The sequence below is a fragment of the Burkholderia sp. D-99 genome (assembly GCF_011605345.1).
GTDB lineage: Bacteria > Pseudomonadota > Gammaproteobacteria > Burkholderiales > Burkholderiaceae > Burkholderia.
The window spans coordinates 341,344-570,220 of record NZ_JAAOXM010000001.1; the positions used below are offsets into that span (position 1 = coordinate 341,344).

General features: G+C 67.2%; 203 protein-coding genes and 2 pseudogenes (2 of these 205 running past the window's edge). 124 read left to right on the top strand and 81 right to left on the bottom strand.

Annotation, left to right across the window (positions count from 1 at the left end):
* On the top strand, nt 1-65 hold the end of the coding sequence (locus HAV18_RS01510; protein WP_166951756.1) for a PLP-dependent aminotransferase family protein. Its footprint begins 1,357 nt before the window's first position; only the last 65 of its 1,422 coding nucleotides appear in the window; its start codon lies beyond the left edge, outside the window; the stop codon is at nt 63-65.
* A gap of 57 nt (nt 66-122) precedes the next feature.
* Here the strand turns inward: HAV18_RS01510 and HAV18_RS01515 are convergent, their stop codons facing one another.
* Nucleotides 123-1,373, bottom strand: coding sequence for a mechanosensitive ion channel family protein (locus HAV18_RS01515; RefSeq protein WP_166951759.1), 1,251 nt, complete (start codon nt 1,371-1,373; stop codon nt 123-125).
* Between the two features lie 493 nt (nt 1,374-1,866).
* Here HAV18_RS01515 and HAV18_RS01520 point away from each other — a divergent pair, with 493 nt between their 5' ends.
* Nucleotides 1,867-3,585: a SulP family inorganic anion transporter gene (locus HAV18_RS01520; protein ID WP_166951762.1), complete on the top strand. Its 1,719-nt coding sequence runs from the start codon at nt 1,867-1,869 to the stop codon at nt 3,583-3,585.
* 12 nt (nt 3,586-3,597) lie between these two features.
* Here the strand turns inward: HAV18_RS01520 and HAV18_RS01525 are convergent, their stop codons facing one another.
* Entirely contained in the window at nt 3,598-4,473 is an 876-nt protein-coding gene (locus HAV18_RS01525) for a LysR substrate-binding domain-containing protein (RefSeq protein WP_166951765.1), read from the bottom strand.
* Between the two features lie 95 nt (nt 4,474-4,568).
* Here HAV18_RS01525 and HAV18_RS01530 point away from each other — a divergent pair, with 95 nt between their 5' ends.
* Nucleotides 4,569-5,168 carry a LysE family transporter gene (locus HAV18_RS01530; RefSeq protein WP_347814723.1) on the top strand — a complete coding sequence of 200 codons (600 nt, stop codon included), beginning with the start codon at nt 4,569-4,571 and terminating at the stop codon, nt 5,166-5,168.
* 36 nt (nt 5,169-5,204) lie between these two features.
* Here the strand turns inward: HAV18_RS01530 and HAV18_RS01535 are convergent, their stop codons facing one another.
* The 5 genes from HAV18_RS01535 to HAV18_RS01555 all read right to left on the bottom strand — a co-directional run bounded on the left by HAV18_RS01535 (nt 5,205) and on the right by HAV18_RS01555 (nt 9,302).
* On the bottom strand, nt 5,205-6,659 hold the full coding sequence (locus HAV18_RS01535) for a DHA2 family efflux MFS transporter permease subunit (RefSeq protein WP_166951768.1): 1,455 nt from the start codon (nt 6,657-6,659) through the stop codon (nt 5,205-5,207).
* Complete coding sequence (locus tag HAV18_RS01540; protein WP_166951771.1) at nt 6,656-7,219, bottom strand: isochorismatase family protein; 564 nt, start codon at nt 7,217-7,219, stop codon at nt 6,656-6,658. The genes HAV18_RS01535 and HAV18_RS01540 overlap by 4 nt, the downstream gene beginning before the upstream one ends.
* Nucleotides 7,220-7,286: 67 nt before the next feature.
* Nucleotides 7,287-7,730: a MarR family winged helix-turn-helix transcriptional regulator gene (locus HAV18_RS01545; protein WP_166951775.1), complete on the bottom strand. Its 444-nt coding sequence runs from the start codon at nt 7,728-7,730 to the stop codon at nt 7,287-7,289.
* 207 nt (nt 7,731-7,937) lie between these two features.
* Nucleotides 7,938-8,174 carry a hypothetical protein gene (locus HAV18_RS01550; RefSeq protein ID WP_166951779.1) on the bottom strand — a complete coding sequence of 79 codons (237 nt, stop codon included), beginning with the start codon at nt 8,172-8,174 and terminating at the stop codon, nt 7,938-7,940.
* A gap of 42 nt (nt 8,175-8,216) precedes the next feature.
* Nucleotides 8,217-9,302 carry a serine hydrolase gene (locus HAV18_RS01555; protein WP_166951782.1) on the bottom strand — a complete coding sequence of 362 codons (1,086 nt, stop codon included), beginning with the start codon at nt 9,300-9,302 and terminating at the stop codon, nt 8,217-8,219.
* A gap of 230 nt (nt 9,303-9,532) precedes the next feature.
* Here HAV18_RS01555 and HAV18_RS01560 point away from each other — a divergent pair, with 230 nt between their 5' ends.
* Entirely contained in the window at nt 9,533-10,522 is a 990-nt protein-coding gene (locus HAV18_RS01560; protein ID WP_166951785.1) for a hypothetical protein, read from the top strand.
* A 7-nt stretch (nt 10,523-10,529) separates the two neighbouring features.
* On the opposite strand, the gene HAV18_RS01565 is transcribed toward HAV18_RS01560, so the two are convergent.
* On the bottom strand, nt 10,530-10,805 hold the full coding sequence (locus HAV18_RS01565) for a hypothetical protein (RefSeq protein ID WP_166951788.1): 276 nt from the start codon (nt 10,803-10,805) through the stop codon (nt 10,530-10,532).
* Nucleotides 10,806-10,856: 51 nt separating this feature from the next.
* On the opposite strand from HAV18_RS01565, the gene HAV18_RS01570 reads away from it, so the two are divergent.
* On the top strand, nt 10,857-11,732 hold the full coding sequence (locus HAV18_RS01570) for a LysR family transcriptional regulator (protein WP_166951791.1): 876 nt from the start codon (nt 10,857-10,859) through the stop codon (nt 11,730-11,732).
* Between the two features lie 75 nt (nt 11,733-11,807).
* Nucleotides 11,808-12,092 carry a transcriptional regulator gene (locus HAV18_RS01575; protein ID WP_113046845.1) on the top strand — a complete coding sequence of 95 codons (285 nt, stop codon included), beginning with the start codon at nt 11,808-11,810 and terminating at the stop codon, nt 12,090-12,092.
* Nucleotides 12,093-12,167: 75 nt separating this feature from the next.
* Here the strand turns inward: HAV18_RS01575 and HAV18_RS01580 are convergent, their stop codons facing one another.
* The 4 genes from HAV18_RS01580 to HAV18_RS01595 all read right to left on the bottom strand — a co-directional run bounded on the left by HAV18_RS01580 (nt 12,168) and on the right by HAV18_RS01595 (nt 18,113).
* Nucleotides 12,168-12,911 carry a transporter gene (locus HAV18_RS01580; RefSeq protein ID WP_166951794.1) on the bottom strand — a complete coding sequence of 248 codons (744 nt, stop codon included), beginning with the start codon at nt 12,909-12,911 and terminating at the stop codon, nt 12,168-12,170.
* Nucleotides 12,912-12,990: 79 nt separating this feature from the next.
* On the bottom strand, nt 12,991-15,756 hold the full coding sequence (mgtA, locus tag HAV18_RS01585) for a magnesium-translocating P-type ATPase (RefSeq protein ID WP_166951797.1): 2,766 nt from the start codon (nt 15,754-15,756) through the stop codon (nt 12,991-12,993).
* A gap of 47 nt (nt 15,757-15,803) precedes the next feature.
* Nucleotides 15,804-16,115 carry a hypothetical protein gene (locus tag HAV18_RS01590; RefSeq protein WP_166951800.1) on the bottom strand — a complete coding sequence of 104 codons (312 nt, stop codon included), beginning with the start codon at nt 16,113-16,115 and terminating at the stop codon, nt 15,804-15,806.
* Between the two features lie 354 nt (nt 16,116-16,469).
* Nucleotides 16,470-18,113 carry a S8 family peptidase gene (locus HAV18_RS01595; RefSeq protein ID WP_166951803.1) on the bottom strand — a complete coding sequence of 548 codons (1,644 nt, stop codon included), beginning with the start codon at nt 18,111-18,113 and terminating at the stop codon, nt 16,470-16,472.
* A 421-nt stretch (nt 18,114-18,534) separates the two neighbouring features.
* Between HAV18_RS01595 and HAV18_RS01600 the strand changes: the two genes are divergently transcribed.
* On the top strand, nt 18,535-19,431 hold the full coding sequence (locus HAV18_RS01600) for a glutamate/aspartate ABC transporter substrate-binding protein (protein WP_166951806.1): 897 nt from the start codon (nt 18,535-18,537) through the stop codon (nt 19,429-19,431).
* Here the strand turns inward: HAV18_RS01600 and HAV18_RS40330 are convergent.
* Nucleotides 19,416-19,841, bottom strand: a complete 426-nt coding sequence (locus tag HAV18_RS40330) for a hypothetical protein (protein WP_407062399.1) — start codon at nt 19,839-19,841, stop codon at nt 19,416-19,418. The two genes, HAV18_RS01600 and HAV18_RS40330, sit on opposite strands and share 16 nt — an antisense overlap.
* Before the next feature lie 250 nt (nt 19,842-20,091).
* On the opposite strand from HAV18_RS40330, the gene HAV18_RS01610 reads away from it, so the two are divergent.
* Entirely contained in the window at nt 20,092-21,345 is a 1,254-nt protein-coding gene (locus HAV18_RS01610; RefSeq protein WP_166951809.1) for a multidrug effflux MFS transporter, read from the top strand.
* A gap of 21 nt (nt 21,346-21,366) precedes the next feature.
* Nucleotides 21,367-21,888, top strand: coding sequence for a GNAT family N-acetyltransferase (locus HAV18_RS01615; protein WP_166951812.1), 522 nt, complete (start codon nt 21,367-21,369; stop codon nt 21,886-21,888).
* Between the two features lie 39 nt (nt 21,889-21,927).
* Here HAV18_RS01615 and HAV18_RS01620 read toward each other — a convergent pair whose 3' ends face one another.
* Both HAV18_RS01620 and HAV18_RS01625 read right to left on the bottom strand, forming a co-directional pair.
* Entirely contained in the window at nt 21,928-22,617 is a 690-nt protein-coding gene (locus HAV18_RS01620; RefSeq protein ID WP_166951815.1) for a hypothetical protein, read from the bottom strand.
* Nucleotides 22,618-22,821: 204 nt separating this feature from the next.
* Complete coding sequence (locus HAV18_RS01625; protein WP_166951818.1) at nt 22,822-23,106, bottom strand: hypothetical protein; 285 nt, start codon at nt 23,104-23,106, stop codon at nt 22,822-22,824.
* Nucleotides 23,107-23,327: 221 nt separating this feature from the next.
* On the opposite strand from HAV18_RS01625, the gene HAV18_RS01630 reads away from it, so the two are divergent.
* The 3 genes from HAV18_RS01630 (at nt 23,328) to HAV18_RS01640 (ending at nt 25,991) form a co-directional block, all read left to right on the top strand.
* The gene (locus tag HAV18_RS01630; protein ID WP_166951820.1) at nt 23,328-23,711 is read left to right on the top strand and encodes a hypothetical protein; all 384 of its coding nucleotides are present in this window, start codon (nt 23,328-23,330) and stop codon (nt 23,709-23,711) included.
* Between the two features lie 120 nt (nt 23,712-23,831).
* Nucleotides 23,832-25,265: a YgcG family protein gene (locus HAV18_RS39555; protein ID WP_208101636.1), complete on the top strand. Its 1,434-nt coding sequence runs from the start codon at nt 23,832-23,834 to the stop codon at nt 25,263-25,265.
* Between the two features lie 81 nt (nt 25,266-25,346).
* Nucleotides 25,347-25,991, top strand: a complete 645-nt coding sequence (locus HAV18_RS01640) for a LemA family protein (protein ID WP_166951823.1) — start codon at nt 25,347-25,349, stop codon at nt 25,989-25,991.
* A 28-nt stretch (nt 25,992-26,019) separates the two neighbouring features.
* Here the strand turns inward: HAV18_RS01640 and pbpC are convergent, their stop codons facing one another.
* Complete coding sequence (gene pbpC, locus HAV18_RS01645; protein WP_166951825.1) at nt 26,020-28,263, bottom strand: penicillin-binding protein 1C; 2,244 nt, start codon at nt 28,261-28,263, stop codon at nt 26,020-26,022.
* 10 nt (nt 28,264-28,273) lie between these two features.
* Nucleotides 28,274-34,321, bottom strand: coding sequence for an alpha-2-macroglobulin (locus HAV18_RS01650; protein WP_166951827.1), 6,048 nt, complete (start codon nt 34,319-34,321; stop codon nt 28,274-28,276).
* 304 nt (nt 34,322-34,625) lie between these two features.
* Here HAV18_RS01650 and HAV18_RS01655 point away from each other — a divergent pair, with 304 nt between their 5' ends.
* The 5 genes from HAV18_RS01655 (at nt 34,626) to HAV18_RS01675 (ending at nt 39,789) form a co-directional block, all read left to right on the top strand.
* Nucleotides 34,626-35,132, top strand: coding sequence for a sugar dehydrogenase complex small subunit (locus HAV18_RS01655; RefSeq protein WP_166951829.1), 507 nt, complete (start codon nt 34,626-34,628; stop codon nt 35,130-35,132).
* Nucleotides 35,132-36,751, top strand: a complete 1,620-nt coding sequence (locus HAV18_RS01660) for a GMC family oxidoreductase (protein ID WP_166951831.1) — start codon at nt 35,132-35,134, stop codon at nt 36,749-36,751. Before HAV18_RS01655 ends, HAV18_RS01660 begins: the two co-directional genes overlap by 1 nt.
* 2 nt (nt 36,752-36,753) lie before the next feature.
* Complete coding sequence (locus tag HAV18_RS01665) at nt 36,754-38,031, top strand: cytochrome c (RefSeq protein WP_166951833.1); 1,278 nt, start codon at nt 36,754-36,756, stop codon at nt 38,029-38,031.
* 168 nt (nt 38,032-38,199) lie between these two features.
* Nucleotides 38,200-38,619, top strand: coding sequence for a DoxX family protein (locus HAV18_RS01670; RefSeq protein WP_166951836.1), 420 nt, complete (start codon nt 38,200-38,202; stop codon nt 38,617-38,619).
* 63 nt (nt 38,620-38,682) lie between these two features.
* A complete protein-coding gene (locus HAV18_RS01675; RefSeq protein ID WP_166951838.1) occupies nt 38,683-39,789 on the top strand; it encodes a porin in 1,107 nt (368 codons plus the stop codon).
* Nucleotides 39,790-39,877: 88 nt separating this feature from the next.
* Here the strand turns inward: HAV18_RS01675 and HAV18_RS01680 are convergent, their stop codons facing one another.
* The 3 genes from HAV18_RS01680 to HAV18_RS01690 form a co-directional block, all read right to left on the bottom strand.
* A complete protein-coding gene (locus tag HAV18_RS01680; protein WP_166951840.1) occupies nt 39,878-40,420 on the bottom strand; it encodes a cysteine hydrolase family protein in 543 nt (180 codons plus the stop codon).
* 229 nt (nt 40,421-40,649) lie between these two features.
* Entirely contained in the window at nt 40,650-41,969 is a 1,320-nt protein-coding gene (locus HAV18_RS01685) for an MFS transporter (protein ID WP_166951842.1), read from the bottom strand.
* A 44-nt stretch (nt 41,970-42,013) separates the two neighbouring features.
* On the bottom strand, nt 42,014-43,198 hold the full coding sequence (locus HAV18_RS01690) for a M20 aminoacylase family protein (protein WP_166951844.1): 1,185 nt from the start codon (nt 43,196-43,198) through the stop codon (nt 42,014-42,016).
* 184 nt (nt 43,199-43,382) lie between these two features.
* On the opposite strand from HAV18_RS01690, the gene HAV18_RS01695 reads away from it, so the two are divergent.
* Both HAV18_RS01695 and HAV18_RS01700 read left to right on the top strand, forming a co-directional pair.
* A complete protein-coding gene (locus HAV18_RS01695; protein WP_059666054.1) occupies nt 43,383-44,285 on the top strand; it encodes a LysR substrate-binding domain-containing protein in 903 nt (300 codons plus the stop codon).
* Between the two features lie 209 nt (nt 44,286-44,494).
* Nucleotides 44,495-44,815 carry a pyrimidine/purine nucleoside phosphorylase gene (locus HAV18_RS01700; protein ID WP_006478890.1) on the top strand — a complete coding sequence of 107 codons (321 nt, stop codon included), beginning with the start codon at nt 44,495-44,497 and terminating at the stop codon, nt 44,813-44,815.
* A gap of 88 nt (nt 44,816-44,903) precedes the next feature.
* Here HAV18_RS01700 and HAV18_RS01705 read toward each other — a convergent pair whose 3' ends face one another.
* The 4 genes from HAV18_RS01705 to HAV18_RS01720 all read right to left on the bottom strand — a co-directional run bounded on the left by HAV18_RS01705 (nt 44,904) and on the right by HAV18_RS01720 (nt 49,245).
* On the bottom strand, nt 44,904-45,239 hold the full coding sequence (locus HAV18_RS01705; RefSeq protein ID WP_081436670.1) for a hypothetical protein: 336 nt from the start codon (nt 45,237-45,239) through the stop codon (nt 44,904-44,906).
* 480 nt (nt 45,240-45,719) lie between these two features.
* Complete coding sequence (locus tag HAV18_RS01710; protein ID WP_166951846.1) at nt 45,720-47,507, bottom strand: chloride channel protein; 1,788 nt, start codon at nt 47,505-47,507, stop codon at nt 45,720-45,722.
* 20 nt (nt 47,508-47,527) lie between these two features.
* Nucleotides 47,528-47,941: a MarR family winged helix-turn-helix transcriptional regulator gene (locus HAV18_RS01715; protein ID WP_085037382.1), complete on the bottom strand. Its 414-nt coding sequence runs from the start codon at nt 47,939-47,941 to the stop codon at nt 47,528-47,530.
* 128 nt (nt 47,942-48,069) lie between these two features.
* Nucleotides 48,070-49,245 carry an HPP family protein gene (locus HAV18_RS01720; protein ID WP_166951847.1) on the bottom strand — a complete coding sequence of 392 codons (1,176 nt, stop codon included), beginning with the start codon at nt 49,243-49,245 and terminating at the stop codon, nt 48,070-48,072.
* A 364-nt stretch (nt 49,246-49,609) separates the two neighbouring features.
* On the opposite strand from HAV18_RS01720, the gene HAV18_RS01725 reads away from it, so the two are divergent.
* Nucleotides 49,610-50,584, top strand: a complete 975-nt coding sequence (locus HAV18_RS01725) for a LysR family transcriptional regulator (RefSeq protein ID WP_166951849.1) — start codon at nt 49,610-49,612, stop codon at nt 50,582-50,584.
* 25 nt (nt 50,585-50,609) lie between these two features.
* On the opposite strand, the gene HAV18_RS01730 is transcribed toward HAV18_RS01725, so the two are convergent.
* Together HAV18_RS01730 and HAV18_RS01735 are read right to left on the bottom strand one after the other, a co-directional pair.
* A complete protein-coding gene (locus HAV18_RS01730; protein WP_166951851.1) occupies nt 50,610-51,974 on the bottom strand; it encodes an MFS transporter in 1,365 nt (454 codons plus the stop codon).
* A 74-nt stretch (nt 51,975-52,048) separates the two neighbouring features.
* Nucleotides 52,049-52,987 carry a 2-hydroxyacid dehydrogenase gene (locus HAV18_RS01735; RefSeq protein ID WP_166951853.1) on the bottom strand — a complete coding sequence of 313 codons (939 nt, stop codon included), beginning with the start codon at nt 52,985-52,987 and terminating at the stop codon, nt 52,049-52,051.
* A gap of 113 nt (nt 52,988-53,100) precedes the next feature.
* Here HAV18_RS01735 and HAV18_RS01740 point away from each other — a divergent pair, with 113 nt between their 5' ends.
* The 3 genes from HAV18_RS01740 to HAV18_RS01750 all read left to right on the top strand — a co-directional run bounded on the left by HAV18_RS01740 (nt 53,101) and on the right by HAV18_RS01750 (nt 56,604).
* A complete protein-coding gene (locus HAV18_RS01740) occupies nt 53,101-54,009 on the top strand; it encodes a LysR substrate-binding domain-containing protein (protein WP_166951856.1) in 909 nt (302 codons plus the stop codon).
* Between the two features lie 667 nt (nt 54,010-54,676).
* Complete coding sequence (locus tag HAV18_RS01745) at nt 54,677-55,450, top strand: hypothetical protein (protein WP_166951859.1); 774 nt, start codon at nt 54,677-54,679, stop codon at nt 55,448-55,450.
* 20 nt (nt 55,451-55,470) lie between these two features.
* Nucleotides 55,471-56,604: a LysM peptidoglycan-binding domain-containing protein gene (locus HAV18_RS01750; protein ID WP_166951862.1), complete on the top strand. Its 1,134-nt coding sequence runs from the start codon at nt 55,471-55,473 to the stop codon at nt 56,602-56,604.
* Between the two features lie 90 nt (nt 56,605-56,694).
* Here the strand turns inward: HAV18_RS01750 and HAV18_RS01755 are convergent, their stop codons facing one another.
* The gene (locus tag HAV18_RS01755; RefSeq protein ID WP_166951865.1) at nt 56,695-57,783 is read right to left on the bottom strand and encodes a calcium:proton antiporter; all 1,089 of its coding nucleotides are present in this window, start codon (nt 57,781-57,783) and stop codon (nt 56,695-56,697) included.
* 550 nt (nt 57,784-58,333) lie between these two features.
* Between HAV18_RS01755 and HAV18_RS01760 the strand changes: the two genes are divergently transcribed.
* The 5 genes from HAV18_RS01760 to HAV18_RS01780 all read left to right on the top strand — a co-directional run bounded on the left by HAV18_RS01760 (nt 58,334) and on the right by HAV18_RS01780 (nt 64,080).
* Nucleotides 58,334-59,890 (top strand): 3-hydroxyacyl-CoA dehydrogenase, encoded by a 1,557-nt coding sequence (locus tag HAV18_RS01760; protein WP_166951868.1) that lies wholly within the window; start codon nt 58,334-58,336, stop codon nt 59,888-59,890.
* A 58-nt stretch (nt 59,891-59,948) separates the two neighbouring features.
* Nucleotides 59,949-61,271 carry a phenylacetate--CoA ligase PaaK gene (paaK, locus tag HAV18_RS01765; protein WP_166951871.1) on the top strand — a complete coding sequence of 441 codons (1,323 nt, stop codon included), beginning with the start codon at nt 59,949-59,951 and terminating at the stop codon, nt 61,269-61,271.
* Between the two features lie 38 nt (nt 61,272-61,309).
* The gene (locus tag HAV18_RS01770; RefSeq protein ID WP_166951874.1) at nt 61,310-62,110 is read left to right on the top strand and encodes an enoyl-CoA hydratase-related protein; all 801 of its coding nucleotides are present in this window, start codon (nt 61,310-61,312) and stop codon (nt 62,108-62,110) included.
* A 121-nt stretch (nt 62,111-62,231) separates the two neighbouring features.
* Complete coding sequence (locus HAV18_RS01775; RefSeq protein WP_166951878.1) at nt 62,232-62,903, top strand: MarC family protein; 672 nt, start codon at nt 62,232-62,234, stop codon at nt 62,901-62,903.
* Nucleotides 62,904-63,099: 196 nt separating this feature from the next.
* Complete coding sequence (locus HAV18_RS01780) at nt 63,100-64,080, top strand: aldo/keto reductase (protein WP_166951881.1); 981 nt, start codon at nt 63,100-63,102, stop codon at nt 64,078-64,080.
* A 22-nt stretch (nt 64,081-64,102) separates the two neighbouring features.
* On the opposite strand, the gene HAV18_RS01785 is transcribed toward HAV18_RS01780, so the two are convergent.
* Nucleotides 64,103-64,969 (bottom strand): CPBP family intramembrane glutamic endopeptidase, encoded by an 867-nt coding sequence (locus tag HAV18_RS01785; protein ID WP_166951884.1) that lies wholly within the window; start codon nt 64,967-64,969, stop codon nt 64,103-64,105.
* 74 nt (nt 64,970-65,043) lie between these two features.
* Nucleotides 65,044-65,700: a VC0807 family protein gene (locus HAV18_RS01790; protein WP_166951887.1), complete on the bottom strand. Its 657-nt coding sequence runs from the start codon at nt 65,698-65,700 to the stop codon at nt 65,044-65,046.
* 42 nt (nt 65,701-65,742) lie between these two features.
* Here HAV18_RS01790 and HAV18_RS01795 point away from each other — a divergent pair, with 42 nt between their 5' ends.
* Nucleotides 65,743-66,060 carry a hypothetical protein gene (locus HAV18_RS01795; RefSeq protein ID WP_166951890.1) on the top strand — a complete coding sequence of 106 codons (318 nt, stop codon included), beginning with the start codon at nt 65,743-65,745 and terminating at the stop codon, nt 66,058-66,060.
* Here the strand turns inward: HAV18_RS01795 and HAV18_RS01800 are convergent.
* The 3 genes from HAV18_RS01800 to HAV18_RS01810 all read right to left on the bottom strand — a co-directional run bounded on the left by HAV18_RS01800 (nt 66,032) and on the right by HAV18_RS01810 (nt 70,567).
* Complete coding sequence (locus tag HAV18_RS01800; RefSeq protein ID WP_166951893.1) at nt 66,032-67,969, bottom strand: HAMP domain-containing histidine kinase; 1,938 nt, start codon at nt 67,967-67,969, stop codon at nt 66,032-66,034. The two genes, HAV18_RS01795 and HAV18_RS01800, sit on opposite strands and share 29 nt — an antisense overlap.
* Nucleotides 67,970-68,414: 445 nt before the next feature.
* Nucleotides 68,415-69,479 (bottom strand): 2,3-butanediol dehydrogenase, encoded by a 1,065-nt coding sequence (locus tag HAV18_RS01805; protein ID WP_166954070.1) that lies wholly within the window; start codon nt 69,477-69,479, stop codon nt 68,415-68,417.
* 347 nt (nt 69,480-69,826) lie between these two features.
* A complete protein-coding gene (locus tag HAV18_RS01810; RefSeq protein ID WP_166951896.1) occupies nt 69,827-70,567 on the bottom strand; it encodes a GNAT family N-acetyltransferase in 741 nt (246 codons plus the stop codon).
* A 221-nt stretch (nt 70,568-70,788) separates the two neighbouring features.
* On the opposite strand from HAV18_RS01810, the gene HAV18_RS01815 reads away from it, so the two are divergent.
* Nucleotides 70,789-72,000: a CynX/NimT family MFS transporter gene (locus HAV18_RS01815; RefSeq protein WP_166951899.1), complete on the top strand. Its 1,212-nt coding sequence runs from the start codon at nt 70,789-70,791 to the stop codon at nt 71,998-72,000.
* A gap of 38 nt (nt 72,001-72,038) precedes the next feature.
* Nucleotides 72,039-72,518: a DUF3331 domain-containing protein gene (locus tag HAV18_RS01820; RefSeq protein ID WP_166951902.1), complete on the top strand. Its 480-nt coding sequence runs from the start codon at nt 72,039-72,041 to the stop codon at nt 72,516-72,518.
* A gap of 24 nt (nt 72,519-72,542) precedes the next feature.
* Here the strand turns inward: HAV18_RS01820 and HAV18_RS01825 are convergent, their stop codons facing one another.
* Nucleotides 72,543-73,745, bottom strand: coding sequence for a GNAT family N-acetyltransferase (locus HAV18_RS01825; protein ID WP_166951905.1), 1,203 nt, complete (start codon nt 73,743-73,745; stop codon nt 72,543-72,545).
* Nucleotides 73,746-73,975: 230 nt separating this feature from the next.
* Between HAV18_RS01825 and HAV18_RS01830 the strand changes: the two genes are divergently transcribed.
* The 3 genes from HAV18_RS01830 (at nt 73,976) to tssF (ending at nt 78,153) form a co-directional block, all read left to right on the top strand.
* Entirely contained in the window at nt 73,976-75,448 is a 1,473-nt protein-coding gene (locus HAV18_RS01830) for a PLP-dependent aminotransferase family protein (protein WP_166951908.1), read from the top strand.
* A 142-nt stretch (nt 75,449-75,590) separates the two neighbouring features.
* Complete coding sequence (locus HAV18_RS01835) at nt 75,591-75,887, top strand: hypothetical protein (RefSeq protein ID WP_243771520.1); 297 nt, start codon at nt 75,591-75,593, stop codon at nt 75,885-75,887.
* Nucleotides 75,888-76,302: 415 nt separating this feature from the next.
* A complete protein-coding gene (gene tssF / locus HAV18_RS01840; protein ID WP_166951911.1) occupies nt 76,303-78,153 on the top strand; it encodes a type VI secretion system baseplate subunit TssF in 1,851 nt (616 codons plus the stop codon).
* Nucleotides 78,154-78,185: 32 nt separating this feature from the next.
* Here the strand turns inward: tssF and HAV18_RS01845 are convergent, their stop codons facing one another.
* Entirely contained in the window at nt 78,186-79,607 is a 1,422-nt protein-coding gene (locus tag HAV18_RS01845; RefSeq protein ID WP_166951914.1) for a hypothetical protein, read from the bottom strand.
* A gap of 2 nt (nt 79,608-79,609) precedes the next feature.
* Nucleotides 79,610-79,870: a PAAR domain-containing protein gene (locus HAV18_RS01850; protein ID WP_166951917.1), complete on the bottom strand. Its 261-nt coding sequence runs from the start codon at nt 79,868-79,870 to the stop codon at nt 79,610-79,612.
* Nucleotides 79,871-80,256: 386 nt separating this feature from the next.
* Between HAV18_RS01850 and HAV18_RS01855 the strand changes: the two genes are divergently transcribed.
* From HAV18_RS01855 to HAV18_RS01930, 16 genes and pseudogenes are all read left to right on the top strand, one after another.
* Complete coding sequence (locus HAV18_RS01855; protein WP_166954074.1) at nt 80,257-83,061, top strand: type VI secretion system Vgr family protein; 2,805 nt, start codon at nt 80,257-80,259, stop codon at nt 83,059-83,061.
* Between the two features lie 8 nt (nt 83,062-83,069).
* Nucleotides 83,070-83,897, top strand: coding sequence for a DUF4123 domain-containing protein (locus HAV18_RS01860; RefSeq protein WP_243771521.1), 828 nt, complete (start codon nt 83,070-83,072; stop codon nt 83,895-83,897).
* Between the two features lie 81 nt (nt 83,898-83,978).
* Nucleotides 83,979-84,590 (top strand): DUF3304 domain-containing protein, encoded by a 612-nt coding sequence (locus tag HAV18_RS01865; protein WP_166951920.1) that lies wholly within the window; start codon nt 83,979-83,981, stop codon nt 84,588-84,590.
* On the top strand, nt 84,587-86,986 hold the full coding sequence (locus HAV18_RS01870) for a DUF2235 domain-containing protein (RefSeq protein ID WP_166951923.1): 2,400 nt from the start codon (nt 84,587-84,589) through the stop codon (nt 86,984-86,986). The genes HAV18_RS01865 and HAV18_RS01870 overlap by 4 nt, the downstream gene beginning before the upstream one ends.
* A 126-nt stretch (nt 86,987-87,112) precedes the next feature.
* Nucleotides 87,113-89,785, top strand: a pseudogene (locus HAV18_RS01875) (type VI secretion system Vgr family protein); the annotation flags it as partial.
* A gap of 20 nt (nt 89,786-89,805) precedes the next feature.
* Complete coding sequence (locus HAV18_RS01880; RefSeq protein WP_166951927.1) at nt 89,806-91,074, top strand: hypothetical protein; 1,269 nt, start codon at nt 89,806-89,808, stop codon at nt 91,072-91,074.
* Complete coding sequence (locus HAV18_RS01885) at nt 91,071-91,709, top strand: hypothetical protein (protein ID WP_166951930.1); 639 nt, start codon at nt 91,071-91,073, stop codon at nt 91,707-91,709. The genes HAV18_RS01880 and HAV18_RS01885 overlap by 4 nt, the downstream gene beginning before the upstream one ends.
* Nucleotides 91,710-91,746: 37 nt before the next feature.
* Complete coding sequence (locus HAV18_RS01890) at nt 91,747-94,587, top strand: type VI secretion system Vgr family protein (RefSeq protein ID WP_166951933.1); 2,841 nt, start codon at nt 91,747-91,749, stop codon at nt 94,585-94,587.
* 13 nt (nt 94,588-94,600) lie between these two features.
* Nucleotides 94,601-95,557: a DUF4123 domain-containing protein gene (locus HAV18_RS01895; protein ID WP_166951938.1), complete on the top strand. Its 957-nt coding sequence runs from the start codon at nt 94,601-94,603 to the stop codon at nt 95,555-95,557.
* 16 nt (nt 95,558-95,573) lie between these two features.
* Nucleotides 95,574-98,726 carry a T6SS effector BTH_I2691 family protein gene (locus HAV18_RS01900; RefSeq protein ID WP_166951941.1) on the top strand — a complete coding sequence of 1,051 codons (3,153 nt, stop codon included), beginning with the start codon at nt 95,574-95,576 and terminating at the stop codon, nt 98,724-98,726.
* 15 nt (nt 98,727-98,741) lie between these two features.
* Complete coding sequence (locus HAV18_RS39560; protein WP_208101637.1) at nt 98,742-99,611, top strand: DUF6708 domain-containing protein; 870 nt, start codon at nt 98,742-98,744, stop codon at nt 99,609-99,611.
* Nucleotides 99,612-99,733: 122 nt separating this feature from the next.
* Complete coding sequence (locus tag HAV18_RS39565) at nt 99,734-100,603, top strand: DUF6708 domain-containing protein (RefSeq protein WP_208101639.1); 870 nt, start codon at nt 99,734-99,736, stop codon at nt 100,601-100,603.
* 146 nt (nt 100,604-100,749) lie between these two features.
* Nucleotides 100,750-101,619, top strand: coding sequence for a DUF6708 domain-containing protein (locus tag HAV18_RS39570; RefSeq protein WP_208101641.1), 870 nt, complete (start codon nt 100,750-100,752; stop codon nt 101,617-101,619).
* Nucleotides 101,620-101,877: 258 nt separating this feature from the next.
* Complete coding sequence (locus tag HAV18_RS01920; protein ID WP_166951944.1) at nt 101,878-103,491, top strand: trypsin-like peptidase domain-containing protein; 1,614 nt, start codon at nt 101,878-101,880, stop codon at nt 103,489-103,491.
* Between the two features lie 227 nt (nt 103,492-103,718).
* Entirely contained in the window at nt 103,719-104,930 is a 1,212-nt protein-coding gene (locus HAV18_RS01925) for a Bcr/CflA family efflux MFS transporter (protein ID WP_166951947.1), read from the top strand.
* 150 nt (nt 104,931-105,080) lie between these two features.
* Nucleotides 105,081-105,515: pseudogene (locus HAV18_RS01930) on the top strand (DUF4303 domain-containing protein); the annotation flags it as partial.
* 182 nt (nt 105,516-105,697) lie between these two features.
* Here the strand turns inward: HAV18_RS01930 and HAV18_RS01935 are convergent.
* The 7 genes from HAV18_RS01935 to cobA all read right to left on the bottom strand — a co-directional run bounded on the left by HAV18_RS01935 (nt 105,698) and on the right by cobA (nt 111,746).
* Nucleotides 105,698-106,396, bottom strand: a complete 699-nt coding sequence (locus HAV18_RS01935) for a fumarylacetoacetate hydrolase family protein (RefSeq protein ID WP_166951951.1) — start codon at nt 106,394-106,396, stop codon at nt 105,698-105,700.
* Nucleotides 106,397-106,521: 125 nt separating this feature from the next.
* A complete protein-coding gene (locus tag HAV18_RS01940; RefSeq protein WP_166951955.1) occupies nt 106,522-107,463 on the bottom strand; it encodes a helix-turn-helix transcriptional regulator in 942 nt (313 codons plus the stop codon).
* A 119-nt stretch (nt 107,464-107,582) separates the two neighbouring features.
* A complete protein-coding gene (locus tag HAV18_RS01945; RefSeq protein ID WP_166951959.1) occupies nt 107,583-108,374 on the bottom strand; it encodes a YkgJ family cysteine cluster protein in 792 nt (263 codons plus the stop codon).
* A gap of 60 nt (nt 108,375-108,434) precedes the next feature.
* Nucleotides 108,435-109,034, bottom strand: coding sequence for a uracil-DNA glycosylase family protein (locus tag HAV18_RS01950; protein ID WP_166951964.1), 600 nt, complete (start codon nt 109,032-109,034; stop codon nt 108,435-108,437).
* Between the two features lie 121 nt (nt 109,035-109,155).
* The gene (locus tag HAV18_RS01955; protein ID WP_166951968.1) at nt 109,156-110,208 is read right to left on the bottom strand and encodes a CmpA/NrtA family ABC transporter substrate-binding protein; all 1,053 of its coding nucleotides are present in this window, start codon (nt 110,206-110,208) and stop codon (nt 109,156-109,158) included.
* Between the two features lie 5 nt (nt 110,209-110,213).
* Nucleotides 110,214-110,810 (bottom strand): ANTAR domain-containing response regulator, encoded by a 597-nt coding sequence (locus HAV18_RS01960; RefSeq protein ID WP_166951972.1) that lies wholly within the window; start codon nt 110,808-110,810, stop codon nt 110,214-110,216.
* Between the two features lie 165 nt (nt 110,811-110,975).
* Entirely contained in the window at nt 110,976-111,746 is a 771-nt protein-coding gene (gene cobA, locus HAV18_RS01965; RefSeq protein WP_166951975.1) for a uroporphyrinogen-III C-methyltransferase, read from the bottom strand.
* 674 nt (nt 111,747-112,420) lie between these two features.
* Between cobA and HAV18_RS01970 the strand changes: the two genes are divergently transcribed.
* Genes HAV18_RS01970 through HAV18_RS01985 form a run of 4 tightly spaced genes read left to right on the top strand, consistent with a single transcriptional unit; the run spans nt 112,421 to nt 120,955 of the window.
* Nucleotides 112,421-113,746, top strand: a complete 1,326-nt coding sequence (locus tag HAV18_RS01970; protein ID WP_166951978.1) for an MFS transporter — start codon at nt 112,421-112,423, stop codon at nt 113,744-113,746.
* 21 nt (nt 113,747-113,767) lie between these two features.
* Complete coding sequence (nirB, locus tag HAV18_RS01975; protein ID WP_166951981.1) at nt 113,768-116,365, top strand: nitrite reductase large subunit NirB; 2,598 nt, start codon at nt 113,768-113,770, stop codon at nt 116,363-116,365.
* Nucleotides 116,366-116,403: 38 nt separating this feature from the next.
* A complete protein-coding gene (gene nirD / locus HAV18_RS01980) occupies nt 116,404-116,751 on the top strand; it encodes a nitrite reductase small subunit NirD (protein ID WP_011354949.1) in 348 nt (115 codons plus the stop codon).
* 16 nt (nt 116,752-116,767) lie between these two features.
* Complete coding sequence (locus tag HAV18_RS01985) at nt 116,768-120,955, top strand: bifunctional nitrate reductase/sulfite reductase flavoprotein subunit alpha (protein WP_166951984.1); 4,188 nt, start codon at nt 116,768-116,770, stop codon at nt 120,953-120,955.
* 175 nt (nt 120,956-121,130) lie between these two features.
* On the opposite strand, the gene HAV18_RS01990 is transcribed toward HAV18_RS01985, so the two are convergent.
* Complete coding sequence (locus tag HAV18_RS01990) at nt 121,131-121,907, bottom strand: SDR family oxidoreductase (protein ID WP_166951988.1); 777 nt, start codon at nt 121,905-121,907, stop codon at nt 121,131-121,133.
* A gap of 4 nt (nt 121,908-121,911) precedes the next feature.
* A complete protein-coding gene (locus tag HAV18_RS01995) occupies nt 121,912-122,349 on the bottom strand; it encodes a heme-binding protein (protein WP_166951991.1) in 438 nt (145 codons plus the stop codon).
* 95 nt (nt 122,350-122,444) lie between these two features.
* On the opposite strand from HAV18_RS01995, the gene HAV18_RS02000 reads away from it, so the two are divergent.
* From HAV18_RS02000 to HAV18_RS02025, 6 genes are all read left to right on the top strand, one after another.
* A complete protein-coding gene (locus HAV18_RS02000) occupies nt 122,445-123,353 on the top strand; it encodes a LysR family transcriptional regulator (protein WP_208101753.1) in 909 nt (302 codons plus the stop codon).
* Between the two features lie 71 nt (nt 123,354-123,424).
* Nucleotides 123,425-123,859, top strand: coding sequence for a hypothetical protein (locus tag HAV18_RS02005; RefSeq protein ID WP_166951997.1), 435 nt, complete (start codon nt 123,425-123,427; stop codon nt 123,857-123,859).
* A gap of 357 nt (nt 123,860-124,216) precedes the next feature.
* On the top strand, nt 124,217-124,579 hold the full coding sequence (locus HAV18_RS02010; RefSeq protein WP_166952000.1) for an ESPR domain-containing protein: 363 nt from the start codon (nt 124,217-124,219) through the stop codon (nt 124,577-124,579).
* Between the two features lie 176 nt (nt 124,580-124,755).
* Nucleotides 124,756-125,385 carry a hypothetical protein gene (locus tag HAV18_RS02015; protein ID WP_166952004.1) on the top strand — a complete coding sequence of 210 codons (630 nt, stop codon included), beginning with the start codon at nt 124,756-124,758 and terminating at the stop codon, nt 125,383-125,385.
* A 541-nt stretch (nt 125,386-125,926) separates the two neighbouring features.
* Complete coding sequence (gene mprF / locus HAV18_RS02020) at nt 125,927-128,521, top strand: bifunctional lysylphosphatidylglycerol flippase/synthetase MprF (RefSeq protein ID WP_166952007.1); 2,595 nt, start codon at nt 125,927-125,929, stop codon at nt 128,519-128,521.
* Nucleotides 128,518-129,798: a virulence factor family protein gene (locus tag HAV18_RS02025; protein ID WP_166952010.1), complete on the top strand. Its 1,281-nt coding sequence runs from the start codon at nt 128,518-128,520 to the stop codon at nt 129,796-129,798. Before mprF ends, HAV18_RS02025 begins: the two co-directional genes overlap by 4 nt.
* A 78-nt stretch (nt 129,799-129,876) precedes the next feature.
* Here the strand turns inward: HAV18_RS02025 and HAV18_RS02030 are convergent, their stop codons facing one another.
* The 6 genes from HAV18_RS02030 to uxuA form a co-directional block, all read right to left on the bottom strand.
* The gene (locus HAV18_RS02030) at nt 129,877-130,308 is read right to left on the bottom strand and encodes a DUF934 domain-containing protein (RefSeq protein WP_166952013.1); all 432 of its coding nucleotides are present in this window, start codon (nt 130,306-130,308) and stop codon (nt 129,877-129,879) included.
* Nucleotides 130,305-132,089, bottom strand: coding sequence for a nitrite/sulfite reductase (locus HAV18_RS02035; protein ID WP_166952016.1), 1,785 nt, complete (start codon nt 132,087-132,089; stop codon nt 130,305-130,307). The genes HAV18_RS02030 and HAV18_RS02035 overlap by 4 nt, the downstream gene beginning before the upstream one ends.
* A 206-nt stretch (nt 132,090-132,295) precedes the next feature.
* A complete protein-coding gene (locus HAV18_RS02040; RefSeq protein WP_166952019.1) occupies nt 132,296-132,691 on the bottom strand; it encodes a hypothetical protein in 396 nt (131 codons plus the stop codon).
* A 103-nt stretch (nt 132,692-132,794) separates the two neighbouring features.
* Complete coding sequence (locus HAV18_RS02045; protein WP_166952022.1) at nt 132,795-134,228, bottom strand: PLP-dependent aminotransferase family protein; 1,434 nt, start codon at nt 134,226-134,228, stop codon at nt 132,795-132,797.
* 129 nt (nt 134,229-134,357) lie between these two features.
* Nucleotides 134,358-135,668, bottom strand: coding sequence for an MFS transporter (locus HAV18_RS02050; RefSeq protein ID WP_166952025.1), 1,311 nt, complete (start codon nt 135,666-135,668; stop codon nt 134,358-134,360).
* 71 nt (nt 135,669-135,739) lie between these two features.
* Nucleotides 135,740-136,804, bottom strand: a complete 1,065-nt coding sequence (gene uxuA / locus HAV18_RS02055; RefSeq protein ID WP_347814724.1) for a mannonate dehydratase — start codon at nt 136,802-136,804, stop codon at nt 135,740-135,742.
* 266 nt (nt 136,805-137,070) lie between these two features.
* On the opposite strand from uxuA, the gene HAV18_RS02060 reads away from it, so the two are divergent.
* The 3 genes from HAV18_RS02060 (at nt 137,071) to HAV18_RS02070 (ending at nt 140,873) form a co-directional block, all read left to right on the top strand.
* Nucleotides 137,071-137,793, top strand: coding sequence for a FadR/GntR family transcriptional regulator (locus HAV18_RS02060; protein ID WP_166952031.1), 723 nt, complete (start codon nt 137,071-137,073; stop codon nt 137,791-137,793).
* Nucleotides 137,794-137,955: 162 nt separating this feature from the next.
* Nucleotides 137,956-139,086, top strand: a complete 1,131-nt coding sequence (locus HAV18_RS02065) for an extracellular solute-binding protein (protein WP_166952036.1) — start codon at nt 137,956-137,958, stop codon at nt 139,084-139,086.
* Nucleotides 139,083-140,873 carry a GGDEF domain-containing protein gene (locus HAV18_RS02070; RefSeq protein WP_166952053.1) on the top strand — a complete coding sequence of 597 codons (1,791 nt, stop codon included), beginning with the start codon at nt 139,083-139,085 and terminating at the stop codon, nt 140,871-140,873. Before HAV18_RS02065 ends, HAV18_RS02070 begins: the two co-directional genes overlap by 4 nt.
* 99 nt (nt 140,874-140,972) lie before the next feature.
* On the opposite strand, the gene HAV18_RS02075 is transcribed toward HAV18_RS02070, so the two are convergent.
* From HAV18_RS02075 to HAV18_RS02085, 3 genes are all read right to left on the bottom strand, one after another.
* A complete protein-coding gene (locus tag HAV18_RS02075; protein ID WP_166952056.1) occupies nt 140,973-141,272 on the bottom strand; it encodes a DUF4148 domain-containing protein in 300 nt (99 codons plus the stop codon).
* 281 nt (nt 141,273-141,553) lie between these two features.
* Nucleotides 141,554-141,808, bottom strand: a complete 255-nt coding sequence (locus HAV18_RS02080; RefSeq protein ID WP_166952059.1) for a hypothetical protein — start codon at nt 141,806-141,808, stop codon at nt 141,554-141,556.
* A gap of 54 nt (nt 141,809-141,862) precedes the next feature.
* Entirely contained in the window at nt 141,863-143,203 is a 1,341-nt protein-coding gene (locus HAV18_RS02085) for a D-serine ammonia-lyase (RefSeq protein WP_208101755.1), read from the bottom strand.
* A 94-nt stretch (nt 143,204-143,297) separates the two neighbouring features.
* On the opposite strand from HAV18_RS02085, the gene HAV18_RS02090 reads away from it, so the two are divergent.
* On the top strand, nt 143,298-144,248 hold the full coding sequence (locus HAV18_RS02090) for a LysR substrate-binding domain-containing protein (protein WP_166952062.1): 951 nt from the start codon (nt 143,298-143,300) through the stop codon (nt 144,246-144,248).
* Between the two features lie 370 nt (nt 144,249-144,618).
* On the opposite strand, the gene HAV18_RS02095 is transcribed toward HAV18_RS02090, so the two are convergent.
* Nucleotides 144,619-145,467, bottom strand: a complete 849-nt coding sequence (locus HAV18_RS02095) for a sulfite exporter TauE/SafE family protein (RefSeq protein ID WP_166952065.1) — start codon at nt 145,465-145,467, stop codon at nt 144,619-144,621.
* Between the two features lie 316 nt (nt 145,468-145,783).
* On the opposite strand from HAV18_RS02095, the gene HAV18_RS02100 reads away from it, so the two are divergent.
* Together HAV18_RS02100 and HAV18_RS02105 are read left to right on the top strand one after the other, a co-directional pair.
* A complete protein-coding gene (locus HAV18_RS02100) occupies nt 145,784-146,680 on the top strand; it encodes a LysR family transcriptional regulator (RefSeq protein WP_166952068.1) in 897 nt (298 codons plus the stop codon).
* A 124-nt stretch (nt 146,681-146,804) separates the two neighbouring features.
* Nucleotides 146,805-147,437 (top strand): LysE family translocator, encoded by a 633-nt coding sequence (locus HAV18_RS02105; protein ID WP_166952071.1) that lies wholly within the window; start codon nt 146,805-146,807, stop codon nt 147,435-147,437.
* Between the two features lie 72 nt (nt 147,438-147,509).
* On the opposite strand, the gene yddG is transcribed toward HAV18_RS02105, so the two are convergent.
* From yddG to HAV18_RS02120, 3 genes are read right to left on the bottom strand one after another with little or no spacing between them, the layout of a single operon-like run.
* Nucleotides 147,510-148,454 carry an aromatic amino acid DMT transporter YddG gene (gene yddG / locus HAV18_RS02110; RefSeq protein ID WP_166952083.1) on the bottom strand — a complete coding sequence of 315 codons (945 nt, stop codon included), beginning with the start codon at nt 148,452-148,454 and terminating at the stop codon, nt 147,510-147,512.
* A 14-nt stretch (nt 148,455-148,468) separates the two neighbouring features.
* The gene (locus HAV18_RS02115) at nt 148,469-149,026 is read right to left on the bottom strand and encodes an aldehyde dehydrogenase family protein (RefSeq protein ID WP_347814725.1); all 558 of its coding nucleotides are present in this window, start codon (nt 149,024-149,026) and stop codon (nt 148,469-148,471) included.
* On the bottom strand, nt 149,023-149,310 hold the full coding sequence (locus HAV18_RS02120) for a hypothetical protein (protein WP_166952086.1): 288 nt from the start codon (nt 149,308-149,310) through the stop codon (nt 149,023-149,025). The genes HAV18_RS02115 and HAV18_RS02120 overlap by 4 nt, the downstream gene beginning before the upstream one ends.
* A gap of 171 nt (nt 149,311-149,481) precedes the next feature.
* On the opposite strand from HAV18_RS02120, the gene HAV18_RS02125 reads away from it, so the two are divergent.
* Both HAV18_RS02125 and HAV18_RS02130 read left to right on the top strand, forming a co-directional pair.
* Entirely contained in the window at nt 149,482-149,850 is a 369-nt protein-coding gene (locus HAV18_RS02125; RefSeq protein WP_166952088.1) for a TonB family protein, read from the top strand.
* A complete protein-coding gene (locus HAV18_RS02130; RefSeq protein ID WP_166952090.1) occupies nt 149,847-150,458 on the top strand; it encodes a C39 family peptidase in 612 nt (203 codons plus the stop codon). The genes HAV18_RS02125 and HAV18_RS02130 overlap by 4 nt, the downstream gene beginning before the upstream one ends.
* Nucleotides 150,459-150,524: 66 nt before the next feature.
* Here the strand turns inward: HAV18_RS02130 and HAV18_RS02135 are convergent, their stop codons facing one another.
* Nucleotides 150,525-152,210: a metallophosphoesterase family protein gene (locus HAV18_RS02135; RefSeq protein WP_166952093.1), complete on the bottom strand. Its 1,686-nt coding sequence runs from the start codon at nt 152,208-152,210 to the stop codon at nt 150,525-150,527.
* A gap of 323 nt (nt 152,211-152,533) precedes the next feature.
* Between HAV18_RS02135 and HAV18_RS02140 the strand changes: the two genes are divergently transcribed.
* From HAV18_RS02140 to HAV18_RS02155, 4 genes are all read left to right on the top strand, one after another.
* A complete protein-coding gene (locus tag HAV18_RS02140) occupies nt 152,534-152,833 on the top strand; it encodes a YXWGXW repeat-containing protein (protein ID WP_166952095.1) in 300 nt (99 codons plus the stop codon).
* A 241-nt stretch (nt 152,834-153,074) separates the two neighbouring features.
* Nucleotides 153,075-153,839 (top strand): RNA polymerase sigma factor, encoded by a 765-nt coding sequence (locus tag HAV18_RS02145; RefSeq protein ID WP_166952098.1) that lies wholly within the window; start codon nt 153,075-153,077, stop codon nt 153,837-153,839.
* Nucleotides 153,836-154,252, top strand: a complete 417-nt coding sequence (locus HAV18_RS02150) for a hypothetical protein (RefSeq protein WP_166952100.1) — start codon at nt 153,836-153,838, stop codon at nt 154,250-154,252. The genes HAV18_RS02145 and HAV18_RS02150 overlap by 4 nt, the downstream gene beginning before the upstream one ends.
* Complete coding sequence (locus tag HAV18_RS02155) at nt 154,249-154,752, top strand: periplasmic heavy metal sensor (protein WP_166952103.1); 504 nt, start codon at nt 154,249-154,251, stop codon at nt 154,750-154,752. Before HAV18_RS02150 ends, HAV18_RS02155 begins: the two co-directional genes overlap by 4 nt.
* 186 nt (nt 154,753-154,938) lie before the next feature.
* Here HAV18_RS02155 and HAV18_RS02160 read toward each other — a convergent pair whose 3' ends face one another.
* Both HAV18_RS02160 and HAV18_RS02165 read right to left on the bottom strand, forming a co-directional pair.
* A complete protein-coding gene (locus HAV18_RS02160) occupies nt 154,939-155,799 on the bottom strand; it encodes a S9 family peptidase (protein ID WP_243771523.1) in 861 nt (286 codons plus the stop codon).
* Nucleotides 155,800-155,938: 139 nt separating this feature from the next.
* Nucleotides 155,939-156,304, bottom strand: a complete 366-nt coding sequence (locus HAV18_RS02165) for a hypothetical protein (RefSeq protein ID WP_166952105.1) — start codon at nt 156,302-156,304, stop codon at nt 155,939-155,941.
* Nucleotides 156,305-156,747: 443 nt separating this feature from the next.
* On the opposite strand from HAV18_RS02165, the gene HAV18_RS02170 reads away from it, so the two are divergent.
* The 4 genes from HAV18_RS02170 (at nt 156,748) to HAV18_RS02185 (ending at nt 160,179) form a co-directional block, all read left to right on the top strand.
* Nucleotides 156,748-158,142: a DUF1800 family protein gene (locus tag HAV18_RS02170; RefSeq protein ID WP_166952108.1), complete on the top strand. Its 1,395-nt coding sequence runs from the start codon at nt 156,748-156,750 to the stop codon at nt 158,140-158,142.
* Nucleotides 158,143-158,144: 2 nt separating this feature from the next.
* A complete protein-coding gene (locus tag HAV18_RS02175) occupies nt 158,145-159,302 on the top strand; it encodes a DUF1501 domain-containing protein (RefSeq protein ID WP_166952110.1) in 1,158 nt (385 codons plus the stop codon).
* A gap of 61 nt (nt 159,303-159,363) precedes the next feature.
* The gene (locus tag HAV18_RS02180) at nt 159,364-159,582 is read left to right on the top strand and encodes a YXWGXW repeat-containing protein (RefSeq protein WP_060085532.1); all 219 of its coding nucleotides are present in this window, start codon (nt 159,364-159,366) and stop codon (nt 159,580-159,582) included.
* Nucleotides 159,583-159,780: 198 nt separating this feature from the next.
* Nucleotides 159,781-160,179, top strand: coding sequence for a lysozyme inhibitor LprI family protein (locus tag HAV18_RS02185; protein ID WP_166952112.1), 399 nt, complete (start codon nt 159,781-159,783; stop codon nt 160,177-160,179).
* A gap of 46 nt (nt 160,180-160,225) precedes the next feature.
* On the opposite strand, the gene HAV18_RS02190 is transcribed toward HAV18_RS02185, so the two are convergent.
* From HAV18_RS02190 to HAV18_RS02200, 3 genes are all read right to left on the bottom strand, one after another.
* Nucleotides 160,226-161,419, bottom strand: coding sequence for a tyrosine-type recombinase/integrase (locus HAV18_RS02190; protein ID WP_166952115.1), 1,194 nt, complete (start codon nt 161,417-161,419; stop codon nt 160,226-160,228).
* Nucleotides 161,420-161,513: 94 nt separating this feature from the next.
* The gene (locus HAV18_RS02195; protein ID WP_243771560.1) at nt 161,514-161,792 is read right to left on the bottom strand and encodes an SDR family oxidoreductase; all 279 of its coding nucleotides are present in this window, start codon (nt 161,790-161,792) and stop codon (nt 161,514-161,516) included.
* 1 nt (nt 161,793) lies between these two features.
* Complete coding sequence (locus HAV18_RS02200; protein WP_166952117.1) at nt 161,794-162,969, bottom strand: helix-turn-helix transcriptional regulator; 1,176 nt, start codon at nt 162,967-162,969, stop codon at nt 161,794-161,796.
* A gap of 239 nt (nt 162,970-163,208) precedes the next feature.
* On the opposite strand from HAV18_RS02200, the gene HAV18_RS02205 reads away from it, so the two are divergent.
* Nucleotides 163,209-163,589: a DUF4377 domain-containing protein gene (locus tag HAV18_RS02205; RefSeq protein WP_166952120.1), complete on the top strand. Its 381-nt coding sequence runs from the start codon at nt 163,209-163,211 to the stop codon at nt 163,587-163,589.
* 163 nt (nt 163,590-163,752) lie between these two features.
* Here the strand turns inward: HAV18_RS02205 and HAV18_RS02210 are convergent, their stop codons facing one another.
* Both HAV18_RS02210 and HAV18_RS02215 read right to left on the bottom strand, forming a co-directional pair.
* Nucleotides 163,753-165,705: a hypothetical protein gene (locus tag HAV18_RS02210; protein WP_166952122.1), complete on the bottom strand. Its 1,953-nt coding sequence runs from the start codon at nt 165,703-165,705 to the stop codon at nt 163,753-163,755.
* Between the two features lie 435 nt (nt 165,706-166,140).
* The gene (locus HAV18_RS02215) at nt 166,141-167,529 is read right to left on the bottom strand and encodes a DHA2 family efflux MFS transporter permease subunit (RefSeq protein WP_166952125.1); all 1,389 of its coding nucleotides are present in this window, start codon (nt 167,527-167,529) and stop codon (nt 166,141-166,143) included.
* A gap of 150 nt (nt 167,530-167,679) precedes the next feature.
* Between HAV18_RS02215 and HAV18_RS02220 the strand changes: the two genes are divergently transcribed.
* Nucleotides 167,680-168,540: a LysR family transcriptional regulator gene (locus HAV18_RS02220; protein WP_166952128.1), complete on the top strand. Its 861-nt coding sequence runs from the start codon at nt 167,680-167,682 to the stop codon at nt 168,538-168,540.
* Between the two features lie 99 nt (nt 168,541-168,639).
* On the opposite strand, the gene HAV18_RS02225 is transcribed toward HAV18_RS02220, so the two are convergent.
* On the bottom strand, nt 168,640-168,990 hold the full coding sequence (locus HAV18_RS02225) for a VOC family protein (protein ID WP_166952130.1): 351 nt from the start codon (nt 168,988-168,990) through the stop codon (nt 168,640-168,642).
* A 260-nt stretch (nt 168,991-169,250) separates the two neighbouring features.
* Here HAV18_RS02225 and HAV18_RS02230 point away from each other — a divergent pair, with 260 nt between their 5' ends.
* From HAV18_RS02230 to HAV18_RS02270, 9 genes are all read left to right on the top strand, one after another.
* A complete protein-coding gene (locus HAV18_RS02230) occupies nt 169,251-170,390 on the top strand; it encodes an LLM class flavin-dependent oxidoreductase (RefSeq protein WP_011355016.1) in 1,140 nt (379 codons plus the stop codon).
* A 268-nt stretch (nt 170,391-170,658) separates the two neighbouring features.
* The gene (locus HAV18_RS02235) at nt 170,659-171,852 is read left to right on the top strand and encodes an acyl-CoA dehydrogenase family protein (protein WP_166952133.1); all 1,194 of its coding nucleotides are present in this window, start codon (nt 170,659-170,661) and stop codon (nt 171,850-171,852) included.
* 10 nt (nt 171,853-171,862) lie between these two features.
* Complete coding sequence (locus HAV18_RS02240; RefSeq protein ID WP_166952135.1) at nt 171,863-173,620, top strand: FAD-dependent oxidoreductase; 1,758 nt, start codon at nt 171,863-171,865, stop codon at nt 173,618-173,620.
* Nucleotides 173,620-174,138, top strand: coding sequence for a flavin reductase family protein (locus HAV18_RS02245; protein ID WP_166952138.1), 519 nt, complete (start codon nt 173,620-173,622; stop codon nt 174,136-174,138). Before HAV18_RS02240 ends, HAV18_RS02245 begins: the two co-directional genes overlap by 1 nt.
* Before the next feature lie 15 nt (nt 174,139-174,153).
* The gene (locus tag HAV18_RS02250) at nt 174,154-175,197 is read left to right on the top strand and encodes a ferredoxin--NADP reductase (protein WP_166952141.1); all 1,044 of its coding nucleotides are present in this window, start codon (nt 174,154-174,156) and stop codon (nt 175,195-175,197) included.
* 39 nt (nt 175,198-175,236) lie between these two features.
* A complete protein-coding gene (locus HAV18_RS02255; protein ID WP_279573890.1) occupies nt 175,237-176,823 on the top strand; it encodes a FadD3 family acyl-CoA ligase in 1,587 nt (528 codons plus the stop codon).
* Nucleotides 176,824-176,855: 32 nt separating this feature from the next.
* Complete coding sequence (locus tag HAV18_RS02260) at nt 176,856-177,629, top strand: SDR family NAD(P)-dependent oxidoreductase (protein WP_166952147.1); 774 nt, start codon at nt 176,856-176,858, stop codon at nt 177,627-177,629.
* Between the two features lie 248 nt (nt 177,630-177,877).
* Complete coding sequence (locus tag HAV18_RS02265; RefSeq protein WP_166952149.1) at nt 177,878-178,597, top strand: hypothetical protein; 720 nt, start codon at nt 177,878-177,880, stop codon at nt 178,595-178,597.
* 372 nt (nt 178,598-178,969) lie between these two features.
* On the top strand, nt 178,970-179,371 hold the full coding sequence (locus tag HAV18_RS02270; protein WP_166952152.1) for a hypothetical protein: 402 nt from the start codon (nt 178,970-178,972) through the stop codon (nt 179,369-179,371).
* Here the strand turns inward: HAV18_RS02270 and HAV18_RS02275 are convergent.
* Nucleotides 179,349-181,418, bottom strand: coding sequence for an acyltransferase family protein (locus HAV18_RS02275; protein ID WP_166952155.1), 2,070 nt, complete (start codon nt 181,416-181,418; stop codon nt 179,349-179,351). The genes HAV18_RS02270 and HAV18_RS02275 overlap by 23 nt on opposite strands.
* Nucleotides 181,419-181,585: 167 nt before the next feature.
* On the opposite strand from HAV18_RS02275, the gene HAV18_RS02280 reads away from it, so the two are divergent.
* The 25 genes from HAV18_RS02280 (at nt 181,586) to infA (ending at nt 205,688) form a co-directional block, all read left to right on the top strand.
* Complete coding sequence (locus HAV18_RS02280) at nt 181,586-181,843, top strand: hypothetical protein (RefSeq protein ID WP_243771524.1); 258 nt, start codon at nt 181,586-181,588, stop codon at nt 181,841-181,843.
* Nucleotides 181,840-182,388 carry a glycoside hydrolase family 19 protein gene (locus HAV18_RS02285; protein ID WP_347814726.1) on the top strand — a complete coding sequence of 183 codons (549 nt, stop codon included), beginning with the start codon at nt 181,840-181,842 and terminating at the stop codon, nt 182,386-182,388. Before HAV18_RS02280 ends, HAV18_RS02285 begins: the two co-directional genes overlap by 4 nt.
* Nucleotides 182,389-182,849: 461 nt before the next feature.
* Entirely contained in the window at nt 182,850-183,527 is a 678-nt protein-coding gene (locus HAV18_RS02290; protein ID WP_166952164.1) for a hypothetical protein, read from the top strand.
* 390 nt (nt 183,528-183,917) lie between these two features.
* Nucleotides 183,918-184,154, top strand: coding sequence for a FitA-like ribbon-helix-helix domain-containing protein (locus tag HAV18_RS02295; RefSeq protein WP_166952167.1), 237 nt, complete (start codon nt 183,918-183,920; stop codon nt 184,152-184,154).
* Complete coding sequence (locus HAV18_RS02300) at nt 184,141-184,557, top strand: type II toxin-antitoxin system VapC family toxin (protein WP_347814733.1); 417 nt, start codon at nt 184,141-184,143, stop codon at nt 184,555-184,557. The genes HAV18_RS02295 and HAV18_RS02300 overlap by 14 nt, the downstream gene beginning before the upstream one ends.
* Nucleotides 184,558-184,756: 199 nt before the next feature.
* Nucleotides 184,757-185,653, top strand: a complete 897-nt coding sequence (locus HAV18_RS02305; protein ID WP_166952170.1) for a VOC family protein — start codon at nt 184,757-184,759, stop codon at nt 185,651-185,653.
* A 9-nt stretch (nt 185,654-185,662) separates the two neighbouring features.
* A complete protein-coding gene (locus tag HAV18_RS02310; RefSeq protein WP_166952173.1) occupies nt 185,663-186,556 on the top strand; it encodes a CoA transferase subunit A in 894 nt (297 codons plus the stop codon).
* Between the two features lie 10 nt (nt 186,557-186,566).
* Complete coding sequence (locus HAV18_RS02315; RefSeq protein ID WP_166952176.1) at nt 186,567-187,364, top strand: ketoacid CoA transferase; 798 nt, start codon at nt 186,567-186,569, stop codon at nt 187,362-187,364.
* A gap of 8 nt (nt 187,365-187,372) precedes the next feature.
* On the top strand, nt 187,373-188,293 hold the full coding sequence (locus HAV18_RS02320; RefSeq protein ID WP_166952179.1) for an enoyl-CoA hydratase: 921 nt from the start codon (nt 187,373-187,375) through the stop codon (nt 188,291-188,293).
* Entirely contained in the window at nt 188,290-189,390 is a 1,101-nt protein-coding gene (locus HAV18_RS02325; protein WP_166952182.1) for a nitronate monooxygenase family protein, read from the top strand. The genes HAV18_RS02320 and HAV18_RS02325 overlap by 4 nt, the downstream gene beginning before the upstream one ends.
* A 19-nt stretch (nt 189,391-189,409) precedes the next feature.
* Entirely contained in the window at nt 189,410-190,225 is an 816-nt protein-coding gene (locus HAV18_RS02330) for an enoyl-CoA hydratase family protein (protein ID WP_166952185.1), read from the top strand.
* Nucleotides 190,222-191,391 (top strand): acyl-CoA dehydrogenase family protein, encoded by a 1,170-nt coding sequence (locus HAV18_RS02335; protein WP_166952188.1) that lies wholly within the window; start codon nt 190,222-190,224, stop codon nt 191,389-191,391. Before HAV18_RS02330 ends, HAV18_RS02335 begins: the two co-directional genes overlap by 4 nt.
* Before the next feature lie 35 nt (nt 191,392-191,426).
* Nucleotides 191,427-192,494, top strand: coding sequence for an acyl-CoA dehydrogenase family protein (locus HAV18_RS02340; RefSeq protein ID WP_166952193.1), 1,068 nt, complete (start codon nt 191,427-191,429; stop codon nt 192,492-192,494).
* Complete coding sequence (locus HAV18_RS02345) at nt 192,494-193,645, top strand: acetyl-CoA C-acetyltransferase (RefSeq protein ID WP_166952196.1); 1,152 nt, start codon at nt 192,494-192,496, stop codon at nt 193,643-193,645. The genes HAV18_RS02340 and HAV18_RS02345 overlap by 1 nt, the downstream gene beginning before the upstream one ends.
* A gap of 41 nt (nt 193,646-193,686) precedes the next feature.
* Nucleotides 193,687-194,565: an SDR family oxidoreductase gene (locus HAV18_RS02350; protein ID WP_166952199.1), complete on the top strand. Its 879-nt coding sequence runs from the start codon at nt 193,687-193,689 to the stop codon at nt 194,563-194,565.
* Between the two features lie 2 nt (nt 194,566-194,567).
* Entirely contained in the window at nt 194,568-195,935 is a 1,368-nt protein-coding gene (locus tag HAV18_RS02355; RefSeq protein WP_166952202.1) for an acyl-CoA dehydrogenase family protein, read from the top strand.
* A complete protein-coding gene (locus tag HAV18_RS02360) occupies nt 195,932-197,134 on the top strand; it encodes an acyl-CoA dehydrogenase family protein (protein WP_166952205.1) in 1,203 nt (400 codons plus the stop codon). Before HAV18_RS02355 ends, HAV18_RS02360 begins: the two co-directional genes overlap by 4 nt.
* Complete coding sequence (locus tag HAV18_RS02365; RefSeq protein ID WP_089447760.1) at nt 197,131-197,931, top strand: SDR family oxidoreductase; 801 nt, start codon at nt 197,131-197,133, stop codon at nt 197,929-197,931. Before HAV18_RS02360 ends, HAV18_RS02365 begins: the two co-directional genes overlap by 4 nt.
* Nucleotides 197,931-198,416, top strand: coding sequence for a MaoC family dehydratase (locus HAV18_RS02370; RefSeq protein ID WP_166954095.1), 486 nt, complete (start codon nt 197,931-197,933; stop codon nt 198,414-198,416). Before HAV18_RS02365 ends, HAV18_RS02370 begins: the two co-directional genes overlap by 1 nt.
* A gap of 23 nt (nt 198,417-198,439) precedes the next feature.
* The gene (locus HAV18_RS02375; protein ID WP_166952207.1) at nt 198,440-199,645 is read left to right on the top strand and encodes an acetyl-CoA C-acyltransferase; all 1,206 of its coding nucleotides are present in this window, start codon (nt 198,440-198,442) and stop codon (nt 199,643-199,645) included.
* A 149-nt stretch (nt 199,646-199,794) separates the two neighbouring features.
* Nucleotides 199,795-200,754 (top strand): YCF48-related protein, encoded by a 960-nt coding sequence (locus HAV18_RS02380; RefSeq protein WP_166952210.1) that lies wholly within the window; start codon nt 199,795-199,797, stop codon nt 200,752-200,754.
* A 105-nt stretch (nt 200,755-200,859) separates the two neighbouring features.
* On the top strand, nt 200,860-203,325 hold the full coding sequence (locus HAV18_RS02385) for an RND family transporter (protein ID WP_166952213.1): 2,466 nt from the start codon (nt 200,860-200,862) through the stop codon (nt 203,323-203,325).
* Nucleotides 203,326-203,393: 68 nt separating this feature from the next.
* A complete protein-coding gene (locus tag HAV18_RS02390) occupies nt 203,394-204,473 on the top strand; it encodes a Rieske 2Fe-2S domain-containing protein (protein ID WP_166952216.1) in 1,080 nt (359 codons plus the stop codon).
* 281 nt (nt 204,474-204,754) lie between these two features.
* Nucleotides 204,755-204,958, top strand: a complete 204-nt coding sequence (locus tag HAV18_RS02395) for a cold-shock protein (RefSeq protein ID WP_006483056.1) — start codon at nt 204,755-204,757, stop codon at nt 204,956-204,958.
* Nucleotides 204,959-205,424: 466 nt separating this feature from the next.
* Nucleotides 205,425-205,688, top strand: a complete 264-nt coding sequence (gene infA, locus HAV18_RS02400) for a translation initiation factor IF-1 (RefSeq protein WP_166952219.1) — start codon at nt 205,425-205,427, stop codon at nt 205,686-205,688.
* A gap of 167 nt (nt 205,689-205,855) precedes the next feature.
* On the opposite strand, the gene HAV18_RS02405 is transcribed toward infA, so the two are convergent.
* Together HAV18_RS02405 and HAV18_RS02410 are read right to left on the bottom strand one after the other, a co-directional pair.
* Nucleotides 205,856-206,653, bottom strand: coding sequence for an alpha/beta fold hydrolase (locus HAV18_RS02405; protein WP_166952222.1), 798 nt, complete (start codon nt 206,651-206,653; stop codon nt 205,856-205,858).
* A 113-nt stretch (nt 206,654-206,766) separates the two neighbouring features.
* Nucleotides 206,767-207,546, bottom strand: coding sequence for an SDR family NAD(P)-dependent oxidoreductase (locus tag HAV18_RS02410; RefSeq protein ID WP_166952225.1), 780 nt, complete (start codon nt 207,544-207,546; stop codon nt 206,767-206,769).
* A 167-nt stretch (nt 207,547-207,713) separates the two neighbouring features.
* Between HAV18_RS02410 and HAV18_RS02415 the strand changes: the two genes are divergently transcribed.
* From HAV18_RS02415 to HAV18_RS02425, 3 genes are all read left to right on the top strand, one after another.
* Complete coding sequence (locus HAV18_RS02415) at nt 207,714-208,613, top strand: AraC family transcriptional regulator (RefSeq protein WP_166952228.1); 900 nt, start codon at nt 207,714-207,716, stop codon at nt 208,611-208,613.
* A gap of 170 nt (nt 208,614-208,783) precedes the next feature.
* A complete protein-coding gene (locus HAV18_RS02420) occupies nt 208,784-210,031 on the top strand; it encodes an alkaline phosphatase family protein (RefSeq protein WP_166952231.1) in 1,248 nt (415 codons plus the stop codon).
* Complete coding sequence (locus tag HAV18_RS02425; RefSeq protein ID WP_166952234.1) at nt 210,028-210,276, top strand: hypothetical protein; 249 nt, start codon at nt 210,028-210,030, stop codon at nt 210,274-210,276. The genes HAV18_RS02420 and HAV18_RS02425 overlap by 4 nt, the downstream gene beginning before the upstream one ends.
* Before the next feature lie 345 nt (nt 210,277-210,621).
* On the opposite strand, the gene dmpG is transcribed toward HAV18_RS02425, so the two are convergent.
* The 6 genes from dmpG to HAV18_RS02455 all read right to left on the bottom strand — a co-directional run bounded on the left by dmpG (nt 210,622) and on the right by HAV18_RS02455 (nt 217,403).
* Nucleotides 210,622-211,653, bottom strand: a complete 1,032-nt coding sequence (gene dmpG, locus HAV18_RS02430) for a 4-hydroxy-2-oxovalerate aldolase (RefSeq protein WP_166952237.1) — start codon at nt 211,651-211,653, stop codon at nt 210,622-210,624.
* 16 nt (nt 211,654-211,669) lie between these two features.
* Nucleotides 211,670-212,569, bottom strand: coding sequence for an acetaldehyde dehydrogenase (acetylating) (locus tag HAV18_RS02435; protein ID WP_166952240.1), 900 nt, complete (start codon nt 212,567-212,569; stop codon nt 211,670-211,672).
* A 13-nt stretch (nt 212,570-212,582) separates the two neighbouring features.
* Entirely contained in the window at nt 212,583-213,365 is a 783-nt protein-coding gene (gene dmpE / locus HAV18_RS02440) for a 2-oxopent-4-enoate hydratase (RefSeq protein WP_166952243.1), read from the bottom strand.
* 102 nt (nt 213,366-213,467) lie between these two features.
* Nucleotides 213,468-214,850: a DUF1329 domain-containing protein gene (locus HAV18_RS02445; RefSeq protein ID WP_166952246.1), complete on the bottom strand. Its 1,383-nt coding sequence runs from the start codon at nt 214,848-214,850 to the stop codon at nt 213,468-213,470.
* A 41-nt stretch (nt 214,851-214,891) separates the two neighbouring features.
* Nucleotides 214,892-216,457, bottom strand: coding sequence for a DUF1302 domain-containing protein (locus HAV18_RS02450; RefSeq protein ID WP_166952249.1), 1,566 nt, complete (start codon nt 216,455-216,457; stop codon nt 214,892-214,894).
* Between the two features lie 166 nt (nt 216,458-216,623).
* Nucleotides 216,624-217,403 (bottom strand): SDR family oxidoreductase, encoded by a 780-nt coding sequence (locus HAV18_RS02455; protein WP_166952252.1) that lies wholly within the window; start codon nt 217,401-217,403, stop codon nt 216,624-216,626.
* A 139-nt stretch (nt 217,404-217,542) separates the two neighbouring features.
* On the opposite strand from HAV18_RS02455, the gene HAV18_RS02460 reads away from it, so the two are divergent.
* From HAV18_RS02460 to HAV18_RS02490, 7 genes are all read left to right on the top strand, one after another.
* Nucleotides 217,543-218,379: an alpha/beta fold hydrolase gene (locus HAV18_RS02460; protein ID WP_166952255.1), complete on the top strand. Its 837-nt coding sequence runs from the start codon at nt 217,543-217,545 to the stop codon at nt 218,377-218,379.
* 66 nt (nt 218,380-218,445) lie between these two features.
* Complete coding sequence (locus HAV18_RS02465) at nt 218,446-219,234, top strand: SDR family NAD(P)-dependent oxidoreductase (protein WP_166952258.1); 789 nt, start codon at nt 218,446-218,448, stop codon at nt 219,232-219,234.
* Between the two features lie 32 nt (nt 219,235-219,266).
* Nucleotides 219,267-220,016: an electron transfer flavoprotein subunit beta/FixA family protein gene (locus HAV18_RS02470; RefSeq protein WP_166952261.1), complete on the top strand. Its 750-nt coding sequence runs from the start codon at nt 219,267-219,269 to the stop codon at nt 220,014-220,016.
* Between the two features lie 16 nt (nt 220,017-220,032).
* Nucleotides 220,033-221,004 carry an electron transfer flavoprotein subunit alpha/FixB family protein gene (locus HAV18_RS02475; protein WP_166952264.1) on the top strand — a complete coding sequence of 324 codons (972 nt, stop codon included), beginning with the start codon at nt 220,033-220,035 and terminating at the stop codon, nt 221,002-221,004.
* 2 nt (nt 221,005-221,006) lie between these two features.
* Nucleotides 221,007-221,534, top strand: coding sequence for a transferase hexapeptide repeat family protein (locus HAV18_RS02480; RefSeq protein WP_166952267.1), 528 nt, complete (start codon nt 221,007-221,009; stop codon nt 221,532-221,534).
* Between the two features lie 98 nt (nt 221,535-221,632).
* Nucleotides 221,633-221,881, top strand: coding sequence for a hypothetical protein (locus HAV18_RS02485; RefSeq protein ID WP_166952270.1), 249 nt, complete (start codon nt 221,633-221,635; stop codon nt 221,879-221,881).
* Between the two features lie 244 nt (nt 221,882-222,125).
* Nucleotides 222,126-222,425, top strand: a complete 300-nt coding sequence (locus HAV18_RS02490; protein WP_166952273.1) for a hypothetical protein — start codon at nt 222,126-222,128, stop codon at nt 222,423-222,425.
* A gap of 377 nt (nt 222,426-222,802) precedes the next feature.
* On the opposite strand, the gene HAV18_RS02495 is transcribed toward HAV18_RS02490, so the two are convergent.
* Nucleotides 222,803-223,267: a cupin domain-containing protein gene (locus tag HAV18_RS02495; RefSeq protein WP_166952276.1), complete on the bottom strand. Its 465-nt coding sequence runs from the start codon at nt 223,265-223,267 to the stop codon at nt 222,803-222,805.
* A 351-nt stretch (nt 223,268-223,618) separates the two neighbouring features.
* Here HAV18_RS02495 and HAV18_RS02500 point away from each other — a divergent pair, with 351 nt between their 5' ends.
* Entirely contained in the window at nt 223,619-224,905 is a 1,287-nt protein-coding gene (locus HAV18_RS02500) for a collagen-like triple helix repeat-containing protein (RefSeq protein WP_166952279.1), read from the top strand.
* Nucleotides 224,906-225,018: 113 nt separating this feature from the next.
* Here HAV18_RS02500 and HAV18_RS02505 read toward each other — a convergent pair whose 3' ends face one another.
* Together HAV18_RS02505 and HAV18_RS02510 are read right to left on the bottom strand one after the other, a co-directional pair.
* Nucleotides 225,019-225,744: a hypothetical protein gene (locus tag HAV18_RS02505; RefSeq protein ID WP_166952282.1), complete on the bottom strand. Its 726-nt coding sequence runs from the start codon at nt 225,742-225,744 to the stop codon at nt 225,019-225,021.
* A 191-nt stretch (nt 225,745-225,935) separates the two neighbouring features.
* Nucleotides 225,936-226,397 carry an Lrp/AsnC family transcriptional regulator gene (locus tag HAV18_RS02510; protein WP_166954097.1) on the bottom strand — a complete coding sequence of 154 codons (462 nt, stop codon included), beginning with the start codon at nt 226,395-226,397 and terminating at the stop codon, nt 225,936-225,938.
* Nucleotides 226,398-226,512: 115 nt separating this feature from the next.
* On the opposite strand from HAV18_RS02510, the gene HAV18_RS02515 reads away from it, so the two are divergent.
* Nucleotides 226,513-227,145 (top strand): LysE family translocator, encoded by a 633-nt coding sequence (locus HAV18_RS02515; RefSeq protein WP_166952285.1) that lies wholly within the window; start codon nt 226,513-226,515, stop codon nt 227,143-227,145.
* Here the strand turns inward: HAV18_RS02515 and HAV18_RS02520 are convergent.
* The 3 genes in view from HAV18_RS02520 to HAV18_RS02530 are tightly spaced (at most 29 nt apart) and all read right to left on the bottom strand, a layout consistent with a single transcriptional unit that may run on beyond the window.
* A complete protein-coding gene (locus tag HAV18_RS02520) occupies nt 227,142-227,567 on the bottom strand; it encodes a DUF6331 family protein (RefSeq protein WP_166952288.1) in 426 nt (141 codons plus the stop codon). The genes HAV18_RS02515 and HAV18_RS02520 overlap by 4 nt on opposite strands.
* Before the next feature lie 19 nt (nt 227,568-227,586).
* Complete coding sequence (locus HAV18_RS02525; RefSeq protein ID WP_166952291.1) at nt 227,587-228,582, bottom strand: alpha/beta hydrolase; 996 nt, start codon at nt 228,580-228,582, stop codon at nt 227,587-227,589.
* 29 nt (nt 228,583-228,611) lie between these two features.
* Nucleotides 228,612-228,877, bottom strand: the end of a protein-coding gene (locus HAV18_RS02530; RefSeq protein WP_166952294.1) for a TetR/AcrR family transcriptional regulator. The gene runs 307 nt beyond the window's last position; 266 of the gene's 573 nt are visible here — the last part of the coding sequence; its start codon lies beyond the right edge, outside the window — the gene reads right to left on this strand; its stop codon occupies nt 228,612-228,614.

A 228,877-nucleotide genomic window follows, 5' to 3' on the forward strand; every position in this document is an offset into this window, starting at 1 on the left:
CGCGGGAGATCGAGGATGCGTTGAAGGTGCTCGGGCGGCTCGCGTCGGAATGCGCGGCGCGGTAAATGCGGCCGCGCCCGACGGCGGGCGGCGGCCGGTGGGCAGCCGCCGTGTGGCTCGCATCAACCCGCGTGTGACGCCCGCAACCCGGCTTGCGCGGCGCCGGCCATCTGCCGCATGTCGAAACCCGACGGGTGCTGGTACACGCGCAGCCCGAACTCCGGCAGCACCGCGATCAGGTGATCGAACAGGTCGGACTGGATGGCTTCGTAGTCGACCCACGAAGTCGTGTCGGTGAAGCAGTACAGTTCGAGCGGAATGCCTTCGGCCGTGAGCGGCAGCTGCCGCGCCATGCAGGTCATGTCGCGGCGGATACGCGGATGGCCCTTCAGGTAGTTCGCGACATACGCGCGGAACGTGCCGAGATTCGTCAGCTGGCGGCGGTTCGCCGGGCAGTCGCCGGCCGCGCCGAGCGTTCCGTTCCATTGCTCGATCGCGTCGACCTTGTCCTCGAGATAGTCCTTCAGCAGCGTCAGGCGTTCGAGACGTTCGATTTCGTCGTTCGACAGAAAACGCACGCTCGTCGCGTCGACGAACAGCGCGCGCTTGATGCGGCGCCCACCCGCTTCGGTCATTCCGCGCCAGTTCTGGTAGCTCTCGGTGATCAGTTTCCACGTCGGCACCGTGATGATCGTGTGATCGAAGTTTGCGACCTTGACGGTGTTTAGCGTGATGTCGATGACGGTACCGTCCGCGCCGGCCGACGGCATCGTGATCCAGTCGCCGATCCGCAGCATGTCGTTCGACGACAGCTGTACGCCCGCGACGAGGCCGAGCAGCGTGTCCTTGAAGATCAGCATCAGTACCGCCGACATCGCGCCGATGCCGGACAGCAGCAGGCCGATCTGCTTGCCGGTCGCGTCGCCGATCACGACCAGCGCAGCCGTGATGAACATCACGAGCTTGACGAGCTGCATCGCGCCTTTCAGCGACAGGTGCGGCTGGTCGCGCTGATCGCGCTGGTACGTGCGATGCGTGTGCTCGAGCGCCGAAAGCGTTGCGCTGACGGTCATCGTCACGAGGAACACGATCAGCGCGAACAGCACCTTGTCGGCGGCCTGCGCGGCCGTATCGGGAATACCGGGCACCGCGCCGAGCCCGAGCTTGATCACGACGAACGGGACGATGCGGTTCAGCCACTTGAATGCGCCGAACTCGAACAGCGCGTCGTCGACGCGTGTGGCGGAAAGCCGCGCGAGCCGCGCGACTACGCGGAACAGCAGGAAATGGACGACGGCGGTGATTGCGCCGGCGGCGGCGAGCAGGATGAGGATGCCGACGAGCGGCGCAAACCAGGATTCGTTCAGGGTCATAGGGGCAAACAGGGGCCTTCTGGTGCGTTGAATCGGCGCCGCGATGCGGCGCGCGCCCGGTGAAGGGCACATGAAAGGGACCGTGATTGTGCCATCGGGTTCCAGTCGCGTTGCCGTGAATGCACGATGCGCGGCTCCCGAATCGCCTCACCATTGCACAGGTCTCCTCTGTAATCGGGTGAGGGCGGGTGACGAAAGCGCGTCACCGCGAGCCGGTGCGCGCGTGTATTGCCGGATGCGCTGCACGTTCGTCCGGGATCGGCGCGACGCCGCCACGGCGGGCCTTCGCGCTTCGATGCGCGTGACCGGCGATCCATGCAATCATGCGGGCGTCGCAGGGTCGTCGATGGGCCGTTCGCCTTTGCGTGCGGCCCATCCGCCGACGATGAGCGACACGCGCCTCGTTCGCACACTTGCCATGCGATGCCTGCCCGGGGCACGATGCGCGAACGACTTCGCGAACCACGTCACCTCGTATTCACGCATTTCACGCATGCAAGATTCCAACGAAAGCCGCCCGTCAGGCGTGCGACTGCTGAAAGGCATCCTCCCGATCCGCCGTGGCGGGGCCCTCCGCGACATCTTCGCGGGCATGTCGCTCGCGTCGATGGACATCCCGCAGGTGCTCGGCTATGCGCGCATCGCCGGCATGCCGGCCGTCACGGGCCTGTACACGGTGTTCCTGCCGCTCGTCGCGTTCGCGATCTTCGGCGCGTCGCGGCATCTGGTGGTGGCCGCCGATTCCGCGACCGCGACGATCTTCGCGAGCCGGCTGTCGTCGATGGCGCCGGCCGGCAGCGCCGAGTATGTGGCGCTGGCCGGCATGGTCGCGCTGCTGACCGCCGCGATGCTGCTGCTCGCGCGTATCTTCAAGCTCGGTTTTCTCGCCGATTTCCTGTCGCGCACGGTGCTGGTCGGCTTTCTCGCCGGCGTCGGCGTGCAGGTGTCGATCGCGATGCTCGGCGACATGCTCGGGCTGGCGGTGCCGTACCCGGCCTCGCGCAGCCTGGCGCAGCTCGACTACGTCGTCACGCATCTCGTCCACACGAACCGGCCGACGTTCGCGCTTGCGGCGCTCGTCGTCGTCGCGATTCTCGCGTGCAAGCGGTTCCTGCCGCGCGTGCCGATGCCGATGATCGCGGTCGCGGGCAGCATCGCGGCGAGCTACAGTTTCGGATTCGCCGCGCACGGCATCGCGGTGCTCGGGCCGGTCGCGGGCGGGCTGCCGCCGTTGCGCTGGCCGTCCGTCACGTGGCAGCAGTTCCTCGATCTCGTGCCGGTCGCCGCGTCGTGTTTCGTGATGATCATTGCGCAGAGCGCGGCCGCCGCGCGCGTGTTCGCGCAGCAATATGGCGAGGATGTCGATACCAACGCCGACATCCTCGGCCTCGCGGCCGCGAACGCGGCGGCGGCGGTGGGCGGCGCGTTCGTCGTCAACGGCAGCCCGACGCAGACGGCGATGGCTGACGGCGCGGGCGTGCGCAGCCAGATCGGGCATCTCGCGTTTGCGGCCGTGGTGGCGGTCGTGCTGCTGTTCTTCAGCACCTACCTGCAGTATCTGCCGCATGCGGTGCTGGCCGGCATCGTATTCACGATCGCGCTCGGGTTGATCAACGTGCGCAGCCTTGCCGCGATCCGCAAGGAAAGCCCTGGCGAGTTCACGCTGGCGCTGGGGACGGCCGTGGCCGTCGTGACGGTCGGCGTCGAGCACGGCATCCTGCTGGCCGTCGCGCTATCGCTGATGCGGCACGTGCGCCACAGCTATCAACCGCACACGATGGTGCTCGAACCCGTCGAAGGCAACGGGCGGTGGCAGCCGGTGCCCGCGCGGCGCGGCGCGATGACGGCGCCAGGGCTGATCGTCTACCGGTTCGGCTCCGACCTGTTCTTCGCGAACGATCACCTGTTCGCCGCCGAAGTGTCCGAACTCGTCGATGCGGCGCCGGTGCCGGCGCGCTGGTTCGTCGTCGATGCGGGTGCGGTCACCGACATCGACTATTCGGCCGCGCGGACGCTGACCGACCTCGTCAAGTCATTGCACGCGCGCGGGATCGGCGTGCTGTTCGGGCGCGTGAACCGCTACCTGCGCGCGGACATGGATCGTCACGGGATTACCGAGGTCGTCGGCGCGTCGTGCATTTTCGCGACGCTGCATCAGGCGCTGGAGGCGGCCGGCACGACGCCCGCACCGCAGGAGCCGGGCACCGTGTAGCAGGAACGGGCCCTAGGCGGCCGCGCGCAAGCGCGCGAAGCCGTTGCGCAGGTGGCGGGCGAGTTCGGTTGCGGCCGGCGTGCGCTGGCCGCGCGGCACATGCAGATGGATAGAGAAGTTCGGCAGCGCGGGCAGGCCGCTGCCGGCCGGCAGGATGTCGAGGTCGGCCGGCACGGTGGACGCGAGCCAGACGGTCACCGCGAGATCGGAACGCACGGTCGCGGCCGTCGCATCGAAGCTGCCGTTCTCGAACACGGTGCGCCACGCGCGATCGCAGCCACGCAGCGCGTCGAGCACCGTCGGGCGGAACGCGCAGGTCTGCGCGACCATCGATACCGGCAGCGGCGTGTTCCGGTACGCGGTGCCGCCTTTCGCGCCGACCCAGACCAGCCGGTCGACGGCGATGCACTCGCCGCGCGACGATCCGACCGGCGCCTCGATCAGCGCGACATCGAGGTCGCCCTGCGTGAGCCCGCGCCGTAGCTCCGGCGATGCTGCGCACACGAGCGTGAGCGCGACTTGCGGATGCGCCTGTGCATAGTTCTTCAGGATCGGCGCGAGACAGGTGCCGACCAGATCCTGCGGCGCACCGAGACGCACGGTGCCTTCAACCGCACCGGCCGTCATGTCGGTGAGCAGCGCATCGTGTACGGCGAGCAGCCGGCGCGCCTGTTCGAGCAGCCGCTCGCCGGCCGCCGTGAGCAGCAGGTTGCGGTGCTCGCGGACGAACAGCGGGCCGGACAGCGTTTCGAGGCGTGCGACCTGCTGGCTGATCGCGCCTTGCGTCAGGTGCAGCGCGCGGCCCGCCGCCGTCATGCTGCGATGATCGGCGACCGTGACGAAGGCGCGCAACAGCGCGATGTCGAGATGACGTGCCATGCGACGCATTATGAGCGCTAATGGCAGGCATAAAAAGCTTTCGCTGTCGTAATGGGAGGATCGCGGGTAAAACGGGGCTTCGACGACGACAACCGGGAGCCTCCGTGCCGTTCCGCGACTACCTGCCGCTGATGCTGTTCGTGATTGTGTCCACCGTGACGCCGGGCGGCGCGACGACGCTGGCGACTGCCTCGGGCGCGCATTTCGGCTATCGGCGTTCGTTGCCGATGATGGCGGGCATCGCGGTCGGCCTGGCGTCGATGGCCGCCGCTGCCGCGGCCGGGCTCGGCGGCGTGCTGCTTGCGGTGCCCGCGTTGCAGCTCGCGATGAAGGCGGCCGGTTCGGTGTACCTCGTGTGGCTGGCCGTGCGCATCGGGCGCGGCGGCAAGCCGCGGCTCGATGCGGCGGTGCACCGGCCGCAGGGCTTCATCAGCGGCGTCTGGATGCTCTGGCACAACCCGAAAGGCTGGGCGATGACGCTCGGCGCGGCCGCGTCGTTCGCCGCGCTCGCGTCCGGCCCGGCACGGCTCGGCGCATTGCTCGGGCTGGCGTTCGGCGTGGCCGCGATGGCGTCGCTGTCGCTCTGGTGTTTCGCCGGGCTGCTGTTCGCGCGCGTGTTGCGCACGGAGCGGCAGTGGCACTGGCTGAATGCCGGGCTCGGTGCACTGCTGGTGGCGTCGATCGTGCCGATGTGGATGCCGTAGCAGGGCGGCCGCACGCGTCGTGCAGCCGCCTGAAGGTCAGCGCGAACCGGCACGCGCGGTGCCGGCAGGTTGGCCGCCCGCACCGGCCGACCACAACGGTAGCCGCAGCGTCGTGACGAAGCTTGCCGCGTGCAGCACGCAAAGCAGGCCGAACGCCCACGCATACGCGTTCGCCTGCGTGCCGCCGCCCGCCGCCGATTCGGCCTGCAGCCGCCAGGCGAGGAACAGCGTGCACACGGTGGTGAACGTCGGGCCGCCGAGACGCTGCACGATATTGAGCGAGGTCGTCGCCATCGGCAGGTTACGGCGCTCGACCGACGCATACGCGGCGGAGATCGACGGCGCGCCGATCGCGCTCTGGCCCATGCCGCGCAGAAACAGCGCCGGCACGAGCAGGATCGGATCGTAGCCGGTCAGCGCGACGAACACGAACGGCAGCGTCGCGACGAGCGCGAGCAATGCGCCGGCGGCGGCCAGCCGGCGCACGCCGAACCGGCTCGTCAGCGCGCCCATTGACGGATACGTGACGAGCATGCCGAGGCCCATCGGCGCTAGCAGCCAGCCCATTTCGCCGGGCGTGCGGCCGCACGCCTGGATCAGGAACACCGGAATCAGCATCTGGCCCGCGAACAGCGCGCCGTTCGACAGGAACTGTGTCGACGCGGCCGCGCCGAATACCTTGCCGCGAAACAGCGCAAGGTCGATCAGCGCCTGGTCGCCCTTGCGTGTTTCGACCCGCAGGAACGCCGCCAGCAACAGCGCCGACACGATGATTGCCGCGATACCGAGCGCTTCGTTGATCCGCTCGATGCCGTACAGGAACAGCACGAGCCCCGGCGACAGCAGCGCGAGGCCGACGTAGTCGAGCGCGCGCGGCTGCGTGTCCTCGCGGTCGCCGGGCAGGAACCGCACGGCCAGCGCGAGCGCCAGCACGCCGACGGGCAGGTTCACGAGAAACAGCCAGCGCCACGATGCGTGTTGCAGGATCGCGCCGGCGACGACCGGGCCGAGGATCGGCGCGAGCAGCACGGGTACGGCCGCGTAGCCGATCACGCGCGCCATCTGCTGGCCGGCGACACGCGCGATCATCATCTGCGTCATCGGTGCGAGCAGCCCGCCGCTCACCCCTTGCAGCACGCGGAATGCGATCAGTGACGGCGCGGACCACGCGAGCCCGCACAGGGCCGACATGAGCGTGAACGCCGAGAAGCACCACAGGTACAGCGCCTTCGCGCCGATCCGGTCGACGAGCCAGCCGTTCAGCGGCAGCACTAGCGTCAGCGCGAGCAGGTAGCCGCTCGTCACCCACTGGATCGTCGCGAGACTCGCGTGCAGGTCGGTCGCGAGGCTCGACAGCGACACGTTGACGATCGTCGCATCGAGCTGCGACAGCAGCGAGCCCAGCACCGCGACCGCGCTGACCTTCCAGATCGACGGATCGAGCCGGCCGGCCGCGTGGTCCCGCGCCGGCCGAGCGCGCGGATCGCTCACGCGCCGCGCTGGTCGAGCAGCGCGACGATGTCCTGCGTCGTGCCCGTCTCGCCGAGACGAGGGAACAGACGCTCGACGCTGTTCACGTGCGCATCCGCGTTGAGGTCGGTCATCGCGTCGACGGCGAGCGTCACGTTGTAGCCGAGTTCGTGTGCCTGCCGTGCGGTCGATTCCACGCCGATGCTCGTCGCGATGCCGGTCAGCACGATCTGCGTGACGCCGGCCGCCTTCAGGTGCGCGTCGAGATCGGTGCCGGTAAACGCGCCCCAGGTCTTTTTCGTCACGACGTGGTCGCCCGGCTGCCGATCCAGTTCGGGTACGAGCTCGGTCCAGTCGGCGGGCAGCGCGTCGGTGCGTACCTGCTGCTGCGTGCGGCCCGGCGCGCCACCGGCGACGTTGACGAGCACGACCGGCAGGCCGCGGCTGCGGAATGCGTCGAGCAGCGTACGGGCGTGTGCGATCACCGGCGCGACCGGATGAGCGGTGGGGAGGGCGGTAATGCCTTTCTGCAGGTCGATGACGACGAGTGCCGTGTTCGTGTCGAGACAGGTTGCGCTCATGATGGGACTCCGTGGAATGGACGAAGGGAGGCGGGTGCGCGCATGCCGCGACGCGCGTCCGCCGGATTCACTGGTCGCCGATCCGCCTGATCAGCGGGATCGCGGCGGCGAGCATGCGGATTTCTTCGGGATCGAGCTTTTCGATCGCGGCGCCGAGCCACTGGTGCTTCGCGATGTGGCGCTTGCGGCGTGCGTCGAGGCCGACCGCGGTCAGCTGGAACAGGATCTGGCGGCCGTCGGTCGGATGCGGCTCGCGTTCGACGAGGCCTTCCTCTTCGAGGCTCGCGAGAATCGTCTTCATCGATTGCGGCTTCATCGCCTCGGCGCGGGCGAGATCGGCGGTCGTCATCGGCCCGTTCTGTTCGAGCCGCGCAAGCGCGCTCGTGTGCGACATCCCGAGCCCGTCGGACGGGACTTCGGAACGGAGCCGGCGGATCAGCTGGCCGACCGCCAGCGTCAGGTCGGCGGCGACGGTGTGGGCGGCAGGGCCGGATGGGCGTGAATCGGTCATGGGCAGGATCTTAGGTTAAGACAGTTTAACTTGCAAGTTAAACTGTTTAGTTTGGCGAGGGATGTGGACGTGACCGGTCACCTGCGATCGGCGTATTGCGCACGTCGTCGCGTGACGATACCGGTCGGCACAAGAGGGAAGACAAGGGGGAAGGCGGGGGACGGTGCGACGTCAGCCCGCCCGCGCGCCTGGTAAGCGCGTGTTCCGCTAGATGCGACCGGTCGGCGGAACCGGAACGACGTCGTTGTACCTGGGCGTCGCGTTCTCGTGCAGCAGGTCGCCGAGGTATTGCGCGAGTTCGTCGGCGGCGAGCGCGGACGGAATATGCAGGTTGGCCGGGCGTCGCTTGCCTTCGGTACCGAGATCGAACACGGCCCAGCGGTCGTCCTTGCGCACGACGGCGAGTAGCCGGCCGAATGCGTTAAAGCGGTATTCGTCCTGCATGGCATCGCTCCCTTACGGTGAACGCGCCGGCTGCCTGCGCGCTCACTGGATCGAACAGGACAGCCAGCGATGGATCTTGATGGCATCGCTCGAGACGCCCGCGCGGGTCGGTGCGCCGAGCAGCACGACCGTTTCGCGGCGGCCCTTCACACGCATGCGCATTACGACGCCGTGCCCCGACTCGTTGATGAAGCCGGTCTTCTGCAGGCGGATCGGCAGGCGGCGGTAGCGGACGAGCGGGTCGGAATTTACATACAGCAGCTCACCCTCGCCCGGGCGCACGGTGGTCGACGTATCCGTCGAGAAGTAGCGGATCAGCGGATCCTGCGCCGCCGCGCCGACGAGCTTCGCGAGATCCTCGGCCGTCGACACGTTGTGCGGCGACAGGCCGGTCGGCTCGCGGAAGTGTGTCTGGTGCATGCCGAGCCGACGCGCTTCGCGATTCATCGCGTTGACGAATGCGGCGCGCCCGCCCGGATAGTCGCGGCTCAGCGCGGCGGCCGCGCGATTCTCCGACGACATCAGCGCGATATGGAACATCTCGCGGCGCGACAGTTCCGAGCCCACCTGCAGGCGCGACCCGGTGAACTTGATCGTGTCGCGGTCGCGCGCGGTGACGCGCAGCACGCCGTTCAGCGGACGGTCGGCGTCACGCGCGACGACGGCCGTCATCAGTTTCGAGATCGACGCGATCGGCCGCACCGTGCGTGCGTTGCGGGCCAGCAGCGGCGTGCCGGAGTCGACATCGAGTACGTAGGCCGCACGTGAATGCAGGGCATTGACCGCGCGCGGGGTGTAGCCGCAGCTTGCCATCAGACGCGGTTTCGCGGCCGTCGGGCGCGGGCGCACGGCGGTCGTGCGCTTCGCGCGGCGCTGCTGCGGGGCCGGGGCGGCGTGACGCTTGATCGTCTGGTGCTTCGCGCTCGGGCGACGATGCTTGACGGCCTTGTGCTTGCCGTGGGGTTGCTTCTTGACGGCTTTCTTGTGCGGATGCGCGTGGGCCTGCGCGGTGCGATGCGGCTGCGCGCGCTGCGCGGACGCGTTCGCGGCGAACGCGAGCAGCAGGAACGAGAGGGCGAGGATCAGCGTGGTCCGGGCGCGAGGCACGCGCGCGATGAGGCCGGTCAAGCGAAAGTCTCCTTTCCACGCGCGAGGTGGCGGCGCGGAATGCATGGGCGGTCAGCGGGTGCGGGAAATTATAAGGTCGATCGCGGGAGGATGACGATAGCAGCCAGGCGGCGGCGCGCTGTTTTGCCGGCTGCCGTTGCGTTGTACTGCGTTTTGCGTCGATATGTCGCGCCCGCGTGACAAGCGATGGTACGGCCGGCAAGATATCGAGCTCATTGTCAGGAGAACCCATGTCCCGCCAACCGCACGCGCTACCCGTGCTGCCGCTTGCATCGATCGACAGCCTGTCCGCGACAGGTGAACTCGTTGCCTTCAACGTCGGCGCGGACGATGCGTTGTACACGGCATTTGCACTGGAACCGCTCGATGACCGGACTCGGTCCGACGGCGCTTCGTTTGCGATCACGACACCGTCGACTGCGCAGCGCTACCGCTTGATTGCGTGGCGGGACGGCGAAACGCTGCTCGATCTCGTCGTCGACGACGAACCGTTCGATATTCACGAGATCCAGCCGGTGGGAGACGATCTTCTGCTGGTGTGTTGTCGATCCTGTTATCGCGGGCCGGACGACTTCGACCTGAACGGCCGGCTCTATCGCCGCGACGGCACGCGTTGCGGAGAAATACTGCTGGGCGATGGCATCCAGTCCGTGCAGGTCACGGGCACGGGAGAAATCTGGACGTCCTATTTCGACGAAGGTGTCTTCGGCAATTTCGGCTGGGAGGTGCCGGTCGGGGCGTCCGGACTGGTTGCCTGGAGCCGGCGCGGCGAGCAGCTTCATGCGTTCTCGCCGCCCGAGGGGCTGGGCCCGATCGACGACTGTTATGCGCTCAACGTTCAAGGCGACCACGACGTCTGGTTGTATTACTACAGTGAATTCGCGCTCGTCCACTTGCGCGACCGGCAGCCTGTCGCGTCATGGCGCATGCCGGTCAAGGGCAGTCACGCGTTCGCGGTGATGGAAGACCGCACGCAACACGGCGAATTCGTGGCGCTGTTGTGCGGGGCATACGGCGATCGCGACGTGTTGCAGCTCGTGCGTCTGGGTACCGATGGCCAGGTACGGTTGGTACGCGCGTATCGCATGCTCAATGGTGGCTCGGAGCCTGTCGGTGTGGCATGGGCGGTCGGCCGTGGTCGTGTGCTGTACGTGATCAGTACCGAGGGCAACGTGTATCGGATCGACGTGGCGGGGCTTTTTGCGGCCGCTGCCGCTTGAGTGCCGCTTAACGCGGCCAGTTCCGCCGCGACACGACCGCAAAACTGATCGCGATCGACCCCGTTACCACGCGAGGCGGGTCGTCGAGCGCATCGCCGAAGCGAAAGCGGCGGCTGCGTCCGTCGCTGCGTTCGGCACGACGTTTCGGTGCGCGCGTATCGGCCGCGACGGGGTGTTCGTGCGCGACGGCCGTATCGCACGGCAGGTCGGCCACACAGTCGGCAGCATGATCGAGGGACATGACAGTGAGTTCCGGAAAGGGCATGCCCGTATTGAACGTCATCGCATTCGATCGGTAAAATGAATGTTTTGATCGTTACGATTCCTTTTAAGAATGGAATTGAAGCTGCTGAGAACGTTCCTGACCGTTACCGAGCTGTGCCATTTCAGCCGCGCGGCGGATGCGCTGCACATGAGCCAGCCGGCACTGAGCAAGCAGATCGGCGCGCTCGAGGCGAGCCTGGGCGGCAAGCTGTTCGAGCGCGGCCGGCATGGTGCGGAGCTGACGCCGTTCGGCGAGCGCTTCCTGCCCGATGCGCAGGCGCTCATACGCGATGCCGACGAGATCCTGGCGCGCGCACGGGAGGCGACGAGCGGGCAGCGCGGGCATCTGCGGCTCGGCATCTGCCTGTCCGTCCTGACGATCGTGCCGAAGCGGGTCGCGGAGTTTCGTCGCCGCAATCCGGGTATCGCGGTCACGCTGAGCGACCTGTCGTCGTCCGAGCAGACGCGCCGGCTGCGCGCGGGCAAGCTCGATGCCGGGTTCCTGCGCCTGCCGTCCGACGAAGGATTGTCCTCGTTCAAGGTGATCGATGAAGGGCTCGCGCTGGCGGTGCCGCCGCACCTCGGCTTCAAGCGCGTGCCGGCCGATCTCGACGTGCTCAACGAGATCGGCTTCATCGCGCTGCAGCGGGCGCGCGGCCCGGGGCTCGCCGCGCAGATCGACCGATGGTGCGTCGAGCGCCGCTTCGTGCCGCACGTGACGCAGCAGGCGGAGGACGTGCAGTCGGTGCTGACGTCGGTTGCGGCCGGCGTCGGCGTGGCGTTCATTCCGTCGCGTGCGCAGTACCTGCTGCGCGACGCGACGGTGCTGCCGCTCGATGGCCGGGACGCGAAGTGGCGCGTCGGGCTCGCCTGGCTGTCGGATCGCGACGATCCCGTGACCACGCGCTTTGTGTCGTTCATGCGTGCCGCGATCAAGGAAGCTTGACGGGCGAAGCGATATAGTGTTCGCAATCGGCGCTGAATGCCCGAATGAATTTCCTGTCCGCTACAGACCGAACCGATGACCTCAGAATCCGACGAATCCCCGCTCGATCCCGCACTCGTTGCGACACTCGCAACGCTGAACGATGCCGCGAGCGACCCGGCCGGCAAGACCTGGTCGTTGCCGAAGATCGCGAAACGCACGCAACTGCCGATGAGCACGCTGCGCCGCGTGCTGACGCAGCTCGACGCAGCGGGCCTGAGCGCGACGACGCTGAACGAAGACGGCACCGGCAGCGCCGCGCTGACCGACGAAGGGCGCGCCGTGTGCGCGCAATTGTTCGGCGCGAACGACACGCAATAAAAAACGGGCCGCTGGAAGCGAAGCGGCCCGTCGTCTTGCGGTTCGGCATGCGGCTCGATGCGCCGCACCGGCGCGTCACCACCGCACCGTCACGCCCCCCATCACCGAATGATCGTAGGTCTGGTCGTTCAGCCCGCGCCGGTAGCCGATGTCGAGATCGAGCCACGGCTTCGGCGAATAGATCGCGCCCGCGATCACGAATGCTGGATGCGCGCCGGCGCCGCTCTCCGTATTGCGCGACGTGCCGATGTCGGCCACGATCTGCAGCGTGTCGGTCGCCTTGTAGATCGCCGCGCCCGACACGGCCCAGATCGACGTCAGGTCGCCCTGGCGATTCGGCTGGTACGTCATGCCTGCATTCGCGAGGAACGAAAACCGCGCGACGTCGAGCTGCGCGAGCAGCGTTGCGCCGGCACCCATGCGGCCGGTGCCGAGCCCGCGCCGGTCGTTGCCGGTCGGCGTCGTCAGTTTCGGCTTCAGCGCGATCGACAGCGGGCCGCGTTCGACGAACCGCCATTTCATGCCGATCTCGACATCGCCGAGCCCGGCGCCATTTTCGTCGGTGCGTGTCTGCAGATGCGTGTACGGCGCGTTCACGTAGAGATCGACGTGTTCGCCGAACCCGCGTGTGAGTGTCGCGTTCCACAGCTGGTGGCGGCCGTTTTCTTCCTGTTTCGACGTTTCCTCGGCGTTGAACTCGAACTGCCAGTTCGCGTTGCCCTGCGTGCCCGTGTCGTCGCTGACGAGCGGATGGGTGGCGAGGGCATCGAACGGCGCGAGGAGGGCGCTCGCGGCTGCGAGCGGAAGCATTCTCTTCATTGCATCACCTGTATCGTTCATGGCGAGCCGGCCGGCCCGCGTCGGGGAGCGCGGGCCGGCCGGCTTCAGGCAAAGATCTTCAGAACCACTGCTTGTAGCGGCGTACGTAGACCGTCTTGACGATCTGCGCGAGCAGGATGTAGCCGACCATCGTTGCGGCGAGCCACAACCAGAAGGTGCCCGGCAGGTGCATGAAGCCGAGGGACTCCGCGAACGGCGAGAACGGCAGCCAGCAGCCGATCGCAATCGCGGTGAACGTCGACAGCAGCACCGGCAGCGCGGCCGTGCTCTGCAGGAACGGGATCTTCTGCGTGCGCAGCAGGTGCACGACGAGCGTCTGCGACACGAGGCTCTCGATGAACCAGCCCGAGTTCATCACGATCTGGCCGCCCGTGCCGCCGTTCAGGTGATACATCGCACCCGCGCCGAATACCGTCCACATCAGGATGTACGTCGTGATGTCGAACACCGACGACGTCGGCCCGACCCACAGCATGAAGCGGCTGATGTTGCCGGCTTCCCACTTGCGCGGCTTCTTCAGGAACTCGGGATCCATCTTGTCCCACGGCAGCAGCATCTGCGACGTGTCGTAGATCAGGTTCAGCACGAGCAGCTGCGTCGCGAGCATCGGCTCCCACGGCAGGAACGCGCTGGCGACGAGCACCGAGAACACGTTGCCGAAGTTCGAGCTCGCGGTCATGTTCAGGTACTTCAGGATGTTGCCGAACGTCTCGCGGCCCTTGATCACGCCTTCCTCGAGCACCATCAGGCTCTTTTCGAGCAGGATGATGTCGGCCGTTTCCTTCGCGATGTCGGCGCCGCTGTCGACCGAGATGCCGACGTCGGCGTCGCGCAGCGCGGGCGCATCGTTGATGCCGTCGCCGAGGAAGCCGACCGTGTGGCCGTTCGCCTGCAGCGCCTTGACGATGCGCGCCTTCTGCAGCGGCGTGAGCTTCGCGAACACGGTCGTGCGTTCGACGACCTGCGCGAGCGTCGCATCGTCGAGCGCTTCGATTTCCGTGCCGAGGATCGGCTTGCCGGGCTCGAGGCCGACCTGGCGGCACACCTTCATCGTGACGATCGGGTTGTCGCCCGTCAGCACCTTCACCGCGACGCCGTTCTCGCGCAGCGCGGCGAGCGCCGGCGCGGCCGATTCCTTCGGCGGATCGAGGAAGGTCAGGAAGCCGCGCACGACGAGGTCGTGTTCGTCGGCGGTGCGGTACTGCTGGCGTTCGTCGCCGCGCGGGATCGTGCGCGTCGCGAGCACGAGCACGCGGAAGCCGTCCTCGTTGTACGCGCTGGCCTGTTCGAGCAGCCGCTTGCGCGCGACGAAGTCGAGCGGACGCACGCCGTCTTCATCCTGCACGTGGGTGGAGACAGCCAGCATCTCCTCGACCGCGCCCTTGCAGATCAGCAGGTGCGTGCCGCGCGTATCCTCGACGACGACCGACAGGCGGCGCCGTACGAAGTCGAACGGCAGTTCGTCGATCTTCTTGTAGCCCTGCGGCTTGACGCGTTCGCCGATCTCGTCGGCACGTGCGACGACCGCGATGTCGATCAGGTTCTTCTGGCCGCTCTGGTGGAAGCTGTTCAGCCAGCCGAGCCGCAGGATCTCCTCGTTCTTGTGGCCCGACAGGTCGAGGTGATGTTCGAGGATGATCTTGTCCTGCGTGAGCGTGCCGGTCTTGTCGGTGCACAGCACGTCCATCGCGCCGAAGTTCTGCACCGAGTTCAGGCGTTTCACGACGACCTTGCGGCGCGCCATCGCGACCGCGCCGCGCGCGAGGTTCGCGCTGACGATCATCGGCAGCATCTCGGGCGTGAGACCCACGGCCACCGCGAGCGCGAACGTGAGCGCGCTCAGCCAGTCGCCCTTGGTCAGCCCGTTGATCATGAACACGATCGGCACCATCACGAACATGAACTTGATCAGCAGCCAGCTCACGCTCGAGACGCCGCGGTCGAAGCTCGTCTCGATGCGCTTGTGGCTCACGACGTTGCGCGCGAGCGAGCCGAAGTAGGTGTCCTCGCCGGTCGCGACGACGACGGCCGTCGCCGTGCCGCTGACGACGTTGGTGCCCATGAAGCAGACATTCTCGAGATCGAGCAACGATGCCGACGTATCGGTCGCCGCACCGGCCGCGCGCGTGCCGGCGGATTTGCCTGCGACCGCTCCGAGCGTGTCGTACTTCTCGACCGGCAGCGCCTCGCCGGTCAGCACGGCCTGGCTGATGAACAGGTCGCGCGATGCGAGCAGGCGTACGTCCGCCGGGATCATGTCGCCGGCCGACAGGTGCACGATGTCGCCGGCTACGACTTCGCGCATCGGCACTTCGCGGCGGGTCGGCTCGGACGCGTCGGTCATCGCGCGCTGCACGGTGGCGGTCGTGCGGACCATCGCCTTCAGCTTCTCGGCCGCGCGCAGCGAACGGAATTCCTGCACGAAGCGCAGCAGCGCGCTGATCGTGACCATCGTCAGCAGGATCGTCATGCCGACATAGTCGCGATCGTCGGGGGCGGCGAAGTAGACGTCGGTGAAGAAACTGATGGCGGCCAGCACCAGCAGCACGTAGACGAACGGGTTGTGGAACGAGAGCAGCAACTGGCGGGTCCAGTGCGGCGGCTTGTCGTGCGCGATTTCGTTCGGGCCGTAGTGCTGCAGGCGGTCGGCGGCCTGGTCGTAGGTGAGGCCGCGCGTGCTGGTGTTCAGCGACTTCAGCGTGTCTTCGAGCGGGCGGGCCGCTTCCTGCGCGGCACGCATGATGCGCGGTTCGTTCTGCGGGCCGGTGCCGGCCTTGATGAAGCCACGCTGCTTCTTTTGCGATGTGTTGTGTCGTGTTGTCATGTGTCGCTCCTTGCGCACGAGGCGGCGGGCGGGGAGCGACCGTGACGTTATCGACGCACGAGCGCTCCCCGCCGCGTCGCGTCAGGCGCGATCGGATTGGGATCGGTGAAGGCGGGAATGCTCGCCGGCGCGTGCGGTGCGGCCGGAGGGGCGATGCGCAGCGTCGCACCGGCGAGCGGTAATCGACTACTGTCGTCTGAGTTCATCTGCACTCCTGTCGGTTGCGGATAATCGGCGCGGGCGATCGACAGCGACGCACGCACGAAGGCGCGCGGCCGGACGGCACGCGAACGGAAGGTGCACGCGGCTGGCGCTGCGCGCAACACGAACGCACGCGCGCGACGGCGCGTCGCGTGCATTCGACAACATCGAAAATTCGGCGGGAGATCTGGCCAGTCAGGCCGGAAAGACGCCGCATCCTGCTTCCCGGGATGCGGCAGAAGACGAGGCTCTGCGCGTTTTCCTCAGGCAGCAGTCAAGTTGGTCAAGCACCAACTACAACTCGCATCGGTGTTCACAGAACACTCCATGTAATTAGACGGGAGCGATGGTAATGGGTCGCCGTGCGAAGCGTCAACCCTTTTGTCAGTCGTTATTTCGAGAAACGTAATCCGGGTGAAGTGCACGCGGCGCGCTGCCGGATCGCCGCCAATGAAACGGCCGCGCGCATGCGTCATCGGCATGCGCGCGGCCGCGTTGAAACAGCGTGCCGGTTACTGGTTGGCTGCCGCGACGGCTGCCCCTGCGTCGACAATGCCCGAGCCTGCCGGCATCGCGGTGCACGACGTGCCGGCCGCCAGCTTGGTCGTGCGCGCGCCGCCTTGCAGTTTCTGCTGGATCTGCGCGGGCGTGAGGTTGCCGTTCACCGACAGCATCAGCGCGGCGATGCCCGTCACTTGCGGCGTCGCGAGGCTGGTGCCGTTCGCGAGGCCGTAGGTGTCCGAGCCCGGCGTCGTGGTGCCGGTATTCGACGTCGACAGGATGTTGACGCCCGGTGCGCTCAGCGCGACATCGGCGCCGAAGTTGCTGAACGATGCCCGGCGGCCGGTCGCGTCGGTGGCGCCGACGCTGATCACGCCGCGGCAGTTCGCCGGCTGGTCGAGCCCGGTCGACAGGCCGTCGTTGCCCGCCGCGACGACGACGGTCACGCCCTTCGCGGTCACGTCGTCGATGGCCTGCTGGAACGTCGTGCTGCATGCGCCGACGCCGCCGAGGCTCAGGTTGATGACCTTCGCGGGCGTCGGGTTGTTCGGTACGCCGTTGACGGCAATGCCGGCCGCCCAGCGCATCCCGTCCGCGATGTCGCTTGTCGTGCCGCCGCACTTGCCGAGCACGCGCACCGGCAGGATTCGGCCGAGCCACGACACGCCGGCGATGCCGGCGCCGTTGTTGGCGGTCGCGCCGATCACGCCCATCACGCGCGTGCCGTGCCAGCTGCTGTCGCTCGGCTGGGTCGCGCAGTTGTAGTACGGACCGTTCGCATTGCTGAGGTCCTGCTGCGTGACCCAGTCGCCCGGATCGGTTGCGTCAGGGCCGCGCGTCAGGCCGTTGTTGCTGGTGTTGACGTTGCTGATGAAGCTGTAGCCGGGCAGCAGGTTGCCGACGAGATCGGCGTGCGGCCGGTAGCCGGTGTCGAGCACGGCGGTGACGACGGTCGGCGAACCCTTGGTCACGCTCCACGCCGGCGGCATGTCGATGCCGGCGGTCGGGTCGGACAGGTACCACTGCTGGCTATAGAGCGGATCGCTCGGCGTGTCGCGAATCTGCATCGGGTGATCCGGTTCCGCGTAGTCGACGTCCGAATCGGCTGCGAATGCCTGCGCGAGCGCGGCTGCGTCGGTGGCTGCCATGCGCTGGCCGAGCGACAGCACGGCCGCGCCATTCGAGATCGTCCGTTCGACCTGCACGTTCACCGGCGTTTGCCCGACCGTGCTCGCGTACGCACGTGCGCTGCCGGCGACCGGTGCCGTCCAGCGCGTCATCGAGCGCTGGATGACCGCGTCGAGCCGTGTTCCGTTGTCGACGGCCGCCATCGCACGCGTGGCCGTCAGCGTCTTCAGCTTGACGATCAGGTGATCGATCGGCGCTTCGGCCGGCGCGGTCTGCGCCGCCATCTGCACCGCGGCCTGCTGCGTCGCGCATGCATTGCTGCCGGTCGAGGCGGGCGGGGTCGTCGGGGTGCTGGGAGCGGGCGCCGGGGCCGGTGCCGCGTTGGAAGAAGACGGGTTGCTGCCGTCGCCGCCGCCTCCGCCGCCGCAACCGGCGAGGGGCAGGAGGGCGGCGGCGGACAGCATGCCGGCGAGCATGCGCGCGTGTGCGGAGCGCGCCAGCGCGAAATTGAAACGCTTGGTTCTCATGTTGAAACTCGATCCTCGTAGATAACCGTCGTGCCGGCGGTGGCGCTGGTCCGGCTGACCCGGACCTTGTCTTTTTTGTCTGGCGGCCGAGGCAAGGTTGCTGCGACGCGCCATGCACTGGGTAACGGCTTGTGCGGCGGCTTCTTGAGTGCGTTTCGCGAGAAAAACCGGGGCTGGCGCAAACGATTACGTTGGTGCGTCGCAGCATGAACACGTGTTTGGAACGTGTGGCACAGAACGTGAGGCGAGTCCGCTTGCGGCCGGTCGGGCGAAATGTGCGGCACGGGCCGGTTTGCGCGGCACGGCAAACGTCTTTCAATGCGCGGCCACGATGGAAGGTTGTTTACGCTTTCCCTGATGCGACGCGAATTTTGTCGGGCGTACGATCGCGATTCGATCAACGTTTCGTCAGGAGAAAAGCATGGATCGCCGCTTACGCTGGCTGGCCGTCGCGCTGTCCTGTGCGCTGGCGGGTACCGCGCACGCGCAGGCCCTCACCGGCACGCTCAAGAAGATCAAGGACACGGGCGTCGTGTCGCTGGGCATACGCGAATCGTCGGTGCCGTTCTCGTATTCGGACAACCAGCAGAAGAACATCGGCTATTCGCGCGACATCGCGTCGCGCATCATCGACCAGCTGAAGACGGAACTGAACCTGCCGACCCTCGCGGTGAAGGAGATTCCGATCACGTCGCAGAACCGGATTCCGCTGCTGCAGAACGGGACGATCGATTTCGAATGCGGATCGACGACGAATACGCTCGAACGGCAGAAGCAGGCCGCGTTCTCGAACAGCATCTTTCTTTATGGCATCCGCTTCAGCACGCGCAAGGATTCGGGCGTGAAGGACTTCGCGGACCTGGCCGGCAAGACGGTCGCGACGACAGCCGGCACGTCGGACGAGCGCCTGCTGCGCAAGCTCAACGAAGAGAAGGCGATGAACATGACGATCATCAGCGCCAAGGACCACGCCGAAGCGTTCATGAACGTCACGACCGGGCGTGCGGTGGCGTTCGTGATGGACGAGCCGCTGCTGTACGGCGAGATCGCGAAGGACCGCAACCCGGGCGCGTACGCGGTGACGGGCACGCCGCTGGTCCACGAGAACTACGCGTGCATGATGCGCAGGGACGATCCGGCGTTCAAGCATGTCGTCGACGGCGTGGTCGCGAAGATGCAGACGTCGGGCGCGGCCGAGAAGCTCTACAACCAGTGGTTCACGCAGCCGATCCCGCCGAAGGGCGTGAGCCTCAACTATCCGCTGTCGGCGGAAATGAAGCAGCTGTTCAGGAATCCGACGGATCAGGCGCAGTATTGACCGGATGCGGGTCTGATCGACGCTCGGCAATGAAAAATCCGCCGGCGCGTGCCGGCGGTTGCGATGTGGAAGGCGAATGGCGTGAAACGCGTCAGGCCTTGATTGCCAGGCTGCGCTCGGCCGGCACCGCGGGTGTCGCCCGGGGCAGCTGAAGGTGCCGGCGGCCGCGCCGGCACGGTGACGGGAACCGGCTCGGGCATCGCCCAGGGCGCCATCGCGAACCCGACGGGTTGCGGTATCGGCATCGCACGTGCGCTGGCGAGCGCGACGTGCTGGAGCGCCATCATTTGCTGCTGCATGGCGACCATCTGCGCCTGGGCCGCCTGCATCGGATACGAACGGAATCGCATCTTCGTATCCCCATCAAACAATGCCGTTCGAAGCAACAATGAACGAATCGTGCGGCTCACGGAGCGCGCCATCGGCGGCCATGCGAGTGCCGGCTCAAGTCAGGATCAAAGCGGCTTGCAGCGGAGGCTGTCGCGCATTTAGCGCATTTCCGGGCATGCCGCAATCCGCATTCAACCTCGTCCACGCCAGGGGAATCCGGCTGCGTGGCGCGACAACAGGCACAATACGGCATTCGACACGACGCACGCGTGTTCGCAGTTCGAACATCGCACGGCTGCGTCACCGCCGCCCGAATCCTTCCCAGTCGTCATGAACGCCACGCTTACTCCCGCGCGCGAGTCGAACTCGCCGCGCTTCCTGTTGTTCCTGATCTGCCTGTTCGCGTCCGCCGGCCAGCTCGCGATCGACATCTACGTGCCCGCGCTGCCCGACATGGCACGATCGTTCGCAACCACGCCGCAGGCGATCCAGTCGAGCGTGTCCGGCTACATGGCGGCGTACGCGCTCGGCCAGCTCGTTTTCGGGCCGATCGCCGACGCATACGGGCGCAAGCGCGTGCTGGCGTTCGGGCTCGTGATCTACACGATCGGCTGCCTGTTGTCGCTCGGCGCGCAGAACCTGGAGACGTTTGTGCTCGCGCGTTGCCTGCAGGGCTTCGGGATCGCGACCACCAACCTGCTCGCGAAGGCGATCATCACCGATACATTCTCCGGCCAGGCGCTGATGCACGCGTTCACGTACATGTCGATCGCATGGGGGCTCGCGCCGATCGTCGCGCCGGTGATCGGCGCGCACCTGCAGGAATGGTTCGGCTGGCGCGCGTGCCTCGTGTTCCTGCTGGTGTACTCGCTGGTGATGTGGGCGCTGCTGTGGCGTTACCGCGAAACCTTGCCGAAACCGGTGCATCTCGAGCCGCGCACGCTGATGACGAATGCGGGCAAGGTGCTGGCGAGCCCGGTGTTCCAGAGCTGCTTCCTCGCACAGGGGCTGTGCTACAGCATCCTGCTGGTGTTCAACATCGTCGGGCCGTTCATGGTGCAGACCACGCTGCACAAGCCGCCGACCTTCTTCGGCTATCTCGCGCTCGGCATCGGGCTCATGTATTTCCTCGGCGGCCTGTCGAACCGCATTCACGGGCGCGGGCTGCCGAGCGCCGAGCAACGGCTGCGTATCGGCGCGCGCGTGATGGCGGGTGCGTCGATCGCGATGCTGGTGCTGGCGCTGACCGTCGGGCTGCGCGTGTGGACGCTCGCGACGCCGGTGCTCGTGATGGGTTTCTGCGCGGGCGCGATGTATCCGACGCTGATGGCCAAGGGCAATTCGCTGTTTCCGCATATCGCCGGCCTGACGAGCGCGATCCTCGGATGCGCGCTGCTGCTCGTGTCGTCCGCGATGATGGGGCTGGCCGGTTTCGTGTCGATCCATGTGCTGACGCCGCTCGCGGTGTTCTTCGTCGCGCTGTCGTGCATCGTCGTGTGGATGGTCACCAAGCTGCTGCGGTACCTGTCGGAGCAGCAGGCCCAGGCCGCGCCCGTCGTGTGTGGGAGCGGGGAGGCCGCGTAAATGCCGCCTGTCGACCTGCCCATGAACCCGATCCTGCTGAACCGCGTCGCCCGGACCGACGCCGCCGACCTGATCGCCGCCAATCGCGCGAGCCGGAGCCACCATCTGCCGTGGGTCGACTCGTTCACCGACCAGGCGGGATTCGACCAGTGGTTCGGCCGCTGCCTGACGGGGCCGAACGTCGGCCTCGTTGCGCGCGAGCGCACGTCCGGGGCAGTGGTCGGCGTGGTGAACCTCAACGAGATCGTCGGCGGGGTGTTCCAGAGCGCGTATCTCGGGTACTACGGAATGGTGGCGTTCAGCCGCAAGGGGCTGATGACCGATGCCATGCGCGCGGCGATCGGTGTCGCGTTCGGCGAATTCGGGCTGCATCGGCTCGAAGCGAACATCCAGCCCGGCAACCACGCGTCGATTGCGCTGGTCCGGCGGCTCGGCTTCACGAAAGAGGGCTTTTCGCCGCGCTATCTGCGCATCGGTGGCGAATGGCGCGACCACGAACGGTGGGCGCTGCTGGCCGACGACGAGCCCGAAGCGCGCGCCTGACGCGCGATACCGGCCGATTTTCTTCCCGCCGCCGGCCGCTTACAGCGGATGCGCCGCGCCGGCCTGCGTCAGCAGCGAAACGGCCGCCGGATCCGGCATCCCGTTCGAGTCGATCGCGCCGGCTTTCGCGAGGGCGACGAGATCGCTGTCGACACCCGGTTGTCCGACCGTGAACGACGTGGTCAGGAACGCCGGCGCCGCGAGCGTGACCGAATAGCGCTGCTGCAGGTTCGTCACCACGGCCGCTTGCGCGGCCTGTACGGTGTCTGCGTTGTTCATCGCCTGCTGGTAGCGCGGATTGCCCTGGAAATTGCCGATCAATGCACCTGTGTTCGTGCCGAGCTGGGCTGCGAGATAGACCAGTATCAGCTCGGTCTCGGGTGTCGTATTGAACGTGCCGCCTGCGTATGCGAGCGAATGCAGGCTCGTACCGCCCGACGTGACGGTAATGACGCACGGCAGCGCGGCGTTGACCGAAACGCGGTAGTTGCCGCCGCCATCCGTCAGCGTTGTCGCCGAGCCCGTCACGCAGCTGACCGTCACCTGCGCGCTCGCGAGCGCGTCGCCCGTTGCGGCCGTGCCCGACAGCGCGACGGTCTGCGTGTTGTTGTTGAAGCAGGCATCCACGCCGAAGCAGGCATCGCCGTTGCACCCCTGAAGCGTCGCGAGGGTGGCGATGCAGAGCGTGCCCAGCGCGGGGCGGATGAAACGCCTGGGGTGAGTGTTCATGGTCGCTGGCCTTGATGAGAGTGGGGCAACCGGTGGGCGCCGACGGTGCGGCGTCGTTCACATTCTAGGTCCCGAATCGGGGCGCTGCTTGCCCGTTTGGGTCATTTGGCTCGTTTGGCCCGTTTGGTCTGTCTGGCCCGCTTGCGGCCGGGCGCGACCTGCCGTCCGGCGTGTCGTGCGTTGCCGCGTTCCCGGTGACAGGCGTCAGTTGCGTGGACGGGCCGGCTTCATCATGTAGGCGAGCAACAGGCTCAGCACGATGCTGAGCGCGAGTGCGTGCCAATGGCCGGTGAGCAGCCGCTGGTAGTGCTCGCCCATGTCCGGCGTGATCCACCAGCACGTCATGTCGTGCATTCGGGCCTGGTGACATTCCAGGATGCCGCCATGCAGATAGGCATCCCACAGCGCATCGCCCGAATACAGTCCCAGGAAGAGCGGGATGATCTGTACGCCGTACTGGAGCAGCTTCCCCTCGGTTTCAGGTGTCATTTTTGTCGACTCCGGAATCGGCCTGCGCTGGTTTGTCGTCGGTATCCGAATGCCTCGCGTGCCCGATATTGTCGACCGCATCCCTCGCGATGCACAATGATTCGCGCGTTGGCAGGATCAATCGGACAGTCGCGTGGCGACGGTCCGGCGCGCAGGAGCAGCGGTGGCCGGAACGGTATCTGGATTACGGTGATCGCATTGAGACAAGCAACGGGGAAGCGATGAGCAAGATCGGCTGTGTGTGCGGAAACACGATTCGGGACAACACCGATTCGCTGCCTTACAAGGCACGCATTCTCAAGGATACGGCGTACGGGCCGTTTTTCGACTGGCTGGTGAGCGAGTTGCAAAGCTACGTCGTGGCAGCGGAGCAGGGTGAAACGTCTGACTGGCTGGTGAGCCGGGGTTATTCCAGCGACTACATCGGCTTGCGGCTCGACCACGGGAACGTGCTTCACGATCATCTGCACACGCATTTTCACGGCCTCGAAAGAACCGCATACGAATGCACCGCGTGCGGCAGGCTGCTGGTTGAAACTGCGGAAGACAACCGCTTCGAGACCTATGTGCCGGCATCGGGGCGATACGACGGCATACTGAAATGACGCGATCCGGAAGCCGGCCGGAAACCTTTCAGTTCCTTTCACAATTGGTTATGCTGCGGGACGATTAAAAACGACGAGAGAACGTGCCGTTCCCGATGGAGCCGGCGCGCCGTTTCCGACATGACTTTGAAACGACAGACGGGCCGGCCGTGCCTGCCGGGTGGCGACGGCGATCCGGCATCGTGGGCAGGCACCACGCGAAACGACATTCGGCATACACACAGCGCGAAGGGTACAACCTGCAGGCCCGGCTTCTGGAAGGCCACGGCCTTGCTGGCGGGCGCGGTCTTGCTGTTCGGCGGCACGGCCATTGCAGCGCCGGCCGAAGCCCCCAGCGTTGCCGGCGCGGCGTTGTCTGCTGCCACGCTTTCCGTCCCGACCGAGTTGGCCTGCACGCACGTGGCCGCCGCAGCGGCCTATCCGGTCGCCGCAAAACCCGAAGCCGCACCGCCGTTGAAAGGCCGCGTGACGGACACGACGGGCGCGCTGAGCGCGGCCTGCGCATCGGAGCTGACCGACCGCCTCGCTGCGCTCGAACAACGGCTCGGCGTACAGATCGCGGTCCTGCTGGTCGGGTCGACCGGGCAGTCGACGATCGAACAGTTTGCGACCACCGTATTCGACCAGTGGAAGCTCGGCAAGGCCGAGGTCAACAACGGCCTGCTGCTGGTCGCCGCGCTCAACGACCATGCCGTGCGGATCGAAGTCGGCTACGGGCTCGAAGGCACGATTCCGGACATCGTCGCGGGCCGGATCATTCGCGAGCGGATCGTGCCGGCATTCCGCGAGAACCGCATTGAAGCCGGCATCAGCGACGCAGTGGACGCGCTGGCACACGAAATGATGCCGCCTGACGTCGCCGCGCCGGAGCAGGCCGCGCCCGCGACCGCATACGACGGGCGCGACGACGCCTACGAAACGGCCGAGGCGACCGCGACGGATGCCACGAACGCACCGCCCCGCGACGCACGAGCCGGCGGCGAGAAATACCAGTCGAACGGCCTGCCCGAGCGGAAGCGCCCGAACACGGGCGGCGTGCGGTTCTGGTTCCTGCTCGGGGTTGCCAACGTCGTGCTGGGCGTGGTCGCGCAGTGGCGCAAGCTGCGCCGCAGGGTGGCGCTCCTGGCCGCGTGGCTCGTGGCGGCCGTCGTGCCGATCGTGATGCTGCCGGTCGGCGCGATCTTCAACGGCAATGTCGAAGCCATGCTGGGCGCCGCGGCGTTCGTTCCGGCGGTGGCCGGTGTCGCGCCGTGCCTGCTCGGCGTCAACCTGTTCCTGTCGGCACGCGTGCGCAAATACACGGCGATCGTGGGCGGGACGCTGTTCATGATCATCGCGATCGGGCGCGAGATGGACTATTCGGTCGAGGAAGTGCTGTCCGGCATCTTCGGCGTGCTGTGCGTGCTCGCCGTGATCTGGGCGAAGCTGACGGGCATCGGTTCGTCTTCGTCGTCATCCTCGTCCGGCTCCCGGTCGCAATCGAGCTCGAGCTCCGATTCGTTCCGCGGCGACGGCGGTTCGAGCGGCGGTGGCGGCGCATCGGGCCGCTGGTAGCGTCCGCGCGCAGCGTGCCTGCACACCTGGTTCCTTTCACCTACCGCTCCACCCGGAGCGTTCAACCGGAAACAATCCACGATGAAATGGTTTCGAATCCTGCTCGTGTGCTGCGTGCTGGCTCCGCTCGCGGGGTGCGGCTATAACGCGATCCAGTCGTCCGACGAGGACATCGATGCCGCGTGGTCCGAAGTGCTGAACCAGTACCAGCGCCGCGCCGACCTCGTGCCGAACCTCGCCGCATCGGTGAAGGGCTACGCGGCGCACGAGGCGCGCGTGCTGACCGAAGTGGCGTCGGCCCGTGCACGCGTAGGCAGCGTGCAGATGACGCCGGAGATGGCGAAGGATCCGGCCGCGCTCGCGGCGTTCGACCAGCGGCAGGGCGAGCTGTCCGGGGCGCTGAGCCGGCTGATGGTGGTGTCCGAGCGCTACCCGGAGCTGAAGGCGAACGAAGCGTTCCGCGACCTGCAGACCCAGCTCGAAGGCACGGAAAACCGCATCGCGGTCGCGCGCGGCCGCTACATCAAGACGGTGCAGCGCTACAACGTGCAGATCCGCCAGTTCCCGGGCGTCGTGATCGCGAAGATCTTCGGCTACCAGCCGCGCCCGAATTTCAGCGTCGCGAACGAAGCGGCGATCTCGACCGCGCCGGCACTCGATTTCTCCGCGCAGCCGCAGCCGCAGCCGCAGCCGCAGCCGCCGAAGGCGAACACGGCCGGCGAATAAGGCTGACGAATAAGGCCGACAAAGGCGTTCAGGGCTTGCGCGCGGCCGCCTTCGCGAACGCGCCGCGCACCTCGAAGCTGATCGCGTCGGCCACATTGCCGCGCGCATCGACCAGTTCGAGCCGGTGCCGGCCCGGCCACGGCATCCACGCGATGCGGTCGGCATGCCCGATCACCTTGTCGTCGAGCCGCCACGCGAACTTCGCGGCGCGCCCGGCCGAGCGCTCGAACCAGATCCGCTGGTTCTTCGGCGGAATGTCCGGGTCGATCGCGAAGATCGTGCCGTCGGTCGGCGCGCCGATCGTCAGCGGCGCACGCGCGCCGTCCTTGCCCGGCGTGACTGGGGCGGCGAGCCGGATAGTGTCGACCGCCGTGCCCGCGACGAACCACTCGTTGCGTGACGGCTCGATATCGCGCTCGAACGTGATGCGGCGCGTCTCGACACCGGCCGGCGCACGCGGCGCGCGGCTCGGCACGTCGCGGTGCAGGTAGCCGACGACAGCCGACCACACCGGCGACGCGCCCGTGACGCCCGACACGTCCCACATCGGCGAGCCGTCCGCATTGCCGACCCACACGCCGACCGTATAGCGCGACGTGTAGCCGACGGTCCAGTTGTCGCGCATGTCCTTGCTGGTGCCGGTCTTGACGGCCGAGAAAAAGCGCGTCGCGAGCGGATTGTCGAAGCCGAACGTCCGCACGCGCGCGTTGTTGTCGGAGAGGATGTCGGTCACGACGAAGCTGGCCGCCTCGCTGAACACGCGCGTGCTGTCGGCCGCGCGATCGGGCGAGGATGCCGATGCGCCGGATGCCGGTGCCGGCGCGGGCCGGTCGACGACCTGGCGGGCGACGCCGCCGTTCGCGAGCGCGCGGTACGCGTTGGTCAGCGACAGCAGCGTGACGTCCGCGCTGCCGAGCGCGAGGCTGAAGCCGTAGTAGTCGCCTTCCTGCGCGAGCGGCAGGCCGAGCGCGGTCAGCGTGCGCGCGAAGCGGTGCGGCGTGACGAGCACGAGCGTGCGCACGGCCGGCACGTTCAACGAGCCGCCGAGCGCGCTGCGCACGCTTACCCAGCCCTTGAAATCCTTGTCGTAGTTCTGCGGAATGTACAGGCCGCCGCCGGCGGCGAGGTTGATCGGCGCATCGTCGAGCAACGACGCGGCCGTCAGCCGTTTCTCGTCGATTGCCTGCGCATACAGGAACGGCTTGAGCGTCGAGCCGGCCTGGCGCGGCGCGAGCACGGCATCGACGTCACGCGCGCTCGACAGCGCGCCGGACGAGCCGACCCATGCGCGAATCTCGCCGGTCGCGTTGTCGATCACGACGACCGCGCCGTCCTGCACGTTGCGCCGGTGCGCGGGCGCGTTGAGTTCGGTCAGCGCCCGCATCAGCGTGTCGCGCGCGAAGCGCTGCAGCGGCGCATCGAGCGTCGTGCGCACCTGCGCGCCGGCCGTCGGCCGGACCTCGGCCGCGATGCGTCGCGCGAAGTGCGGGGCGAGGGCGGCGCCGTCGTCGCGCGCGGCGCTGGCCGGGCGCGCGGTGACAAGCTGCACGTAGCCGTCGAGCGATGCACAGGCCTGTTCCGCATGCATGTCGCGCAGGATCCGGCACGCGCGCTCGGCGACTTTCGCGGGCGTTGCGTTGGGCGCGCGCACGAGCGCGGCCGCGATCGCGGCTTCGCGTGCGTCGAGCCCCGACGGCGCCTTGCCGAACAGCACCTGCGACAGCGCGGCGAGGCCGATCGTCTCGCCGCGAAACGGCACGAGGTTCAGGTAGGCCTCGAGCACCTGGTCCTTGCGCCAGCCGCGTTCGAGCAGCATCGCGTTGACCGCCTGCGAGGCCTTCTGCGGCAGCGAGCGCTGGCCCGACCGGCGCGGCGAATCGCTGAGCAGCCCGGCGAGCTGCATCGTGACGGTCGATGCGCCGCGCGTGCGCTCGTTCCACAGGTTGCCCCAGGCGGCACCGGCAATCCCGCGCCAGTCGACGCCGCTGTGTTCGTAGAAGCGCTTGTCTTCCGACACGACGATCGCCTCGCGAAACGCGGGCGACACGTCGGCGAGCGACACCCAGTCGCCGCGCCGTTCGGTGAGGTCGACGCGCGTGCGCTGCAGCGGCGTGCCGTCGCGCGCGAGCAGCACCCAGTCGGAGCTGCGCCAGTTGCGGCGCACTTCGTCGTAGCCCGGCAGCGCATGCGCGACGAGCGGCGCGGCCAGCACGACGGCGACGAATACGCGGCCGGCGAAACGCGCCGGCCGCGGCAATACCTGATCGATCATCACGGTCTCGTTACTTGCCCGCGTCGGCCGGCTTCACGGTCATCGGCGGGTTCGGCCACAGGCCGTACACGGACGGCGCGTACAGCGCCTCGACACGCGTCGGCGGCAGCCCGAACGTGCCGACGTTGTTCAGCCGCACCGTGTACTCGACCGAGAATTTGCCCTTCGGCAGATAGTCGTAGTACGCGCGGTAGCCGTCGAAGTCGCGCTCGATGAACGCCGGCCACGCGCCGTCCGGCGTCTTCTCGCCCTGCGTCGCGGCTTCGGAGTCGCGGCCGAGGCCCGAGCCGAGGATCGTCGAACCGGCCGGAACCGGATCGTTGACGACGACCCACGTCATGTCGCTCTGCGCATCGATGTCGAGATGCACGCGCACGACGTCGCCGCGCGTCAGCACGCCCTTGACGGCGGGCGACACGGGTGTGACGGTCTTCGTGATCCGGTAGCCGGCGGCGAACGGCGAACGCAGCGGCACGGCTGCGAGGCTTTCGATCGTGGCCCACGGACGGCCCGTGCCGTCTTGCGTGACGGACAGCGTGGCCGGCGCCTGCGACGCGCGCGGCCACGGCAGCATCACGCTGCGGGCCGCGGCGGCGCGGGTGGCCGGGGTGGCCGATGCCGCCGTGTCGGCGGGCGCGGGTGCCGGCGCTTGCGACCACGCGATCGTGCGCTCGTCGCCGCCGAGCGCGACCTTCGTCGCGCCGGCAACCGGCGTGCTCTCGTAAGTGCGCGAGAAGCGCTCGACCGCGAGCAGGCCGAGCGCGTTCGACGTGGTCGTCTGCCATGCGCCCTGGCGCTGCAGGGCGAGCAGGCCGGCCGTCACGCGGGGCATCTCGTCCTTCCACGCCGGGTCACCCGCGAATTCCAGTGCGAGACGTGCCGCGTTGGTCTCGTTGCTGGTCATCAGCCACCACAGGTCGTCGTCGCGTGCAGTCGAGAACACGAGCTGCGTGCCCTGGTACGTGAGGCGTGCGCGCAGGATCTGTTCGACCTGCGCGCGTTTCTCGTCGCGTTGCGGGATGTCCTTCACGCGCGTCAGGATCGCGTGATAGTCGATCACCGCCGACGTCGGCCACTGGTTCGGCGCGATCTCGATCGAGCCGAGCATGCGGCCCTGCGCTGCGCCGTAGCGCGACAGCGCCTCGATCGCGGCGAGCTTGCGGAGGTCGCGATCCTGGCGCGGCGCCCACGTGTTGCGCTCGAGGCGGCCGTCGACGAAGCGCGCGAGCCCGGCTTCGAGCTGCGTGCGAAGGTCTTCCGGCAGCGCGAAGCGCGGGTCGAGACGGCTCGCCTCGTCGGACACCACGAGCAGGTACGACGACAGCGTCGCGCTGCCGGCATGCGAATCGTCGGACGACGGCGGGAAGTAGCTCGCGAGCCCGTCGCTGTCGAGATAGACGGGCATGCGGGCGATCAGCGCCTGCCATTGCGCGGGATCGCGCAGGCCGATCGCGCGCGACGTCTGCTGTTCGAGGCAGCGGTACGGATAGCGCTCGAACCAGCGCTTCACGCCGGGCAGCCCGTCGGCGAGCTTCGACTGCAGCGACACGGCGATGCCGCCGCGCGGCAGGCCTTGCGCGTTGTTCGCGGCACCGGCCGGGGAGGCCACCGGCACCGTCAGCGTGCCGTCGACTTGCGCGAGCGTCGCCTGCTGAACCGTGACCGGCAGCGCGGGCACGACCTTCTGCGCAACCGCCAGCGCGTCGGACGCACGCTTGCCGCCTTGCTCGGCCGCTTCGATGCGCCAGTTCAGCGCACCGGCCGCGTCGAGCGCCTGCTCGGGCACGGTGATCGTCCACGCGACTTCGGTTGCCGTATTGGCCGCCAGCGACACGGTTTGCGGTGCGACCTCGAGGCCCGTCACACGCGGCGTCACGACGACCTGCATCGCGCGGTCGGTCGTGTTGCGCAGCGTGACCTGCGCACGGAACGCGTCGCCTTCGCGCACGAGCGGCGGCAGGCCGGAGATCAACTGCAGATCCTGCGTGCTGCGGATCGACGTGCTGCCGGTGCCGAAGCGGTCGGGGCCGACCGCCGCGATCGCGACGATCCGGAAGCGCGTGAGCGCGTCGTTCAGCGGCACCTCGACGGTCGCGCTGCCGTTCGCATCCAGCGTCACGCGCGGATTCCACAGCAGCAGCGTGTCGAACAGCTCGCGGGTCGGCGCGCTGCCGCCACCGCCGCCGGCCGGCACGGCCTTGCGGCCGAAGTGGCGGCGGCCGACGATTTCCATCTGCGCGGTGGCCGTCTCGACACCGTACGCGCGTCGCCGCAGCATCGCGTCGAGCAGGTCCCAGCTGTTGTTCGGCATCAGTTCGAGCAGCGCCTCGTCGACGGCCGCGACCGCGATCTGCGTGCCGGCCGGCGCGGGCTGGCCGTTCGGCAGCGTGACCTTCACGTGCGCCTGCGCCTTGCTGCGCACCGTGTAGCGGGTCGCGTCGGTCGTCACGGTCACGCCGAGTCGGTGCACGCCCGTGCCGACCTTGATCTCGCCGAGGCCGTAGCGGAACGCGGGTTTCGACAGGTCGACGAACGCGGTCGGCGCTTCATAGTGACGGCCTTCGCGCCAGAACGCGCGCGCCCATTCGACCGGCGCCTTCCAGCCCCACGTGAAGAACGAGTACCACGGCACTTCGCGAATCCGGCCGCGCAGCGCGAGCACCGACACGTAGACGTTCGGCCCCCACGTGTCGCCGACCTTCAGGTCGACCGTCGGGTTCTTGCCGTTCAGCTCGACGATGTGCGTTTCCATCACGCCGCCGCGCTCGACCGCTACCAGCGCGGTCGCGTAGCGGAACGGCATGCGCACCTGGAAGCGGGCGGTTTCGCCCGGTTCGTACGAGGTTTTCTCCGGGATCACGTCGATCCGGTCGGTGTTGTCGCCGCCGAACCAGAGTTCGTCCTCGCGCGTGACCCACACCGATGTCGATGCATTCGACGTGCGGCCGTCGCCGTCCTTGGCAACAGCGATCAGCTGCACGTTGCCGGCCTGTTCGAGCGTCGCGTCGCAGGCCATGCGGCCCTTGTCGTCGGTCTTGCCCGAGCACAGCACACCGAGGTCGCGCGTGTCGCTCTTGTTGTCGTACGCGTAGAAGCCGCCGACCATCCGCTTGCGCGACGACGTCGTGATGCGCGCGACGCCCTTGATCTCGATCGGCACCGACGCGCGCGGCTTGCCTTGCAGGTCGACCGCCAGCGCCTGCACGGGCACGCGCTGGCCGACCGATACCCAGCGGCCTGCCTTGACGCCGGCCACCACCGCGGCCGGCCACAGGATCGTGTCGCCGCGAATCGTCTGCACTTCGCCGTTCGGATCCGCGAACGTCGCTTCGAGCGCGATGCGCTTCGGTGCGTCGACGTCGGGCAGGCCTTTCAGCGTGACCGAGCCCGCACCGTTGCGGTCGAGCGTCAGCGGCAGCTTGTCGGCGATCAGCTTCGTCGCGTCGGGGTCGTTGTTCGACGACGACGCGTTGTCGCCGTCCTGCGAATCGTCGTCGGCATTGCCGTCGCTCGTGTCGGGGCGATACGGCGTGAAGCTGAAATCCTCGAAGCGATCCGCGAACGGTGGCGATGCCCACTTCATCAGCGCCGACACCTGCACCGGCAGGTTCGATGCGCCGCCACCCGACACGTAGTCGATCTGCACCGCGAGCGGCGCTTCCTTCACGGCGACGAGCGGGCTCTTCTGCGCGTCGCGCGCGCCGATCGATCCCTTCAGCACCGGCAGGCGGAACGCCTCGACGCGGAAGCTGCCGCTGTAATAGGTGGCGGTCGGCGCGTCCTCCGGGCCGCCTTCGAGCTCGACGCTGTATTCGCCGAGCTTCGCGGCGGCCGGCAGTGTGAACTGCGAGTCCGCGCTGTGGTCGGCCGCCCACGTGAGCGGCAGCTTGTAGGTCTGGCCCGTGCCGAGATGGCGGATCGTCACGCGCGTCGGGTATTGCGACGGAAACGCGAGGCTCTGCAGCGTTTCGGTGCGGATGAAGTGCTTCATCGACACGGTTTCGCCCGCGCGCAGCAGCGTGCGATCGAATACCGTATGCGCACGCACGGTCGGTGCGCTGTCGGTGTCGGTCGGCACGTTGAAGCGCCACGATTCGATCCCGCGGTTCCAGCCCGAGCTGACGAACGCCATGTCGGGGCCCGTCTTCGGATCGTTCACGCGGGCCGACACGAAGTAGTCGTCGAAGCGTTGCTCCGAGTCGGACGAACTGCAGGCGCGCTTCGATTCGAACGCGCCGTCGATCTTCAGCAAACCCTGCGCATCGGTCTTGCCGGACGCGATCTCGTCGCCGTTGCAGTCCGACACGCGGATCTGCGCATTCGGCACGGGCTTGCCTTTGTCGAGCGTCGTGACCCACACGAGGTTGTTTTCGCGGCCCTGTTTCAGGTGCACGCCGAGGTTGGTGACGAGCACCGTGGTGCGCACGTACATGCTCGACGGTTTCGCCAGCAGCGAGCGGCCGAGCGCGGGCGACGCGAGTTCGAGCACGTAGAAGCCGGGCTTGTCGATCGGCACGCCGACGACTTCGAACGGGCGCAGTGCCTTCGGGTCGGCCTTCGGCAGCGTCAGCGCCTGCACGCCCGGCTGGCCCTTGAGCAGGGTCAGCGAGCGCACGTCGATGCGGCGATCCTTCGGCGCGGGCGCCTTTTCGCCGGCTTCGCGCGGCACGTAGACGGGGTGCTGGCCCTTGCGTTCGAGCAGGCCCGGAATCTGGCTGTCGATCGAGCCGGCCGTCATCGACCAGTTGTCGAAGCGGTCGACGGTGCGCATCCACTGGCGAATCGCCGTGTCGTCGTCGACCTTCAGGTTCGAGAACTGCGCGCCCTGGGTGTTCAGGCCGTCGATATGCAGGTCGGCCTCGACGTTGCGCAGCGTGACGGGCACGAGCGCGGGCGTATCGGGTTCGGCGAAGCGCTCGACGATCCCGAAGGTGCCCGACGAGAATTTCGCGAGCGGCGGCATCGGCGCGGTGCGTGTCGCGAGCGGGAACAGGTCGGCGTTGGACAGCGAGCGGTCGGTCACGTCGCGCAGGCCCGACGGCAATTCGATCGTCAGGCCGGCCTGCTCGGGCAGCGGCGGGTTGAACGTGACGGTGGTGACTTCCTCGCTCTTGTCGTCGGCCGCGAAGGTCGGCGACAGCGAACCGTCAGGGCCGCGCAGCTTGATGGCCTCGGCGTTCTTGCGCGAGATCGGTGCGTTGAACGACAGCGTGAGCGGGCGCAGCGGCGTGCAGGGGGCCTTCGCGTTCTCGCGTTCGCACGAGAAGCTCGCGGCGAACGGTGCGCGTACGGTGAAATCGAAGCGCCGTTCCGTTTCGTTCGGGATCCCGCTCGGGCTCGTGACGCCCTTGCCATACACGAGCTGCATCTTTGCGCTCGCCGGCAGCGCCTGCGCGCACGAAAGCGTCAGCACGCGCGCGGCATCCTTCTTCAGCCCGAAGTGATCGAGCAGTGCGTTGCGCGCATCGTCGTCGGCGGCCGTGACGGGAATGCGGTTGCCGATGCCGGCCGCTTCGCACCAGATGTTCGCGAGCGCCGAGCGCGGTTCGGCCGGGCCGTTCAGCTTCAGCACGAATATCTGCCGTTCCTCGATCTCGCGCGAGCCGGGCCGTACGTTCACCGGGAACGGGCCGCCCGTCTGGAACGTGAAGCGGCGCGGGCCGCTGGCCGCGTTGCCGGCGACCGAGCGCAGCGTGTCGTTGAGCGCGACCGAGCAGCGCACGCCGGGCGGCAGGTCGTTTTCGAAATCGTAAACCCAGGTCTTGTCGTCGAGCCAGTGACCCTGGCCGCGCGCGGCCGTGGAATCGTTGCAGGTGACGCGCGCGGGATTCGGCGCGGAGGCCGAGCCGAACGCGACCATCGGTTCGTCGAACTTGACGACGCTCTGCCGGACTTCGGTGACGGTGCCTTGCGGCGACACGCTCACCGTGCGCGCCGCGAGTGCATGCAGCGACAGTGCCGTGGCGCCGCCGAGCGCCGCGACGGCGCCGATGCGCCAGAGCAGCCGGGTGGTGTGGTGGAGTCGTTTCGCTTTGTTGTGTTTGTCGTGCTGCTTCATCGCTCGATTGCCCTCGGAGGGAAGCTTTCTGTTTGATTGCACGCGATTCTAACCGACCGACATCTGCGCGCATCGCGCCGCACAGTGTGCCGTCGACGTGCGACACTGACGTGCGTGCCGCAACTTTGTCGCGCCGACGATACAAAAATGCAGCGAAATGTCGATTGTCTCGGATTGCGGAACATTTAATGGACTATAAAAAGATTGTTCGTTCCGATTTGTGCGCGTACATTTCAGGTCCGCGCCAATGTTTGAGAAATATCAAGCGTGGTTTTCCCGAATCCGGTGTTCGAGAGAAGGAAACATGCACAACGACAACACTCCCCACTCGCGTCGTGAAAGCGACGCAACCGCAAGCGGTATCACGCGGCGTCAATGGTTGCAGGGCGCACTGGCGCTGACGGCGGCGGGCCTCACGGGCTCGCTGGCGTTGCGGGCCCTGGCCGACGATCCCGGCACCGCGCCGCTCGATACGTTCATGACGCTCTCCGAAGCATTGACAGGCAAGAAGGGGCTGAGCCGCGTGCTCGGCCAGCGCTTCCTGCAGGCCTTGCAGAAGGGCTCGTTCAAGACGGCCGACAGCCTGCCGCAACTCGCCGGCGCACTCGCGTCCGGTTCGCTGAATCCCGACCAGGAAACACTCGCGCTGAAGATTCTTGAAGCGTGGTATCTCGGCATCGTCGACAACGTCGTGATTACCTACGAAGAAGCATTAATGTTCAGCGTCGTATCCGATACGCTCGTGATCCCGTCGTATTGCCCGAACAAACCCGGCTTCTGGGCCGAAAAACCGATCGAGAGGCAAGCCTGATGGCCGATACCGATACGCAAAAGGCCGATGTCGTCGTCGTCGGGTCGGGTGTCGCAGGCGCGATCGTTGCACACCAGCTCGCAATGGCGGGCAAGTCGGTGATCCTGCTGGAAGCCGGCCCGCGCATGCCGCGCTGGGAAATCGTCGAGCGCTTCCGCAATCAGGTCGACAAGACCGATTTCATGGCGCCGTACCCGTCGAGCGCATGGGCGCCGCATCCGGAATACGGCCCGCCGAACGACTACCTGATCCTGAAGGGCGAGCACAAGTTCAACTCGCAGTACATTCGCGCGGTGGGCGGCACGACGTGGCACTGGGCCGCGTCGGCGTGGCGTTTCATCCCGAACGACTTCAAGATGAAGACCGTGTACGGCGTCGGCCGCGACTGGCCGATCCAGTACGACGACCTCGAGCATTACTACCAGCGCGCCGAAGAGGAACTCGGCGTGTGGGGCCCGGGCCCCGAGGAAGACCTGTACTCGCCGCGCAAGGAGCCGTACCCGATGCCGCCGCTGCCGTTGTCGTTCAACGAGCAGACGATCAAGAGCGCGCTCAACGGCTATGACCCGAAGTTCCACGTGGTGACCGAGCCGGTCGCGCGCAACAGCCGCCCGTACGACGGCCGGCCAACCTGTTGCGGGAACAACAACTGCATGCCGATCTGCCCGATCGGCGCGATGTACAACGGCATCGTGCACGTCGAGAAGGCCGAGCAGGCCGGCGCGAAACTGATCGACAGCGCGGTCGTCTACAAGCTCGAGACCGGGCCGGACAAGCGCATCGTCGCGGCGATCTACAAGGACAAGACCGGCGCCGACCATCGCGTCGAGGGCAAGTACTTCGTGATCGCCGCGAACGGTATCGAGACGCCGAAGATCCTGCTGATGTCCGCGAACCGCGATTTCCCGAACGGCGTCGCGAACAGCTCCGACATGGTCGGCCGCAACCTGATGGACCATCCGGGCACCGGCGTGACGTTCTACGCGAACGAGAAGCTGTGGCCGGGCCGCGGCCCGCAGGAGATGACGTCGCTGATCGGTTTCCGCGACGGCCCGTTCCGTGCGACCGAAGCCGCGAAGAAGATCCACCTGTCGAACATGTCGCGCATCAACCAGGAGACGCAGAAGATCTTCAAGGGCGGCAAGCTGATGAAGCCCGAGGAGCTCGACGCGCAGATCCGCGACCGTTCCGCGCGCTTCGTCGAGTTCGATTGCTTCCACGAAATCCTGCCGCAGCCGGAGAACCGCATCGTGCCGAGCAAGACGGCGACCGACGCGATCGGCATCCCGCGCCCGGAGATCACGTATGCGATCGACGACTACGTGAAGCGCGGCGCCGTGCATACGCGCGAGGTCTACGCGACGGCAGCGAAGGTGCTGGGCGGTACGGAAGTCGTCTTCAACGACGAGTTCGCGCCGAACAACCACATCACGGGCGCGACGATCATGGGCGCGGATGCACGCGACTCGGTCGTCGACAAGGACTGCCGCACGTTCGACCATCCGAACCTGTTCATCTCGAGCAGCTCGACGATGCCGACCGTCGGTACGGTGAACGTGACGCTGACGATCGCGGCGCTCGCGCTGCGGATGTCGGACACGCTGAAGAAGGAAGTCTGACCGTGCGGAAATCTACTCTCACCTTCCTCCTCGCCGGCTGTCTCGCGCTGCCGGGCCTCGCACGCGCGGCCGATGCCGCCGATCCGGCGCTGGTCAAGCGCGGCGAATATCTCGCAGTCGCGGGCGACTGCATGGCATGCCACACCGCGAAGGGCGGCAAGCCGTTCGCGGGCGGTCTCGGCATGCCGATCCCGATGCTCGGCAAGATCTATACGAGCAACATCACGCCCGATCCCGAGACGGGCATCGGCAACTGGACGGCCGAGGACTTCGAGCGCGCGGTGCGCCACGGGGTGTCGAAGAACGGCGACAACCTGTATCCGGCGATGCCGTACGTGTCGTACGCGAAGATCAACGACGACGACGTGCAGGCGCTGTACGCGTACTTCATGCACGGCGTCGAGCCGGTCAAGCAGGCGCCGCCGAAGAACGAGATTCCCGCGCTGCTGAGCATGCGCTGGCCGCTGAAGATCTGGAACTGGCTGTTCCTGAAGGACGGCGCGTACGAGCCGAAGCCGGCGCAGAGTGCCGAGTGGAACCGCGGCGCGTATCTCGTCCAGGGTCTTGCCCACTGCAGCACGTGCCACACGCCGCGCGGCATCGCGATGCAGGAGAAGTCGCTCGACGAGACGGGCGGCAGCTTCCTGTCGGGTTCGGTGCTCGCGGGCTGGGACGGCTACAACATCACGTCCGACGCCAACGCTGGGATCGGCGGCTGGACGCAGCAGCAACTCGTCCAGTACCTGCGCACCGGCAGCGTGCCGGGTCTCGCGCAGGCGGCTGGCCCGATGGCCGAGGCGGTCGAGCACAGCTTCTCAAAGATGACCGAAGCCGACATCGGCGCGATCTCGACGTACATTCGCACGGTGCCGGCCGTCGCCGGTGGCGACGCGAAGCAGTCGCGCTCGTCGTGGGGCAAACCGGCCGAGGACGGCCTGACGCTGCGCGGCGTCGCGCTCGCGTCGTCGGGCATCGATCCGGCACGGCTGTATCTCGGCAACTGTGCGACCTGCCACCAGATGCAGGGCAAGGGCACGCCGGACGGCTATTACCCGCCGCTGTTCCACAACTCGACGGTCGGCGCACCGAATCCGACCAACCTCGTGCAGGTGATCCTGAACGGTGTACAGCGCAAGGCCGGCAGCGAGGACGTCGGGATGCCGGCGTTCCGCCACGAGCTGTCGGATGCGCAGATCGCCGCGCTGACGAACTACCTGACCGGGCAGTTCGGCAATCCGGCCGCGAAGGTGACCGAGCAGGACGTCGCGAAGCTGCGCTGATGCGGCGCGCGACGAAGCAGGGCGATAACTGACAAGAGGAGGAGCACTGCACATCGGGTTGTTGCAGAGCGGGGCGGGCGGCGCAGGCAGCCACCCGTCCTGGTTCATTCGCAATCCGGTGCGCCGGGCGTGTTTGCGCCATGCGCATCGCTTTCGTTGATCGACACCATGACACCGAATCAACCGTTTCTCGCGTCCCAGCGCGATGTGCTGCTGCTGCTTGCCCGGATCCTGCTTGTGATCCTGTTCGTGATGTTCGGCTGGAAGAAGATCGTCGACTTCCCCGGGACCATCGCGTTCATGGGTTCGGAGGGCGCGCCCGCGCCGATCATCTCCGCCGCGATCTCCGTCGTGATGGAGCTGTTCGTCGGGATCGCGATCCTGGTCGGCTTCCAGACGCGCCCGCTCGCGCTGCTGCTGGCGCTCTATACGATCGGCACCGGCATCATCGGCCATCACTACTGGACGATGACGGGCGGCGAGCAGATCAACAACATGATTCATTTCTACAAGAACATCGCGATCTCCGGCGGCCTGCTTTCGCTTTGCGCAGCGGGCCCCGGGCGTTTTTCGATCGATCGCGGATAAACAGACCCTGGGCGCGCGCATGGGGCACGTGCTGGAAGGTCGAGACTCCGAGGGGGCATCATTTTGCGACTCAAACATTTCGCATGGCTGATCGCGGCCGCCACACCGGCGGCCGCTTTTGCACAGACGAGCGTGACGCTTTACGGCCGCGTCGACGGCGGCATCGAATACCTGAACCACATCGCGAAGCCGAATGGCGGCAGCGGGACCCGCTGGAGCGCCGAAAGCGGCGACTGGGGCACCAGCATGTTCGGGCTGAAGGGCATCGAGGATCTCGGCGGCGGGCTGTCGACGGTCTTCGACCTGGAAACCGCGTTCCAGGTGATGAACGGCCAGACGGGCGGCGGGCGCATGTGGTCGCGGCGTGCGTATGTCGGGCTGAAGAGCAACACGTGGGGCCAGCTGCAGGCCGGCCGCAACCTGTTCATCGACAGCGACGGCGTGTGGGAATTCGACCCGTTCGTGCAGCAGGCGTTTTCGTCGGCGTCGCTCGTGCGCGGCCGCAACTGGCAGCAGACCAGCAACAACATCGAGTATCACAGCCCGGTGATCGGCGGCTTCGACGTGCAGGCGCAATACGCGTTCGGGAACCAGTCGCGCGGCTTCAACTACGGCGCGGCCGACGACTTCGGCCGCTCGGACGGGATCATGATCTCGTACCACTCGCCATTGCTCGATGTGCGCGGCATCTACGATGAATTGCGCGACAACAACGGCAAGTTCAGCAACATCTTCACCGCGTCGCGCGAGTATTTCGTCGGCGCGAACGTCAAGGTGTCGAAGTTCAAGATCCAGGGCGCGTATACGCACTACCAGGCGCCGGACAGCCCGGCCGGTGTGGCCGATCGCGCCGATCACTACTGGCTCGGCGCGACCTATTCGGCGACGCCGCAATGGGCCGTGACGGGCGGCGGTTACTACGTGAAGGTGGGCGACGGCGGCGGCGATGCGTCGCATGATCCGTCGGGGCACGCGATGATGTACGTGCTCGGCACCACGTACAACCTGTCGAAGCGCACGTTCCTGTATGGCACGGTTGCGTATGTACGCAACGGCGGCAACTCGAACTTCTCGCTGCTCGCGACGCCGCGCGATGCGACATCGGGGACAAGCCCGATGACGGGCGAGTCGCAGACGGGCGCGTATGTGGGGATGATGCATACGTTCTGAGCGGCGAAGGTATACGACTTGTACACAACAACGCACGGGCGGTTGCCGTCCGTGCGTTGTTGCGTTTACGGCGCGTGGCAGGCGCCGGTCAGAATCCGCACGCGTCGGTCGACGTCAGCGTCGCGAACGGACCATTAAGCGTCGCGTTGTGATGCGCGACGATCCGCTCGGCCGGCAGTTCGAGCGTATCCATGCAGGTGTGCGCGTCGGCGACGAGCGCCGCGCGAAAGCCGTGATCGGCGGCCGCACGGCACGCTGTGTCGACGCAATACTGGGTCTTCATTCCCACGATGACGATCTCTCCGATCCCGGCCGCATGCAGCCACTCGGCGAGCGGCGTGCCGGTGAAGCAACTCGACCGCGTTTTGGCGAACACGGTATCGCGTGCAGCATCGATCGCGAGTTCCGGCAGCAGTGCGGTCAGCGGCGAGTCGAGCGCAATCGGCGAACCGGCGGGCCCGGTGTGCCGGACGGCGAACACGGGCGCACCGGCTTCATGCGCGCGACCGATCAACCGGTTGATGTTCGCGAGCATGCGCTCGCCGTCGTACGGACGCTCGGGGCCGTGAAACAGGCCGACCTGCATGTCGACGACGAGCAGCGCGCGTTTCGGGGAAGAGACTTCGGGCATTGCGTTTCTCCTGAATGACCGATACGGACGGAGAAACGACAAGACCCCGTCCGGAACCGGCGGGGCCTGTGAGGGGTTGCGCTACGACCTTGCGCGCACTCGCCGCACGAGCCCGCCGAAGGCGGTCGTGCGCGTCGTGGTCGAGAAGGTGGTCGTGGTGTGGCGCATGGAGCGATCATGCCCGATGCGCGTGCACCACGTCAATCGCGCATCCGGCATCGGCCGCCGGTCAGTCGAGCGCCTTCCCGGCTTTTTCGTCCATGCAGCGGATGGCAAGCAGCGTGAACACACCGCAACCAATCGCATACCACGCAGGCGCATTCGGGTTACCGGTCGCCGCGATCAGCCACGTGACGAAGAACTGCGCGAAGCCGCCGAAGATCGCGACGCCCACGCTGTACACGAGTGCACCGCCAGTCGCGCGCACCGCACGCGGGAACAGCTCGCCGAGCATCGCGCCGGTCGCGCCGATGTTGATCGCATGCACGATCGACAGCGCGGCGATGATCGACAGCAGCGACGCGGCGCCCGGCCAGCGGTTCAGCGCGATGAACGCCGGATAGATCGAGGCCATCAGCACGATGCGCGTCCACCACACGATCCGGTTGCGCCCGTAGACGTCGGACAGGTGGCCGCCGATCGGCGTCACGAGCATCAGGATCGCGCCCGCGACGCAGCCGGCCGTCATCGACAGCCAGGTCGGCAGGTGCAGCACCTGCACGCCGTAGATCGCCATGTAGAACACGATGATGTAGTGGATCGACGTGCCGCCGATCGTCACGCCGAGGCCCGCGAACACGGCCTTGCCGTGATGGCGCAGCACGTCGGCGAGCGGCAGCGATGCGACCGGCTCGTCGTGCGTGGCGGCGGGCGCGGCGGCCGGCACTTCCTCGACGGTGCGGCGCAGCCAGTAGCCGAGCGGCACGAACAGCGTGCCGATGATGAACGGTACGCGCCAGCCCCAGCTTTCGAGCTGCGCGGCATTCAGCGTCGACGTCAGCGCGACGCCCGTCAGCGCACCGGCGAGCGCGGCGAGCCCCTGGCTCGAGAACTGGAACGATGCGTAGAAGCCGCGACGATGCTGCGGCGCCTGTTCGAGCAGCAGCGTCGTCGACGCACCGACTTCGCCGCCTGACGCGAACCCTTGCAGCAGGCGCGCGAGCACGAGCAGCAGCGGGGCGGCGAGGCCGACCTGCGCGAAGGTCGGCGCGACGGCGATCGTCGCGGTGCCGAGCGCCATCAGCAGCAGCGTGAGGATCATCGCCTTCTTGCGGCCGGCGCGGTCGGCATACATGCCGATCACGAGCCCCCCGAGCGGACGCGTGACGAAGCCGACGCCGAAGCTCGCGACCGCGAGCATCAATTGCCCGAACGGCGAATGCACGGGAAAGAACAGCTTGCCGATCAGGATTGCGAAGAAGCTGTAGACCGTGAAGTCGTAGAACTCGAGCGCGTTGCCGACGGCGGCGGCCGCGATCAGCCGGCGTTTCTTCGCGGCGGCGCGTGCATCGACCGGCGTGCCGGCGAGCGAAAGGGCGGACGTTTCCATGTGGGGCTCCCCCGGTTGGCGCGAAACGATGGGATGAAGGGCCGTCAGGCCGCGAGCCAGGCTTCGGCGATGCGAACCCAGTAGCTCGCGCCGATCGCGAGAATGTCGTCGTTGAAGTCGTAGCCGGGGTTGTGCACCATGCAGCCGCCCTTGCTGCCGATCCCGTTGCCGATGAACGCGTAGCAGCCGGGGCGCGCTTCGAGCATGAACGCGAAGTCCTCGCTGCCCATCAGCGGCGCGGCGTCGGTTTCGACGCGCTCGGCGCCGAGCATCCGGCGCGCGATGTCGGCCGCGAATGCAGTCGGCTCCGCGTGATTGACGAGCACCGGGTAGCCGTAGTCGTAGTCGACTTCGGCCGTGACGCCGAAGCTTTCCGCCTGGCCTTTCACGAGCGCCTCGATGCGGCGCGCGAGCAGCGCGCGTACGTCGGCGTTCAGCGCACGCACCGACAGTTTCATCACGACGGTTTCGGGAATGATGTTGAACGTCTCGCCGGCCTGCACGCTGCCGACCGTGATCACGGCCGCATGTTGCGCATCGACCTCGCGCGCGACGATCGTCTGCAGCGCGACCATGATGCTGCCCGCGGCCGACATCGGATCGCGCGCGAAATGCGGCATCGCGCCGTGGCCGCCGACACCGCGCAGCGTGATCGTCACGCGGTCGGCCGACGCCATCGCGGCGCCGGTGCGGAAGGCCATGTCGCCGGCTGCGCGGCCCGGCATGTTGTGGATCGCGAAGATCGCGTCGCACGGGAAACGATCGAACAGGCCGTCATCCATCATCGCCTTCGCGCCGCCGAAGTTTTCTTCGGCCGGCTGGAAGATCAGGTTCAGCGTGCCGGAGAACTGGCGCGTTGCCGCGAGGTGGCGCGCCGCGCACAGCAGCATCGCGGTGTGGCCGTCGTGGCCGCACGCATGCATCTTGTTCGCATGGCGGCTCGCGTACGGCAGGCCCGTGGCCTCCGCGAGCGGCAGGGCATCCATGTCGGCGCGCAGCCCGACCGTGCGCGTGCCTTGCCCTTCGCGCAACACGCCGACCACGCCCGTCTTGCCGATGCCGCGATGCACGTCATAACCCCAGCCGGTGAGCAGCTCGGCAACGAGATCGCTCGTGAGCGTTTCCTCGAACGCGAGTTCGGGGTGAGCGTGGATGCGGCGGCGCACCTCGACCAGCTCGGGTGCGATCGCGGCGATACCGGGGATGACGGGGTTCACGGCTTGCAGCATGGTGTCTCCTGGGGGGGGCAGGTGGGGCGCTTGGTGCACATATGACGAGCAAGCATATAAATTTCTTTTGCGTACCAGAAGCTGATAAATTGCTTTGGTGCTCACCACCGGTTGCCGCTCGGGAATACCCTGAGCCGGTGTGTGCCGTGCAGCACAGGGTTTCCACGGATCACGCGTCGCCGCCATGAAATACCATCAGCTGAAAGCGTTCGTCACCGTCGCGGAAGAGGGGAGCATTCGCGCGGCCGCGCGGCGCCTGAACGTGTCCCCGGCGGCGCTGACGAAGGCGGTCAAGGAGCTGGAGATCGCGCTCGGCGTGTCGCTCGTCGTGCGCACCGCACGCGGCGTGCAGCTCACCGCGTTCGGCCAGCAACTGCAGGTGCGCGCACGGCTGATCGTCGCCGAAATGCAGCGCGCCCGCGACGACATCGAGCAGGCGCAAGGGGCGATGACGGGCTCCGTTGCGGCGGCGGTCACGCCGGCCGCCGCGGTGACGATCCTGCCCGATGCGTTTCGCGCGTTCCGGCGGCGTTTTCCGGTGGCGCGCGTCAGTATCGTCGAAGGGTTTCCGGGCGTCGCGCTGCCGCGGCTGCACGACGGCTCGCTCGATTTCGCGGTGGCCGTCGTCGTGCCCGAACTGCTGGCCGCCGAGTTCGACCATGCCGAACTGTATTCGAGCCGTTCGCTGATCGTCGCGCGCAAGGGGCATCCGCTCGCATCGGCCACGTCGCTCGCCGATCTCGTCGAAGCCGACTGGCTGATGAATCCGTCACCCGAAAGCTCGACGCAGGTGCTGTTCAATTCGTTCGTCGCCTACGGGTTGCCGGTGCCGGCGCGCGTCGTCGAATGTCCGAGCTTCGGGCTCGCGCGCAGCCTGATGATGGGCTGCGACCTGATTGCATCGATGCCCGAGCAACTGCTGCAGGGCGAGTGGGCGCGCGACCAGTTCGCGATCCTGCCGATCCGCGAGCGGTTGCCGGCCGTATCGGTGCAGGTCATCACGCGTCGCGACAGCCCGCTGACGCCGGCCGCGGCGATGCTGCTCGACTGCCTGCGCGATTCCGCGAGGCGCAAGGGGCTGCTGTGAACCAGTACACGCAGCAAGCGACCGTCATTGCATCGTTATCCTGACGATCACGCGTGTGGCATTGCCGTCGTCCGGCCGGCATGTGGCTTGTGCAGCGGGCACGTCATTCCGGCTCGAGCCGCGCGAGCCGGTATCATAGCGGCCGGCCCGCCGCTCCGGCCGGCCTCCAACAACATCGCCATCCGGCATCCAGCAATCAGAGGCATTTCATGACCAGTGCAACCCAATTCGACAACGTATCGGTCGTCAAGCGCGCGAACGTCTATTTCGACGGCAAGTGCGTGTCGCATACCGTGCTCTTCCCGGACGGCACGCGCAAGACGCTCGGCGTGATCCTGCCGTGCGCGCTCAACTTCGGCACCGATGCGCCCGAATTGATGGAAGTGCAGGCAGGCAAGTGCCGCGTGAAGCTCGACGGCAGCAGCGAATGGCAGACCTACGGCGCCGGCGAATCGTTCTCGGTGCCGGGCAAGAGCCGCTTCGACATCGAAGTGCTCGAGACGCTCGATTACGTCTGCAGCTACCTGTAAAACGCACACGCGCAGCAAAGAAAAGCCCCGCCGAAGCGGGGCTTGTCACAAGCGGATGGCGCAAGGCCATCCGAAGCGCCTGTTCTCGTTACAGGCAGGCGTTGATGTCGCCGGCCGACGATGCATCGCCACCGCGGAAACCAACCCAGGTCTTTGCGTTGGCGGCGTTGGCCGGGCGCACGATGGCCGCGGCGCCATTCGGCGGCTGCTGGCCCGGTGCATACACGGCCATCGCGAGGCCGTTTGCGAGTTCATACTGCGACGTCACTTGTTGCTGCGACTTGTCGGCCCAGGTCTTGGCGATGCACTGCGCGACCTGGTCGGCGGGTTTCTGGCTTTGTCCCACGTTTTGGAGGGCAGAATCAGCTGCATGAGCAGAAAATGCCACGGTCAATGCGATGAGCGGTAAGTATTTTGCGTTCACGTTATCTCCCTCGAGTCGTGATTGATTGAGTGGGATGCGCAGCAGGACTGCGTGCAAGTGAGATCGCATCGGGCAAGCACGGTTCCGGCTATTCCGAAACAAGTTGTTAACGCGCTTGCCAAATGGCGGCTCCGATGCTGTGCACTTTGCTGCGGCACGGCATGCATCGTGTGCGGCTCGACGTCATGCGTGGCGTGGTCGGCGCGCTGCCCGGTCGTGTGGTGAAGTGACGGTCGCGGCGAGCGGCATGCGTCTGCATGCCGTGCCGCAACTCTTTATTTGATTGCGCAGTGGAATGGCTGATTGTTGGCCCCGTCGCATGAGCACCATGATGACAAACTTTCGTCCGTCGAATTGTTAACCAACTTTAAACGCGGAAAGCGACGGAATGCGATGCGGCACGCGAGGGGCGTGTCGCATCGTGCGGAGCGTTGACGCGAGGGGGTCGTGCGCGGCGAGGGCGCCGCGCAGCGCGGTGGGTCAGCCGGCCTTGCGCGTGCCGATGTCGCGCAGGTTGGCCGGGACGATCGGGCGGAAGCGCTCGCGCTTCTGTTCGTCGTCGAAGTGCTGGAGCGCGGGCTTGATCAGGTCGCTGCGCGACACGATGCCGGTGATGCGCAGCGATTGCTCGTCGGCGACGACGGGCAGGCGCTCGAGCCCGAGCATCGCGAGTCGCGACGCGACGACACGGCACGTTTCGTGCGCCTGGGCGACCGCCGGCGCACGGTTGGCGAACGCGCCCGAGATCGGCGTGTCGGCCGCGGCCTGTGCGCGCTGCGCATCGAGTGTCGCGCGATCGACGAGACCGAGCAGGCGTCCGTTCTGCACGACCGGGTACGCACGGTGCGTCTGCTTCGCGCCGAAGTACTGCGATTCGACGGCATCGAGCGTCGCTGCGCCGTCGATCGCGACGAGCCGCTCGGCGGACGTCATCACTTCGCCGATGTCGTGCCGCTCGAGCGGATCGACGCCGTATTCGCGATAGATGTGATAACCGCGACGCGCGATCTTTTCCGTCATGATCGAGCGCTTCATCACGATGGTCGAGAAACCGTGCGCGACGAGCGTCGCCGCGAGCAGCGGCAGCAACGCGTTCGCGTCGTGGGTGAGGCCGAACGCGAACACGATCGCGGTCAGCGGGGCGCCGAGCGTCGCGCCGAGCGTCGCGGCCATACACACGAGCGGCCACAGCGCCGGGTCGCCGCCCGGCAGCATCGGTGACAGCACGGTGCCGAGGCCGGCGCCGAGCATCAGCAGCGGGGCGAGCACGCCGCCCGATGTGCCCGAGCCGAGCGCGATCACCCACATCACGGCCTTCACGATCAGCAGCGCGAGCGCGATCTTCAAGGCGATGTGCTGGTGCAGCAGGTCGCCGATCACGTCGTAGCCGACGCCGAGTGCGCGCGGCTCGAGCCAGCCGCCGATGCCGATCACGATCGCGCCGAGCGCGGGCCACCACATCCAGTGCACCGGCAGCTTCGCGAAGGTGTCCTCGACGCGGTAGAGTGCCGCCGACAGCCCGCATGCGAGCATGCCCGACAGCAGGCCCGCGACGATGCACGACAGCAGCGCGACAGGTGTCGGCGCGGCCGTGGTCAGCGGAAACAGCGGATCGACGCCGAAGAACACGGCGCGGGCGAAACCGGCCACCGCGCATGCCAGCGCGACCGGCAGGAAACTGCGCGGACGCCATTCGAACAGCAGCAATTCGACCGCGAGCAGCACGGCGGCGACCGGCGTGCCGAACACGGCCGTCATGCCGGCGGCCGCACCCGCGACGAGCAGCGTCTTGCGCTCGGCGGCGGTCACGTGCACGCACTGCGCGATCAGCGAGCCGAGCGCGCCCCCCGTCATGATGATCGGGCCTTCCGCGCCGAACGGGCCGCCGCTGCCGATCACGACGCCGGACGACAGCGGCTTGAGGATCGCGACCTTCGGCGACATGCGGCTCTTGCCGAACAGGATCGCCTCGATCGCTTCGGGAATGCCGTGGCCGCGGATCTTTTCCGAACCGAAGCGCGCCATCATCCCGACGATCAGCCCGCCGATCACCGGGATCACGATCACCCATGCGCCCAGCGTGTTGTTCGCGGGCGAGCGGTCGACGAACGAGAACTGCTGGAAGAAAAACAGGTTCGTGAACAGATGGATCAGGCTCAACAACACGAACGCGGCAAGCGTGCTGAGCAGGCCGATCCCGGCGGCAAGCAACGCGATCCTGGGCAGGCGTTCGTTGGTCGAGAAATCGCGTTTGTGTGGTGCGTTCATCGGCGTGGAAAAAGCAAGGGTCAGTAATCGATCTGCGGAACCTGGAACGCGTCCTTGAGCGACTTCAGCTCGGCGCGATGCATGGCCGCGAGGCGGGCGAGCAGCGTCTCGCCGGCCGGTTCGAGGTGGACCTCGACCTGCCGGCGATCCGCTTCACTCGTCTTGCGCTTCACGAGGCCGAGCGCTTCGCAGCGCGTGACCAGCGCGACGACACCGTGATGCTGCGCCTGCAGGCGTTCCGCGAGTTCGCCGATGGTTGCCCATTCGCGATGCGGGTAGCCCTTGATGTGCAGCAACAGCAGGTATTGCAGCGGCGTCACGCCTTCGCTTTGCGCGGCGCGCTCGGAGAAGCGCTCGAAGCGGCGCATCTGGTAGCGGAACTCGGACAGTTGCTGGAAATCGCTTTTCGCCAGCGCGCGTCGGGTATCGTTCATCGGGTGCGGTCGGTCAGTTTTGGTAGCGGCAAATATATCACAACATGATATAAATGGCAGAATTGTGGCGAGTGGAATGCATTCCGCGTTGCGCCGGCCGTTACATGGCGTTACGTACGCTGCACGCGTTACGCGGCCTCGAGCATTTGCGTCTGCCGATAAAGGCCCGTGACGAGATCCGTCTGGGTAATGATCCCGACGAGCCGGTGCGATCCATCGACGACCGGAATGTGGTGGTGGCCCGAATGCGTAAACAGCGGGACGAGCGCGGTGATCGGCATCGCTTCCGGCACGCACACGACGTCGCGCGTCATCACGGATGCGACGCTCGCCGGCTGGCCGCCGAACGATTGCGGCAGCCGCGCGGACAGGCGCTGCCACAGCGGGGTCGGCCGGCGCAACTGGCGTGTGAGGTCGGCACGCGTGACGATGCCGGTCAGGCGGCCTTCGCCGTCTATGACGGGCAGCGCCTTCACGCGGTGGCGGTCGAGCAGCGTGAGCGCGGCCATCACCGACGTCGACGGCGCGACTTCGATGGCATTCTTCGTCATCAGGTCGGCGCACGAGAGCTGGCCGAACGTGCGCGAATAGGCCTGCATCTCGGTTTCGCGCAGCAGCGCCTCCAGATCGTCCGGATCGACGTCGAGCCATTCGCCGCGGCGCTTCAGCACCGTGTCGAGGTCGCCGCGTGTGAAGCCGCCGCGCGCCGGTGCGGCGCCGCCTGCCTGCGGTTTCGCTTCGGGACGCACGCCGCCGTGCGGGTAGCGGTGCCCGGTCAGCGCGTGATAGGCGAGTGCGGCCGACAGGAGGATGGCCGATTGCAGTGCGATCGGCTCCAGCACGAAGCTGAACCCGAGCGCATGGATCGCGGGGCCGCCGACCACGGCCGTGAGCGCGACGGCGCCCGACGGCGGGTGCACGCAGCGCAGCGCGAACATGCCGCCGATCGCGCACGCGATCGCGACCGCGGCGGCCGTGATCGGATCGGCGATCCATTGAGCGCAAGCGACACCGACCGTCGCCGCGACGAGATTGCCGCCGATGATCGACCACGGCTGCGCGAGCGGACTCGCCGGCACCGCGAACAGCAGCACGGCCGACGCACCCATCGGCGCGACGAGCAGCGGCACGAGGCCCGGCACGCCAGGCAGCAGACGCATCGTCGCGCCGACCGTCGCGATGCCGACGAGCGCGCCCGCGCACGAACGCAGGCGCTCGCGCCAGCCCAGCGACATCGGATGGGGAATGAAGCTGTGCAGCCATTGCCGCAACGTGCGGCGCGACGAAGGGGAACCTGACGACATGGACGGTAAGCGGTAAAAGTGACAGCGCGGGACGCGCGCAGCGACAAGCCGCGAATTATATCGCGTTGTGATACAAATTGTCGCGCTGCATCAAGCCGTTGCACGTGCGCGACGCACATGTCTTGCAAAAGCCTTTCATCCGATGAAAGGTTGCGGGCCGGGCAATCGCGCAAATTTGTCTGCAGCGGCGTACAATTCGGGCCACTGAATCCCCCGTCATGCCAGAACCCCGTACGCGATGCCCGCTCTCCCGCCTTTCCCCCGGCACGGTGATCGACTCGACGTGGTTCGCGGCTGCGTTCCGTTCCCCACCTGACGCGAGCGCTGCCGACGCCTCCCCACTGACTCTCCCCAAGCCAATTCAATGGACATGCTCGAAAACATGCGCCTGTTCGTGCGCGTTGTCGAAGCCGGCAGTTTTACTGCGGTCGCGAAGGAAATCGACGCGACCACCGCGCAGGTGTCGCGCGCGGTATCGAACCTCGAAGCGCACGTACAGACGCGGCTGCTGCATCGCACGACGCGCCATCTCGGTCTCACCGAAAGCGGCGAACGCTATTTCGAGCGCGCGAAATCGATCCTCGCGGAAATCGACTACGCGAACGCGGAGGCGCGCAACGCACTGCTGCGGCCGAGCGGCAAGATGCGCATCCATGCGATGACGGGGCTCGGGCAGAGTCATGTCGTGTCGTCGATCGTCCGCTACCAGGAGGACAACCCCGACGTGTCGGTCGAGCTGACGCTCGCGCAGCGAATGCCGAATCTCGTCGAGGAGGGTTATGACGTATCGATCGTGACGGCGTCGCAACTGCCCGATTCGGGCTATGTCGCGCAGACCTGCGGCACGAGCTGCAGCGTGCTCGTCGCGTCGCGCGAATACCTGGCGCGCCACGGCACGCCGCAGTCGCCCGACGAATTGCCGAACCACGTGTGTCTGCGGCTGGACACGCCCGCCTCGCCGGCCGGCGAATGGCGGCTCGAGCGCAACGATGGCGAGGAGGCCGTCTACGAGCTGCAGCCTGCGCCGTTCCAGGTCAACGTGCCGGACGCGCTGTGTGTCGCGGTGCGCGCCGGGCGCGGAATCGCATGCGTCGCGCTGTATACGGTGCTCGACGACATCCGCGAAGGGCGGCTGATTCGCGTGTTGCCCGAGTATCGGCTGCAGACGGTGAGCGTGTATGCCGTTTACGCGACGCGTCGCTATCTCGATGCGAAGATCCGCACGTTCCTCGACCACCTGCGCACGACGCTTACGCCCGCGCTGGAGAACGACCTGCGCGAACTCGACCGGCTGACCACCGAACAGACGCAGACGCCGGGCGGCCGCAAGCGCGCCTGACGATCCGCACATGCCGCGGCGATGTTTATGCGCGCGGTGCGATGCGAATCCGCTCGAAGCGTCCCGCGAGCCACGCATAGGCGGCAATGCCGAGCAGCCCGTGCGCGGCGACGAACCACAATGCGCCGGCGAACGAGCCCGTGCTGGCGACGAAATAGCCGATCACGAGCGGCGTGACGATCCCGGCGATGTTGCCGAGACCGTTGAATACGCCGCCGCTCAGGCCGACCATCCCTTCCGGCGCCGTGTCGGCGAGCACGGCCCAGCCGACTGCCGCGAGCCCCTTGCCGAAGAACGCGATCGTCATCAATGCGATCACGACTGTATTCGACGATGCACCGTTCGCGAGCACGAGCAGCGTCGCCATCGCCATCCCCACGACGAACGGCGTCTTGCGCGCCTTCGACGGATGCATGCCGCGCCGGATCAACCAGTCCGACAGCACGCCGCCGAGCACGCCGCCGGTGAAGCCGCAGATGGCCGGCAGCGCGGCGACCCAGCCGGCCTCCATGATCGTCATCCCGCGCCCCTTGATCAGGTAGATCGGGAACCACGTGATGAAGAAGTAGGTGAGCGCCGTGATGCAGTACTGGCCGATATAGATCGCCCACAGGTTCCGATGGCGAAACAGTTGCGACACGTCGAGCCACGACATGCGCGGCCGATGGCGCACGCGGTTCGCTTCGAGATCGACGAGCGCCCCGTGCGCGCGCAGGTAGTCGCGCTCCGCGTCGCTCACGCGCGGGTGGCCGTGGGGTTCGCGATACCACGCGAACCACAGCGCGGCGAGCGCGATGCCGAGCATCCCCATCCACAGGAACACGTGCTCCCAGCCGAGCGTGTGCGTGAGCCATGCCATCGCGGGCGTGAACAGCACGACGGCCATGTACTGCGCGGAATTGAACAGCGCCGACGCCGTGCCGCGTTCGGCGGTCGGGAACCAGCACGCGACGATTCTCGAGTTGGCCGGGAACGCCGGCGATTCGACGAGGCCGAGCATGAAGCGCATGACGAACAGCGCGAGCGTGGCGGCCGCGCCCTGCACGGCGAGCCCGCCGACCGTGCCCTGCAGCATCGTGAAGACCGACCACAGCAGCAAGCTCAGGCCGTAGACGCGTCGTGCGCCGAAACGGTCGAGCAGCCAGCCGCCCGGGATCTGGCCGATCGCATAGGCCCACGCGAACGCGGAAAAGACGATGCCGAGCTGCACGGGCGTCAGCCCGAGGTCGTGCGCGACGCCGGTGCCGGCGATCGACATCGTCGCGCGATCCGCATAGTTGATGACGGTGACCGCGAAAATCAGCGCGAGGACCGCATAGCGGACGCGGCCGATCGTGCGCGAGGCGGCGGGTGACGTGGCGAGGGCGGCGTCGCTGGATCGATTGGGCATGCGTGTCTCCTGGCCTCCGTCGCGCGGAGGCATCTGGTGTCGTAACGGCGGGGCAGCCGTGCGGTGTGCGGCGATCAGCCCGTGACGCTGGTCGGCGGGCGCTGGCCCGCGAAGCACGCGGCGAGGTTGGCGAGCACGATCCGGCCCATCTCTTCGCGCGTTTCGCGGGTCGCGCTCGCACGGTGCGGCTGCACGACGACGCGCTCGAGTTCGAGCAGCGCGGCCGGCACGTGCGGTTCGTCCGCAAACACGTCGAGGCCGGCGCCGGCGATCGTGCCGTCGGCGAGCGCGCGAATCAGCGCGGCTTCGTCGACCAGCTTGCCGCGCGCGACATTGATCAGGAATCCTGTCGGGCCGAGCGCGGCGAGCACGTCGGCCGTCACGAGTACGTTGCCATGATCGGCCGATGCCGCGATCACGAGCACGTCGCTGTCGCGCGCGAGCGCGGCGAGGTCGGGCACGAAGCGATAGCCGCTGTCGCGATGCTCGCGCGGGCCGAAGTAGCTGACAGGCATCCGGAACGCCAGCGCGCGCAGCGCGATCGCGCGTCCGACGCGGCCGAGCCCGACGATGCCGAGCCGCTTGCCGGTCACCTGCGTCGCGAGCGGCTGGGCGGTCTTGCCCCAGCGGCCGGCGCGTACGATCCGCTCGCCGGCGCCGAGGTCGCGCAGCGTCATCAGGATCAGCCCCATCGCCATGTCGGCGACGTCGTCGGTCAGCACGTCGGGTGTCGTCGTCACGTGGATGCCGCGCGCCCGGGCGCGGTCGAGATCGACGGCGTCGGTGCCGATGCCGCTGATCGCGACGATCTCGAGCGCGCTCAGCCGGTCCATCAGTGCGGCGGACAGGCCGTTCGCGCCGCCGGTCACGACGCCGCGAATACGCGTGGCAACGCGATCGAGCAGCGCGTCCGGCTGCTCGGCCGCATACAGCCGGTGCACTGTGTAACGGGCGGACAGTTCGGCGTCGATGGCGTCGGGGAGCGGCTGGGTGAGCAGGATGTCGATGGTCATGAAGGTCTCGGTCGTCGTGCGCGGCGCGGGCCGCGCATCAGGTGCAACCGAGTATAGAAATCGTATCGATATCGGTCTAACATCAAAAGGCTATTGATCGATTCAAGAATTGGATGATTGAACTGCACCAGCTTCGCTGCTTCGTCGCGGTCGCCGAGGAACTGCATTTCGGTCGCGCGGCCCGGCGGCTCTTCATGACCCAGCCGCCGCTCAGCCGGCAGATCCAGCTGCTCGAACATGCGCTCGGCATCGCGCTGCTCGAACGCAGCAGCCGGCAGGTCAGCCTGACCGCGGCCGGCGAGCGGTTCCTGCGCGACGCGCGGCACATCCTCGAATTCTCCGCACGGGCCGAGCAGGCCGCGCAGCGCGTCGCGCATGGCGGCGCCGGCCGCATCACGCTCGGCTTCACGGCGGTCAGCGCGTACCGGATGATCCCGATGCTGCTGGCGCACGCCGCGCACGCGCTGCCGGACGTCGACGTGGAATTGCGCGAGATGGTGTCGACCGTGCAGATCGACGCACTGGCGTCGCGGATGCTCGACGCGGGCTTCGTGCGCCAGCGGGCGGCGCGGCAGCCGCTCGAATACCGGCTCGTGCAGCGCGAGCCGATGCTGGTCGCGGTCGCGGAGGGCGCGCCGCTCGCCGCGTGCGAGCGCATCGGCCCCGACGATCTCGACCGGCAGCCGTTCATCGCGTATTCGCCGAACGAGGGGAAATACTTCCACGACCTGATCTCGGGCCTGTTCGCGAACGCGGGGCGGCTGCCGAACTACCTGCATTACGTCGGGCAGACGCATACGATCCTGGGCCTCGTGCGCGCGGGGCTGGGCGCCGCCCTCGTACCCGCGTCGGCGCGCGAACTGCATGTCGACGGCGTGGTGTTCCGGCCGCTGGCCGGCGCCGACGTGGCGGCCGAGCTGTATCTCGCGTGGCGAGCGGACAACGACAATCCGGCGCTGCCGGTGTTCAACGCGATGGTCGAGCGGTTTCTCGCGCAGGAGCAGGGCGGCGCGGTGACGTGATGCGCCCGGGAATCCGGCCGGGCGATGTGACATGCTTTCAGTCCGCAAGCGTGCGCATGCGATGACAAGCAATCCTGATCGAGCGCGACAGGTCGCAGTCCTGCGAATCCTTACCGTATTGAAAGCTGTTTAGCTGCCAGTGTTCCAACGAAGGAACGCAGCGGTTCGCTGCACTGCGACAACTGCTTGACGCTGCATGCCGGTCGGCGCACGATACGTCCGTGCATTTGGAGCGGGACGCGCCGGCCGCGCGGTTCCTGCACCCGCGATACGCAAAAGAACAACGATGAGCCTTTACGCACTCGTACCGGAATACCGGCCCCGCGTTTGTCGGCCCGCCGGAACAACGCTTCTCCCGACGCCCGTCGCGTCACGCATCCGTCATCCCGTTTCGTACCGTGTATCGGTACACTTCCCCGTTCGCGCGAGCGCCGCGACGATGAACGGCGCCCGTCCGGCCCGCCGCATCGCAGCGCCGTCTGCCACTCCTCATCACCGCATCCTGAACGGCGCGTACACCGGCGTCTCGTGACGCCCGTCGCGCCCGTCCTTGTATTGCGCCGCCGGCTTGCCTGGCTGCCCGGCGGCACCGAAGTCCGAAGCATTTCGATTGAGCTTGAAAAAACAAACGCAAGCAGTTCGGTTCGAGGTTCAAGGAGAAAAACTCATGTCGCAGCTTTCGAATGAAGAAGCAAACGGCAGTTCGGGGAGTGGCAAGGTCAAGCTGATCAAGTGGGCGATCATCATCGCCGGCGTCGCGATCGCGGCACCGGCGGCGCTGTTCATCCTGAAGGGGGTGATCGCGCTGGTCGCGGCGGGCGTGATCGGCCTCGGCGCGATCTATTTCGCGCCGGTCGTCGCGATGAAGTTCGCGAACCAGAAGGTGAAGATGATCGTCGAGGAGGCGCAGGCCAATCCGATCGAGACGCTGATCAACCAGCTCGCGGAAAAGCGCCAGGCGGCACAGAAATTCGCGGACAGCATCACCGCGTTCCGCACCGAGGTGAAGAACTTCGAGAGCAAGACGGAACTGTTCGAGAAGCAGTATCCGGACGACGCGCCGCGCTTCCGGCAGCAGCTCGACACGATGAAGCAACTGCTCTCGTTCCGCGAAGGCCGCTACAAGCAGGTGCAGGCCGAGCTGAAGAACTTCGCGTCGGCGATCGATCGCGCGAAGGCGATGTGGGACATGTCGCAGGCGGCGCAGCAGATGAACAAGCTCGCGGGCCGGCAGGCGTCCGACACGTTCGAGCAGATCAAGACCGACGTGGCCGTCGATTCGGTGATGCGCTCGGTCAACAAGGCGTTCTCCGAAATGGAGACGTCGCTGATGGATAACCCCGAGGTCAAGCAGGCGCAGCAGCAGGCGGTGATGAACGCCCCGCATGCGCCCGGGCTCGATGCGACGACCCCCGCGCAACTGCCGTCGAAACAACAATAACTTCTTGCAGGCTCGCAACCATGAAAAAACTTCTTGGCGCCATCGCGTTTCTGGTCGTGCTCGTCGGCGTATGGATCGTGCATCAGGGCGGCCTGTCGACGCTGATTCCCGCGCATGACGCGGCCCCGGCCTCGACATCCGCGCAAAACGGCGACAGCGGCCAGTCCGCGCAGACGCCGCCGTCGTCCAACGTGCTGCCGGCCGGCTTCACGCCGCAGGCCAGCGCGCTGAAATCGATTGCCGAAAACGGCATCGTGCGGATCTCGGTGCAGAACCCGAGCGAACCGTTCTTCGGCGAGGACAAGGGCGCGCCGCACGGCTTCAACGTCGAGTTCGCGCGGCTGCTGTTCGCGGATCCGTCGTTCTCGCACGGCGGCAAGCCGGTCATCGTCGATACACGTCACGAGGTCGACACGTACCCTGGCGTGCCGAAACAACTGCTCGATACCGACGCGAAGGGGAACCACGTGGTCGACGTGGCGATGGACGGGTTGACGTTCCCGGACAACACGCCGGCGGGCGTCGTCTATTCGGTGCCGTACGTCGACGATTTCGGCTATTCGCTGATCGTGCGGCAAGGCTCCGCGATCCGCTCGACCGACGATCTCGCGGGCAAGACGGTCGGCATCCTGAAGGGCGACCCGGACGTGCGCGCGTTCGTCACGCGCCAGTATCCGAACGTGAAGTTTGTCGAAGTCGACGATTCCGATCCGGCATTCATCGCGAAGAGCATCGACGGCCATACGGTCGATGCGTTCATCTACGACTATCCGTTCGCGGTCAGCTCGATCAAGGACACCGACCTGAAGTTCGCGGTGACCAAGCTCGACGGCTCGAACATCGCGTACAAGATCGGCGTGCGCGCCGACGACCAGGATCTGCTGATCTACCTGAACGCCGCGATCGCGAAGCTCAAGCAGTCGCCGCAGTATCTCGACCTGCTGCGCAAGTACTTCGTCAGCGACCAGGCGGTGACGACCGCGGCCGCGTCGGGCGAGCTGACCTATGTGGTGAAGGCGGGCGACACGCTGAACATGATCGCGGCGAGCAAGCTCGGCAGCGGCCAGCGTTATCGCGAGATTCAACGCCGCAACAACCTCGCCAACCCGAACCTGATCCTGGCGGGCCAGCATCTCGTGATTCCGGTGCGGTAACGGCGGCGTGAAGTGAACGAAGGGGAAGGGACGTGAAGGACGGCGCGCGGCCCGGCGGAGGTGATCCGCCGGGCCGCGTGCATGTGGGCGTCAGTGGGTGATCGACAGGAACAGGTACGCGGCGAACAGTGACAGGTGCACGACGCCGTGCAGTACCGTCGTGCGGCCCTGGCTGAGCGTCAGCGTGCTGACCAGCAGGGTGAGCGCCAGCAGCACGGTTTCCATTGGCCCGATGCCGAGCGTGAGCGGCTGGCCAACCCAGATGAACACGGCCGCGACGGTCGGGATCGTGAGCCCGATACTCGCGAGCGCGGAACCGAGCGCAAGGTTCATGCTGGTCTGCAGGCGGTTCGCGCGTGCGGCGGTGACGGCCGCGAGCCCTTCCGGCAGCAGCACGAGCGCGGCGATCACGATACCGACCGCGGCTTCGGGCGCACCGAGCTTCAGCACGGCGTGCTCGACGGCCGGCGACAGCAGCTTCGCGAGCAGCACGACCGCGACGAGGCTCACGAACAGCAGCAGCATGCTGATCAGCGCGGTGCGGCTGCTCGGCGGTGCCGCGTGCACCGATTCGTTCGCGCTGTCGTGCGCGGTGAGGAAGTAGTCGCGGTGACGCACGGTCTGCACGAACACGAATGCGCCGTACAGCACGAGCGACGATACGCCGGCAAACGCGAGCTGCGATTTCGAAAAGAACGGCCCCGGCGCGGCGCTCAGATAGTTCGGCATCACGAGCGACAGCACCGACAGCGACGCGAGTACCGCGAGCGCCTTGCTTGCACCGCGCCCCTGGAAGTCCTGCTCGCCGTGCTTCCACGCGCCGACCAGCAGGCAGATGCCGACGATGCCGTTGCAGATGATCATCACGGCGGCGAACACGGTGTCGCGTGCGAGGCCCGATTTCTCGGGGCCCGCGCCGAGCATCACCGACACGATCAGCGCGACTTCGATGACGGTTACGGCGACCGCGAGCACAAGCGTGCCGAACGGTTCGCCGACGCGGTGTGCGACAACTTCGGCATGGTGGACGGCGGCAAACACGGCGCCGGCGAGCGCGGCGGCGAACACCGCGATGACGAGGCCTTCGGCCGGCACGACGCGCGACAGCGCGAGGACCAGCCATGCGGCAAGCGGGGCCACGAGGGTCCAGCGCGGGAGCTGGTTGGACGAGAGCGGCATGGAGGGTTTCCCTATGCGAGTGGCGGCGCGCGACGCGCCGTCACGGGTTGACGAAGCCCGGCCGTACTATCCGCCGAACGAGGATGATGAAACCGAAGGGCGGCAGCACGCAACGGTGCTGCCCTGGGTTCGCCACCGCGAGGCGGCGAGGGGCGCGGGCGGGCCGGAGCCCGTCGCTGGATGAAACGATTCGATACGGCTGGCCGCAAACGGTGAGGCGAGCACGCGAGACGACGCGCGGGCCGGAGGCTCGGTTCCGACCCCGGAAGGGCGGCCGGCGATGGACGACAGTGGCGGCGTGACACGCGGTTTCCCCCTGAAATCCGGCGGTTTGTCGAATTTTATCAGGCGTTCGGGGGTCACTATCTCATATTCGAACGCTTTCATTGACCTTTCGGTTTACAAAAAGTGCCCCGATCTTTCAAATTTTTGTCTTTGCAGTTTCCGTAACGGTCTCTTGCACGACAAATTCGGGCTCGCCCTGACATAAATCTACCGACCGGTCGGTTTATAATCGCTTGCACTTCCACTTCATGACGGATCGCAAGCGATGGCTGTTTCTTCTGCACATTCGGTGAACTCGGGCGCGCTGGCGCCGTCGGCGGTCGTCGGCGTGATCGGTGCCGGCGCGATGGGCGCGGGCATTGCGCAGGTCGCGGCGGCGGCCGGCCATACGGTGCTGCTGTACGACCTGAACGAAGCGGCCTGCGACAAGGCGCTGGCCGGCATCCGCGCGCAGTTCGCGCGGCTCGCGGAGAAGGGCCGGCTCGAACCGGCACAGGCCGAAGCGGCCGGCAGCCGGCTCCGCGCGGTGCGTGCGCTGGCCGATTTCGCAGGTGCCGCGCTGATCGTCGAGGCGGCGGCCGAGCGGCTCGACGTGAAGCGCGAGATCTTCGCGACGCTCGAGCGCCATGTCGATGACGCGTGCCTGCTGGCGACCAACACATCGTCGATCTCGATCACGTCGATCGCGGCCGGGCTGCGCGTGCCGCAGCGCGTCGCCGGTCTGCATTTCTTCAACCCGGCGCCGCTGATGGCACTCGTCGAGGTGGTCAGCGGGCTCGCGACCGCGCCGGACGTCGCGCAGGTGCTGGTTGCAACGGCCGCCGCGTGGGGCAAGCAGCCCGTGATGGCGAAATCGACGCCGGGCTTCATCGTGAACCGCGTCGCACGGCCGTATTACGCGGAAGCGCTGCGCGTGCTGAACGAGCAGGGCGGCGCACCGGCCTCGATCGATGCGGTGATGCGCGAGGCCGGCGGCTTCCGGATGGGGCCGTTCGAGCTGATGGACCTGATCGGCCACGACGTGAACTTCGCGGTGACCGAATCCGTGTTCCGCGCGTACTTCAACGATCCGCGCTACACGCCGTCGCTGATTCAGCAGGAGCTCGTGAACGCGGGCTTCCTCGGGCGCAAGTCGGGGCGCGGTTTCTACTCGTATGCGGATGGTGCAACGCCGCCGGCGCCCGATCTCGAAGCCCCGCGCGACGCGCCGGCCGACGTTGCACTGTTTGCGCAGGACGGCCCGGCCGCCGCGCTGCATACGCGCTTCACCGAGCGCATCGCGGGTGCCCGGCAGGCCGGCGCGCATGCCGACGACCTGCTCGCGACGGCCGGCCGCGCATCGATCGCGCTGACCGACGGCCGCACCGCGACCGCGCGCGCCGCGCAAACGGGCGTGGCCGATCTCGTGCTGGTCGACCTGGCGCGCGATTACGCGCAGGCCGGGCTGGTCGCGCTGACGCGCGCGCTCCAGTGCAGCGACGCAGCCTATGCGGACGCGGTCGGCCTGTTCCAGCAGGCGGGTTTTCGCGTCGTCGGCGTCGCGGACGTGCCGGGCATGGTCGCGATGCGCACCGTCGCGATGCTCGCGAACGAGGCGGCCGACACGGTGAACCAGGGCGTGTGCTCGCCCGCCGATCTCGACCTCGCGATGGAGAAGGGCGTGAACTACCCGTGCGGCCCGCTCGCGTGGGCCGATGCGATCGGCATCGCCCGCGTGCATCGCGTGCTGTCGAACCTGGCGGCGAGCTACGGCGAGGACCGCTATCGCGTGTCGCCCCGCCTCGCCGCACTGCATGCGGCCGGTCGCACGTTCCGGTCGTAACGCCGGCTGCGTTACCTCGATCACGATAACGACATCACTCCATTGGAGGAGCACCCCGATGACTCACCCGACGCATCCCGCCGCCGCCCTCGAGCCGATCGAGACCGCCAGCCGCGACGAACTGCAGGCGCTGCAGCTCGAGCGCATGAAGTGGTCGCTGCGCCACGCGTACGACAACGTCCCGCACTATCGCCGCACGTTCGATGCGGCGGGCGTGCATCCGGACGACCTGAAGTCGCTCGCCGATCTCGCGAAGTTCCCGTTCTCGACCAAGAACGATTTGCGCGACAACTATCCGTTCGGGCTGTTCGCGGTGCCGCGTGAGCAGGTCGTGCGCGTGCACGCGTCGAGCGGCACGACGGGCAAGCCGACGGTGGTCGGCTACACCGCGCGCGACATCGACACCTGGGCGAACGTGACCGCGCGCTCGATCCGCGCGGCCGGCGGCCGCCCGGGCGACACGCTGCACAACGCGTTCGGCTATGGCCTCTTCACGGGCGGTCTCGGGATTCACTACGGCGCGGAACGGCTCGGCTGCATGGTCGTGCCGATGTCGGGCGGGCAGACCGAGAAGCAGGTGCAACTGATCCGCGATTTCGAGCCGAAGATCATCCTCGTCACGCCGTCGTACATGCTGAACCTGATCGACGAGATGGTGCGGCAGGGGATGGATCCGGCCGAATCGTCGCTGAAGATCGGCATCTTCGGCGCCGAGCCGTGGACGCAGGCGCTGCGCGAGGAAGTGGAGACGCGCGTGGGCATCGACGCGCTCGACATCTACGGGCTGTCGGAAGTGATGGGCCCGGGCGTCGCGTGCGAATGCGTCGAGACGAAAGACGGCCCGGTGATCTGGGAAGACCATTTCTATCCGGAGATCATCGATCCCGTCACGGGCGAAGTGTTGCCCGACGGCAGCCAGGGCGAGCTCGTGTTCACGTCGCTGACGAAGGAAGCGATGCCGGTGATCCGCTACCGCACGCGCGACCTCACCGCGCTGCTGCCGCCGACCGCGCGCGCGATGCGCCGTCTCGCGAAGATCACGGGCCGCTCCGACGACATGCTGATCGTGCGCGGCGTGAACGTGTTCCCGAGCCAGATCGAGGAAATCGTCGTCGCGCTGCCGCAGTTGTCGGGCCAGTTCCAGATCACGCTGTCGCGTGACGGTCACATGGATCGTCTCGACCTCGCGGTCGAACTGCGCTCCGAAGCGGCCGCGTCCGTCACCGACAGCGATCGCGCGGCGCTCGCGCGCGAGCTGCAGCACCGGATCAAGACGATGGTCGGTGTGTCGTCCGGCGTGACGGTGCTGGCGGCGGGCGGCATTCCCGCGACCGCGACCGGCAAGGCCCGGCGCGTGATCGACCGCCGCCAGGCCGCGTAATTCCGATGTTTGCCGTTCTACCCGAGGAAACCTGTTCGATGGATGGATTGAAGACCCTGGCCGTCACGGTCGATGCGCGCGGCATCGCAACCGTCGCGTTGCAGCGCGGTGACGTGCTCAACGCATTCGACGAGACGATGATCGCCGAGCTGACCGACGCGTTCACCACGCTCGGCCGGCGCGACGACGTGCGCGCGATCGTGCTGCGTTCGGACGGCCGCGCGTTCTGCGCGGGCGCCGACCTGCAGTGGATGCAGCGCGCGAGCGCGAACGACGCGGCCGCGAACCTGCGCGACGCAGAGCGGTTCGCCGCGATGATGCGCGCGATCCGGCAGTGCCCGAAGCCCACGGTGGCGCGCGTGCAGGGCCATGCGTTTGGCGGCGGTGTCGGCCTGTGCGCGGCGTGCGACATCGTGATCGCGAGCGATCACGCGCGGTTCTCGGTCAGCGAGGCACGCTTCGGGATCCTGCCGGCCGTGATCGGGCCGTATCTGGTCGAGGCGGTCGGCCAGCGCCAGGCGCGCCGGCTCGCGCTCACCACAACCCAGCTCGCCGCCGGCGAGGCCGTCGCGATCGGCCTGATTCACCAGGCCGTGCCGCTCGATTCGCTCGACGAAGCACTCGACCGGACGCTCGCGGAACTCGGCCACAACGGCCCGAACGCGCTGATGGAGATCAAGCGCTTCTTCGACGCGATCGGCGAGTATCCGCCGTCGGACGAGCGCGCGGCGTTCACCGCGCAGACGATCTCCCGCGTGCGGGCGACGCCGGAAGCGAAGGAAGGCTTTGCCGCGTTCTTCGCGAAGCGGCCGCCGGCATGGGAGGCGGGCGCCGAGTAAGCGCAAGCGACGACGATCGGCGCCGCCGCGGGCGCGCCCGCATTTTGTGTCGCGGGCGCTTGCTCTACAATGCGTGACCTCCGGCGCACCGCCGGCCCAGCCCCGACCGATTCTTCGCCCGATGATCGTCAACCGCCTTATCTCCGAGATCCTGTTCGGCTTCACCGGCCTGATCGGCATCATCAATCCGATCGGCATCGCGTTCCTGTTTCTGGAGCGAACCGAGGCACTCACCGAGCATGAACGCGATCTGCTCGCGAGGAAGGTCGCGTTCAACGCGTTCATCGTGCTGATGGTCGCGTTCTTCGCCGGCACGCCGGTGCTGCATTTCTTCGGGATTTCGATGGAAGCGCTGCGGATCGGCGGCGGCTTCGCGGTTGCCGTCGCGGGCTGGCAGATGCTCAACGAACCCGACGGGCCGGGCGGCGGCGACACGCCGGTCAAGCCAATCGACGCGAACGCGATCATGACGCGCGCGTTCTTCCCGTTGACGATGCCGCTCACGGTCGGCCCCGGCTCGATCGCCACCGCGATCGCGCTGAACGCGAACCGCACGCACAAGCTGTCGGAGTTCATGCTGTCGAGCATCGTGTCGATCGCCGTGTCCGTGCTGGTCGCGCTCGTGATCTGGCAGGTCTACAGCCGTTCCGCGCTGCTGTCGCGCTACCTCGGCAGCGAAGGCACCAAGGTCGCGAAGCGCGTGTCGGCGTTCCTGCTGCTGTGCATCGGCGTGCAGATCATGCTGACCGGCTTTTCGGCGTTCCTGCAGCCGATCGCCGACCAGGCCAAGTAAGCGGCCGGCGCCGCTGCGCGCGTCCCGCGCAGCCTGCACCTCGCGCGACCCCGCGCGCCCTCGCGCCGGCGAACGCCCCCTTCGTACGATGCGGCGGCGCCGCACGTCTTTTCGCTGCCCGGGATACCATGCGACGGTTCGGCGGATGCGCGGCGCGCATCCGGCCGTCAGCTCAACTTCAATGGCGAGGCGTGCAATGGAATACGTGAAATTCGGATCGACAGGGCTGGAAGTGTCCAACCTGGTGCTGGGTTGCATGACGTTCGGTGAACCGTCGCGCGGCTCGCACCCGTGGACGCTGCCGGAAGCGGAGAGCCGCCCGATCATCCAGCGCGCGGTCGAAGCCGGCATCAACTTCTTCGATACCGCGAACATTTATTCGGACGGCACGTCGGAGGAGATCGTCGGCCGCGCGCTGCGCGATTTCGCGAAACGCGACGAGATCGTGATCGCGACCAAGGTGTTCTACCGGATGCGGCCGGGGCCGAACGGCGCCGGCCTGTCGCGCAAGGCGATCATGACCGACATCGACCAGAGCCTGAAGCGGCTCGGCACCGATTACGTCGATCTCTACCAGATCCACCGCTGGGACTACGGCACGCCGCTCGAGGAGACGCTCGAGGCGCTGCACGACGTCGTGAAGGCCGGCAAGGCGCGTTATATCGGCGCGTCGTCGATGTTCGCGTGGCAGTTCGCGAAGGCGCTGCACACGTCGAAGCAGCACGGCTGGACCCGCTTCGTCAGCATGCAGAACCACCTGAACCTGCTGTATCGGGAAGAGGAGCGGGAAATGCTGCCGCTGTGCAAAGACGAAGGGATCGCGGTAATTCCGTGGAGCCCGCTCGCGCGCGGCCGCCTGACGCGCAACTGGGACGAGTCGACCGAGCGGCAGCAGAGCGACGCGGTCGGCCAGCGGCTTTACGACGCGACGGCGGAGTCGGACAAGGCAGTCATCGACGCCGTTGCAACGATCGCGGCCGCACGCAACGTGCCGCGGGCGCAGGTTGCACTCGCATGGGTCGCGCAGAAGGCCGGGGTCACCGCGCCGATCGTCGGCATTTCGAAGCCGCAGCAACTGGACGACGCACTGGCCGCGCTCGAACTGAAACTGACCGACGACGAGATCGCCACGCTCGAACGTCCGTACGTGCCGCACGCGGTCGCCGGAATCAACTGAGCGGCAGAGCGCCGCGCGGCCGTCAGCGCGCGGCGTCGAGCATCGGGTAGGTGAACAGGCCGAAGTGGACGACGTTGAGCCCCGCATGCGCGAGCGTGGACGCGAGCAGTCCGCCGCGCCGCCAGGCGAGGCCGTAGCCGACGCCGGCCACCGTGCCGAGCACGATCCATTGCCAGCCGCCGGCCGCATGCGCGGCGCCGAACAGCACCGCGCCGATCGCCAGCGCGGCCCATGGCCCCCATGCGAACGCGTGGAACGCGCGCGTCAGCCCACCCTGGACGTAGCCGCGGAACAGCGCTTCCTCGACGAGCGTCACGAGCAGCAGGTTGTTCACGAGCCACAGCCACCCGGACGGTGGCCACTTGGGCGCCCAGCCGACCATGCCGAACGCGAGCGCGCCGGCCAGGCACGCGGCCGCCGTTGCGACGGCGGCCACCGCGCCGGTGCGCAGCGCGCGCGACAGCGGGTGGTCGGGGGCGACCCACGGCAGCACCCACACCAGCCACAGGCCGACGAGCGGCTTGTCCAGGTTCAGGTACATCGTGAACGGCACGGCATCCGGCGTGAAGCGCGTCGGCGCGATCACGCGTGGATTGTGGAAGCCGGGAATCAGGTGCAGGCTGAGTGCGATCGCGAGTGCGGCAAAGACGACGTGCGCCGCGATGCGCACCGCGCGCGCTCGCTCGGGCATCACGCCCCAGGCGGCCGCGGCCAGCAACGCGAGCGGTGCCAGCGTGAGCGGCGCGAGCTTGCCGAACGCCAGCGCGCATGCATAGGCGAGCGCGGCGAGGCCGACGCTCAGGCCGTGCTGCGGGCGATGCCACGCGAACGCGGCGGCCGCGAACAGGGCGAGCCAGATCGTGGCGGACGGAAGGAGCGAAAGGGACATGACAGGAGCGGCATTCGTCGGACGAGACGCCGCGCATCATACAGCAGCCGTCCGGTCGTGCCGGCCGGGCGCCGTCAGCGGCCGGCGGTTTCGGTGACGCCGTCGCGCCCCGGGATGTGAACGCTGTTGCGCACGCGCATCCGCCGCCGGTACCAGAATGTCCACGTCAGCAGACAGCCGAACACGGTGTAGCCGATGATCGGCGACACGACCAGCACGCGTTCGACCGGCCAGCTCACGACCATCCAGAGGCGCAGCAGCATTTCCAGCGTCATGAACGCGCCCCAGATGAAGGTCATCCGCCGGAGCATCTGCCGCAGCCCCGGCTGCGTGTCCCAGACCGCCTCGAAATGCGCGGCGCCGCCATCCATCTCGCGGGCCACGGTGGCGCGGGCGAGATAGAAGATCAGCGGGCGTTCACGGAACAGCGACAGCAGGAACACGATGCCGATCGTGCCCGACGCGAGCGATTCGCGCATCAGGAGCGTGCGCGGGCTGCCGCCGAGTGCCATCCCGATGATCGACAGCGCAATGCCGAGCAGCACGATGGCCGCCACCGCATCGACGCGGCGCGAGCGGATGAATTCGACGATCGACCAGATGATCGGCGGGACCGCCGACGCGTACAGCGCGCCGGTTTCGCCGAAATACGGCTGCGCGGCCCGGTAGGCAACCCAGGGCAGCACCAGGTTGACGAAGAGTTCGAGAATCAGTCCGGCTCGCGGTTTCACGGTGAGCAATTCCACGCAGGTTGGGGCGAACGCGCAAAGGGCGTGGTGGCCCCCGGCTGCCCCGAAAAGGGTTCGGTTCAGTATATAGAAGAATGGTACGGGGCTGCGGCACGGCGTCGGCCGTTTGCAGCCGGCATCGCTAGCACCGCCGGCATCGTCAGCATTGCCGGTACCGCCAACATCGCCAACATCGCCAACACCGCCGGCACCGCCAATACCGCCAACACCGCCAACACCGCCAACACCGCCAACACCGCCAACACCGCCAACACCGCCAACACCGCCAACACCGCCAACACCGCCAACACCGCCGGCACCGCTAGCATTGTCATCACGGAGCCGCCGCGGCCGGCAGTGTGATCGTGACCGTGGTGCCCTGCTGCACGACGCTGTGCACGTGGATGTTGCCTTCGTGCCGTTCGACGACTGCCTTGACGAACGCCATGCCGAGCCCGACGCCGCTGGTTTCCGGCTGGCCGGCGGTGCGAAAGCGCCGGTAGCGCTCGAACAGCCGCGTCTGGTCCGCGCTGCCGATCCCGCACCCGCTGTCGCGGATCGTGCAGCGCACGGTCTTGCCGTCGGCGCCCGGCTCGACCTTGCATTCGACGCTCGTCAGTGGCGCGCTGTACTTGATGGCGTTGTCCAGCAGGTTGATCAGCGCGCGCGACAGCAGCGCCGGGTCGCCCTGCACGATCGTGTCGTCGCGGCGCGGCACGTCGTCGATCGACATGGATTTCCGGTGCGCGAGCGGCCACACCGCGTCGCGTGCCTCGTTCATCAGGTCGGCGAGGTTGACCGGCACACGCTCGTATTCGCTGGCCTCCGCACGCGAGAGCTGGGCGAAACCGTCGGCCATCGCCAGCGTGTGCCGCGCAAGCTTGCCGATTCTCGCGAACTGCTGCTTCATCTGCGTATCGCCCGCCCGCCGCGCCTGCGTGTCGATCAGGATGATCAGCGATGTCAGCGGGGCGCGCATGTCGTGCGAAAACAGCGTCAACATGTCGTTGCGCTGGCGCTCGAGCATGTCGCGGCGGACGGTCGCGTTGCGCAACGTTTCCAGCGCGTCATGGATCCTCTCGATCTCGGGCCCGATGCCGCGCGGCATCGCGACGTGCGACGTATCGCCGTTGCTGAGCGCGACGATCCGGCGGCCGAGCATATCGAGCGGCTTCGACAGCAGCCGCTGCATGCCGCGCGCGAGCGAGACCAGGATCGCGATGCACAGTGTCGTGGCGAACGCCGACACGCCGACCCTGATCCGGGCGGCGTTCCGGTCGCCGATCGCGCGACGCCGGGCCAGGTCGATCACGCGGTCGCGCAGCAGCTCGCTCGGCTGGAAATGCGGCACGATCGCGCGGGAAAAATCGGCCGCGCCCATCGCATAGGCACCGTTCCGGCCGCTGGCGACAGTCGCGTCGACGAGCGGCAGGATATGCGCGTCGAAGGCCGCGTTGAGCTGCGCATATTCGCGTGCCACGTCCGGGTCGTCGAGCTGCGTGCCGATCGCGCCGTCGATCAGCGCACGCAATTGCTCGATGCGGCCGCGCATTCGCATGATGTCCGCGAACTGCGTGCGATCGAGCGCCTGCCGCGCGAACATCGGCGCGATGAGCAGCGAGCCCGTGCGGCCCGCGTATTCCCTTAGATCGCCGAGGAGTCGCGCGAGCAGGATCGCACCCGACGTGCGCGGGTCGCGCATCGCCGTGTCGGTCATTGCGCCGTCGATCAGCAGCGACAGCGTGTCGACGATCCGGAACAGGCGTGCCTGCGCGTGCTGGATATCGTGAACGGTGAGCGACGCGAGCGGCCGCGCGTCGAGCGCATCGACTTCGGCACGCGCGTCGGCGAGCGTCATCCGGACCGAATCGAGTGCATGCAGCAGGTTGCTGCGCTCGCGGTCGTCGAGCACGGCCGCTTGCGCGATGCCGGCGCGAAACTGTTCGAGCGCCTGGTCGGAACGCGCGCGCGCGGCGAGCAGGTTGCGGACCTCGGTGGCGCCGTCGTCCTGCAGGCGAACCAGCAGGTCGTTCGTCGGGCCACGTTCGGCGGAGATCACGTTGGCGGCGCTCATCGCGCCGCGGACGAAGTCGAAGCTCTGCAGGTCGGCGTTCTCCTGCCGGTATTGCCGGATACTCCCCCAGATGATCGTGCCGCAGAGCAAGGCCAGCAGCGTGGTGACGAGTGCGAAGCCGATATGCGTCTTCTGCTGGATCGTCAGCGATCGAATGTTATATGCGTGTTCCCGGCTAAACGAGAATGAACGATTCATGACACACCATGTTTGCAAGCTATCCCGGGTGGGCCCGTATTCTCGGCCTGTCGGCGTTGTGGCGCCGTAAGGTTGTGTGTGGGGGCGCCTTCGCGGGGCGGCAACGATTCCGGCCGGGAGACCGGATCGCGCCTTGCACAGGATCGCCGTGCGTCAGTGTCCTGTCGACAGCGGACGAATCGTGCTCGATCCGGAGAAACCCTGATCGCGCATCGAGCCCGTCACGCGTTACGGAAGATGGTTTGGATTGCGAATGTTTTTGATCGTCGTGTCTGCCGCGAGACGCGGCACCGAGTCCGCTTCGGACGACGGCAGCACGGCAGCAAGAAGAGGGCGCTGGGCGGGAATGGCAGGCAGGCGCGCCGCCCGTGCAGGGGCGGCGCTTCAGGGCGACACTGCAGCAGGCGTGCCGCGGCGCGAATCGGTGCCGCGGCCGCGCGAGCGGTCAGGCGACGGCGGGCTGAACGATGATCTTCACGTTCCGGTCCTTGTGGTTGACCAGTTCCTCGAAGCCGTGCGAGACGATGTCGCCGAGCGCGATGCGCCCGGTGATGAGCGGCTGCACGTCGATGCGGCCGTCGGCGATGAAGCGGATCACGTCCGCGAATTCGCCGTTGTACGCGAGCGAGCCGATCACTTCCTTCTCGGTCGACACGATGTCGAAGAAGTTGAACGGTGCCGGCTCCTCGAAGATGCCGACCATCACCGACTTGCCGGCCTTGCGGATCACGTCGATCGCGAGCTTAGCGGTGGCCGTGTGCCCGATGCACTCGAACGACACATCGGCGCCGTAGCCGCCGGTCAGCGCCTTGACTTCCGCGATCGCGTCCGACGTCTTCGGATCGATGACGACGCTCGCGCCGACTTCCAGCGCCTTCTGCTTGCGCGCGGCCGACATTTCCAGCGCGATCACGCGCCCGGCGCCCGCAGCCTTCGCGCACATGATCGTGCACAGGCCGATCGTGCCCGCGCCGACCACGACGACGGTCTGCCCGACGATGTTGCCGGCCTTCTTGACCGCATGCAACCCGACCGCGAGCGGCTCGATCAATGCGCCGGCCTCGGTCGGGAAACCGTCGGGTAGCTTGTACAGCAACTCGGCCGGCACGTTGACGAATTCGGCGAACGCGCCGTTGTTCATCAGCCCGGTGAACGCGAGGTTCTCGCAGATGTTGTACAGCCCGTGCCTGCAATACCAGCAGGTGCCGCAATGCTGGCATGCGTCGGCCGTCACGCGGTCGCCGAGCGCGAAGCCCGTCACGCCCGCGCCGAGTTCGGCGATCTCGCCGCTGAACTCGTGGCCGAGGATGCACTGGCCCTTCAGGCCCGTCAGCGGATGCGGCGCGTCGACGGGGATGAAGACGGGCCCCGCGACGTATTCGTGCAGGTCGGAGCCGCAGATCCCGCACCAGTGCACGCGAATCGTGACCCAGCCCGCCGGCGGGCGCTCCGGAACGGGAACCTGTTCGACGCGGATGTCGTGGCGGCCGTGCCAGACGGCGGCTTTCATGCTGGGGGCGGTGGTCGATGCCGGTGTACTCACGTTGCTGTCTCCGTCAGGTTGTCGTCGGGCACGCGGCAGGGTTGCCGGTGCGCCCGTCGCGCGATTGCGCGATCGACCGGTATGCAGGAACGGGGCCAGCTCGAGCGGGTGCGCCGGGTGGCGATTCAACGGAGCGTGCGTGATGCGACGCATCATTCGCCTGTTCGTTGACAGGGAACGATTCGATGCGGGAGTGGTGCGAAGTTTGCTGCGACCGCTGTACGGCACACCGGTGAGACGCTGGGACGTTCGTCTCACCGTAATGAGACGAATCGCGAGACACGCGGCGATGCACGGCGCGGTTCGACGCGCGTTCAGGCGACGATTTCGTCGACCGCGACCGGTGCGAGCCGCATGAATCCGGCGGCGCGGTACAGCGGCAGACCGGCCTCGGTCGACACGAGCCACACGCGCTGTGCGCCGCGTTGCCGTGCGTGCGCGACGATCGCGGCAAGCAACTGCATCGCGAGGCCCCGGCGGCGGTACGCGTCTGCCGTCCCGACGCGGTCGACGACGATATCGTGTGCCGACGCAAAGCCGTAGCGCGCGGTGGCGGCGACCTGCCCGTCCAGGCGGTGCGCGAACAGGAATGCGGCCGGATTCGGCTGGAACGGCGGGAACGGGGCGATCGCATTGAACGTATCGACGTCGCCCGGCAGGTGGCAGGCGAGCGCCTGCGCGAGGGCATCGTCGCCGGACAGCATGCCGATGTCGGCGGCCATGAAATGCTCGTCCGACAATCGGCGTGTCCTGCCTTCCAGTGCGGGCGGCAGCGGCGCGGCGCCGTAGCGCGTGATCCACGCGCCGACGGTGAACGGGCCGTCGCCATCCGCGGGCGCACCGTCGATCACGAAGTGCTCGAAAGGCCGCCCCATGCCAGTGTCGAACCGCACGACGTGGCCGTCCGGGCTGTCGTGCAGCGGTGCATCGCGCCGGTCGCGTGCGGCGCAGTATCCGGCGATGAAGGTGCGCACGGCGGCCTTGCGGCGGGGGAAGGTCGACCAGGCTGCGTCGAGCGGAAGCGGGGCGTCGGGGGCGGGAGAGGCGGTCGGCATGCGGGCGGGCGCAACGTCGTCGGGGCGAAGCCGACAGCTTAGATCAGGCGGCTGCACGCCGCCATGCGGGCCGATCGGGCCCATTGCCGCGATCGGCGAAACGGATCGTTGCGCACTTACCCCTTTACTTGAAGTTAACTTCAATTTGTATCATGTGCGCCAGTCCGATCGCGGACGCGTGATGCATCCCGTTGCACGCGGCCGCTTCAACGGGAGTGGAGATGATCGAATCGCCTGTCGCGGCCGATGCCGCCACGCTGCCGTCGCGCAGCTACCGGGCCGCCGTCGCGAACGTCGTGCTGGCGAGCATCGTGTCGGCGTTGCACGTCGGCAAGGCGACGATCGGCTTGCCGTCGCTCCAGCACGAGTTCGGCGGCTCGCTGGCTTCGCTGGGCGGGATCATGTCGGTGTTTCCGTTCGTCGGCGTGTTCGGCGGCATCGCGGCCGGCCTTCTGGTGCGACGCTGGGGCGACCGGCTGCTGCTGATCGCGGGCCTCGTCATCCTCGGCCTGTCGAGTGTCGCCGGCGCCTGGGCCGGCAGTTTCGCGCTGCTGCTGGCCACGCGCTTCGTCGAGGGGCTCGGTTTCGTGATCGTGGTGGTCGCCGCGCCGGCCGTGCTGAATCGGGTGACGCCGCCCGAGCGGCGCAATTTCGCGTTCGGGCTGTGGAGCACGTTCATGCCCGCGGGCATGGCGCTGTCGATGCTGATCGGGCCGCTGCTCGGCGGCTGGCGCAACGGCTGGCTCGCGGCCGCGGCGCTGACGCTCGTTGCGGCGGCTGCGGTGCCCGTCACGACATCCGCCGAGGCGCCGTCGCGGCAGGCGGACGCGCCGCGCATCGGGCCCGCGCTGCGCGACGTGCTGGCATCTCGCTCGACTACGCTGCTCGCGCTGGGTTTCGCCACCTACAACGTGCAGTTCTTCGCGGTGATGACGTTCCTGCCGGTTTTCCTGATGCAGCGCCTCGGCGTCGCGGTCGGCGCGGCGGGGGTGATCAGCGCGGCGATCGTCGCCGCGTGCGTGATCGGCAACCTGACGGCCGGCTGGTTGCTGTCGCGCGGCGCACGTCCGGGGATCGTGATGGCTGCGACGTCGGTTGCGATCGGCGCGGCCGGCGCAGGGCTCTTCAGCGCGGCCACGCCTGCACCGCTCGCGGTCGCGCTGGGTTTTGCGTTCTCGGCGATCGCGGGGATGCTGCCGGCGACGATCCTCGCGTGTGCGCCGGGCTCCGCGCCGTCGCCGTCGCTGGCGCCGCTCAGCATCGGCTGGGTCGTGCAGGGCAACTATCTCGGACAGGTGATCGGGCCGCTGGCGATCGGCGCGATCGTCGGTGCGTTCGGCTGGTCGGGCGGCATCGGACTGATGCTCGCGGCCGCCGTCACCGGCGCGGTGATCGGCCTGTCGCTGCTGCGCGAACCGATGGGCCGGCGCTGAGCGCGGCGCCGTTCAACCTGCACGGAAATCCGTCAAGCATGCTCAACACCATGGAAAGCCTGATTTGCGAAGAAGACGCGCCGAGCGATGCGCCGGCATGGGTCGAACACGATGCGATACCGCCGTGTGGCGGCGTCGCGCATCCGCTCGTGACGCTCGGCGGAGCGCCGGTGCCCGAGCACGCCGCGGCGGCCGTCTCGCCGTTGCGCCCGCAACTGTTCGTCACGGTGCTGGAGGCCGGCGACAATGCATTGCTGATTCGCTGGGTCGAGAGCGGCCGCTGCCATTACGGCGAACAGCGCTGGCGCTTGCGCGTCGCGTTGCAGCCGGGCCGTTGCGCGATCTCGGGGCAGCCGATCGAGCCGGGCGAGCCGGTGTTCCGGCCGGTGCGGCGGCCCGTGCCGGCCAATGGCGACGAGATGATCTGCCCGGCCTCGGTGCCGGGTGCAACCGGCGTGGCGTGTGGTGCCACGGCGGAGGACGACGACGCACACGCTCCGGCCGACGTTCACGGCTGAACGCCGGCCGGCCGCGGTGCAACGTTATTTCTTCACGTCGTGCCGGTACTGGATAAACCCGGCGTTGTTCGCGAGCTTGTCGTACAGCGCGCGCGCGGTCGTGTTGGTTTCGTGCGTGAGCCAGTACACGCGGCTCGCGCCGGCGTCGCGGGCATGTTCGTACACGGCCTCGATCAGCGCACCGCCTGCGCCTTGCCCGCGTGCGTCGGGCGCGGTGTACAGGTCCTGCAAATAACAGTACGGCCCTTCGGTCCAGCACGAGCGGTGGTAGATCGAATGCACGATCCCGACCAGCGCACCTGATGCGTCGAATGCGCCGAGCACGAACATCGGCTCGGCAGGATCCATCAGGCGGGCCCACGTCGTCGCGAACACCGCGTCGCTCAGCGCGGTCTCGTAGAACTTCTGATAACCCTGCCACAGCGGGCGCCACGCGGCTTCGTCGGCGGCGGCGAGCGGGCGCACCGTGACGCGCGTCGCGTCGTGCGCGCGGCTGGCCGCATCGCGCGCGCTCGCCTGCGCATGGCGGATCGCGGTGAGCGACTGGCGCTGCCCGCCCTGTGCGTCGAAGTTTTCCGGTGCGAGCCACGCGTCGAACGCGGCGCGGACATCCGGCCATTCGCCGTCGATGATCGAGAACCACGCGGTGTCGCGATTGCGGCCGCGGTAGATGATCGCCTGCCGGAAGGTGCCTTCGTAACGGAAGCCGAGCCGTGCGGCGGCCTTGCGCGACGGCACGTTCAGGTCGTCGCACTTCCATTCGTAGCGCCGGTAGCCGAGCGTGTCGAACGCGTACTTCATCAGCAGGAACTGCGCTTCGGTCGAAATGGGCGTGCGCTTGAGCAGCGGCGAGAACGTGACGGAGCCGACCTCGATCACACCGTTGGCCGGATCGATGCGCATCAGCGCGAGCGTGCCGACCGCGCGGCCCGTGGCGAGGTCGATCACCGTGTAGTGCAGCGGATCCGCGCTCGCCTGCGCGGTACGCGCGTAGTCGCGGTAGCTCGATTCGTCTGCGTACGGGCCGTGTGCGAGATAGGTCCAGTCGCTGCCGTCCGGCGCCTGTGCGTAGGCGGCGTGCAGGTCGGCCGCATGGCGCTCGGCGTCGAGCGGTTCGAGCCGGCAGTAGCGGCCTTCGAGCACGATGCGCTCCGGGCGCGGGCGCGCGGACCAGTCGGGAACGGGGTGGCCGATGGATTGCTGGAAAGCGTTGGTGAGCGTGGACAAGGTCGATCTCGCTTCGGTTGGCGGCCGGCGACATGCCGGGATGCAGACGATCGTAGTCGTGGCGAGGTACCATGAGAAGCGCCAGAGATCGGGAAATTTATGGTGCCACGAATTTCGGGGGCAGAACCATGAGCAGTTCTTCACCAGCCGTGCACAACTAGCCGTCCGCAACTGGCCGTACACAACGGGCCGTCCGCCACGTTCCAACATTTTCACGCTGCGATGCTCCGATGACGACTGTCCTTCCTTCCGGCGACGCGCCGTTGCTGCCGCTCGACGCGCCGCTGGCGCGCACGCCGGGCGCGCCTTCGCTGCAGCGCCAGTTGCTGCGCCGCGTGCGCGACGCAATTCTCGGCGGTGCGATGCCGGCCGGCACGCGGCTGCCCGGCACACGTGCGCTGGCCGAGACGCTCGGCGTGTCGCGCAACACGACGGCCGCCGTCTACGAGCAACTGGTTGCCGAAGGTTTCCTGCAATCCGACCGCCGCGGCACGCGTGTCGTCGGGTTGTCGCGGCCGGCGCCGCCGCGCCGGCGTGCCGCGCCGCCGGCCGTCGCGCAGCGGCTCGACCGGATTCGCCCGAGCCGCATCGGCACCGGCGAATCGGAGGGCTTCCGTCCGGGCGTGCCCGCGCTCACGCATTTTCCGGTGGACGCGTGGCGCCACGCGATCGACCGCGCGCTGCGTCGCAGTGGCCGCGACCTGCTCGGCTATGGCGACCCGCTCGGCGAGCGCACGCTGCGCGAATCGATCGCGCGCCACCTCGCCGTGACGCGCGGCGTGCGCTGCGACCCCGAGCAGATCGTGATCACGGAAGGCGCACAGGGTGCGATCGCGCTGTGCGCGCAGTTGCTGACGAATCCGGGCGATACGGTGTGGGTCGAGGAGCCCGGCTATCGCGGCGCGCGCACCGCGATGCAGGCGGCCGACCTCGACGTCGTGCCGATGCCGGTCGACGCGGAAGGGCTGCGCGTGGAAGCAGACGACTGGCGTGAGCGGACGCCGCGCCTCGTCTATACGACGCCGTCGAACCAGTTCCCGACCGGCGCCGTGCTGTCGATCTCGCGCCGGCTCGCGCTGATCGATGCCGCGCGCCGCCATCGCGCGTGGATCATCGAGGACGACTACGACAGCGAATTCCGTCACACCGGCGAGCCGATCGGCGCGATGCACGGGCTCGCGCCCGATTCGCCCGTCGTCTATCTCGGCTCGTTCAGCAAGACGATGTTTCCGGCGCTGCGCATCGGTTTTATCGTGCTGCCCGACGCGCTGCTGGCCGCGGTGCGACCGGTGCTGCCGGAGATGCTGCGCGGCGGGACGCGCCACGTGCAGCTCGCGCTGGCGGATTTCATCGAGACGGGCGAGTACGGCCGCCATCTCGGCCGCATGCGCCGGCTGTACCGCGACCGGCGGCGGTTGCTGCTCGCCGCGCTCGACGGCAGCCTGAGCGTGCCGCACCAGATCGAGGGCGGGCCGTGCGGGCTGCATCTCACGTTGCGGATGCCGGCGCGCTATCGCGATCGTGCGATCGTCGACGTGGCGCGTGCGCATGGCATCGGGCCGTTTCCGCTGTCCGGCTTTTCGATCGATGCGGCATCGGCGGGTAACGGGCTCGTGCTCGGTTTCGGCAATACGTCGGCCGACACGTTCGAGCCGATGTTGCGGATGCTGTCGGCGATCGCGGAGCGGGTGGGCGGGGACTGACGTGCGGGCGGCAGGGCGCGCGGGTTGCGTCACCCGTCGCCGGTGATTTCCGCTACCGTATTGCATCCGATTTCATTTCTCTTCCCGACCGAACGGGTGTACGTCTTACCGATTCGTTGCGCTCGCCGGCATCGCATGTGCGTTGCCGGCGAGCGCCGCCGCCCGTGCGCAAGCCGCTCATGACGGATTCATCTGCGATACCGGCAAGCATCACCGCGTGATCGGTCATGTCGCGAACGGAACGCTGAACGAACGGGCCTGGAACGAACCGCATGCGGTCGATCGCACACCGGACGTCGAGGTGCACGGCGGCACGGAGGAAACGGCGGGTACCGCCCCGTGCGTCGGCGCCGACTGGATGTTCAAGCGAGGCAATGTCGAGTACGTGGTGTCGGATAGCGTCGCCTGCACCGAAGGAGCGCCGCCGCGCAACGCTTAGGGGAGGGCATTGTGCCGATCCACCAGGCTTTTTGCGTCGCGCTATTGGTGCGTGAGGTAAGTGCCGCGCCGCCAATCGGCTTGCGTGGCCTCGGCCGGCAATCGACCGGATGCGCCGAGCCGGATTGCCGCCGATCCTGCGGGCTTCCGGGAGTTCGCCCGGGGGGGGGCGCCGGGATTCGCGTGATGTCGTGTTGCCGCTTTGCCCCGGCACGGTCCGTACCGTGACGTGTCCATGCGCCTATCCGGATGGGGAAGATGAGGGAAAGTACGGAGTACGAGCGGCGGTGAAGATGCGCTGCGGTGTGCTGGTGCGACGTCAGTGTGCAGTAAACTCGGGTTCGACAAACGAAGCGGCTTCGGTTGGTTGAGATACCGCTGATTGAGACAAGAATCGGATTCTTGGGTCATAGCGCATGGAAGACCTGCTGCCTTTCTACGAAAGAGAGCTCACGCTGTTGCGCCAGAGGGCGCGTAAATTTGCCGCCGATTATCCGAAGGTGGCGAGTCGCCTGCTGCTGGCCGGAGGCACGGATAAAGACGGCGGCGACCATTCCGTCGAGCGCATGTTCGAGGCGTTCGCGTTCATTGCGGCTCGCGCCACCCGACGTATCGACGACAACTACCCCGAATTTGCCGAGGGGCTGATCGAGACGATGTATCCGCATTACTTGCGGCCGTTTCCGTCATGCTCCATCGTGCGCTTCGACGTCGATGCCGGTCGAGCGTCGCGGATGTCGTCAGCGACCGTCGTTCGCCGGGGGACGCAGTTGTACAGCCGGCCGGTGCGCGGTACGAAGATCATGTTTCGGACAGCATACGATGTCGCGTTGTCACCGTTGCAGCTGGTCGACGCGCGCTTCGAAGCGGTTGCACAGGCTCCGCGGGCGCTTCGTGTGCCGCCGCAGACTGCGTCACAGATCTCGTTGACGTTCTCGATTCAATCGGCGCATGCGTCGCTCGAAGCGTTGAATATCGATTCGATTCGCCTGTATACGCAGGGCACCCCCTTGCTGTGCGCAGCGTTGCGGGATGCCTTGTCGATGCATGCATTGCGGGCATACGTGGAGCCGGATCGCAGCGGAAAGTGGGTGGCGCTCGAACAGGTGCCGTTCACGCTTGCCGGATTGCGGCGCGAGGATGGGTTGATTCCGTTTCCGGAGAAATCGAATCCGGCTTATCTGTTTCTCACGGAGTATTTTGCGTATCCGGAGAAGTTCGGCTTCTTCGATTGCGATCTGCGGCAAATCGGGCGGATCGGCGGCCGACACTTCACCCTGCACATCCTGCTCAAGGACGTGATGGCCGATTCACCGGCGGCTCGCGCGCTCGGGAATCTCGGCGCGGAAAACATCCTGCTCGGATGTACCCCGGTCGTCAATTTGTTCAATACGGCGGGCAAGCTCTCTGGCGCCTTCGATGGGGCGTCCGCCACGGATGCATGCCCGCTCGTGGTGGACGAGCAGAATATCCATGGTTATCAGGTGTACTCGGTCGATGCGGTCGAGCAGACACGGGAAACGCCGCAAGGCGCGGCGGTCACGAGGTTCGAGTCGCTTCATGCATTGAATCACGCGGCTCGGCCGGAGACGCGGCATGCAACGTACTGGTGTGCCGGTCGCGATACGCTGGCTGCGCATGGTGGCACGGGACAAGAGCTTGTGATGCGCTTCGTCAATGGTGCGCTCGAACCCGTGCCGCCTCCGCCCGGGCTCGATTTCAAGCTGACATGCAGCAATTGCGACTTGGCGGAACATCTGGAGCATGGCGCAGCGACCGGCGACCTGATGATGGAGGGCGGAACGCTCGCGCGGCGCATCATGCTGTTGCATGCGCCGACGAAGCCTCAAAGCATCAGGCGCGATGATGGGGCGTTGTGGCGCCTCATTTCGCAACTGGCCTTCAGCCCCGTCGCGTTGATGGCCGGCGCCCAGCCCATACGCGATTTGCTGTCCCTCCATAATCCGATGAAGGTGGCCGCGGTGCATCAGATCGACGGCGTGGTCGATCTGCATCAACAAGCGGCGACCGCATGGCTGCCCATCGGGCCGTGCGCCGGTGTCGTGCGCGGCATCGAGTTGCGCCTGACGATCGACGAAACACATTTCGCCGGCACGGGCATCTATGCGTTTGCGCGGATGCTCGACGATTTCCTGAGCTTGCACGTCAGCACGAATGGTTTTACGCAACTCGTGCTGTTGTCGAGCGAAGGGGGGCGCGAACTCCTGAGATGTCCGCGACGGCCAGGCACCGATTTCCTGCTCTGACGACGCGTGACGTCGGAGATACGGGCGCCGCGTCAGACGCCGGCGGCCTGGGCGTGGTGTTCGTCTACCGGCGCCGGTCCGACGAGCGCGACGCCGCGGGCGATCGGATCGCTGCTGGAGATGACGAGCGCGGGATGCTGTTCCCGGAGGTGATGAGCGCCGGCGACGGCGATCGCACCGAGCACCAGTGTCGCGCCGCTCTCCCCGTTGGCGAGCCCGAGCATGGACGGTGCAGTGGCGGGTGCTTCCGACGGTGAGGCCGCGCGCCATTTTTCGAGTACGCCGATGAGTTCCGTGCGCCAACTGCTGCGCTGATCGGTATCGCAGACGATCTGACAGATTGGCGTTTCCTGGTGGGAAGACCGGGGCCGGGCGAGTGCCTGTTCGATCAATCGATGCAGCACGTCGTCTTCCTGAGCGTCGGAACGATCGACGGGGGCGTTGCGGTCTGCCACTGCGACGCGATAGAGATGGGGAGCGGGCTGCGCATAAGCTTCGGTCGGATGAGCGAGCAGCAATGCGCATGCGCCTTCGCCCGGTATGCAACCATCGAGGTGCTTCTGCCCATAGAGCCTGTCGGTGCTGTCGAGCATACGTATCGTGCGCGGATCCAGTTGCGATTCGCAAGCCAGGACAATATGCCGAAGCGCGGAAGGATGCCGGTTGATCTCCTGATTCAGCGCATCGATTGCCGTCAGGGCATCAACCGCGCTCGCAACGGGGACGATACGTGCAGGTTCGACGCCGGGGCGCCAGCGGTTGCGGGCAACATGGGCATCGAGCCATGCGCCGAGGTGCGGTGCGACGGCCTGCCACCGTGCGGGAAGGAGCAAATGCAGCTTGAAGGGCGGCAGGCTGGATGCGCGATTGTCGTTCGCCAGCGCGGCGGCCGCATGCCGCTGCATCAGGTCGTCCATTGCATCCGCTGCGAGCAGCAGCGCGCGGCGTTGTTCATCGCTCCAGTCGACGGTGGCCGCTGGTGGCAGCAGACTGTCGTCGAAGCCTTGCGCCGAGATCGAAGCAACGACGCCGGCAAACACCCCGGAGCCATCGGCACGCTTCAGGTCGGCGTGCAATCGGGTTGTCGCTTCTGCGAGGGCCGTGTCGAGCACCGCGTCCGTATCGTCGCCCGCCGGCAAACGGACGCTGGTGTCCAGTAAGGCGATCGCGGAATCGGGCTGCATGTCCGGGTTCGTCGACGATGCCGATGCGGCGGACGCAACAGGCTGGGGTTTCGGCTGGCGCAGCAGGCGGATCTTGCCGAGAAACCAGGCGGTTCCTCCGATCAGTGCAACGGGCAGCGCCAGGGCATACAGCACAAGATCGGTCCCGGTCGGGACGTGGTAGGTCGCCCGCCAGCAGGCGGCGACAACCAGCCAGACCACGGCGAATGTTGCGACGACGCCAATTGCAATCCGCGCGACCGGAAGTGCTTTCTGCGGCGTGGCTGCCATGTTTACTCGCCGCCCGTGGTTGACTGGCCCGCAATCAGAATGGCGCCGCATGCGGTTTTATACCCGTCGCGCGCGGCACCGCTTCCATCGATGATCGCGGTGTCGTCTCCTTCCACGATGAAGTTCGGGCCGTGAATCGGGCAGGTGACCTTGTCGTTTCTCCGGGCGATGCCTTTGCCCTTGATATTGGCAACGGTGGAGGCGCTGGTCACGGTGCCGCCATGACTGTGTTTGTCGCCGAGAACAATAAACGGGCGTGTCATGAATCCCTCCTGATATGGCTAAGCCACGATTTAGGAAATTATTACCTGTTTTTGTGGATGGATTGGCTCGACTTCGCCTCAAATTTACCGGAACCAGTCATCCCGTTTAAATCAGGCGAGCTGGTGGATTGTCGATTTTGTTTAATTCGCATTTGGAAGCCGACGGGAGAGTTCGGCACGCACTTTTCGCATGGTAAGCTACGAAATAATATTCAGTAAATGGGGACTTATCGTTGCGCAGATGCAGCGATGACGATTATCAGACTCCAATGCTGGGTATCCGGGATGATTCGGTGACCTATAGCTACAGGGGCGCGTCTTTTGCATCCTCGGCTATCACAATTCGAAAGCAGATACGGCTTGATGCCCGAGAGAGCGGGGATTGCATGGACGTCTCTTCACAATTGTCTTCAGTGGCGGACTTATTCACCGCCGCTAATCGTCTCTATTCCCTCGAAGGTCAAGGGCCGCTATCGGGGCTTCAGGTCGAGTGCTGGTCGGGACGGGAACGCCTGTCGGAAAACTACCGTTGGGACGTCTACGGATTGTCCCGCGATCCCGGTTTGAATCTCGAGGAAATGCTGGGCCAGCGTGTGACGATCCGCTGTGCGCTGACGAACGGATCGTTCGCCGTGCGCAGCGGACTGGTTGTCGAAGCCCGATGTCTCGGTTTCGACGGGATGCTGGCGCGTTACGCGCTGCAACTCGCGCCGTGGCTCGCGGTACTGGATCACGGTCGGACACAGCGCACGTTCGTGAAGCAGGGGCTCGCCGATATTCTCGGAACGATATTCGGCGAATACGAGCAAATTGCCCACTGGCGTTTTACGGCCGACGCGGACAAGCGCATCGAGGCACTGGGGCTGCTCGATTACAAGATCCAGTACCGGACGCAGACGCACCTCGGCTTCGTTCGGCAACTGTTGGCAGACGCCGGGTTGGGCTTTTGTTTTGTCGAGGACGACGATGCGCCGGCGGGCCACACACTCGTGATTTTCGATGACAGCACGCAACTCCCCGATGACGAAACATCTGCGCGCCTCGGCGGAATTTCGCAGCGTTTGAGCGATGGCGAGGCCGCAGCCGCCGACCAGATTCTCGGCATCGGCCAGTCGTTGTCGCTGATGGCCGACCGGCTTACGCTGATCAGTGGCGACTACCGCAGCAATCAGGCGACGACCGCGTCCGCGAACCTGGGTAATCCGGGCGGTGCGCGGGAACTCTACGACGACGTCGGGCCGGAGGCATTCGAGAGCGTGCAGCAGGCGGAAGACGTGGCGCGTCGGCAGGCCGAGGCGATCGTTTCCCGGGCGCGCTTCTGGATGGGCTGCAGCACGCTGCGAACGGCACGCTGCGGCAACGTGTTCAGGATCGCGAATCCATCTTGGCGGCCAAGGCGCGACAACGGATCGGCACCCGATGAGTTTCTGCTGGTGGCAATCGAGCATGCCGGCGTGAACAATCTGCCGAAAAACGCAATGGCGCTTGTCGAGCGTGGCCTTGGCATGCCGCCGCCCGCGAGTTCCGATGCGCGGATTTCCGCACAGGCTGCTGCCGGCGGTTATGCGAATCGTTTTGAAGCCGTGCCGCGTCGGCAGGCGTGGCGACCGACGCTCGAGGACGGGAGCGGGCAGCGACTCAATCCGGTACCGACCGCGTTGGGCGCGCAGACCGCGCTGGTGGTCGGCCCGCAAGGCGAGCGCGAGCCCGGGGCTTCCGGGCCGCTCCATACCGACGTCCAGGGGCGGATTCGGGTTCGCTTCCACTGGCAGGCCGAGGGTGACCAGGGCACCTATCCGACTCGCGGCATGCAGCGGCTCGCGAGCGACGGGCATGGTTTGCAGCAGACACAGCGAATCGGCCAGGAAGTCCTCGTGCAGTTTCAGCACGGGCTCGTGCATCGTCCGATCGTGCTGGGCGGCTTGTTCAACGGCCGTGGCGAGGGGGGCGAAGCACCGACACCGGGCGGCGAACCGGCGCAGCCGCTGAATCCCGCCGTGTATCGACAGGCGTCCGATCGTACCGCGAGCGCGCAAGGCAATCTTGCCGGCGGCCACAGCCCGAGCTGGCACGGCGCTGGCGGCGGCGCCGATGGTCACAATCATGCCGGCGCATTGTCCGGTTTCAAGTCGCAGGGGTTCGATGGGCAGGGAGGCAACCAGCTCGTTGCAGACGACAGCGATGCGATGGGCCGCCTGCAGATGGCGACGACGCATGCGGCGACCGAATTGAACCTCGGACATCTGCGTCATCAGGCTGACAACTATCTCGGCAGTTTCCGCGGACAAGGCGTCGAGTTGCGCACGGATGCCTATGGCGCGGTGCGCGGGACACGCGGGGTGCTCGTATCGAGTTATGCGACGACGCCCGATCAACCTGCGGGTGACGTGTCGGCGTTGCAATCGCTGCTCGCGCAGCAAGCAACGCTCGCCCGCCTGTTCGATCAGGCGGCGGAAACGCATCGTACCGTGCCGTTTGCCGTTCAGCGCGGCGTGCAAAAGACGGGGCAATCGATGCTCGACGATCGATCGGCACCCGTCGACGCCCTCACGAAGACATTTTCGACGACCGTCGGCGCCAAAGGCTTCGACCAGGCGGCCAGCGATGCCCGGCAGCGCGCTTCAGGCCAATCGTTGCCGCACACGGGCGATGCGGTCATCGGGATGGCGGCTCAGGGTGGTCACGGGATCTTCGCCGGGCAGGCGCTGCACTGGGCCGCGGGGGAGACGCTGGCCGTCGGTAGCGGACAGGACATCAACATGGCGGTGAATCAGGTCGTGCGAATGCACAGCGGGCAGGGGATCGGCTGGCTCGCGGCCGCACGCGAAGCATCGGGGGCGGGACTGAGCGTGATCTCCGGCGCGTCCGGTCTCGATCTTCAGGCGCAGCACGATCAGATGACGCTGCATGCGCAGAAGGATCTGAAGGTCGTGTCGGCCAACGCGAACGTCGAACTGGCCGCCAGCAAGACCGTGCATCTCGCGGTGAGCGGCGGTGCACATCTGACGATCGAGGGAGGCAACATCGTGTTCGGATGTCCGGGATCGCTTACCGTGCACGCTGCGACGCATGGATTTGTCGGTCCCGACCAACTGGATACGCAACTGCCGCAGTTTCCCGAGAAGGTCTGCGTCGAATGCTTGCTGCACGCGATGCAATCGGGCAGCGCACTTGCCGGCAAGGCAATCTGAGCAAATCGATGGATATCGGTGACTGGATCGATTCGTATCCGACGGATACGCTGTCGCAGATGCGGCAGGTACTCGACGCGTCTGCGGCGTCGACGCGCTGGCATGCGTTGCTGGACACGAGTTTCGTGCCGTCGTTGCGCGATCGCTTGTCCACACCGTCCTCCGGGTGTTCGATCGTCACACTGTACGAGGGCGTGTACGACGGCGAAGGGCTGATGGCGATTTCGCCTTGCCTGATGTCGTTGCCCGATGGCGCGGAAACGCGGGCGGCCGTATGCGCCGACCTGCTGCGGCATACCGCCGGGCATCCGATGTTGAGCCTGCTGCGCACGACGATCGATACCGATGCACTCGCGTCGCATCTGCGAAGGCAAATGGAAGCAAATGCCGATGACGGTGAGGCCTTCCTCGTGAGACTTGCCGATACGCGTTGCCTGCCGACCTGGGTCAAGGTGTTGACGTTGCCGCAGCGCCGACGCTTCCTGGCCGGGATCGATGCGTGGTGGATATTCGATCGCGCCGGATCGTTGATGGCGCTGGACGTCGAAACCGTCGGGATGGCCGGGGGCGATTCCGTCGACACGGATCCCGCGCCGTACCGCCTCGACACGGATCAGGTCGCGGCGCTCAGGCAAGCGGCGAAGATCGATACGTTGCTCTTCCATGTCCGGCAGCGTCCGGATACTTTCGGGCAACTGCAAGCGACACCGTCCCAGGCATACGCATGCGTGCGTGATGCGTGGGAGAAGAAGGATTTGGCGGCACAAACGCCGCGCGTGGCACTGGACGCACTCAAGGCGGCCGGGTGGCTGGTACCGGCAACGATATCTGCGTGAACGCGACGCGAATCGGTCCGGAAAGGAGCACGACGTGATGCCGTGCATGGCTGGGTGGGATCCTGACAAGAGAATCGAGTGATGAATTTGCGAGCTGGATCGGTGAGGGCCGTGGTTCGTCTGGCAGTTTTTCTGGCCGTCTTCGTGACGGGAGCAGGGTGTTCTCGTGCGACGGATCACGCGGTGGCGCAGGCCGGTACGGCGGCGGAGGCCGCGCAGTCTGGTGACGAGGATACCGGGCTCGGGCTGAAGCTGAATGCGCTGAACTACACGGACGTGCCGATCGGTACCTTCTATGTCGACGGAGCCTGGGGCGGGAACGTGGCCGCCCGTATCGGCAGCGCCGGCGGCCACATCACGTGCTGCGTGACCGTTCCGCAGAAGTGGCACCCGGGATTGACGGTCAAGGTCGAATGGCGCAACGACGAGATGTACAAGCGCGACCCGAATGCAGTGGCAAGCCGGATCGTGCCGATCGAGCAGTATGGTTCCTTCTCGGACGGCTATCTGTGGATCGTGTTTTTCCCGGGAGACAGGATCAAGGCATATGCGTCTCCCTGGTTGCCGGGTGCTCCGGCGTTTCCGGATGGATTGCAGGCCCCGAGCGACGCTTGTCCGGGGCACTTTACGGTGTTGAACAGCAGCCGTGATTGCCCGGCGCCGGATAAGAGAATTGCGGGGACTGCGCCATGAGTGTTCGTTTTGCGGCCGCCGAGCGGCCCGATATCAGTGTCGTGACGCCCGAGGAGCAGGATGCGATTCTCCGCAGGCTTCATGACGACGATGGCATGAGCTGCTGCAAGACGCTGCACGTCGGCATTTTCTTCGATGGCACGCGCAACAATGCCGAGCGGGATCGTTCGGGGCACAAGCACAGCAACGTCGCGCGGCTCTGGGATGCATTCCCGCAGGATAAATATCACAAGGCGATCTATGTCGCGGGCGTCGGCACGCCTTTCGTCGTCGAGGTCGGCGACCATGGCGTAGGGCTGCAGGCGGCGGCAGGCGCCGCCGCAGGATGGGCGGGGGAAGGCCGCATCAACTGGGCGTTGCTGCAGGTCCAAAACGTCGTGCACGAATGTGCGTTCAAGGTCGGCCTGAGCGAGGCGCTCGGCGTGAAGGACAAGGACCTCGTGAAGTCCATGAGTGTCGACATGAATTTCAAGGGCATCGATTCCGGCGGCGCGATACCCGGGCCGGGCAGTCTCGGCGATATCAAGGCCCGCTCCAGCACGGGTGCCGGTGCGCTCAAGCTGATGGCCGCCGAGCAAAACGGTATCAACGAGCTGACGTGGGAGCACGACTCGATCTGGGCCCAGCTCAAGAGCGAAGTCGATTCGTCGAAGTGGACCGCCGCGATGCAAGCCTGGGACACGATGCGCCGCAAGGTGTTGAACGAGCGGCTGGCGCAACTCAAGGACCGCGTTGGCGACAAGCTCGTGAAGGGCAAGCCGGCACTGCGGACTATCCGGCTGTACGTATTCGGATTCTCCCGGGGCTCTGCGGAAGCACGTACGTTTTCCAACTGGCTGCCGGACGCGCTCGATAATTTCAACCTCTGCGGCGTGCCGGTTTCATACGAATTTCTCGGCATTTTCGATACCGTGGCGTCCGTGGGCATCGCGCAGGGCGCGGCGCCCACGCTGTTCGACGGACATGGCGGCTGGGGGCGCGGGCAGTTGATGGCGGTGCCGCCGTATGTACGCCGCTGCGTTCACATGGTGGCTGCGCACGAGCCGCGCGGTTCGTTTCCGTTGGACCTGATCGATCGTTCTGCTGACGGTCGCGTAGAAATCGTGTATCCGGGCGTGCACTCCGATGTCGGCGGTGGCTATGCGCCCGCGGAACAGGGGCGCGGGCGCGACGATTCCGACAAGCTTTCCCAGGTTCCGTTGCTCGACATGTACCGCGAAGCACGCAAAGCCGGTGTACCGCTCGACGTCAAGGGGCCGGGTGTTTCCGCGGAAGCGGCGAATGCGTTCAAGATATCCGCCGGTCTGAAGCAGGCGTTTGCGGCATATGTGAACGCGACTGCCGGCTGCTACCACGATCCGTCTCACGGTACGCCTGGCCTGATGCGTGCCCACTACGGGTACTACTTGCGATGGCGGAAGCTGCGGCTCAAGAGCATGCGGGCTCAACCAGGCTTCAAGGCGGCCCAGTCCGGCTATCCGCAGGACGCGACGGACCTCGACAGCGCGAATCAGGAACTGCAGGTGGAGTGGGACGATCTGCTGCAGAACGAGAAGGATGGCGGGCCGAGCCTTCGCTACTACTTCGGCAAATATGGCGAGAACTGGCTGCACGACAATCCGAAGGGCGCGGCTGTCGCGTCCGCGGCGCTCGCGCCAATCATCATGATCCTGGGCGTCATACCGGGCGGGGTGCCGCTGACGGCTGAAGTCAGCAAGCGGGCGATGAAGGTCGCGCAGGCGCAACTGCAGGACAAGTGGGACCAGTGGCGGCAGGTGCGCGACGACTGGAACTCGACCGTGCCGCTCGCCGACGCGATCAGCGCGCTATACGACAACTACATGCATGATTCGCGCGCGTGGTTCAAGCCGATGGGCGACGACGACGACGTCTGGAACTACCGGCAGATTCAGGCGCTGAAAGCCAGGCAGGCCGGTTACGCGCGCGCACATGATGTATGGAAAACGCAGATGGAATCCGGCTTGCCCGGTGCATTGCCGGGCTTGCGGACGATGAACCCGAACACGCTGGCGCTGGGGCCGGGAATCGGCATGAGCCCCGGGCCGGAGCCGCAGTCACCGCTCACCGCGCAGGAGAGCGATGTGCTCAAGCGCTACGACGCCGCGATGCAGGCGGCGCAGCAGGCGCGCGCGGACAAGAGCGCCACGGCGCCTTCCGATAGCGCCGTGCTGACCGATCCGAAGGTGACCAACGGGCTGCAGCAGCAGGCCGGCGGTCGCGAACCCTATTGCATATGGGGCTATCTGCGCTGGCGAACGGTCTATGTGGACGGCAAGCGCTGGGAGCCGCCGCACGTCGAGACCCCGCAGGAGCAATGGGAAGGCGAACTGAAGCTGAACGAATTCCGCGCGTCCAAGTTCGCGTGGCCCGGATGATCGGGGCACGACGCGATTGAACAGCAGAACGCTGCCGCTCGCCCGGCAGTCATGGGCCGAATCGATGTTCGCGGCCGTGTCGTGGAGCAAGGCGCCAATGGGACGCAAGCAGAACCGGACATTGTCATGAATCTAACCGCCGCATTGACGGGATACGACCAGACGACCCGTCACATCCAGATCGATACCGCGATGCCGGGCAAGTTCGCGGTCGAACGCTTTCATGGTCGGGAGGGCGTCAACGAATCGTTCCGGTTCGAGATCGACCTGCTGTCGAGCGAACCGTTTCTCGACCTGACGCCGCTGATCGGCAGCGCTGCTCGCCTGCGTCTGGCGACGGGCAGTGGCGAGCGGTGCTGGAACGGCTACGTGACGCATGCGGCGTACGCAGACAGCGACGGCGGAATGACACGCTACCGGCTGACGCTGGAGTCGTGGCTGGCATTCCTGCGTTTGCGCCGAAATTGCCTGTACTTCGCGGATCTCGATACGGAAGGCATTTGCGAGCGCGTGTTCGGCGACTACGTCGAGGCGCGTCGTCGTTATGACGTGACGGAGAAACTGCGGACGTTCAAGCTGCGTGGGCAGTATCGGGAGACCGATCACGAATTCGCGTTGCGGCTATTGTCGGAGGCCGGTCTGTCGTTCCGGTTCGAGCACGCGCAGGATGCGGGGAAAGCGCCCACCGGCGACCACACGCTCGTCGTCTTCGATTCGCATGCCGCGCCGCGCTCGGGGGGCACCGTTCCGTACAATCTTCAGGACGTCGGCGATCCGGACGGCGTGATGACTTATTTCACCGAGCGCCATCAGATGGTTCCGGACCGGGTGGTGGTTTCGAGCTGGAAGGCGGATCAACTCGTGGCCGTTTCCGGCCGTGCGCAAAGCCAGGCAGATGCGGACACACCGGTCCTGCCGGCCCGCGAGATCTATGACGGCCAGCGCGCAGGGCGGTTCGACAGTTCGGACCAGGCCGACCAGTACGCGGCCCAGCGTCTCGACGCCCTTCGGCTACCCAAGGTGCTTCATCGCGGTGCCGGTTCGATTCGAACGCTCGAAGCCGGCAGCGTGTACACCCTTGACGGTTACCTCGACGAAACGGTCCGGTTCGTTCCGCTCTGCATCGACCACGAGGCCGTCAACAATCTCGGTGCGGCGATCGCGCAATTGCTCGGCCAGGGGCAACTGGAAAACGGGCTGTATCGCAACCGCTTCGTCGCCGTCCCGCCCGATACCCCGATCGTGCCGGCCCATCGGGCCAGGCCGGTCGTGCATGGCGTGCAAACGGCGGTCGTGGTCGGAGAGCCCGACAGTTCGGTGAGCAGCACGCGCGATCATCAGGTTCGCGTGCAATTTCCCTGGATGCGAGGGACGGCGCCGCTTCCCGGCGGATTGACGGATACCGCGAGCCGTTCGAATCCCGCCGGACATGCGCCGGGCGATCATCGGTCCGGTGTGCTGGCGCGCATCGCCGAGCAGACGGCGGGACCGAATTTCGGGCACAGCTTCACGCCGCGCGTGGGCGCCGAAGTCGTGATCGGCTTCGATTCCGGAAATATCGACATGCCGGTGGTCCTGGGGCAAGTCTACGGCGGGCGCGTACAGCCGCCATTCGCGGCCGGCGAGGGCAGCAATGCAAATCATGCCGGCACGCTGTCCGGTGTGCAGACCCGCACGCTGGACGGGCAGCCCGGCACGCGCTGGGTGATGGACGATGCAACCGGGCAGCTTCGCCACGAGGTCGGCAATGCCGTCGCGAACAGTGCGCTGGCGCAAGGCTATCTGATTGCGCAGGACGGAGCCTCGCGCGGCATGTATCGCGGCGAAGGCTTCGAGCTGACGACAGCTGGCTGGAATGTCGTGCGCGCGGGCGAAGGCGTGCTGCTGTCGAGCACGGCTCGCTCCGAGGCGACCTCGACGCAAATGGACGTGGCCGAAAGCGTGGGACAACTGAAGCAGGCCGTCCTGACCGCCCGGAGTCTCCACGGGACGGCCGTCGATGCAAAGGCCGAGGGCCTCGGCGCAAACGCCGCGCAGGCGGATTTCCTCAAGGCGATCGACCCGCAGCAGGACGGCAAGTACACCGGTGCGGTCAACGGGCAAGCGTCGACCAAGGCGAGCGGAACGCAGCGCGAGGGCGGTGACCCGGTCGAGCGCTTCGCGGTGCCGGCGATCGTGATGGAGTCTCCTGAAAACGTGGCGCTGGTGACACCGAAGACCGCGATCTCGTACGCGGCCGAGCATGTGCATCTGACGGCGCAGGGCGATGCCCATTTCGCGGCGCGTGCCACGATCGCCGGCGTGTCCGGCGAGTCGCTGAGCCTGTACGGTGCGCAGGGCGGGGTGAAGATCATCGCGAATCACGGGCCGGTGAGCGTCGAGGCGCATACGGGCGCGATGGAGATACTGGCGGACCAGTCGGTGCGGATCACGTCGACGGACAGTCGTGTCGATGTACTGGCGAAGGATGCGATCGTCCTCCAGCAAGGGCCGAGCCGTATCACGCTGAAGGGCGGCGACATCACGATCGAGACACCGGGGCAGTTCACCGTCAAGGCCGGATCGCATCCCTTTCCGGGACCGCTGGCTGCCACGCCGGCACTACCCGGGTTGCCGGACTCCCGTACGCCGATGTTCGACGAGGCATTCGTGCTCAAGGACGAGCAGACGGGCGAGCCGATTGCGGGGCGCGCTTACCGCATCATCCGTGCGAACGGTGCAGTCGAACACGGTGTAACCGATGCGACCGGACACACGCATCTGGTGACCTCGGCCGACGCCGAGCCGCTGTCCATCGAGATCGATCGCTGAGAGAACGCATGCCGGATATTCCCGTTAAATCGTCGTCCGCCACGAGCCCGGTCTCGCGCACGCAGCGCAAGACGGTGCTGGTTTCCGGGCGCGTAGTCGAGGCGCAGTTGCTGGAGATCAGCTGGCAGGGCGGCGTAACCGTCACGCGCAAGCAGTCCGCGGTCGCGGCGCCTCACTGGACGAGTGATGCGAACGTCGTCGAGATCGAGCAGCCCGACGAGTTTTGCCATGCAAGCGGCTCGCAGCGTCCGGGCGCTTATCTCGTCAAGTCCAAGGCGGGCGCGAACAACAAGGTCGGCATCAAGTTGCGCGTCACCAAGACGAAACCGAATGCGCCTGCCACGATGAAGCTGACAGGGACGTTGCACGGGCTGACGATCGAGGGAGATTGTCCGACTGCGCTCGGCGAACATCAGGTCACCGCGACCGTCACGAACTTGCCGGACACGCTTGCCTACTATTACGGCGATGCGTCGTGGAAACTGAACGATGCCGCGACCGGCCTCAGTGCCGCCGTGACGCCGGCGACGCGACTCGAAGTGTTCGTGTTGCTCGATCGGCCGGGCAAGCCGTTCGGTGCCGGCGTGTGGGCCGAAGCGCTACGCTTTCTCTTCAAGCGCGCATCGGTTGCCGGAGCGGCGACCGCCAAGGCCGCCATCGCGAAGGTCACGGACTATTGCCACCACGGCCACGGGTTGCATTACGACACGATTTCCGGTGCCGCGCATTTCGGCGGCTCGGTGGCAATGACCGGCGGGCTGTTCGAATTGAAGAAGTACATGCAGAAGCGCGCGGTCAAGGCGGGCGGGGCCGCCGCGTCGGGCGGCGCTGCCGACGATGGGCGAACCGTGAACTGCTACGATCAGGCGTCGGCCGTGTTCAGCCTGGCGGCGGCGCTGGGCGTGAAGCCCGGCATCTATTTTCAGAACCCGTTCGGGTATATCAACTCGACCAATCTCGTCGGCATCGGTGCTTGCAACAACCCGTTCTTTTCGTCGAACGGGTCGACACCGACCATCGCCGGAGAGTCCCCGTCGCGGACCAGCTTCGGCAATCACGCTTTTGCCCATCTGAGCCATCAAGTCGAAGACGCATGCGCCGGACCACACCACGACGAAGCGTTGCGCGCCTATCTGGTCGCTTCGATCGATACAGGTCGGTCGAGCCGCGAAATCAGTCAGGAATACAAGATCCAGCCGCCGCTCTCGCCTGACGATTACATTGCGCAGCTCCTGATGACGACAAAGGAATTTCCCGGTGTAGGAGCGGTGAAATGAACAAGCGTGTCGTCGGGTTGTTGTTATGTTCCATTTTTACCGGTGCATGCCATGCGCAATCGCCGGAATCGAGAAACGTCATGACTCCGGAAGAAAGAGCAGCAGCGATTCAGAGGGCCTTCAGCCCGACCGCCCGTGTCGATGCATTCAAGTCGCGCATCGACTTCGACCGGAAGTTCGCCACCGACGATGGCCGGATGGTGGTCGCGTTCGACTGGAGCAGGCTTGCAACGGAGCACCTCCCCGGCTTGACGGGATTGAAGATCGAGAGTCACGAACCGCGCGTCAACGAAACCGGCCCGCTCAAGGATATCCGGGAGGATATCTTCAACGGCCAGTTCGACGGCGCACGCGTATCGATCACGGTTGCGCAGGCGAAGGACCGCTTCAAGGCCGCGGATTATTTCCTCAACGAGACGACTTCGCCGTCGATCGCGCAGGTGCCGTTCGAGACGGATCCTGCGTCGCTCGGAAGCGTGTCGGTCCGCAGCACCATCGCCGGCCCGGGGCGCGGCTTCGTGTGGATCTACAAGAACCTGTGCTTCGTCGTGACGGGCGCACCGGCCGATCCGGTCAGCAATCTTGCCCGACGCCTGCAGACGCTGGCGGAAGGCCACACGGTCAATTCGAAGTGATGGCGAGCATCGCTCGCGATATTCAACGGTAAAGACCATGTCCATCAATACAGGCGCACTGAGTTCGCTGCTGCGAGGCTGGTCGCAGCACAGCCGCTTTCTGTGGATGCGCACGTCGTTCGGAACGGATGCGTTGATCGCGGAAAGCCTGCGCGGCTGGGAAGCGGTTGGCGGCGGCGGGTTTCGTTTCGAGCTGACTGCATTGTCCGAGAATGCCCGGCTCTCGATCGGCAAGCTGATCGGCGGCCCGATCCTGATCGAGTGGCAGGCCACCGAGGGGCAGGACACCCGGCGCCCGGTTCATGGGCATGTGGTTGCCGCGGAACTGATCGGCAGCAACGGTGGTCTCGCCCGCTATCGCTTCACGATCGAGCCGTGGTTTGCACTGCTGCGCCAGCGCGTGGACAGCTACAACTATCAGCACGCCAGTGTGGTCGATATCAGCGAGCAGATCTTCGGCTACTACACGCACGGCGCCATCGTACCTGCGTGGCGTTGGGCGCTGACTGATCAGTCGAAGTATCGAAAGCGCAGCCTGACCGCGCAAGCCGGCGAATCGGATTTCGATTTTCTGCAACGCCTGTGGGCGGAAGAAGGCATCTTCTATTGGTTTGAACACGAAGGCGATGCGAACGCCGCAAACTTCGGTCAGCACACGCTGGTATTGGCGGATTCGAATCAGCAGTTCAAGCCGGACGATCCCGTCGTCATCGGGTTCCATCAGGCGAGCGACGGGAGTCCGGCAGGGAATATCCAGGATTTCATGGCGGCGCGCCGCTGGCGTATCGGGCAAGTGACGCGCGCGAGCTGGGATCATCGCACCTTGTCCACCCGGCCGTCGGAGGCGCGGGTGAAAGGCGCGGTCATGCCCGGTATCGATCGCGACGTTGCCGGCCCCTATGCGTATCAGACCGCGGCGGTCGGCGACTACCGGGCACAGCAGCAACTGGATGCGCAACGCGTGAGCGCGTCGCGCAGCGAAGGGCGCGGCACGCGCCGCGACATGCGGCCGGGGCTGCGATTCGCGATGCGCGACCATCCGGTGTTGAAAGTCTCGCAAGCCTTCGTTTGCCTGCGTGTCGAGCACGAGGTGCAGGCGAATGTGGACGCCGATGTCCACGGCGAAATCGAGCGCAAGCTCGGCAAGGTACCGCCGTCGGCCGAGGTCGACGCATCCGCCGCCGTCGAAGGAATGATGCAGGACGGTCTGTCCGGCACCGGCACGGATCCACGCAATGACATGTCGCGAAACGACACCGGCCGCGTGTACGGAAATGCCTTTGTTGCACTGCCGGTCGAGCAGTCCTACCGTCCGCACGAGGATGGCGTGGACGGCGCACGCTTGCATCCGGAAACGGTGGTGCAGGGCGCGCAGACGGTGATCGTCGTCGGTGCGGATGCGCCGATTCATACCGACCGCGACCACCGCGTCCGTATCCAGCATCATGCGCAGCGCGGCCAGAATGCAGCCAGCCGCGAAGCACATCCTCGTGATTCCAATGCGCCCGCTGATCAAGGTGCAGGCACCTGGACGCGGATGATGACCCCCATCGGCGGCGACAATTGGGGCGGTGTTGCCGTTCCGCGCGTGGGCCAGGAAGTGTGGGTCGACTGGCTGGAAGGGCAGCCTGATCGTCCGGTGGCCGTGGCGTCGCTGTATAACGGGCGCGGCAACGACAACGGTCAGCACAATGCGCGCGCCGGCGGGCCAAGCGGCAGCACCGGCAATGCGGCCGCGTGGTTCGCGGGTAACGGCCATGCAGCCACGCTGACCGGATTCAAGACCCAGGATCTGAGTCAGAGCCAGCAGGGCACCGGCGGCTATCGTCACTTCATGATGGACGATACGGCGGGTCAGTCGAGTGCGCATCTCTATACGACCGATCGCCGTAGCGGGTTGATGCTGGGCCACCTCAAGTCGATGAACGACAACGTTCGCCAGGCTGATCGTGGTTATGGCGCGGAGCTGAATACCGAAGCATCGGGCGCGGTGCGCGGCGGCTCGGGCGTACTGGTCAGCGCCGCAGCCGGCGTGAACCAGATGGATGCGTCCGGCGCGGCCCAGGTGCTCGGCGACAGTCACGACCTGCTCGACGGTCTGGCGCAGGCCGCGCGTGCGCAAGGTGCCGAGCCGGGCGCGTCGCAATCTTCTCCCTCGCAAGCGGATGCGTCGTCGCCCGAACGAACGGACGCGGGCGCTTCGTCGTCCACGCCGGCGGCGGTCACAGGGCTGAGTGACGGCAAGCAGGCAATCAGCGCCGCACGAGCAGGATCCACGTCCGGTCAGGCGACCGGAGGCGGCGATGGCAGCGCGACCGCGTGGAGTCGTCCGCATCTGGTGGCCTACGGCCAGGATGGCGTGGTGGCTGTGTCGGCCAAGAGCCACGTCTGGTTGTCGGGTACCGAGACGGTGCTTGCCGCCGGTCAGGATTTGCAGTGGATGGCGCAGAACAAGACGAGCGTCGTCGCGAACCAGGGAATCCTGTTGTACACGGATGGCAAGAAAGGCGACGGGCGGCCCGTTGCCGTATCCGGCATCGCGCTGCATGCGGCATGTGGATCGGTCGGCCTGCAGGCCCAGCGTGGCGGGAATCTCGGGGCCGTTGCCCAGCAAGGCGTCAGCTTGGCCAGTGCGACGGCAAGCGTGACCGCGCAGGCATCCCGGAAGGTATTGCTCACCGCAGCGAAAGCCTATCTGAAGATGGAGGGGGGCGGCATCGAGATCGGTGTGCCGGGCACAGTGAAGTTTCATGCAGCCAATCACGTGCTGACCGGCCCGCGCAGTTCGGACATGAACCCGCAGATCGCGCAAAGTCAGGTGAAGGCCTGTCCGACGAAAGACGGCGATGCGGCAGGTCGCGGCGCCGCCACGTTGTGACGGAGAGAGGGGCGTGAGTACATCGATCGAACTGACGACGTCGCAGATACAGGACGCGCTGCGGAAACAGGATTCGTTGCACGGGTATCTGCTCGTCGATCCGTACCTGCGGGAGCCGCTTGTCGAGCATGGGCCGATGCCCGGAGAACGCGAGGTCGTGCCGATTCCGGTGGCCAGCGAGTCGCTTCTCGACCATCAGCGTCCGCGGCTGATCTGCTTCGATCATGACGATGTCCAATTGATCGAGGCATCGGTCCGGGCCGCGTGCGACGAACAACGCGATCCCCATGATGAAGTGGTGCGCGGGTTCACGGTGGGCGGCTGGCTGGTTTCGACGCTGCCACCGGAAATCGTCGCGGTTCACCTGGCGCGCGTGATGGTTTCTCCGCGCCCCCGCGTTGGCCGGAAGTACGTGCGATGGGCCGATCGGCGCGTACTCGAATGGATGTGGCCGGCACTGAACGATCTGCAACGAAGCGACTTGTTCGGCCCGATCGCGGCCTGGCATGCGCTGGACCGACATGCCAGGCTCGTGGAGCGGATTTCACCGGTGGGTTTCGACCCGAGCGCATCGCGATCGCGTGCCACGTTCTTCGCGCTCGACGACGCGCAATGGAGCCGGGTGGATCGATGCGCGACGGTGCAGGACCTCCTCAGGGGCTGGTGCGTGTTCGAGCGTGAATTGCCCGACGATTACCTGAACCGGGCGGACGCGGCTGTTGCCGATGCGCAGGTGCTTGGTTTGACGCATGTAGCCGACATCGTGCTGTTGGGCGCGTATGTGCTGCAGATTCATCCGGCACTGTGCAAGCACGCGCATGTGATCGAACTGGTGAAGTCGACATTGAGCGATCGGGCAAGCTTGAGCGAGCGGCTCGGCGCGGTCGGGGATGACGTGTGGGACGCGATGCGTCTCGAACTGGATCAGAAGACGTCGCGCGACACATCCTTCGCGATGGCTCGCCGCTAGCAAAGGAAATCGAATCATGTCAGATGGCAAATATGCGCAGAACGCGAATGCCGCCGCCGCCGGTGCGCCGCACTGTTCCGCAGGCGGGTGCCCGTCATGCGTGAAGGCCGGCTTGCCGGTTTTGCTGGTCAGGCCGGCGCTGGCCGAAAAAAAATATGCCGATGCGAAGAAAGGCGCGATCGCGAAGCTGAAGCCAGGTGTTGCCGACGTCGGGTTGAGTTACTTCGGCTACACGATGCGAACCTTGCGCGGTGGTTATGTCTACGCGTATTACGAGCGACCGCACACCCCGGAGCTCAAGGAGCAGAAGGGGTGGCAGGCATTCCAGGTCGACGACGGTGGCTACATGACGCCCTATTCGCTCAGCGAATTGCCCTTGCCTGGCAACGCACCCGTGTTCGCATGCCAGCGCACTGCCGGTTATGCAGCTGCCATGCTGTTCGTCATCCCGAATGCATCCGAGACGCAGCGTGTGTGGATCGGATTCAGCGATACGCCATGGAGCGAGAAGATTCGGAATGCATATGGAAATCCCAAGAACGAAACGCTGCGGCGACAGCGCATGGTGTGCATCGATGCGCCGCAGGCGAAATGCGATCGTTCGGCCCCGCTGACAGAGGCCGAAATCGGCAAGATCGTCGAAGAGTACAACGCGAACTATCCGGTGGCGTCGGCTGCGCTGTATGGCGACGACAATGTGTTTCCGTTGAGGAAGCCGGCGCGAATGGACCCGAAGGGAGGGCGTCGCGAAACGGCGAAGGACATTTACGACCAGGCTGTCGAGATCGTCAAGAAAAGCCAGACGTTCGACATCGGCAAGGCGATGATCGTCAGCGTACCCGATGCGATCGGTGTGACGTATGAGGCAGCGAACTTCCGTATCACCGTGCCGAAGAAGGCCAAGACGATGATGACGGACAAAGGCTACTGGAAGCTGCAGTCGGCGCTGTGCATCAAGGGCCTGGTCGAGACGATGCAGCAGCAATACAGCCATATCGGCAATCTGTCCGGGATGCAGGGTGACCCGAACACCTACATGGCCAGGGATCAGTTCGACGCGATGAAGGCGAGCGGGAATCTCCCGCCGGGCGCGACCTTCATGCCGCAGACGATCTCCGGATCGGGGATGTTCGCCGGCACCTATACGAACCCGTCGATGGGCATCGTCGCGATACCGGAGGACGAACTGCCGGCGGAGCAGATCAAGAAGAAGCTGGGTGACAAATATCAGAAATTCCTGGACCAGTACCAGTCCGCGTGCAACGACGACAGCCGATTGCTTGCGACGATCGAGCCGGATTACGGAGCGTGGTTGCAAAGCGGGGCGCGCAAGCTGGTGACCGAACACGATTGTGACGACACGACGCGGCAGGACGGTGTCTACTACGCGGTACTGGTGGGCAAGGTGTGCCATGGCGGCCACAAGACCGACGTCGGCCTGCAGTGGTACGCGGATTTCATGAAGGACAATCCGGACGACAAGAACAACCTGATGATCCGAGCGATGCTCGGCAACCAGCAGGATTTCTTCACGTGGTTCAAGGACAAGGATCAGCGATCCAAGACGATCGATGAATCCAAGGCGTTTTTCGACGTGATCGAGGAGCTCGAGAAAAAGCACGAGGGTGGACAGCTGGTCGGGGCCCTGGCACGCAATCTGCCGTATTTGCGGACGCTGGCTTCGCTATGGAGTTACAGCTTGGTGTCATTGCTGAGCGCTTCCAGTCTTGCGTTGCGCGGTCTCAAGAATCCGCCGTCCCCGGATCTCGTCAGGAAAGTCGAGGTGGGGATAGCAAGAATCGGCATCATCAGTGCCACCAAGGATGGCATTCGCGTCACGCGGGTCAAGGCGTCGTACAAGCAGGCGAAGTTTTACTGGCGTGAAGTCGCCAATGCGAAAAACAGTCCCGAAGGTGGTGGCAAATCGACGTCGAAGGTGGGTGACACGCGTACCGTCAGTGTTTCAAGAAGCGGCGGTGGTGCTTTCGACGTGTCGGGAAAAGGTGGGACCGTCGAGGTATTCGTCTTCGAACAGGTCAGTGTTACGACGACCGCCGTTGCGCAGTTGCCGGCTGACATGGGCGAACTCAGGAAGTTTGCCCGCAAGGTCGGCGAATTGATGCGCGAGGGAGGCGCGGTGCTGTCGGTCGCGGGCGGATGGCTGCAGGTCCTGAGCCTGCGGGATGCGATGGACAAATACAGGTACGGAAATGACGACGAGCGGCTGGAGGGTATTCTCGGCATCGGGTCGGCGGCGATGGGTTGCGCTACCGCGTTGTTCGAAGTCGGGAATGCCGCCGCCAAGAAATGGGAAGCGGTTGGCGCTGCGTTGCGCACGAAGATATTGACAGGCGTAGCCGCCACGATTGCCGCTGGATTTGATGCCGCGACCGCGGCCATGAAAGCTGCCTCGAGATATACGCGGGACAACATGGGCGCCTTTACTGCCTATGCGGTTCAGACGCTGTTCTTTTTGGGGGCGACCGTGGCCAGCGGGGCGGGCTTTCTCGAAGCGATCGGCGTCATTACCGTGACGGGCGGCTACGGCCTTTCCTGGACTGGATGGGGGCTGGTGTTGGTTGCTGTTGGTATGGCTGCGGGTTTCTTGGCCCAGCTTCTGCAGAATCGGCCCGCGGAAGAATGGGCGGCACGCACAATCTGGGGAAGTGCGAGCGACAAGTGGGGGAGTATGGCTCGCGAGCAGGAAGAATCGAACAAGTTGTTGCTGGGGATCAGTGTCGACTTCAGCTACAAGGACGGCTTTTGGGATATCGCTGGCCGGAGCGCGGCCGCTGGCATGATGGGAGGATTGCCTATGCCCGGCGGCAGCAATAGCAATCCGATGGATTATCGGGAGGTATATTTGCGCCTGCGTATCCCCGTGGGGTTGCGGGCGCAACTGGACTGGGTTGCACGCATCTACGGCAAGAGCAAGAAAGGCGGGACGACGCTGTTGCTGGAACGCACAGGCGGCTCCGCGCGGCCTTCAGGGCTAGCGGTAGGTGGCGCTTCGGCGCTCGCGAAACTGAACGCCGGGGTGAAAGATCAGGATCAGGACATTCGGCTGTCGCTCGATCTGAGTGTCATTGAATTCAGCGGGGCGTATGCCGAAGTGGCCGTGGAAACGAAGGATGGAGACGAGGTTCTGAGCGAACGGCTGCCGAACTAGGAGATGGGCATCGAAATGAAAAGCGAGAAGAGCGACTACCGCGTGCTGTTGCCGGAATGGAAGCAAGCAGATCCGTATTTCAACAAGTTCCCCGGGAAACTGGCGAATACCCGACAGGGCGTCACGCCACCGTGGCGAGTGGCAAGCGATGACAAGCTGCGACCTGCTCACGAGATGGCCAGCACCTGCGACTCTCTTTTGAATATCTACCCGAATGCGATAGAAGTTGGTACGCCGATGGGCGCCGGCGGGAAAACGGTGTATCTGATGCTTGGTGTGCTGATCGGGCTGTTCGGCACGGGGTGCATCGGCTATCTGGCAGTTCTGGCTTTGCTAAAAATTCCGGTCTTCGGCGTCTTCATGTCCGTTGCCACTGTGCCGTTCTTTTTGTTTGCGGTGTTTTGCCTTCGGGCAGCGCTCTTTTCTCCGCGGGATCTTCCCGTTCTTTTCAACCGGAAAGATCGCAGCGTGAGCTTCATTCCCTATGTGTCGCCGCCGTTCTGGCGATTCTGGGAGAAAGGCGGCGCAGGGGCGGTTCGCACGCGCGCGTGGGACGACGTGAAGGTTCGATCCTACAAGTGGACGCAATTTACTGGGGCGGCGGCTCGGGAATCTTATTTCCTATCGCTGTTGTGGGGTGAAGCAGGCAATCCGCGGTCGTGCGCGGAGATCGTCAATATCGGCTACACCGGATGGTGGGAAGACGCGATGCTTTGGCGGCTGTATGAACATATCCGGCGCTACATGGAGGAGGACGGCCCCCCGATCCCGCGTGGAGAAGCGTTGCGCCAGACAGGTACCGGCAAGCTGCCCACCTTCCCGGCGGAGATCATTGCCGCTGCGGGCGGTGCGGCGATCAAGGTAGAGGAGGCGGTGAACCTTTGATCGGTTTCGCGGGTTCGAGCGGATGGCTGGACGTGAAGACGCTCATGTTCGGCTCGATCATCACTCCGTCGGCGATATCGAATTTGCCGAGATAGTAAAGCGTACGGTTCCGGTACATCGAAATGAAAAACGAGAAGAGTGACTACCGGGTGCTTTTGCCAGAATGGAATCGAGCAGATCCGTTTTTCAACAAGTTCCCCGGGAAACTGGCGAATACCCGGCAGGGCGTCACGCCTCCGTGGCGAGTGGCAAGTGACGACAAGCGGCGACCCGCTCACGAAATGGCCAGCACCTGCGACGCCCTTTTGAACATCTACCCGAATGCGATCGAAGTTGGTACGCCGATGGGCGCCGGCGGGAAAACGGTGTTTTTGCTGATCGGTACGCTGATGGGGCTGCTCGGTACGTGGGGATTCGGCTACCTGGCGGTGCTGGTCTTGCAGGAAGTCCCAGTTCTCGGTGTCGTCGTCTGCCTTTTCACCTTACTGGTCCTTTTGTGTGGTGTGTTCTGCCTCCGAGCGGCGCTTTTTTCTCCTCGGGATCTTCCCGTTCTTTTCAACCGGAAAGATCGCAGCGTGAGCTTCATTCCTTATGTAACGCCACCGTTCTGGCGATTCTGGGAGAAAGGCGGGGCAGGGGCCGTACGCACGCGCGCGTGGGACGACGTGAAGGTTCGATCCTACAAGTGGACGCAGTTTACGGGGGCGGCGGCTCGGGAATCCTATTTCCTGTCGCTGTTGTGGGGCGAGGCCGGCAATCCGCAGTCATGCGCGGAGATCGTCAATATCGGCTACACGGGATGGTGGGAAGACGCGATGCTGTGGCGATTGTACGAGCACATTCGACGCTACATGGAGGAGGACGGCCCCCCGATACAGCGCGGAGAAACACTGCGCCGGACAGGTACCGGCAAGTTGCCCACGTTCCCGGCGGAGATCATTGACGCTGCCGGCGGCGCGGCGATCAAGGTAGAGGGGGCGGTGAACCTCTGATCGGTTTCGCGATAGCGAAGGCTTGCTGCTCTCGCGGTTCAAGCGTGTGGCTGGACGTGATGACACTCATGTTCGGCTCGATCATCACTCCGTCGGCGATATCGAAATTGCCGAGATAGTAGAGCGTACGGTTCCGGGACATCGAAATGAAAAACGAGAAGAGCGACTACCGCGTGCTGTTGCCGGAATGGAATCAAGCGGATCCGTATTTCAATAAATTCCCCGGGAAACTGGCGAATACCCGGCAGGGCGTCACGCCACCGTGGCGGGTGGCAAGCGATGACAAGCGGCGACCTGCTCACGAAATGGCCAGCGCCTGCGACGCCCTTTTGAACATCTACCCGAATGCGATCGAAGTTGGTACGCCGATGGGCGCCGGCGGGAAAACGGTGTATCTGATGCTTGGCGTGCTGATCGGGCTGCTCGGTGCGGGGGGCATCGGCTACCTGGCGGTGCTGGCCTTGCTCAAAATCCCGGTCTTCGGCGTCTTCGTGTCTGCCGCCACGATGCTGTTCCTTTTGTTTGCGGTGTTTTGCCTCCGAATAGCGCTTTTTTCTCCCCGGGATCTTCCCGTTCTTTTCAACCGGAAAGATCGCAACGTGAGCTTCATTCCTTATGTAACGCCGTCGTTCTGGCGATTCTGGGAGAAAGGCGGGGCAGGAGCCGTACGCACGCGCGCGTGGGACGACGTGAAGGTTCGATCGTACAAATGGACGCAATTTACGGGGGCGGCGGGCCGTGAATCCTATTTCCTGTCGCTGTTGTGGGGCGAGGTTGGCAATCCCCAGTCGTGCGCCGAGATCGTCAATATCGGCTACGCCGGGTGGTGGGAAGACGCAATGCTCTGGCGGCTGTTTGAACATATCCGGCGTTACATGGAGGAGGACGGCCCTCCGATCCCGCGTGGAGAAGCGTTGCGCCGGACAGGTACCGGCAAGCTGCCCGAGTTCCCGGTGGAGATCATTGCCGCTGCCGGCGGCGCGGCGATCAAGATAGAGGAAGCCGCCAACCTTTGACGCGATACCGTCTCTCGGCGGTGCGGCAAGTTAGCCGTCGCGCACGACAATCGGACTTGTGCGGATTGACGAACCGCGCACTTTGTTCGAAACGAACGCCGTCGCGGCTCCGCGCCTGCCGCGCCGCCCGGCATTCGGGTTTCGATTCGTATGTTCGAACAGGCCGCGTGGACTATAAATGGATGCGTGTACCGGGGTTTGTCGGGCGCCTGCGCGTCTCGCGCATGTCGGCGCCGTGACTCCCGGGGGAGGTGCACCGTGGTTCGCCAGACGCTTGCTCGCGCCGTGCTTCGCACCGCGTTGATCGGGGGCGTGTTTGCCGGCGGTTTGCTGCCCCCGCCGGCCGCCCTTGCCGGAACCCTCTCGCCGCCCGTCGCGCCACACCCCATGAAGCAGCGGCCGGCTGCAGCGCCTTACGCGATGCCGGTCGATTTTCCGGCTATCGTCGACCGCTACGGCCCGGCAGTCGTGACCATCATGACCGCCGCACCCGAGCAGCAGGCCGGCGGCCCGTCCTTCGCGATTCTCGATCCCGACGATCCGCTCACCGCATTCTTCCGGCACGACGCGCCGCCGCCAGCGCCGCCGCCAGCGCAGGGGCCAGCACTGGGGCCACTGGCGTCACAGGCTCCACAGGCTCCACAGGCGCCGGCGCCCGACACGGCACCGCGCGCGGTATCGGGTAGCGGTTCGGGCTTCATCGTCAGCGCCGACGGCCTGATTCTCACCTCGGCCCATGTGGTCGACGATGCGACCGACGTGACGGTGCGGCTCACCGACCGCCGCGAATTCAAGGCGACCGTGCTGGCCGTCGATCCGCAAAGCGACGTCGCCGTGCTGCGCGTCAACGCGACGAAGCTGCCGTTCGTGCGCGTCGGCGATTCGTCGAAAGTACGGGCGGGCGAGCCGGTGATGACGATCGGCGCGCCGGACGGATCGGGCAACACGGTCACGGCCGGCATCGTCAGCGCCACGTCGCACCGGCTGCCGGACGGCAGCGCATTCCCGTTCTTCGAGACTGACATCGCGCCGAACCCCGACAACTCGGGCGGCCCCGTGTTCAACCGCGCGGGCGACGTGATCGGCATCGCGGTGCAGGTCTATACGGGCACCGACCGCTACGCGAGCACGACGTTCGCGATCCCGATCGCGTTTGCCGCAAAGGTGCGTGCGCAACTGCAGAAGCAGATGCAGGCGCAGCAGTCCCAGGCGCCGGGCGAGTCGTCGTCCGGCAATGCGATCGGCGTCGACGTGCAGGATGTCGGGATCGGGCTGGCCGCGGCGTTCGGGCTGCCGCGTCCGGCGGGCGCGCTCGTCAACGGCGTCGCGCCCGGCTCGCCGGCCGCCGCGGCCGGCGTGAAGCCCGGAGACGTGATCGTGAAGCTGGGCGACAAGACGATCGGCCGCTCGGCCGAGCTGAACGACCTGGCCGCCGCGCTGCCGCCCGGCCAGAAGGCGCCGCTGCGGCTGATCCGCAACCGCGCGCCGGTGATGCTGACGATCACGGGTGCCGACGAGGCCGCCGGCAACGCGGGGCCGACCATCGGCATGGCCGCGCCGAAGGCGGCCGCACGACCGGGCGCGGGAGCCGGCGCGGGCGACGGCGGCGACCGTCTCGGGCTGACGATGCACGCGCTGAGCGACGACGAGCGCCGCTCGACGGGGCTCGCGGTCGGGATGATGGTGGACGCGGTGCACGGCCCGGCAGCCAACGCGGGCATCCAGCCGGGCGATGTCGTGCTGGAGCTCAACGACACGCTGCTCGAGACACCGGACGACGTGCAGTCGCTCGAAGCGAACGGCGGCAGCGTGATCGCGGTGCTGATCCAGCGCAACAACGCGCGGAAGTTCGTGTCGGTGCGGGCGCGTTAGGGCGTTGACGTGGCGGGTGTTGCCCGCCTAACATCGTTCGATATCGCGGGCAGTCAGCCCGGCATTCAGGAGCCATTCGGCATGAAAACGGCTTGCTTCATCGTAGTAGTCCACAGGCGCAGGGTCCGGTAGCGGCACCGCGCCGGCACCCATGCGCCCCCGACTCGCTCGGGGGCTTTTTTTTGCATTGCGCACGGCCGTGCGGCATGTGCGCGGAGGGCATCCGCTTGCAATCGAACCTGCCGATCGCTTCCGAACGGGCGTCGCCGAGACACGCGACGCTGATCCTGCTGTGCGCGCTCTCGGTGCTGCCGCTGAGCCTGTTCCTGCCGTCGTTGCCGGCAATCGCGCGCGACCTGCACACCGACTATGCGCTCGTCGCGCTGTCGCTCGGCGGATACGCGGCGGTGGCCGCGTCGCTCGAGTTCGTGATGGGGCCGCTGTCGGACCGGTTCGGGCGGCGGCCGGTCGTGCTGGCGAGCGTCGGTGTGTTCGCGCTCGGCTCGCTCGGCTGCGCGATGGCGACCGATATTCGGGCGTTTCTGGCATGCCGGCTGATGCAGGCGGCGATCACGTCGGCCTATCCGGTGTCGATGGCGACGATCCGGGACACCGGCGGCGGTGCGCGCGCAGCGAGCCGGATCGGCTATGCGGCGATGGCGGCCGCGTTCGCGCCGATGCTCGGCCCGACGCTCGGTGGCGCGCTCGACCAGACGTTGGGCTGGCGCGCGAGCTTCTGGCTGCTCGGCGTGGCGGGCATCGCGCTGTTCGTCTGGTGTGCGTTCGATTTCGCCGAGACCCATGCGAACCGGTCGTCGAGCCTCGGGCAGCAGCTTCGTGCGTATCCGGCACTGCTTCGTGCGCGCCGTTTCTGGGCCTATGCGCTCTGCATGGCGTTTTCGACCGGCTCGTTCTACGCGTTCCTGGCCGGCGCGCCGCTCGCCGCGCAGACGGTGTTCGGCATCGCGCCCGCGGAGATCGGCTTCTACATGGGGACCATCACGGCCGGCTTCGTGTGCGGCAGCTTCCTGGCCGCGCGTTACGCGCGCCGCTACGCGCTGGCCGCGACGATCCTGTGCGGGCGGATCGTCGCGTGTGCGGGGCCGTTGCTCGGCCTCGCGCTGATGTTCGGCGGCGCGACGCAGGCGATCGCGTGGTTCGGGCCGTGCGTGCTGGTCGGCATCGGCAACGGGCTGACCAATCCCGGCGCGCATGCCGGCGCGGTGTCGGTGCGCCCGGAGCTGGCCGGGAGCGCGTCGGGGCTGGCCGGCGCGATGACGATCGCCGGCGGCGCCGCGCTTTCGTCGCTGACGGGCGCGGTGCTGACGGCTGGCAACGCCCGCTATGCACCGCTGGCGATGATGCTGCTGTCGGCCGCGATCGCGCTGGCGGCGGCCGTCTGCGTTCGGGTGTTCGAGGCGCGGGATGCCGGGCGGTGAGCGCAGGCGCGCGGAACCGGGCAGGGGTGCCGGCACGCTACCGTGACGCGGGCGATTGGCGGACAATCGACCGAATACCGGAAGCAGACGAACCCTCCGCGCGCCGAGCCGTATTCCCCGACGCATCCAGGGCGACAGGACGACGATGCGATGAACGACTTTTCCGATTTCCAGAGGGGCATTGCGGACGCGGCGAGGGCGACCTTCAAGGCGCTGCGGGCGCTGCATCCGGACGAGCATTTCTACGCGTTCGCGCTCTATACCGACAGCAGTGCGATGACGGTGGTGCCGGCGGCCAACACGGTGGAAGGGCTGGCCCGGCTCCGCGCACAGCAGACGGTGGCGGACAACGATCCGGCCCCATGGTTTGCGTGGAGTTTTTCCGAGTGGGCGTACGAGTCGGCGGAAGCGTCGCCGTTCAACGCGCTCTGCGGGAAGCTGGCCGATGAGGTGCTGAGCCCGCAGTTTGCGATGTCGCGATTTCCGGCATTTTCCCGGCAACTGCATGCCGACATGATCGAGGCGTTGCGCGTGCTCGACCGCGAGGGCCTGTTCGGCGCGGGCGACGAAAGGGCGGCGATTACGTTGTTCGTGTCGATCAGCGACGACAGCGCTGCCGAGGCGTTGGAACACGAATCGGCGAAAGCGCGAATCCACCGGCCGTCGCCGACGCATTCCTGCGCCGCTACGATTGACCGGCAGGGACATCGCACGGCGGCCTCCCCGGCGGGGCGGCCGCCATGCTTGCTGCGTGACGGCTTACGGCGTTACGGCTTCGCGCCCACGACGAACTCGAACGTCGCGACACCGTCGACGCCGCCCGTGACGCGATCACCGGGCTGCAGCGCGCCGACGCCGGCCGGCGTGCCGGTGAAGATCAGGTCGCCGGCCTTCAGCTCGACCGAGCGCGACACATACGCGATGACGTCGGGCACGGCCCAGATCATGTCGGCGAGGTCGCCTTGCTGGCGCGTTTCGCCGTTGACCGCGAGCCAGATGCGGCCCGTCGCCGGGTGGCCGGTGGCCGACGCCGCGCGCAGCGCGGTCACGGGCCCCGACGCGTCGAAGCCCTTTGCCCAATCCCACGGACGGCTCAGCTTCTTCGCTTCGGCCTGCAGGTCGCGGCGCGTGAGGTCGACGCCGACGCCGTAGCCCCACACGTGCGACAGCGCGTCGGCCGGGTCGATCGACCGGCCATCCTTGCCGATCGCGACGACCAGCTCGATTTCGTGATGGAGGTCGTTGGTCAGCGGCGGATAGGGGACGGTGCCGCCGGCCGGGACGATCGCGTCGGCCGGCTTCGTGAAGAAGAACGGCGGTTCGCGGTCGGGATCGGCGCCCATTTCGCGCGCGTGGTCGGCGTAGTTGCGGCCGACGCAGAAGACGCGGCGCACCGGAAAGCGCGCGGACGACTGTTCGACTTCGACGGAAGGACGCTCGGCAGCGTCGATGACATAAGCGGACATCGGATGGCCTCGTTCGGTGGGAAGACGGGTGCCGCGCCCGTGCGGCGCACGGGCCGGCATGCGTGCAACGATACCCGACGCCCGTGCGGCCGGATGCGACACAACTGCGTTTTACCGGGACAAAACTACGCGTCGGCCGCCGTCGGCGTGTCGTCGCCGTCGGGCAGCGCGGCATTTGCGTCGCGGTACGCCTTCGGCGACACGCCGACCCGCGCGCGGAAGCGCCGCGCGAAATACCCTTCGTCGCGGAAGCCGACCGAGCGCGCGATATCCGCGATGCGCCGGCTCGTGTGGGCCAGCAGCGATTGCGCGAGCGCGATCCGGCGCTCGGTCACGAGATCGGTGAAGGTGCTGCCGGTTTCCTTGCGGACCAGGTGCGCGAGGTAGTTGGGCGACAGGAACGCGGCCTCGGCGGTCGCGGCAAGCGTCAGGTCCTCGCGGGTCAGGTTGGCGCGCACGTGCCGCAGCACGCGCGCGAGCGCGTCGCGCCGGCCCGCGCGCTGGGCCCCGCGCTGTGCGAGCTTGTCGAGTGCCCCCGCGTACTGCGTGCAGACGAGCCCGATCAGTTGCAGCAGGTAGCCGCGCAGCAACGTGGTCGAGCCGAACGTGCGCACGCGATCGGTATCGAGCATGCACAGCGCGAGGCGGCGCGCTTCGTCGTAGGTGTCGCCGGTCAGGATGAAATCGAGGTGTTCCTGGAAGCGGAACGGCGTCAGCTCGGGAAAGCGGTGGGCGGGCACGTCCTCCAGGTCGAGCGGATCGACGTCGAGGTCGGCTCGCAGGAACGCCTGGCTGAAGTTGATCACGATGAAGTGCGCACCTTCCGGATGCGGGATCAGGTGCTCACGGTGCGGCAGCACGAACGCAAGCGCGCCGCGCGGAAACGGCCGCGTGACGCCGCCGATCCGCTGCTCGGTGTCGCCGCCGAGATTGAACTGGATCTGGAAATACGCGTGCCGGTGCGGCTCGGTGATGGCCTGGCGCGACGCCTGGTCGCGGATGTAGAAGTCGAGCCGGTCGCTGCGTTCGGGCATCCCGTACAGGCGCGGCGGGGCGGTGGAGGGCATGAAGGATTCTGCTGATCGTGACGCGGATGAGCCGCGATGGTACAGCGAACCGGGCGTGGCGGCGACCTGTGCGGCCGTGCGGCGTTGCCCGGTGTCGCTCGCGGCGTGCCGCGCGGCGGTCATTCGTCCGGGTGGAAGCCGAGATAACTCGCGTGCGGGTTGCCGCTACCTGCACGCTGACTGGTCGCGCCGACCGACACGAGCGCATCCACCGTCGACGTACGGTTCGACACCAGCGTCCACGCGATGGCGTCGTCGGCGCGGGCCGGAGCCGGCGCCGGCTCCGCTGCGCGCAGTGCCGTCAGCGCCGCGAGCAGCGTGGCGGCCGGCGGCGCATGGATCGCGAACCCTTCGTTGGCAACCGCCGCCGTATCGATCCCCAATGCCGCGCAAAGCCGTGCCCGCAGCGGCGTCTCGGCTTCGCTCGCTGCACGCGAACGTGCGATGTTCTCGCGGGTAGCCGCGTCGACAATCGTGCCGCCGCGGACGAACGGCGCCTGCTGCCACGCGTCGGGCGTGCATTGCTTGCCGGCCGGGGCCAGCGGTACGAACGGGTTCACTTCGGCCGGATAGATCCGGCACACGAGCGGGCGCTCGTCGTAGATCGCGCATCGCAGGTCGTCGAGCAGGTTCGGGCACGGCCCGGCATGGGTCGCGGTGAGCATGACCGTGATGCGGACGGGCAGCGAGCCGCTGAGCGCGGCGGTCGAGCGCACGCGCTTGTACGCGGCGAACGCGTTGTCGGGCTCGGGCTCGACGAGCCACGGCATCGCATCGCACAGCAGTTCCACGTGGCCGCCGCGCTGCAGCCACGCAGTGGCCTCGTCGATCGTCAGCGGAATGCGCAGGTCGCGGCAGCATCCGCCGCAGCCGTTGCAGGCAAAGTCGAGGTCGGTGGGGGTGTCGTTCATTCTGTTTCGATTCGGATGACGGGGATGTCGCGAAGCGTCGCGACAGGGCAATGGTTTCGTTTACCGGGTGACCAGCGGCGCGACTCGGCGCCGCAGCTCGGGCACGACGTCGGCGTCGAACCAGGGGTGGTGCTTGAACCACGCCTGGTTGCGCGGCGACGGATGCGGCAGCGGCAGCACGCCGGGGCCGTAGTCGCGCCATGCGTGTACGGTGTCGGTCAGCGTGGCCTTGCGCGTGTCGCGCAGGAAATGCCGCTGCGCATACTGGCCGATCAGCAGCGTGAGCCGGATCGACGGCAACTCGGCGAGCAACCGGTCGATCCACAGCGGCGCGCATTCGGGGCGCGGCGGGTTGTCGCCGCTGGCACCGCGGCCCGGGTAGCAGAAGCCCATCGGCACGATCGCGAAGCGCGTCTCGTCGTAGAAGGTGTCGGCGTCGACGTCGAGCCAGCCGCGCAGCCGCTTGCCGCTCGCGTCGTCCCACGGGATGCCGCTCGCATGGACGCGTGCGCCCGGCGCCTGCCCGACGATCAGGATGCGCGCGTCGCGATGGGCACGCACGACCGGGCGCGGGCCGAGCGGCAGGTCGGCTTCGCAGGCACGGCACGCGCGGATTTCAGTGAGCAGCACGTCGAGCGGCGCGCGCGTGGGTTTCGGCATCGAATCTGATCGGGGACGGAGTGGTCATGCGGCGTCACCCGGGGGCGCGTGGCGGGCGCCGACAGGCGGCCCGGACAGGCGTGGCGCGGGAGCGCGCGCCGCCTGCATCACGCGGCGCGCCTTACGCCCGCGACGGGCCCGGTGCGCCGCTTTCGGCGACGGCAGCATCATACAACGTGGTTTGCGCGATCGCCCGTGCGATCTCCGCGTCGTCGTGCGAACCGTCGAGCATGCCCCAGCGCCGATATTGGGACAGGAACCACTGGCCTTCGCGCGGATCGGGGCGGTTCACGGTGCCGCCGTCGTGAAAGCGGATCGGCAGCGGCGGCACGGCGAACGGGCCTGATCCGTAGTCGCCGAGCAGGCGCGGCGCGATCAGCCGGGCCGGCACGCCGAGCGCATCGGGCGACGCGAGCCAGTCGGCCGCCTCGCGCCGGTGCGTGGCGCTGTCGAGCCATGCGCAGGCATCGACGAGCGTGCGGATCAGCGCGCGGGCCGTGGCCGGGTACAGCGCGACGAAATCGCGCCGGGCCGCGAGCACCTTCTCCGGATGATCGGGCCAGATCTCGCTCGTGACGGCAACGGTCCGCCCGGCGCCGCAGGCCTCGGCCACCGCATGCCACGGCTCGCCGGCGCAGAAGCCGTCGAGTTCGCCGCTGGCGAGCGCGGCCACCATCTCGGGCGGCGGGATCACGACGCTGCGCACGTCGCGCAGCGGGTCGACGTCGTGCGATGCGAGCCAGTGGTTCAGCCACATCGCGTGCGTGCCGGTCGGGAACGTCTGCGCGAGGAGCGGCTTGCGGCCGAGCGTCGCGAATGCGTCGCGCACGCTGCCGCTGCCGCGATAGGCGTCGGCGAGGCCGCGCGACAACGAGATCGCCTGGCCGTTGCGGTTCAGCACCATCAGCGCGGCCATGTCGGCCTGAGGGCCGCCGATCCCGAGCTGCAGCCCGCAGACGAGCCCGTACAGCGCATGCGCGGCGTCGAGCTCGCCGCTCAGCAGCTTGTCGCGGACGGCGGCCCACGACGGCTGGCGGCTGAGTTCGAGCGTGAGGCCGTGCCGCGCACCGAGGTTCAGGCGCTGCGCGACGATCAGCGGGGCCGCGTCGCTCAGCGCGACGAACCCGAGGCGAAGATGCGCGCGTTCCGGCGCGACGGGAGAGGAGGTATCCATAGCGGTCATGACTCGGGTGTTGCGTCGAGCAGTTGCCGCGCGACGTCGACGATGCGCAGGCCCTGATCCATCGCGCGCTTGCGCAGCGCCGCGTACGCGTCGTGTTCGGACAGCCTGCGCTGGTCCATCAGCATCCGTTTCGCGCGGTCGATCAGTTTTCGTTCGGCGAGTTCTCGCTCGACATCCGCAAGCCGGCGGCGCAGCGCGTCGTCGTGCGAGAAGCGTGCGAGCGCGACTTCGAGAATCGGTGCGAGGCGTTCGGCCGACAGCCCTTCGACGAGATACGCGCTGACCCCCGCGCCGACCGCTGCGCGGATCAGCGACTGGTTGGCGTCGTGGCTGAACATCAGCACGGGGCGCGGCGCGGTGGCATGCATAACTGCGAGCTGTTCGAGCGTGTCGCGCGACGGCGAATCGGTATCGATGATCACGACGTCGGGATGCTGCTCCTCGACGGCGGCCGGCAGGCGCGCGGGCGTCGCGACGTCGTTCAGCATGTCGTAGCCGAGCTGCGCGAGCGCATCGCCGAGCTCGCCGATCGGCTTGTCGGTATCGGTGACGAGCAGCACGCGCAGGCGGGTGGAGGAAGCAGGCGTACTCATGACGCGAACGGCGGCGGCGAAATCATGGCGCGATGCGCCGATGGGAGGCGGTGGCCCCGTGCGGACATCGTGTCGGCGCCGCGCACGGCGACCCGGCGGCCGGTGCGAACGGTGCCGCTGTCTTCATGATAGGTGGGCGGCCGGTGCCGCGTGGTGTCGCGCATGCTACGCGGCCCGGGACAAGGCCGTTTCGATCGCGGCCCCCGCGTCCGGCACGTCCTGCACGGCCGCTTCGCCGATCGCGCCGCCGACGAGGATCACGGCCGGACTGCCGAGCCGTGCTTCGTCGATGCCGCGCGCGAGATCGCCGAGCGTGCCGGTCCAGCGGCGTTCGTCGGGCGTGCCGGCCCATTGCACGGCCGCGGCGGGCGTCGATGCCGGCAGCACGGCGAGCAGGCCGGCGGCGATGCTGTCGACGCGGCTCATGCCCATGTAGATCGCGAGCGTGGTGCCGGCCGCCGCGAGACGCGCCCAGTCGGGTTCGCCGTGGTCCTGGCGGTGGGCGGTGACGAACGTGACGCCGTGGCAATGCTCGCGGTGCGTGAGCGAGATGCCGAGGCTCGCGGCAGCCGCGAATCCCGACGAGATGCCGTTGACGATCTCGACCGGAATCGCGGCGGCGCGCAGCGTGGCGAGTTCTTCGCCGGCTCGCCCGAACAGCAGCGCATCGCCGCCTTTCACGCGCACCACGTGCGCGCCCCGCAGCGCGTGGCGGCGCATCAGCTTCTCGATGAACGCCTGCGGCGTGGAGCGGCAGCCGCCGCGCTTGCCGACGCGGATCACGCGCGCCTGCGGTGCGAGTTCGACGATGCCGGGCGCGACGAGATCGTCGAGCAGCAGCACGTCGGCAGCGGCCAGCGCCTTCACGGCCTTCAGTGTAAGGAGATCGGGATCGCCGGGGCCGGCGCCCAGCAGCGTGACTTTGCCTGTCGTCATGTCGTGTTCCAGTGCCGCCTGCATGTGGCGGCCGATAGCGCGTTGTCTGCGCGGCGGCGGCGGGCGGTCGAAACGCACCGGCATCCGGCCGTGCCGCGCACGGGGGGACGCCGTTGTCCTGGTCGGCCCGCCTGCGCGACGGGTCTGGTTTGCGGGGACTGCCCACCGGCGCCGTTGCCGGTGTCATGCATCGGGTTCAGCAATATCCGGGCCAACCGGCACGGCAAGCCACGCCGGCGAGGCGGGAAGGCGCGCACCGCGCCGCATGATGGCCCCGTGCGGGCCCCGTGCGCGCAGGCGGCCGCCGCGCGCGGGCAGCCGCAATGCCGCATCGGCGTGCATCGTGCCCCGCCAGCGCGCACCGCGATGTCGCACGGCGACAGTGCTGCAGCGCACCACATCTGTGCCTCGCTGCATCAAGGCGCATCGGGCGCCGGGTGTCGCCGCGCGTCGCACGGCGCCCGATGCGCCTTGCGCGGCGGGGCTGCAGGGCCGATTCGCGTCGACATGGCACGGCGTTTGCGTAAGCTGGTTCGGGCGGATCAATGGCGATTCGTCCGCAGTACCGATTACTAGACGCGCCCGGCAACGGGCTTCATGGGCAACGGCGTCCTACGCATCGGGTCTCGACGAGACCGGGTGCGCAGGACGCCGTTTTTCGTTTGGCGGATGACATGACCGACAAAGCTACCCGTATCGATCTCTTCAGCTTCCGCACCGCGCCGATGCGCGCGTTCCACCTGACGTGGATGGCGTTCTTCGTGTGCTTCTTCGCATGGTTCGCGTGCGCGCCGCTGATGCCGCTGATCGCACGCGAATTCCACCTGAGCGCCGCACAGGTCGCCAACATCAACATCGCGGCCGTGGCCGCGACGATCGCCGTGCGGCTGCTGGTCGGCCCGCTGTGCGACCGCTTCGGCCCACGCCGCGTGTACGTCGGCCTGCTGCTGCTCGGCGCGATTCCCGTGTTCGCGGTGTCGTTCACGCACGACTACCTGTCGTTCCTGATCTGCCGGCTCGGCATCGGCGCGATCGGCGCGGGCTTCGTGATCACGCAGTACCACACGTCGGTGATGTTCGCGCCGAACGTGGTCGGCACCGCGAACGCGACGACGGCCGGCTGGGGCAATGCCGGCGCGGGCGCGACGCAGGCGCTGATGCCGCTGCTGGTGGCCGCCGGCCTGATGCTCGGCTTCGGCGACGATTCGTCGTGGCGTATCGCGCTGTTCGTGCCGGGCGTCGCGATGCTCGTGATGGCCTGGGCGTACTGGCGCTTCACGCAGGATTGCCCGCAAGGCGACTTCGTCGCGCTGCGCAAGGAAGGCGTGACGGTCGACAGCGGCAAGAAGGGCGGCTGGGCGAGCTTCGTCGCGGCCTGCGGCAACTATCGCGTGTGGATGCTGTTCGTCACGTACGGCGCGTGCTTCGGCGTCGAGGTGTTCATCCACAACATCGCCGCGCTGTACTACGTCGATCACTTCAGCCTCTCGCTGAAGGACGCCGGTTTCGCGGTCGGCCTGTTCGGGCTGCTCGCCCTGTTCGCCCGTGCGCTCGGCGGCTGGCTGTCCGACAAGATCGCCGCGCGCCGCAGCCTCGACGTGCGCGCGACGCTGCTGTGCGCGCTGATCGTCGGCGAAGGGCTCGGGCTGATCTGGTTCTCGCATGCGCAAAGCGTCGGCATCGCACTCGTCGCGATGCTCACGTTCGGCCTCTTCACGCACATGGCTTGCGGCGCGACCTACGCGCTGGTGCCCTTCATCGACCGCAAGGCACTCGGCGGCGTCGCGGGGATCGTCGGCGCGGGCGGCAACGTGGGCGCGGTCGCTGCAAGTTTCCTGCTGAAAGGCGTCGGCGACGTGCAGTACACGCTGAGCCTGCTCGGCCTGGCCGTCACCGCCACTGCGCTGTGCGCGATGGCCGTGCGCTTCAGCGAAGAACACAAGGCACGCGAAGCCGAGCTGCGCGATCGCGCGCTGGCTGCCAGCAGCGTCGCGAACTGATCGACCGAAGGAAACGTCATCATGAAACTCATCGTCATCGGCCACGGCATGGTCGGCCACAAGCTCCTCGAATGCGTCGCGGCGGAAGCGGGCACCGCGGGCACGCTGCAGGTCACCGTGCTCGGCGAGGAGCCGCGCCCGGCCTACGACCGCGTGCACCTGTCCGAATTCTTCGCGGGCAAGTCGGCGGACGACCTGTCGCTCGTCGAACCCGGTTTCTTCGAGCGTCATCCGCAGTTCGACCTGCGCCTGAATGCGCGCGTCGCGTCGATCGACCGCGCCGCGCATACGGTCACGCTCGTGTCCGGCGAAACGCTCGCGTACGACAAGCTGGTGCTCGCGACGGGTTCGCGCCCGTTCGTGCCGCCGATGCCGGGGCACGATCGCGCGGGCTGCTTCGTGTACCGGACGATCGAGGATCTCGAAGCGATGCAGGCGTGCGGCGAGCACGCGACGCGCGGCGTCGTGGTCGGCGGCGGGCTGCTCGGCCTCGAATGCGCGAAGGCGCTGCGCGACATGGGGCTCGACACGCACGTCGTCGAATTCGCGCCGCGGCTGATGGCCGTGCAGGTCGACGACGGCGGCGGCCGGATGCTGCGCGCGAAGATCGAGTCGCTCGGCGTGACCGTGCACACGGGCAAGAACACGCTCGAGATCGTCGATGGCGAGGAGGGCACGCACCGGATGGCGTTCGCCGACGGCTCGCACCTCGACGCCGACATGATCGTGTTCTCGGCCGGCATCCGGGCACGCGACGAACTGGCGCGTGCGTGCGGGCTCGACATCGGCCCGCGCGGCGGCGTCGCGATCGACGACGCCTGCCGCACGAGCGGCGCCGACATCTATGCGATCGGCGAATGCGCGGCGTGGAACGGCATGGTGTACGGCCTCGTCGCCCCCGGCTACGACATGGCGCGCGTGGTCGCGAAGCAGCTTGCAGGCAGCGCTGATGGCACGGGCGCGGCTGCATTCGCGGGCGCCGACATGAGCACAAAGCTGAAGCTGATGGGCGTCGACGTTGCGAGCATCGGCGACGCGCACGGCACGACGGCCGGCAGCCGCACCTACCAGTACGCGGACGAGCGCCGCCAGGTCTACAAGAAGCTCGTGGTGTCCGACTGCGGCAAGTTCCTGCACGGCGCGGTGATGGTCGGCGACGCGGCCGAATACGGCACGCTGCTGCAGATGATGCTGAACCGCATCGAGCTGCCCGAGTCGCCGGAATTCCTGATCCTGCCGTCGTCGGACGGTGTCGCGAAGCCGGCGCTCGGCGTCGACGCGCTGCCTGACGGCGCCCAGATCTGCTCGTGCAACAACGTGTCGAAGTCGCAGATCTGCACGGCCGTCGCCGACGGCGCGACGAGCCTCGGCGCGCTGAAGACGTGTACGGGCGCCGGTACGTCGTGCGGCGGCTGCGTGCCGCTCGTCACGCAGATCATGAAGGCCGAGATGAAGAAGCAGGGCCTCGCGGTCAACAACCACATCTGCGAGCACTTCCCGCATTCGCGCCAGGAGCTGTTCCACCTGATCCGCGTCGAGCGCATCACGACCTTCGACGCACTGCTCGCGAAGCACGGCCACGGGCTCGGCTGCGACGTGTGCAAGCCGGCGGTGGCGGGCATCCTCGCGTCGTGCTTCAACGAATTCGTGCTGAAGAAGGAGCACGCAGGGCTGCAGGATTCGAACGACTACTACCTCGCGAACATCCAGCGCGACGGCACGTATTCGGTCGTGCCGCGTATGCCGGGCGGCGAAGTCACGCCGGAAGGGTTGATCGCCGTTGGCCAGGTCGCGAAGAAGTACGGGCTCTACACGAAGATCACCGGCGGTCAGCGTGTCGACCTGTTCGGCGCGCGCGTCGAGCAGCTGCCGTCGATCTGGGAGGAGCTGATCGCGGCCGGTTTCGAATCGGGCCACGCGTACGGCAAGGCGCTGCGCACCGTGAAGTCGTGCGTCGGGTCGACGTGGTGCCGCTACGGCGTCGACGATTCGGTCGGCCTCGCGATCGACCTGGAGAATCGCTACAAGGGGTTGCGCGCGCCGCACAAGATCAAGTTCGGCGTGTCCGGCTGCACGCGCGAGTGTGCGGAAGCGCAAGGCAAGGACGTCGGCGTCATCGCGACCGAGAAGGGCTGGAACCTGTACGTATGCGGCAACGGCGGGATGAAGCCGCGCCACGCGGAGCTGCTCGCGTCCGATCTCGACCGCGCCACGCTGGTGCGCTATATCGACCGTTTCCTGATGTTCTACGTGCGCACGGCCGACCGGCTGCAGCGCACGAGCGTGTGGCGCGACAACCTCGAAGGCGGCCTCGACTACCTGATGGATGTCGTCGTGAACGACAAGCTCGGGATCGCGGCTGAACTCGAAGCCGACATGCAGCACGTGGTCGACACCTACGAATGCGAGTGGAAGAAGGCCGTGACCGATCCCGACACGCGCAAGCGCTTCCGTCACTTCGTGAACAGCGATGCGCCGGACACGACCATCGAATTCGTCGAGACGCGTGGCCAGATCCGGCCCGCGACACCCGGCGAACGCGCGGGTGGCAAGCCCGTGTCGATTCCCGTCGTCGCCGCAGGCGCGGCGCAAGCCGCAACCGAACCCGCAACCGTTTGACCCTGACCGACACCCGCATCTTTTCCAAGGAGCCCATCATGAACGATCGCCTTCCGCTGTCCTGGACCCGCGTGTGCCCGCTCGACGACATCGTGCCGAACACCGGCGTGTGTGCACTCGTCAACGGCGAGCAGGTCGCGGTCTTTCACGTCGCGCATGCCGAAGAGGGCGGTGTGTTCGCGATCGACAACGTCGATCCCGTGTCGCAAGCGGCCGTGATGTCGCGCGGGCTGATCGGCAGCCTCGGCGAGCGCGTCGTCGTTGCGTCGCCGTTGTACAAGCAGCATTTCGACCTGCGCACCGGCGAATGCCTCGAGGCGCCCGAGCAATCGGTGAGCGCGTACCCGTCGCGGGTCGAGGACGGTTTCGTGTGGATCGCGGCCTGACCGCCCCGGAGCGCGCATGACCGCCACCCCCGTCAAGAGCGTGTGCCCCTACTGTGGCGTCGGCTGCGGGATGGTGCTGCACGTCGAGGACGGCGAAGTCGTCAAGGTGTCCGGCGACTCCGACCATCCGACCAACTTCGGGCGGCTGTGCACGAAGGGCTCGTCGGCGCACGTTGCGCTGCGCCGCTCGGGGCGGCTCGATCGCGCGTTCGTGCGCCGGGCGCGCGAGGACGACCTCGTGCCGCTGCCGGCGCGCGACGCGATCGCCGACACGGCGCGCCGCCTGCGTGCGGTGCTCGATGCGCACGGGCCGGACGCGTTGTCGTTCTACGTATCGGGGCAGATGTCGATCGAGGCGCAATACCTCGTCAACAAGCTCGCGAAGGGCTTCGTCGGCACCAACAACATCGAGTCGAACTCGCGCCTCTGCATGGCGAGCGCGAGCACCGGCTACAAGCAGTCGCTCGGCGCGGACGGCCCGCCCGGGTCGTACCAGGACTTCGATCGCGCGAACCTGTTCTTCGTGATCGGCGCGAACATGGCCGACTGCCATCCGATCCTGTTCCTGCGGATGATGGATCGCGTGAAGGCCGGCGCGAAGCTGATCGTCGTCGATCCGCGCCGCACCGGCACGGCGGACAAGGCCGACCTGTTCCTGCAGATCCGGCCCGGCACGGATCTCGCGCTGACCAACGGGCTGCTGCACCTGCTGCATGCGAACGGCCGCACCGACGCCGCGTTCGTCGACGCGTACACCGAAGGCTGGGACGCGATGCCCGCGTTCCTCGCCGACTACACGCCCGAGCGTGTCGCGGCCATCACAGGGCTCGCTGAAGCCGACCTGCGCACGGCCGCGCAATGGATCGGCGACGCGCAGGAATGGATGAGCTGCTGGACGATGGGGCTCAACCAGAGCACGCACGGCGTGTGGAACACCAACGCGATCTGCAACCTGCACCTCGCGACAGGCAAGATCTGCCGCCCCGGCAGCGGGCCGTTCTCGCTGACCGGCCAGCCGAACGCGATGGGCGGGCGCGAGATGGGCTACATGGGCCCCGGGCTGCCGGGCCAGCGCTCGGTAGCGTCCGACGACGATCGCCGTTTCGTCGAGAACCTGTGGCGCGTGCCGGCCGGCACGCTGCGCAAGGAAACCGGCAAGGGCACCGTCGACCTGTTCGAGCGGATGGCGGCCGGCGACATCAAGGCATGCTGGATCATTTGCACGAACCCGGTCGCCACGGTGCCGAACCGGCAGAACGTGATCGCCGGATTGCAGGCCGCGGAACTCGTGATCGCGCAGGACGCCTTCCTCGATACCGAAACCAACCGCTACGCGGACATCCTGTTGCCCGGCGCGCTGTGGGCCGAAGGCGACGGCGTGATGATCAACTCCGAGCGCAACATGACGCTGATGCGCGCGGCCGTCGCGCCGCCGGGCGACGCGCTGCCCGACTGGCGCATCGTCGCGGAAGTCGCGCGCGCGATGGGCTTCGGCGATGCGTTCGACTATGCGTCGGCGGCCGACGTGTTCGACGAGATCGTCCGTTTCTCGAATCCGGCGACGGGCTACGACCTGCGCGGCGCGAGCCATGCGGCGCTGCGCGACGGGCCCGTGCAGTGGCCGGTCGCGCCGGGCACCGCGCGCGAGCGGCACCCGATCCGCTACCTGAACGACGGCGTGAGCCAGACGCTGCGCGCGGCCGCCGACGGCAACGCCGCGCCGCGCATCGCGTTCCCGACGCCGTCGGGCAAGGCGCGCTTCTTCGCTCGGCCGCACGTCGATCCGGCCGAGTTGCCCGACGACACGTTCCCGATCGTGCTGAACACCGGGCGGCTGCAGCATCAATGGCACACGATGACGAAGACGGGCAAGGTCGCGATGCTGAACAAGCTCAACCCGCGCCCGTTCGTCGAGCTGCACCCGGACGACGCGAGCGCGCTCGGCATCGCCGCGAAGGACAGCGTCGAAATCCGCTCGGCGCGCGGCCGCGCGGTATTGCCGGCCGTCGTGACCGAGCGCGTGCAACGTGGCAACTGCTTCGCGCCGATGCACTGGAACGACGTGTATGGCGACGACCTGTGCATCAACGCGGTGACGAACGACGCGATCGATCCGGAATCTCAGCAACCCGAACTGAAATACTGCGCGGTTGCACTGCGGCGCGTCGAGACCGATGCGTTTGCGTCCGCCGACGACGAGACGGCGCAACCCGATGCACTTGCCGCCGACGCGCGGCCCGCGCCGGCGACGGTGCAGGCGACTGCTTCACAGGAATCCGATATGGCAGACATCGACACTTTCGCGGCCGCGCTCGGCGTTGCCGACCTCGCGCCGCCGCCGTTGACGGACAACGAACGGCTGTACGTGGCCGGGCTCGTCAGCGGGCTGAAGGCAAGCGCCGGCCGGCGCGAGGGCAGCGTGCCGGTGCTGCCGGCCGGCGCGCCGCTCACGCCGCCGGTGCGGTTCTGGCTCGACGGGATGCTCGCCGGGTTGTTCAGCCGCTCGCTGCCGGCGAGCTTGCCGGGTGCCGCGGCGCCCGCGCTGCCGGCCGATGCCGCTGCGTCCGGCGGCGTGCGGATCGTGCGCACGCGGCCGAAGGTCGTGCTGCTGTGGGCGTCGCAGACCGGCAACATCGAATCGTTGACCGAGGATTACGCGACGCAGTTGATGAACGCGGGCTTCGAGATCCGCACCGCGTGCATGTCCGACTATCCGGTGGCGTCGCTCGCCGGCGCGCAATACGTGTTGCTGATGACGAGCACGTTCGGCGACGGCGATGCGCCCGACAACGGCAGCGAATTCTGGGAAGCGCTGCAGGCCGGCAGCGCCGCGCCCCTCGACGGCGTGCACTTCGCGGTGCTCGCGTTCGGCGACCGCAACTACGACCAGTTCTGTGGCCACGGCCGCCGGCTCGACGCGCGACTCGCGGAACTCGGCGCGGCGCGTCTCTGCGCACGCGTCGATTGCGACGTCGAATTCCAGCGCGACGCCGACCAGTGGCTCGAACGCGTCGTTGCGCGGATCAAGGAGGCCGATGCCGCGCTGCACGCGGTGCCGGCCGGCGGCCTGAGCCCGTCGGGGCTGCTGCCGACGAAGGCGCATCCGGCGCCGTCGAAGCTCGTCGCGAACCTGCGGCTCAACCGTCCGGGCGCAGCGAAGGACACGCGCTACGTGTCGCTGTCGACCGAAGGCGCGAACCTCGAATACGAAACCGGTGACGCGCTCGGCGTGTGGCCGACCAACTGCCCGGAACTGGTCGACGAACTGCTGTCCGTCACCGCGCTGAAGGCCGATGCGCCGGTGTCGGTGGCGGGCGCCGGCGACATGCGCCTCGGCGATGCACTCGCGCGCCACTTCGACATCACGCGTCCGCATCCGGACGCGCTCGCCTTCATCGCGTCGCGCAGCGCGAACGGCGCGCTGAAGTCGCTGCTCGGCGACGACCGTAAGAGCGACCTCAAGCAATGGCTGTGGGGGCAGCAGCTCGCGGACGTGCTGCACGAGTTTCCGGTCGAGCTGTCGGGCACGGAGCTGGTCGGGATGCTGAAGCGGATGCAGCCGCGTCTCTATTCGATCGCGTCGAGCCCGAGCGCGCACCAGGGCGAGATCCACCTGACCGTGTCGGCCGTGCGTTATCACAACGGCCGGCGCGCGCGCAAAGGCGTCGCGTCGACGTTCCTCGCCGATCGTGCGGAGGACGGCCGCGTGCCCGTGTTCGTGCAGAAGTCCGCGCATTTCCGGCCGCCGGTGAACGGCGACGTGCCGATCGTGATGGTCGGCCCCGGCACCGGCGTCGCGCCGTTCCGCGGCTTCCTGCACGAGCGGCAGGCGCGCGGCGCGCGCGGGCGCAACTGGCTGTTTTTCGGCGAGCAGCATGCGCAGACCGATTTCTACTACGGCGACGAGCTGGGCGCGATGCACGACAGCGGCTTCCTGACGCGGCTCGATCTGGCGTTCTCGCGCGACCAGGCCGACAAGATCTACGTGCAGGACCGGATGCGCGAGCAGGGCGCCGAGCTGTTCGCGTGGCTGGAGGAAGGCGCGCACTTCTACGTGTGTGGCGACGCCGCGCGGATGGCGAAGGACGTCGATACGGCACTGAAGGCAGTGGTCGCCGAGCACGGCGGCATGTCGGACGACGATGCGAGCGACTATGTCGCGCGGCTCGCGAAGGCGCGCCGCTACATGCGCGACGTGTACTGACCGCGGGCGGCGCGACTTGACGCGGCCCGCCGGCATGCGGGCCCGGCTTCGGCGACGCGCTGGCCTGCGGCGGCCCGGGCCGTCGGGACGGCTGGCGACCGCGAACGCGGCGCGCGACAGGCCGGGCGGCGGGCGTCGCGTTCCTGCGTGAACCGCCGGCCGCCGCCGGTTTACATCACTGCTGACGATCCCAGGCGCGCGCCTGTTCGGCACGGACGAACGCTTCCGACGACTGCGGCAGCAGGTTGCGGAATGCGCCGCCGTCGCTTTCGATCACGTCGACCATCTTCGCGATCATCTCTTCCGGGTCGTGCTGTTCGAGCGGGAACGTCAGCTGCTCGGGTGTCACGGTGTGGACGGCCGGATCGTGCCAGCGCTTCGTGGTCTCCATCATCCGGTCGTTGAAGCCGGTGCTGTACGGGCCGGGGTTCACGGTCGCGACGCGAATGCCGTGCGGCGCCAGCTCCGCGTGCATCGCCTCGGCGATCGATTCGATCGCATGCTTCGATGCGCAATAGGCGCCCGTGAACGGCCCGGTAATCAGGCCCGCGATCGACGACACGAACACGATCTTGCCGCGCTTGCGCTCCAGCATTCCGCGCGCGATTTGCTGCGTGAGCTCGAGCGGCCCGAACACGTTGACGTCGAACAGGTCGCGGACGATCCCGGCCGGCAGGTCGACGAGCGCGCCTGCTTCGCCGACGCCCGCGTTGTTCACGAGCACGTCGAAGTCGAGCTCGGCCGCGCGAGCGCGATCGTGGGCCGACGTGACATCGAGCTTGATGGCGCGCAGTGCGGTGCCGCGTTGCGCGGCGGCGTCCGTCAGTGCATCGATCTCGACGGTGACGCGCACGCCGGCCGTCACGTCGTGACCGCGTGCGGCGAGCCGAAGCGCGACTTCGCGGCCGAAGCCGGTGCCTGCGCCGGTGATGAGGATGCGTTTCTGGGTCATGTGCTTACCTCGTGGAGTGGAAGGTGGCCTGAAAGCGGTCGCGGCAGTGCCGGGCGATCGCGGTGTCTTCGTCGACGCTGCCGCCCGACACGCCGATCGCGCCGACGCAGCGTCCGCTGCCGTCGACGAGCGGTTCGCCGCCGCCGAACGTGACGAGCCCGCCGTGGCTGTGCTCGATCCCGCGCAGCGGACCGTCGCCCGACATCGCGCCGAGCGCGCCGGTCGATACACGGAAGCGGACCGCCGTCAGCGCCTTGCGCTGCGCGAGGTCGATCGCCCCGAGAAAACAGTCGTCGGTGCGCACGAACGCGAGCAGGTTCGCACCCGCATCGACGATCGCGACGGCGATGCCCGCGACCTGCAACGATGCGGCATGCGCGAGTGCGGTTTCGATCGTACGGCGGGCGGCTGCGAGCGGCAGGGGGGTGGTGAGCGGGTCCATTCGATGCTCCGGTGACGCGACAGGGCCAGTGTAGGCAGTTGCGGTATATGGGAGAATCCGCATTCCACTCGAAAGAGTTTCAAGTTTTTCTAATGATGAGCCGACGCGATCCGATGGCCGGGCTGCACGTGTTCATGACGGTCGCGACGGCCGGCAACTTCACGCGGGCGGCCGCCACGCTTGGCCTGACGCCGGCTGCCGTCAGCCTCGCGATCGGGCAGCTCGAGGGCGAGCTGAACGTGAAGCTGTTCAATCGCAGCACGCGCGGCGTGAGCCTGACGGAAGCCGGGCAGCGCTACTGGCGGCAGACGGAGCCCGCGTACCGGCAGGTCGTGCAGGCGCGCGACGAGCTGAAGGATGCGCGCAGCGAGCCGAGCGGCGTGTTGCGCGTGACCGCGCTGCCGCTGGCGCGCACGCTTGTGATCGCGCCGGTGCTCGCCGTATTCCGCGAGCGTTATCCGAAAGTGCGGCTCGAGATCCGCTACGAGAACGAACTCGTCGATATCGCGAAGGACGGCTTCGACGCGGGCATTCGTCTCGCCGACCGGCTGCAGCCGGGCACGATCGGCGTGCGGATCGCGCCTGCGCTGTCGTGCGCGCTCGTCGCATCGCCCGGCTATCTCGCGCGGCACGGCACGCCTGCGTCGATCGCGGCGCTCGAGCGGCATGCATGTATCCGCTTTCGGTTTTCGGAGAGCGGGCGGCTGCACAAATGGCTGCTGCACGACGGGCGCCGCGATGTCGATCTCGATCCGGAAGGCGTATTCGTGACGAACGATGCCGATGCGGTGATCGACGCGGCGCGCGCCGGTGTCGGGATCGCGTTTGCGTTCATGCGCGAGCGGATCGAGCAGGACCTGCGCGACGGCGCGCTCGTCGAGGTGTTGCCGGGCGCGTGCCGGACGCTGCCGCCGATGTGGCTGTATTACGTGAATCGCAAGCACGTGCCGGCGAAGCTGCGCGCGTTTATCGACGTGCTGCGGGAGCGTGCGGGGGTGGCGTAGCGCGGCCGCCGGCAGCGACGCGCGGGACGGTGCATGATGGCGGCTCCATCCTGTGTCGACGGAGTCACGTCATGCCGACTATTCCGTTTTCGTTGCGCGCGCTTGGTGTCACCGTTTCGCTTGCCATTGCTGTCGCGCTTTGCCGCGCACCGGCCATCGCCCAGACCTCGACCGTGCCGGCCGGCACGGACGCGGCAACACCCGACAATGCGGTGCTGCTCACGGTCTTCCTGAAACACGATCAGTCGCGCCCGCTCGCCGAGCTGAACGCGCAGTTGGCGAAGCAGGGGTTCTACAAGGCGTTTCCGCCGCCGGGCGTCGAAGTGGTGAGCTGGACCGTGGCGATGGGGATCGGGCAGATCGTCGTGCTGCGGCTGCCCGCGTCGCGGGTGCGTGAAGTGAATCGGGTGCTCGAGGATACGGCGTGGGGCGCGTACCGGACGGAGTTCTATCCGACTTATGACTACAAGGCGATCGGGCTGGCAGCGCATGAGCGGGGGAAGTGATGAGTGTGCGCGCGCGTGCTGTGGCGCCCGTAAGAATGCAAACCAAGGCCGAATAGCCCGATGTGGCGAATGGCTGGCAAGACATTCTGACTGTTTCCCGATTATCGACACGCAGTGCGATATCGGGACAATTCTTGCCTGAGATGAGATAAATCGAGAATCAATGAAAGCGAATTCTGATTAATTGCAATCAAAATCGTATGAATTGATTTGAAGTGGTGGGGAATAAGAAGCATCCAAAAAAGGCATTGCTTCATATCTTTACAACGTTTGGCAATTGTTGACAGTCGCCCTATGGTTTGCTGACGATTGCTTTGCTACCGTTCATCGATCTGAAAAGAAGTCCAATAAAGAACGATGAACAAGAAGACCTGCCGTCTGGTGTATTCCAGATTCCGGGGAATGGTGGTGGTTGTCGAAGAGACGGCTGCTGCTTCGGGGAAGACTGCTTCCGGCGAGCGCCGTGCCGGCCGGCGCGCACTCGGCGGTTCGGGCCGGCTGATCGCGGCCGCATCGCAGGCCGGCGCGCCTTCGCTCGCGCTGACGCCGGGCACGCCCACCCACGTGATCCAGACGCAAAACGGTTTGCCGGAGGTGAATATCGGCAAGCCTGCCGGCGCTCGCGTATCGGTCAATATCTATAACCAGTTCGACGTTCAGATGAACGGCACGATCCTGAATAACTCGCCGATTCTCGTCAATACGCAGCAGGCCGGTTAAATCAACGGGAATCCGAATTTCGGGTCCGGCCAGTCGGCGCGGATCATCGTCAACCAACGCCCATGAGACGAAAGCGGGCGTAGCCCGCCAAGAGGGGAACGGCCCGCATCGATCTAGCAGGGCATGCAACATCAGTAATTGGCTGTATTTAACAATTCAAACAAAAGGAAATGAAAATGAATCGACTGTGTCTGGCAACCGTGATCGGAGCGGCGGTATTGCTGGCGGGATGTGGGGGTGGCGATGGTGACGGTAGCGGCGCCACGGCAACCGGCAACAGCAGCAGCACCAACACTGGCAACACCAGCAACAGCAATAACGGCTCGACCGGTGCGGGAACGGATACCACGTCGACCGATCAAACCACCCCATTCAAGTGTCCGAGCGGCTACAAGTCGATACAGCTGACGAAGAGCACGATCCCGAATGCAACCATGACGCTCGTGACCGACGACGGCGTGGCGACGTATACGTTCAAGACGCCGCAGGACGGCGTGGTCCGTGACGGGACGGTGTGTCTGGGCAAGCCCGATCCGGTTCCCGCAGGCGTGCAGGCCGACGTGATCTACGAGATCAAGGCGTATGGCGGTTTCTATGAAATGTCCGACCGGAAGCTGACCCTGAACTTCACGTCGAACCTCATTCCCGATCCATTCCCGCCGGTCGTTGAGCTGGCAGACGTATCGAGCGGAACGGTCGCGTACAAGCCGGCGATCCAGGGGAACCTCATTTCGACTCCGCCGAATTTCAGCCTGAGCGTCTATCCGAACGCTCCCGGCCTGTACGTGGTGCGCCTGAAGCGGTAAGCACCGCGCCTGGCCGCGGCGAGCGTCCCGTTTCGTCTGCCCGACGACTTGACGCGTTGAGCCGCGGCCGTCATGGCAAGCCTGTTTGTTTGATATCGGATCGTCCCGGCATCCCTGCACGCGTGGGCGGCGGCGTGCCGGCAAAACATGACCCGCTAGCCCGAAAATATTTGACCCCATTTAAGTGAGCCCGCTCGGGCTTGCGGATTCGTGCTCGTCGCGGCGCACCGTTCGGGCAGTTTTCTCCCAAATGCATCACAAGTCATTCATCCGATGAAAAATCCCCGTCGGTTCCCGGTATGATGCGCACCTCGCGCGTGATCGGTCGTCGATTTTGATACGACATTGATACACGCGGCGCTACAAATCCGCACAACGAGCGCGTGAAAGATTTTGTAATATAAGACCCGTATACTTGTAAGTTCTGATTCAGGCGCTCCTTGCCATTTCTTCCGGCCGACCGCCCACGCAGAACAACCAGATTCGTCGCCGCCTGGCCTCCTTGCGCCGCGACACGCTATGCACCACCACTGAATAATCTATGTCTTCCCGCCACTCTGGTTCGCCCGGCCGCGCCGCGGCGGTGATCGCCCGTGTCCGGGCGCTGATCCGCCACGAGCGTGTGCTGTCGCCGCTGCTTGCGCTCGGCATCGGCCTGCTGCTGATCGTGGTTTTCCAGCACCTGTCGGAATCCGTCGACTACCGGTCGGTGATCCGCCAGTTGCGTCACATGTCCGCCGGCGAGTGGGGTGCGTCGCTGGCCGCGACGGCCCTCAGTTACCTCGCACTCGTCGCCCGCGACGCGGTCGGCCTGCGCTACGTCGCCGCGAAGGTGCCGCGTGTCGCGTTGTGGATCGGCGCGATCGCCGGCTCCGCGCTCGGTAACGCGACCGGCTTCGGCGCATTGACGGGCGGCGCGGTCCGCGCACGCGTGTACGGCGTGTCGGGCGTCACGCCCGCGCAGATCGGCCGGATGACGGTGTTCACGAGCGGCACGCTGGCGCTCGCCATGGTGTTGATGACGGCGGTCGGCATGGTCTGCGTGCCGGAGGCGCTCGCCGCGATGCTGCACGTCGCGCCCGGCGTGCTGACGTGGGCCGGCGCGGCGCTGCTCGTGGTGCTGGCCGCGATGGTCGTGATGTGCGGCAACACGGCACGCCCGGTCGTCACGCGCTTCAAGTGGCTATCGTTCGACGTGCCGGCACGGCGGGATCTCGTCGCGCAGGTCGTCTACGCGGTACTCGACGTCGTCGCGGCGGGCTTGACGCTGTGGGTGCTGCTGCCGGCCGCGCCGGTCGGCTTCCCGACCTTCATCACGGTGTACGCAGCCGCGCTGCTGCTCGGGATGATCGGCCATACGCCGGGCGGGATCGGCGTGTTCGAAGCCGCGATGGTCTTCACGCTCGGTCGCGAAGTGCCCCCGCACGCAATGGTCGCCGCGCTGATCGCGTATCGCGCCATCTATTTCGGCGTGCCGCTCGTGCTGTCGGCAGGCCTGCTGGCCGGTTTCGAGGGCCGCGCGCTGCGGCGCCGGCTGGTGACGCGGCAGGCCGTGCGCGTGTCGCAACTCGCGCCGGTGTTCCTGAGCCTCGTGACGTTCGCGGTGGGCGGGATGCTGGTGATCTCGAGCGCGACGCCCGCATTCTGGCACCGGATCGCGATCCTGCGCCACCTCGTGCCGCTGTGGGTGCTCGAAGGCTCGCAGGTGATCTGCAGCGTGCTCGGCGTCGCGCTGCTGTTCGTCGCGCGCGGGCTGCTGCGTCGCCTCGACGGCGCCTGGTGGATGACCTTCGCGCTGACGCTCGCAAGCCTCGCGCTGTCGCTGGCGAAAGGCCTCGCGTTCGTCGAGGCCGGCGTGCTCGGCACGCTGCTGGTGCTGCTGCTCGTCAGCCGTCGCCGCTTCAATCGCCATTCTTCGCTGCTCGCCGAGCGCTTCACGGTGAGCTGGTTCGTGTCGGTGACGATGGTGCTGATGCTGGCCGTGTGGGTGCTGTTCTTCGCATTCCGCGACGTGCCGTACACGCGCGAGCTGTGGTCGCATTTCTCGTTCGACGCGCGTGCGCCGCGTGCGCTGCGTGCGACGCTTGCGTCCGGCGTGTTCGTTGCGCTGTTCGCGCTGTGGCAATTGCTGCGCCCGGCGCCCGGCCGGTTCGTGAAGCCCGTGCCGCAGGACCTGTTCGACGCCGAACGGATCATCCGCGCGCAGGAATGCAGCGATGCGGGCCTCGCGCTGATGGGCGACAAGTCGTTCCTGTTTTCGGAATCGCGCCAGGCCTTCCTGATGTATGCCAAGAACGGCCGCACGTGGGCTGCGCTGCACGACCCGGTCGGGCCGCGCGAGGAATGGCCGGCGCTGATCAGCAAGTTCATCGCGCTCGCCCATGCGCACAGCGGTCGCGCGGCGTTCTACCAGGTGCGCGCGAACGCGCTGCCGCTGTATCTCGACGCAGGCCTCACGCTGATGAAGCTCGGCGAGGAAGCGCATATCGCACTCGACCGGTTCGACCTGAAGGGCTCGAACCGGTCGCACCTGCGCTACGCGCTGCGCCGCGGCGACAAGGATGCGCTGACGGTCGAGGTGATCGCGCCGGACGACGTGCCGGCCGCGCTGCCGGCGCTGCGCGACATCTCCGACGGCTGGCTCGACAGCCGCGATGCACGCGAGAAGAGCTTTTCGGTGGCCGCGTTCCACGACGGTTATCTTGCGACGCAGTCGGTGATGCTCGTGCGGCAGGCCGACAAGCCGATCGCGTTCGTCACGTTCATGACGACCGACCTCAACACCGAGGCGACGGTCGGCGTGATGCGCCATCTGCCGGACGCGTCGCCGTACGCGATGGAGTATCTGTTCACGCAGCTCGCGCTGCATCTGAAGGAAGCGGGTTTCCGCAAGCTGAGCCTGGGCATCGCGCCGTTCTCGGGGATGGGGGCGGCGAAGATGCCGTCGCCGTGGCACCGGCTCGGCCTGATGGTCTGGCGCTTCGGCGGCCGCTTCTACAACTTCCGCGGCTTGCGCGCTTTCAAGAGCAAGTTCGAACCGCACTGGGAGCCGCGTTATCTCGCGGCCTCGGGCTCGGTCGGCGTGTTCGTCACGCTTGCGGATCTGTCATTGCTGGCTGGAGGTCGGCGCTCATGAGTTTGAAGAAGGGAATCGCGCGGGCGGCAGCCGCCTGCGCGGGAATGATGCTGGCCGGCGCCGCGTGCGCCACGCAGCCGGCCGCAATGAAGGCTGAAACCGTATCGGGCGGCCGCTACGGGCCCGTCACCGTGACCAAACCCAGCGGGCCGCTGCGCGGCTTCGTCGTGCTGTTCTCGCGCGAGGCCGGCTGGAATGCGGCCGACCAGCAGGCCGCCGATGCGCTCGCGAAGGCCGGTGCGATGACGGTCGGCGTCGATTCGGAGCGCTATGCGACGAATCTCGCCGCGAAGCAGGAGACTTGCCACCACCTCGACGGCGACGCCGAAGCGGTCAGCCACCAGCTCGAACGTCTCGCGCAGTCGTCGCGTTATTTCACGCCGATCGTCGCGGGTGTGGGCCAGGGCGGTGCGATCGCGAAGCAGATCCTGTCGATGGCGCCGGAGAACACGATCGCGGGCGTCGTATCGGTCGACCCGGCCGCGAAGCTCGATCCGCGCTTCAAGCCGTGCCCGCCCGATCCGACGATCGTGCGCCGCGCGATGCCGGGTTTCGTCGAAACGGCAGCCGCGGGCGACAACACGAAGCTCGTGTCGCTCGTCACGTCGCATCTGCGGGACACCACCAGCGGCGACGAACTCGATGTGTCGGATCTGCCGCTCGTCGAGCTGCCGGCCAAGGGCGGCAACGGCCAGCTCGCGATCGTGATCTCGGGTGACGGCGGTTGGCGCGATCTCGACAAGACGATCGCCGAGGCGCTGCAGCGCGACGGCGTGTCGGTGGTCGGCATCGACAGCCTGCGCTATTTCTGGAGCGAGAAACCGCCCGCGCAGGTGAGCCGCGATCTCGCGCGCGTGATGCGCACCTACATGGCGCGCTGGCATGCGAATCGCGTGGCGCTGGTCGGTTACTCGTTCGGTGCCGACGTGATGCCGTTCGCGTACAACCGGCTGCCGGCCGACCTGCGCGACAAGGTCGCCGTGATGTCGCTGCTCGGCTTCGCGCCGGCCGCCGATTTCCAGATCCGCGTGACGGGCTGGCTCGGCATGCCGGCGAGCGACAAGGCGCTGAAGGTCGCGCCGGAACTCGCGAAGGTGCCGCCGCAGCTCGTGCAGTGCTTCTATGGCGCGGAAGAGAAGGACACGATGTGTCCGGCACTCGTGAACACGGGCGCCGACGTGATCAAGACGCAGGGCGATCACCACTTCGGCCGTGACTACATCGCGCTCGAGAAGAAGATTCTCGGCGCGTTCGGCAAGCCGGTGGCGGCGCGCTGAACGCCGGCGCCCGCTTCGCGGCGGGGGCCGGCCGGACCTTTCCGGTTCATCGTACGGGCGGCCAGCGTGCCGCCCGTTTCATTTTCCGGCTTGCGTTGCCGCGTTCTGCTGCGGCATCGCCTCTCTCGCATCGCGCTGATAGAAGCCCGGGAACCGGTCGAGCTGCCGCCGCGCGGCCGTGATGTCCGTGCCGTCGCCGAGCACCGCGCTCGAAAACCCCGTGCGCTCCATCAGCAACAACTGGTCGACCAGCACGTCGCCGGTCGCGCGCAGGTCGCCGGCGAAGCCGTAGCGCTTGCGCAGCAGGTACGCCTGGCTGTATGCACGGCCATCGGTGAACGACGGAAACTGCAGGTCGATGCGCGCGGCCTGAGCGATTTGCGCGGCAAGCGGCGGCAGTTCCTCGTCGTTGCCGATCGTCAGCGTCGCGGCGTCGTGCGATGGCGTGTCGGCGGTGTGTTCATCCGGCGTCAGCAGCCGGATACGTGCGCTCGGGTATTCCTGCTTCATGCGTGCTCCACCTGATGGCGCGCGTCGTTCGCGGCGGCCTTGAAGGGTTCCATGCCGATGCGGCGTACGGTGTCGATGAATCGTTCGCTGCGGCCGTCGTCATCGATCCGCGCGTCGAGGTAGGCGTTGACGATCGCGTCGACGACATCGACGATCTCGTCCGCCGAAAACGACGGACCGATCACCTTGCCCGGCCGTGCGGGGCCGCTCGCGGTCGAGCCGTCCGAGCCGCCGAGCGTGACCTGGTACCACTCGGCGCCGTCCTTGTCGACGCCGAGGATGCCGAGGTGGCCGCTGTGATGATGGCCGCATGAATTGATGCAGCCGCTGATGTGCAGGTCGATGTCGCCGACGTCGTGCAGCATGTCGAGATCCTGGAAGCGCTCGGTGATCGCGTCGGCGATCGGGATCGAGCGTGCGTTCGCCAGCGCGCAGAAGTCACCGCCCGGGCACGCGATCATGTCCGTCAGGAGTCCGACGTTCGCGCTGGCGAGCCCGATCGCGCGGGCGTTTTCCCACAGCAGGAACAGGTCGTCGACATGCACCCACGGCAGCACGACATTCTGCGTGTGCGTGACGCGCGCCTCGCCGGCCGAGAAACGGTCGGCGAGATCGGCGAGCGCGTCGAGCTGGTCCGGCGACGCGTCGCCCGGCGCCTGCAGACGGCGCTTGAACGACAGCGTGACGATGCGCAGCGCCGGGTCGCGGTGGTCGGCGACATTGCGTGCGAGCCAGCGCGCGAAGGCCGGATGGCGTGCGGCCTGGGCGGACACGCGCAGGTTCGCGTCGCGCAGGCCGGCCGTGCGCGGCTTGAGCCTCGGAGGGACGAACGAAGCGGCGATGCGGTCGAGTTCGACCTGGGCAATCGTGTGCAGCCCGCCGTCGTGATCGACGATCTGGCGGAACTCCTCCTCGACGTCGTCGATGTAGCGCTGCCCCTCGGTCTTCACGAGGATCTTGATTCGCGCCTTGTACTTGTTGTCGCGCCGTCCGTAGCGGTTGTACACGCGGACGATCGCCTCGATGTAGTTCATCACGTGCTGCCAGGGCAGGAACGCGCGCAGCAGCGTCGCGATCGTCGGCGTACGGCCCATCCCGCCGCCGACGCTCACGCGAAAGCCGAGAGCGCCCGCGTCGTCGCGCACGAGCTTGAGTCCGACGTCGTGCCAGTCGGTCGCGGCACGATCTTCGGCCGACCCGGTGATCGCGATCTTGAACTTGCGCGGCAGGAACGCGAATTCAGGGTGCAGCGTCGTCCACTGGCGCATCACTTCGGCGAACGGGCGCGGATCGGCGATCTCGTCCGGCGCGACGCCGGCGCGCTCGTCGCACGAGATGTTGCGGATGCAGTTGCCGCTCGTCTGGATGCCGTGCATGTCGACGGTCGCGAGCAGGTCCATCACGTCGGCGGCCTTCGCGAGCGGAATCCAGTTGAACTGCACGTTGGTGCGCGTCGTGAAGTGCGCGCTGCGGGTCGGCAGGCGCAGCGTGCCGAGCAACGCCTGCGCGTCGCATGCGGCGCGGTAGGTGGCGTCGTCGGGCACGTCGTAGTCGCGCGCGATCCGCGCGAGCACGCGCAGCTGCGCGCTCGACAGTTCGCCGTACGGGACGGCCACGCGCAGCATCGGCGCGTGGCGCTGCACATACCAGCCGTTCTGCAGGCGCAGCGGCCGGAACGCGTCTTCGCTCAGCGTGCCGTGCTGCCAGCGCTCGAGTTGGTCGCGAAACTGGGCGGCGCGGCTGTGCACGAGCGCCCGGTCGAAAACGGTGTATCGATACATGACGTGATACGCGAGGAGAGCCACGGCGCGATGCGCGCGGCTCAGGGGGGCGTTGCGACGGGTGTCAGGCAACCGGAGACAGCGTAGGGAACGCGGGGCGGCGGGACAAGCAGCAGATCGGGACGAAAAGGGCGCAGCAGATGGCCGGCGAGACGTCGGTGCGGGCCGGCGCGGACCGGGCATGCGTGCATGCCCGTGACGGGTGTTTACGCGTCGGCGTCGACGACGAGCGCCGGATCGAGCGCGCGGATGCGCTGGTCGATGAAGTAGCCGCCGCCTTCCTGGTAGCGCAGGAACAGGCGGCTGCACGAGCGGCAGCGGCTGACGGTGCAGCGGTTGTACGGGAAATGGCGCAGCGCGATCGGCGCGTCGTCCGACGCGTAGCGTGTGCCGCCCGGATGATATTCGGCGTAGGTCGGCTCCGTATCACCGGGCGGCGCGAGCGTGGCGACTTCGGTCAGTTGCGCGTCCTGCAGCGACAGCGGCAGGGTCGTCCATCCGGCGAGCGGCGTTTTCGTGCAGGTGCACGGCTGCGTGACGTGCGCCGCTTCGGCCGTCAGTTTCAACAGCGCGTCGTGATCGAGGTAGGGCAGTTGACTCATGGGACATCATGAAGGGGCGGTGGGATCAGCACTGTAACCTGCGTGCGGATTGCATGCATGGCGGCCATGACGCAGGTGGCCCACCGCGTGCATCGTGTGCGATTCAACCGCCCTTGCGGACCGACGGCTGCGCGACCAGCTCGCCGAGCACGCGGATCGCGCGCTCGATGTCGCGGCTCCACGGATGGCCGAAGTTCACGCGCACGCAACGCTCGAAGCCGTGCGCGGCCGAAAACAGCGGGCCCGGCGCAAAGCTGATCCCGCGCGCGATCGCTTGCCGATGCAACTCCATCGCGTCGATCGCGTCGGGAAACGCGAGCCACAGAAAATAGCCGCCTTCGGGCCGCACCCACTCGACGCCAGGCGGCAGCCAGCGCCGCAGCGCGTCGTCCATCCGGTCGAGCTGCGTGTGCAGCGCGCCGCGCAGCTTGCGCAAGTGCCGGTCGTAGCCGCCATGCTCGAGATAGTTCGCGATGCCGGCCTGCGCGGGAATGCTGGCCGACAGCGTCGTCATCAGCTTGAGCCGCTGCACCTTCTCCGCGAACCGGCCGGCGGCGGCCCAGCCGATCCGGTAGCCGGGCGCAAGCGTCTTCGAGAACGAACTGCAGTGCATCACGAGTCCATGCCGATCGAACGCGCGCGCGGGCAGCGGATAGTCGGGGCCGAAATGCAGCTCGCCGTATACGTCGTCCTCGATCAGCGGCACGTCGCGCGCGGCGAGCAACTCGACCAGCGCCCGCTTTTTTTCGGTAGACAGCGTGACGCCGGTCGGATTCTGGAAATTGGTCATGAACCAGCACGCGCGAATGTCGTGCCGGTCGAGCGCGTTCGCGAGCGCATCGAGATCGAGGCCCGTGCGCGGATCGACCGGAATCTCGACCGCGCGCAGGTCGAGCCGTTCGATCGCCTGCAGCGCCGCATAGAAGCCGGGCGCTTCGACGGCCACGACGTCGCCTGGCCGCGTAACGGCCATCAGGCACAGGTTCAGCGCTTCGAGCGCGCCGTTCGTGACGACGATCTCGTCGATGGGCTGCGAGATGCCCGTCGCGAGATAGCGCCGTGCGATCTGCTGGCGCAGCGCCTCGTTGCCGGGCGGCAGGTCGACGACCGTGCTCCACGGGCTGACGAGCCGCGTGGCCTGCGCGAGCGATTTCGCGAGACGCGGTAACGGAAACAGTTGCGGCGACGGGAATGCGGAGCCGAGCGGCACGATGCCGGGTTGCGTGGCCGCGTCGAGGACGGAGAACACGAGGCTGCTGATGTCGACCTTGCGCGTGGCGCCGGCCCGTCCTGTGCGGCGCCTGGCAGCCGGGCTCGCCTGCGGCGTTGCGCCCGGCGCGACGTAGTAGCCCGAGCGTTCGCGTGCGCGGATCAGCCCCCACTGTTCGAGCAGGTAGTACGCGCGAAACACCGTCGACTGGCTCACGCCGTGCTGTGCGATGATCTGCCGCAGCGACGGCAGGCGCGTGCCGACGGCGAGGTTGCCGTTGCGGATGTCGTCGGCGATCGTGTGGGCGAGGGTTTCGTAGCGTTTCATCGGCGAGGGTGGCGCGCGCCGTCGCCACGCGCGGGCCGGACTGGCGCCGCGCCGGCGGGCGCGGCTCATTGTCCGATGCGCGGCCCGAAAAAGAAAGCGCAGGCGCGTCGGCCGCGCTTTCCCGCTGCGTCAGGCCGCGTTCGGCTCCACATTCTGCCGGTTCGCACCGCCACGCAGCGGCGGCAACGGCTCGACCTTGCCGACGATGAACAGGTACGACAGCGCGCCGACCACGCACAACGCGCCGGCCACCGCGAGCGGCACGACGAACGAGCCTTTCGTGATCGACAGCATCACGCCCGTGAACGTCGTGATGAAGATCCCCGCGAGATTGCCCGCGAAGTTCTGGATGCCGCCGAGCGACGCGACATGCGCCGGCGTCGGCGCGACTTCGCCGACGAGCGTCCACACGTTGGCGCCCGCGAACGACAGGCTGGCATACGCGAGCGCGAACAGCGCAAGGCACGCCCAGACGTTCTCGACGAAGGCCGACAGCGCGATCGACGAAGACAGCAGCATCCCGAGCACGAGGCAGGTCTTGCGTGCGGCGGTCGCGCTCCAGCCGCGGCGGAACAGGCTGTCCGACACATAGCCGCCGAGCCAGCCGCCCGGAATCGCGAGCAGCGCGGGCAGCATGCCCCACGTGCCGAGCGACGCGAGCGAGAAGCCGCGCGCTTGCAGCAGGTAGCTCGGGAACCACGTGATGAAGAAGTAGATCGCGAAGTTCAGGCAGAACAGGCCGATCATCATCCCCCACACGGTGCGGTAGCGGAACAGGTCGAGCCACGACACCCTCGCGCCGTCGGTTGCGGCCGCAACGGTCTGAGCGCCGCGCTGCGCGAGCAATGCATCGACGGCATCGGGCGCGATCGCGCGATAGCGTTCCGGGTCACGATAGATGAACCACCACGCCAGTGCCCACACGATGCCGATGCCGCCCGTAATCACGAACGATCCGCGCCAGCCGACGATCGAGATCAGCCAGGCGACGAGCGGCAGCGACAGCGCGGAGCCGACGCGCGAGCCGCTGTCGAAGATGCTGCTCGCGAGCCCGCGTTCGCTGCGCGGGAACCAGTTGAACGCGACCTTCGCGAACGACGGGATCGCGGCCGCTTCGCCCACGCCGAGCATCAGTCGCACGCCGACGAGCTGCGCGAGGCCGCGCGCGGCGCCCGTCGCGACGGTGAACACCGACCACCAGCCCACCGCGAGCGCGAGGCTCACGCGCACGCCGACCTTGTCGATGAACCAGCCGGCCGGCAACTGCAGGAACGCGTAGGTCCAGAAGAACGCGCTCAGCACGAGCCCCATGCCGACCGCGTCGAGGCCGAGGTCGGCGCGGATGCTGGGCGCCGCGATCGCAAGGTTCGCGCGGTCGATGAAGTTGATGACGTTGGCCAGGAAGCACATCAGGATCATGGCCCATCGGATGCGTGGCATGCGGTGTCTCCTCGCGGAATGTCGTGACGGGCGGCCGGCGATCCGCTGCGCCGGCCGCCTCGATGGGCGGGTTATCGCGTGGTGTGCGACGGCGTGCGGTCGAACTTCGCGAGCGCTTCCCACAGGCCGTTCAGGTAGACCGCGCCGAGCGCGCGGTCGTAGAGGCCGTAGCCGGGCTTGCCCGTCTCGCCCCAGATCATGCGGCCGTGGTCGGGGCGCACGTAGCCGGTGAAGCCGGTGTCGTGGTACGCCTTCACGATCGCGGCGATGTCGAGCGAGCCGCAGCTCGACAGGTGGGCGGTTTCCTCGAAATCGCCGTTCGCGTCGACCTTCACGTTGCGGATGTGCGCGAAGTGGATGCGGCCCATCGCGCCGAATTCGCGCACGAGCGCCTCGACATCGTTCTGCGGGCCTGCGCCGAGCGAGCCCGAGCACAGCGTCAGCCCGTTCGCGGGCGTGTCGACGATGCGCACGATCCGCGCGAGATCGTCGCGGTTCTTCACGATGCGCGGCAGCCCGAAGATCGGGCGCGGCGGATCGTCGGGGTGGATCGCCATCTTCACGCCGGCTTCCTCGGCCACGGGGATGATCGCCTTCAGGAAATATTCGAGGTTCGCCCACAGAGCGGCCTCGTCGACGTCGCGATACTCGGCGAGCAGCGCCCGCAACTGTTCGGGCCGGTAGCTCGAATCCCAGCCCGGCAGCGCGATGCCGTTGTCCGGATCGATCCGGTCGACTGCGTCGGTGCTGAATGCGAGGCAGGTCGAGCCGTCGTCGAGCGTCTTCGCGAGCTCGGTGCGCGTCCAGTCGAAGACGGGCATGAAGTTGTAGCAGATGACGCGGACACCAGCCGCGCCGAGATGGCGAATCGTCTGACGGTAGTTGTCGATCAGGCGGTCGCGGCCCGGCCTGCCGAGCTTGATGTCCTCGTGGACCGGCACCGATTCGACAACGTCGAACTGCAGGCCGGCGCGTTCGATCGTCGCCTTCAGCGCGTCGATCTTGTGTGCGGGCCAGACTTCGCCCACGGGTTCGTCGTAGATCGCCGACACGATATGCGTGACGCCCGGGATCTGGCGGATGTATTGCAGCGAGACCGGATCGGACTCGCCGTACCAACGGAAAGACATCTTCACTGGAGCGGCTCCTGGCTGGCGGTTGATGCATCGGACGGACGGGCGGCAGCGTGCCGGCCCGTTTCCGGTGAGCGGATTATGATTGGTATGCCAGTTGTGCGGGATAGTGGTTTACCAGTTGTCGGCGCGCGGCCGGCCGGCATGGCGCATCGGGAGGCACCCCGGCACGCCGGCCAACACGCCGAACCGGACGCTGGCCGGAATTGGTGTACCATTTTGCGATCCGGCGCCGCGACGGCGCCGGCCAGCCTGTTGCGAGCCTTTCGATGACCGATCTTTCCAGCCAGCCAGCCAGCCGCGATACCGATGCCGCGGACCGCTCCTATATCGGCCTTGCGCGGCAGATTCACGCGATGGTGGCCGCCGGTGCGTTCGAGGCCGGCGCGCGGCTGCCGTCCGAGCGCAGCCTGGCCGACCAGTTCGGCGTGAGCCGCACGCAGGTGCGCGAGGCGATCATCGCGCTCGAGGTGCAGGGAATCGTCGAGGTGCGGATCGGTTCGGGCATCTACATATCGGCGGCTGATGCCGCGCGACCGGTGACGTTCGAGGTGCCGCGCGGCCCGGGGCCGATCGAGACGCTGCGCGCACGCGGGCTGATCGAGGCGGAGGTCGCGGCGCTCGCGGCGACCGAGCGCAAGGATGCGGATCTCGACCGGCTGTTTTTCTCGTTGACGACGATGCGCGAGCAGATGGACGACAAGGCCGCGTACGACGCGGCCGATCGCCAGTTCCACCTGCGCATCGCGGAATCGACCGGCAACACGGTGCTGCTGCACATGGTCACGGCGATGTGGGACTGCGCGCGCAGCGATCCGCTGTGGGACAAGATCGAGGAGCATTTCCACTCGAGCGCGCTGCGCGAGGCATCGCAGGAGGATCACCAGCGGATCTTCGCGGCGATCATGGCGCGCGACGCGGCCGCTGCACGCGATGCGATGCGTGCCCACCTGTCGCGCGTGATCGCGGAATTCACGCAGGCGTGGCGCTGAGGTTCTTCGGTCCGGTCAGCGGAAGCGGGGCGCCGTAACGGCACCGGCATGCGGCGTCGATGATGCCGCGCGTGCGCCGTATACGGCTTCTTCCAATTGCGCGACGGTAGCTTTTATGGTCTTGTTGCGGGATATCGCATCGACTCGAAAAAGGACAGTCGAATGCAACGGGGCGATTCACGCGGGGACCGATTGATCAGGGGAATCGGCGCACGTACGCGCGTACGTATCGCCGTGCGCCGGCTGCTCATCATTTTGACGGCGGGCTTGCTTGCCGCTGCGCTTCCGGTGTTCGCCGCCTCTCCCGAAACCGTCAACGACAACGTGCTGCGCGTGCTCGCATGGCCCGGCTATGCGGACGGCGACGTCGTCAGCGCATTCGAGGCGCAATTTCACGTACGCGTCGAAGTGACGTTCGTCGACTCCGACGAAGCACTGTGGGCGCGGATGCACAGCGCGGCGCCACCGCCGTACGACGTGCTGGCCGCGAACACGGCCGAGATCCAGCGCTACGCGCACGAACGCTTGATCGCGCCGATCGACCTGTCGCGCATCCCGAACCGGCGGCGGCAGTTGCCGAACTTCCAGCAGCTCGCGACGATCGACGGGCTCGTGGAAGAGGGCGCCGCCTATGCGATCCCGTTTACGTATTCGTCGATGGGGCTGATCTACGACCGCAAGCAGGTGCCGGCCGCGCCGCGCTCGATGCGGGAGCTGTGGAATCCGCGCTACCGTGGCAAGGTGCTCGACTTCAACAGCGCGCAGCACAATTTTTCGTTCACGGCGCTGGCGCTCGGCTATCCCGATCCGTTTCGCCTGTCGCCCGCGCAGACGCTTGCCGTCGCGCACAAGCTGATCGACCTGCGCCGCAACCTGCTGACGTACTACACGCTTCCTGAAGAGGCGACCGCGCTGTTCGTCCAGCATCGCGCGGCACTGATGTTCGGCAACTACGGCACGCAGCAGGTGGAGCTGCTGCGGCGCGCCGGCGCGGACGTCGGCTACGTGATCCCGGACGAAGGCGCGCTCGCGTGGCTCGACTGCTGGGCCGTCACGCGCGGCGCGCAACATCCCGAGCTTGCGTTCGCATGGATCAACTACATGCTCGAACCGGCGATCGGCGCGCTGCTGACCGAACGCCAGGGCCTCGCGAACACGCTCGCGCCGCCGCCGGGCCTCGACACCGGGCACCAGCATCTCGTCTGGCTCCAGCCCGTCGAGGACATCGCGCGGCGCGAATCGCTGTGGAGCCGCATCGTGTCGGGCGACCGTCCGGAGCGGTTCGAAAAATGATCCGGCTCGGGCTCACGTCGAAACTGTCGGTGCTGTTCGCATGCATCGGCGTGATCGCGTCCGGCGCGACCGGCTATTACACGTATCGCGCGAACCGCGCGATGCTCGTGCAGGAAGCGCAGCACAGCCTGCTGATGTCGACGCAACTGCTCGGGCAACGCTTCACCACGGCGCTATCCGACGTCGCGGACGATGCGCTCGTGCTCGCGCAGTTGCCGTCGAGCGCGCTGGTTTCGGGCGGCGACAACCGGGATGGCGCGCCACGCGCACGGCTCGAGCAGGTGTTCTACAGCTTCATGAGAAATCACCCGGAGTACCTGCAGATCCGCCTGATCGCGCGCGGGGATTTCGGGCTCGAGCGCATTCGCGTCGATCGCGATGCGCACGGCATCGTCGTGCTGCCTGATAGCGCGTTCCAGGAAAAAGGACAGTTTTCCTACGTATTCGATACGCTCGCGACGGCACCCGGTCATATCTACCTGTCGCCGATCGTGATCAACCACGAGACGGGGTCGCACGCGGCCGAAGGGCTGCCGATCCTGCGCGTGGGCACGCCGGTCGTCGACACGTCGGGCCGAACGGTCGGCGCGCTCGTCGTCGACGTCGAGCTGTCGCGCGTGTTCGACCGGCTCGAGCGCGATCTGCCGGAAGACTACGCGGTATTTCTCGCGAACGAGTGGGGCGATTTCCTCGTGCACCCCGATCCGGCGCAGACGTTCGGCTTCGATCGCGGCCGGCGCGTGCTGATGCAGGACAGCTTCGCCGTCACGCGCGCGCTGTTCGACAGCGCACGTACAAACGTTACCCTCAATGGCCTTGCCGATCCGGCCGGGGCGCCGGGGCAGATGTTCGCGTTCGCGCGCACGCCGTTCGGGCACGACGAGGGCAACCGCTTCGTCGTGCTCGGGATGGGGCGCCCGCTGGCGGACGTGCTGGCGCCGGCCGGCATGCTCGGCGAACGGATCGTCCGGATGGTGCTCGTGTCGAGCCTGATGGCGGTGATCCTCGCGATCCTGTTCGCGCGTGCGATCACGCGGCCGCTGCAGACGCTCGCGCGCGCCGCGACGCACGTGTTCGACGATCCGGCCGCCGAGCAGCTGCCGGTCGGGCGCGCCGACGAGATCGGCGTGCTCGCGCGCTGTTTCGACAGCATGCGCGTCGAGATTCGCACGCAGGTCGCGATGCTGCGCGCAAAGCAGCTGGAGCTCACGCACCTCGCCGGCCACGATGCGTTGACCGCGCTGCCGAACCGCCTGCTGTTCATGGAGCATCTCGATGCCGCGATCCGGCGGGCGGCCGCGATGCACGAAGGGCTGGCCGTGATGTTCGTCGATCTCGACCGCTTCAAGCAGATCAACGACCAGCACGGGCACTCGGCCGGCGATCGTGCGCTCGTCGCGGTCGCCAAGCGGTTGAGCCTCGTGCTGCGCGGCGGCGACATGGTCGCGCGGCTCGGCGGCGACGAATTCATCGTGCTGATTGCGGACGTGCGCTCGCCGGCGGTGATCGGCGACGTCGCGTCGCGCATCCAGCTGGTGATGGCCGAGGAACTGGAATTTGGCGACCGGCGCGTGGCCGTCGGTGCGAGCATCGGCGTCAGCGAGTTTCCGGCCGACGGCGCATCGGCCGAGGAACTGCTCGTCAAGGCCGACGCGGCGATGTACGCGGCGAAGGCGTCCGCGCAGAGCGCGTACGTGCGCTATCAGGAACTGGTCGGCGGCGGGAGTGGCACCGGCAGCGGGACGGACGAGGCGGCCGGTCGTGTCGCGTCGGGCGGAAGCCGGTGACGGGCGTCCGCTGATACGACCGATGCAAACGCAACGAGCCCGTCGCGGGACGGGCTCGTTGCCGGTGCGAACTGCGCGCGGGCGCGCGCAGGGGCGGGCTTAGTGGCCGAAGTAGACCGAGTCGCGCGGGTTTTGCACCTTGGCGACCGGTGCGCCACCCTGAACGGTCGCGGCCGGTTGCGCACCGTAGCCGCTGTTGTCGGCGCCGTGCACGCGGGCTTGCGCAGCCTGGATGTCGGCCGGGTAGTACGGGCTCGACTGGCTCGGCTTGTAGCCGGCGCTTTCGAGCTGGACCAGTTCGTTCTTCACTTGGGCGCGGGTCACGGTGCTTTGGGCGAATGCGCCGAACGAGGCGGACAGGGCGACAGCGGCAACGACTGCGGAAACGAGCGATTTCATGATGACCTCCGATGTTTGTTGGCTTTCCGCGTTCGACACCATGTCGTAAGCGGTTGATTACATCGTAGGCGTCGGCCGACCTAGGGTAAACGTGAGTTTTGGTGAAAGATCGTTGCCGCTGGAGTAATAATTTCGAGATAAATGCCTTCCGTCCCTATTCGATGTTGCCGGATTTGCAAGGGAGCGGGGCGGATGCGCGCGGCGCGGAGGGTGCGCACGGACGAGTGCCCGACGGCGAAGGCGCGGGCGGAGGGAGGCGGACAGGCTGCGATGCTGCCAGGTCAGACGTCGTCGTCGATTTCCTTGCGTTCCCGGCGTTCCTCGTTGCCGCGGCGCGCGCGCAGCCGCTGCCGCGACAGCACGGCGATCACCTGCTGGGTCGGCGCGCCGGACGGCAGTTCGTTGCGGATGCGATCGGCCACCATGGGCAGGCCCGCGCGCTGCCGGCGCAGCGCCTTGGCGATGGCCCGGCGGCATTCGTCACCGTGGCAATCCCATTCATCGCGGATTCTCTGGCAATAACGGCATTGTTCCATCCGGACAGTCTAACGCGTCTTCGCGAACGGGGCTGGTCGCCGGCCTGAACCGCGTCATGCGCTGGGTGCGGCACCCGCGAGGGCTTGAGCATGAGACTGGAAGCGGCGATGTTCTTCCGGTGGCACGAGCGAGCCGCCCGTTGCCCAGATGACGTGCGTCGACCGGCTCAGGTCGATCGCGTGGCGATGCAAGTAGTCCTGCCCTGCCGGGGACTGCGTCAACCAGCCGGGACCGCCGACGGCAGCGGCGGCCGACGGCTCGAGTTCCACGCCCGTCGCGTCCTTGACCGCGAGCAACTGGGCGTAAAGCTGCGCGTCGCTGACGGTGAAGACACCCGACAGCAGGGACGCCATCAGCGGACTGACTAGGTGCGATGCCTGCGCGACCGCCAGGCCATCGGCCTCGGTCCGGTTGTCGAGCCCCGCGTCGTAGACGGACACGGGCTTCCCGGGGCCGGCGGCCAGTTGGACCAGCATGCACGGCGAAGCGACGGGTTCGGCGAAAAAGCAATGCACGTGCTCGCCGAAAAGCGCCTTGAGACCATATGCGATGCCGCCCGGTGCGCCGCCGACGCCGCACGGGATGTGGACGAAGAGCGGATGCGCCGCGTCCACGCTGCGGCCCGCCCCGGCGAGCTGCACGGCGAGATGCCGGGCACTGGCCGCATAACCCAGGAACAGCATCAGCGAGCCTTCGTCGTCGACGAAGTGGCTGAGCGGCTGATTGCGTGCCTGCGCGCGTCCGGCCGCGACGGCTTGCGCGTAGTCGCCGTCATGTTCGATCACGCGAACGCCGCGTTTTCTCAGGCGCGCCTTCTTCCACGGTTTCGCGTCGGTCGACATGTGGACGACCGACTCGAACCCCAGCGCGGCGGCCATCACGCCGATGCTCAGGCCGAGATTGCCGGTGCTGCCCACGATCACGGTGTGCGCGGCAAACAGTTCGCGCACGGCGGCCGACGCGAGGAGCCGCCGGTCGCCCGCGGGGTCGAGCAGCCCGTGTTCGATCGCGATCGACTCCGCGAGCGCGAGCACTTCATGAAAGCCGCCGCGCGCCTTGATCGAACCGGCGACCGGCAATGCGTCGTCGCGCTTGATGAACCAGGCGCCGTGTTCGCCTGCCGGGAGCGACAACCTGCGCTGCAGACTGTCTGCCGGCATCAGCGGCGATTCGATTTTTCCCGCGCTCGCCGCGAGTTCGGGAAACAGCTCGGCCATCAGCGGTTCGCAGCGCGCCAGCCGCGCTTCGGCCATCGCAATGGCGTCGAACGCCGGCGCGTCGTGCGGCAGCGGGCTGCCGGCATGGGGGTTCAGCCACAGCAGCGGGTGGCGGGATTGCAGTTTGGCTAATAGATCGGCGGGCTGGAGCGTGAGGGTCATGGATCGGTCTTGCATCGGATCAATGGGAATCATGACCGGGATGCTACGATTCAAGACGACTGCGCAAAAGCGCCGATTTCTAATGGATGCATTAGCCTGATTTATATCTATGCGACTCGACGGTTCGATCCTGGGTGCGTTGCTCTGCTTTGAAACGGCCGGCCGGTTGCTGAGCTTCACGAAGACGGCACAGGCGTTCAACCTGACGCAAAGCGCCGTGAGCCAGCAGATCCGGAACCTGGAGGACCGGCTGGGTTATCCGCTGTTCGTGCGTCAGGCGCGCGGGCTGAAGTTGACCGAGAAGGGCGGGATCCTGCTCGGGACGATGTCGGGCGCGTTCGGCGACATCAATCGCACGCTTCAGGCACTCGGCATGCCGGACGCGCCGCTGCAGGTGAGTTGTCTGCCGTCGCTCGCGCTGCAATGGCTGATGCCGCGCCTGTCCGAATTTCACCGGCAGCAACCGAACGTGCCGGTTCGCGTGAAGGCCGAGTTTCAGGTGCTGGATCGTCAGGCGATGGAGACCGACGACATCGATGTGGCCGTGCGCTACGACCCGGTGCAATACGAGCGGCTGCATGCCGAGGCCATTCTCGACGAAATCCTGTTTCCGGTCGCCACGCCTGCCTATCTGGCGCAGCATCCGTCCTTTGCCAGCGGGGAATCGCTCGACGGCGTCGTGCTGCTGCACGACGCTGCGCCGTGGGGCGGCGCACCCGAGTTCGTGGAGTGGCGCACGTGGCTGGAGGCGGTCCGTCCCGCGTGGGCGGCGCATCTTGACGGCCCGCAGTTCAATTTCTCCAGCCTGGCAATCACGGCCGCGCTGAACCATCAAGGTGTCGCGATGGGGCGCGCCGCGCTGGTGCACGACGAGATCGCGAGCGGACGGCTCGTGGATGTCTTTGGCCGGCACGTACGCGCGCCGGCGCGCTACATGCTGTTGTCGCGCAATCCCGACGATCCGCGCACCGCGGTTTTTTCGGACTGGCTCAAGGCCGAGTGCGCGCGCTTCGATGCAACTCGGTCACGAATGCTGTCGAACGGAAGCCGGCACGCGTAGCCGATGCTGCCGGACGGCTGCATCGGAGTGCGAAATAGTCGGGCGACGAATGCCGCTGCAAACTACAATTTCCCGTCCGTCTCCATACGGATTGCTTGCGTGCGGACGGGGCTGGCGAGCGTTACTTGAGCTGCCAGATGCCCCAGATGGCGATCAACAGGCCAAGGCCGAATCCGCAGCCGAGCAACACGTAGGTTTCCATTTCATGTCTCTGAAAGCGTGGCAGCGCTGATGTGGACATCAGCGTGCGAGCAGCACAGTCGGTGACGTATCGTCCGCACCGCGAGGCGCGGACGATACGCCGGGTCCGCGAATACTACGCTTGGCAGCTTTCAGAACGCATGCGCGAGCGATGGCGGTCCGCCGACTGTCAGTTCTTGCCCGCGTGCGCGTTGTCCATCTGCGTAACGTGCGATCCGCCGTGGCGGAACACGCCCGATTTCCAGATCATCTGCGATGCCGCGACGAGCACGAACAGCAGCACGACCATCCTGAAGCTCCGGGGCGACAGTTTGTCCCGCAGCGGGCGAACGAGCCACATGCCGGCAATGGCCGGCAGGCTGGCCGCCGCCGAGATCGCGAGGTCGGCGCCGCTCGCGTGCGCGGTGCCGCTGAACGTCGTGATCAGCGTGACGATCGACACCACGAGGATGATCGCGATCTGCTTCGTGAAGACGCGCCCGGTCGCGCCGGACGAAATCAGGTAGGTGGCGAGCAGCGGGCCGGGAACCGACGCGATGCTCTCCATCAGCGCCGCACCGAAGCCGAGTGCGAAGCCGACGGGCTTCTGCCACGTGGGAGGCAGGTTGAGCTTCGGCGCGGCGAGCATCAGCGTCGCGGCGACGATCAGCAGTGCGCCGGACGCCGCCTGCGCATGGCCCGGATTGAGCGAGAGCAGGATCGCGACACCGACGATATTGCCGATCACGGTGCCCGCGATCGGCGCGGCGATCTTGCGTGCCGTCGCCAGCACCTGGCCGCCTTCCAGCGCCTGCGGAATGTTGCCGAGGATGATCGGCATCGACAGCAGCAGCACCGCATGCCGGATCGGCAGGAACTGGCTGAGTATCGGCATCGCGATCAGCGGCACACCGATGCCCGTGATCCCCTTGGCCATGCCGCCCAGCAGCAGCGCAACCGCGATGCCGGCCAGATCGAACGCGCTGAGTCCTTGCAGGCTGGAGACCAGCACACCTTCAGTCAGATTGAAATGCATCATGGAATGGCATGTCGCGGCATATCCGGCAGCGAGCGCTGTCGACGGAGCCCGTTGCGGCGCGTGCGTGGTGCACGCTGTGTTCTGGATCGGCTTGAACCGGGCGTCGATCGCATGGCGGCGCCGTTGTGCGGCCGGCGCTGCAGGCAGTCGAAATGCGGTTCGAGGGTGCATCTTACCTGCGCGTTGCGGAGGACATTCGGCGCTGGCTGCGGCGCGCCACAGGTGACGTCGGCGCGATCACGCCTGCGGTTCAATATAATTCATGACAGCCCGTCGCCTCATGCGCGATATACATCTCTCTGAACAAGGAGACCCGATGACGCTTGCCCAGTTGCAGGCCCTGGCGGCCGTGGTCGAACTCGGCTCGCTCACAGCCGCAGCCGACCGGCTGAGCCGCAGTCAATCCGCGATCAGTCATGCATTGACCGAGCTGGAAGATCTCACGGAAGTCAAGCTGCTCTGGCGCGACCGGCAGCCGGTCGTCCTGACGGCGGCCGGCGAACGCCTGTGGCCATACATCCAGAACGTGGTGCGCGAAGCGCAGCTGCTGCGCCAGCAGTTCAGCGTGTCGCGCGGCAAGCTCGAAGGGAAGCTGGTGGTCGCGTCGCTGCCAAGCGTGTCGCTGGCGTTCGTCGTGCCCGCACTCGAGGCGTTGAAGGAGATGCACCAGGGCGTGTCGGCGGTGCTGCTCGAAGGCACGGACAGCGAAGTCGAAGGGTGGATCGAAGACGGGACGGCCGACGTCGGCGTGGTGGCCGGCACGAAAACGTTCGCGCACAATCTGCCGCTGCTCGACGAGGATTTCGTCGCGGTGGCGGCGCACGACATGTTCGCCGGCCGCAAGAGCGTGTCGGCGAAGCAGTTGTCCGTGGCCCCGTTCATTTTCTCGAAGGCAGGATGCGGGCCGGTGATCGCGGATTACTTCGCGCGCAGCGGCACGCCGCTGCGCGCCGCGTTCAACGTGGTCGAGATGCGCACCATCCTGTCGATGGCGGAGGCGGGCATGGGCGTGTCGATCGTTCCGCGCATCACGCTCACGTACACGCCGTTCGGTGGCCGCGTGCTGGAACTGTCGCCACGGCTGCATCGTTCCGTGCGGCTGTCGTGGAGCACGTCCGGCAATGCGATCACCGACGCGTTCGTGCGGCTCGTCGACGCGCAGCGCGCGAAGGCGGCGAAGGCGATCCACGCGCGCGCGCGAAAGAGCCGGTAACGAACGGCAGGTGCGATGAAAAGCGCTCATGGGCGGCTTGCAGTTTATTCATGTAGATAGCGGTCGAGATGCAATACATTGTTCGAACTCGCCCCCTGACCACTTCGTCCCGCAGGAGATTGCCGTGCCGGCCTTGCCCACCTTGCTTGCTTTCGGACTCGTATCGCTCGGCATGGTGCTGACGCCCGGGCCGAACATGATCTACTTGGTTTCGCGCTCGATCTGCCAGGGCCGCCGTGCCGGACTGGTGTCGCTCGGCGGCGTCGCGCTCGGGTTCGTTTTCTACATGGTGTGCGCGGCGCTGGGCATCACCGCGCTCGTGCTGGCCGTGCCGTATGCGTACGACGTGCTGCGCTTTGCCGGTGCGCTTTATCTGGCGTACCTGGCGTGGCAGGCACTGAAGCCGGGCGGTCGTTCGGCGTTCCAGGTCAGGCAGTTGCCGCACGACAGTCGCGCCAGGCTCTTCACGATGGGCTTCGTCACGAACCTCGCGAATCCGAAGATCGCGGTGATGTATCTGTCGCTTCTGCCGCAGTTCATTTCGCCGGGGCACGGCAGCGTGCTCGCGCAATCGCTGGCGCTCGGCTGCGTGCAGATCGCGGTGAGCGTCAGCGTGAACGCGCTGATTGCCTGCATGGCCGGCGCCATCGCGGGCTTTCTGGCGGGGCGGCCGGTCTGGGCGTCGGCTCAGCGCTGGTTGATGGGCACGGTGCTGGCTGGACTGGCCGTGCGTATCGCACTGGAGTCGCGCAGCTAGCGCAAGTGGCTGACGGTTTGCAGGACCACCGGGTGCTTTCGAACTGCATCGTGACGAAAGCACCGGGCATCGTCAGCCTTGGCAGTTGCCCTGCGCTTCGTTGCCGACCCGCACGGGTGCGGCTTTTTTGCTGCGCCGGCCGCGCGTTGCGAGCCAGCACAGGATCGACCCGCCGCATACCATCGATGCGCCTTGCCAGAATTCGATCGACAGCGGCGCATGCAGCAGCGTCGCGGCGAGCATGGCGGCGAGTACCGGGGTGAAGTACGACGCGCCGACGATGACCGTCACGTTGCCGTGCATGATGCCGGTGTTCCAGGCCGCATAGCCGAATCCCAGCGCCGATGCCGCCAGCACGATGTAGATGACCGCATGCAGGCTGAACGTCATGCCGCCGCCGCCTTCGATCGCGAACTTGATCCAGAGCGCCAGCGCAACCAGCATGAAGAACGGCGTGACGCCGTTCTTGCCGTCGGCAATGCGCGCCGTCACCATGCAATAGCCGGCCCAGATCAGCGCGCCGACGAACGCGAGGCCGTAGCTCAGCGGATTGTCCGCGACGTTGTGCAGCATGCCGGCCGGATCGAGCCCCTGGTCGCCGCCAAGCACCCGGCAGATCCCGAGCATCGACAGCAGGACGCCCGGCACGACCAGCAGGTTGGCGCGCTGCTTGTTGAACACGATCGCCGCGACCAGCGTGAAGCTTGGCCACAGATAGTTGACCATCGCGACTTCGATCGCCTGCTGGCCGTTGCTTGCGTAGCCGATCGACAGCGACATGCACAGCTCGTACGAGACGAACAGCAGCCCGCCCCAGATCAGATAGTTTTTCGGGAATTTGCTGAGATCGGGGAAGCCGATCGTAAACAGCAGAAGCACGGATGCCACGGTATAGATCATCGCGGCGCCACCGGTCGCGCCGAGGCTTTCGCTGACTCCACGAACGAGGGCGACCACGGAGGCCCACAACAACACCGCGCCGAGCCCGGCGAGCGTTGCCTTATTCTTGCGCTTCATGCTTCCTGCCTGTTTCAACATTCAAATTCGATTTCGGGTGATTCGGTTGCGCCTGCGCGGGCCGCGACGGCAAACGGAATGATCCGGTTGCAGCCGTCACGCTGGGCGGCGGAAAGCGGCAATGCCATGCAGCCCGCTTGCGCGGGATCCGCGGGTACGTCGATCCGGATGATCTTGATCCCGGGGTACGGGTCGTGCGCGCGGACCGACTTGTCACGGCCGCCGAACCCGGGGTCCTGGTAGCCGTCGAACGGCGTCGGCACGTCGCCTTCGTCGAAGCCGTTGACGGTCACGACGCCCGCGCGGCTGTCGCGCGACAGCCGGATCGCACGGTTCAGGGCGCCAGTGTAGACCGAGTCGTTCGCGAGCGCGATCGCATCGCCGATGTCGATGAACGTCGTCACCGACAGTACCGGGCCAAAGATCCGCTTGCGGAGCAGCCGGCTGTTCCGGCTCGCGCGGAGAACTCCACGGCCTGGTCGTTCCAGCCGCATGACACGCTGATGCTCGGGAATGTGCGTACCTGCATGTATAACTGGCCCGTCGAGCCGACGAAAGGGGCGGCCGGTCACGCGTCGTCGATGCGCCATGCTGCGCCGATTCCCGACAATGCGCGACCGATCGAGTCGAGCATTGCGTCCCGCGTCGGCCCGAGCGTCGTGACAAGGAAGAAACCGTCTTCGTCGGTCGACAAGGAGATCAGCGGCCATCCGCTTGCGTCTCCACGGACTTCAAGCTGCCGTCGGTCGAGATCGATGTCGATGGCGCCGTGCGCTTGCCGCAACGCGTTCGCGATTGCATCGAATGCGTCGGCCGACGGGATCGTGTGGATGCGGTATTCGAAACTCATCTTCATGGGCCGGAGTGCGAGGCGCGCAGTCTAGCGCGTATCGTGGCGCCAGGCCCTGCAATGGGTGCACAACGGGCGCCCGTGCGCCGTCGCGGTATAGTCACGCAGCCGTCGTCGCATGCATCGAATCCCATCACACCAACCAGAGGATCCGTGTTGAATCGCTCAATGCTCGTATTGTCAGCCGCAGCCTTCACGGTACTTGCCGGCGTCGCGCGCGCCGACGTGCCCTACGTCAATGCACTCGAGGTCGCACGCTGCACGCGGCTCGACTTGCACAACCTGTCATATCCCACCGAATCCCGCCGCGCGGGGCATGCCGGCGATGTGACGGTTGGCGGCGTCGTGGCGCCGGATGGCGCGCTGTCGGATGTGACGGTGCTGACGAGCAGCGGGCACGCGGAACTCGACGCCGCGGTCACCGAGGCGTTCATGGCCATCCAGTGCGCCCGGCACGAAGGCGCGCAGCCGATTCGCATCAAGCAGTGGGTCAGGTTCTCGTTGCAGCCAGCCGCCCGTATCGCGCCTTCAGAGAGGGAAGCATGAAAGCAGTGCCGTATTTCTCGCAATGGGAATCGACGCATCTGGTTCCGCAGTTCGTGTCCCGCGAACTGCGCTCGGAAGACGATCCGTTGTGGCATCGCTCCGGTGCGAGCACGCCGGAAGAATATGCGCAGTGGAGCCCGAACATCTGCGGTATCGCGTGCCTGAAGATGTTGCTCGCGTACCGCTCGAACAGGATCGTACCGTTGCTCGACCTGGTACGCGAAGCCGTCGGGTTCGGCGTCTACCGGCCTGAACTCGGCGACACCGGCAAGCGTCTGCATTACCGGCCTTTCGTGCACTGGGTGCGTGAGCGGTACGGGATCGACGGCGACGTCGTGGAAGGGATTGATTCGGCCGCGATCGACACGAAGCTGCATGACGGGCACATGCTGATGGCGTCGGTTCATCCCGGCATCCGGCACGACGGATTCGAGCCGCCGTCGCGCGGCGGGCATCTGGTGCTCGTGTTCGGCGCGAACCGCGACACCGGTGACTGGGTGTTCCACAACCCGTCCGGGTTCGACGTACGCACGCAGCAGAACGTGGCGATGCCGCGCGCGACGTTCGACCGCTATTTCGCGAACCGCGGCATCCTGATTTCCCCATAACGTTGCGTATGCAACGAGTCGTGCGAATGCGGCATCAGGCGCCCGTCGCAACGGGCGCCTGAGCGATCACCGTTCGTTGCGCTTCTTGCTCAGCTCGATCGTCTCGAACAGCTCGTAGTCGGCGCTCGGGTGCTGGTCGGCGCCCGGCGCGTGGTAGTAGCGCATCGTGATCGTCGTGTGCCCACCCGGCTTGCCCGGGTCGTGGTCGAACACGGCGATCCCGTAGCCGGTGCCCGTATCGCGGCGCGCGGACCAGATTGCATCTTCCAGCGCATCGGCCGGCTGGCGCACGAACGTGTTCGGCGCCGTGCCCGGCACGGGCCGGTTCGGCTTCGTGAACACCTTCGCCTGCGCAAAGCCGGTCGCCGGGTTCTCGCCGTACACGTCGAGCGGCGCGCTGGTGCCGCCGCCGCCCAGGATCAGGTGGATCGTGCCGTGGCTCGTGTCGAACTTCATGCGGTCCGGGTCGTTCGATCCGACCGGGCGCGGCTGCAGTGTCTCGACTACTTCACCGGTCGTCGCATCGACGCCCGCGCGGTGATTGCAGCCGCGCACCGGGTAGCTGCGCTCGTAGTCGTGATCGTGGCCGCACAGCACGAGGTCGACGCCGTAACGGTCGAACAGCGGCAACCACGCCTCGCGGATGCCCTTGTCGGAACCGTTGCCCGTCTTCGACGAACTGAGCGCGTCCTGGTGCATCTGCACGACGATCCAGTCGATATCGTCGTCATGCGCGGCATGACGCAGCGTGTGTTCGAGCCAGCGCGTCTGCTCGCCGTTGCTGTAGCCGCGCACGTAGAACGACGTGCCGGGCTCGATCGGCGGGCGGCCCGTGCTCGCGGCCGGCACGAGCGGCGCGGGGCCGCCGACGAATGCGGCGGCGTCCTGGTACACGACGTCGTCGGCGTCGAGCGATACGAACAGCACCGAGCTCACGCGGAAGCTGTACCAGCGGCCCTGGAAGCGCGTGCCGTTCTCCGGCAGCGTATAGCGCGCGAGATACGAGTCGAGCCCCTGCGGGCCATTGTTGAACTCGATCTCGTGATTGCCGGGGCACGGCATCCACGGACGATTGGCGGCCGACGTCTGGTTGTTGTTGCCGAAATCGCGCCACACCTCGGGCTGGTGCGCGGGGTTCAGGTTCGCGTAGCAGAGGTCGCCGTTCAGCAGGTGGAACAGCGGCTGGAACTGCTCGACGGCCTGCACCGCGAAGCGACTCTGCGGTGACGACAGCACCCAGGCGCCGTTCGGCGTCGCGAGATCGCCGTAACTTGTGAAGCGGAACGGCGCGCGGCCGCGCGGGGCGGTCGAGAAATTCGCGGAGAACGGCTGCGCGGCATTGCTGTCGTTGTCGGCCGTGATCTCGTAGCGGTAACGCGTATTCGGCTTCAGCCCGTGCACGCGCGCGTGGTACGCGAACACCGTCTCGCCGTTCAGGCCGTCGGTGTACAGGCGCTGGACGCCGTGCACGGTGCGCGCCGGCTCGCCGTCGGCGACGATGCGCGCGCGCGGATTGACGGCCGACGCGAGCGACGCCCACGAGATCACGACTTCCGACGTCGGGTCGTTGCCCCACGTCAGGTGGACCTGCTCGGGTGTGCCGTCCGGGTTCGACGCGGCGGCCCGGGCTGCCGCGAGGCCACCGGCGGCGGTGGCGAGGCCGGATACGCCGGCGAGTTTCAGGAAGCCGCGGCGCGAGACGGACGCGGCCGGCTCGTTCGGCTGGATCGGGGAGTTGTCCTGGTTCGACATGGTCGGTGTTTTCGTTGGTGGAGACGCGAGATGCGGAACCGCCCGGCCGTGCGCGAGCGTGGCCGGGGCGTGGGCCGGAAACGAGCGGGATCCCGGTGCCGGACATTGTCGGAGGGCAGTTTTGCCGGGTTGTGACAGCACGGCAACCCCGCGAGCGCGTCGGCACATGCCCGAGCTTGCGGATCGGGGCATCCGGCCCGCGCCGACGCGAATCCGGTTCGGCCGAAAATATTTTGCCGATATCGCGACGGATTCTGTTCGCCCGAGCCGTTTAACGCATGAACGGCCGCTTCCGGTCGATACGCGCTACTTCGGAGTCTTTCATGAAGCTTTCCATCCCGTTGCGGATTGCCACGGCGTGCGTGGCTGCGCTGGCTGCGTCCGCCGCCTTCGCGCAGGCCGTCATCGTCGCGCCTTACGCGCCGCCGCCGGCTCGCGTCGAAGTGATGCCGGCGCCGCGCGCGGGCTACGTGTGGGACCAGGGCCACTGGCACTGGCGCCAGGGCCGCTATGTCTGGATTCCGGGCCACTGGCAAGTGGTTCGCGTCGGTTATCACTGGGTGCCGGGCCATTGGGCCGCGCGCGGCCCGGCGTGGCGCTGGGTTCCGGGTCACTGGGCCTGATGCACATGCCGCCGCACGGCACGCGGTGCCGACGCGGCGGCGCCTTCCCGCAACGTCATGAGTCGCAGCCATGCCCTTTCGAACCGTGGTGATACTGGCGGCCGCAGCCATCGTGCTGACCGGCTGTGTCGTGGTGCCGGCGCGCCCGGCCTATTACCGGCCCGCGCCGGTCGTCGTATATTGAGCGCGCCGGCCGCCGCTCACGCGACCGGGCGGCCGGCACCCGATCGACCCGATCGCCATGCGGCCTGAAACGGATACCGATGAAACGGACCTTGCCGAGGCCGTGCGCGATGCGTGCGGCGATCCCGAACCGCCGGTGTGGCGGGGCCGGGTAATGGCTGGGCGCATGCAAGGAGAGCACGACGATGAGCTTCAGTCTGCCGGCGGGCGCGTCCACGATCGCGCGGCGGCACAGACGCGCGATGCGCTGGAGCGCCCCGCGTTGAGCGACGGCGATCCGGACGCGGCACTGGTGGCACGGGTCGGCGCGCGCGACGCTTCGGCCGTGCGCGTGCTCGTCGCGCGCAAGCTGCCGCGGCTGCTCGCGCTCGCGACGCGCATGCTCGGCGACCGCACGGAAGCCGAGGACGTCGCACAGGAGACGTTCTTGCGGATCTGGAAACAGGCGCCGGGCTGGCGCGAAGGCGAGGCACGGTTCGACACGTGGCTCCATCGCGTCGTGCTGAATCTGTGCTACGACCGCTTGCGCGGCCGCCGCGAGGAACCGGTCGACGTGATGCCCGACGTGCCCGATCCGCAACCGGAGCCGGCTACCCGCGCGGAGACCCGCTCGCGCGACGCGCGCGTGCGGCAGGCGCTCGCGGCATTGCCGGCGCGGCAGCGCGAAGCGCTCGTGCTCCAGTACTATCAGGAAATGTCGAACGTGGAGGCGGCCAACCTGATGGGCATTACCGTCGACGCGCTGGAAAGCCTGCTCGCGCGCGCGCGGCGAAACTTGCGCGCGCAACTGGCCGGCGACGCACCTAGCGAGGACATCCGATGACACCCGAACGATTTCGTACCATCGTCGCCGCGTACGGCTCGGATGCGCGGCGCTGGCCGGACGGCGAGCGCGCGGCCGCCGAGGCATGGGCGCGCGCACATCCGGGCGACGCATTGGCGGCGCTGGACGATGCCGCCGAACTCGACGCGTGGCTCGCCAACGATACGGTCGCACCGCCCGCGCCGGCACTCGTCGAGCGTATCGTCGCGACGGCGCCCGTACCGCGGCGCGTGCGGCGGCGGGGCGCCGTGTGGTGGTCGGGCGCGGCATTCGCGGGCGTGGGCCTGGCCGGCGCGCTCGCGGGCGCGGTGGCCGTGTCGATGCTGATGCTCGGAAGCGTGCCGCCTTCGCATGAGCCGGGCTATCTGACAACGACGTTCGGCGGACCGAGCGTGGACTGGAGTGATGAATGAGTGAGCGTGGCTGGAAATTCGTACTTGTCGGTTCGGTCGTGCTGAACGTATTCATGCTCGGCGCGATCGGCGGCGGCGCGTATCAGTGGTTCTCGACGCATCGCGACCTGCGGGCCGCGGGCGCACCTGCGTCGCGCACCGCGTTGCGTTTCGCCGCGGACGAATTGCCGGACACGCGCCAGCAGGAATTCGCCGCCGCGCTGAAGGCGGCACGCAAGGACGGTCGCGATTTCGCGCGGGAAGGGCGCGACGACCGGATCACCGTGCTGGACCTGCTCGCCGCGCCGCAACTCGATCGCGCGGCGATCGACGCCGCGCTCGACCGCACGCGTGCGGCCGATACCGCGCTGCGTGTGCAGGTCGAGCGCAGCGTCGTCGATTTCGCGGCGACGCTGACGCCGGACGAGCGCGCGAAGTTCGTCGACGGGTTGCGGCGTAGCGGAAACTGGCGGCTGCCGCCGAAGTTGCAGAAGAAGCAGGGCGAGGCGGGGAGTCAGTAAGGAAACGCCGCGCGGGCGATGTGCGGCGGCGGGCCTTTTCAGCGATGCGTAACGTGTACGCGGAAGGCCGATCGGTAATGCATTCAGGCACGCTTCAGTGAGGAATAGCAAGGCGACCGCAACCGCAACCACAACCGCGACTGCGACCGCAACCGCAACCGCAACCACGTTACACGGCGGCTACGCTCAACGTGCCAGCATCCACGCGGAGATCGCGTCGACCACGCCGCTCTCCAGGCCATTGAAGCCGTGATAGGCGAACGCTTCGCATGGATCGCCCCGGGACGTGCCGCCGGACACGATCATCAGGTCGGCTTTCGGCGACGAATCCAGCTTCTTCATCAGCGTATCCGTTTCGGACACCGGACAATACTTGCAGCCGTCTTTCTCGTGATGGACGACGAGCACCGGAATCCTGAGGCTGGCAAGGTTCATGTCCGTGACCGCGGTACCGCCTCTATCTTCGCGGAGGATGGTGGACGTCAGCACGATACCGTCGGGCCCGCCGCCGCCGCCGGCCAGCGCAATCGCAATGGCAGCGGCGGACTGGGTGCCGCGGCTCGTCCCGACCAGCCAGACCGGTACGTGAAGTTGCTCCCTCAACCAGGCGATCACGGCACGCGCGTCGTCGGCATGTTCCTTCGAGAGCCGGAAGCCATTGAGGTAGGGCGCGGATTGCCGGTCGCTCGGTGCATCGATGACCGCGACAGCGATACCGTCATTCACGAACAGCTGTCGGGTGCGGACGAGAAAGTTGCCTGCGCCCCATCCGAACCGGCCGGACGGGTCCAGTTGCAGCCCGCCGTGTCCGCCGGCATAAAGAATGGCCACGGCCTTTGGCGCGTCCGGCGCGATGAAGAGAAACCGTTGAGTCACCCCGGGGCGGGTCGGCACGTCGACGACTCTTGGTTGACTCTGCGCGTGAGCGGGATAGCCGTGCAGCGCCAACGCAATCGCGAGCAGCCACGCGCGAGTCCAGCGTGAGGTCGGTGGCATCGAACCGAAGCAACGAAACCGCGCACGCAATCCGACGGGAAGATGGGTCATCGTAGCGGTGGCCAGCGCAATCCGCCGTGGCCGGCCGGAGTGCGGCAGCTTCTCCTTGTCAATGTCGTGGCGCCACGTCGACGCGAGTGTGCCGGGCCGTGGCTACTCGAACCGTCGTGTTCTTCCCGACGCACGGCGCTCAATGCGATTCGACGAACTGAACGATTTCGCCATTGTCGCGCTTGAGGTAGAGCGCGTCGTCTTTCATGCGAACGTCGTTACACGAATATGGAATCTTGCGGCCCTTGCTGCAGATCTTGCCATCCTCTGCCTTCCAGTCGCCGTGATCGGCAAACCCCTGGCTCGACTTGAAATCGAAGTCGCCGCCACTGCCGTACTGGACATGCCATTGGGTACCGTCCGCCAGTTTGATGTCGAACGCCTTGCCCGCGAGGCGTTGCTGGAGGTCCGATGCGGCAGGTGCGGTGGAACCGTCGGGGAATGTCGCCTGATCGGCAAAAGCGACAACGGGAGTCAGCAGCAGGATGGCGAGCAGTTTGGTCACGGTGGGTCTCCGGTTGTTCCGAATTCTTGCTCTGGGTCGAGACGACGAAACCTTCGTGGCGCGGGGGCGATTCGTTCCATTGAGTCTAGGTGGCTTTCAGGGAACGGCAAGCGCTGGGCGGGTGCGGGCGACAACGCGGCATTTCACCCATCCAGGGTTTCGGCCGACGCGCCATGCGGCTGGATCCATGCCGGTCAGGCGAGTGAAAGCCTTTCAGGCGGATCAAGAAATGTGTCCGTGCTTCGGCGGGGCACGGAGCCGCGATACGGCGGCTGAGCGATCCGTCGGTTCGCTGCAATCGTCAGTCGAATCCGTGCCTGAAATTCGAACGGCGACACGCACGCATTCAACGCCACGCGACAAGCCCGAAATATTCGTCTTCCGGGCGACGGATTTCCCGCCGACCGACGTTTAACACGGGTACGCATCGCGAGAGCCCCGTCATGGACCACCCGAACGACATCACACCGGCCGCCGTCGCGCTGAACCGCTTCGGTCTCGGCGCGCGTGCCGACGAAGTGCCGCCTGCCGACCCGAAAGCGGCGCTCGTCGCGCAATTCGACCGTTACGACGCGCGGCCGGACGCGTGGGCCGGCGAACCCGACGCGGTGGCGCTCGCCACGCGCTTCGCGAACGCGCGCAATGCGATGACCGGCGACGATCCGGCAACGAAGCGCGCGACCGAGCAGTCGATCCGGCGTGACGGCAACGACACGTATCGCAGCGCCGTCGTCGCGCGGCTCAACAGCGCACTGAACACGCCCGCGCCGTTCGTCGAGCGTCTCGTGCATTTCTGGGCGAACCATTTCGCGGTATCGGTCGACAAGGGGCCGGTGGCGGCCTATGCGGGCGCGTTCGAGCGCGACGCGATCCGCCCGCACGTGCTCGGCCGTTTCGAGGACATGCTGGTCGCCGTCGAGCAGCATCCCGCGATGCAGCTCTTCCTCGACCAGGCGCGCTCGGTCGGCCCCGACAGCCCGGCCGCGCTGCGTGCCGAAGCGCGCAATCCGTCGGGCAGGCGCGGGCTCAACGAGAATCTCGCGCGCGAAATCATGGAATTGCACACGCTCGGCGTACGCACGGGTTACACGCAAGCCGACGTCACGGAATTCGCGCGCGCGCTGACCGGCTGGAGCATCGCCGGCGGGCGCGGCCCGCAGCCCGGCGATGCGGCGCCCGGCGCGTTCGTGTTTCGCCCGAACCTGCACGAGCCCGGCGTGCGGACCGTGATGGGGCGCAGCTACGACCAGCCCGGCGAATCGCAGGCGCGCGCGATCCTGCACGACCTCGCGCATTCGGAGGCGACCGGTCGGCATATCGCGTTCCAGCTGGCCCGTCATTTCGTCGCCGACAATCCGCCGCCCGCGCTGACCGACCGGCTGGCCCGCGCGTTCGACGCGAGCGGCGGCGATTTGCCGACCGTCTATCGCGCGCTCGTCGATGCGCCCGATGCGTGGTCGCCGGTCAACCGCAAGTTCAAGACGCCGTGGGAGTGGGCCGTGTCGTCGCTGCGCGGGCTCGGCTGGCACGACACGGGCGACCTGAAGGCCGCGCCGCTGCTCACGCAGCTCGGCCAGCCGGTGTGGCGGCCCGGCTCGCCCGCCGGCTACGACGACGTCGCCGCGAGCTGGGCCGCGCCCGACGCGCTCGTGCGGCGCGTCGAGCTGGCGCAGCGGCTGGCCGCGCGCACGGGCGACCGGCTCGACCCGCGCACGCTCGGCAACACGCTGCTCGCCGGTTCGTTGAGCGCGCCGACGGCGACCGCGCTGTCGCGCGCCGAAAGCGCGACCACGTCGCTCGCATTGCTGCTCGTATCGCCCGATTTCCAACGGAGATGACCATGGCACTGTCCCGCCGACAATTCCTGAGCGTGGCTGCCGCCGGCGCAGGCGCGATGCTCGTCGCGCCGCGGCTCGTGTTCGCGAACGTCGAGACCGATCGACGCTTCGTGTTCGTGATCCAGCGCGGTGCGGCCGATGGCCTGAATACCCTCGTGCCGTATGCCGAACCCGCGTATGCGTCGTTGCGCGGCCCGCTTGCGATCGACACGGCGGCCGCGACGCGGCTCGACGGCACGTTCGCGCTGCATCCGTCGCTCGTGCAGACCGCGCAGTTGTACCGCGACGGGCAGGCGCTGTTCGTTCATGCGATCGCGTCGCCGTATCGCGACCGCTCGCATTTCGACGGCCAGAACGTGCTCGAGACGGGCGGCCGCGCGCCGTACCAGGTGAAGGACGGGTGGCTGAACCGGCTCGCCGCGCTGCTGCCGGCGACGCGCGAAAGCGCGATTGCGTTCGCGCCGACCGTGCCGCTCGCGCTGCGCGGCACCGTGCAGGCAGCGTCGTACGCGCCGTCCGGTTTGCCGGCCGCGCCGGACGACCTGCTCGCGCGCGTGTCGGCGCTCTACGAGGCCGACGCGCAGCTCGGCCCGTTATGGCAATCGGCGATGGATGCGCGCGGCCTCGCCGGCGATGCGCACGCGCGGCAGGATCCGGCGGGCGTCGGCAAGCTCGCCGCGACGTTTCTCGCGCGCGACGACGGCCCGCGCATCGCGATGATCGAAACAGGCGGCTGGGACACGCACAGTGCGCAGAACGCACGGCTCGCGAATCAGCTGAAAGCACTCGACACGATGCTCGCGGCGCTGCGCGACGGCCTCGGGCCCGCTTGGCAGCAGACCACGGTGCTGGTGGCGACCGAGTTCGGCCGCACCGCCGCCGCGAACGGCACGGGCGGCACCGATCACGGGCAGGCGTCGGTCGCGATGCTCGCGGGCGGCGCGGTCGCGGGCGGTCGCGTGATCGCCGACTGGCCGGGTCTGCGGGCGGGCGATCTGTACGAAGGGCGCGACCTGAAGCCGACCGCGTCGCTCGACGCGCTGATCTCGGGCGCCGCCGCCGAAAGCCTGCGGCTCGATCCGCAGCGCACCGCGTCCGCGCTGTTCGCGGAAAGCGGCGCGACGCGGCCGATGAGCGGGCTGATTCGCGGCACGGCGTGACGCGCGGCGTTGCCGCTTCCGCGCCGATCCGTCCACGACACAAAAGGGAGAATGCAAGATGATGAAGATCCGATCCGTTTCGCTCACCGTGCTGGTAGCGGCCAGTGCGACGCTGATGTCCGCATGCGTGGTCGAACCCGTGCGGCCGCCGCAGCCGGCGCCGGTCGTCGAGACGCCGCCTCCGATGCCCGCGCCGGGCTATCGCTGGGCGAAGGGGCATTACCGGTGGGCCGGCAATCACTGGGCATGGGTGCCCGGGCACTGGGTGGGTGTGTACTGATCGGGTGTGACGTGACGTGCTGCATGCGGTGTGGGTGTGGGGAAGCGGCGCGGCGTATTGAACTGCGATGCGCGTTGCCCTAAGCTGCCGGATCCCGGCGACGGGCTACCGGCGACGGGCATCCGGCGACGGCCTTGCCCGTTCGCCCGTCACGGCGAGCCGATCCACGGCCGCCGTTTTCTTCGTTACGGCACCCACATGAAAGCATGGCTCGTTGCGCTGGCCGTCGCGGCCGGCATGACCGGCGCGCACGCCGCGTCGTTCAACTGCGCGAAAGCATCCACGTTCGTGGAGCGCGAAATCTGCACCAATCCGACGTTGTCGCGTCTCGACGATGCGCTTAACGCGGATTACCAGCACATGCTCTACGATTTCAGCAACTATCCTGTCGAGGATCCGCCCGAGTACGAGCAGTTCATGGCGACCCAGAAGGCGTGGCTGAAGGCGCGTAACCGCTGCACGACGACGCAGTGCCTGATCGACAGCTACCGCAAGCGCATCGACGTGATGTGCGGGCAAATCGACTGGCAGGGGAAAGGCGAGCGCGAGAAATGCCGCAGCAATGGCGGCCTGGGCGGGCTCGAACTCGCTCACTGAGCACGGACGCGTCGCGCGAGCCGTGATCCGTCAGGTCGACGCGCGCCTACCACCCGATCCGGTGTTTCTCTTCCGTTTCGCGATGCCGCCAGTCGTCATCCGCGTGCAGGTACTGGCTCGTCGTCGTGAGCGACGCGTGGCCGAGGTTGTCGCGCACGAGCCGCAGGTCGACGCGACCGTCGGCCATGTGCGAGCCCGCGCTGTGGCGTAGCCAGTGCGCGGACGCCTGTTCGAGCACGCGCGCCTGCTGCTCGCCGGCTGCGCCGTTCGCGCGCAGCCGGTCGGCCGCGTGCCGGAACACCTGCTTCACGATCCGGTGCAGCGCCGCGCGCGTGAGCGGCTTGCGCACCTGGCCGACCGGCAGCACGAGCGGCGTGGGCTCGCCGTCGGACGGCAATGCGGGCAGGCCGTGCGCGCGCCGGTAGCGCGACAGCTCGGCCATCATTTCGTCGGTAGCCGGCACGAGCCGCTGCCGGCCGCCTTTGCCCGTCACGTCGAGCCACCAGCGGTCGCGCCCGTCCGCGTCCCGCCTGCAAAAGAACTGGCCCATCGTCGTGTCGGCCGCTTCGGTGATGCGCAGCCCGCCGAGATACAGCAGCGTGAACAGCCAGCGCGCGCGGTCCGCATGGAAGCCCGCCCGCGCGTCGTCGCGCGGCATCGCGGCGATCGCCTCCTTGACCGACTGCCACAGCGGCTGCCCGAGATGGCGCGTGACGCGCGGCGCCGGCCGGCGCTGCCGCTGGCGCGACAACGCGAGCGGATTGCCGGCCAGATAGCCGGCCTGCACGAGCCACGAGAACATCACGTTCAGGATCACCAGCGCCTGCCGCTGGCTGGCCGCCGACAGCGGCCCGTAGAACGGCCGCCAGCGCGGATCGTCGCGCGGATGCTTGCGGCCGCCGTTCGCGCACCACAGTTCGGCCGGCGCGGGCGCGAGCAGAAACTGCCGGTAGACGATCAGGTCTTCGTGCGTGAGCGACGACAGCGGCTTGCCGCACGCGATCACGGCCCATAGCAGCAGGCGTTCGGCTTCCTTGCGGTAATTCTGGAACGTGGTCGGCGTATCGACGAAGCGCGCGAGCCAGGCGCGCACCGCGTCGAGGTCGTTGGTCGCGGCAATCTGCGGATGCGCGCTGTTCGAGCGGTTGGTGCCCGTGCGTCCGTCGAGCGCGGCCGGCACGGTCAGCGCATCGATCGGCAGCGGGCGCAGCGCGGCGTCGGACGGAACGGGTGAGGTCATGCGAAGCGGGGTGCGCTGCGCGGATCGTACGCGTGGAGCCGGGCGGACGAACGCAGCGCGATCAGGCATATCGGGAAGCGCCGATGGTACACGATCAACACACGGTGAATCCGCCGTCGACTGCGATTGCCTGACCGGTCATGACGCGCGCGGCGGGCGAGCACAGCCACGTCATCGCTTCCGCGATGTCGCGCGATGCGCCGAGCTGCGCCATCGGCGTGGACTGCGTCAATCGCGCGTTGTCGTCGCGGTTTTCCGGGCGGACGGTGATCGCCTTACGGGCGATGCCGTCGGCGCACACGGCATTCACGCGGATGCCGCGGCTCCGCGCTTTCGATGACGAATGCCGGCAGGTCGCCCTCGCGCCGCGCAGCTCACCCCAGCGACAGCACGCTGTTCAGCAACGTCCTGACGAGCGTCGCCTGCCGCGTGACGCCTGTCTTCGAAAAAATCGCGCGCAGGTGCGAGCGCGCGGTGTTCTTGCTGATCGCGAGCTCGTCGGCCGCTTCCTCGAGCGTTTGCCCGTTGACGAGCGCGAGCGCCAGCGCGGTTTCGGCGGGCGTGAGATCGAACAGCTTGCGCACGATGTCGTGCGACGCCTGCGACTTGCGCTCGGCATCGCGGACGAAGATCGCACACGCCGGCCGGCGCGGATTGTCCTCCGACCATTCGCTGAGCGGCACCGCACGGATCAGCACGCCGAGCGGCGGCTTGCCGGACGGGCGCGGCACGGCGATCGCCTGCGCGACCGACGGCGCGCCGCCTGCGCGCTCCGCCAGCACCTGCCGGATCAGCTTCTGCAGCTTGCGATCCTCCAGCGGATACGACGCTTCGAGCGCGTCGCCGCGCACGCGCAGGCCGTCGCATTCGGCGAAGATCTCGTCCGCGACGCAATTGGTCTTCATGATCGCGCCGCGCTCGTCGAGGATCGCGGTGGCGACGAGCATGCGGTCGATCGTGCTCGCGTACAGCGTGCGCTCGGATTCGACCATCCCGAACTTCGCGTGCAGGCGCACCGCGCGCTTCAGGTGCGGCAGCAGCGCGTTGCAGGCGGCCTTGTCGGTCGCCGAGAATGCGCGGTCGCGATGCGAGCGGCACACGCGGAAACGGCACTCGATTCCGTCGGGCGTGCGCAGGTCCGCGCCCATCAGGTACCCGACGTCGAACGGCTCGAGGAACTCGCGATACATCGCGCTGCTGCGCCAGACGCCGACGCCGAGCAATTCGTCGACGGTGACGACGCGATCGCTCGGCAAGTTCACGAACGGGTCGAGTGCGTAGTAGTAGTTGTTGTACGACGCGACGCCCGTCAGCGGCGCACTCTGCTCGGACGCGTTGATCATCAGCCCCGTGTGGCCGCTGGCCGGCCAGCGCAGGATCATCGTCACGTAGTTCGCGTGCAGGTGCACGCGGATCTGTTCGAGCGCGGCACCCCACGGCACGTCTTCGAGCGGGCCTTCGTAGATGGTCGTGAGCAAGGTGTCGAACTGCTCGAGCGTCAGTTTGGATTGGGCAAGATATGGCGGCAGGGCCGCAGGCGCCGTGGTCATTCGGGTTGTCTCCTGTTGCGGGCACCGGGTCGGCAGGGCTGAACTGGCCCCGTCGCCCGGCGTGCACGTGTGAGCCGCCGGCGACGATGCGCGCGGCTGAACCGGATCACGGTAACGTATCGGTTCGCGCGCGACATCCCATAAATGAGGGTGGTCGAGTGTGTTCTGTAAGGTATTTGTGAACTTTCTCGACGCGCGGGCCTCTAATCGGCCCTCCAACGCTTCCTGAGGAACATCAGATGATTCGCCAATCCAGAACGCTGCTCGGCGCGGCCGTCATTGCCGGCAGCACGCTCCTCGCCGGATGTCAGACCGACGCAGTCGCCACGGCGCCGAACGCGGTGCGCCCGGCCGACGCCAAGCCGGTGACCAGGACTGTCTATGTCGCGCCGCAATCCGCGCGCTGCACGGGCGTCGCGCCGATGGAGTGCCTGCAGGTGCGAAACAGCCCGAACGAGCCGTGGAGCCTGTGGTACGCGGGCATCGAAGGGTTCGCTTATCAGCCCGGTTACCTGTACACGCTTGAAATCGACGAATACCACGTCGCGCAGCCGCCGGCCGACGGTTCGTCGATTCGCTGGGTGCTCAAGCGCGTCGTCGAGCGGCGGCAGGCGAACTGACGCTCACGATCGTGACCGCGCTCATGAGGATGGCCCGGTAGTGCAATGCAACGGTCGCGATTGACGTATCGCATGCTACCGGCCCGGCGGTCGGCAGCAAGACAGCGTCGTTGGGCTCGCCGGGCGGGCGCAGACGGGATTGCTCGCTCATCGCGCCACGGCATTATTTCAAGTCGACCGAATCTGCGATGAGCGCATGCACGTTGGCGGTGGGGTGTGCCGAGCCTGCCACCCAATCGCTTTGCAGCCTGCCGGTGTTGTGCTTGTCCCTGATTGCCATGCTGAGGATGGCGTCGTTGCCATAACGCATGCCCCGGGCGCGGGTCGAGTCGTATGCATCGAACGTGGCGATGTCCATGAACGGTGGCGTGTCGGGCGCGTCGACGTCCGATGCGGGCTTGCTCCAGAATCGAACGAGGTCACCGGACGGACAGCTTTGCGTCGAGCATGTCTCGGCCACGGAGCAATAACCGTGACCCACATGATCTTCAGTGGCGAAGGCCGGGTTGCTGCGAACAGGTCGCCAGCCCAGTTCCGAAAACGCGCGCAGTTGCTTATCCTGAAGCTTGTCGATGAAAAGCGACTTGATTGAGCCGTACTCGGTCTCGTTGATGCCCATGAGGAAATTGGGATTACCGGTTTTGGATTCCACGAACAACTGCAATGCCTTGTTACCGTCCCGTGTGCGCCGATTGCACTGACTCAGGCTGCTCTTGTGCTGGGTCGGGTCCGGATAAACCAGCGATTGAACATGATCCGGTTCAATACCGAATTGCGTCAGGACCGTATTGATATCCGCATACAGTGACGGAAGTTCCGCGATCCCGATTGCAGCTTGCTCGGGGGCGACCACCTTGAGATTGCGCAACTGGCCTAGCCCGAACTTGTGGATGCTGCCGAGAATCGGTACATCGGCAAAGCGCGCGGTTTTCGTGATCAAGGTCCATGTCACCACGCCGGAGAAACCGGCGTCATTGCCACCCAGCGATGACAGCACGCGATACACCTTCCGGTATCCGCCCGGGCATCCGTATATTTGCGCCGGGCCGTAGAGAAACTGATTGTGTTCCGGGCCCTTCACATAGTCATGATTCAACGACTGAACCACCTGCGTGGGCTGTTCGTCCTTGCACAGCAGCATGGCCATTGCATGTTGCTGCGACAGACGCAGATGCGTGCCGTTGTTGACCGGATAGGTCTTGCTTGTTCCGCCCAGCCCATCCAGCGGGGAGGAACTGCTATTTTTCACCAGATACGGCGAGACTCCGGGCGGATTCAATTGAGCGCGGATAAAGCCGTCGTAGACCTCCGCGCCAGAGCAGGCGAAGCTCGCGAATTGCACCACTTGCTGCTTGTCGCGCATTGCCTCGCGCAGCGCCGCCAGCGCCTGCCACGACAGCAACGAGCGATGGCAAGCAGGATCCCACCATGCCGCGTCGTGCTCGATCATCGAGGCGGCATTCCGTTCGAAATACCAATCGAAGCGGGGTGACTTGCTGCGCTGCGGATTGAAGGTCGCCGGATAATCCGGGTTGCCTTCGCCGGAAGCGAAGGAGTCTCCCAGGCCGACGATCAATTTCTCGTTGATCGTGTTGTTTTCGGATACGACGGGCGCTTCCGTGCCGGAAATTGTGTACGCCAACGAGAACGCGGCGCCTGAGGGCACGGGAGCGACCACCCATTGGGTACACGGCGTATCAGTGGCCAGCTGCACGCCGTTGATCCGCCAACGGCAGGTCTTGCCTTCGCCGATGTGCTCCGCGGCGACCCTGATCCGGATCTGATGCGTGGTCGGGAACAGCACCGCCTTGTCATAGGTGCCTGTCTCCGGCCGCCAGGCAGTGCGGTCGATCGGCAGCAATTGCCGGAGTTTCTGCGTAAATCCTGGCGCATTCACCGTGTCGGCTGCAAGCCCGGAAACGCTCCAGGCATTTTCCAGACGTTCGAAGTCTTTTGCCTGGCTGAACAGCGTGAAGCGGTTGACGACTTCCCACTCGATCGGCGTTTGCCCGGGATTGCCCGCAGCCATTGCTGTGGAGAAGACCGTCATTAGAAGCGGCGCCAGTGTTGCCAGGCGCTTGAGAAACCGGTAGCGGGTCGCGTTGGTCATTGTCATTGGAGTCTCTCCACGGTTTTTATTCTTTGGAAGGCCAAATCTTCGGAGAGTCGCCGGATTTTTAATATCAGGGAAAGCTTTACCTTTCGTTACCCGTTTCACCAGTCGTGTACGGGAAATGACACGATATATCGTATGCGGCCAACGAGCCTGTTTGCCGAGCGAGTTGATGAGTGTCAGTCGACTTCGGCTTGTCACTCAATACATGAAAAATCGAGAGTCCGAGATTTTCGGGTTTGTTCGCCACACTTAGTTACGTTGGCCGCGAAACGGCATTGCGCAAATAGTCCGCTCGGAACGCCGTTCTCGAATGGCGACGCGAAACAAAAGGCTGTGCTTGCGCTATCGAGATATATGAGGTCGAGCGGGGCTGGCACGTCGCATCGGTTCGATGGCCGGGTCAATGTGCTGCACGATGCCTTCCGAGGTTCGTGCTTATGCAGACGGCCGCGACGCGACCGGCCGCGGCGGCGCGACCGTATCGATCCGCCGGAACACGGCGGACGACAGCAACGTGACGACGCCCATGCAAGCGAACGACAGCATGAACCCGTGTGCCATCGAGCCCCAATAGGCGGCAAACAGGTTGACGAGCCCGCCGCCGATCGACACGCCGAGCCCCATCGCCAGCATCTGCATCATCGTGAACAGGCTGTTGCCGCTGCCGGCGTCGGCATGCGACAGCCCCTTGAGCGTCACGCCGTTCATCGCCGCGAACTGCATCGAGTTCGCGGCGCCGAACACGATCAGCAGTGCCCCTTCCAGTAGCGGTGCCGGCCGCGCCGACACCAGCGCGAACCCCGCGATCGCGCAACCGACGATCCCCGTATTCACGACCAGGAACGCTGCGTAGCCGAAGCGCTTCACGAGCGGCGCGATCCAGCGTTTCGCGATGACGCCCGCGATCGCGGCCGGCAGCATCATCAGCCCCGACTGCAGCGGCGTATAGCCGAGCTGCACCTGCATCAGCAGCGGCAGCATGAACGGCACCGAGCTCGTGCCGATCCGGCACAGCAGGTTGCCGAGCAGCCCCGAACCGAAGTTCGGCTCGCGGAACAGCCCGAGCCGGAACAGCGGCTGCGCGCGGCGCCGCGCGTGCGGCAGGTACGCGAGCGCGCTCGCCAGCCCGAGCACGGCGAGCCCGGCTGCCCATGCGGCCCGATGCGCAGGCATCGGCGGGTCGATCGCGAGCGACAGCGCGATCATCGCGACCGACAACAGCGCACAGCCGACGAAGTCGAAGGGCGGCGGTTGCGCCGCCTGGTCGTGCGGCAGGTAGCGCTGCACGGCGAGGAAGCCGACCACGCCGACCGGCACGTTGACGATGAACACCCAGTGCCACGAAATCGCCTGCGTGAGCCAGCCGCCGAGCGTCGGCCCGACGATCGGGCCGAGCTGGCCGGCGATCGACACGAACGCGATCGCCGCGACGTACTGCTCGCCCGGCACGCGGCGCAGCACGGCGAGCCGCCCGATCGGCAGCAGCATCGAGCCGCCGATGCCCTGCAGCGCGCGCGCGGCGACGAGCTGGCCGAGCGTATGCGATGCCGCGCAGCCGATCGACGCGAGCATGAACACGAGAATGGCGACCGAGAACACGCGGCGCGTGCCGAACCGGTCGGCGAGCCAGCCGGACGCCGGTGTGAGCATCGCCATCATCAGCGTGTAGGCAACCACGACGGGCTGCATCGCGAGCGGCGACGCGTGCAGGCTTTGCGCGATCGAAGGCAGGGCGGTGTTGACGATCGTCGTGTCGAGCGACTGCATGAAGAAAGCAGCGGCGACGATCCAGAGCAGCGCGGAGTGTGTGGGTTCCCGGGACATGGCGAATTCGGTGGTGCAAAGGCCGGCGCGGGCGGTGCCTTGGCGCGGCACCTGCCGGTCTTCAAGCGCACGATGGTACCGATTCGGACGGTCATCGGGAAGCCGCCTGAAGACGTTGACTGTCATCGGAGATACCGATGACAATGCCGGATGCTCAATCCCGTCTGGCTCAAGACCTTCGCGACCGTCACGAACTGCCGCAGCTTCACCGAAGCGGGCCGGCAGCTCGGGCTCAACCAGTCGAGCGTCAGCGAACACATCCGTCGTCTCGAAGAGAGCGTCGGGCGGCGGCTGTTCGTGCGCGACACGCATTCGATCGCGATGACGGCCGACGGCGAGGCGCTGCTCGTGCACGCGAACGTGATCCTGCAGGCGCTGAACCGCGCGGAATCGCAATTCCGCAAGCCGAGGCTGCAGGGCCGGGTGCGACTCGGCGCGCCGGACGACCTCGCGCTCGTCGCGTTGCCGGACGTGCTGGCCGGGTTTCGCGCCGCGCACCCGGACGTCGCACTGGAGATCACCACCGGCATGACGAGCCGGCTCTACGAAGGGCTGGACGCGGGTGCGCTCGACCTGATGATCGGCAAGCGGCGGCTCGGCGAGCGGCGCGGCACGCCGCTTTTGCGCACGCGGCTCGAATGGGTCGCGCGGCCCGGCACCGTCGTCGATCCGGAGCGGCCGCTGCCGCTCGTGCTGGTCGCCGAGCCGAGCGTGACGCGCGCGATCGTCCTGAACGCGCTCGCCGAGAAGGGGATCGGCTGGGAGGTCGTGTGTTCGAGCAGCAGCCAGCCGGGCTGCATCGCGGCCGCGCGCGCGGGGCTCGGTTTGACCGCGACGTCGCACCATTTGTCGACGGGCGGGCTTGCGCCGCTGGTCAACGGCAGCGCGCTGCCCGTGCTGCCCGAGATCGAATTCATCGCACTGGCTGCGAAGCGGCTCAGCCAGCCGGCGCGCACGTTGCTCGAATTGCTGGAAGCGAGCGACCTGAGCACACCGGGCGCAAACGCGTAACGGATTCGGCACACGCGAGGCGACCGTATCCGGCGCCCGCGCTGCGTGATGTCATGCGACCCGTCATGCGACCCGTCATGCGACCCGTCGCGCAACCCGTCACGCAGCCCGTTTCTGCGAAATCACGAGCAGCGCGCCGTTCTTGTCCTCCAGCACCGCGCGGAATTCGTGCGGCCCGGCCTGTACGGGCACGCGCACCGACGCGCCGGCCTTCACGACCCGCGCCATCGCCGCATACAGGTCGTCGTCCTCGTCGACGCGCAGCGTGAGCGCCGCGCGCTCGACGATCTGCTCGTCGCCCGCGACCAGCGCGATCGTCAGCGGGCCGCCGTCGAGCGCGCAATAGCGGTCGCCGTCGCGGAACTTCACGTTCAGGCCCAGCCCGTCGACGAACAGCGGCAGCGCCGTGTCGATGTCGTCGACCGGATACAGCAGCATCGATACCTTCATCCCGGATCTCCCTTGTCTTGATGTGGGCGGCGTGCAACGCGCCGCCCGTCGATGCTAGCGCGCCGTTCGCGCGCTCACGCAGTCCGATCGGATGATCGTGAAACCCCTCTGTCCCCGCAGGCGTGCAGCTACTCCGAACAGATGATGTCCGCGCCAGCCGGCGCGCCGACACTCCCATTCGTGGACCGTCGCTATTCGTCCGTATCGTGCGGGCGGCCTGCGCGACCCCGACTCGTCCAACATACATGGAGACGCACGCAATGAAGTTTTCCCTCATCTACGAAGCCCAGACCACCGACGCATCGCGCGAGGGCGACCACCGGGTATTCAAGGAGACGGTCGAACAGGCGCTGCTCGCCGAGCAGGTCGGTTTCGACACGATCTGGTGCGTGGAGCACACGTCGCTGACCAACTATGCGCACATGAGCGCGCCGGAAACCTTCCTTGCGTACCTGGCCGGCCGCACGACGCGCATCGGCCTCGGCCACGGCGTCGTGTGCCTGCCGCCGGCGATGAACCACCCGATCAAGGTCGCCGAGCGCGTCGCGCTGCTCGACATCCTGTCCGGCGGCCGCGTGCACTTCGGCGTCGGCAAGGGCGGCAGCCAGCAGGAAGCGGGCGCGTTCGGCTACGACCTCAACGAACTGCAGCCGATGATCGACGAGTCGATGTACCTCGTGCCGAAGATGTTCGTGCAGGACGAGATCGAGCACGACGGCAAGTACATCAAGATTCCGAAGCGTCCGATCCACCCGAAGCCGTTCCAGGATCCGCACCCGCCGATGTACCTCGCGTGCACCAACACCGACGCGCTGCTGCGCGCCGGCCAGCGCGGGATGGGGGCGCTGGTGCTCGGCTTCGGCGGCCCCGACGAAGTCGCGAAGAAGAACGCCGTGTATCGCGAAGCCTGGGCGAACCGCAAGCCGGAAGACCAGGTCGGCTTCCGTCCGACCCAGCACCTCGCGGCGCTGTGCCCGACGGTCGTGATGGCCGACGGCCAGGCCGCCCGCAAGATCGGCATCCGCGGCCAGCGCTATTTCATGGAATCGCTCGCGTACTGGTACACGGGCGGCGAGCGTCCGGACCCGGCGAAATGGGGCGACGACCTCGTGCAGGCCGACACCGGCGAGATGGTGATCCGCTCGCGCTTCGCGTCGGAGGAAGTCGTCGTGAACTTCGCCGACCCGGCGCTCGCGATGATGAACCCGAACCACGCGTACGGCACGGTGGACGACTGCATCGGCTATGTCGGCCGCCTGCAGGAAGCCGGCGTCGACGAAGTGCTGTTCCTGTGCCAGATGGGCACGGTGCCGCACGAGGCGCAGATGGAGACGATCCGCAACATCGGCGAGCACGTGATCCCGTTCTTCAACAAGGAGAAGGAACGCGCCTGCGCGTGATGCATCAGGGCCTGTTCACGCTGATGGCCGGCAAGGCACGTTCCCCCGTCTGGAGAAATTCATTCGTGGGGCCAGCGCAAGCCCGTCATTAGCCGGAACGGGCCCTGGGCCACGCCCGTCGTCCCGTCCGGTCGGACGATGCGGCGCGGTCGCGCGAAGCCGACCATCGGTGGTGGCGAGCATCGCCCGCGGCCAGGCCGCGCCGAACAACTTTGAACGAGAGCGGGGCAGGCGCCGCGGCGCATTACCCGCTTCACAGGAGACATTCGTGCATCGCGACAACGATTCGAACGCATTGGCCGCCACGCTGATCGCCCGGGCCGAGGCGCTGGCGCCGACGCTGGCCGGCCGCGCCGCGCAGGCGGAAGCGCAAGGCCGCATCCCGGCCGAGACGATCGCCGACATGCAGGCCGCCGGCTTCTTCAAGGTGCTGCAGCCGAAGCGCTACGGCGGCTACGAGCTCGATCCGCAGGCCTTCTTCGACATCCAGATGGCGCTCGCGCGCGGCTGCATGTCGACCGCGTGGGTGTACGGCGTCGTCGGCGTGCACAACTGGCAGCTCGCGCTCTTCGACGAGCGCGCGCAGCAGGACGTGTGGGGCAACGACCCGGCGACGCTGATCGCATCGACCTACATGCCGGTCGGCCGCGTGACGCCGGTCGACGGCGGCTTCCGCCTGTCGGGCCACTGGAAATTCTCGAGCGGCAGCGAACTGTGCGAATGGGTGTTCCTCGGCGCGCTGGTGCCGCCGGCCGAAGCCGGCCAGCCGCCGGAATACCGCACCTTCCTGCTGCCGAAATCCGACTACCGGATCCAGCAGGACTGGGATGTGCTCGGCCTGCGCGCGACGGGCAGCCACGACATCGTCGTCGACGACGTGTTCGTGCCCGCGTACCGCACGCACAAGGCGATCGACGGGATGATGGGCACGAGCCCCGGCCTCGCTGTGAACGACGCGCCGCTGTTCAAGCTGCCGTTCGCGCAGATCTTCGTGCGTGCGGTGTGCACGTCGTGCATCGGCGCGCTGCAGGGCGCGCTCGACGATTTCACCGGTTATGCGGCGACGCGGGTGTCGGCCAACAGCGGTGCGAAGACGACCGACGATCCGGGCGCGCAGAACGCGTGCGCGAACGCGGCCGTCGCGATCGACGAGATGAAGGTGCTGCTCAAGCGCAATTTCGCAGAACTGATGGCGTCGGTCACCGGCGGCCCGGCCGTATCGATCGAGCGCCGCGTGCATTTCCGCTACCAGTCCGCGCAGGTCGCCGAGCGCTGCGCACAGGCGGCGAACGCGCTGCTGCGCTACGCGGGCGGCAACGGCATCTATCACCGCAATCCGCTGGTGCGCCGCTTCCTCGACCTGCATGCGGCTCGCGCGCACTACGCGAACAACGTGGACCGTTTCGGCCAGAACCTCGGCGCCGTGATGCTCGGCCGCGAGAACACCGACTTCTTCATCTGACGGAGACGCGATGAACGACCCGCAAGCACAGCAATACGTGTTCGACGTGGTGGTCGTCGGTTCGGGCGCGGGCGCGCTGCTCGCCGCGTGCCGTGCGGCCGACCGCGGCCTGTCCGTCGTCGTGATCGAGAAGACGGCGCTGTACGGCGGCACGTCGGCCGTCTCGGGCGGCGGCATCTGGGTGCCGTGCAACCACCATATCGCCGAGCTGGGCGCGACCGATTCGCGCGAGGCCGCGCGCGGCTACATCGAAGCCTGCGTGGCCGGCGCGTCGACGCCAGAGAAGCTCGACACGTATCTCGACCGCGCGCCGGAGATGCTGCGCTACCTGGAATCGAAAACGCCGGTGCGCTACCAGTCGCTGCCGAAGTACGCGGACTATTTCCAGAAGGTGCCGGGCGCGATGCCGGGCTATCGCGCGCTCGATCCGCTGCCGTTCGACGGCGGGCTGCTCGGCGACGAGTTCGACCGGTTGCGGCCGCCGTCGCCCGGCACGCTGATCGGCGGACGCGTCGCGGTCACATCGAAGGAAGCGCACACGCTGTTCTCGCGCGGGCCCGGCTTCATGAAGCTCGCGATCGCGCAGTTCGGCCGGTACTGGCTCGATATCGGGATGCGCCGCCGCACGCGCCGCGACCGGCGCCTGACGCTCGGCAATGCGCTGATCGGCGGGCTGCGCCGCGCGCTGCTCGAGCGCAACGTGCCCGTGTGGCTCGATACGCCGATGCGCGACCTGCTCGATGTGGACGGCCGCGTGACGGGCGTGCGTGCGCAGCGCTTCGGGCAGCCCGTGACGATCGCCGCGCGACGCGGCGTGATTCTCGGCGCGGGCGGTTTCGAGCGTAACCAGCCGATGCGCGAGCGCTACCTGCCGCAGCCGACGCAGGCGCAGTGGAGCGCGACGCCGCCGGCCAACACCGGCGACGCGATCGCCGAAGGCCATCGGCTCGGCGGCGCACTGGCGCTGATGGAACACGTGTGGGGCGCACCGACGGTCGGGGTTGCCGGCGAGGAGAAACAGCGCGCGCTGTTCGTCGAACGCAACCTGCCGGGCTGCGTGATCGTCAACAGCCTCGGCAAGCGCTTCGTCAACGAAGCCGCGCCGTATTCCGAGTTCGTGCCGGCGATGTATCGCGACCATGCGCGCACCGGTGTGAGCGTGCCCGCCTGGATGGTGTTCGATGCGCGGTTTCGCCGCAAGTATCCGTGCGGGCCGATCATGCCGGCGTCGATGATGCCCGATGCGCGGATTCCGGCCGCGTTTCGCGACGTGATCGTGAAGGCCGACACGATCGACGCGCTGGCCGGGCGCATCGGCGTCGACGCGGCCGGCCTGCACGACACGCTGCGCGACATGGCGCGCTATGCGGTCACCGGCATCGACGAGGCGTTCGGCAAGGGCGACAACGCGTTCGACACGTACTACGGCGATCCGCAGAACAAGCCGAACCCGTGCCTCGGGCCGGTCGACCAGGCGCCGTTCTATGCGGTGCGGATCGATGCGGGCGACATCGGCACGAAGGGCGGGCTCGTCACCGATGTGCACGCCCGCGTGCTGCGCGCCGACGGCGAGCCGATCGATGGCCTCTATGCAATCGGCAACACCAGCGCATCGATGATGGGCGCGAGCTACCCCGGCGCGGGCTCGACGCTCGGTCCGGCGATGACCTTCGGGTATCTCGCCGCCGACCACCTGGCCGCACAGGCGGCCGACGCCGGCGGCCGGCCAGCCCGGCCATCCACGACTGAACTTGACGGAGTCCAATGATGAGCGATCTCACCAACCATCCGCTGCGCACCGACATGCTGCTCGCGATGCGCCGCCTCGCGCGCTCCGTCACGGTCATCAGCAGCGCGCACGACGGCCGGCGCTACTCGATGTCCGCGACGGCGGTCGATTCGCTGTCGACCGATCCGCCTTCGTTGCTGATCTGCATCAACCGCACCGCGTCGCTGTATCCGCCGCTCGATGCGGGCGCGTCGTTCTGCGTGAACGTGCTGTCCGCGCGCCACGAAGGCGTCGCGATCGACTGCAGCGGCCGCCTGAAGGGCGAAGCGCGCTTCACGACCGGCGACTGGCACTCGTCTCAGGACGGGGTTCCGTATCTGCGCGATTCGCAGGCGAGCTTCGTGTGCGAGCAGGACGGCCGCTTCGAGTACGGCACGCATACGGTGTTCATCGGGCGCATTCGCGAGGTGCTGATGAGCGGCGACGTCGATCCGCTCGTCTATCTCGACGGTGCCTACACGACGCCCGGTGCGCCGGTGGCCCGTGCGGCCGCGTGACGTGAGGAGCCGGCCATGAGCGATTCGCGCTTCCATCGGCTGACCGTTGCCGAAGTGATTGCCGAAAGCGACGACGCGTGCTCGTTCGTGTTTGACGTGCCGGCCGCGTTGCGCGACGCATTCGCGTACCGGCCCGGGCAGTTTCTGACGCTGAACGTGCCGTGTGCGGACGCGACCGTCGCGCGCTGCTATTCGTTGTCGAGCGCGCCCGGCATCGACGCCGCGCCGAAGATCACCGTCAAGCGCGTGCGCGACGGCCGGGCGTCGAACTGGCTGTGCGACCGCGTGCAGGCGGGCGACACGCTCGACGTGCTGCCGCCGGCAGGCGTGTTCACGCCGCGCACGCTCGACGGCGACCTGCTGCTGTTCGCGGGCGGCAGCGGCATCACGCCCGTGCTGTCGATCCTGAAATCGGCGCTCGTGCACGGGCGCGGGATGCTGACGCTGATCTATGCGAACCGCGACGAACGTTCGGTGATTTTCCGCGACGAACTTCAGCAGCTCGCGCAGCGCCATCCCGGCCGCGTGCGCGTGATCCACTGGCTCGACAGCGTGCAGGGCATCCCGCAGCAGCGCCATCTCGAGGAACTCGCGCGGCCGTTCAGCCAGCAGGAGACGTTCATCTGCGGGCCAGCGCTGTTCATGGAGAACGCGCTGGCCGCGATGCTCGGCCTCGGGTTGCCGCGCTCGCGTGTGCACGTCGAGCGGTTCGCGTCGTTGCCCGATGCGCCGGCGCAGGCCGACGCCGCAGCGCAGGCCGCGGCAACGGCGGCGTCCGGCGAAGGCGCGGCGATCGAGACGGTGCTCGACGGCGACGCGTTCGCGTTCGACAGCGCGCCCGGCGAAACGCTGCTCGACGCGATGCTGCGCGCGGGCGTGCCGGCGCCGAATTCCTGCCGGATGGGGCAATGCGGCGCGTGCATGTGCCGGATCGAGCGCGGCGAGGTTGCGCTCGACAGCAACCACGTGCTCGACGACGACGAGATCGCGGCCGGCTGGACGCTGGCCTGTTGCGCACGGCCCGCGAGCGATGCGCTGCGCGTGGTGTTTCCCGACTGAGCCGCGGCGCGCCGGCGGCGCGCACGGCCATCCTGATCTATGACGATGGACAACGAAATCCTGACCACGCCCGCGCTGATCGCGCGGGCAGCCGCGCGCCACGGCGCGCATCCGGCGATCGAGTCGGAGCATGGCCGGCTGACCTACGCGGAACTCGACGCGGCCCGTCTCGACGCGGCCCGCGCGCTGCTCGCGAGCGGTATCGAGGCCGGCGACCGCATCGCGGTATGGGCGCCGAACCTGCCGCAATGGATCGTCGCGGCGCTGGCGATCCACACCGTCGGTGCGATCCTCGTGCCGGTCAATACGCGGATGAAGGGGATGGAGGTGGGCGGCATCCTGCACGACGGCGGCGCACGGCTGCTGTTCTGCTGCGGCACCTTCCTCGGCGAATCCTATCCGGCGATGCTCGCGCCGCACCGGCCCGCGACGCTCGAGCGCGTCGTCGTGTTCGATGGCGAACCGCCGCCCGGCGCGCGCGACGAGACCTGGAACGCGTTCCTCGCGCGCGGCGCCGAGGTGCCGCTGGCCGCGGTGCGCGAACGCGAGGCACAGGTGACGCCCGACACCGTGATGGACCTGATGTTCACGTCCGGCACGACGGGCCGCCCGAAGGGCGTGATGACCGCGCATGGCCAGAACCTGCGCGCCGCGCAGGCGTGGGCGGCAATCGCCGGCGTGCGCGCTGACGACCGCTACCTGATCGTCAATCCGTTCTTCCACACGTTCGGCTACAAGGCGGGCTGGCTCGCCGCGCTGTCGAGCGGCGCGACCGTGCTGCCGCATCTCGTGTTCCAGCCGGCCGACGTGCTGCGGCGCGTCGCCGACGACCGCGTGTCGGTGCTGCCCGGCCCGCCGACGCTGTACTACGCGCTGCTCGACGCGCCCGATCGCGCGACGCGCGACCTGTCGTCGCTGCGGATCGCGGTCACGGGCGCTGCGGCGATCGCGCCGAGCCTGATCGAGCGGATGCGCGCCGAGCTCGGCTTCGAGACGGTGCTGACCGGCTACGGGCTGACCGAATCGTGCGGCTTCGCGACGCTGTGCCGTCAAGGGGACGATGCGGAAACGGTTGCCTATACGTCCGGCCGGCCGATGCCGGATGTCGAATTGCGCATCGCGGGGCCGGGCGGTGCGCCGCTCGGGCCCGACGAGACCGGCGAGATCTGGGTGCGCGGCTATAACGTGATGCGCGGCTACTTCAACCAGCCGGACGCGACGCGCGAGACCGTCGATCCCGATGGCTGGCTGCATACGGGCGATCTCGGCTGCGTCGATGCGAACGGCAACCTGAAGATCACCGATCGCATCAAGGACATGTTCATCGTCGGCGGCTTCAACTGCTATCCGGCGGAGATCGAGCGGCTGCTCGCCGCGCATCCGGCGATCGCGCAGGTCGCGCTGGTCGGTGTTCCCGATACGCGGCTCGGCGAGGTCGGGCATGCGTACGTCGTGCTGAGGCCGGGTGCGCACGCGGATGCAGACGGACTGAACGACTGGGCACGCCGCAACATGGCGAACTACAAGGTGCCGCGGCATTTCACGTTCGTCGAGCAACTGCCGACGAGTGCTGCCGGGAAGGTGCTGAAGTACCGCCTGCGGGCGGGGACCGAGGCGGCGGCCTGAGCGCCGCCGCGACACACGAACGGGATGAACGCATGAACGACAACGGGTTTCCGCAGGGCGCGGTGCTGGTGTTCGGCGGCAGCGGCGGGATCGGGCAGGGTGTCGCGCTCGAGTTTGCGCGCGCCGGCGTGCCGGTCGCGGTGGGCTACCGCAGCAAGGCCGATGTGGCCGAGCGCGTCGCGCGCGACATTCGCGGCGAAGGTGTCGCGGCCACCACGCACTGCGTGGACGTGACCGATCCCGCGCAGGTCGACGCCGCACTCGCGGCCGCGATCGGCGCGCATGGCCGCGTGCACACGGTCGTCTGGGCAGCCGGGCCGTTCGTGAACCAGCGCCATATCGGCGACATGACGCACGACGACTGGCGTCGCGCGATCGACGTCGAGACGATCGGCTTCTTCGTGGCGGCGAAAGCCGCGCTGCCGCACTTCCGTGCGTCGGGCGGCGGATCGTTCGTGACGCTCGGGTCGGCCGGGCATCTGCGCTGGCCCGATCGCGACGGGCTGTCGGTCGCGCCGAAGGCGGCGAACGAGGCGCTGGTCAAGGGGCTGGCGCGTGAGGAGGGGCGTTACGATATTCGCGCGAATTCGATCCTGGTAGGCGTGATCGAGGCCGGGATGTTTCCGGTGCTGCTCGAACAGGGGCAGTTCGACCAGGTGTGGATCGACGAGACGCAGAAGATGCTCGCGCTCAAGCGCTGGGGGAAGGCGCACGATGTCGGGCGGGCGGCGGTGTTTCTGGCGTCGGACAGGGCCAATTACATTACCGGGCAGCAGTTGAATGTTTCGGGGGGATATGGGTTGTAGGCTGCCGAGCCTTATCCGGCAAGGCGTGTTCAGAATTTGTTCAAAATGCATTCGGAACCAAGCACCCGTGATCTTGGCCCGGACGGGTTCCAAACCTCGCGAATCACCATACAGGGCAGCCGTTTTGTCGTCTTGATGCCCCAGCCATGCCTTTGTGTCTACGCCGCCTTGTTCCACGTACAAGCGTTTCGACAAAATGCGCCAGCTGTCGTTAGCTCGTCGTTAGCTACAACAGCCCGGTGCTTGCGTTGGGCGACACGGGTGGCGCGGGCAAAGGGTACCTGCAGTTTCAGAAGGCGAGAGCGGCTGCATGGAATATCGGGAGCGCATCGAGTGCATCGAATCAGCGTGGGATCGATTGTTACGTTTCTGGTTCCTACGTCGATACTCCTTTCACGATTACGAACGCGACGGGCATCGTTTCAATGCCCGACGGCCTCATATCCGCCGGCGGCATCAACGGTACGCCGATAGGCGCGACCACGCCCGCGGCAGGCACGTTCGTCAATCTGGCGACGAACGGCACAACGACGCTCGCGTCTGCACCCACTACCGGGTCTGCCACGATCTATCCGACGGTGCCGACCAACGCAGCACTGCTGGCACTGTCGACGGCCACGACCAGCACCGTCACGCGCCTCGGCGACGTCGCCCCGCTGACCTATACGGCCAGCGGTAGCGCGTGCTCGCTGAATTCGGGCAACGGCGACAACGGCTCGCAGGTCAAGAGCGCCAATCGGTTGAGCTGGATCGCCAATTTCCCGTCTGGGCCGCGCAACGTACTTGAGTGGGGTGCTTACATCAACACCGATGCGTCGACCACCACGCCGGACAATCAAGCGGCTATCAACTCGCTTCGGTCGAATGGCGGGCTATCTATCTGCTCGCCGGAACGTATTCGATCTCTTCGGCCCTCTCCGTCGGGAATGGCGCGTCCGCATCTGCATCGACGATCAATGGCGTGGTGATAGAAGGCGCTGGCGCTCCCGGCATGACGTCGCTGAATCGGATCGGGTGGAACGTCAACCCGACGACGAGGTTGCAGTGGAGCGGCGGCTCCCTTCCGGTGAACGTCATCAACGGCCTCCCGACTGGCTGGAGGCTGCGCAGCTTGTTCCTGGATGGCAATTCCGCAGCAACGTACGGCATTTCCGTTCAATCCGGCTCTGGCAATTGCAACACCGATCTCACGATCACGAACAATACGCTGGGCCAGGTTGGCTCGTTCACGTATGCGGCTTTCTCGGGCGCCACGTTGACCAGATTCTCTGGCGAACATCGGAGCGCGGGGTACGAGCAGCGGCTCGCTCGCGCCGAACCGGTGGATTTCGGTATTGGGCGTGAACAGCGCGATGTACCCGACCGGTCTCGCCAACCTGCAGATCGTCGGCATTCCGTCGCAGTGGGCGAGCCGGGTGCTGACCGGGCAACCGGCGGCGATTTCGGCCACGGCGTTCACGCCGTACTCGGTGCTGCACCCGGGGTTGTTCCGAGTCTCGGGTTACCGGTTCATCACGACGCCCGGTACCCGCGGCGCCATCACGCCCACGATCAGCTGGAACGATGGCAACAACTCGCCGACCGTTTCCGGGACTGGTGTTGCGGCGAATGGTGGCTGGACGCAATTCTCATCGGTCAACTATGCGGCGGCCGGCACGAACATTTCGTTCGGCAAGACATTCGGCAGCGTCACTGGCCGCCCCGCCTATACGGCGTCGTTCAACGTCGAGCAGTTGCCGTGACGTCGGGGGCCGCCTGCTTCTCGATCAGCGCGGTGAAGCCGGGTAGCAGGAGCATGTTCGAGTAGTAGGTGAGGTGATCGCCGTCGAACAGGATCGGTTTTCCGTCTCGATAGGCGCGGCATTCCGATCCGGGGCAGAGTGTCGGCAGCGGATCCCAGACCTCGACGCCCGGAACCGCATTCTGCATTTTCGCGTAGGACGCGAGGATCGGCGCGCGCAGATCGTCGAGAAGAGGGCGCGGGACCGACATGCCTTTCTCGCAGATCGGATTGTTGCGGTTGAACCAGTCCGCGCAGCGATACGGAATGCTCTCGAGCATTGGCGTCGGCGCTTCGAACACGACACGCGCGCCGCGTGCGGCGAGCTGCTGCAGCACCGGGACGGCACGTTGCACGCCGTCATCGCGGCCTTGCTGGGCCGTCGGGCTGAACACGGCATTCTTCGCGGCATCGACGCCGAACACGGCCCATTGATCGACCATGCGCGGCAGGCGCAGGGACGCCAGCAGGACGACGTCGCCCGGCTTGATCTTCGGCAGCATGTCGGCAACGGCGGCATCGCCGAATGCCTTGCAGGTGTCGTCCCGGCCGGGCATCCACGCTTGCAGGCTGATGAACGGGCAGCCGCCAACGTTGTAGGCGTAGATCGTCGCGCCGGTGCGCGCGGCAAGCTGTTTCAGCATCCCCGAATATGCCATTGCATGGGAGTCGCCGAGCACGAACACGTTGTGCGCGAACGTCACCGGCGCGCTGCATTTCGAGCGTTCGTTGACGAAGACGAGGCCGCCATCGAAGGCGCGCGCCGATGAGGCGACGCTACATCCGTTGTCGGCGATCACCTGGCTCGGACCCTCCGGATACCAGAGGGCCATGTTGCGCGTGACGGTGCTCAGCGAGATGCTGGTCTGGTTCGATGCGACGGCCGTCGAAACGAGATAGCCCGACGCCACCAGCGCCAGGCCGGCGCCGATCATGGCCGACTTCCTGGCGCCGCGCGCTGCCTTGCGGGGCGGCTGCTCGACGAAGTGGAAGGATGCGATCGACAGCGCCGCGGTCAGCGCGATGGCGGCGATCTGCCATACAGGCGAATCGAGCCCGACTGTCCAGCGAAACAGAACGAAAACCGGCCAGTGCCAGAGGTACAGCGAATACGAGATTTTCCCGATGAAGACCATCGGGCGGCGCGTGAGCAGCAGAAACGCCACGCCACCGCGTCGTCCGTGCAACGTTCCGAGAACGAGCGCCGTGCCGGCGACCGGCAGCACGCATGCCGGAAACGGTGCGGCCTCGGGGCGCGCAAGAATCAAGCCGAGTCCGAGGGCAACCAGACCAATATCGCTGGCCACGGCGAAGCGCGGACGATACCGGCTCTCGCTATCGAACGAGTGCCCGCGCGCGTGCATGATCTGGAACAGCAGCACGCCGATGCCGAGTTCCCAGAAGCGGGACCACATCATGTAGAAGGCGCGCGTTTCGTCCGTGCGGCCGAGCCAGATCGCGCATACGAGCGACGCTACGAGCGCAGTCACGAATATCGCGACGGAGAGCGCACGGCGGCCGCGCAGCCACAGAACAAACAGCAACGGAAATACCAGATAGAACTGTTCTTCGACGGCGAGCGACCAGGTATGCGTGAACGGGTTGAATTCCGCTACCGGAGAAAAATAGTTTCCGGTGTTGGCCGAGAGAATGAAATTCGAAAGGCCCAGGAACGCGAACATGCCGGTCCGCTGATTCGATGACGAAAGCCAGGCTTCGGGAATGAACAGCGCGGAGGCGATGAACGTCACAAGCAGCATGACGACGAGCGCCGGCGTGATGCGCACCAGGCGCCGCGCGTAGAAGTACGACAGAAATTTGCCGAGGCTCAGGTTGCCGAGCTCGCTCACCGACATTGCCACGACGAATCCGGAGATCACGAAGAACACGTCGACGCCCGCGAATCCGCCCGGAAGCCACTTCGGATTCAGGTGGTAGACGATCACGGACAGGACGGCAATGGCGCGCAATCCATCGATATACGCGGCATGGAATGGCTTTTTTTCCATAGGGGCAGAGCAGCAGGCAGGAATTGGTAATCGGCCGTAATGGTAACTGAATAACAACCATCAACCGCCCACGTGCGGCTTTATGCATTTCGGGGCTGATGAACCATCCAAGTGCACAAGCGCGCGACGTAGTGACGCCGGCCCGCATCTTGGATCTGGAGAACCGTATGAGCACTCCCGAGCAACGGGTCGCCTCCTGCCACGACGAGCGTTCGCGGAACACGCAGGTGCCGCAGCAGGTCGAGCCGAACACGGCAGAGCTGATCGCGCTGGTGAGGTTCGCGAGCAGCGGCATCTGCTTTTTCGCCGGCCTGGGACGGTTCCTGCGCAAGCAGGTGATCTGGCTCGGGCCGTTCATCACGATCGGCGCTGCGCTGTGGGCGATCGCGCATGGCAAGTGGCCCGAATGGCCGGAGCAGTCGTGAACCTGACGGCCCCCATCATTGCCGCCAGCTGCGGCGCGTCGCCGGCTCTCGCCGCGCTGCAAGGCGTACGCGCCGCGCAGCAGATCAACACGCCGCTGCGCACGGTGGCGTTCGTGGCGACCGTCGGCGTCGAGAACCTGAACGACAGCAAGGAAGGGCTGCTCGCCACGCTCCCGAAGTACGTCACCGACGCCGAGGCGCAGCAATACGCGCGGCGGCCGCGGGCCATCGCGAATCGCGTCCACGCGAGCCGGTACGGAAATGGCGACGAGGCGAGCGGCGACGGTTGGCGGTATCGTGGCCGCGGGCTGATCCAGAGCACGTTCCACGACAACTACCCGCTTTGCGCGGTGGTGCTCGGTTTACCGCTCGTACAGCAGCCGGACCTGCTCGCCGCCCGTGCGAATGCGGCGTCATCGGCCGCCTGGTGGTGGGCCGCGCGCGATCGCGCCGCGCGCCAGCGGCGCGAGGTCACACCGTTGCAACGTTTCTTCAATGCATGGCGCCGCACGCGCTTGACCGCAACGACGCTCCCCACCCGCTGAAGTCCATCCCGCCTCGTTCGGCATGCATTGCGGCATCGATGCATGACACGCCGGATCGCGCGCCCCGGCATCGTCTGCCGAATACGGATGCGTTCCTGAAACATTTCCTCCGATTACAACCCGCGTTACCGCCCGTGATTTTCTGTAACGCTTGCTCCGCTTCGGTTTGCGCCGCATGGCACGCGCTTTGCGGTTGACCCGGTGCCGCCGGTGCAAACGAAATTGGCAAGAACGATGAACGCCTCGGCGGCATGCAACGACATCGAAACAAACGGGGAATCGGATCGGGCCGTGGACGCCGCCTGTCGCGGTGTACCTGCGCGCGTGTCGTATCGGTCATGCGTACGGGGCAACGCGTTCCCGATCCGTCGAACAGCAAGCGAGCTTGCAAGGTGTCGTGCCGGGGTTCGCATCACGCATGGCGACGCAGGCCGCATGCGTTGGCGAGGCGCGCCCGGCACATGTCGAGGGAGGCGCCCGTGAAAATGACGGTGAACCAATGGGCAGCGGTAGCGGTGATGTTCGCCGCGAGCGCGCACGCGCAGGAGATCTACCTGCAGGGCGGCACACAGGGCGTCGGCATCGGCGCGGCCGTGAGCTTCAATTCGATGCTGGGTGCGCATGCGGACTTCAATGCGATCGATCTTTCGCATGACTTCACGGTGGCCGGCAATCGCTATCAGGACGACCTGAAGCTGCGCCAGGGCGGCCTGTACGCGGACATCTTTCCGTGGCGAGGCAGCGGCTTCCGGGCGACGCTCGGGATGCGCTTCAACGACGACGATCTCCGCGGTGTGTCGGTGCCGACCAACGGCACCTATGTGTTCGGCGGCAAGCGCTATCCGGCGATGCCGGGGATGTACGCGGTGGCGGAAGCGCGCTATCCGACGGTGATGCCGTACTTCGGGATCGGCTACGGGCATCGGCCTGCGTCGAAAGGGCTGGGATTCGTCGCCGACCTCGGCGTTGCGTACGGGATACCGAAATGCTCGTACACGCTGTCGCCGGAACTGGCTGCCGCGGCGGGCCCGGCGAAGAGCCAGATCCTGGCCTCGAGCGGACTGGATTCGCTGCGGCAGGTGATGTCGCGCTACCGGTGGTATCCGGTGTTGCAGATCGGGATTTCGTATCGGTTCTGAGCGGTGGGTTGTCGCTGCGTGTGCCGGCCGGGGATTGCCGGCACGCCCGATACGGGTGGGGTAATGGGTGTTGGCAAGGGCAGGGCTGGCGCCCGTTGCCAGCACCGCGCGCGGAAGCGGTGAATGCAGCCGTCCCGCGGCGATCAGCCCGCGCCTACCGTTCAGTGGTGATTGGCCGATCGGCCGTCTTTCCCGACGCTCCGATCCGGCTTACCTTTCAAACAGCAGTTCGACGTGTCGGGCGAGCGGCGCATGCCGAAAGGGTTCATGCGGCCTGTAGCCGCTCGCTGACGCCAACCACCGTCCTCCTTCCGTCATTGGCGATGATAGCAATGATTGCAATTTGCGGTCATGGCGCTATCATTGATATCAACCTGGATGGAGGGAACCATGGCAAATCTACTGGTGCGTAACGTGGATGACAGTATCGTTCAGAGCCTGCGCGAGCAGGCGGCGGCAAATGGCAGGAGTGCCGAGGCCGAACATCGGGCCATTCTGGCCGATGCGCTCGGCCGGCCGAAGCGAAAGACATTTGCGCAAGTGCTGATGAGCATGCCCGAAGTTGGCGAAGACGCGGATTATCAACGTGTTCAGGATTCCGGCGAGGCCAGGCGTGTATTTGATTGATACGAACGTCATCAGCGAAATCAGGAAAGGCAAGCGAACCAACCGCGGCGTGCGGGCGTTCTTCAGGCAGGCCGCGGCCGACGCCAGCCCGCTTTACCTGTCCGTCGTGACGGTTGCTGAACTTCGCCGCGGCGTCGATCTGATCCGTCATCGCGGCGATTACCCCCAGGCGTCGGCGCTCGAGGCGTGGATGGCGACCATCCTGGCCGGCTATGCGCCGAACATCCTGCCGGTCGACATCGAGGTCAGCCAGATGTGGGGGCATTTGCGCGTGCCCGATCCGACACACGAACTCGACAAGCTGATCGCGGCCACGGCGCTGATCAACGATCTCACCGTGGTCACGCGCAACGTCGCGGATTTTGCCCGCACCGGCGTCAGGTTGCTTAACCCGTTCGACTGATCCGGGTTGCCGTGCCGCGGCAACCCGCACCTGCTTCCCGTCTCCTTCCACATGCATGGCCCGCTCCGCCGGGCTTTAGCGCGCGTCTGCGCCGCTCCAATTCCCCGCCGCCTCTCGTCCCAACAGACGATGTAACACCACCCCCGACCGGCCAGAATCCTTTCACGAACAACGGATTCTGAACCAGGAGGAGGCCGACATGATCGATGTCCGTGCGCTTGGCTATGTCGTCGTCGAGGCGACGCGCGTCGATGCGTGGCGCCGCTACGCGGAAGACGTGCTGGGCATGCAGGCGCTCGACGCGCCCGACGGCGCGCTGTACCTGAAGATGGACGAGCGCGATTTCCGCTACGTGATCGTTCCCGGCTCGACCGACCGCTATTTCGCGTCGGGCTGGGAACTGCCCGACGGCGCCGCGTTCGACGCCGCGCTTGCGGCACTGCAGCGCGCAGGCGTCGAGCCCGTGCGCGCGACCCGCGACGAAGCCGCGCTGCGCCGCGTGCAGGCGATGGCGTGGTGCACCGACCCGTCCGGCAACCGCCACGAGCTGTACTGGGGCGCGCGCTGCGACTTCCGCCGCTTCGTGTCGCCGCTCGGCGTCGCGCGCTTCGTCACCGGCGACATGGGGCTCGGCCACGCGGTGCTGCCTGCGCCGCAGTTCGACGCGACCGACGCATTCGTGCGTGGCGTGCTCGGCTTCGAGCTGTCCGACATCTTTCGGGTGAAGTTCACGGCCGATCCGGCCGAACCCGAGAAGCGCATCCATTTCATGCACTGCCGCAACGCGCGCCATCACAGCCTCGCGCTGTTCGAGATGGCCGTGCCGTCGGGCTGCGTGCACGTGATGGCCGAAGTCGATTCGATGGACGAAGTGGGCCGCGGGCTGGATCGCGTTGCGGCGCACGACGTGAAGATGTCTGCGACGCTCGGCCGTCACTGCAACGATCAGATGATTTCTTTCTACATGAAGACCCCCGGCGGCTTCGATCTCGAATACGGCTTCGGCGGCCTCACGGTCGACTGGTCGAAGCACGCGGTGTTCGAGGCCACCAAGGTGAGCCAGTGGGGCCACGATTTCAGCATCGGATACCGGTAAGCCAGCACGATGACGATGAAACCTCTCGACAAGACGATGTCCGCGCGCGACGTGGTCGCGCAACTCGCCGACGGCATGACGATCGGCATCGGCGGATGGGGGCCGCGGCGCAAGCCGATGGCGCTGGTGCGCGAGATCGCGCGCTCGAACCTGAAGGACCTGACGATCGTCGCCTACGGCGGCGCCGATGTCGGCCTGCTGTGCGCGGCCGGCAAGGTACGCAAGGTGGTGTTCGGCTTCGTGTCGCTCGACGTGATTCCGCTCGAGCCGCAATTCCGTCGTGCGCGTGAACAGGGCCGCATCGACGTGCTCGAACTCGACGAAGGGATGCTGCAGCTCGGCCTGCGCGCGGCCGCCGCCCGGCTGCCGTTCCTGCCGACGCGCGCCGGGCTCGGCACCGCGCTGCTCGACCACGCACCGGCGCTGCGCACGGTGCAATCGCCGTACGACGACGGCGAAACGCTGCTTGCGATGCCGGCGATCGAACTCGACGTCGCGCTGCTGCACGTGAATGCGGCCGACCGGATGGGCAACACGCGCATCGACGGCCCCGATCCGTTCTTCGATGCATGGATGGCACGTGCCGCGCAGCGCTGCTACGTGTCGGCGGAGACAGTCGACGCATCGATCGCGACGGAAGACCTCGACGCCGCGAAACGCAATCCGTTCGAGCGCTCGCTCGTCACGGGCGTCGTGCACGCGCCGGGCGGCGCGCACCCGACGTCGTGCGGGCCGGCCTACGGCTGGGACCTGCCGCACCTGCGCGCGTACTGCGCGAGCGCGGAAGACGACGCGAAAACGACGGCGTACCTGCGCGACGTGGTCGGCCAGGACGAACGCCAGTACCTCGAAGGCGTCGGCGGCCTGTCGCATGTGACGACGCTGCCGTTGCCGATTCTGTAAAGGAGCGCCTGTGAGCGAATCTCTCGACCATTCCCTCGCGGAACTGATGATCGTCGCGTCCGCGCGACTCTGGCGCGACGACGGCGAAGTGCTGGCGACCGGCATCGGCACGGGCCCGCGGCTCGCGGCCGGCCTCGCGCGGCTCGCGTACAACAACGGGCTGATGCTGACCGACGGCGAAGCGTATCTCGTCGAGGAGCCGGTGCCGCTCGGCCCGCGCCCCGACGGCTATCGCGTGAAGGCGAGCGGCTGGATGACCTACGAACGCGTGTTCGACTGTCTGTGGCACGGCCGCCGCCACGCGCTCGTGATGCCGACGCAGATCGACCGTTTCGGCCAGGCCAACATCTCGTGGCTCGGCGACGACTACGCCCGCCCGAAAACCCAGCTGCTCGGTGCGCGCGGCTTCCCCGGCAACACGACGAACCACGCGAACTCGTTCTTCGTCAGCGGCCACGGCAAGCGCACGTTCGTCGATGGCGAAGTCGACATGGTGTGCACGGTCGGCTACAACCCGGCGCGCCGGCTGCCCGGGATGAAGACCTTCGTCGACCTGCGCAGCATTGTCACCGACCTGTGCGTGATGGATTTCGGCGGGCCGGACCATGCGATCCGCGTGCGTTCGCTGCACCCGGGCGTGAGCTTCGACGAGGTGCAGGACGCGACGGGCTTTCCGCTGATTCCACATCCGGAACTCGGCACGACCGAAGCGCCGAACGCGGAAGACCTGCGCATCGTGCGCGCGCTCGATCCGCACAACCTGCGCGCGACGATCGTGCGCAACAATCCGGCGCCGCGCCGGGGATGAGGGGCGACATGGAAGCGACCCAGATGACCTTCGGCGACGGTGTCGTCGATTACGCGGTCGACGGCGGCATCGCGACGATCACGATGAACCGCCCCGAGTATCACAACGCGCAGAACTCGAAGATGACGTATGCGCTCGACGCGGCGTTCCGGCGCGCGGCGCACGACGACGCGGTGAAGGCGATCGTGCTCGCGGGCGCCGGCAAGCATTTCTCGGCGGGCCACGATATCGGCACGCCGGGCCGCGACATCCACGAGTCGTTCGAGCGTGCGTCGCTGTGGTACGACCACGTCGACAAGGAAGGCGGCGAATTCCTGTATGCACGCGAGCAGGAGGTGTACCTCGGGATGTGCCGGCGCTGGCGCGACCTGCCGAAGCCGACGATCGCGATGGTGCAGGGCGCATGCGTCGCCGGCGGGCTGATGCTCGCGTGGGTGTGCGACCTGATCGTCGCGTCCGAGGATGCGTTCTTCGCCGATCCGGTCGTGCGGATGGGGATTCCGGGCGTCGAGTATTTCGCGCATGCGTACGAGCTGAATCCGCGCATCGCGAAGGAATTCCTGTTCCTCGGCGAACGGATGCCGGCCGAACGCGCGTACCAGATGGGAATGGTCAACCGCGTGGTGCCGCGCGAACGGCTGCACGACGCGACCTACGCGATCGCCGCGAAGATCGCGACGATGCCGCGCCTCGGGCTCACGCTGACCAAGCAGGCGCTGAACCACGTCGAGGAACTGCAGGGCAAGCGGGCGGCGATGGATGCGGCGTTCGCATGGCATCACTTCGCGCATGCGCACAACGAGCTTGTGAGCGGCGATCGTCTCGGCGGCTACGACGCGCGCAGCATGGCCAGCTCGCAACGCCAGCCGAACGGCGCGGATCGTAGCGACGCGCAAGCACCGGTCGCCGTCAACGGAGCCGCCGCATGACCACGACGCTGCAAAGCCCGCTGCATACGCCGCTGTGCGACCTGCTCGGTTGCCGCTATCCGATCGTGCAGACCGCGATGGGCTGGGTGGCCGACGCGCGGCTCGTCGCGGCGACCGCGAACGCAGGCGGTTTCGGCTTCCTGGCCGGCGCGACGCTCGAGCCGGAGGAGGTCGAGGCCGAGATCCTGAAGGTGAAGTCGCTGACCGACAAGCCGTTCGGCATCAACTTCCACATGTTCCAGAAGAACGCGCAGCAGGTCGTCGAGCTGGCGATCAAGCACAAGGTGCGCGCAGTGAGCTACGGCCGTGGGCCCGATGCGAAGACGATCCGCCGTTTCAAGGACGCCGGCATCGTCTGCATGCCGACGGTCGGCGCGCCGAAGCATGCGGCGAAGGCGGTCGAACTCGGCGCGGACATCGTGACGGTGCAGGGCGCGGAAGGCGGCGGCCACACGGGCTCGGTGCCGACCACGCTGCTGCTGCCGAAGGTGCTCGACGCGGTGCGCGTGCCGGTGGTCGCGGCCGGCGGGTTCTTCGACGGGCGCGGGCTGGCTGCCGCGCTGGCCTACGGTGCGGCCGGTATCGCGATGGGCACGCGCTTCCTGATGAGCGCCGAATCGCCGGTGCCGCGCGAGACGCTCGACCGTTACGTCGCGGTCGGCGACCCGGCACGCATCCGCGTATCGGACGCACTCGACGGGCTACCGCAACGGATGATCGACAACCCGTATCTGCTGAAGCTCGAACGCTTCGGCCCGCTGCGCCGCACGTGGTTCGCGCTGAAAACGGCCGAAGCGTGGCGCCGCCAGAACGGCCTGAGCACGACCGACATGCTCGGCCTCGCGATCAAGGCGCTGCGCTCGCACGACTACACCGCGAGCCAGACGCTGATGGCCGCGAACGCGCCGTTCCTGATCCAGCGCGCGATCGTCGAGGGCCGCCCGGATGAAGGCGTGCTGCCGAGCGGCCAGGCGGCGGCGATGATCGGCGCGATCGAACCGTGCGACGCGCTGATCGCACGGATCGTCGCGGAAGCCTGCGAGCGGCTCGACGCACTGGCCGCGTTGCGCGGCGCGGCAGCGGCGCAGGCCGCATGAACAACATCACAGGGAGGCAATGGAGATGACAGCATCCAATCAACCGGCCGGCGCGATGCCGTTCCGGATCGATCGCGCAGACGGCATCGCCGAACTGGTGATCGCCCATCCGCCCGTGAACGCGCTCGACGCGCAGGGCTGGCACGCGCTCTCGCGCGCGCTCGACGCGCTCGGCAAGGACGACGACGTGCGCGTGATCGTCGTGCGCGGCGAAGGCCGAGGCTTCTGCGCGGGCGTCGACATCAAGGAACTGGCCGCGCATCCGGAGCGGATCGTGTCGGTCAATGCGGGCAACTACGAGACGTTTCGCGCGGTGCACCGCAACCCGAAGCCGGTGATCGCGGCTGTGCACGGCTTCGTGCTCGGCGGCGGGATCGGCATCTGCGGTGCGGCGGACATCGTCGTCGCGGCCGACTGCGCACGCTTCGGCGTGCCCGAGATCGACCGCGGCGCGATGGGCGGCGGTGCGCATCTGCAGCGTCTGTTCGGCGTGCAGAAGGTGCGCGCGATGTACTTCACTGGCGAGATGATCGATGCGGCGGAAGCGTACCGGCTCGGCGCGGTCGAGCAGGTCGTGACGCGCGACACGCTGCGCGACGCGGCGCTCGCGATCGCCCGCAAGATCGCGGAGAAGAGCCCGGCGATGGTGCGGCTCGCGAAGGAGGCGCTGAACGGCGTCGAGGACGGCGATCTCGAGGACAAGTACCGCTGGGAGCAGGGTTTCACGCTGCAGGCGTACATGACGAACGACTCGTCGGAAGCCCGTGCCGCGTTCGTCGAGAAGCGCGACGCGCGTTTCGATGCGCAGGCACCCGCCGAGGAGGCACGCGCATGAACCTGACCTATACGCCGCAGCAACAGGCGTTTCGCGCGGAGATCCGCGCATGGCTCGCCGCGCACGTGCCGCGCGAGCGGCTGCCGAGCTTCGACACCGAGGAAGGCTTCGCCGCGCATCGCGAATGGGAGCGCACGCTGCACTCGGGCCGCTGGAGCATGGTCACGTGGCCGCGCGAACTGGGCGGGCGCGGCTGCGACCTGATCGAGTGGCTGATCTTCGAGGAAGAGTACTGGCGCGCCGACGCGCCGATGCGCGTGAACCAGAACGGCATCTTCCTGCTCGGCCCGACGCTGATGGATTTCGGCACCGCGGAGCAGAAGGCGCGTTTCCTGCCCGCGATGGCGGCCGGCGAGCACGTGTGGGCGCAGGGCTGGTCGGAGCCGAACGCAGGTTCCGACATGGCCGCGATCCGCACGACGGCCGCCCGCATCGGCGACGAATACGTGCTGAACGGCCAGAAGATCTGGTCGACGCGCGCGGTGTGGGCCGACTGGCTGTTCGGCCTGTTCCGCAGCGATCCCGAATCGTCGCGCCACCACGGGCTGACGTTCCTGATGGTGCCGCTGTCCGCGCCGGGCATCACGGTGCGGCCGATCCGCCAACTGAACGGGCAGACCGGCTTCGCGGAAATCTTCTTCGACGACGTGCGCGTGCCGGTCGAGAACCGGCTCGCGGCCGAGGGCGCCGGCTGGCAGGTCGCGATGGCGACGGCCGGTTTCGAGCGCGGGCTGATGCTGCGTTCGCCCGCGCGCTTCCAGCGCACCGCGCAGGCGCTGCGCGACCTGTATCTCGCACACCGCGACAGCGCCGACCGCGACCCGACGCTGCGCGAGCGCGTGGTGCAGGCATGGATGGATGCGCAGGCGTACGCGCTGTCGACCTACGCGACCGCGAGCCGGCTGCTGAAGGGCGGCCATATCGGCGCGGAGTCGAGCACCAACAAGGTGTTCTGGTCGGAACTCGACCTGCGCATGCACCAGACCGCGCTCGACATCCTCGGTGCGCACGGCGAAGTCGTCCCGCAGACGCCCGCGCAACACGCGACGCTCGGCCACTGGCTCGACGGCTTCCTGTTCGCACAGGCCGGCACGATCTACGCGGGCACCAACGAGATCCAGCGCAACATCGTCGCCGAACGGATGCTCGGCATGCCGCGCGCGTAACGGCGCCGGCGCCCCCCTCACTGAACGGACATCGTATGGATTTCGTATTCGATGAAGACCAGGAAGCGCTCGCGGACAGCGTGAAGCGCCTGCTGATGACCGAGATGACGCCCGAGCTGATCCGCGAGCTCTGGGCGACGCCGACCGGGCGCTCGGATGACCTGTGGGCGCTGTTCGCGTCGCAGGGGCTGACCGCCGTGTCGGTGCCCGAGGCGCACGGCGGCCTCGGCCTGAGCGAAGCGGAATGGGCGCTGCTCGCACAGACCTACGGTTACTTCGGCAGCCCCGAACCGCTGCTCGACACGGCGCTCGTGTCGGCCGGCGTGCTCGCGCGGCTGCCGGCGAGCGACTGGCGCGACGCGCTGCTGCGCGACATCGCCGAAGGGCGCGCGCGCGTCGCGCTCGTGCATCCGGTGAACCCGTATGCGGCCGACGTACACGTTGCGCAAGCGCTCCTGTGCGAGCACCGCGGCGAGCTGCATCGCGTCGATCCCGCGCGGTGTGCGTGGCGCGCGGTCGACAGCGTCGACCCGTCGCGGCGGCTGTTCACGCTCGACTGGGAGCCATCGGCGGCCACGCGCATCGCGAGCGCCGACGAAGCCGCGCCGCTGCTGAACCGTGCGCTCGACCACGGCGCGTTCGCGGTCGCCGCACAGCTGCTCGGCCTGACGCAGCGCGTGCTCGACGTCGCGATCGACTACAGCGCGCAGCGCAAGCAGTTCGGCAAGGCGATCGGTTCGTACCAGGCGCTCAAGCACCTGCTTGCCGATGTCGCGATCCGCTACGAGTTCGCGCGGCCGGTGGTCGCGCGCGCCGCGCAGGCGATCGCCGACGATCACCCGCAGCGTGCAGTGTTCGTATCGCACGCGAAGCTCGCGGCGACGTCGGCCGCGCAGCTCGCCGCGCGCCACTCGATGCAGGTGCACGGCGCGATCGGCTACACGTGGGAGCTCGACCTGCAGATCTTCATGAAGCGCATCTGGGCGCTTTCCGGCAGCTGGGGCGACAGCGCGTTCCACAAGGCCCGCGTGGCAGACGCGATCCTCGGCGACGCGTTGCCGATCGGCCCCGCGCAGACCTTCGACCTCGAGGAAACGAACTGATGAAACAAGCCTATATCGTTGACGCGCTGCGCACGCCGACCGGCCGCCGCAAGGGCGGGCTCGCGCACGTGCATGCGGCGGACCTCGGCGGCTTCGTGCTGAAGACGCTCGTCGAACGCAATGCGATTCCGGCGGACGACTACGACGACGTGGTGTTCGGCTGCGTTGACACGATCGGCCCGCTCGCGGGCAACATCGCACGCACCTGCTGGCTCGCGGCCGGGTTGCCGCTGCAGGTGCCGGGCGTGACGGTCGACCGCCAGTGCGGGTCGTCGCAGCAGGCCGTGCACTTCGCGGCGCAGGCCGTGATGAGCGGCGTGCAGGACGTGGTGGTCGCCGGCGGCGTGCAAACGATGACGCAGATCCCGATTTCGTCCGCGATGACGTGCGCGGCGCCGCTCGGCTTCACTGATCCGTTCTCGGGCAGCACCGGCTGGCGCGCGCGCTTCGGCGATGCGCCGGTGTCGCAGTTCGTCGCCGCGCAGCGGATCGCCGATCACTGGAACCTGTCGCGCGATGCGATGGAGCGCTATGCGCTCGAAAGCCACCGCCGTGCGGTCGCGGCGATCGAGGCCGGCCATTTCAAGCGGGAAATCGTGCCGTTCGAGGGCGTGATGCACGACGAGACGCCGCGCCCCGACACGTCGTTGGAAAAGATGGCGACGCTCGAGCCGCTTACGCCGGGCGGCTCGCTGACGGCCGCCGTCGCGAGCCAGACCTGCGACGCGGCTGCCGCATTGCTGATCGTGTCCGAGGACGCGCTGAAGCGCTACGGCCTCACGCCGCGGGCGCGCATTCACCACCTGAGCGTGCTCGGCGACGATCCGCTGTGGATGCTGACCGCGCCGATCCCGGCGACCAAGGCCGCGTTGAAGAAGAGCGGGCTCGACTGGTCGCAGATCGACGTCGTCGAGATGAACGAAGCGTTCGCGTCGGTCGCCCAGGCGTGGCTGGCGGACACGCGGTTTCCGCACGAAAAGACCAACCCGAACGGCGGCGGCATCGCGCTCGGCCATCCGCTCGGCGCGACCGGTGCGCGGCTGATGACGACGCTGTTGCACGAGCTGGAGCGCACGGGCGGTCGTTACGGATTGCAGACGATGTGCGAAGGCGGTGGCCTCGCGAACGTCACGATCATCGAGCGCCTGTGAGCGCGTCACTTTCACGAACTCACGATCCAAGAGGCACCAGCATGGGAATCTGTAACGGACGCAACGTCATCATCACCGGCGCGGGCGGCGGGCTCGGGCGCGAATACGCACTCGCGTTCGCGGCCGAGGGCGCGGCGGTCGTCGTCAACGACATCCGGCACGACGCGGCGCAGACAGTCGTCGACGAGATCGCACGGCGCGGCGGCCGCGCGCTCGCGAATTCCGACGACATCACGCAGACCGACACCGCGCAGCGGATCGTCGACGCGGCACGCGAAGCGTTCGGCGACGTGCACGTGCTTGTCAACAACGCGGGCATCTGCCGCGACAAGATGTTCACGAGCATGACCGAGCAGGACTGGGACGACGTGATGCGCGTGCACCTGCGCGGCCACTTCTGCCTGTCGAGCGTGCTGGCGCGCGTATGGCGCGATGCGGCGAAAGCGGGCCACGCGGTCGATGCGCGAATCGTCAATACGAGTTCCGGCGCCGGGCTCCAAGGCTCGATCGGCCAGTCGAACTACGGCGCTGCGAAAGCGGGCATCGCCGCGCTCACGCTGATGCAGGCGGCCGAGCTGCAGCGCTACGGCGTGCGCGTGAACGCGCTCGCGCCGGCCGCGCGCACGTCGATGACCGAAGGCGTGTTCGCCGACATGATGAAGAAGCCCGAAGACGGCGGCTTCGATTATTTCGATCCGGCCAACGTCGCGCCGCTCGTCGTGTGGCTCGGCAGCACGTTGTCGGTTGACGTGACGGGCCAGGTGTTCGAGGTCGCGGGCGGGATGATCGCGGTCGCGGAAGGCTGGCGCACGGGCCCGAGCGTCGACCGCGGCGCGCGCTGGGCGACCGCCGAGGTGGGCGCGGCAGTCGCGCAGCTGCTCGCCGATGCGCGGCCCGCGCAGCGCGTGTACGGGAGCTGAGCATGGATCTGGCGCTCACCGACGAACAGGCGATGATCCGCGACGCGGCGGCCGATGTGCTCGCCGAACGCAGCGCGTCCGCCGACGTGCGCCGCGCGATCGAGCAGTCCGCGGGCCGCGACGATGCGCTGTGGGCCACGCTCGCGGGCGAGCTCGGCTGGAACGCGCTCGCGCTGCCGGAGGCGGCGGGCGGGCTCGGCCTCGGCGCGGTCGAACAGACGGTGTTGATGGAACAGCTCGGCCGGCGCGTCGCGTGCGTGCCGTATTTTTCGACAGCGTGCCTCGCGGCGACCGCGCTCGCCGGCTGCGACACGCCTTCGGCGACCGCGCTCGCCGGCTGCGACACGCCTTCGGCGACCGGCTGGCTCGCGAAGATCGCCGAAGGCGCGTGCAGCGCGACGCTGGCCCTGCCGTTCGACTGGCCGTTCGGCGAGCCGGGTGGCACACGGGGCGGCCGGCCATATGGCGGGCCGGGCGCCGATGCGTTCGGCGCATCTTTCGGCGACTCGTTCGACGCCCCGGCCGGGGCGCGAGCGCTTCCGTTCATCGCGGAAGAAACCGCGGCCGGCTTCGCGTTGTCCGGCGTCACAGCACAAGTGCTCGACGGCGCACGCGCCGACCTGCTGCTGGTTCCGGCGCGGATCGCGAACGAAGGGCAGTCGGTCGGCCTGTTCGCGATCGACATGACCGCCGGCGCAGCCGGCGTGGCGGTGACACCGCTCGATACGCTCGACGCGACGCGGCCGCTCGCGCGGATTGCGCTCGACGACGTGCGCGTGAGCCGCGACGCGCTGATCGCGGGCCGCGACGCCACGGCGATCCTCGAACGTGCCGCCTGGTTCGCCGCGCTCGCGCTGGCCGCCGAACAGCTCGGCGGTGCGCAGCAATGTCTCGACCTGACGCTCGACTACACGAGCGAGCGCGTGCAGTTCGGCCGCGCGATCGCGTCGTTCCAGGCCGTCAAGCATCGCTGCGCGCAGATGATGGTGCTGATCGAATCCGCGCGCTCGGCCGTGCTCGGCGCGGCGCACGCATGGGATGCGGAAGCGGGCGGTGCGACGCCCGGTGCCGCGCTGCGTGCCGACATTGCCGCCGCGAAAGCCGCCGCGAACGACGCGTATGCGTTCTGCGCACAGGAAGCGATCCAGTTGCACGGCGGCGTCGGCTTTACGTGGGAATACGACCCGCATCTCTACTTCAAGCGCGCGCAGGCATCGGGTGCGCAGTTCGGCAGCACGCCGCAACTGCTCGAATGGATCGCGTCCCATGCGATCGACGGCGGCGCATCGCAGCGCGACGACGCGCTCGCGACGCAGCCCCTTTCTCTGGCAGCGCGCCCATCCGCCGCACGCGCAGGAGCCCTTCAATGAACAGCGAAACGCGTGAACAGCAATTGCGGCACGAAGTGGCCGACTGGGTGCGCTCGCACCTGAGCGGCGACTTCGCGTGCCTGAAATACCGCGGCGGCCCCGGCGACGAGGAAGCGTGGCCCGAGCTGCGCAAGGCGTGGGAACGGGAAATGGCGCAGGGCGGCTGGACCGGGCTCGGCTGGCCGACCGCCGCCGGCGGACGCGGCTTCTCGGTCGCCGAACAGGTGATCTTCCACGAGGAATACGCACGCGCGGGCGGCCCCGGGCGGATGGGCCACATCGGCGAAGGGCTGCTCGGGCCGACGCTCGTCGCGTGCGGCACCGACGACCAGCGCGCGCGTTTCCTGCCCGGCATCCTGGCGGGCACGCAGTTCTGGTGCCAGGGCTATTCGGAGCCGGGCGCGGGTTCCGACCTGGCCAACGTGCGTACGCGTGCCGAACCGGACGTGGACGGCACGTGGCGCGTCTACGGCCAGAAGGTCTGGACGTCGCTCGCACACGATTCCGACTGGATCTTCGTGCTTGCGCGCACCGATCCCGAATCGAAGGGCAACAAGGGGCTGTCGTTCCTGCTGATGCCGCTCGACCAGCCGGGCATCGAGATCCGGCCGATCAAGCAGCTCAACGGCGGTGCCGAATTCAACGAAGTGTTCTTCGACGGCGCGCGTGCCGATGCGCGCGACCTCGTCGGCGCGCCCGGCGACGGCTGGCGGATCGCGATGACGTTGCTCGGCTTCGAACGCGGGATGTCGACGCTCGGCCAGCAGATGCAGTTCGTCCGCGAACTCGAATGGGTGATCGACGCCGCGCGCGAATCGGGCGCGGACCGCGACCCCGTGCTGCGCCAGCGGATCGGCCGGGCGTGGGCCGGGCTGCGCGTGATGCGCTACAACGCGCTGCGGATGCTGTCCGGCGCGGACGACGCCGATGGCGGGGCCACCGCGCCGCTGCGCCGCGAGGCGCTGATCTACAAGTATTTCTGGTCGAACTGGCACCGCGACCTCGGTCAGCTCGCGATGGACGCGCTTGGGTCTCGCGCGAACGTGATCGATCCGGTCGACGAAAGGCTCACCCATCTGCAGCGCGTATTCCTGTTCTCCCGTGCGGACACGATCTACGCCGGCACCAACGAAATCCAGCTCAACATCATGGCCGAGCGCGGGCTCGGCATGCCCAGAGAACCACGAGGCAAAGCATGACCGAACCCCAGATCCAGAAAGCGCCGGCGTACGTGCCGGGCCACCAGCTGCTCGCCGGCAAATCGGTGCTGATCACGGCCGCCGCCGGCGCCGGCATCGGCTTCGCGGCCGCGCGCCGTTGCGCGGAAGAAGGCTGCCGCGCGCTGTTCATCTCCGACATCCACGAAAAGCGCCTCGAACAGGCCGTCGAGACGCTGCGCGCCGAAACGGGGCTGCAACAGGTCTACGGCCGCCTGTGCAACGTCGCGGTCGAGGCCGACGTGCAGGCGCTCGTCGCCGAAGCCCAGGACAAGCTCGACGGCGTCGACGTGCTGATCAACAACGCGGGGCTCGGCGGATCCACCCGCATCGTCGATATGGACGATGCCGAATGGTCGCGCGTGATCGACATTAGCCTCACCGGGACGTTCCGGATGACGCGCGCGATGCTGCCGCACATGCAGGCCCGAGGCCGCGGCGCGATCGTCAACAACGCATCGGTGCTCGGCTGGCGCGCACAGGCGGAACAGGCGCACTACGCGGCCGCGAAGGCGGGCGTGATGGCGCTCACGCGCTGCGCGGCGCTCGAGGCGTCGCCGTACGGCGTGCGCATCAACGCGGTCGCACCGAGCATCGCGATGCACGATTTTCTGAAGAAGTCGGCTCCGGCCGACCTGCTGAATCAACTGGCGTCGCGCGAAGCCTTCGGGCGCGCCGCCGAAGTCTGGGAGGTCGCGAACGTGATGGTGTTTCTTGCAAGCGATTACGCGTCGTACATGACGGGCGAAGTGCTGTCGGTCAGCAGCCAGCACGCATGATGAGCACGACCCTCGACCCCGTGCGCGCGGCGCCTCGCGTGTTCGCGCATCCCGGCGAACTCGCGGCGGCTGTCGGCGACACGCTCGGCGGGAGCGCCTGGCTCGCGATCGACCAGATCCGCATCGACGGCTTCGCCGACGCGACGGGCGACCACCAGTGGGTCCATGTCGACCCGGTGCGCGCGAAGGACGGCCCGTTCGGCGCGTGCATCGCGCACGGCTACCTGACGCTGTCGCTCGTCAATCATTTCCTGCCGCAGATCGTGCGCATCGACGGCGCGCGGCTCGGCGTCAACTATGGCTGCGACAGGATCCGGTTCCCCGCGCCGGTGAAGGTCGGCGCGCGCGTGCGCGGCGTCGGCGAGCTGTTGCGCGTCGAGCCGCTCGAAGGCGGCGTGCAGGCGTGGATACGCGTGACCGTCGAGATCGACGGCGGGGCCAAGCCCGGCTGTGTGGCCGACACGATAAGCCGCTACTACTTTTAGTTCGAGATTCAGAGAGGCAGCACATGGAAGACGCAGTCATCGTTTCCGTCGCCCGCACGCCGATCGGCAAGGCGTTTCGCGGCATGTTCAACGACACCGAGGCACCTGCGCTGGGCGGCCACGTCGTGCGCACCGCGCTCGAACGCGCGGGCGTCGCGCCGGCCGACGTCGACGACGTGCTGATCGGCTGCGCCGCGCAGCAGGGCACGCAGGGCTACAACATCGGCCGCCTGTCGGCCGCGGCGGCCGGGCTGCCGGCCTCGGTGCCCGGCATGGCGATCGACCGCATGTGCTCGTCGGGCCTGATGTCGATCGCGAGCGCCGCGCGCAGCATCGGCGCGGGCGATGCGCGGATCGTCGTCGCGGGCGGCGTCGAGTCGATCTCGCTCACGCAGAACAAGCACAAGAACGCGTATCGCGCGCGTTCGCAGGCCGTGCTCGACCACCAGCCGGCCGCCTACATGGCGATGATGGAAACGGCCGAAATCGTGTCGCGCCGCTACGGGATCTCGCGTGCGGCGCAGGACGAATTCGCGCTGCAGAGCCACCAGCGCACCGCAGACGCGCAGGCGGCCGGCCGCTTCGATGCGGAAATCGCGCCGCTCGACGTGCGGCGCGCGCTGTTCGACAAGGAAGGCAACCCGGCCGGTCACGAGGACGTGAACGCGGCGCGCGACGAAGGCGTGCGCGCCGATACGACGGCCGAACGGCTCGCGGGGCTGAAGCCGTCGTGGAGCGGCGGCAAGGTCGTCGAGCAAGGCGAGTTCGTGACGGCCGGCAATGCGTCGCAGCTGTCGGACGGCGCGGCGGCCGTGGTCGTGATGTCGCGCAGCGAGGCGGTACGCCGCGGGCTGACGCCGCTCGGCGTGTTCCGCGGCCTCGCGGTGGCCGGCTGCGAGCCGGACGAGATGGGCATCGGCCCGGTGTTCGCGATTCCGAAGCTGCTGGCGCGCTTCGGCATGACCGTCGGCGACATCGGGCTGTGGGAGCTGAACGAGGCGTTCGCGTGCCAGGCGCTGTACTGCCGCGACATGCTTGGCATTCCCGACGAGCGGCTGAACGTCGATGGCGGCGCGATCGCGCTCGGCCATCCGTTCGGGATGTCGGGTACGCGGATGACGATGCACGCGCTGCTAGAAGGCGCGCGTCGCGGCGTGCGGCACGCGGTCGTGACGATGTGCATCGGCGGCGGGATGGGTGCCGCCGCGCTGTTCGAAGTCGGCGCTTAGCGGTACGCGGACAGGCCGCACCGCACATGCGGCCAACCAGTCAGGAACATTCGAGGCCGCGGCCATGACCGGCGGCCCGGAGACTTGCAGGCGACGGTTGTCGGCGCGCACGCGCAAACGGCCATCGAACGCAGAAACAGGAGACAAGCATGAAACGAACCTTGCCCGGACTCGCGATGTCGGCGCTCGTGCTCGGCGCCGCGCTGTTCGCGTTTTCGCCGCGCCCGCTGCCGGCGTTCCCGGTCACCGCGATCCATGCGGACCGGCTGCAGATCAACGGGCTCGCCCGGGCCGGCGCGCGCATCGTCGCGGTCGGCGAACGCGGCGTGATCCTGCTGAGCGACGACGCGGGCGCGCACTGGCGGCCGACAACGGTCACACCCGACCAGGCATCGACGCTCACGCAGGTGCGCTTCATCACGCCGACGCTCGGGATCGCGGTCGGCCACGACGGGCGGATCGTCCGCAGCGACGACGCCGGCATGCACTGGCGTGAAGTGCACATGGACCATGAGCATTCCGATCCGCTGCTGTCCGTATGGGGCACGGCGGACGGCCCGCTGTTCGCGGCCGGCAGCTTCGGCCAGTTGCTGCGCTCGGATGACGCGGGCCTGAACTGGCAGACCGTGAAGACGCCGGCCGGCGACCGTCACCTGAACGCGATCGTCGGCGACGGTCACGGCAACCTGCTGGTCGCGGGCGAAAGCGGCACGCTCCTGCGCTCGACCGACAACGGCGCCACGTGGGACAAGCTGCCGTCGCCGTACGCCGGTTCGCTGTTCGGCGCGCTGATGCTCGCCAACGGCGACTGGGTCGCGTACGGGATGCGCGGCAACGTGGTGCGCAGCACCGATCGCGGCGCGACCTGGACGCATGTCGACAGCCACGTGCCGGTGTCGTATTTCGGCGCGACCCAGCTCACTGACGGCGAACTCGTGCTGGTCGGCCAGGGCGGCGCGATCGTCGCGTCGCGCGACGGCGGGCTGACCTTCGACGTGCGCAAGCTCGGCGGCGTGCAGAGTCTCGCGGCCGTGCTCGACATGGGCCACGGTGCGCTGCTGCTCGGCGGCGAGGCCGGCGTCGCGCCGCTCGCCGCGTCGCCGTCCTGATGCACGGCCGCGGCGGCTTTCACGGCCGCCGGCATCCGTCCGTCACGCTGCACCCATCCGCATCGTCAGCATCGTCCGTATCGTCAGCACCGACACGAGAAACCCATGAACGACCTGTCACGTCCCCCTGAAGCCGCCCCCGCGTCGCGTCTCGCCGCGTTCGTCGAGCGCTGCGCCAACACGATCATTCGCCAGCGCAAGCTGCTGATGCTGCTGTGCGTCGCGGTGACGCTCGCGCTCGGCTTGTCGGCCACGCGCCTGAAGCTCGATCCGGGCTTCAACAAGATGATCCCGATGCAGCACCCGTACATGCAGGTGTTCGAGCGCTATGCGGGTGCGTTCCCCGGCGCGAACACGATCCTCGTGAGCCTGCGCTGGAAGGGCGACGGCGACATCTACAACCAGACGTTCATGGACGCGCTGCGCCATGCGACCGACGACGTGTTCTTCATCCCCGGCGTGAACCGCTCGCGCGTGTTCTCGCTGTTCACGCCGAACGTCCACTACACCGAGGTGACCGAGGCCGGCTTTCGCGGCGACGTGGTCGTGCCCGGCCAGTTCTCGAGCGCGAACCCGGACGATCTCGCGAAGGTGCGCCGCAACGTCGCGCGTTCCGGGCAGATCGGCCGTCTCGTCGGCAACGACCTGAAGTCAGCATTGATCCGCGCGGAACTGCGCGAGACCGACCCGGCCACCGGCAAGCGGCTCGACTACAGCGCGGTCGCGCGCCAGCTCGAGGAGATTCGCGCGAAGTACGCGAAGCAGGGCATCGACGTGAACATCATCGGCTTCGCGAAGCTGGTCGGCGACGTCGAGAACGGCATCTCGGGCGTGATGGCGTTCTTCGCGCTCGCGTTCCTCGTGACGGCCGCGCTGCTGTTCGCCTACACGCGCTCGCTGAAGACCACCGTGCTCGCGCTCGTCGTCGCGCTGCTGCCGGTCGTGTGGCTGCTCGGCGCGCTGCCGCTGCTCGGGCTCGGCATCGACCCGATGTCGATCCTCGTGCCGTTCCTGATTTTCTCGATCGGCGTGTCGCATGCGGTGCAGATGACCAACGCGTGGAAGCAGGCGCTGGTGCGCGGCGCGTCGTCGGTCGACGCCGCGCGCGACGCGTTCCGCAAGCTGTTCGTGCCGGGCACGGTCGCGCTGCTGACCAACGCGCTCGGCTTCATGGTGATCATGCGGATCAGGATCGACATCGTGCGTGAGCTCGGCATCACCGCGTGCCTCGGCGTACTGCTGATGATCGTGACGAACAAGGTATTCCTGCCGATCCTGCTGTCGTACACGCGCCTCGAACGCGGCACGCTGGCGCGCGCGCAGCGCACGGCGGCGGCCGGCGGCAGCCGGATGTGGTCGCGCTTCGCGGTGTTCGCGCGGCCCGCGCCGGCGCTCGGCGTGTTTGCGGTGGCGCTCGCGTTGCTCGCGTACGGCACGCTCGAATCGCGCAAGCTGGAGATCGGCGACATCGGCACCGGCGCGCCGGAGCTGCGCGCGAACTCGCGCTACAACATCGACAACGCAGCGATCACGCACCAGTACAACATCGGCGTGGACGTGCTGTCGGTGATCGTCGAGACGACCGGCTTCGACGACGCGTGCCTGCATTACCCGGTGATGAGCGCGATCGAGAAGTTCGAGATGGCCATGCGTGGCGTGGCCGGCGTGCAGTCGGTGACGAGCGTGTCGTCGCAGGGCAAGGTGTTCATCGCCGCGTTCAACGAGGGCAATCCGCGCTGGGCGGCGCTGCCGCGCTCCAGCGACGGGCTTACGCAAGGTTCCAACGCGTTCGACCCCGACAACGGGATGAACACCGCGAACTGCAAGGCGATCCAGGTGCTGATCTACACGAAGAACCACGAAGGCACGACCATCGCGCACATCGTCGACGAGATCAAGCGCTTCGCCGCCGAGAACCCGACGCCGAACGTCGCGTTCCGGCTCGCGGGCGGCAACGTCGGCGTGATGGCCGCGACCAACGAGGCCGTCGGCGACGCGGAGATCGCGATGCTGCTGTCGATCTTCGGCGCGATCGCGCTGCTCTGCGCGGTCACGTTCCGCTCGTGGCGCGCGGTGCTGTGCATCATCGTGCCGCTCACGCTCGTGTCGATCCTGTGCAATGCGGTGATGGCGCGTCTCGGCATCGGGCTGAAGGTCGCGACGCTGCCGGTGATCACGCTCGGCGTGGGCGTGGGCGTCGATTACGGGATCTACCTGTACGAGCGCCTGCAGCACGACATCCGCCACGGCGCGACGCTGCCGGACGCATTCGCCGACGCGATGCGCCAGCGCGGCACGGCGGCGCTGTTCACGGCTGTCACGATGTTCATCGGCGTCGGCACGTGGGCATTCTCCGCGCTGAAGTTCCAGGTCGACATGGGCGTGCTGCTCGCGTTCATGTTCCTCGTGAACCTGTTCGGCGCGGTGTTCCTGCTGCCCGCGCTCGCCGCGTGGCTCGGCGTCGAGCGTGCCGAGCGCCGTGTGCAGCAGGCGCACGCGCAGCCGTCGCCGGCGACCCCGGCAACGCTGAAGCCGTCGCCCGCGCTCGAACCCGGCAACCCGATGCGCTGAACGGCGCGCCCCATTTCCCCCGCGCGCGGCCGGCCGCCGCGCGCTCTCCACCAGAGGAGTCAACCCACATGTCCGCACGCCCCTACAAGATCGAAGCCCAGCCGCTCGCGCAGCGCTATGCGCGCGGCTGGCACTGCCTCGGGCTCGCCCGCGACTACAAGGACGGCAAGCCGCACACGCTGAACGTCTTCGGCCGCAAGCTCGCCGCGTTCGCCGATTCGACCGGCAAGGTCAACGTCGTCGACGCGTATTGCCCGCACATGGGCGCCGACCTGAGCCTCGGCACGGTGCAGGGCGACAACCTCGTGTGCCCGTTCCACGGCTGGGCGTGGAGCGGCGAAGGGCAGTGCGCATCGATTCCTTACTGCAAGCGCATTCCGCCGAAGGCACGCATCGGCGCATGGCCGACCTGCGAGGAAAACAACCTGCTGTTCGTGTGGAACGACCCGGAAGGCAACGCACCGCCACCCGACGTCGCGATTCCGCGCCTCGACGTGTGCTTCTCCGACGAATGGTCGGACTGGGTCGTCGACAAGATGGTGATCCAGGCCAACTGCCGCGAGCTGGTCGACAACATCTCGGACGTCGCGCACTTCGCGACCGTGCACCGCGCGCCGATCGACTATTTCGCGAACCTGTTCGAGGACCACAAGGCGACGCAGCTGATGGTCGGCCGCAGCGAGAAGCTCGGCGGCGACGCCCTGACCGCGCTGTCGACGTATTTCGGGCCGGCCGTGCACATCACGCAGATGACGGGGCAGAGCGGCGGCCAGCCGATCCACTCGGTGCTGCTGAACTGCCACGTGCCGATCGACATGAACAGCTTCGAGCTGCGCTACGGCGTGATCGTGAAGAAGGTGGCCGGGCTGTCCGACGAGCAGAACCTGGAGATCGCGAACGCGTACGTGAAGGAAGCGCAACGCGCGTTCTACGAGGACGTCGACATCTGGCACAGCAAGACGCGGATCGACAACCCGCTGCTGTGCGAAGGCGACGGGCCGCTGTACCAGATGCGCGACTGGTATTCGCAGTTCTACCTGGACGTGGCCGACGTGCGGCCGACGAGCGTCGCGCGTAAGGCATTCGAAATGCGGATTCGCGAAGGCGACGCGCCGCCGGCGCTGCATCACGTGTTCGAGCCGCAGTAAAAACCGGTGGGCCGGCCAAAAAAAGGGGCGTATCGAAATTCACCTCATCGGCCGGCAACACCCGCTGCATAAGGCGCACGGGGCGGGCGTGCTGGTGCGTCGCATCAAAATAACTTGACGAAACGGCTGCTCCCGCGTAGTGTCCATGACCGAAGTATTCAAGAAGTTCGATTGCTCATCATTGGCCGCACTCCGTGCGGCAGTCGTTGGTCTCTCCCTCTTTGATTCTTTCTGTGCCCGTCGTGGGCGCATGTTCAATTATTTGTATTAAGGAAGTTTTTGTGGATACCGGTACCGTCAAGTGGTTCAACGAAACCAAGGGCTTTGGTTTCATCTCCCCGGACAACGGCGGCGACGATCTGTTCGCCCATTTCTCGGAAATTCGCGGCACGGGCTTCAAGACCCTGGCCGAAGGCCAGAAGGTCAGCTTCGAAGTGAAGCGCGGCCCGAAGGGTCTGCAAGCGTCGAACATCACGCCGCAGTAAGCCGCATCGGCATCGGCCGCCAGTCGGTGGCCGCTGCCGGATGGAGTTTCGCGCGAGGCGCCGCTTCGGCGGTGCCAGCGCGTTCCGATGCGCACGACCGATGCATCGCGACATTCACGATGCATCGGTCGTGACGCCTCCCTCCCGCATGCCTGAACGGCGTGCGACGTAACGTCCTCGTAAGGCGCTCGCCGCTTCGCGAGCGCATCACCGCTTCAACGCATCAACCCGAGCAGGCCGCCGCCATGTTGTAGCAGGCGCGGTCCCGACTTGCGCGGCGCTCATTGCGCCGCCGCCACCGACCGCCCGAACGCCGCAACGCGCCGGGCTCCGATCGCAAGACAGGCCCGAGGCCCGTCTGAACGAACCGATCCCCGGTAGCCTGCCGGCGGCCGTCCCGTTGCGGGATACGGCGCCGGGCAGATCGCCGCGGCCGCGGTCTATCACCTTGTCTGGAGGAATTGGTTTGGCAAAAGAAGAACTGCTGGAACTCGACGGGATCGTCGACGAAGTGCTGCCGGACAGCAAATATCGCGTCACGCTGGAAAACGGCGTGGTGGTGGGCGCGTACGCGTCGGGCCGCATGCGCAAGAACCACATCCGCATTCTCGCGGGCGACCGCGTGACGCTGGAACTGTCGATGTACGACCTGACCAAGGGCCGCATCAATTTCCGGCACAAGGACGCGAATTCCCCGCGTCCGCAGCGCACCGGCGGGCCGCGCCGTTAAGCGGTAACGATCGGCGCGCAGCCGCGTGCCGATCGAATCCCGTCCGGCCCACGCGGCCGGACGAACCGGATGAACGACCCGCTGCGTGCCGTTCACCGGCCGCCGGCGGCTTCGTCATGTCGCAGCGGCCCACACCGCCTTTACCGGCCGCCGCGCGTGCGTAACGCTCAGGCAGCCGCGTCCCGCAGGAAATCCTCGACGATCATCGCGAAATACGGCGGGCACTCCTGCATCGGGTAATGCCCGCAGTTCGGTATCACCGCGAGCCTTGCGTTCGGGTGCCACGACAGGAACGTCGCCTGCATCGCCGCTTCGTCGAGCCCCGGATCCTTGTCGCCGACGATCACCAGGAAGCGCGTGTCGAGCCCGCGGATATCATCGACGAAATCCGTTCCGGTCAGCATGTCGAGATACGCGAGCCGGCAGCCCGGCGCCACACGCTCGCGGTTCTGCTGCAATTTCAGGTCGGCCCAGCGTGCCGACAATCCACCCGTCACGAATCGCACCAGCCGGCGAAACGCATCGTCGTCGACGGTCGTGCTCGCGAAGAATGCGCGCGCGTCGTCGTTCAGGCGGTTGCCGGCCGCCGACACCGGGCATACGGCGATCGCGCGCTTGATGCGGGAGGGCGCGTCGGCGGCGAGCCGTTGTGTCGCCATGCCGGTCATCGAATGGCCGATCACGTGAAAGCGCTGCCAGCCGAGACGATCCGCGAGCGCCAGACAGTCAGCCGAGATCTCGTCGACGGTACAGGCGCCGCTCAAATGGATGGATTCGCCGTAGCCGCGCAGGTCGACGAACACGTACGTGAATGCCGCTTCGTCGAGATACGGCAGCAGCGCCGTGTAGTTCGTATGGTCGCCGAGCCAGTCGTGCATGACCATCACGCATTCGGGGCCCGTGCCGTGCTGCAGGTAGCCGAGGCCGTTGTTCGGGCTGGAGGCGAGGGTGTCGATACGGTTCATTTCAAGGGGTTTCCTTTTGGTTGGGGAACCAAAACGAAACGCCCTCCCGGCGGACCGGGAGGGCGTCTTGAAAGTGCATCGATCGTATCGAACCGATCGGCGAAAGTCAACGCTCAGAGCGCCATCCCGCCCGACACCTCGATGCGCTGCCCGTTGACCCAGCGGTTGTCGTCCGACAGCAGCGACGCGATCATCGGCCCGATGTCGTCGGGCTCGCCCACTCGGCCGAGCGCCGTCCATTCCGCGACGCGCCGGTTGACCTCCGGGTTGTCGCGCACCATCCCGCCGCTGAAATCGGTTGCCACCGCGCCCGGCGCGACGACGTTTACCGCGATGCGGCGCGGGCCGAGCTCCTTGGCCAGATAGCGCGTCAACACCTCGACCGCCCCCTTCATCGACCCGTACGCCGCGCTGCCGGGCACGGCGACGCGCGTGAGGCCCGACGACACGTTCACGATGCGGCCGCCGTCGCGGATCAGCGGCAGCAGGGTCTGGGTGAGGAAGAACACGCCCTTGAAGTGCACGCGATAGAGCGCGTCGAGATCGGCTTCGGTCGTCTCGGCGATCGGCGCGTGATGCGACGTGCCCGCGTTGTTGACGAGGAAGTCGAATAGGTCGGCGCCCCAGCCTGAAAGCACCTCGCGGAGCTGTGCGGCAAAGGGGGCGAACGTGGCGCTGTCGCCGGTGTCGAGCGGCAGCGCGATCGCTGCCTGCCCGGCTTCGGTGGTCAGCGCGACCACGTGATCGGCCTCGGCGCGGTTCGAGTGGTACGTGAAGATCGAGCGCACGCCGCGCTGCGCGAGATGAAGCACCGTATTGCGGCCAAGCCCGCGGCTGCCGCCGGTGACGACGGCGATTTTCGGGGTTGAACGGGGAGAGTGTGCTGCTGTCATGCTGGGCTCCTGATCGAAGTCGGTGACGGACAGCGGCAAGCGTACGGCGGCCGCCGCGGCGGTTGAATGCCGGAACCGGCCGGGTTCTTGCCTGATCCTGCCCGGCCGCCCCGGGAGGCGCCGCGCCGCGTGTACCATCCGGGCATCGGGATACGGAGGGTGGCTGCATGTCGGACGAACTGGTCGAGCGTGTCGCACGCCTGACGGGCGTGCAGGGCGAAGACAGCCCGTTCGCGACGGCGATCGACGGGCTGATCCTGCTGCGCGCCAATCGCGAGAAACTGCCCGCGCCGCTGATCATGAAACCGGCGCTGTGCGTCGTCGTGCAGGGCGCGAAGTGGACGACGTTCGGCGGGCGGCGCTACGACTACGGGCCCGGCCGCGCGCTCGTCGTCAGCGTCGAGATGCCGGCGACGAGCCGTGTCGTCAAGGCGAGCGAAACCGAACCGTTCCTCGGCATCGTGCTTGAATTCGATCTCGCGATGATGCGCGACGTGCTCGAGCGACTCGACGCGCCGCCGCCGCAACCGGCCGGCACGATCGGCCATGGGGTGTGCGTGACCGATTTCGGCGGGCCGCTCGCCGATTGCGTGCTGCGGATGATGCGGCTGCTCGATACGCCGGCGGCGATTCCGGTCGTCGCGCCGCTCGTGATGCGGGAAATCTGCTACTGGCTGCTCGCCGGCCCGCACGGCGGCGAAGTCTCGCGCGTCGTGTTCGCCAACGGCCATGCACAGCGTGTCGTCGCGGCGATCCATGCGCTGCGCGGCCAGTTTGCCGAGGCGATCCGCGTCGAGGATCTCGCCGCCGTGGCGCAGATGATCCCGTCGGCGTTTCACCGCCAATTCAAGGCGCTCACGTCGATGACGCCGCTGCAGTATCAGAAGCAGTTGCGCCTGCTGGAAGCGCGGCACCTGATGGTGACGGGTGCGGCGAACGCGGAAACGGCCGCGTATCGCGTCGGCTACGAAAGCGCGTCGCAGTTCAGCCGCGAATACGCGCGGATGTTCGGTGCGCCGCCGCGGCGCGATGTCGTCACGCTGAAAACCGCATCGGCCGACGGCTGAACCGGCATGCGCTGACGCGTTTCGTATGACGCTTTACGCGCGGGGTGGCGCGGTCGTACACTCGTCGGCAATTCGCGGCCCGCGTGGGTGGCTTTCAATCCCTTCAGTGGCTTTCAGCGGGCCAACGACCGTGCCAGCAGGACTTTCGTCGCGCGACGCCAGGAGGCGCCATGAGTGCAGACGCAGCCCCCGCAGCCCCGCCGGTTCAGGCGCGCATCCAGCACGTGTTCGTGCTGATGCTCGAGAACCGTTCCTTCGATCACCTGTTCGCGCTGTCGGGCTACCCCGACATCGTCGCCGCCTCGCCGGGTAACAGCAACGCGTATGGCGGCGCGGTCTATCCGTTCGGCGGCGGCGCGCCTGACCAGATGCCGACCGATCCGTGCCACGAATTCACCGACGTGCTCGAGCAGCTCTGCGGCGCGGGTGTGCCGTTCGTGACAGGGCAGGCGTATCCACCAATCGGCAATACCGGGTTCGTGTCGAACTACGCGACGTCGCATTCCGAAGGCACGCCGCCGCAGCCGGCCGATGCGGGCAAGATCATGCAGGGCGTCGACATCGCGACGCAGGCGCCGTCGCTGTATGCGCTCGCGAATGCATTCGTGCTGTGCGACGCGTGGCATGCGTCGATGCCCGGGCCGACCTGGCCGAATCGCTTCTTCCTGCACGGTGCGTCGTCGGCCGGGCTCGACCATTCGCCGACCAAGGAAGAAATGGGCGGGTGGGACGCGTTCGACGGCTTTCCCTACCCGAAGGGTTCGATCTTCGCCGCGCTCGGCGACGACAACTGGCGCATCTACCAGGACCAGACGGGCAATCCGCTCGGCCAGGTGCCGCAGGTCGCGTCGCTGAAGGGCATCAGCTTCTTCGACATCGACGACCTCGCGCATTTCGAGTCCGATCTCGCGGCCGGCTATACGGCGCGCTATACGTTCATCGAGCCCGGTTACGGCGACATCGTGCACGGCACCTACGAGAACGGCAGCTCGCAACATCCGATGGACGGCCTCGCGGGCGGCGACCACCTCGCCGCGCGTGTGTACAACGCGATCCGCAATTCGCCGGTGTGGAACAGCAGCCTGCTCGTGATCTGCTACGACGAACACGGCGGCTTCTACGATTCGGTCCGGCCGGGCGCCGCGCCGCCGCCGAACGACGGCGCGGCGGCGACGCTGAACGCGAGCGGCTTCGGGTTCGACGTGTACGGCGTGCGGGTGCCGGCGATCGTGATTTCGCCGTGGGTCGCGGCCGGGCAGGTCGACCATACGCCGTACGATCACGCGTCGGTCGCCGCGACGCTCGAGCGGCTGTTCGGCCTGGCGCCGCTGACCGACCGCGACCGTCTCGCCAACGACCTGCTGGCGCTCGTCACCCCGACGTGCCGCAGCGACTGCCCGCAAAGGATCGGATCATGAGTACGACACCGGCCCCCGACCCGCGCGATGCGCTGCCCGTGCGCGACGGCACGAGCCTGATCGCGTTCCTGCACATCCTGAAGAAAGCGCATGCGGCGCTGGTCGGCCATGACAAGGCCCATCAACGCTTCAGCGAGATCGTGACGCGCGGGCAGGCGCGGCAGTACATCGAGGAGCTGATGCCGTCGCTGCTGCAGGCGCGCGAAGCGCATCGACGGCGCAGGCATGGCGGGAAGCATCGATGACGGCCGGGGCGGCACGCGCCTGGACGGGCGCGCCGCACGCCGGCATCGCATTGACCCGGACGCGTTGTGTCACGCCGCGTGCCGCGCACGCTGCAGGCCACGCGCCCTGATGGGGCGTCGGCATCGAACAGGCTGTCGACGCCGGCCGACGGCCGGCCAGTTGCGCTGTTCGCGCTTGCTTAGGAGCCGAACGGCAAGGTGCTGGAAGGGTCGTTCGTGGTGCCGTCGGCCGAACCGGTGCAGCAGCCGGACGAGCGCACGAAAGGAAACGGGGCGCAGCGCGCCCCGTTCTGCATGATCGCAGCGGAATCGGCGATGCAGCCAGATTCCGCCGGTTGCGTGACACTACGCCGCCACCTCCCGCGCCCGCACCATCGTCAGCGCCGCATCCTCGATCATGTCCTCCTGCCCGCCGACGAGCCGCTGCCGGCCCAGTTCGACGAGGATGTCGCGCGCGGGAATCCCGTACTTCGCTTCCGCGCGCTTCGCGAACAGCAGGAACGACGAGTAGACGCCCGCATAACCGAGCGTCAGCGCATCGCGGTCGAGGCGGATCGGCGCATCCATGATCGGCACGACGAGATCCTCGGCGACGTCCGAGATCGCGAACACGTCGACGCCCGTCTCGATCCCCATCCGGTCGCACACCGCGACGAACACTTCCATCGGCGTGTTGCCCGCGCCGGCGCCGAGGCCGGCCGCGGCCGCGTCGATCCGGTTCGCGCCGGCAGCAACGGCCGCGATCGAGTTCGCGACGCCCATCGCGAGGTTGTGGTGGCCGTGGAAGCCGAGTTCCGTCTCCGGCTTCAGCGCGTCGCGTACCTGGCCGATCCGTGCGGTGACGTCGTCGGGCAGCATGTACCCGGCCGAATCGGTGATGTAGATGCAGTTCGCGCCGTACGACTCCATCAGCTTCGCCTGCACGACCAACTGCTCGGGCGTCGACATGTGCGCCATCATCAGGAACCCGACCGTGTCCAGCCCGAGCGTGCGCGCGAGGCCGATGTGCTGTTCCGACACGTCGGCCTCGGTACAGTGCGTCGCGACGCGGATCGTGCCGACGCCGAGTTCGTGCGCCATGCGCAGGTGCTCGACGGTGCCGATGCCGGGCAGCAGCAGCGCCGACACCTTCGCCTGTTTCAGCTCCGGAATCACGGCGCTCAGGTACGCCTCGTCGGTGTGAGCGGGGAACCCGTAGTTGACCGATGCGCCGCCGAGCCCGTCGCCGTGCGTGACCTCGATCAGCGGCACGCCGGCCGCGTCGAGCCCGCGCGCGATGTTGCGCATCTGGTCGAGCGAGATCTGGTGGCGCTTCGGGTGCATCCCGTCGCGCAGCGACATGTCGTGGACGGTGATCTTCTTGCCTGCAAGTGACATCGTGTGACTCCTCGACTCAAGCGGTAGCGGCCGTCGCGGCCAGCATCTGTTCGGCGAAACGCTCGGCCGTGGCGGCCGCCGCGGCGGTCATGATGTCGAGGTTGCCCGCGTACTTCGGCAGGTAATCGCCGAGCCCTTCGACTTCCATGAACACCGACACGCGATTGCCGTCGAACACCGGACCGTTCTTCAGCGTGTAGCCGGGCACATAGCGCTGCACTTCCTTGACCATTGCATGCACGGACGCGGTGATCGCATCGACGTCGGGCGGCCCGTCGGTCAGGCAGTGGATCGTGTCGCGCATGATCAGCGGCGGTTCGGCCGGGTTGATCACGATGATCGCCTTGCCCTTGCGCGCGCCGCCGACCTGTTCGATCGCGCCGGACGTCGTGCGCGTGAATTCGTCGATGTTCTTGCGTGTGCCGGGGCCGACCGACTTCGACGACACCGTCGCGACGATCTCGCCGTACGCGACCGGCTGCACGCGCGACACCGCGTACACCATCGGGATCGTCGCCTGGCCGCCGCAGGTCACCATGTTCACGTTCGCCTGTGCGCTGTCGAGATGCGCGTCGAGGTTCACCGGCGGCACGCAGTACGGCCCGATCGCGGCGGGCGTCAGGTCGATCATCTTCACGCCGAGCGCGGTGAGCTTGTCGGAGTTGTCGCGGTGCACGTAGGCCGACGTCGCGTCGAACGCGATGCGGATGTCGTCGGCGGCCACGTGCGGCAGCAGCCCGTCGACGCCCTTGTCGGTGGTCTTGAGGCCGAACTCGCGCGCGCGGGCGAGGCCGTCGGACGCCGGATCGACGCCGACCATCCACACGGGTTCGAGCACCGTCGAGCGGCGCAGCTTGTACAACAGGTCGGTGCCGATGTTGCCGGGCCCGATCAGTGCGCATTTGATTTTCTTCATCAGGATTGTTCCTTTAGATAAAGCGGACGTCGCAGCTGCCGATGCCGGAGATATGCATCGACAGTGCGTCGCCGGCCGTGACCGGAATCAGTTTCGCGAGGGAGCCGGACAGTACGATCTCGCCGGCGAGCAGCGGCACGTCGTACGCGGCGAGCGTGTTCGCGAGCCACGCGACCGCGTCGGCGGGATGGCCGAGCGCCGCATCGCCGCGCCCTTGCGCGACGGGCTCGCCGTTCTTCTCGATCGTCATCTCGCACGCGGCGAGATCGAGCGTGCGCGGGTCGACGCGTGCGTCGCCGAGCACGTACACGCCGCACGACGCGTTGTCGGCGACGGTGTCCTCGATGCGGATCGCCCAGTCGCGGATGCGCGAATCGACGATCTCGAAGCAGGGGGCGACGGCGGCCGTCGCGGCGATCACGTCGGTGCGGTCGATGCCGGGGCCGCGCAGGTCGCGCGCGAGGATGAACGCGATCTCGCCTTCGGCGCGCGGCGCGATCAGCGAGTCGGCGGCGATCGCCTCGCCGGCCGCGTAGTGCATGCCCGACAGCAGGATGCCGAAATCGGGCTGGCGCACATTCAGCATGTCCTGCACGGCCTGGCTCGTCACGCCGATCTTCTTGCCGACCACTGCCTCGCCGTGTTCGACGCGGCGTTCGATGAAGCGCTGCTGGATGCGGTAGGCATCGTCGAGCGACAGGCGGCGCGCTCGGCTCGACAGCGGCGCGACCGGCGCGCGCGCGTGCCACGCGGCGTACAGCTCGTCGCCGAGCGTCGTATGCAGGCGGGAAGACATGAAAGGGCCCTCGAATGGAAAAGGCCGCCGTCGCGGGCGGCGTCGGGCGCCGGAGCGGGGCCCCGGCGCGTGGGTCGCGGGCGTGCCGCGTCAACAGGTTGATTAGTTACCCGAACTGCGGATCGCGTCCGGCGAGAAGTACGCCTCGTTGAACTGCGGGCTGTTGTCGAGCTTCGGCATCGGGCCTTCGTTCGTCAGGCGGTCGGCCATGTACGCGCCCGAGATCAGGTCGTGGAAGAACACCGCGCTCGGGTAGAACACCTTCGCGTCGAACGCGTACAGCGACGTCGCGACGTTGGTGCGCCAGAGCTGGCCGCGCGCGTCGTAGTTGTCGGCGAGCAGCGATTGCCACGAGTCCTCGTCGATGTACAGCACGCGCTTCGCATACTGGTGGCGATAGCCGCTCTTCAGCGTCGCCTGCAGCACCCACACGCGATGCAGCTCGTAGCGGATGTACGCCGGGTTCTCGTGACCCTTGGTCAGCAGGTCGCCGTACTTCACCGCGCTGTCCATCACCTTGTAGTTGTCGTACGGCACGTAGATCTCGCGCTTGCCGACGATCTTCCAGTCGTAGCGATCGCCGGGGCCGTTGTACAGGCGATCGTCGTCGACCGTGCGGAAGCCGCCCGGGCCCTGCGGCTGGTCATAGCCGTATTCGGGCGCCTGGCGCACGCGCCGCGTGCCGGGGTTGTACATCCACGTGCGCGACGAGTTGTCCGCGCCGGCCTTGTCCCAGTTCGTGAAGCCGACGATCAACGAGCCGCGGTCGGACAGCGGCAGCTCCGTCGCGTTGCGGTAATACGTGCGGTTGTTCAGGTCGCTCTTGACGTCGTACTTGCCGACGTTGCGCGGCGAGTAGATGTCGTAGCGCACCTTGCCCCACGCGATGTTGCCGTCGGAGTACACGACCGCCTGGTCGTAGGTGGCCTGCTCGGTGCCGATCGACGACGAGAAACGCTGGTTCCACAGCAGTTCGGCGGCGGTCTTCGGGATCGGGTAGGGCACCGTCGGCGGCGCGTTCGTGAGGCCGTTCGCGTCGGACGTCATCGTCGAGTCGGGCGCGTACGTGCGGATGTCCTTGTAGACGGCATCCGGGTAGCGGAAGTCGCGGTGGCTCGGGTAGACGATGATCTTGAACGTGGCCGGATAGCGCTTGAACATCGCCTTCTGGCCGTCGGTCAGGTGCTCCGCGTACTGCGCCATGTTTTCCGCGGTGATCGTCGCGACCGGCTTCTCGTTCGCGAACGGATCGGGGTAGCGGCTGCCGCGCTTGTACTGCACGTCGGACGGCGCGCCGAGCCACTTGCCCGACCACTCGGGCACGCTGCTGTCCTTGCTCGCGGCGCGCACCGCACCCATCGGGGTCAACTGGCCGTCGAGCGCCTTCAGGTCGTCCGTCGTGACCTTCGGGTACGACGCCGTCGCGGCGAGCGCGCACGCGGCGATCACCGACGCGCGCAGGAGGGGGAGATGAATTCGCTTCATGACTAATCCTCTTCTTGCTGAGTGACGAGCGGCCGGGCCGCTCAGAAGTGGTAGGTCGCCGTGGCCAGCACGTAGTCGCGATCGGCGAGCGGACGCGTGACCGGGTTCGGCGAACCGAGGAACTTGGCGTAGACGAGCGACAGCGACAGGTTGCTCAGGCGCGTGAAGGTCACGCCGGCCGTCACGCGGTGGTCGCCCTGGCCCGTCAGCGAGCCGAGCGCGCCGGCCAGCGGCGACGTGCCGGTCAGGTCGTGCGTGTAGGTCAGCGGCACGTCGAGATCCCAGCCGTTGAACACGTTCTTGTAGCTGAGCGTCCAGGCGATCTCAAGCGCCAGCGCATTGCGCGAATTCGCGAGCGTGGTCGATCCGTCGAGCTCCGAGATGCTGCCCGCGTGCACGTACGTGAGTTCGCCGATCAGCGACTGCGAGTTCGCGAGGAAGCTCGGCCCGATCGAGTAGATGCCGGACAGGTTGGTCTGCAGCACGTTCGCGCGCGTCGACTGCGGGCCCGTCGCGGTATTGACGAGCACGGCCGCGCCCTGGCGGTACGACACTTCGCCCGCGACGTTCACCGGGCCGACCTGCGTCGAGAAGCTCGCGCCGGTCAGCTTGATGTTGTCGAAGTAGGTCTGCTGGTACTGGAGCGTCGGGAAGTAGGTCGTGACGACGCTCGGGTTCATGTCGTTGTAGTGCAGGTAGTACAGGCCGAGCTCGGTGTCGCCGAGTACGCGAAAGCGCGCGCCGATACCCCACTGGTTGCGTGCGCTCGGCTTCTCGTCGGGGCCGCGCGGAATGATCATCCCGCCCGGGCCGATGATGTATTGCGCACCGGGGCCCGTGACGTCCGAGTAGCTCCAGTACGTGCCGGGTGCGGTCAGGCGGTTCTGCTGGTACGAGAACTGGTAGTAGCCGAGCAGGCTGAAGCGCGGCGTGATCTGCCACTGCGTCGAGATCTGCGGCACCGGCAGCAGGATGTCTTTCACCTCGGCACCGGCCATGTACGACTTGGTCGCGTCGGACGGCCCCTGCGCGCCGGCGATGTTCGGGAAGAACAGGCTTTCGCCCCACGCGACGACCTGATCGCCGACCTTCACGTTCAGGCTCGTCGAGCCGATGTGGAACGTGTTGTACGCATACGCGGCGAGCAGCGTCGTGTGGCCGCCCGACCAGTAGCGTGCGTCGCTCGTGAAATTGTTGTACTGGCCCGACTGGTTCACGGTGCCCGGCGCGTCGTTGTAGTTCGGACGGTGGTACGCCTGGTCGTAGAACGTGTCGGCGCGCACGAACACGCCCCAGTCGTCGTGCTTCAGGTTCACTTCGCCGAGCAGGCTGACCTGGTTCTCGATCAGCTTGTTCTTCGCGAAGTTGCGGTCGCCGTCGTCGCCGTTGATGTTCGCCGGCGTGAGGAGATTGCCGCTCGGTGCGCGGGTGCGCATGCCGAGGCCGTAACTGAGCGTGAACGTGTAGTCCAGCGTCGTGTCGGCGCCCAGCTCGATCGTGCTGCCGGCGTGCGCGCTGGGAACGGCGCACGTCAGCAACGCGGCGGCCAGCGTCGACAGCGTGGCGGTTGCCCGCTTGTCGGTACGGCGCGAAATCCGTTGATGCATGGTGTCTCCTCTTGGGGGTATCGACGACGGTCGTCTATGTGCGTTGTCGTGAGAGGCAGAGTAGGGAGATCGCGGTAGCAGGGAATCGTCAAAATGAACTAGATGACTTCCCTAGGACTGGCAACGATTCGTGCCGTACCGATTGCCATGCGTGCGTCAGCGTGCATCAGCGCGCGGCTGCCTGCGCGGCGTTCAGGAACGCCGGCCGCTCGCCGCCGCCGTCGAGCCGCAGGTTCGCACCCGACGTGTACGACGCGTCGGGCGAGGCGAGGAACAGGCACGCGGACGCGACGTCGTCGGGCGTCGCGAGCCGTCCGGCGGGAATCGTCGCGCGGATGGCGCCGAGCGCGTCGTCGCTGCCGTAGTGGCCTTCGGTGGCCGATTCGGTCTGCACGAGGCTCGGGCTGATCGCGCACACGCGCACACGCGGCGCCCACTCGACCGCGAGCGATGTGACCGCATTGACGAGGCCGGCTTTCGCGGCACCGTACGCGGCCGTGCCGGGCGACGGCCGTGACGCGCTGACGCTCGCGATGAACAGCATCACGCCGCCTTCGGGCTGCGGCTGCATGATCGCGTTCACGCGCTGCGCGAGCTGCAGCGGCGCGATCAGGTTGAGCCGCACGATCGACTCGGTGAAGCGCGGCGACGCGTCGGCCGCGAGCGCAAACGGCGAGCCGCCCGCGTTGTTGACGAGCACATCGAGGCCGCCGGCCGTATCGCGGATCGCCGCGAGCATCGCGTCGACCTGTTCGATGTCGCGCAGGTCGGCCGCGACGAACGCCGCCGTGCGGCCGCCGGCCGCGGGCGGCGTGTCGGGCGCGCTGCGTCCGCAGACGAACACGCGCGCCCCCGCCGCGAGAAACCGTTCGGCGATGCGCCGCCCGATGCCCTTGGTGCCGCCCGTCACGAGCACCGTCTTGCCGCTGTAGTCGAATCCGTTCATCGTCAGCCTCCGTTTCGGTGGGCCGATGATAGGAAGAAGCGCGCGCGGCTTCGTAGTCTGAAAGGATGATGCCGTCCGGCGCCGGCGGCGCAATCATCGTGGCCAGGCATCCATCGAACGACGAAGGAGACAACCCGCGATGACGATCCCCATGACGCCGCCGGCCGGCATCTTCACCGACGTACCGGGCGGCTTGCGCCTGCACCATTACGAGGCGGGCGAAGGCCGGCCCGTGGTGTTCATCCACGGCAGCGGCCCGGGTGCCAGCGGTTTCAGCAATTTCAAGCACAACGTGCCCGCATTCGCGGCGGCCGGCTATCGCGCGATCGTCGTCGACCTGCCCGGCTACGGGCAGTCGTCGAAGCCGTCCGACGTCGCCTATACGCTCGATTTCTTCGTCGGCGCGCTGCATGCGCAACTGAACGCGCTCGGGATCGGGCCGGCCGTGCTGCTCGGCAATTCGCTCGGCGGCGCGATCGCACTCAAGTACGCGCTCGACTACCCGGACGAAGTCGACGGGCTGATCATGATGGCGCCGGGCGGTGTGGAGGATCGCGACACCTATTTCCGGATGGAGGGCATCCAGCGGATGGTGAAGCTGTTCACCAATCGCCAGATGAATGACGACACGATGCGCGAACTGCTGACGCTGCTCGTGCACGATCCGGCGATCGTCACCGATGCGCTCGTCGCCGAGCGGATGAAGGTGTGCGTCGAACAGCCGACCGAAGTGCTCGCGACGATGAGCGTGCCGAACCTGACCGACGCGCTTGGCGACCTGCGCAGCCCGGTGCTGGGATTCTGGGGCACGGACGACCGTTTCAATCCGGTCGGCGGCGCGCTGAAATTCCTCGAACACTGTCGTGACGCGCGCTTCGTGCTGATGAACCGGTGCGGCCACTGGGTGATGGTGGAACACGCCGACTATTTCAATCGGGAATGCCTCGATTTTCTTGCGACGCGGAATACGCGATAACGCCGGATGCCCTTGAAGGCCTGCCCCGATGCGGGCGGCCTGTCTGAACACATACATGGAGACACCATGAAACTCATCGAAGACCTGTTCGACCTGCGCGGCAAGGTGGCCGCGATCACCGGCGGCGCGCGCGGCATCGGCGCGGAGACGGCACGTACGCTGGCTGCAGCCGGCGCGAGCGTGGCCATTCTCGACGTGCTGTCGCAACCGGCGGAAGCGCTGGTCGAGGAAATTTGCGCGCAAGGCGGCCAGGCCGCATTCTGGTCGCTCGACGTGACGCAGGAAGCCGATGTGTCGCGCGTGTTCGGCGAGATCGTCGCGCGCTTCGGGCGCCTCGACGTGCTCGTGAACAACGCGGGCATCGAAGGCCACAACGTGCCGACGCACGAGCTGACGCTCGCGCAATGGCAGCGCGTGCAGGACGTGAACGTGAACGGCGTGTTCCTGTGCACGCGTGCCGCGATTCCGTATATCGACGCGGCCGGCGGCGGCTCGATCGTGAACCTGTCGTCGATGTACGGGATCGTCGGCGGGCCGGACGTTCCCGCGTATCACGCGTCGAAGGCCGCGGTACGGATGATGGCGAAGGTCGACGCGATGCTGTACGCGGCGAAGAACATCCGTGCGAACTCGGTGCATCCCGGCTATATCCGCACGCCGATGCTCGAGGAAGCGTTCCGCCAGATGGGGCAGGACCCCGACAATGTCTTCGGTTATCTGCAGACGCACGTGCCGATGGCGAAGATCGGCAGCCCGCGCGACATCGCGGCCGGCATCCTGTATCTCGTGTCGCCGGCAGGCCGTTACGTGACGGGTGCCGAGCTCGTGATCGACGGCGGTTATACCGCGCGCTGACGCGGCTTTCGCACCACAAGGGAGACGCGCAGTTGAAAGTGCTCGTGGCAGTGAAACGCGTGGTCGACGCGAACGTGAAGGTCGGCGTGAAATCCGACCGGACCGGCGTCGACATCGCGAACGTGAAGATGTCGATGAACCCGTTCGACGAGATCGCGGTGGAAGAGGCCGTGCGGTTGAAGGAAGCGGGTGTCGTGACCGAAGTGGTCGCCGTGTCGGTCGGCGTCGCGCAGGCGCAGGAAACGCTGCGCACGGCGCTGGCGATCGGTGCGGACCGCGCGATCCTCGTGGAATCGAACGACGGTGTCGAGCCGCTGGGTGTCGCGAAGGTGTTGAAGGCGCTGGTCGACAAGGAACAACCGTCGCTCGTGATCCTCGGCAAGCAGGCGATCGACGACGATTCGAACCAGACCGGGCAGATGCTGGCTGCGCTGGCGGGTTTGCCGCAGGCGACGTTCGCGTCGAAGGTGGTGATTGCCGACGGCCGTGCGACGGTCGCGCGCGAAGTCGACGGTGGCGCGGAAACGCTGTCGCTTCAACTGCCCGCAGTCGTGACGACGGACCTGCGCCTGAACGAGCCGCGCTACGTGACGCTGCCGAACATCATGAAGGCGAAGAAGAAGCCGCTGGAAACCGTGAAGCCCGACGAGCTCGGCGTGGACGTGACACCGCGCCTGAAGGTGCTCAAGGTGAACGAGCCGCCGAAGCGCGCGGCCGGCGTGAAGGTGCCGGACGTGCAAGCGCTGGTGGGGAAGCTGAAGAACGAAGCCAAGGTGCTGTAACAGGGAGCGCAAGGAAATGACGATTCTGGTGATTGCGGAGTACGACGCCCCGAAGGAAGCCCCCTTGGCGGGCAACGCGTCGATCAAGGCCGCGACGCTGAGTGCCGTCGCTGCCGCACAGGCGCTCAATGCTGCGGGCGGCGGCGACGTTCATGTGCTCGTCGCGGGGCACGGCGCGCAAGCGGCGGCCGATGCCGCGGCGAAGATCGGTGGGGTGTCGAAAGTGCTGCTGGCCGACGCACCCCAGCTCGCTGACGGTCTTGCCGAGAACGTCGAAGCGACGGTGATGAGCATTGCGAACGGCTACTCGCACATCGTTGCGCCGGCCACCGCCTACGGCAAGAACATCGCGCCGCGTATCGCCGCGAAGCTGGACGTCGCACAGATCTCCGAGATCACGGCGGTGGTGTCGGCCGATACGTTCGAGCGCCCGATCTACGCGGGCAACGCGATCGCGACGGTACAGTCGAGCGACCCGGTCAAGGTCATCACGGTGCGTGCGACGGGTTTCGATCCGGTGGCCGCCGTGGGCGGCGGCGCATCGGTCGAGAAAATCGAAGCGGCGGCCGATGCCGGCAAGTCGCAGTTCGTGAGCCGTGAAGTGACGAAGCTGGATCGTCCGGAACTCACGAGCGCGAAGATCATCGTGTCGGGCGGTCGTGGCCTGGGCAGCGGCGAGAACTATACGAAGGTGCTGGAGCCGCTGGCCGACAAGCTGAGCGCGGCGCTCGGTGCGTCGCGCGCGGCAGTCGACGCCGGCTACGTGCCCAACGACTACCAGGTCGGCCAGACCGGCAAGATCGTTGCACCGCAGCTGTACATCGCGGTCGGTATCTCGGGGGCGATCCAGCATCTGGCCGGCATGAAGGATTCGAAGGTGATCGTCGCGATCAACAAGGATCCGGAGGCGCCGATCTTCAGCGTGGCCGACTACGGTGTCGTCGGCGACCTGTTCACGCTCGTGCCGGAAGCGGTCGCGGCGCTCTGACGATGCCGCTGTTCGAATTCAACGGGATGCGGCCGCGCGTCGATCCGTCCGCGTACGTCGACCCGAGCGCGGTCGTGATCGGCGACGTGACGATCGGCGCGCGCTGCTACATCGGCCCGCATGCGAGCCTGCGCGGCGACTTCGGCGCGATCGTCGTCGCAGACGGCAGCAACGTGCAGGACGGCTGCGTGCTGCATGTCGGGATCGGTGAGACGTGCCGGCTCGGCGTCAACAGCCACGTCGGCCACGGCGCGATCGTGCATGGCGCGACACTCGAACCCGATACGATGATCGGGATGAATGCGGTCGTGATGGACGGCGCGACCATCGGCGCCACGACGATCGTCGCCGCGTGCGCGTTCGTGAAGGCCGGCTACGACGTGCCGCGCGGCGTGCTGCTCGCGGGCATGCCGGGGCGCGTCGTGCGGCGGCTGAGCGACGCGGAGATCGAAGCGAAGGCGAACGGCACGCGGATTTATCAGCAACTGGCGGCGGATTGCCTGAGAACGATCAGGCGGATCGACGGGTGAGCCGCGGGCGTCCGGGCGGGCCGGGATGGGACGGATTGCCGGGCAGGTTGCCGTTGCCGTAAGATCGTCGCAGGCTTTCCCACCGGCATCCGCGTCACATGAAAAAGAACGTCCGTTTTCGGCTCACAGTCATTGCGTCGGCTTTTGCCGTCTGCAGCGTTTATATGCACATCCAGCAGTTCATCAGTGGCTGCGTGTGGGTCAGGGGCCATCAGCGCTGCAGTTTCGAAAACAGCACGAATTTCGAAGGCTGGATGGATCTCGATCTGATGATCGCCTGCTGCTGGGTCGCCGCGGCGGTGGTGGGCTGGATTTCCGTCGTGCAGGCCGCGAAGAAGCCGGGTTGACGGTTGACGCTTTTTTCACGCGAAACCGGTCGCTGTCAATCCGTGACAACGATCATCTGTGCGGCGCCGTCGCGCGCTGCGTCGTCCGCGATCGACGGGCATGTGCTGCTGGCCGGTGAGGTCTTGGCGATCCTGGGCGAGACGAGCGGCTGACGGGGCTGCGGCTGCGGCCGACGTTGTGCCTTTTCCTGCCGTGCCGGGATAATAATCCGGCGTCGCGCACGCTGCGCGAGGGGAGGCTCCCATGCAATTTCCGACGGGATCGGTGGTCGCGCTCAGTTCGGCCGCCGCGACGATGTTTTCGATGGGCATGCTGTTTCTCGGCTACTGGGGATTGCACGAGCCGCTGCCGTGGCGGTTCGGCGACTACGTCGTGATCGTGCCGGCACTGGCCGGCTTCGCGTGCCTCGTCAGCGTGCCGTTTCTCGCGACATCGCCGATGAAAGCACCCGACGACGAGTCGCGGATGTTCGTCGCGCGACGCGTGTTTCTGTGCGGCGCGGGCGCGGTGTGGTGCGCGATCGTCGCGTCGCTGTTCGCGTGAGGTTCGTGCGGGATGCGGGTGAGCGGGCGCTCGCCGGTGCGGCTCTGTGGGCGCGTGTCGAAACGTCTTGCATGAGCGCTGAAAGCACGGTTTTCATGCGTCGATTCGGCCGCCATGGCGGCTTCGATTTCCCCGGTGCCGTGCACTGGAACGATGGCGTTCAAGGTCGCCGACGCTGCCACGATTCGGCCCTTTCATGGGGGCGACGAGGTCAGGGTTCGGGGGAAAGCGTCGATGGCGTGCTCACGATCGTGAAGCTCGCGAATCTCGCAAATCTCGCGAAACGGGCGTAATCGACGAGCGGGTGAGGCGAGCGGGATCGTCGGATGCCGGGTGATGTCCGGTCTTTTCCGATCTTGCGTCGACCGATGCGTGCGTCACGCAGGGATGGTGCCGAAATCCACGAAGACCTTGTTGGCCCCCGCCTTGTACAGCCGCTTGCCGAGCTTCGGATAGTCGCACACGTCGTGCTCCGGCCGGTCGCCCGCCACGAGATAGACCAGCGGCAGATCGCCGGTGTTCAGCATCGTGTGCGCGGCGCCGCCGCGCGGAAATCCCATGAAGTCGCCCGGGCCGATTGCATGCGTGTGGCCATCGATGATTGCTTCGCCGGTTCCCGAAAGGACGTAGACGCATTCTTCCGCGTAGAGATGCCGGTGGTATTCGGTGGATTCGTGTCCGGGCATCAAGGTCATCAGATGGACGCCGAGTTGCGTCAGCCCGGTTGCGTCGCCAAGCGAGCGCTTCAGGCGGACGGCATTGTCGTTCAACGGATGGACGGACTGTTCCGCTTCCATCGCTGCGATGTCGGCGGCTTTCAGCACTTCACGCGGGGTGTTCATCGTCTCTCCTTTCCGGGAATCGGGGCGCCAGTTGTACCGCGAGTGTGAATTATGGGGGCGGGTGTCGGCGAAAGCATCGTTACGCGCGCTTGAATGATGGCGACAGGGGCAGGGCTGCTTCGTTCGCTGGGCGATGCTACGTAACGCAGGGGCCGCGTTACGCACGCGTTACCCGGGACGCGCGGCTTGAGCGCGGCTGGAAGGTTGGGTACGGATGCCACGCGTCGCGCCCTGGGCGGCCGTTGAGAGGCTGCAGTCCGGGGAGTGTGTGAAGTCGACGTTGATGCCGATCGCAATGGCACGATAGCTGCTTGTCGGGATGATCGAGCTAAAAAGCGAACGGGGGCTTCCATGCAGAATCATTTCATCAAGGCGAACGTTGCACTGGCCGCCATTGCCGCGGCTTGCGCGCTGGCCGCGTGCGGCGGCAGCGATGTTACGGCGCCGACGCCGAGTGGTAACAACATCGGAACGAGTACGAGTGGGACCAGCGGCACGAGCGGAACCAGTGGCACAAGTGGCACAAGTGGCACAAGTGGCACAAGTGGCACAAGTGGCACAAGTGGCACAAGTGGAACCAGTGGAACCAGCGGAACCAGCGGAACCAGCGGAACCAGCGGAACCAGTGGCACAAGCGGAACCAGTGGCACAAGCGGAACCAGTGGCACGAGCGGGACCAGTGGCACAAGCGGAACCAGTGGCACGAGCGGGACCAGTGGCACGAGCGGAACCAGTGGCACGAGCGGAACCGGCGGCACAAGCGGAACCAGCGGCACCCCCGGCACGAACGGCATCATCAGCTCGGTCGGCTCGGTCGTCACCGATGTGGGCGTCACGATCGCCGGCGCAAGCCCTCCGGGCGGAACCAAGGGCGTGACCACCGGGCTTGCCAACACGGTCACCGGCGCCGGCACGCTCATCCGCGATACGTCGAACGCGGTGAGCAACGGCATCGGTCAGATGGGCTTCACGACGAACCCGGTCGGCGCGACAGTCGCCGGCCTCGGCACGATCGTCGGCTCGACCGGTAATCCGGTCAGCGGTCTCGCCGACACGGTGAAGGCGCTCGGCTCCGGCCCGCTGTCGCCGCTGGCGCCGCTCACGACGCCGGTCGGCGGCCTGCTCGACACGGTGGCCGGCGGTCTGAAGTCGGGCGGCACGATGCTCGGCTCGTCGCTGTCGTCGGGCCCGGTCCAGCAGGCGACGCAGGCACTCAGCACGGCGATCACGCCGCTCGTGACGACAGCCGGCCAGCTCACACAACAGGTCGGCACCGCAACCGGCCTCGGCCAGCCGGTCGCCGGCCTGCTCGGGCAAATCGGCGGGGCAATCACGTCGGCCGGATGGAAGGTGACATCGGCGTCGCCGCAGCCGGTCGTGAGCGGTGTCGGTGAACTCGTCCGTGCGGTCGGCAATACGGTGACCAACGTGGGCGGGCTCGTGAACCCGAGCGGTGCGAACGGCGCGGTGCCGGTTGCGGGCCTGGTGACGAGCGTGGTCGGCGGTATTCCGGCGACCGTACACGGCGGCTCCGCGACCGGCACGGGCGGCGGCAACCCGTTGGGCGCGCTCGGCAATCCGCTCGCGCCGGTGACGTCGCTGGTGGGCGGCCTGCTCGGCGGCGTGGCCGGCAAATAACCGATCGGCGCCGAACGTCGCACAGGCAGCGGTGCCCAATGACCCGGGAGACGGCTTCAAAAAAGTTGCATGGCGACTGTCAACTTTTGCGCAAGCCGTCTCCTGGCTTCACCTCAATGCGGCGGTGCCGCGGCATGCTGCTGCAACGCATCCAGGTGCCCGATGATCTGATTGGCGATATCCTTCGCCAACGAATCAACCGCGGTCGTCCCCTCGACTTTCTTGACGACGAACTTCGCCGCAACGACGTACGGATTCCAGCTCGCCACCGTACCCTGCGCCTTGATCGCATCCTCCACGCCGATGACCGCAAACGGCACGTTGGCATCCTTGGCCGCGTCGGCGATCGTCACCGAGACTTCCGTGTTCGGGCTGTCGTCGCCCGAGCCGCCTTGCAGCAGCGACTGAATGCGGCCGCTCGGGGCGCGTGAATAGAAAACGCCGCCGATCAGCCAGCCCGACGCGACCATCGGCAATGGTTCGCCGGAGGCGAGATAACGCGCGGTGACGCCCGCGTTGCCGAGCTGCTGGACGATGGCCTTCGCCAACGCACCTGCATTCTGGCTAGCCGACCTCGCGTGAATGGTCGCGCGCGTGCGGGACAGCAAGCGCCCCGAGCCGTTGTTTTCCTGAACGACCTGGAAAGGCCGCACGTACATGACCGGTGTGGCCGGCGCGGTGTCCGAGCCGCTCGCTGCCGGCTGCTGCGCGTGCGCGAAACTCGTTGCAAACCCGATGACGAGCGCGGCAAAAACTGCCTGGTTGAGCTTTCTCAAGGTTTGCGCCTTTTTCACGATTGGAACGAGGGCCAGCTTATGGCCGTGAATAGGGGACGTCAACCTTGCCATCTCCCACGACCTCGGCTTGCGCGTCTCCTCGGTCCCGGTCGTTCAGATGCATGAGGTCAGCAGCTCGCGTCGAAAGTTAACCGCCCCATGGGGCCTTTTTGAATCCATCGTTCAGGTGACCGGCTGGCGCCGGTCGCCTGAGGTTCGGACCAGGACCTGCCGGTCGGCGAGGCGTCGGCCAGCTACTTGCGGCCACCGTCGAGCTTCGACGGTGGCCGCGCCAGCCCGCGCGCCGGCAGCGGCGTCGACATCACGATCGACGTACGCGTTTCGCCGTACAGGTTGATGCGTTCGATCAGTTGTTCGAGATGGGCCATGCTGACGGCGACGAACCGCATGACATACGAGTCCGCGCCCGTCACGTGATGACACTCGACGACTTCGGGAATCGTCTCCAGCAACCGGAGGAATTTGGCTTTCGCCGGTTGCGGCACCGTGATACCGATCAGCGCGCTGACCGGATAGCCGGCCGCGGCAGGATTGATCCGGGCCGTGTAGCCCTCGACGACGCCGGCCGCTTCAAGGCGCTTCACGCGCTCCGTCACCGCCGGCACCGACAGGTGCACCTGGCGCGCCAGCTCCGTGTAGCTGATGCGGCCGTTGGCCTGCAATAGCGCCAGTACCTTCCAGTCCAGATCGTCCATTGCGGTGGGATTTTTAAGGTGGAGTGGCCATTTTTCCTTAAAAACCGCATTCAGCGATGACCGGACTTTCCCTACGATGCCTGTTCCACCCGTTGAAAGTCGCAAGGAGCAGGCGATGCTGTTCATCAAGTCCGTCGTGATGGGGCTGTCGATTGCCGTGCCGGTCGGCCCGATCGGCATGCTGTGCATCCAGCGCAGCCTGAGCCGCGGCTTTCAGGCGGGATTCGCGACGGGCGTCGGCGCCGCGTGCGCCGATGCGATCTACGGCTTGCTCGGCGCACTCGGCATCGCGGGTATCGTCTCGGCATTCCCGATGCTGACCGTCGGGTTGAAAATCGGTGGCGGTGCATTCCTCGTGTGGCTGGCGTGGACCATCGCGCGCCAGGCGCCGGCCGCGTCGACGGCACAACGCGACCTGCCGCGCACGACCGTCCTGCGCGATTTCCTGACGACGTTTGGCCTGACGCTGTCGAACCCGATGACGATCCTGTCGTTCGTCGGGATCTTCGCGGCGCTCGGCCCGCTGTCGGGCGCGCGGGAAGGCGCGATGTGGCCGGCCGTGGCGCTGATGGTCGCCGGTGTGTTCATCGGCTCCGCAACGTGGTGGCTGTGCCTGAGCGGTACGACCGCCGCGCTGCGCACGCGGATGTCGTTCGCGTTCATGCACGGGCTGTCGCGCGGGTCGGCCGCGGTCATCGCGGTGTTCGGCGTGATTCAGGTGGTCGCGGGCGTGCGCGGCGTCATTTAGGTCGATGCGTCGCGCGTATCGCGTTGCGACCGGATCGCGTCGATCGTTGTCCGGATATGCGCGAGCAACTCGAGTACCACCGCCTTCCGAAAATACTGGTTCATCCGCGCGCTGACGACGAGATCGGACGGCAACGCGTCGATCGAACGCTGGGCCGACAGCAGATCGTCGGCGAGTCGCGCCAGCGCATCGCGATCCCGCGCGCCCACGGCAACCGCGATCTCGTCCGGCCAGAAACCGAACGCGTCGATGCCGCAGCACGCGGCGACACAGTCTGTCTCCAGCGCATCGATCAACGGCATGACCGCGGCGAGACAGGGATCGATCGCGACCGCCTGCGCCTGCCCACCCGACAGATCGCCGAATTCGATCCAGCGATCCGGGCCGATGCCGATGTCGTCCTTGTGGGGTTTCCCGTTCATCGTCTGACGCTCGACGGATTCAATTCAATGCCGGCAAATGCGCACGCACGAAGCGTGCGATTTCCTGGCCCAGTTCCATGTCCTCGGGCGCGCCCATGAACCCGCCATGCGGCATCCCTTCGAACAGGTGAAGCTCGGTCGGCACCTGCGCGCGCCGCAACGCGCGATGCAGGCGGACCGCGTTCGACAGGAACAGGTCGCGCGTGCCGCTCTGGATGAAGGTCGGCGGGAAACCGGCCGCGAAATCGCCGAACAGCGGCGACAGGTACGGATGCGCGAGATCGGCGCCGTTCGCGTAGAGCAGGTTGTTCGGCATCAGCGACGTCGGCAACACGACATCGACGAGGCGATTGGTTTCGAAGCTGTCGCCGGATTCGGTCAGGTCGACTTCCGGCGACAGCAGCACCAGCGCGGCCGGCAGCGGCAACCCTTCGTCGCGGGCGCGCAGCACCATCGCGGCGGCGAGGTTGCCGCCCGCCGAGCGGCCGCCGATGACGACGTTTTCCGGTGCGTAGCGCTCCAGCACGTACGCATATGCCGCGATGCAATCGTCGAGCGCGGCCGGATACGGATGCTCGGGCGGCAGGCGATAGTCGACGCCGTAGCAGCGAATGCCGAGCCGGTCGGCCTGCATCTGCGCGCCGGCGCGGCATGCGGCGCCGCCGCCGAGCACCAGTGCGCCGCCATGCAGGTCGATGTATGCGCATTCGTCGGAAGCCGATGCTTCGGGCGTGGCGACGTGCACGTCCGCGGCGCCGGCCCGGATCGTCTCCACGCTCGAACGCAGATAGCCGCCGAGCTGCTCGATGGCTGCCGCGTAGTGCGCGTCCGCGGCCGCCTTCACGCGCATCCATGCGTCGAAATCGTCCGGGGCCGGCATCACGTGCCGCGCGTTCAGCGGCATGCCGTCGCTGCCGACCAGTCGTCGCAACGCGGTTCGCGCTTCTTCACTGATCGACGCCGGGAAGGGGACGACACGGCTCGGCAGGACGACGCCGTCGGGGTGGTCTTTCATCGATTCGGTTCCGTTGGACGTTGGGCGAGTCATGCGGCAGAAGGCCAGTGGCGCAGCATCACGTCCAGCGCATCGAGGCTGCGCGACCACGAAGAATCGGAAGCCGGTGCGCTGTGCGAGAAACCGCCGGCGCGTTCGAGCGTGACGTAGCCCATGAAGAAGCCGCCGAGCAGGCGGATCGCATGCGCCTGTTCGGCTTCCGGCATGTCGTAGCTGCGCAGCACGGCCGAGGTCATCCGGACGAGCCGGCCGCCGGCGCTTTCGGCGGCGCGTTCGGCGCTCACCGGGTGGCGCG

What these genes read in the sequence shown, in the direction of transcription:
- HAV18_RS01515 (WP_166951759.1), bottom strand. Translation starts at nt 1,373, where the DNA reads ATGACCCTGAACGAATCCTGGTTTGCGCCGCTCGTCGGCATCCTCATC.
- HAV18_RS01520 (WP_166951762.1), top strand. Translation starts at nt 1,867, where the DNA reads ATGCAAGATTCCAACGAAAGCCGCCCGTCAGGCGTGCGACTGCTGAAA.
- HAV18_RS01525 (WP_166951765.1), bottom strand. Translation starts at nt 4,473, where the DNA reads ATGCGTCGCATGGCACGTCATCTCGACATCGCGCTGTTGCGCGCCTTC.
- HAV18_RS01540 (WP_166951771.1), bottom strand. Translation starts at nt 7,219, where the DNA reads ATGAGCGCAACCTGTCTCGACACGAACACGGCACTCGTCGTCATCGAC.
- HAV18_RS01545 (WP_166951775.1), bottom strand. Translation starts at nt 7,730, where the DNA reads ATGACCGATTCACGCCCATCCGGCCCTGCCGCCCACACCGTCGCCGCC.
- HAV18_RS01550 (WP_166951779.1), bottom strand. Translation starts at nt 8,174, where the DNA reads ATGCAGGACGAATACCGCTTTAACGCATTCGGCCGGCTACTCGCCGTC.
- HAV18_RS01560 (WP_166951785.1), top strand. Translation starts at nt 9,533, where the DNA reads ATGTCCCGCCAACCGCACGCGCTACCCGTGCTGCCGCTTGCATCGATC.
- HAV18_RS01565 (WP_166951788.1), bottom strand. Translation starts at nt 10,805, where the DNA reads ATGACGTTCAATACGGGCATGCCCTTTCCGGAACTCACTGTCATGTCC.
- HAV18_RS01570 (WP_166951791.1), top strand. Translation starts at nt 10,857, where the DNA reads ATGGAATTGAAGCTGCTGAGAACGTTCCTGACCGTTACCGAGCTGTGC.
- HAV18_RS01575 (WP_113046845.1), top strand. Translation starts at nt 11,808, where the DNA reads ATGACCTCAGAATCCGACGAATCCCCGCTCGATCCCGCACTCGTTGCG.
- HAV18_RS01580 (WP_166951794.1), bottom strand. Translation starts at nt 12,911, where the DNA reads ATGAAGAGAATGCTTCCGCTCGCAGCCGCGAGCGCCCTCCTCGCGCCG.
- mgtA (WP_166951797.1), bottom strand. Translation starts at nt 15,756, where the DNA reads ATGACAACACGACACAACACATCGCAAAAGAAGCAGCGTGGCTTCATC.
- HAV18_RS01590 (WP_166951800.1), bottom strand. Translation starts at nt 16,115, where the DNA reads ATGCACGCGACGCGCCGTCGCGCGCGTGCGTTCGTGTTGCGCGCAGCG.
- HAV18_RS01595 (WP_166951803.1), bottom strand. Translation starts at nt 18,113, where the DNA reads ATGAGAACCAAGCGTTTCAATTTCGCGCTGGCGCGCTCCGCACACGCG.
- HAV18_RS01600 (WP_166951806.1), top strand. Translation starts at nt 18,535, where the DNA reads ATGGATCGCCGCTTACGCTGGCTGGCCGTCGCGCTGTCCTGTGCGCTG.
- HAV18_RS01610 (WP_166951809.1), top strand. Translation starts at nt 20,092, where the DNA reads ATGAACGCCACGCTTACTCCCGCGCGCGAGTCGAACTCGCCGCGCTTC.
- HAV18_RS01615 (WP_166951812.1), top strand. Translation starts at nt 21,367, where the DNA reads ATGAACCCGATCCTGCTGAACCGCGTCGCCCGGACCGACGCCGCCGAC.
- HAV18_RS01620 (WP_166951815.1), bottom strand. Translation starts at nt 22,617, where the DNA reads ATGAACACTCACCCCAGGCGTTTCATCCGCCCCGCGCTGGGCACGCTC.
- HAV18_RS01625 (WP_166951818.1), bottom strand. Translation starts at nt 23,106, where the DNA reads ATGACACCTGAAACCGAGGGGAAGCTGCTCCAGTACGGCGTACAGATC.
- HAV18_RS01630 (WP_166951820.1), top strand. Translation starts at nt 23,328, where the DNA reads ATGAGCAAGATCGGCTGTGTGTGCGGAAACACGATTCGGGACAACACC.
- HAV18_RS39555 (WP_208101636.1), top strand. Translation starts at nt 23,832, where the DNA reads ATGACTTTGAAACGACAGACGGGCCGGCCGTGCCTGCCGGGTGGCGAC.
- HAV18_RS01640 (WP_166951823.1), top strand. Translation starts at nt 25,347, where the DNA reads ATGAAATGGTTTCGAATCCTGCTCGTGTGCTGCGTGCTGGCTCCGCTC.
- pbpC (WP_166951825.1), bottom strand. Translation starts at nt 28,263, where the DNA reads ATGATCGATCAGGTATTGCCGCGGCCGGCGCGTTTCGCCGGCCGCGTA.
- HAV18_RS01650 (WP_166951827.1), bottom strand. Translation starts at nt 34,321, where the DNA reads ATGAAGCAGCACGACAAACACAACAAAGCGAAACGACTCCACCACACC.
- HAV18_RS01655 (WP_166951829.1), top strand. Translation starts at nt 34,626, where the DNA reads ATGCACAACGACAACACTCCCCACTCGCGTCGTGAAAGCGACGCAACC.
- HAV18_RS01660 (WP_166951831.1), top strand. Translation starts at nt 35,132, where the DNA reads ATGGCCGATACCGATACGCAAAAGGCCGATGTCGTCGTCGTCGGGTCG.
- HAV18_RS01670 (WP_166951836.1), top strand. Translation starts at nt 38,200, where the DNA reads ATGACACCGAATCAACCGTTTCTCGCGTCCCAGCGCGATGTGCTGCTG.
- HAV18_RS01680 (WP_166951840.1), bottom strand. Translation starts at nt 40,420, where the DNA reads ATGCCCGAAGTCTCTTCCCCGAAACGCGCGCTGCTCGTCGTCGACATG.
- HAV18_RS01685 (WP_166951842.1), bottom strand. Translation starts at nt 41,969, where the DNA reads ATGGAAACGTCCGCCCTTTCGCTCGCCGGCACGCCGGTCGATGCACGC.
- HAV18_RS01690 (WP_166951844.1), bottom strand. Translation starts at nt 43,198, where the DNA reads ATGCTGCAAGCCGTGAACCCCGTCATCCCCGGTATCGCCGCGATCGCA.
- HAV18_RS01695 (WP_059666054.1), top strand. Translation starts at nt 43,383, where the DNA reads ATGAAATACCATCAGCTGAAAGCGTTCGTCACCGTCGCGGAAGAGGGG.
- HAV18_RS01700 (WP_006478890.1), top strand. Translation starts at nt 44,495, where the DNA reads ATGACCAGTGCAACCCAATTCGACAACGTATCGGTCGTCAAGCGCGCG.
- HAV18_RS01710 (WP_166951846.1), bottom strand. Translation starts at nt 47,507, where the DNA reads ATGAACGCACCACACAAACGCGATTTCTCGACCAACGAACGCCTGCCC.
- HAV18_RS01715 (WP_085037382.1), bottom strand. Translation starts at nt 47,941, where the DNA reads ATGAACGATACCCGACGCGCGCTGGCGAAAAGCGATTTCCAGCAACTG.
- HAV18_RS01720 (WP_166951847.1), bottom strand. Translation starts at nt 49,245, where the DNA reads ATGTCGTCAGGTTCCCCTTCGTCGCGCCGCACGTTGCGGCAATGGCTG.
- HAV18_RS01725 (WP_166951849.1), top strand. Translation starts at nt 49,610, where the DNA reads ATGGACATGCTCGAAAACATGCGCCTGTTCGTGCGCGTTGTCGAAGCC.
- HAV18_RS01730 (WP_166951851.1), bottom strand. Translation starts at nt 51,974, where the DNA reads ATGCCCAATCGATCCAGCGACGCCGCCCTCGCCACGTCACCCGCCGCC.
- HAV18_RS01735 (WP_166951853.1), bottom strand. Translation starts at nt 52,987, where the DNA reads ATGACCATCGACATCCTGCTCACCCAGCCGCTCCCCGACGCCATCGAC.
- HAV18_RS01740 (WP_166951856.1), top strand. Translation starts at nt 53,101, where the DNA reads ATGATTGAACTGCACCAGCTTCGCTGCTTCGTCGCGGTCGCCGAGGAA.
- HAV18_RS01745 (WP_166951859.1), top strand. Translation starts at nt 54,677, where the DNA reads ATGTCGCAGCTTTCGAATGAAGAAGCAAACGGCAGTTCGGGGAGTGGC.
- HAV18_RS01750 (WP_166951862.1), top strand. Translation starts at nt 55,471, where the DNA reads ATGAAAAAACTTCTTGGCGCCATCGCGTTTCTGGTCGTGCTCGTCGGC.
- HAV18_RS01755 (WP_166951865.1), bottom strand. Translation starts at nt 57,783, where the DNA reads ATGCCGCTCTCGTCCAACCAGCTCCCGCGCTGGACCCTCGTGGCCCCG.
- HAV18_RS01760 (WP_166951868.1), top strand. Translation starts at nt 58,334, where the DNA reads ATGGCTGTTTCTTCTGCACATTCGGTGAACTCGGGCGCGCTGGCGCCG.
- paaK (WP_166951871.1), top strand. Translation starts at nt 59,949, where the DNA reads ATGACTCACCCGACGCATCCCGCCGCCGCCCTCGAGCCGATCGAGACC.
- HAV18_RS01770 (WP_166951874.1), top strand. Translation starts at nt 61,310, where the DNA reads ATGGATGGATTGAAGACCCTGGCCGTCACGGTCGATGCGCGCGGCATC.
- HAV18_RS01775 (WP_166951878.1), top strand. Translation starts at nt 62,232, where the DNA reads ATGATCGTCAACCGCCTTATCTCCGAGATCCTGTTCGGCTTCACCGGC.
- HAV18_RS01780 (WP_166951881.1), top strand. Translation starts at nt 63,100, where the DNA reads ATGGAATACGTGAAATTCGGATCGACAGGGCTGGAAGTGTCCAACCTG.
- HAV18_RS01785 (WP_166951884.1), bottom strand. Translation starts at nt 64,969, where the DNA reads ATGTCCCTTTCGCTCCTTCCGTCCGCCACGATCTGGCTCGCCCTGTTC.
- HAV18_RS01800 (WP_166951893.1), bottom strand. Translation starts at nt 67,969, where the DNA reads ATGAATCGTTCATTCTCGTTTAGCCGGGAACACGCATATAACATTCGA.
- HAV18_RS01805 (WP_166954070.1), bottom strand. Translation starts at nt 69,479, where the DNA reads ATGAAAGCCGCCGTCTGGCACGGCCGCCACGACATCCGCGTCGAACAG.
- HAV18_RS01810 (WP_166951896.1), bottom strand. Translation starts at nt 70,567, where the DNA reads ATGCCGACCGCCTCTCCCGCCCCCGACGCCCCGCTTCCGCTCGACGCA.
- HAV18_RS01815 (WP_166951899.1), top strand. Translation starts at nt 70,789, where the DNA reads ATGATCGAATCGCCTGTCGCGGCCGATGCCGCCACGCTGCCGTCGCGC.
- HAV18_RS01820 (WP_166951902.1), top strand. Translation starts at nt 72,039, where the DNA reads ATGCTCAACACCATGGAAAGCCTGATTTGCGAAGAAGACGCGCCGAGC.
- HAV18_RS01830 (WP_166951908.1), top strand. Translation starts at nt 73,976, where the DNA reads ATGACGACTGTCCTTCCTTCCGGCGACGCGCCGTTGCTGCCGCTCGAC.
- tssF (WP_166951911.1), top strand. Translation starts at nt 76,303, where the DNA reads ATGGAAGACCTGCTGCCTTTCTACGAAAGAGAGCTCACGCTGTTGCGC.
- HAV18_RS01845 (WP_166951914.1), bottom strand. Translation starts at nt 79,607, where the DNA reads ATGGCAGCCACGCCGCAGAAAGCACTTCCGGTCGCGCGGATTGCAATT.
- HAV18_RS01850 (WP_166951917.1), bottom strand. Translation starts at nt 79,870, where the DNA reads ATGACACGCCCGTTTATTGTTCTCGGCGACAAACACAGTCATGGCGGC.
- HAV18_RS01855 (WP_166954074.1), top strand. Translation starts at nt 80,257, where the DNA reads ATGGACGTCTCTTCACAATTGTCTTCAGTGGCGGACTTATTCACCGCC.
- HAV18_RS01860 (WP_243771521.1), top strand. Translation starts at nt 83,070, where the DNA reads ATGGATATCGGTGACTGGATCGATTCGTATCCGACGGATACGCTGTCG.
- HAV18_RS01865 (WP_166951920.1), top strand. Translation starts at nt 83,979, where the DNA reads ATGAATTTGCGAGCTGGATCGGTGAGGGCCGTGGTTCGTCTGGCAGTT.
- HAV18_RS01870 (WP_166951923.1), top strand. Translation starts at nt 84,587, where the DNA reads ATGAGTGTTCGTTTTGCGGCCGCCGAGCGGCCCGATATCAGTGTCGTG.
- HAV18_RS01880 (WP_166951927.1), top strand. Translation starts at nt 89,806, where the DNA reads ATGCCGGATATTCCCGTTAAATCGTCGTCCGCCACGAGCCCGGTCTCG.
- HAV18_RS01885 (WP_166951930.1), top strand. Translation starts at nt 91,071, where the DNA reads ATGAACAAGCGTGTCGTCGGGTTGTTGTTATGTTCCATTTTTACCGGT.
- HAV18_RS01890 (WP_166951933.1), top strand. Translation starts at nt 91,747, where the DNA reads ATGTCCATCAATACAGGCGCACTGAGTTCGCTGCTGCGAGGCTGGTCG.
- HAV18_RS01900 (WP_166951941.1), top strand. Translation starts at nt 95,574, where the DNA reads ATGTCAGATGGCAAATATGCGCAGAACGCGAATGCCGCCGCCGCCGGT.
- HAV18_RS39560 (WP_208101637.1), top strand. Translation starts at nt 98,742, where the DNA reads ATGAAAAGCGAGAAGAGCGACTACCGCGTGCTGTTGCCGGAATGGAAG.
- HAV18_RS39565 (WP_208101639.1), top strand. Translation starts at nt 99,734, where the DNA reads ATGAAAAACGAGAAGAGTGACTACCGGGTGCTTTTGCCAGAATGGAAT.
- HAV18_RS39570 (WP_208101641.1), top strand. Translation starts at nt 100,750, where the DNA reads ATGAAAAACGAGAAGAGCGACTACCGCGTGCTGTTGCCGGAATGGAAT.
- HAV18_RS01935 (WP_166951951.1), bottom strand. Translation starts at nt 106,396, where the DNA reads ATGTCCGCTTATGTCATCGACGCTGCCGAGCGTCCTTCCGTCGAAGTC.
- HAV18_RS01940 (WP_166951955.1), bottom strand. Translation starts at nt 107,463, where the DNA reads ATGCCCTCCACCGCCCCGCCGCGCCTGTACGGGATGCCCGAACGCAGC.
- HAV18_RS01945 (WP_166951959.1), bottom strand. Translation starts at nt 108,374, where the DNA reads ATGAACGACACCCCCACCGACCTCGACTTTGCCTGCAACGGCTGCGGC.
- HAV18_RS01950 (WP_166951964.1), bottom strand. Translation starts at nt 109,034, where the DNA reads ATGCCGAAACCCACGCGCGCGCCGCTCGACGTGCTGCTCACTGAAATC.
- HAV18_RS01955 (WP_166951968.1), bottom strand. Translation starts at nt 110,208, where the DNA reads ATGGATACCTCCTCTCCCGTCGCGCCGGAACGCGCGCATCTTCGCCTC.
- HAV18_RS01960 (WP_166951972.1), bottom strand. Translation starts at nt 110,810, where the DNA reads ATGAGTACGCCTGCTTCCTCCACCCGCCTGCGCGTGCTGCTCGTCACC.
- cobA (WP_166951975.1), bottom strand. Translation starts at nt 111,746, where the DNA reads ATGACGACAGGCAAAGTCACGCTGCTGGGCGCCGGCCCCGGCGATCCC.
- HAV18_RS01970 (WP_166951978.1), top strand. Translation starts at nt 112,421, where the DNA reads ATGACCGACAAAGCTACCCGTATCGATCTCTTCAGCTTCCGCACCGCG.
- nirB (WP_166951981.1), top strand. Translation starts at nt 113,768, where the DNA reads ATGAAACTCATCGTCATCGGCCACGGCATGGTCGGCCACAAGCTCCTC.
- nirD (WP_011354949.1), top strand. Translation starts at nt 116,404, where the DNA reads ATGAACGATCGCCTTCCGCTGTCCTGGACCCGCGTGTGCCCGCTCGAC.
- HAV18_RS01985 (WP_166951984.1), top strand. Translation starts at nt 116,768, where the DNA reads ATGACCGCCACCCCCGTCAAGAGCGTGTGCCCCTACTGTGGCGTCGGC.
- HAV18_RS01990 (WP_166951988.1), bottom strand. Translation starts at nt 121,907, where the DNA reads ATGACCCAGAAACGCATCCTCATCACCGGCGCAGGCACCGGCTTCGGC.
- HAV18_RS01995 (WP_166951991.1), bottom strand. Translation starts at nt 122,349, where the DNA reads ATGGACCCGCTCACCACCCCCCTGCCGCTCGCAGCCGCCCGCCGTACG.
- HAV18_RS02000 (WP_208101753.1), top strand. Translation starts at nt 122,445, where the DNA reads ATGAGCCGACGCGATCCGATGGCCGGGCTGCACGTGTTCATGACGGTC.
- HAV18_RS02005 (WP_166951997.1), top strand. Translation starts at nt 123,425, where the DNA reads ATGCCGACTATTCCGTTTTCGTTGCGCGCGCTTGGTGTCACCGTTTCG.
- HAV18_RS02010 (WP_166952000.1), top strand. Translation starts at nt 124,217, where the DNA reads ATGAACAAGAAGACCTGCCGTCTGGTGTATTCCAGATTCCGGGGAATG.
- HAV18_RS02015 (WP_166952004.1), top strand. Translation starts at nt 124,756, where the DNA reads ATGAATCGACTGTGTCTGGCAACCGTGATCGGAGCGGCGGTATTGCTG.
- mprF (WP_166952007.1), top strand. Translation starts at nt 125,927, where the DNA reads ATGTCTTCCCGCCACTCTGGTTCGCCCGGCCGCGCCGCGGCGGTGATC.
- HAV18_RS02025 (WP_166952010.1), top strand. Translation starts at nt 128,518, where the DNA reads ATGAGTTTGAAGAAGGGAATCGCGCGGGCGGCAGCCGCCTGCGCGGGA.
- HAV18_RS02030 (WP_166952013.1), bottom strand. Translation starts at nt 130,308, where the DNA reads ATGAAGCAGGAATACCCGAGCGCACGTATCCGGCTGCTGACGCCGGAT.
- HAV18_RS02035 (WP_166952016.1), bottom strand. Translation starts at nt 132,089, where the DNA reads ATGTATCGATACACCGTTTTCGACCGGGCGCTCGTGCACAGCCGCGCC.
- HAV18_RS02040 (WP_166952019.1), bottom strand. Translation starts at nt 132,691, where the DNA reads ATGAGTCAACTGCCCTACCTCGATCACGACGCGCTGTTGAAACTGACG.
- HAV18_RS02045 (WP_166952022.1), bottom strand. Translation starts at nt 134,228, where the DNA reads ATGAAACGCTACGAAACCCTCGCCCACACGATCGCCGACGACATCCGC.
- HAV18_RS02050 (WP_166952025.1), bottom strand. Translation starts at nt 135,668, where the DNA reads ATGCCACGCATCCGATGGGCCATGATCCTGATGTGCTTCCTGGCCAAC.
- HAV18_RS02060 (WP_166952031.1), top strand. Translation starts at nt 137,071, where the DNA reads ATGACCGATCTTTCCAGCCAGCCAGCCAGCCGCGATACCGATGCCGCG.
- HAV18_RS02065 (WP_166952036.1), top strand. Translation starts at nt 137,956, where the DNA reads ATGCAACGGGGCGATTCACGCGGGGACCGATTGATCAGGGGAATCGGC.
- HAV18_RS02070 (WP_166952053.1), top strand. Translation starts at nt 139,083, where the DNA reads ATGATCCGGCTCGGGCTCACGTCGAAACTGTCGGTGCTGTTCGCATGC.
- HAV18_RS02075 (WP_166952056.1), bottom strand. Translation starts at nt 141,272, where the DNA reads ATGAAATCGCTCGTTTCCGCAGTCGTTGCCGCTGTCGCCCTGTCCGCC.
- HAV18_RS02080 (WP_166952059.1), bottom strand. Translation starts at nt 141,808, where the DNA reads ATGGAACAATGCCGTTATTGCCAGAGAATCCGCGATGAATGGGATTGC.
- HAV18_RS02085 (WP_208101755.1), bottom strand. Translation starts at nt 143,203, where the DNA reads ATGCAAGACCGATCCATGACCCTCACGCTCCAGCCCGCCGATCTATTA.
- HAV18_RS02090 (WP_166952062.1), top strand. Translation starts at nt 143,298, where the DNA reads ATGCGACTCGACGGTTCGATCCTGGGTGCGTTGCTCTGCTTTGAAACG.
- HAV18_RS02095 (WP_166952065.1), bottom strand. Translation starts at nt 145,467, where the DNA reads ATGATGCATTTCAATCTGACTGAAGGTGTGCTGGTCTCCAGCCTGCAA.
- HAV18_RS02100 (WP_166952068.1), top strand. Translation starts at nt 145,784, where the DNA reads ATGACGCTTGCCCAGTTGCAGGCCCTGGCGGCCGTGGTCGAACTCGGC.
- yddG (WP_166952083.1), bottom strand. Translation starts at nt 148,454, where the DNA reads ATGAAGCGCAAGAATAAGGCAACGCTCGCCGGGCTCGGCGCGGTGTTG.
- HAV18_RS02120 (WP_166952086.1), bottom strand. Translation starts at nt 149,310, where the DNA reads ATGAAGATGAGTTTCGAATACCGCATCCACACGATCCCGTCGGCCGAC.
- HAV18_RS02130 (WP_166952090.1), top strand. Translation starts at nt 149,847, where the DNA reads ATGAAAGCAGTGCCGTATTTCTCGCAATGGGAATCGACGCATCTGGTT.
- HAV18_RS02135 (WP_166952093.1), bottom strand. Translation starts at nt 152,210, where the DNA reads ATGTCGAACCAGGACAACTCCCCGATCCAGCCGAACGAGCCGGCCGCG.
- HAV18_RS02140 (WP_166952095.1), top strand. Translation starts at nt 152,534, where the DNA reads ATGAAGCTTTCCATCCCGTTGCGGATTGCCACGGCGTGCGTGGCTGCG.
- HAV18_RS02145 (WP_166952098.1), top strand. Translation starts at nt 153,075, where the DNA reads ATGCGGCCTGAAACGGATACCGATGAAACGGACCTTGCCGAGGCCGTG.
- HAV18_RS02150 (WP_166952100.1), top strand. Translation starts at nt 153,836, where the DNA reads ATGACACCCGAACGATTTCGTACCATCGTCGCCGCGTACGGCTCGGAT.
- HAV18_RS02155 (WP_166952103.1), top strand. Translation starts at nt 154,249, where the DNA reads ATGAGTGAGCGTGGCTGGAAATTCGTACTTGTCGGTTCGGTCGTGCTG.
- HAV18_RS02160 (WP_243771523.1), bottom strand. Translation starts at nt 155,799, where the DNA reads ATGACCCATCTTCCCGTCGGATTGCGTGCGCGGTTTCGTTGCTTCGGT.
- HAV18_RS02170 (WP_166952108.1), top strand. Translation starts at nt 156,748, where the DNA reads ATGGACCACCCGAACGACATCACACCGGCCGCCGTCGCGCTGAACCGC.
- HAV18_RS02175 (WP_166952110.1), top strand. Translation starts at nt 158,145, where the DNA reads ATGGCACTGTCCCGCCGACAATTCCTGAGCGTGGCTGCCGCCGGCGCA.
- HAV18_RS02180 (WP_060085532.1), top strand. Translation starts at nt 159,364, where the DNA reads ATGAAGATCCGATCCGTTTCGCTCACCGTGCTGGTAGCGGCCAGTGCG.
- HAV18_RS02185 (WP_166952112.1), top strand. Translation starts at nt 159,781, where the DNA reads ATGAAAGCATGGCTCGTTGCGCTGGCCGTCGCGGCCGGCATGACCGGC.
- HAV18_RS02190 (WP_166952115.1), bottom strand. Translation starts at nt 161,419, where the DNA reads ATGACCTCACCCGTTCCGTCCGACGCCGCGCTGCGCCCGCTGCCGATC.
- HAV18_RS02200 (WP_166952117.1), bottom strand. Translation starts at nt 162,969, where the DNA reads ATGACCACGGCGCCTGCGGCCCTGCCGCCATATCTTGCCCAATCCAAA.
- HAV18_RS02205 (WP_166952120.1), top strand. Translation starts at nt 163,209, where the DNA reads ATGATTCGCCAATCCAGAACGCTGCTCGGCGCGGCCGTCATTGCCGGC.
- HAV18_RS02210 (WP_166952122.1), bottom strand. Translation starts at nt 165,705, where the DNA reads ATGACAATGACCAACGCGACCCGCTACCGGTTTCTCAAGCGCCTGGCA.
- HAV18_RS02215 (WP_166952125.1), bottom strand. Translation starts at nt 167,529, where the DNA reads ATGTCCCGGGAACCCACACACTCCGCGCTGCTCTGGATCGTCGCCGCT.
- HAV18_RS02220 (WP_166952128.1), top strand. Translation starts at nt 167,680, where the DNA reads ATGCTCAATCCCGTCTGGCTCAAGACCTTCGCGACCGTCACGAACTGC.
- HAV18_RS02225 (WP_166952130.1), bottom strand. Translation starts at nt 168,990, where the DNA reads ATGAAGGTATCGATGCTGCTGTATCCGGTCGACGACATCGACACGGCG.
- HAV18_RS02230 (WP_011355016.1), top strand. Translation starts at nt 169,251, where the DNA reads ATGAAGTTTTCCCTCATCTACGAAGCCCAGACCACCGACGCATCGCGC.
- HAV18_RS02240 (WP_166952135.1), top strand. Translation starts at nt 171,863, where the DNA reads ATGAACGACCCGCAAGCACAGCAATACGTGTTCGACGTGGTGGTCGTC.
- HAV18_RS02245 (WP_166952138.1), top strand. Translation starts at nt 173,620, where the DNA reads ATGAGCGATCTCACCAACCATCCGCTGCGCACCGACATGCTGCTCGCG.
- HAV18_RS02250 (WP_166952141.1), top strand. Translation starts at nt 174,154, where the DNA reads ATGAGCGATTCGCGCTTCCATCGGCTGACCGTTGCCGAAGTGATTGCC.
- HAV18_RS02255 (WP_279573890.1), top strand. Translation starts at nt 175,237, where the DNA reads ATGACGATGGACAACGAAATCCTGACCACGCCCGCGCTGATCGCGCGG.
- HAV18_RS02260 (WP_166952147.1), top strand. Translation starts at nt 176,856, where the DNA reads ATGAACGACAACGGGTTTCCGCAGGGCGCGGTGCTGGTGTTCGGCGGC.
- HAV18_RS02275 (WP_166952155.1), bottom strand. Translation starts at nt 181,418, where the DNA reads ATGGAAAAAAAGCCATTCCATGCCGCGTATATCGATGGATTGCGCGCC.
- HAV18_RS02280 (WP_243771524.1), top strand. Translation starts at nt 181,586, where the DNA reads ATGAGCACTCCCGAGCAACGGGTCGCCTCCTGCCACGACGAGCGTTCG.
- HAV18_RS02290 (WP_166952164.1), top strand. Translation starts at nt 182,850, where the DNA reads ATGTCGAGGGAGGCGCCCGTGAAAATGACGGTGAACCAATGGGCAGCG.
- HAV18_RS02295 (WP_166952167.1), top strand. Translation starts at nt 183,918, where the DNA reads ATGGCAAATCTACTGGTGCGTAACGTGGATGACAGTATCGTTCAGAGC.
- HAV18_RS02305 (WP_166952170.1), top strand. Translation starts at nt 184,757, where the DNA reads ATGATCGATGTCCGTGCGCTTGGCTATGTCGTCGTCGAGGCGACGCGC.
- HAV18_RS02310 (WP_166952173.1), top strand. Translation starts at nt 185,663, where the DNA reads ATGACGATGAAACCTCTCGACAAGACGATGTCCGCGCGCGACGTGGTC.
- HAV18_RS02320 (WP_166952179.1), top strand. Translation starts at nt 187,373, where the DNA reads ATGGAAGCGACCCAGATGACCTTCGGCGACGGTGTCGTCGATTACGCG.
- HAV18_RS02325 (WP_166952182.1), top strand. Translation starts at nt 188,290, where the DNA reads ATGACCACGACGCTGCAAAGCCCGCTGCATACGCCGCTGTGCGACCTG.
- HAV18_RS02330 (WP_166952185.1), top strand. Translation starts at nt 189,410, where the DNA reads ATGGAGATGACAGCATCCAATCAACCGGCCGGCGCGATGCCGTTCCGG.
- HAV18_RS02335 (WP_166952188.1), top strand. Translation starts at nt 190,222, where the DNA reads ATGAACCTGACCTATACGCCGCAGCAACAGGCGTTTCGCGCGGAGATC.
- HAV18_RS02340 (WP_166952193.1), top strand. Translation starts at nt 191,427, where the DNA reads ATGGATTTCGTATTCGATGAAGACCAGGAAGCGCTCGCGGACAGCGTG.
- HAV18_RS02345 (WP_166952196.1), top strand. Translation starts at nt 192,494, where the DNA reads ATGAAACAAGCCTATATCGTTGACGCGCTGCGCACGCCGACCGGCCGC.
- HAV18_RS02350 (WP_166952199.1), top strand. Translation starts at nt 193,687, where the DNA reads ATGGGAATCTGTAACGGACGCAACGTCATCATCACCGGCGCGGGCGGC.
- HAV18_RS02355 (WP_166952202.1), top strand. Translation starts at nt 194,568, where the DNA reads ATGGATCTGGCGCTCACCGACGAACAGGCGATGATCCGCGACGCGGCG.
- HAV18_RS02360 (WP_166952205.1), top strand. Translation starts at nt 195,932, where the DNA reads ATGAACAGCGAAACGCGTGAACAGCAATTGCGGCACGAAGTGGCCGAC.
- HAV18_RS02365 (WP_089447760.1), top strand. Translation starts at nt 197,131, where the DNA reads ATGACCGAACCCCAGATCCAGAAAGCGCCGGCGTACGTGCCGGGCCAC.
- HAV18_RS02370 (WP_166954095.1), top strand. Translation starts at nt 197,931, where the DNA reads ATGAGCACGACCCTCGACCCCGTGCGCGCGGCGCCTCGCGTGTTCGCG.
- HAV18_RS02375 (WP_166952207.1), top strand. Translation starts at nt 198,440, where the DNA reads ATGGAAGACGCAGTCATCGTTTCCGTCGCCCGCACGCCGATCGGCAAG.
- HAV18_RS02380 (WP_166952210.1), top strand. Translation starts at nt 199,795, where the DNA reads ATGAAACGAACCTTGCCCGGACTCGCGATGTCGGCGCTCGTGCTCGGC.
- HAV18_RS02385 (WP_166952213.1), top strand. Translation starts at nt 200,860, where the DNA reads ATGAACGACCTGTCACGTCCCCCTGAAGCCGCCCCCGCGTCGCGTCTC.
- HAV18_RS02390 (WP_166952216.1), top strand. Translation starts at nt 203,394, where the DNA reads ATGTCCGCACGCCCCTACAAGATCGAAGCCCAGCCGCTCGCGCAGCGC.
- HAV18_RS02405 (WP_166952222.1), bottom strand. Translation starts at nt 206,653, where the DNA reads ATGAACCGTATCGACACCCTCGCCTCCAGCCCGAACAACGGCCTCGGC.
- HAV18_RS02410 (WP_166952225.1), bottom strand. Translation starts at nt 207,546, where the DNA reads ATGACAGCAGCACACTCTCCCCGTTCAACCCCGAAAATCGCCGTCGTC.
- HAV18_RS02415 (WP_166952228.1), top strand. Translation starts at nt 207,714, where the DNA reads ATGTCGGACGAACTGGTCGAGCGTGTCGCACGCCTGACGGGCGTGCAG.
- HAV18_RS02420 (WP_166952231.1), top strand. Translation starts at nt 208,784, where the DNA reads ATGAGTGCAGACGCAGCCCCCGCAGCCCCGCCGGTTCAGGCGCGCATC.
- HAV18_RS02425 (WP_166952234.1), top strand. Translation starts at nt 210,028, where the DNA reads ATGAGTACGACACCGGCCCCCGACCCGCGCGATGCGCTGCCCGTGCGC.
- dmpG (WP_166952237.1), bottom strand. Translation starts at nt 211,653, where the DNA reads ATGTCACTTGCAGGCAAGAAGATCACCGTCCACGACATGTCGCTGCGC.
- HAV18_RS02435 (WP_166952240.1), bottom strand. Translation starts at nt 212,569, where the DNA reads ATGAAGAAAATCAAATGCGCACTGATCGGGCCCGGCAACATCGGCACC.
- dmpE (WP_166952243.1), bottom strand. Translation starts at nt 213,365, where the DNA reads ATGTCTTCCCGCCTGCATACGACGCTCGGCGACGAGCTGTACGCCGCG.
- HAV18_RS02445 (WP_166952246.1), bottom strand. Translation starts at nt 214,850, where the DNA reads ATGAAGCGAATTCATCTCCCCCTCCTGCGCGCGTCGGTGATCGCCGCG.
- HAV18_RS02450 (WP_166952249.1), bottom strand. Translation starts at nt 216,457, where the DNA reads ATGCATCAACGGATTTCGCGCCGTACCGACAAGCGGGCAACCGCCACG.
- HAV18_RS02455 (WP_166952252.1), bottom strand. Translation starts at nt 217,403, where the DNA reads ATGAACGGATTCGACTACAGCGGCAAGACGGTGCTCGTGACGGGCGGC.
- HAV18_RS02460 (WP_166952255.1), top strand. Translation starts at nt 217,543, where the DNA reads ATGACGATCCCCATGACGCCGCCGGCCGGCATCTTCACCGACGTACCG.
- HAV18_RS02465 (WP_166952258.1), top strand. Translation starts at nt 218,446, where the DNA reads ATGAAACTCATCGAAGACCTGTTCGACCTGCGCGGCAAGGTGGCCGCG.
- HAV18_RS02475 (WP_166952264.1), top strand. Translation starts at nt 220,033, where the DNA reads ATGACGATTCTGGTGATTGCGGAGTACGACGCCCCGAAGGAAGCCCCC.
- HAV18_RS02480 (WP_166952267.1), top strand. Translation starts at nt 221,007, where the DNA reads ATGCCGCTGTTCGAATTCAACGGGATGCGGCCGCGCGTCGATCCGTCC.
- HAV18_RS02485 (WP_166952270.1), top strand. Translation starts at nt 221,633, where the DNA reads ATGAAAAAGAACGTCCGTTTTCGGCTCACAGTCATTGCGTCGGCTTTT.
- HAV18_RS02490 (WP_166952273.1), top strand. Translation starts at nt 222,126, where the DNA reads ATGCAATTTCCGACGGGATCGGTGGTCGCGCTCAGTTCGGCCGCCGCG.
- HAV18_RS02495 (WP_166952276.1), bottom strand. Translation starts at nt 223,267, where the DNA reads ATGAACACCCCGCGTGAAGTGCTGAAAGCCGCCGACATCGCAGCGATG.
- HAV18_RS02500 (WP_166952279.1), top strand. Translation starts at nt 223,619, where the DNA reads ATGCAGAATCATTTCATCAAGGCGAACGTTGCACTGGCCGCCATTGCC.
- HAV18_RS02510 (WP_166954097.1), bottom strand. Translation starts at nt 226,397, where the DNA reads ATGGACGATCTGGACTGGAAGGTACTGGCGCTATTGCAGGCCAACGGC.
- HAV18_RS02515 (WP_166952285.1), top strand. Translation starts at nt 226,513, where the DNA reads ATGCTGTTCATCAAGTCCGTCGTGATGGGGCTGTCGATTGCCGTGCCG.
- HAV18_RS02520 (WP_166952288.1), bottom strand. Translation starts at nt 227,567, where the DNA reads ATGAACGGGAAACCCCACAAGGACGACATCGGCATCGGCCCGGATCGC.
- HAV18_RS02525 (WP_166952291.1), bottom strand. Translation starts at nt 228,582, where the DNA reads ATGAAAGACCACCCCGACGGCGTCGTCCTGCCGAGCCGTGTCGTCCCC.